Below are 230162 nucleotides of genomic sequence, written 5' to 3' on the forward strand. Positions count from 1 at the left end.
GCTCTGATCGGCGCGCCGTCCGGAACAGGTAGGACGGCGGCCTGATGAATCTCCACCCCTGGGAGGCTTCCCATGACCACCGTGACGTCCCCGCTCGCAGGACGCGCCATCGGACTCGCGGCAGTGCCCGACCCGGTGTTCTCCGGCGCGATGGTGGGTCCCGGTACCGCCATCGACCCGGTTCGTGAGCCCTCCGAGGCCGTTTCGCCCGTCGACGGTGTCGTCGTCTCGCTGCACCCGCACGCGTTCGTCGTCGTCGACGGCGAGGGCCATGGCGTACTGACGCACCTGGGAATCGACACCGTTCAGCTCAACGGCGAGGGCTTCGAGCTGCTCGTCAACAAGGGCGACACCGTCAGCCGCGGCCAGGCCGTCGTGCGCTGGAACCCCGCCGCCGTCGAGGAGGCCGGGAAATCGCCGGTCTGCCCGATCGTCGCGCTCGAAGCCACCGCCGACTCGCTCGCCGAGGTCCGTGAGGACGGCGACGTGAAGTCCGGCGACGCGCTCTTTACCTGGCAGTGAGCCGGCGCCGTCCTTGAGCGACGGTATGCAGACAACCACCGCGGCGGCAGTGTCCGCCGCATCTACCGGAGACGGGTGAAATGGAGACAACGCTGCGAGGCGTCGGCGTGAGCCACGGTGTGGCGATCGGCGAGGTGCGGCACATGGGTACGGCGGTTCTGGAGCCGCCGGCCAAGCAGATTCCCGCGGAGGAGGCGGAGCGCGAACAGGGGCGTGCCCGCCAGGCCGTGGAAGCTGTGGCCGCCGACCTGATCGCGCGGGGCAACCTGGCGGGCGGCGAGGCCCAGGCGGTGCTTGAGGCGCAGGCCATGATGGCCCAGGACCCGGAGCTGATGGCGGACGTCGAGCGGCGGATCGCCGTGGGCAGCACCGCCGAGCGCGGTGTCTACGACGCGTTCGCCGCGTACCGGGCGCTGCTGGCGGGTGCCGGTGAGTACCTGGCCGGCCGGGTCGCCGACCTGGACGACGTGCGGAATCGTATCGTCGCCCGTCTGCTGGGCGTGCCGATGCCGGGCGTGCCGGACAGTGACGAGCCGTACGTACTGATCGCGCGGGACCTGGCGCCGGCCGACACGGCACTGCTGGACCCGGCGCTGGTGCTGGGCTTCGTCACCGAGGAGGGCGGGCCGACCAGCCACAGCGCGATCCTCGCGCGGGCGCTGGGGGTCCCGGCCGTGGTGGCGCTGCCGGGCGCCGGCGAGCTGGTCGAGGGCACTGTGATCGCCGTCGACGGCAGCACGGGTGAGATCTTCGTCGACCCGAGCGAGGAGAAGCGTGCGGAGCTGACGCAGGCCGCCCATGCGCGCAAGGCCGCGCTGGCCGCCTCCTCGGGTCCGGGCGCCACGTCGGACGGACACAAGATCCCGCTGCTGGCGAATGTCGGCGGTCCGGCGGATGTGCCGGCCGCGGTCGAGGCCGGTGCGGAGGGTGTGGGTCTGTTCCGTACCGAGTTCCTCTTCCTCGACGACAGCCAGCGGGCTCCCTCCAAGGAGAAGCAGGTCGAGGCGTACCGCAAGGTGCTGGAGGCCTTCCCCGAGGGCCGGGTCGTCGTACGGGTGCTGGACGCGGGCGCGGACAAGCCACTGGACTTCCTGACGCCGGCCGACGAGCCCAACCCGGCGCTGGGCGTCCGGGGCCTGCGGACGCTGCTGGACCACCCCGAGGTGCTCCGGACGCAGCTCACCGCGCTGGCCGAGGCCGCCCAGGGGCTGCCGGTCTACCTTGAGGTCATGGCCCCGATGGTGGCGGACCGGATCGACGCCAAGGCGTTCGCCGACGCGTGCCGCGAGGCCGGGCTCCAGGCGAAGTTCGGTGCCATGGTGGAGATCCCGTCCGCCGCGCTGCGGGCGCGGGCGATCCTCCAGGAAGTCGAGTTCCTCTCGCTGGGGACCAACGACCTGGCGCAGTACACCTTCGCGGCGGACCGCCAGGTGGGCGCGGTCTCCCGGCTCCAGGACCCGTGGCAGCCCGCGCTGCTGGACCTGGTGGCGCTGTCGGCCGAGGCCGCGAAGGCCGAGGGCAAGAGCTGTGGTGTCTGTGGCGAGGCGGCCTCCGATCCGCTGCTGGCGTGTGTACTGACCGGTCTGGGTGTTACCAGTCTGTCGATGGGTGCCGCGTCCATTCCGTACGTGCGGGCCACGCTGGCCAAGCACACGCTGGCGCAGTGCGAGCGGGCCGCCGCGGCGGCGCGGGCCGCGGACACCGCCGAGGAGGCGCGGCTGGCCGCCCAGGCGGTGCTGTCCGGGGAGTGATCTCCTGGTGACCGGCCCGCCGCGCGGGCCGGTCACCTCGTCGTGACATGGATGGCCGTCCCGCTCCGTGCGGGGCGGCCATCTGCCGTGTCGGCGGATGCTTGCCGTACGGTCCATGCGGTCCATGCGGTCCGGGCTGTACGGACGGGGGGCGCTCAGCGGTGCTGGTGTTCGTCCGGCGGGGGCGGCAGCGGGAGGCCGGGGAGGTGTTCGACTCCCGGCTCCGGAGGGACGGGTTCACCGGTCTCGACGTCGGTGCAGTAGGCCGTGAAGACCTCCCCCGCGGTGAGCGGCCGTAGCCAGCCGTCGTGCAGGGACCAGCCGCGGACCGTGTCGTGGGTGGCGTCGTCCGCCGTACGGGACACGATGCCGCCGGGGCTGTGCAGGGCGATGCCGGTGGCCAGGACCGTACAGAAGATCAGGGCCTGGGCTTCGGAGAGGTCGAGCCGGCCGTCCTCGCGGCCCGTGGCGTGCAGCACGGCGAGCAGGGGTGTGCCGTCCGCCGGGACGCTGCAGACCAGGTGGTGGGTGCCGCGTCCGAGCGCCTCCATCAGACGGGTCACCGCCCGGGTGGCCCGGGCGAAGGCGGCCCGGGCGATGTCCGCGCCGCACTGCGCGCACTCCCCCGCGCGGGAGAGCAGCGAAGAGGCGTGGTCCCAGGTGGCCTGGCGTTCCGTCTCCTCGACGAGGGCGGGCAGGAGCCGGCTCAGGGGCCGGTCGTCGTACGGGAGCGTGGGGCCGGTGCAGGCCAGTTCGGCGGTGTAGCGCGTCCGGCTGGCGGGGTGGTCGGGTTCCAGGGCGTGGTCCGCGCAGAAGGACTCGTACGCGACGGGGTCGAAGAGGCTGATCGTCGTATGGATGCCTTGAGCGCTGAGGGTGTGCAGCAGGTGCTCCATCTGCTGGAGGTAGGTGGCGTGGTCCTCGAAGGTGAAGGTGCGGTAGCGGCGCATGGCCGCGAAGTCCCGTGGGGTGGCCAGTACGGCGGCGGTGCTGGGGATTTCGCGGCGCAGGGCGCGGTGGGCGCGGGGGGCGGCCGTCTGCCGCGCCTGCTTCGAGCGCTTCGTCTGCTTCACACGGTCCGTGTGGTCCGTGTGGTTGGCGTTGTCAGCGTGGTTCGTGCGTCGGGACGCTGATTCCGATGTCATGACTCCCCCTCGGTCGGTTCCGGAGGCGCTGCGGCAAGCGCAACGCTTGTGACGGACAGTAACCGAGGGGTCTGACAATGGCGGCTGACCTGGGCTTTCCCGGGTAGTCCGGCGCCCGGTGAGGCGGGCGCCGGCGTTACGGCGTCCGGCTCACGGCATCCGGCTCACGGCATCCGGCTCACGGCGTTCAGCTCGCCGCCCGGCTTCGCGCGCTCCGCCGCGACCCGCTCGTAGAAGCGCAGCAGTTCCAGGTTGTCGACCGACCCGGGGTTGACGGCCTTTTCAAGGGGCGTTCCCTGGAGGAGCCGTTTGACGGGGACCTCGATGCGCTTGCCGGTGAGGGTGTGCGGCACTCCGGGGGCTTCGATGATGTCGTCGGGCACATGCCGCGGGGAGAGCTGTTCGCGGATGGTCTGCTTGATACGGGTGCGCAGCGCGTCGTCCAGTGTGGCGCCCGGGACGAGGTGGACGAACAGCGGCATCCAGTAGCCGCCGTCGGGCAGTTCCAGGCCGATGACCAGGGATTCGCGGATCTCGGGAAGGCGCTCGACGGCTTCGTAGATGTCGGCCGACCCCATACGGACACCCTGCCGGTTGAGCGTGGAGTCGGAGCGGCCGTGGATGACGACGGTGCCGCGCGAGGTGAGGGTGATCCAGTCCCCGTGCCGCCAGGCGCCCGGGAACATCTCGAAGTAGCTCTCGCGGTAGCGGCTCCCCTCGGGGTCGTTCCAGAAGTGGAGGGGCATGGAGGGCATGGGCTTGGTGACGACGAGTTCGCCGACCTCGTCGGTGACGGGCCTGCCCTGCGCGTCCCACGCCTGGAGGTCTGTGCCCAGGCAGGCGGCCTGGAGCTCACCGACGTGTACGGGAAGGGTGGGCGAGGCGCCGGCGAAGCAACTGCACACGTCCGTGCCGCCGCTGACGGAGGCGATCCACAGGTCCTCGGCGACCTCGTCGTGGAGCCAGCGGAAGCCGTCGGGCGGGAGTGGGGAGCCGGTCGTGGCCACGCATTTGACGGTGGAGAGGTCCAGGTCGCGTCCGGGGTGGACGCCGGCCTTGCGGCAGGCCATGACGTACGCGGCGGAAGTGCCGAAGAGGGTGGCGCCGGTGCGTTCGGCCACCCGCCACTGGGCGGCGGTGTCCGGATGGCCGGGGCTGCCGTCGTACAGGATGACGGTGGAGCCGACCAGGAGGCCGGAGACGAGGAAGTTCCACATCATCCAGCCGGTGGAGGTGTACCAGAAGAACCGGTCGTCGGGGCCGAGGTCGCAGTGCAGGCCGGTCTGCTTGAGGTGTTCCAGGAGGATGCCGCCCTGGGACTGGACGATGGCCTTGGGCAGGCCGGTGGTGCCGGAGGAGTACAGGACCCACAGGGGGTGGTCGAAGGGGACCTGCTCGAAGACCGGTTCGGTGCCGGCGGAAATCAGGGAGGACCAGGTCAGGGCGCCTTCGGGGGCGGGGGTGCCCAGGATCGGGATGTGGACGACGGCGCGCAGGGTGGGCAGTTCGCGGCGCAGTTCGGCCACCGTCTCGCGCCGGTCGTGCTCCTTGCCTCCGTAGCGGTAGCCGTCGACGGTGAACAGGACGACGGGTTCGACCTGCTGGAAGCGGTCCAGGACGCTGCGGGCGCCGAAATCGGGGGCGCAGGAGGTCCATACGGCGCCGACGGCGGCGGTGGCGAGGAGGGCGACGACGGCTTGCGGGATGTTGGGCACGTATCCGCTGACGCGGTCGCCGGGCCTGACGCCGATCCGGCGCAGTTCGGCGGCCAGGGAGCCGACCTGGGCGCGGAGCGCGGACCAGGTCAGGGGCGTCGGCTCGTGGGTCTCGTCGACGTGGAGGAGGGCCGGGGCATCGGCGCGGGCGGGGTCCAGCGCGGCGCGCAGGGCGTGCTCGGCGTAGTTGAGGGTGGCGCCGGGGAACCAGCGGGCGCCGGGCATGGCGGCGTCGGCGAGCACGGTCTCGTACGGGGTGGTGAAGCGTACGTCGAACCATTCGGCGACGGCCTGCCAGAAGCGCGGGAGTTCGTCCACGGACCAGCGGTGCAGGGCGGCGTAGCTCGCGGCCGGGTCGTCCGCGACGGGCGCGGGGGCGCCGTGGCGGGTGGCCGCCCACTGGTGGAAGCGGGTGACCTGTGCTGCGGCGATACGGTCCGGGCCGGGCTGCCACAGGGGCTCCGGCTGCGGGACGGGGTGCTGCGGTGCGGTGGTCATGGTCGGCTCCCGGCTGCTGTACGCGTCGTGTGCGTGGCTCCGCGCACGGCTGGGGTGTGCGCGTGACACGGCTTGCCAGGACGATGCCATGTGATCGACTTGTGCACCAGGGTCGGCTGCCACATTCGGGGGCGGGTAGGGGGCGCCCCTACGGAATGGGGTGGTGCCCCCACGGAACGGGGTGGCACCCCACGGGATGGGGGTGGCGCCCCTATGGGGTGGTGGGGTGACCGGTGCGGGCGGGAGCCGTGGGGTGCCGGGGAAGGTTGCAGGTGGCCGGGTCGCGGCGGCCCGGGCAGGTGAACGGGAGCTGAACGGTGCCCGCACCGCGCGGCGCCGGTGGCAGGGTGAGCGGCATGGACGGGCATGATCTGGTGCGGTCGGTACGGATGCTCACGGCGGACCGGGTGATCGGGGCCGCCAGGATGTTCGGTACGGCGCAGGGGCTGCGCTCCGTACGGTCGGCGTGGCGCCGGCACCGGGCGGACGCGGTGGGGCTGCCGCACGGCGGGGCGGAGATGGCGCGGGTGCCGGGGCCGGCGTACGGCGCGGATCCGCAGCCGGGCGGCGGGGTGGTGCACTTCGCCCGCTCCTCGCTGCGGGTGCGGGTGGCGGCGGGCGGCGCGGTGTTCTGCGGCTGGGACGGGGCCGGGCCGGAACCGTCGTACGCGCTGGCCGGCCCGTGTCCGGAGGCGGACCGGCGGGCGGTGCTGGAGCCGGACACCGGTGGCGGCTGGCGGGTGGTCTCCGAGCGGGTGATGGTGGCGGTGTCGCGGCACGGTGCCGTGGAGGTACGGACCCCGGGCGGGGTGGTCCTGCGGCGCGAGCTGCCGCCGCGCTGGTGGGACCGGGTGGCGCAGGAGCCGGCCGTGAGACGCCCTCTCGCCTCCCGTTGGGTGCAGCGCTCCGAGGTGCCCGCCGACGCCCGCTTCTTCGGTCTGGGCGGCCGGGCGGACGGCCCCCGGCTGCGCGCCGGTTCCTACCGTCTGTGGAACACCGACCCCGGCGGCGCGTTCGTCCCGGGTGACGACCCGCTGTCGATCACCATGCCCGTCCAGTTGGTGGTGGCCGACGCCGGCACGCATCTGGTCTTCCACGACAACTCCTGGGACGGCCGGGTCAGGCTGCGCGAGGGCGCGGAGGGCGCGGGCTCCGGTCACGACCGGCCGGGCCGCTGCGAGCTGCGGATGGACGGCGGGCCGTTGCGCTACTGGATCCTGGTCGGCGCCCCGGCCCGGGTCCTCCAGGGCTGGACGGCGCTGACCGGCGCGCCCGCGCTGCCGCCGCGCTGGGCGCTGGGCCATCAGCACGCCCGCTGGGGGTTCGGCAGCGAGGCCGAGGTGCGGCGGGTCGTGGCGGGCTACCGGGAACGGGGGCTGCCGCTGTCCGCCGTACATCTCGACATCGATCACTACGACGGTCACCGGGTGTTCACCGTGGACCGGGCGGCCTTTCCCGCCCTGCCCGCCCTCGCCCGGGAGTTGCGGGCGCAAGGGGTCCGGCTGGTGTCCATCGTCGATCCGGGGGTGAAGGCGGAGCCGGGCTCCGCGGTGTACGACAGCGGTGCGGCGGCGGGGGCGTTCGTACGGGACGCGCGGGGGCGGGAGGTGCGCGGCCTGGTGTGGCCGGGCGAGGCGGTCTTTCCGGATTTCACGGATGCGCGGGTGCGCAAGTGGTGGGGCGGTCTGTACGCGGAGCGGCTGGCGCAGGGCTTCTCGGGGGTGTGGCACGACATGAACGAGCCGGTGTCCTTCGCCGCGTTCGGCGAGGCGACGCTGCCCAGATCGGCCCGGCACGCGCTGGAGGGCCGCGGCGGTGACCACCGGGAGGCGCACAACATCTACGGTCTGGCGATGGCGCGGGCCGGCTACGAGGGGCTGTGTCAACTGCGCCCGCAGGAGCGCCCGTTCCTCTTCTCGCGCTCGGGGTGGGCGGGGCTCCAGCGGTACGGCGGGACCTGGTCGGGGGACGTGGCGACCGGCTGGCCGGGGCTGCGGGCATCGCTGTCGCTGGTGCTGGGACTGGGGCTGTGCGGGGTGCCGTACAGCGGCCCGGACGTGGGCGGCTTCTCGGGCGTGCCGTCCGCGGAGCTGTATCTGCGGTGGTTCCAACTGGCCGCCTACCTCCCGCTGTTCCGTACGCACTCGGCGCTGTACGCGGGCCGCCGGGAGCCGTGGGAGTACGGGCCCGAGGTGCTGGAGCACGCGCGGGCCGCGCTCTTGGAACGGGAGCGGCTGCTGCCGTACTTCGTCACGCTGGCACATCTCGCGCGGCTGACGGGAGCTCCGTACGTACGGCCCGTGTGGTGGGAGGAGCCGCGTGACCGCGCGCTGCGCGACTGCGGGGACGCGTTCCTCCTGGGGGACGCGCTGCTGGTCGCTCCGGTGCTGGAAGAAGGCGTGCGGCAGCGGACGGTGCGGCTGCCGCGCGGCCGGTGGTACGACACGGCCACCGGACACGCGTACGACGGCCCGGGGCAGGTACGGTTGGCCACTCCCCTGTCCCGGATCGCGGTCCTGGCACGGGCCGGCGCCGTACTCCCGGTGACGGGCGCGCAGGGCCGGATGGAACTGGAGACCTGGGCACCGGCCGCGGGCCGTACGGGCAGCGCGGTGGTGGTACCGGACGCCGGGGACGGGTGGCAGCGCCCCGTCGTCGAGCGCTTCGTGTCGCGGTGGGCGCAGGGCCGGGTGGTGGTGGAGCGGACGGAGGAAGGGCAGGCCGCACGCGAGGCCGGATACCCGGTCCGGGTACGCGGGACGGGGAGGGAATCCCGGCCGGATTGACGGGGCCGCCGGGGGATTTCGTGGTGGCCGTGCGGCTGCTGGACGAAAAGCCGTGCCGGCTGGTAGAGGGAACCCATGCCGAGAATCGCTGCCGCGCTGCGCGGCCTCACCGCGGCCGGCGCCGCACTGCTGGCTTTCACCGCGCTGCCGTCGCCGGATGCGCGGGCGGCCCACCGCGACCCGACCGCCCCCAAGGAATTCGTCGCACTGCGGGACGTGGATCCGACGATTCGCCAGGAGATGCGCTACTACTCGGAACACAATTTCGTGGGTGAGCCGGTGGACGGCTATCGCCGCCCGCTGTGCATCCTGACGCGCGAGACCGCGCGGGCCCTGCACCGGGCGCAACTGTCGTTCCTGCGGCGCGGCTACACCCTGAAGGTGTACGACTGCTACCGGCCGCAACGCGCCGTGAACCATTTCGTGGCATGGGCCAAGGACCTGGACGACGAGCGCATGAAGGCGGAGTTCTATCCGCGGGTGGAGAAGTCGGCGCTTTTCCGGGACGGTTACATCGCCGAGAAATCGGGCCACAGCCGGGGCAGCACGCTCGACCTCACGCTCGTACGGCTCCCCGGCCTGCCGACACGCCCTTACGAACCCGGCGAACGGCTGGTCCCGTGCTATGCGCCGCGCGCGGAGCGTTTCCCCGACAACTCCCTCGACATGGGTACGGGTTATGACTGTTTCGACACCTTGGCGCATACCCTCGATCCCCGCGTCAAAGGCGAACAGTTGAAGAACCGGCTGTTGTTGAAGGACGGTATGGAACGGGCCGGCTTCACGAATTATCCCAACGAGTGGTGGCACTACACCTTGACACCGGAGACCTTTCCCGACACGTATTTCGACTTTCCGGTGTCGCGGCGGTCGCTCACCGGGCGATGAGCCGGTGTCCGTGTACGGGTCGGTCTTGTCGGCCTACGGTCGGTCTTGTCGGCTGCGGTGGGGCCGTAGGACTCCAGGATGACGGGGGCGGCCAGGGCCGCGCCGATGGCTTGGGTCCAGGCGTGGGGATCGGGGCCGGGGGTCTGCCAGTGGGTGGGGCGGGCGGTGAGCAAGGTGGCGGTGAGCTGCTGCTGGCGGGTCAGGTCACCCGGGGGTGAGGCCGGTATGCGCCGTATGAGGCCGTCGTCCGTACGGTAGGCGTGGGCGATGCGCAGGCCGCGGTGGTGGGCCGGGGCGTCGAGGTGGGTGAGCGCGAGGGCGTCCACTCCCCCGCAGACCTCGGCGGCGTAGGCGTGGGCCGGCGCGTCGAAGTGGCCGGCGCGGAAGGGGCCCTGCCAGCGGCCGTGGCCGTTGTGCCGTTCGGGGACGGCCGTCAGGATGCCGGGGTCCTCGGTGACGAGCGGGCCGGGGCCGTGCCGGGTGGTGTACGTACGGACGACTCCCAGGCGCAGCGCCGCGCGCGGCTGTCCGGCGTCGGCCAGGAGGGACTCGGCGTTGGCGAAGGTGGTGGTGGACCAGGTGGTGTAGGGGTGGAAACCGTGCCATTCGTCCAGGAGGACGCCCTGCGCGCCTTCGAAGACGACCGGTCCGCGGCGCAGCAGCCGGGGCAGGTGGGTGTCGTCGACGAGGGTGACATGGGCGGCGAAGGCGGCGAAGGCGTCCAGGCAAGGGTCGAGCGGCGGGACGTCCGGTGGCAGGGCGCCCGGTGGGCTGCCGAGTTGTTCGGACAGCCGGTCGCGGAGCAGGGCGAGTTTGCGGCGCAGCACCGTACGGGAGAGGCAGTCGCCGGCGGTGGGTGCGTCGGAGGGGTGGGCCAGGGCGTACGCGGCGGTCTCGCCGATGCCCATGCCGCACGAGCCGTGCCGGGCCGGGCCACGGGCCTGCTCGCGGGCCCGGTTGGCCGCGGCGTGGTACGGGGCGGTCAGCAGGGCGCGGCGGTCGACGGTGAGCAGGGACAGCGGGTCGGGGACGCCGAGGGAGGCGAGGTGCCGGGCCTCGGTGGCCAGCGCCAACGGGTCCACCAGCATGTGCCGGGAGAGGTGGGTGGGCACGCCGTGGAAGGTGCCGGATCCGAACTGGGCGAAGGTGTGGTGACGGCCGTCGCCGGTCAGGACGTTGTGCGCGGCCTGGGCTCCGCCGTTGAAGCGGACGACGGCGGCGACCGGCGGGGCGCCTGGACCAGGGGCGCAGAGCCGGTCGACGACGGTGCCCTTGCCCGCGTCGCCGTAACCGAGGTCGACGACGATGGTGTGCATGGGGGGTGCGGTCCTTCGGGGTCAGGGCCGGGTCGCGCCGCGGCGGGGGTGGGTACGGGCAGCGCGGGCCCGGGCCAGGGGGGACAGGGCCCTGCTGACGGTCTCCCCGGCGTCCGAGCCGATGTCGGCGAGGTCGTCGAGTCCCGCGGCGAGGTCGACGGCCTCTTCACCGAGGCCGATGGTCAGCGCGATCGTCTCGCACACCGCGTCGAGGTCGTCCAGTTCGATGACGTTCTGGCCGAGCAGCTTGCGCCAGGTGCCCAGGACGGCCGTGTCTCCGACGTGGGCGGCGCCGGCCGGGAGGATGAAGAACACCTCGAAGCTGCGCCGCAGCTCGGCAAGGATCGCCGGGAGGGGGATGTCCTCCTGGACCGGGTCGCCGAAGACCGCGCGTATCTCGCGCGCCTTGACCTTGCCGTACGGCATCTCGTCACCGATCAGGAAGAGGTAGCCGCGGCGCCCGCGCTTGTCGTGGCAGTCGATGGAGGTGTGCCGGGCCATGGCGTACAGGGCGAGTTCGTAGGACTCGGTCATCTGTCCGCCGCCCCCGCCCTCCAGGAGGATGTTGCCCAGGTCCTCGTCCATCCGGTTGTCGGACTCGAACTGGCCGAGCTGGAGCGGCACCCGGTCACAGGTGGCGTCGCCCACCGCGCCGAAGAGGATCTGCGGGTGTGCGACGTACCCCTTGCTGAGCAGCAGGCCGAACAGTTCGGGCAGCTTGGTCTGCAGGACGCGCGGCACCGATCCCATGGAGCCGGTGACGTCGAAGATGACGGAGATGGCCAGTGAGGTGGGGTGTTCGTCGGAGTCCCGGCTCTCGCGGCGGGTCAGACCCTTGGGGTCCAGGCTGGGGTGTGCCTTCCAGGACTGCCGCGGGGCCGATGCGGTGAGGCGGTCGCTGTAGTCGAAGGCTCCGGTGCCGGTGGCGGCGCGGTAACTCGCCGCCGCGCCGTAGACGTTGGTGGACCAGGTGCCGCTGCCCATGGTGATTCCCCCTTGATGAGTGTGTGGCGGTGCGGTGCGCTGTGACGCACGCGGTATGTGCTGTGTGGTGCGCGGTGTGGTGCTCGCATCGGCGCGCGTCGGCGGGCGGCGCGTGCCGGGACCGGGCCCGCTCAGCGGACGCCGTCCTCCCGTTCCGGACGCAGCAGGGCCGGGTGCAGGAGGCGTGCGTCACCGGCGCGGTAGAGGCGGGCCCGGGGCCGCCGCGCGTTCCGCCCCGGGCCGCGGTCGTCCCGGTGGATTCGACGAAGCCCGGGACGGAGAGGACCTTGCGGTGGAAGTTGCCCGCGTGCAGCGGGCTGCCCCAGATGGACTCGTAGACGCCGCGCAGGTCGGCGATGGTGAACTCCTCGGCGAGGAAGGCCGTCGCCAGCGGGGTGTACTCGATCTTCGAGCGGGCGCGGTCCAGTCCGTCGGCCAGGATCTGCGCGTGATCGAAGGCCAGCGGGAGAGGCGGTCGCGCGGGCGCGGTGCGGGCGTCGGGCCGGGGCACGGAACCACCCCCGTCGATCCCGTGCCCACGGCCCTGTTCATGGGGACGCGGCCGGGCCGTGTCCGGTTCAGTGGAATGACGACCGGCGTCCTGATCGGCCGGACCGGCACCACTGCCGGCATCGGCGCCACTGCCGGCATCCGTACCGCTGCCGGTGCGGGAGGTGCCCGTACCGAGGTCCAGGCCGGCGACCGGGACCCAGGCCGCCGCCGACGCGTCGCCGCCGACGCGCGCCTCGGGGAGGTCGGGGGCGAAGGCGAGGTAGGCGACGGTGACGACGGGCATCCGCGGGTCGCGGCCCGGGTCACCGTACGAACCGAGCTGTTCGAGGTGGACGCGGCCGAGGCCGGTCGCGGCGTCCAGGCCGGTCTCCTCGGCCAGTTCGCGGGCCGCGGCGGCGTCCAGGGACTCCTGTCCGGCACGTACGAATCCGCCCGGCAGCGCCCAGGCCCCTTCGAAGGGCTGCCCGCCGCGCTGGACGAGCAGCACGTGCAGGGTGCCTTGGCGCAGCGTCAGGACGACGACGTCGACCGTGACCGCGATGGCGGGGAACGCTCGCGGGTCGTAGGCCGCGAGGAAGGCGCCCTCGTCCTCGTCGCGGTGTCGCTCCGCGTGCGCGTCCACGTCCACGTTCGCCTCCACTCTTCCCGTCACCCCTGCGGCGTGAGTTGTTCTCATTATGAGTTCTTCTCGGAACGAGAACAACTTAGCACGCGCACCGGGAAAGGGGCGACGGGAGGAGGCGACGGACGGCAGGACCGTCTCCCTGGCAGGGCCTGCCGAGCGCCGGGTAGCGTGCGCGTATGGCTGGTCACGAGTTCGGGTCGTACGAGGAGTTCTGGCCGTACTACGTCGCGATGCACGCGAAGACCGCGACCCGGTGGGTGCACCTGACCGGCACCCTGACGGGTTTGGCGGTGTCCGCGTACGGACTGGCGCGGCGGCGCCCCCGGCTGCTGCTCGGACTGCCGGTCATCGGCTACGGGACGGCCTGGCCCGCGCACTTCCTGATCGAGCGGAACAATCCCGCCACCTTCGGGCACCCGGCGTGGTCACTGCGCGGAGACATGCAGATGATCCGGATGATGCTCTCCGGGCGGGACGCCGAACTGGCGGCGACCGCGGGCAAGTGGCTCGCGGAACACGGACACCAGGACCGCTCGGTGTGACCTTCCGCGTGCGGGTGACGTCCGGCCGTACCGGGGTTCCGCGCCGGGCGGGAGCGTGGCAGACTTTCTGACGCCCCGTCAGCTTTGCGCAGCACACGTGCCGTGCCGTTCGGCGACATCTGTGCGGCGAGTCCTGGGAGGTCTGGGTGGTGGCACGTGCCCGCAAGCCCGTGGTTCCGGGCTGGTTCGGTCAGGACGGCGCGGACTTCCGGCTGCTGGGGACCAGGTGCCGGGCCTGCTGCTCGGTCTTCTTCCCCCGCGAGGACCGCTTCTGCCGCAATCCGGCCTGCGGCGGAAGCGAGCTGGAGGAGATCCCGCTGTCCCGCCGCGGCACCGTCTGGTCCTACACCGACAGCCGCTACCGTCCGCCACCGCCCTATGTGAGCGACCCGGACGTGCCCTGGGAGCCGTACACACTGGTCGCCGTGGAGCTGGCGGCCGAGCGGATGGTGGTGCTGGGGCAGGCCGCGCCGGGCGTCACTCCGGCGGACCTGACGGTGGGTACGGAGGTCGAACTGGTGCCGGGGGTGCTGAACGAGGACGCGGACGCGGACGTCACGTGGACCACGTGGCACTGGCGGCCCGTGGCGGAACGGCCATGACGCGGGGCGCCTCCGCCGGCGGGGACAGGGACATCGCGGTGCTCGGCGCCGGGATGCACCCCTGGGGCAAGTGGGGCCGTGACTTCGTGGAGTACGGGACGAAGGCGGCGCGCGCGGCACTGGCGGACGCCGGCCTGGAGTGGGCGGCGATCGGTTCCGTCGTCGGCGCGGGGACGGTACGCGGCGGCTACCCCGGCCATGTGGCGGGCGCGGCCTTCGCACGCGCCCTGGGCTGGCAGGGCGCGCGGGTGAGCAGCGTGTACGCGGCCTGCGCGTCCGGATCGCAGGCGATCGGCACGGCGCGGGCGCAGATCCTGTCCGGGATGGCCGACACCGTACTGGTGGTGGGGGCCGAAGCGGCACCCAAGGGGTTCTTCGCCCCGGCGGACGGCGAACGGCCCGATGACCCGGACTGGCTGCGCTTCCGGGTGCTCGGTGCCACCAATCCGGCCTATTTCGGGCTGTACGCGCGGCGGCGGATGGCCCTGTACGGGGACACTGCGGCGGACTTCGCGCGGGTGAAGGTGAAGAACGCGGCGGCGGGCGCGGCCAACCCGTACGCGCGCTACCGCGAGCCGGTGACGGCCGATCAGGTCGCCGCCTCGCCGGTGGTCGCCGACCCGCTGCGGCTGCTGGACATCTGCGCCACCTCCGACGGTGCCGCCGCTCTCGTCCTGTCCGGCGTGGACTTCGCGCGGCGGCACGGCGTACGGGACCCGGTCCGTATACGGGCCGTCTCCACGGCCACGCCCCGCTACCCGCGTACGGATCTGGACCTGCCCGACATCGCCACCGATTCCGCCGCCCTGCCGGGGCCGGAGGCCGGGGCGGGGTTCCGGGCCTCGATCGCCCTCGCCGCCTATGAGGAAGCCGGTGCCGGCCCCGGTGATCTGTCCCTGGCGGAGGTCTACGACCTGTCCACCGCGCTGGAGCTCCAGTGGTACGAGGACCTGGGGCTGTGCGGGCCGGGCGAGGGCGCCGGCCTGCTGCGGGACGGGGTCACGGCGCTCGGCGGGCGGCTGCCGGTGAACGCCAGCGGCGGGCTGGCCTCCTTCGGCGAGGCGGTACCGGCCCAGGCCATCGCGCAGGTCTGTGAGCTGACCCGGCAGCTCCGGGGGCGGGCGGGGGCGCGCCAGGTCCCCGGCGCGCGGGTGGGCATCGCGGTCAACCAGGGGCTGTTCGGGCACGGTTCCGCGGTCGTCGCGGTCCGCTGACGGCGCCGTTGCCACGCGCTCCGTACGCATGCGCCCGGTGGGGCCGGGGCGCACCCGGGGGGCTCGCGTCACCGGCGCGCAGGAATGCCGTACAGCACTCAACAAGCCTCCCGACGGCCGACCTTGACGGCCCATCAGCACCGGTGAACACTGCCGGGTGTCAGTCGGCATCGCCGCACACCGGCACCCCGGCCGCAGGGCAGCCGCTCCACGCTGCCCGGCTCCCCATGGCGGTCTCGACGCGCCGGCGCGCCCGGCGGGGAAGACACCGGCCGCCGGGCGGGACGCGGACAACGGGAAGCGGGTAGGCGGTGGACGGGGAGCCCGCACCCGGCACGGAGGACCGGGGGTCCGCCCCCGGGTGAGGGCCAAGGAGCCGCCATGTATGCCAACGGGGACATCTTCATCGGCGAGGTCATCGGTACCGCGCTGCTGATTCTCTTCGGTGCCGGTGTGTGCGCCGCCGTCACCCTGCACCATTCCAAGGCGAGGGCCGCGGGCTGGGTCGTGGTCGCCTTCGGCTGGGGCCTGGGCGTGCTCGCCGGGGCGTACACCGCCGCTCCCCTGTCCGGCGGGCACCTCAACCCCGCCGTGACGCTGGGCTCGGCGGTCGCGCACGGCACCCCCTGGTCCAAGGTCCCGCTCTACATCGGGGCGCAGATGGTCGGGGCGCTGCTGGGTGCCGTACTGGCCTGGGCGCTGTACTACGCGCAGTTCGCCGCCAACGCCGAGCGGGACAAGGCCCAGCCGACGCTGGGCATCTTCTCGACCATCCCGGAGGTCCGCAACGCGCCGGCCAACCTCCTCACCGAGATCATCGCCACCATGGGACTGGTCCTGCCCCTGCTGTTCTTCGGGCACAACACGGGCATCGGCATCGGACAGGTGCCCGGGGAACGGGCCGGGGTGTACGGGTCGGGCATCAATGTGCTGCTCGTCGCCCTGCTGGTCGTCGGCATCGGTCTCTCGCTCGGCGGGCCGACCGGCTATGCCATCAACCCGGCCCGTGACCTGGGACCGCGTATCACCCATGCCCTGCTGCCCATCCCCAACAAGGGCTCCTCGGACTGGGCGTACTCCTGGATCCCGGTGGCCGGCCCGCTGATCGGGGCGGCGCTGGCCGGCCTGGTGCACAACGCGGTCTTCTAGCGCGGCACGGTCCTCCAGCGCACGGTTGTCCGGCGCGCCCCGCCCGCCCGCGGTCCTGCAAGGAAACTCCGGTCCTCCCAGGAAACGCCGAGCCAGGAAACGCCGAGCCAGGAAGTCAGGAGAGGCACGTCATGACGGACAGCACCGAGAAGTACGTCGCCGCCATCGACCAGGGGACGACCTCCAGCCGCTGCATCATCTTCAACCACGACGGCGCCGTGGTCGCCGTCGACCAGCGCGAACACCGGCAGATCTTCCCCAAGCCGGGCTGGGTGGAGCACGACGCCACCGAGATCTGGTCCAAGGTCCAGGCCGTGGTGGCGGGCGCGCTCGCCAAGGCGGGGCTGCGCGCCGACCAGCTCGGCGCGGTGGGCATCACCAACCAGCGCGAGACGACGGTCCTGTGGGACCGGGCCACCGGCAAGCCGGTGCACAACGCGATCGTCTGGCAGGACACCCGTACGTCCCAGTTGTGCGGCGAACTGGGCGGCGAGGACGGTCAGGACCGCTTCCGGGACGCCACCGGGCTGCCGCTGGCCAGCTACTTCTCCGGGCCCAAGGTGGCCTGGCTGCTGGACAACGTGCCCGGGCTGCGGGCCCGCGCGGAGCACGGCGAGATCGCCTTCGGCACCATCGACTCGTGGCTGATCTGGAACCTGACGGGCGGGACGGACGGCGGGGCGCACGTCACCGATGTGACCAACGCCGGACGCACGATGCTGATGAATCTGACGACCCTCCAGTGGGACGCCTCGATCCTGTCGGCGATGAACGTGCCCGAGTCCGTGCTGCCCGAGATCAGGTCATCGGCCGAGGTGTACGGGACGGCGGTGGGGCAGTTACGCGGCGTTCCGGTGGCCTCCGCGCTGGGCGACCAGCAGGCGGCCGTGTTCGGGCAGACCTGCTACGGCGTGGGCGAGGCCAAGAACACCTACGGCACCGGCTCGTTCCTGCTGCTCAACACCGGGAACCGGCCGGTTCCCTCCAAGAGCGGGCTGCTGACGACGATGGGCTACCAGCTCGCCGGCGAGGCGCCGGTCTACTGTCTGGAGGGCTCCATCGCGATCACGGGGGCGCTGGTCCAGTGGTTCCGCGACCAGCTCGGCATCATCGGCTCCGCGGACGAGATCGAGACGCTGGCGGCGAGCGTCCAGGACAACGGCGGGGCGTACATCGTTCCCGCGTTCTCCGGCCTGTTCGCCCCGTACTGGCGCTCGGATGCGCGCGGGGTGATCGCCGGCCTGACGGGCTACGTCACCAAGGCGCACCTGGCGCGTGCCGTGCTGGAGGCGACGAGCTGGCAGACCCGCGAGGTCGTGGACGCCATGTACCAGGACTCGGGCGTGCGGATCACCTCGCTGAAGGTCGACGGCGGCATGACCGTCAACAACCTGCTGATGCAGCACCAGGCGGACGTCCTGGGGGTGCCGGTGATCCGCCCGGTGGTCTCGGAGACGACCTGCCTGGGAGCGGCGTACGCGGCGGGGCTGGCCACCGGCGTGTGGGAGAACCTGGACGAGCTGCGCGCCCACTGGAAGCGCGACACGGAGTGGACGCCGCACATGGACGGGCCGACGCGCGAACGCGAGTACGCGAACTGGCGCAAGGCGGTGGAGCGGAGCTTCGGGTGGCACGAGGAGGCGGCGCGGGGCGGCGCGGGCGAGCGGGCTGAGGGAGCCGAGGGGAGCGGGAGCGGCGGCGGGGCGTAGGCGCACAGGCGCGTAGACGCGTACGGCCGGTTCCTGACGGTGTCCCAGGCGTGCGGCCCGTACCTCGGACGGTGAGGTACGGGCCGTACTCTCGTGTATCCGCACTTCCGTGCTTCCGTAGTTCCGTACTTCTGTGTCTGCGCGCGCCGTCAGGAGATCGCGGGCTCGCGCCGCCGGGCACCGATGCGCATCGCGTGTTCCACGACGGCGATCAGGACGTCCCGGACGGAGTCCTTCTTCCGTGCGTCGCAGAGCATCACCGGTACGTCGGGGTCGAGGTCCAGGGCCTCCTGAATCGTTTCCGCGGGGTAGCGGTCCGCGCCGTCGAAACAGTTGACGGCGACCATGAAGGGGATGCCGCGCCGTTCGAAGTAGTCGACGGCGGCGAAGCAGTCCTCCAGGCGCCGGGTGTCGGCGAGGACGACGGCGCCCAGCGCGCCGAGCGCCAGCTCGTCCCACAGGAACCAGAAGCGCTCCTGGCCCGGTGTGCCGAAGAGGTAGAGCACCAGGTCCTCGCGAATGGTGATGCGGCCGAAGTCCATGGCGACGGTGGTGGTCCGCTTGCCCTCGACACCGTCGAGGTGGTCCACCGGCCGGCCCGCCTCGGTCAGGTACTCCTCGGTGCGCAGCGGCTTGATCTCGCTGACCGCGCCCACCAGGGTCGTCTTGCCGACGCCGAAACCGCCCGCCACCAGGATCTTGAGCGAGAGGGGATCGACGGCTCGCGCCCGGCGGCGTTCAGAGCGCCCGAAGGCCATGGGGCTCCTCTCCTGTTCCGCCGCTCGTACGGATCACACGCATCCTTGGTCCCTGGTGTTCAGCATGGTTCAGCAAACGGTCGGCTTCAAGCAAAGGAACGGTACAACGTGAGCGGCGCCGGCCTCACCACGGGTGACATTCCTGGCCATGGCCAAGGCCGGTGCCTGGTCGGGCCGGAGCCGGGGAAGGGGGCCGGGGCCACGGGCCGGCCGCCGGCGCTACCGCCACAGGGGTACCCGCGTCCCCAGTCCCCGGGCGACGGCGAGCCGGGCGAAGCGCAGCCCCAGCGGGATGTCCGCGACCACCAGGCTGCTGTTGTAGGCGAAGACGCGTTCCTCGGGCGAGTGGCGGCCCACGGTGATGCCCGCCAGGACCGGCGGGAACTCCGTGTCGACGGCGGGCAGACGGCCCTCGGCGTCGGCCAGGTCGGTGGCGGTGGCCCTCATCTGTGTCTCGCTGGTGGCCACCACACGGTCGGCGCGGTGCAGCGCGGAGGGCGCCAGCCCGTGACCGACCAGGACGGACAGGGTGCCGGGCCGCAGCCACTCGCCCTCGACCGCGGCGCGGCTACGGGCACCCGCGGCGGCCACGACGACATCGGCCTGTCCGGCGGCGGCCCGCAGATCGCCGACGACCTCCAGGTCGCGGTCGGGCGCACGGGCGCGCAGCGCCTCCCGTACGGCCGCGATGCCCGCGGGATGGGTCCCGTACAGCATCAGCCGGTCCAGGTCCGGCAGGGTCGTCAGCAGGAACGGCAGGGTGCCGCGGCCCTGGGTGCCGGTGCCGATCAGCAGCGCGCTGCGGGCGCCGGGCCGGGCGCACTCACGGGCCAGCAGGGCGGTGACGGCCGGGGTGCGCAGCGCGCCGATGCGTGCGCAGTCCATCATCACCATGGGCCGGCCGGTGGCGTCGTCGTAGAGGGTGAGGGCCGTGTAGGCCCGCTGCTGGGCGCGGGGGCCGTCCAGGCCGTGCTTGTAGGTCGTCCTGACGGCCACGACCTGGTGGAAACCGTCGCGCCCGAGCATGGCGGAGGAGACGGAGTGCCCGTCCCGGGGCCTGACGGTCAGTCTGCGCGGGTTGTCCGAGCGGCCCGCGGCCAGGGTGCGGTACGCGCACTCGATCGCGCTGAGCACGTCGGCGGGGGTGATGTCGATGTCCGCCAGGTCACCGGCGGACAGGACGTGCAGCGTCCCGTCGGCGGCGGACAACTCCTGGACGGCGCCTCGTGGTGTCCCTCGTGTCCTCTTGGGCAGGTTGGGCATGGCGGTTCCCGGGTGCTGGTCGGCGGTCATGCGGCATGGCGCCACCATGGCGGTCCGACCGTAGCCCCCGGGGGGCCGCCGGGGGCAGGGGGCGGGCGCGGCGCGCGGGAACACGGGCCGGGCCGTGGCCGGGTCCCGAGGCCGGGAGGGGCGCACACGGCGGTGGTGTGCGGCGGTCGTGCGGCGGTGTGCTGCCGGGCCGGGGGCACGGCTCACGGCCGCGGCCCCGGCCCCGCCTCACAGCGCGCGCAGACCGTCGATCACCTCACGCAGGACCTGCTCGTCGGGCAGTTCCGCCGGCGGTACGGGCCTGCTGACGTGGACCAGTTCCGCGTCCAGCAGGTCCCCTATGAGGACCCGTACCACTCCGACCGGCAGGTCGAGCCCGGCCGCCAGCTCCGCCACCGAAAGCGGTTCGTCGCGGCACATCCGGATGATGTCCAGATGTTCCGGTGACAGCGTCGGGTCGTGGACGGGATCGTCCCGGCGGGTCTCGGAGACCACCAGCGCGATCAGGTCCAGCGGTGTTTCGGCCGCGCTGCGGGTGCGGCCACGCGTCATCGCGTACGGACGGACGACCGGGCCCGCCTCGTCGTCGTACCAACTGGCCGTCCGGTGCCCGGAGACGGCCGGACCGTCCTGGCTCATGGCGTCACCGTCGTCATCCCCCGGTGGGCAGCCCGGTCCGGGGCGTGGTGCCCAGGTGCACACCCACGCGCTTGACGAGAAGCGTCATCTCATAGGCGATGAGCCCGACGTCCGACTCGGCGTCGGCCAGGACGGCCAGGCAGCTCCCGTCGCCCGCCGCGCTGACGAACAAGAAGGCGTCCTCCAGCTCGACCATGGTCTGCCGGACCCGGCCCGCGTCGAAGTGCCGGCCCACGCCCTTGGCCAGGCTGTGGAAGCCGGAGGCGACGGCCGCGAGGTGCTCCCCGTCCTCGCGCGTGAGGTCCTTGGACGTGCCTCTGGGCAGGCCGTCGCTGGAGAGGACGAGCGCCTTGCGGATGCTGCCCACCCTGTCGACCAGCTCGTCCAGGAGCCAGTCGAGCTCTCCCGATCCCTTCGACTCGGCACTGGCCGCTGCTGCCTTCGGTGCGGTCATCGACCGTCCCCTCCCGATGTGGTTCCTGGTGCTGTGCTGCCCCCGCCGTCCGGCCCGGCGGTCCGGTCGTGCGCCGGGCCGTACGGGTCGCCGTACGTGTCGGCGCGCTCGCCGTCATACGTGCCGGCGCGCTCGCCGTCATACGTATCGGCGCGCTCGTCGTTCTCCTGGCGTCCGCGCTGCCAGCCGCGCTGGAGCGCGGCCATGCGGTCACGTACGGCCTCGGCGTCACGGTCGGCCGCGGGGCCGCTGTGCTGCGCCTGCGCGGCGGCTGCCCGCTCGGCGGGCGTGGCCTTGAGCTGGGGGGCGAGGCTGGCCTGCCGTACGCGGCGGGGCAGCCCTCCTGCCGTTGTGGCGGGTCTGTCGCGCGGCGCGGTGTCCGGCCGCGGGCCGTGCGGGCCCTGGGGGTTGTTCCGGCTGTTCTGGTTCTGGTTGCTCTGGTTCCGGCTGTTCTGGTTCTGGTTGCTCTGGTCGTTCTGGGTCTTCTCGTCGTTCCGGCTGGTCGCGTCGGCCCGGTCGGTCCGCGTGCTCCGGAGGGCCCGGGCCTGCGGAACGTTCTGGTCCTCGGCGGCATCGGCAGCGGACGCGATACCGGCGTCGTCCGTACGGCGGGACGCTTCCGGTGCGCCGGACGGTTCCCCGGTCCCCCGCGTTCCCGGTGCACCCTGCCCCTCGGGGGCGTTCACCGGGCGGCCGTGGTCGGAGACCAGGACCGCGGGGCGCCGGCGGCGCGGCAGCGGCCGGGGCGTGCCGCCCGGCGCCTGGTCGCGCGTCTGCTGATGCTGTTCGCGGGCCGGTGCGTGGGAAGTGTCCGGCCTGTTCGGTGCGTCCGGCACGTCCGGTACATCCGGTACGTCCGGCAGGGGCGTCAGGGGCGACACGGAGGCCGAACCACTCCGGCGTCCCTTGCTCCGGTCCCGCTCCCGCTCCCGGTCCAGTTCCCGTACCCGGTCCGTCCGGTCGCCGCCGCGCTCGCGCGCCCGCCGGCCGCGGAAGAAGGTGTCCTCCTCCCGGCCGCCCGCGCCGTACCGTACGTCGCGTCCGGACCGCTCCTGCGGCCCGAGCGGCGCTTCGAGTTCGACGGGCCCGTCGATGACGGCCGGCGGCAGCGTCTCGCGCTCCGGCAGCGGCACGGGAACCTGGGCCAGCGCGGCCATCCTGCCGCCCGCCGGCGCCGCGTCCGACGCGCCCTGGCGCTTGTCGAGGCCCACCGCCGCGTGCTCACGGTCCGTGTGTCCGCCGCCGTCGGCGGGCTCGGTGAGGATCGCGCCGGGGATGAAGACGACGGCGGTGGTGCCGCCGTACGGGGAGGGCTGGAGGGAGACCCGTACGCCCTGGCGCCGGGCGAGCCGGCTGACCACGAACAGTCCGAGCCGGTCGGTGTCGGACAGTTCGAACTCGGGTGTCTCGGCGAGCCGGAGGTTGGCGTCCAGGAGGGCGTCGGCCGCCATGCCCAGTCCGCGGTCGTGGATCTCCAGGGAGAAGCCGTTGGCGACCCGTTCGCCGTGCACCTGCACGGCGGTGTGCGGCGGGGAGAAGACGGTGGCGTTCTCCAGGAGCTCGGCGATCAGGTGGGTGAGGTCGGAGACGGCGGGCCCCTCGACAGCCAGCCGGGGCAGCCGTCGCACCTCGATGCGCTCGTAGTCCTCCACCTCCGCGACCGCGGCCCGTACGACGTCCATGAGCTGGATGGGCTTGCGCCACTGCCGGGAGGGGGCGGCGCCGGAGAGGATGACCAGGCCCTCGGCGTGCCGGCGCATACGGGTGGTGAGGTGGTCCAGGCGGAAGAGGTCGGCGAGTTCGTCGGTGTCCTCGGTCCGCCGCTCCATGGCGTCCAGCAGCGTGAGCTGACGGTGCAGCAGGACCTGGCTGCGGCGGGCGAGGTTGACGAAGACCTCGGAGATCCCGCGGCGCATGTCGGCCTGCTTGACGGCGGCCTCGACGGCGGCTCGCTGGAGGGTGTTCAGTGCCTGTCCGACCTGCCCCATCTCGTCCGGGCCGAACTCCAGGCGCGGCGCCTCGGTCTCCACGTCGACCTGCTCACCGGCGGCCAGCCGGCGCATGACGCTGGGCAGGCGGACGCCGGAGACCTCGTGGGCGTCCTTGCGCAGCCGCGTCAGGTCCCGTACGTGCCGGCGGCCGATCCGCAGGGAGACGACGACCGAGATCAGCAGGGCCAGGAAGCCCAGGACACCCGCGATGCCCGCCTTGACCAGGACGGACAGCGCGACCGGCTCGACCCGCTCCTGGTAGCGGTCGGCGGCTTCGGTGCCCATGCGCATCAGGTCGTCCAGGACCGCGCCGGAGGCGGCGTGCCAGCGCTCGGCGTTGACCGCGTGGGGCGCCCCGGCGGCGCCCGTGGCGATCACCTGGTCCTCGTAGGAGATCAGTTCGCGTGCCTTGGCTGAGCCCCAGAAATTGTCGTAGATCGCCCGTTCCTGGTCGGGCAGCACCGACAGGCCGGTGTCGTAGAGGACCTTGCGCTCGGCGACACGGTCGGAGAAGGCCCGCAGGTCGCTCCGGCTCATGCTGCCGGAGGCGAGCACCGCGGAGAACAGCGCCTCCTCGCGGGAGAGTGCCTCGCGGGCGCGGGTCACCTGGACCAGGCCGCGCGCCTGCTTGTCCATCTCGACGTTCTCCAGCGCGTGCAGCGCCGCGAGGAAGTCGTAGTTCGGGTCGACCAGGGCGTCGTACGCCTCGAAGGCCGCCTCACGGGTGATGGTGTTGTGCTCGACCTGGGAGCGCAGCGAGGCCAACTGGGCGAAGCCGTTCAGTACGGCGTCCATCTTCTCGGCGGTCTGGCCGTCCAGGTCCTCGCGTACGTCCGGGTCGGTGGCGTTGGCGCGCAGCCTGGTGACGGCCGCGTCGGTCTCCCGGGTCCGCTGCCGCAGGACGGTCAGCGCGTCGGCGCCGCGGCGGTCCGCGAGGTACAGCAGGCTCTGCCGGCGCTCTCCCTGGAGGGCCTGCACCGCGCCCTCGGTCGGGTAGGCGAGGTTGCGTACGACGTTGCCGACGTCCAGCAACTGGTCGGCCTCACGCCCGGTGAGATAGGTGGCGAAGGCCCACATGCCGGTGAGGGACACCAGCGGCACCAGCAACAGCGCCACGATCTTCCGACGGATGGACTTCCCTCGAAAGCGCATGGCCTCCCCTACGTCGACCCCGGCGCACGGGGGTGGTGTTCCGTCAACAAACGGCGCGAGCCTACTACTGTCGAGTGATTATCCCGAAGACCCGCTCGAACCTCGCAACTGCTGGTCAGGGGAGTTTCGGGGGCGTATCGTCACCAGTTGTCCGCTGATTCCCGGACAACCCGCCCGCACGTGTGGCCTCTCACATTCCCCGGCCGCGCGACGGTGCACCGGAGCACATGGCCAAAAAGAACGCGCTTGCGGGAACCCTGTGGCGGTCCCGTTCGTGACCATGGATGAGTGGCGGACACGACCACGGGACGGCGGACGGGCGGTGCGCGGGCGGCGTACGGCCGACGCGGGCACGGTGACGTTCGGACCACGTACGGGCACGGTGACGTACGGGCACGACGGCGCACGAACCGCGTACGACCGGTGCACGGGAACGACAGAACGCCGACGCGTGTATGCGGGTATGCACCCGGTGAAATCCGGGCAGCCACCGAGCAGTGGGACAGGGCGGCGGAGTGCGGGGGGAGTGACGCTTTCATGGACACCACCAGGCGTCCTTTGTGGCAGGAGGAACCGGCGGCCCGGCGCCGGATGCCCGACCCGGTGCGCACCGCCGCGGTCCGGGCCGTCATCATCGTGGCCCTGACACTGACTCAGGCCATGGTGGCTTTCCTGTGCACGATGGCGGGGGCGTGGTTCGCCTTCCCGGCGGTCCTCAGCACGGTCGCGAGCACGGTGGTGGCGACCTGGGCCGTACTGGACGTCTGGGTGACCCGTCAGGTGTGGGTGCAGCGCAACGGCGTCCACTCACAGCCGAGCAGCACGGCCAGGGCCCGGCGGCGCGAGCGGCGGCGCGCCCGGCGGGAGTCGCGGAGCCTGCGGGAGGGCGCCACACGGATCGACCACGCCGCCGCGTAGGGACCGGGGCCTGGAAGGGGCTGTCGCGCACCTGGTCCGCGCCATGAGGTTTTGGGTTGCGCATCATGGAGCACGATGCGCAACAGGCTCCGGCTGTCGGACGTGCCGCGGCGGGGCCACGGGGTGGTGACGCGCACAGCCATGACGAACCTGACGAAGGTGACGAAGACATCCGGTACGGCCGGGGAGCGGCGGGGGGCCGGGGGCACCGTCCAGTCCGTGGACCGGGCGGTGAGCGTACTGGAGATGCTGGCCCGGCTGCGCGAGGCCGGGGTGACCGAGATCGCCGGGGAACTGGGGGTCCACAAGTCGACGGCCTTTCGCATCCTGGGCGTGCTGGAGAGCCGCGGCCTGGTGGACCAGGAGCGTGAACGCGGCAAGTACCGCCTGGGCACAGGGGTCCTGCGGCTGGCGGGCGCCGCCGCGAACCGGCTGGACATCTCGCAGGAGGGGCAGCCGGTGTGCCGCGCGCTCGCCGAGGAGACCGGCGAGACCGCCAACATCGCGGTCCTGGACGGGGACGCGGCGGTCAACATCATGCAGGCGCGGGGCGCGGCGGCGGTCACCGCGTACAACTGGCTGGGCCGGCGCACACCCCTGCACGCGACGGCCAGCGGCAAGGTGCTGCTCGCCCATCTGCCGCACGAGCACCGGGAGCGGCTGCTCTCGGGCCGGCTCACCCGCTACACGGAGCACACCCTGACCTCGGCCACGGCGCTGCGCAGGCAGCTCAGGGTTGCCGCACGGGAGGGAACGGCCTGCGCGGTGGCGGAGCTGGAGGTGGGGCTGAACGCGGTGGCGGCAGCGGTACGGGCCCACGACGGGGCCGTCGTCGGGGCGATCGGCGTCTCCGGGCCCGCTTACCGTGTGGAGCGTTCGTTGCTGCCCGGCCTCCTTGAGCGCTCGGCGCGGGCCGCCGCCGAGCTGTCCCGCCGTATGGGGTACGCCGCCTGATCCACCGTCACCGTCGGCCGCGTGCTCTCCCCTTTGCGTTCCGCGCCCGTTCCGCGTCCGCTCCTCTTGTCCTCTTGACGGATGCCTGACGGGCTTTCAGCATGTCCCCCATGACGCAACGCGACGCGTCATGGGCAACACCTGGGGCCCGGGCGCAGGGAACGCCTTTCGAGCCGCCACCGGCCCGCGCTCCCGCTCCGCCCCCGATCACCACCGCACCGGCATCCGTACGTCCGTAGCAGCTCCCCGCGTCCGCTCCTGCCCGCGCAGGCGCTGTAAAGGAGTGAGTCATGCCGTACGACGCCCGAATCGTCATCATCGGTGCCGGGATCGTCGGCTGCTCACTGGCCGATGAACTGACCGAACGGGGCCGGCGCCAGGTCACCGTCCTGGAGCAGGGCCCGCTGCACGCTCCCGGGGGTTCCACCTCGCACGCCCCCGGCCTGGTCTTCCGGACGAACCCCTCCAAGGCGATGACCGACTTCGCCGCGTACACCGTCCGCAAGTTCTCCCGGCTGACCGAGGACGGGCGGCCCTGCTTCGATGCGGTCGGCGGCCTGGAGGTGGCCACCACCGAGGAGCGCTGGGCCGACCTGCACCGCAAGGCAGGGCTCGCCGCCTCATGGGGCGTCGAGGGGAACTGGTCGGCCCCCGGCGGTGCGCCGAGCTGTGGCCGCTGCTGGACGCCTCGAAGGTGCTGGGCGGCTTCCACACGCCGGGGGACGGGCTGGCCCACGCGCTGCCGGCCTCGCGTGCCCAGGCGGCCCGCGCCAGGGCCCGCGGTGCGCGCTTCCTGGACCGGCACACCGTCACCGGGATCGAGCGCACCGGCGGCCGGGTCACCGGCGTGGTCACCGACCGGGGGCGTTTCGCCGCCGACGTGGTGGTGTGTGCGGCGGGCTTCTGGGGGCCGGTGATCGGGGCGCTCGCCGGGGTCTGCGTACCGCTGCTGCCGCTGGCGCACCAGTACGTGAAGACCTCGCCGGTGCGGCTGCCCGTACCGGAGCCGCAGGACAGTCCGCGCGAGGACAGTCCGCGCGAGGACGGGCCGCTCAGGAAAAGGCCGCTCAGGGAGAGGCCGGCAGACGCCCGGTGGCCCATCCTGCGCTTCCAGGACCGGGACCTGTACTTCCGTGAGCACCGGGACGACGCGTATGACGGAGGCGGAACGGACGAGGCGGCCCGCCCCCGTACCACCCGCATCGGCATCGGCTCATATGCCCACCGCCCGCTGCCCGTTGACCCCTTCGCGCTCCCCGCGGCCCCGCCCCGCACGACGGCACTCCCCCTATGCCCTCCGCGCTGCCCTTCACCCCACAGGACTTCGCGCCGAGCCGCCGGGACAGCGTCTGGCTGCTGCCCGCGCTGGCCGATGTCCGTCTCGAAGAGGGCTTCAACGGCGTCTTCTCCTTCACCCCGGACGGCCTGCCGCTCCTGGGCGAGTGCCCCGGGCTGCGCGGCCTGTGGCTGGCCGAGGCCGTATGGGTGACCCACTCCGCCGGTGTGGCCCGTGCCCTGGCCGAGTGGCTGACGGCCGGTCACCCCACCACCGCCGTACACGAATGCGCCCCCTCCCGCTTCGAGGGCGGCCGGTGCTCGCCCGCGTACATCCAGGAGCGCGGCAAGCAGCAGTTCGAAGAGGTGTACGACATCGTCCACCCCCTCCAGCCGGTACGGCGGCCCCGTCCGCTGCGGGTGAGCCCCTGGTACGCGCGGCAGCGGGAGCTGGGCGCCCACTTCCTCGAAGGCGGCGGCTGGGAACGGCCGCACTGGTACGAGGCCAACGCGCCCCTCGCGCACGGGCTCGCGCTCCCGGCGCGCGACGCCTGGTCCGCGCGGCACTGGTCACCGATCGCCGTGGCCGAGGCGCGCGCCACGCGGGAGCGGGTGGCGCTGTACGACATGACGCCGCTGCGGCGCCTGGAGGTCAGCGGCCCGGGCGCGCTGGACCACCTCCAGTACATGACGACCAATCAGCTCGCCAAGCCGCCCGGCTCGGTGACGTACACGCTGCTCCTGGACCCGGCGGGCGGCATCCTCAGCGATCTGACCGTGGCCCGGCTCCCCGCGGACCCCTGCCTCGGCGGCGAGCGCTTCCAGGTCGGCGCCAACAGCGCCGCGGACCTCGACCGGCTCGCCCGCCATGCCCCCGCGGGCGTACGGGTAGCGGACATCACGCCCGGCACCTGCTGTATCGGCGTATGGGGGCCGCTGGCCCGCGACCTGGTCCAGCCGCTGACCCCGGCCGACTTCTCCCATCAGGGCTTCGGCTACTTCACGGCCCGCGAGACCTTCGTCGGCGAGGTGCCGGTGACGGCGCTGCGGGTGTCCTACGTCGGTGAGCTGGGCTGGGAGCTGTACACCGGTGCCGACATGGGGCTGCGGCTGTGGGACCTCCTGTGGGAGGCCGGGCAGCCGCTCGGCGTGCTCGCGGCCGGCCGCGCCGCCTTCGACAGCCTCCGCCTGGAGAAGGGCTACCGCGCCTGGGGCCAGGACATGACCACCGAGCACCACCCGTACGAGGCGGGGCTCGGGCGGGCCGTCCGGCGGGACAAGGGCGACTTCGTGGGGCGGGCCGCGCTGGAGGGCGTGACGCCGGAATCCGTACGGCGCGCACTGGCCTGTCTGACACTGAACGACCCGGCGGCGGTGGTGCTGGGCAAGGAACCGGTGTACGTGGACGGCGCGCCCGCGGGGTATGTGACCAGCGCGGCGTACGGCTGTGCCGCCGGGCGGACCGTCGCCTACGCGTGGCTGCCGGCCGCGGCGGCCGTGCCCGGCACCGGGGTGCACATCGAGTACTTCGGCGAGAAGGTCGCGGCGACGGTCGTCCCCGAACCGCTCTTCGACCCGGGGAGGGAACGGATCCGGCGTTGACGGCCCGCGCCGTGACCGGCGCACGCTCGGGAGGTCTCCTTGTCCCCCAACCATGACGTCTCCACCCATGACGTCTCCGCTCATGACGTCTCCACCCATGACGTCTTCTCTTGTGGCGGCTCCGCTCATGGCGTGTACGACGTGATCGTGCTCGGCCTCGGCGGCATGGGCAGTGCCGCCGCCCAGCACCTCGCCGAACGCGGGGCCCGCGTACTGGGCCTGGAGAAGTTCGGGCCCGCGCACGGCCACGGCTCCAGCCACGGCGGGTCGCGCATCATCCGCCAGTCCTACTTCGAGGGCCCGGCCTACGTCCCGCTGCTGCTGCGCGCCTACGAGCTGTTCGAGCGGCTGGAGCGGGATTCCGGCCGTACGGTGATGACCCTGTGCGGCGGGCTCATGCTCGGTCCGCCCGGCAGCCGTACCGTCGCCGGGTCGCTGCGCTCCGCCCGTACGTGGGACCTGCCGCACGAGACCCTGGACGCGCGCGAGATCCGCCGCCGGTTTCCCACACTCACCCCGGCCGCCGGGGACATCGGTCTGTACGAGGCCCGTGCCGGGCTGGTGCGGCCCGAGGAGACCGTCACCGCGCAGCTCCGGCTCGCCGCCCGGGCCGGCGCCGACCTCCGCTTCCGGGAACCGGCCGTGCGGTGGGAGGCGCTTTCCGGCGGGCGGGGCGTACGCGTCCACACCGCGCAGGGCTCCTACACCGCGGGCCGGCTGGTGATCTGTCCGGGTGCCTGGGCGCCGCGGCTGCTGGCCGGTCTGGGCGTGCCGTTCACCGTTGAGCGGCAGGTCACCTACTGGTTCGAGCCCGTCGGCGGCACCGGGCCGTACACCCCGGACCGGCACCCCGTCTATATCTGGGAGGATGCGGCGGGCGTCCAGATGTACGGCTTCCCCGCCATCGACGGCCCGGGTCGCGGCGTGAAGGTGGCGTTCTTCCGCGGGGGCGCGGTCTGTACGCCGGAGACCATCGACCGGACGGTCCACGAGGACGAGGTGCGGGCGATGGCCGCCCGGACGGCCCGGCTGTCGCCCACCGCGCCCGGAACGTTCCTGCGGGCCGTCACCTGTATGTACACCAACACCCCGGACCAGCACTTCGTCATCGCCCGGCACCCCGGGCACGCCGGCGCGGTCACCGTCGCCTGCGGATTCTCCGGCCACGGCTTCAAGTTCGCACCGGTGGTCGGCGAGATTCTGGCCGACCTGGCGCTGACCGGCACCACCGGGCACCCGATCGCGCCGTTCGCCCCGGAACGGCTCACCGTCCCGTCCGCCTCTGCCGCATCATCCGCCTCGTCCGGCCCGTCCGACCCCTCCGACCCGTCTGCCGTGTCCGTCCCACCCAGCCCAGGAGGCGCCTGATGAACCGCGCCACCGCACCGTCAGACCCGTCGAGTCCGTCAAACCCGTCGGGCCCAACAAGCCCGTCGAGTCCGTCCGGCCCATCGAGCCTGAAGTCCACCCTCCCCGGTTTCCGCTACACCGATCCCGCCGTCTTCCTCCAGGAGCAGCAGCACATCTTCGAGTCGCTGTGGCTGTGCGTGGTGCGTTCGGCCGATCTGGAGCGGCCCGGCGCGTTCCGTACGGCGTGGGCCGGCCGGGAGAGCGTCCTGGTCGTACGGAACCGGGAGGGCGGCCTGGGCGCCTTCTTGAACGTGTGCCGGCACCGGGGCGCCCGGCTGTGCATCGAGCCGTCCGGGCAGGTGCGCGGCACGCTGCGGTGCCCGTACCACGCCTGGACCTACGGCCTGGACGGGCGGCTGGTCGCCGCGCCCAACCTGCGGCGGATGCCGGACGTGGACCGTACCGAGCGCGGGCTGGTCCCGGTGCGGCTGCGGGAGTGGCTGGGGTACGCGTGGGTGTGTCTGGCGCAGGAGCCGCCGTCCTTCGAGGAGACGGTGACGGCGGCGGTCGCCGGGCGGCTGGGCGGGGCGGACGCGGTGGAACGTTACGGCATCCACGATCTGGCGCTCGGCCGGCGCATCACCTATGACGTACGCGCCAACTGGAAACTGATCGTCGAGAACTTCATGGAGTGCTACCACTGCGCGACGATCCACCCGGAACTGACGGATGTCTTACCGGAGTTCGCCCAGGGCCTCGCCGCGCAGTACTACGTCGGGCACGGGGCCGCCTTCGCCGACCGGGCCCAGGGGTTCACCGTGGACGGCGGCGCCGGCTTCCCGCCGCTGGCGGGCCTCGCCAAGGAGCAGCACCGCCGCTACTACGCCGTCACCGTACGCCCCCAGGTCTTCCTCAACCTCGTGCCGGACCATGTCATCGTGCACCGGATGTTCCCGGTGGACGTGGACCGTACGGTGATCGAGTGCGACTGGCTGTTCGCGCCCGAGGCCGTCGCCTCGGGAGCCGACCTGTCGCCGTCCGTGGAGCTGTTCCACCGCGTCAACACCCAGGACTTCAGGGCCTGCGAGCGCACCCAGCCCGCGATGGGCTCGCGGGCCTACCGCGCCGGCGGGGTGCTCGTCCCCAGCGAGCACCACATCGGCGACTTCCACCGGTGGGTCACTCGGCTGGTGCCGATGCCGCCTGAAGCGTCTCCTCCTGGCGGCCCGGCGCCCCCGTACGACCCGGCCCCTCCCTACGGCCCCCCGGCTCCTCCGGCCGGCGGTACATCCGCGTCGCCGTGATCTCGCCGTGCACCGGCTCGGACTCCGGGTCCCGCTGGGGCAGTCCGGGCCGCAGGTGCTCCTCGACGCTGATGTACTTCAGGCCCGCCCGCAGGTCGGCGTCGTTGCGCAGCCGGATGACCAGCGGGAACTCGGCGAGCGCGGTGGTGTCGAACAGACCGGTGGTGTACAGGAGCTGGACGCCCAGCGCGTCGGCGACGGCGCGCTGGAGTTCCAGCAGGTACGTGGCGTTGGCGCGGCCGATGGGGTTGTCCAGGAACAGCGTGCCGGCGTGCCGCTGCTTGTCGCGGCCCCGGTCGTTGCTGCGCAGCGCCGCCATGGTGCAGTACAGGGCGATGGCGGCGGTCAGCAACTGCCCGCCGGAGAACACGTCGCCCATCTGCCCGACCGGCACCCGCTCGGCGCGCAGCACCGCGTCCGGCTTGAGGATCTCCACGGCCACCCCGCGCGGCTGGAGGGCCGCGGCGACCCCGCGCAACAGCAGGGACATGCCGTCCCGGCGCAGGTCGCTGTTCTTCTTCACCGCCGAGCGGGTCGCCTCGTCGATGACGTCACCGAGCCGCTCGGTGAGCGTGGCCTGGTCGGGGTCCTCGAAGCGGATGCGCAGGAACTCCTGGCCCGACCACTCCCCCAGCCCTTCGGGGAGGCGGGAGAGCCGCTGGGCGGAGCGCAGCGTGGTCAGTGAGGACTCCACCAGGCCGCGCAGCCGGTCCACGATGCTGTCCCGGTTGCGTTCGAGCTGCTCCAGTTCGTCGGTCAGCACCCGCAGCCGGGGCGCGAACGCCTCGGCCCACTTGGCGGCGTGGTCGGGCAGGGCGGCGGCCGGCAGCTCGCGGATCTGCTGCCGGGCGGGGGTGCGCACCTGCTCGTAGCGGGTGGCGTTGGCGTGCCGTACCAGTACGTCACTGGCCTCGCGCACGGCCGACTCGGCCGCCGAGAGGTCGCTCGCGCAGCCGCGCAGCGAGCGCCGGGACTCGGCGGCGGCCTGCCGGGCCTCCTCCAGGCGCCCCGTGTACGGCTCGGGCCGTTCCCCGTCCGCGCCCTTGGCCCCCTTCTCGTCGGGCTGGTCGCGCAGCAGGTCACGGAGCATGGCGGCGATCTCGTCGAAGCCGCCGGCCGCGTCCTCGGCGGCGCGGTGGGCGCGCAGCAGCTCACCGTGGGTGGCGCGGGCCGCCTCCAGGGCGTCGGTGGCGGTGGCCAGTTCGCCGGTCGCGGTGCGCAGCAGTTCCTTGGCGCGGTCCGCGTCGGCGGGGATCATCTCCTCGGGCAGTTCGGTGTGTGCCTCGCCGTCGGCCGGCGCCAGCCGCTCGGCCTCGCCACGCAGCCGGCCGAGCTGCTCGCTGGCGGCCGAGGCGCGGGTCTCCAGTGTCTGTACGAGCGACTCGGCGCGGGCGGCGGCGGCCTGCCGGGACGGGCCGTCGGCGGCGTCGGGGCTCTCCAGGAGCGCTTCGGCACGGGTGCGGACCTTGTTGGTCAGCCGGTTCAGCTCGGCCAGCGCGGCGCTCTCGTCGCCCTCGGCGCGGGCCTGTTCGGCGCGCAGGTCGGCGCCGACGCCCACCTTCTCGTACACCTGGGAGGCGGCGCGGTATGCCTCGCGCAGCGCGGGCAGCGAGGCCGTGGGAGCCTGGGACCCGTCCTCGCCGGCGTCGTCGGGCACGCCGGCGATCTCGGCGCGTTCGGCGCGCAGCGCATGGGCGGTGCGGCGGGCGTCGTCGGCGGCCCTCTGGGCGGCCCGGCGCTCCTCGTCGGCGGCCCGCGCGCGGTCCACGCACTCTTCGGCGCGCGCCTCGAACTCCGCTGCCTCGTCGGCCAGTTCGCGCAGCCTGAGCTGCCAGGCGGCGCGCTCGCGCAGCCGGTGGGCCAGGCCGGCCAGGGCGTCGGCGACCCGGCGGGCGCGCTGCGCCGCCTCCTGCCGCTCATCGCGTACCCGGGCGGCCTCGGCCGCGTGCTCCTCGGTCTCGGCGCGGACCGTACGGGCCTCGGCGAGTTCTTCGGCGGCGGCGTCCGCGGCCGTACGGGACTCCTGGGCGGCGACGGCCAGTTCGGCGAGCCGGCCGGGCGGGCAGCCGGTGCGCCAGGAGGAGAGCCGGGCGGCCAGCGCACGGTCCCCGGCGAGCCGGGCGGCCAGGGCCCGGATCTCCTCGTCGCGCTCCGTCGCGCGGGCCCGCAGCGCCCGGCGCTCCTCGTCAGCCGCCGACTCGTCGTGCATGGCCGGGTTCGGCGGCACGAGGAAGACGCCGCTGTCCTGGGCGTCGGGGGCGGGGGTGGGGGCGAGCAGGGCCGCGGCGGTGCCGACGGCGACCGCCGAGCGGGGCAGCAGCGCGGCCTGGCCGAGCACCTCGCGGGCCCGGGCGTGGGTGTCGGGATCGGTGATGATCACGCCGTCGACCAGTTCGGGGCGGGCAGCGAGCACCCGGGCGTGGTCGGCGGGGTCGACGGACTGGGCCAGGTAGCGCCAGCCGGGCAGCGCGGGGACGCCGTGCTCGCCCAGGTACTCCACGGCGGCCAGCACGTCGGGGCCGGGCGGCAGCAGTCCGCCGTCGCCCAGCGCGCCCAGGATGCGGGCGTCGTCCGCGGCGGCCGTCCGCAGGTCGAAGAGCTGCCGTTCGGCGGTGGCCACGCTCTGGTCCAGCAGCTCGCGCAGCGCGTCGGCGTTGCGGTCCAGTTCCTCGGCGGTGAGCGGGCCCTGGGCCGGGGAACGGCCGGTGCGGGACGCACTGCCGTCGGGCCGGGAGCCACGGGCCGGCCCGTCAGCCGTACGGGGGGCGGGGAGCGCGCCGGTGCCCTGCTGGGGCAGGCCCAGCAGCTCGACCAGGCGCTGCTCGGCGCCGATGGACTCCGCGGCCCGCCGCTCGGCGTCGTGTGCGCGCTCGGCGGCCTGCGCGGCGTCCTCGGCGCGGGCCGCGGCCAGTTCGGCGGCGGAGTGGCGGGCGGCGGCCTCCCGGGCCCGGTCGGCCGCTTCCCGGGCCGTCTCGCGGGCCGCGTCCCAGTCCTGGACGGCCGTCTTCTCCGCGTCCACGGCGGCGAGCGCGGCGCGCGCCGGGTCGGCGTCGGGGGCGGAGTCGTCCAGCCAGCCGGCCCGTACGGCGTCCGCGGTCTCCTGCTCGACCTCCGCCAGCCGCTGCTTGAGGTGGTCGGCCTCGCTACGGGCGCGCTGGGCCGCGGTGGCGGCGGCGGTGGCGTCCCGGTGGGCGGATTCGCCCGTCTCCTGGAGGGCCGCGGAGCGCTCCTCCTGCTCGTTGGCGATCCGCTCGCCGGTCTCCGCGGCCGTGTGCAGCGCGCGGACCAGTTCGGTGGCGGCCTTGGCGCGGGCGGCCAGGGCGGGGGCCGCGTCCCGTTCGGCCTCGCGGATGGCGGCGGCGACCCGGGTGGCGCGGTCGGCGGCGGCGCGGTGCCGCAGCGCGATCTCGGCGGCCTGCCAGGCGGCGTGCAGCGTACGGGCGTCGTTGAGTTCGCGGCGCTGGGCGGCGGCGCCCTTCTCGGCGGCGGCCAGCGCCAGGGAGGCGTGCCGGTAGGCGATCTCGGCCGCGACGAGCGAGCGGCGCTCGCGCTCGCGCTCGGCGTCGGTGACGGCGTGGGCGGCACCGGCGACCTGTTCGGCCAGCTCGGCGGCGCGGCCCCGCTCTTCGGTGCCGCGGGCGTGCAGCCGCTGGGCGAGCGTACGGGTGCGCCGCTCGGCTCCGGCGTGCACCTCACGGGCGCGTTCGCGCTGCTGCGCGGAGTCGGCGATCTTGGAGAGGAGGTCGAGGGAGCCGGCGGTGAAGTCGCGCTCGGCGGTCAGTTCGGCGCGCCGGCCCAGCTTGTGGGCGAAGCCGTGGACGAGGTCGGCCAGGCCGTCGGTGTCCCGGGTGTCGGTGACGGCGCGCAGCAGCAGGTCGGTGAAGTCGGAGTCGTTCTTGACCGCGAAAAGGCCGGCCGCCTCGCCCTCGTCGGCGTTCATCTCCCGCTGGTAGCGGAAGAGTTCGGGATCCAGGCCCAGGTCGCCGAGGTGCTCGTTCCACCGCTCGTGGATCTCTTCCCAGACGACGTCCAGGTTGGGGTAGTTCTTGCCGGCCTCGGTCAGGGCGTCGCGGAAGCCCTTCATCGTACGGCGCCGGCCCCGGGCTCCCGAGGAGCCCTCGGACTGGTCGCCCCGGGGGCGCACGACGGTGGCCTCGGCGACCGGGAGGGAGTCCAGGTTCATGCCGGGGCCGGGCCGGAAGCTGTACCACGCCTCGGCGAACTTCCGCGGGTCGTTGGAGACCTGCCGGCCGCGCCACTCGCTGACCTTGCCGACCACGACGGTCTCGCCGGTGAGGGTGTGCTGCCACTCCAGGGCGACGTGTCCGCAGTCCTCGGCGAGCAGGAACTTGCGCAGCACGCCGGAGCTGGCACCGCCCAGGGTGTTGCGGTGGCCGGGCAGCATGACGGAGAAGATCAGCTTGAGCAGTACGGACTTGCCGCCGCCGTTCTCCAGGAACAGCACGCCCGCCGGGGCGGGTCGGCGCGGCGGGCCGACCGGTTCCTCCTCGAAGAAGTCCGCCTGGGCCGGGGCCGGATCGGGCACGGGCGCGCCGACTCCGCGCAGGTCCAGCACGGTGTCGGCGTAGCGCGCACCGGCCGGCCCGATGGAGTAGAGGCGGACCCGGGACAGCTCGTACATGGCGGCGGACTCTCGTTGTCGTGAGGGTTGGTCGGATGGGTGGAGGAGCGGACGGTTTCCCGGGCGGCGCCGGGACCGGGGACGGGCCCGGAAAGCTCAGGGACTCAGGAGCCTTGGGGCTCAGGAGCCTTGGGGCTCAGGAGCCTTGGGGCTCAGGGCGAGTGGAAGGGCAGTCCCGCGTCGGACACCAGGTCCAGGTCGTCGCTGTCCTCGGCGGGCAGCAGCGTCGCGCTGCCGTCGCTGACGGGAACGACGCCCAGCTCCAGCAGCTCGGCCATGGCGGCGCTGCCCGCCATGTCCCGCACCTGGAGCTGGTAGCGGGCGGTGGTGCGGTACGCGCCGCCGGCGTCGTCGCCGGTGCGCTGGAGGAAGCCGGAGTCGACGAGGAAGGCGACGGCCTTGGCGATGATGCCTGTGGTCGAACCGGCCAGCCGCCGGGCGTCCTTGGTGGCGCCGGTCGCGCTGCGCCGCGCGTAGATGCGCCAGGCGGCTTCCAGTCCGGGCGCGTCCGTGGCGGGGTCGGTGTTCTCGCCCTGCTCCGCGGCCCGCTCCTCCAGCCGCCGGCACGCCTGCCGTACGAACGCGTCGACCCCGTTGACGGTGATCCGGCCGATGTAGCCGTCGTCGGCGAGGTCCTCGGGGCGCGGGAAGGCCAGCGCGGCCACGGCCAGGTGCGCCAGGCCGTGCAGGAAGCGGTCGGCGGAGTCGCTGGAGGCACGGCGGGCGTAGTCGCCCATACGCACCGCGAAGACGGAGTCCTCGGAGGCGGTGACCGCCATCCCGGCGCGGGTGGAGACCTCCAGGACGACCAGCCCGAGGCCGGTGGCCACCGCGTCGGCGAGCCGTGCGAAGGCCGGTTCGTCCCGGTAGCGGCGCAGCAGCTCGCCGTACTCCACGTCCCGGGCGGGCAGCAGCTTGGGCTGGAGTCCGAAGGACACCAGGCGCGCGGCGTCCGCCGCGTCGGCCGGGGTCAGGGGCGCGGGGCCGGCCGCGGGGGCCGGGTCCTGCTCTGCGGCGAACGCGGGCCGACCCGTGTCGGCCGCGCCGGAGGTGAGGTCCGGCTGCGCCGCGTCATCGACGTCGTACTCGGTCACGGCTGGTACTCCTCGCGGCGCTCGCGGTCCTTGGGGCAGGTGTGGTCATCGGGGCGGGTGTGGTCATCGGGACGATGGTGGTGTGCGCGGTACTCGTGGCGGTCGCTGTTCCTCATGCCGCCTCCGACCGGTCGGCGGCCATGCCGGCCGCGTCCAGCAGGGCCGTGCCGACGATGAGGTCGGCGCCGCCGAACTCCGGGTCGGCCAGTTCCGTACCGTCGTCGACCGCGAAGAGGAGCTGCTGCTCGCCCTGGCGGTAGGCGGTGCCGACCGCGGGGCTGGCGGCGTGCACCGCCAACAGGGCCACCAGGTACGGCAGTTCGGGGTCCTGGCGGCGGGCGTCGGCCAGCAGCCCGGAGAGCCGGCGGGGCGCGTCGGCGGGCAGGTCCAGCAGCTCCATCGCCGCCGCGAGCTGCTCCTCGCTGAACCGGCTGTCGTCCGGGGTGGCGATCAGGTCCGGCTCGGGCATCTCGGCGCCGAGGTGCTCGCGCTCCATGGGCGGCGTGAGCAGGACGTCGACGAGGTCCCCCATACGTACGGACGCGGGGGTGCGCAGGCCCGTACCGCGGGCGAAGAAGGCGTCGGTGACGCGGATCGCCTCCTCGACGGGGAGCGGCAGCAGGGGGGCGACGAGCTGGCCGTACAGGTCCAGGCCCGCCTGTCCGGCCGGGGGCGCGAACGCCTGGCGGTCCTGTTCGGCGCGGAAGAGCGGGCCCGCCTCCAGCAGCCGGGACTGGAGCTGGGTGTGCCGGCGGATGCAGTCCTTGACTATGTCCACCAGCTCGGCGGCGCGCCTCTTGTGCTCACCGGTGCGGTGGTCGACGGCCTCCGCCTCGTCGCGTGCCTTGCGGATGTTGGTGAGGATCGCGTTCTCGTGGCGGTACCGGTCGGCGACGTGGTCCAGGGCCTCGGCGATCATGTCGGGGACGGCGTGCAGCCAGTCCACGGCGCGGACGTTGCGCCGGGTGGCCTCCAGGGTCCGGCGCAGCGTCTCCGCGTACTGGACCGTACGGTAGCGGGCCTGCTCGGCGGCGAGCTGGGCGTCCGCCAGCCGGCCGCGGCTGATGAGGACCTCCAGTTTGACCTCGGCCGCGATCTGGGCACTGGTGACGTCCGTGTCCAGCGCGCCGACCAGGACGTTGACCGCCTCGTCGGTGGTGCGCAGGTAGACGCTGCCGCCGGGCCCGGGGACCTCTTCGATGAGCTTGAAGTCGTAGTCGCGGCGGACGTACGCGCCGTCGGGGCCGAAGGTGCCGTACACGGCGCGGAAGCCCCGGTCCACGCTGCCGACGTTGATCAGGTTCTCCAGGACCCAGCGGGCGACCCGCTCGTGTTCCGCGGCGGGCCGCTGCGGGGCCTGGGCGGCGACGCGCGGGATCAGCCGGGCCACTATCTGTTCGTGGTCGGCGCCGGTGTCGAAGTCCATGTTGAGCGTGACGAGGTCGATGGCGGCCAGCGCCACCTCCGCCATCGCGTAGACCCCGTACTCGCCCGCGAGGTTGGCCTTGCGCACATCGAGGTCGTGCAGCGGCGCGGTGCATGCCAGGGCACGCAGCCGACGGGCCAGGCCCTCGTCGGCGGCCGGACCCGGCGCGGGCCGGTTCGGCCCGTTGAGCTGGGGCGCAGCGGCCCCCGGGGCAGGAGAAGTCACGTCGCACAGAGTAGGCGCTCGCACTGACATCGCACGAAGCGGCACGGGCCGTCAGGTCAGTGTGTGGCGCCGCCCACAGCTTTCACGTCGGCTTTCGTGATCGCGGCGGTGGCGGCGATCACCCGCAGCCCCTCGGCGACCGCGCTCACCGGGAGTGAGGGCGCGGACCGGTCGGTGACCTGTTCGGGAGCGTACGGCACGTGGACGAAGCCGCCGCGCAGGGCCGGCCGCTCGGTGGCGATCAGGTGCATCAGCCCGTAGAAGACGTGGTTGCACACGAAGGTCCCGGCGGTGTTGGAGACGGAGGCGGGCAGGCCGGCCGCACGGACGGCCATCACGCACGCCTTGACGGGCAGGGCCGCGAAGTAGGCGGCGGGCCCGTGCGGCACGATCGGCTCGTCGATGGGCTGGGCGCCTCGGGCGTCGGGGATGCGGGCGTCGTCGATGTTGACGGCGACGCGCTCGACGGTCAGGTCGGGCCGGCCGCCCGCCTGGCCGACGCACAGCACGAGGTCCGGGTCGCTGTCCCGGACCGCCTGGAACAGGGCCGCCGAGGCGTCGCCGTACACACAGGGCAGTTCGGCGGTGGTGAACTCCAGACCGGCCGGCGGCCGGGTGGCGGCCTCGCGCACCGCCGCCCAGGAGGGGTTGACGCGCTCGCCGTCGAAGGGCTCGAATCCGGTCAGCAGCACCCGGGTCATGGCTGGTCATCCCACAGGTCGGAGGAACAGGGTGGTCAGTAAGGGGGACGGGGGTGGCCGGGAGGGTCAGAAGGCGAAGAGGGCCATGATGAGGATGTTGCAGCCGAGCAGCACGCCGGCGGTGGGTATCTGGGTCTTGATGGGTCCGTACTGGTCCTTCAGTTCCAGCAGTGCCGCCGGGACGATGTTGTAGTTGGCCGCCATCGGGGTCACCAGGGTGCCGCAGAACCCGGCGAGCATGCCGACCGCCAGGACGGCGGCGGGATTGCCGTCGAAGTGCTGGACCAGGACCGGCCAGCCGACCGCCGCGGTCATCACCGGGAACGCGGCGAAGGCGTTGCCCATGACGATGGTGAACAGGAACATGCCGACGCAGTAGACGGCGACCGCGACGTAGAGGGAGTCCTCGGGCAGGATCCTGGAGGCCAGCTTGCCCACCTGGTCGCCGACCCCGGCCACCTGGAAGATGTTGCCGAGGGTGGAGAGCATCTGGGGCAGCAGCATGGCCCAGCCCATCGCCTCCAGCATCGAGCGTCCGGCCTGGACGGGCACCGAGACCCGCTTCTCGCGCAGCATGACCATGCCGACGGTCAGTGCGACGACGGCCGCGATGCCCAGGCCCAGGATGGTCTCGCTGCCTTTCTGGAGGACCCGCTCACCCCCGATGGTCAGCCTCTTGACGCCGACGGCGCAGATCATGGCGACGGCGGGGATCGTCAGGGCGGGTACGAACAGCTTGTTGCCCAGCTTGGCGGCGTGGGCGGCGCGCTGTTCGGGGTGGTGGTGCGTGGTGTGCCGCGCCCGGTGAAGCCGAAGCCGGCCAGGACGGCCATGGCCAGGACGGCGGCGCCCAGCGGCTCGGCCGGTGCCTTCTTCTCCACCACCAGGCTGCTGTAGAGGAAGCCCGCGCCGACCAGGCCCCACAGGGCGCCGGTGCCCAGGCGCTTGGGGTTGCTGCGATCGGTCACCATCTGGGCGGCCATCGCCAGGAAGCTGAGGCCGACGAGCCAGTAGAACCACTCTGCCTTGATCATTTGGCGGCCTCCTCGACGACGGGCTGAACGTTGGCGGTGAGCAGCTCGCGTTCCAACTGGCGGTCCAGGCGCAGCAGTCGCCAGCCGTGGACGGCGAAGGCGCACAGTGCGGTCGGGACGGCCCACAGCGCGAGGTGGAGCGGTTCCAGGTGGGTGCCGTACGTGGTGTTGACGAAGCCGGTGATCAGCAGGATCGATCCGACGGCCAGGAAGACGTCCTCGCCGAAGAAGAGTCCGACGTTGTCGGCGCTGGCGGAGAAGGACCGGATCTTCTCACGGGTCCTGTCGGGCAGCGCGCCGTACTTGCGCTCGGCGGCGCCCTCGGCCATCGGGACGGCGAGCGGCCGTACGGTCTGCGCGGGCCCGAAGACGTTCATCAGGCCGAGGGCGGCGCCGATCTGCCGCAGGCCCAGGTACAGGGTCAGGAAGCGGCCGGTGGTGAGTCTGCCGAAGCGGGCGATCAGGTGGCGGGCCTGTTCCTGGAGTCCGTACCTCTCCAGCAGGCCGATGACGGGGAGGGTGATGGCGAAGATCGTCACCGCCCGGCTGGAGGCGAATCCGTTGCCGAAGGCCGCCAGGATCTCGGTCGGCGACAGCCCGCCGAGGAGTCCGGTGGCGATTCCCGCCACGCCCACGACCAGCAGGGGATTGCGTTTGGTGGCAAAGCCGACCACGACCACGAGCACGCCGAGAAGCACGATCATAGGTCCGCCTTCCGCATACGGGACCCCACGCGGACCGTGAGGAGGATGCCGAGGAGGCTAGGGGATTGTTGAACGATCCGACAAGAGGTGGCGGGAGCGTAATTCACCCGGCCGCGATGCGCTGGGCGTACGCCCCGGACAACTGGGCGCGCGAGTCCTCCAGGTAACACTTCAGCAGCCGTTCCGCCTCGGCCGTGTCCCCGGCCTGCAGCGTTTCGACGATCTGCCGGTTGCGGGTCAGATAGGGCGCGTGGAAGCGCCGCGGATCGTCCATCACGTGGAAGACCAGCCGGAGTTCGGCGAGCACCCCCCGCATGAGCTCGTCCGTGCGCGGACTGCCGGCCAGGGCCACCAGCGCCTGGTGGAAACGGAGGTTGGCGGTGCCCACCTCCCGCCAGGCACGCTCCTTGAAGGCGTGCTCACCGGCGGCGACGGCGGCGTCCAAGGCTGCCACGTCATAGGGCGGCTCGCCCAGATCACGCACGGCCGCGCACTCCACGAGCATCCGTACCCGGTAGATGTCGTCCAGGTCCTCGACCGTCACCAGCCGTACGAACACCCCGCGGTTGAGCTCGTGCACCAGCAGCCGTTCGTGGGTCAGCAGCCGGAACGCCTCGCGCAGGGTGTTGCGCGAGACGCCGAGCGCGCCGCCGATGCTCTCCTCCGACAGCCGCACGCCGGGTGGGAAATAGCCCTCGGTGATGCGGTCCCGCAGGATGTCCGCGACCCGCTCGGCGGTGCTCGACCGTCCCAGCAGCGCCCGGTCCCCCGCCAGTTCCGAGATCTCGGCGAGCCGCCGCTGATCGTTCCTGGCCGCTCCGCCCGCCATACCGCTCCCCATTCCCGCCCCGTGCCGCGCCGGCCCCGTGCCGTGCTGTGCCGGACCGCGGCGTGCCTCTTCGTCCACGGCGGGTACGGCAGCCGTACGCGCCGCGGCCCCGCCGACCGTCCCGTCGGTCGTTCCGTCAGCGGAAGTCAATCCCAGATGGGAGAATGAGACAACACACCTCTTGTCGGATCGTTCAACGATCGCTTACGTTGGACGCATCACCGGTCGGCTCGAGTGCCCTCGGGGGAGAGTCACTACGGATACGGGCCGGCCGGTCCTCTCCCCTGCACAAGAGGGCGCTGTACGGGTACGCGGGCCATACTCCGCGCGGGAGACCGTCCGCGCACCGCGCACAGCACCCGCACCAGTTACCTGTGGCCCCCTCCGGAACGGACCCGCATGAACGACCCGGCGCCCGCCGCCCTCATCGATCTCAACGCCGACCTGGGGGAAGGGTTCGGCCGCTGGCAGCTCACCGACGACGAGGCGCTGCTGTCCGTCGTCACCAGCGCCAACGTCGCCTGCGGTTTCCACGCCGGCGACCCCACCACCATGCGCCGGGTCTGCGAACAGGCCGCCGCGCGCGGCGTGGTCATCGGCGCCCAGATCTCCTACCGGGACCTGGCGGGCTTCGGGCGGCGCGCCATGGACGTACCGCCACGCGAGCTGGCCGACGAGATCGCGTACCAGATCGGCGCGCTGGAGATCTTCGCCCGCGCCGCCGGGGCCCGGGTCGCCTACGTCAAGCCGCACGGCGCGCTCTACAACCGCTGTGTCCACGACGAGGAACAGGCCGCCGCGGTCATCGACGGCGTACGGACGGCCGGGCGCCCGCTGCCGGTCCTGGGCCTGCCCGGCTCCCGCCTCCACGAGGCCGCCCGCCGCGCGGGGCTGCCCACCGTCGGCGAGGCGTTCGCCGACCGCGCGTACACCCCGGCCGGCACGCTCGTGCCGCGCCGTGAGCCCGGCGCGGTCGTCCACGACCCCGACGCGGTCCTCGCGCGCGCCCTGGGCATGGCCCGGGACGGCACCGTCACCGCCATCGACGGAACCCGTGTGGCCACCGCCGCCCGCTCCCTGTGCCTGCACGGCGACACCCCGGGCGCGGCGGCCCTGGCCCGGCGCGTACGGGACGGGCTGGAAGCGGCCGGGGTCCGCATACGGAGCTTCGCGTGAACCGGCCCGGCGTACGGCCCGTGCCGACCGGCGGCCTGCGGCCGCTGCCGGTCGGCGAGCACGGGCTGCTCGTCGAAGTGGAGGACGCCGCCACCGTCGACGCGCTCCACGCCGAACTGCTGCGCAGGATCACCGAGGGCACCCTCGCGCCCGTACGCGAGATCGTGCCCGCCGCACGCACCGTCCTGCTTGAGGGGCTCACCGACCCCCGGCGGCTGGCCGCCGAACTGCCCACCTGGGACCTGACGCCGCCGGCCCCGGGCGGCCGGCCGGCCGTGGAGATCCCGGTGCGCTACGACGGGCCGGACCTCGCGGACGTCGCCGCCCTGTGGAACGTCACACCCCAGGAGGTGGCGCGGATCCATGCCGCGACGGAGTTCCGCGTCGCCTTCTGCGGCTTCGCCCCGGGCTTCGGCTATCTGACCGGTCTGCCCGAGCGCTACCACGTGCCGCGCCGGGCCACCCCGCGCACCAAGGTCCCGGTCGGCTCCGTCGCGCTGGCGGGCCCGTACACCGGTGTCTATCCACGCTCCTCCCCGGGCGGCTGGCAGTTGATCGGCACCAGCGACGCCGTGCTGTGGGACCCGGACCGCGACCCGGCGGCGCTGTTCACCCCCGGCACCCGCGTCCGTTTCGTCCCCTCCTCCCCCGACAGGGACGCTCCTGAGCCACAGCCGCGCACCGCGGACCCCGCCGACGCCGCGAACACCGCCGACGACAGCGGCACCGCCGACGACACGATCAGGACGAACCAGACGGATGCAACGAGCGAAACGGATATGACGGACAGCGAGGACGACGCCCGATGACCGACCGCGCCCTGTCCGTCGTCCGGGCCGGTGCCCTGACCACCGTCCAGGACCTGGGCCGCCCCGGCCACGCCCACCTGGGAGTCCCGCGCGCGGCGCCCTGGACGAGCCCGCACACCGCCTCGCCAACCGCCTCGTCGGCAACCCCGACGCCGCCGCCACGCTGGAGACCACCCTCAACGGCTGTGCCGTACGGGTCCGTACGTCCACCGTCGTCGCCGTCACCGGCGCCCCCTGCCCGGTACGGGTCGACGGCCGGCCCGCGCCCTGGGGCGCGCCCGTGCACGTCCCCGCCGGCGCGGTCGTGGAAGCCGGCGCCGCCACCTACGGCCTCCGCTCCCACCTGGCCTTCTCCGGCGGCGTGGACGCCGAGCCGGTGCTCGGCAGCAGGGCCGCCGACCTGCTGTCCGGACTGGGCCCGCCACCGCTGACCGAGGGCTGCGTGCTGCCCCTCGGCCACCCGTACGGCCCCCCGGCGACCGTGGACGCCGTGCCGCACCCGGGCCCGGTGACGGAGCTGGTCCTCCCCGTCTTTCTCGGCCCGCGCGACGACTGGTTCACCGGCCAGGGCCTCCGCACCTTGACCACCGGCCGCTTCCGTGTGTCCTCGGCGAGCAACCGCATCGGTCTGCGCACCGAAGGCCCCCCGCTGGAGCGCGCCAAGGACGGCGAACTCCCCAGCGAAGGCATGCCGCTGGGCGCCCTCCAGGTCCCGCCGAACGGACTGCCCGTGCTCTTCCTCAACGATCACCCCACGACGGGCGGTTACCCGGTCATCGGCGTCGTCCCCCGCCATGCCCTGCCCGCCGCCGCCCAGGCCGTACCCGGCACGCCCGTCCGCTTCCTGCCACGGCGGCTGGACACCTGACAGGCCGGCCTCCGCCCCGCCCGCCCCATCGGCCTCACTCGCCGCTCCGGCCCCCACTTCTTCGCCGACATCTCGCTGCACCCCCGCCACTCCCCCGGCCACGCCCCGCACGCGACTCACAGACCAAAGCATTCCCCGCCGCTGCCGCGGCCAACGCGATCGGCCGAACGTGCACTCGAACGAGTGAACGAACGCGAGCCGCGGTGACGCCACGACCGCCCTAATTACCTTCTCGACAGCTAAGCGGCTTTCCAGAAGTCCTGTCGGTAACGGGTTGGGAACCAGGGGCTTGTTCAGGGGCGGCGGTGGCCAGGTTTTGTTCGGGTGAGCGGCGCCGGAAGAACGCGTGGAACTGCCGCTTGCGGCCGGGGGCTGATCTCCCGGGCCACCTGGAAGCGGTCGAGTTCGGTCGCCACAACCTGATGCCGGGCACCCTCCCTATGTCCGTGAACCCCTCAATCGGAACCACTCGCCTGGGCATCACCGGCTCCCGAGGCGACAACAGGCCGCCGACCAGGGGCATGGCCACCGGCTTCGCCGCGGGCCGGGAGACCCTTCACCCTGCGAATGCGGCGACCGGTGCCACGGGCAACCCGCAGCACGGACTGAGACGTCGTCCTGCCGCCGAGCCGACCGGCCACGCGGCGGAACGCCGGCCTCCGTCACGGCGAGGCCAAGGTCTCGGCCACGGCCGACGCCCGCGACACGCTCGTCATCGCCGTTGCCGCCCGAGCGATACCTCACTCTCTGCGGGCGATGCTCCCGATTAGCCGAAGCCAGACAGAACGGGGGCGCGCAGCCGCCATAGCAGGAGCGTGCGGGTAGCACGCGCCCCGTGTGTGCCGCCCGCGCGCCGGCGTGTCGGATAGGGCCATGCAACTGTTCGGTGCCGTGGGAGCGATCACCGTACGGCCGGCAGTACGGACCGTTTTATCCCGTACTGTCCCGGTCGTGGGCCGCCCCGCTGTCCCGGCCGGGCGAGCCGTACGGCAGTCCCCCGGTCAGACGGCCGAGGCGTCGTTGTCCGGGCCGAACCGGCTGCGTACGGCGGTCTGCACCTCGGCCTCCTCGGCCGGGTCGGCGGCCAGCCGGCGGAGCTGTTCGACGACCCGGTCGTCGCCGGTTGCGGCGTGCCGGGCGGCCAGCTCTCTGGTGGTCTCCTCGCAGTCCCACAGGCACTCGACGGCGAAACCGGCGGCAAAACCGGGATCCGTGCAGGCCAGGGCCCCGGCGGCGCGGCCTCTGAGGTGGGAGGAGGCGGTTTCGCGGTAGATGTGGCGCAGGACGGGGGCCGCGCAGGCGACGCCGAGCCGTCCGGCCCCGTCGACCAGTTCCCACAGGCCCTCCGCGTCCGGGCCTTCGGTTCGTACGATCCGGCGCAGCGCGGCCAGCACCGGCCCGGCGTCGCCCTTGTCGCCACGGCGGGCGAGCATCGCGGCGGCGGCCGAGCCCAGCCGGTCCGTACGCCGCGCCCACAGCCTGGCCCGTTCGACGGCCACCGCCTCACGCATCCGGGCGAAGGAGGCGAGCGCCGCGTCGGTCAACGCCTCGGAGGAGAAGGGGTCGGCGACAGCGGTCTCGATGAGGTCCAGGGCGTCGGGATCGCCGCGTTCGGCGAGGTGCCGCAGGGCGGCGGCGCGGGCGGCGTCCGGGCCCCCGGCGGCGGCCCGCAGCAGCTCGGGGCGGTCCTCGGGCCCGGCCACGGCGGCCAGGCAGCGGGCGGCGGGCACCTGCCGCCACTCCTCGGGGTGCAGCTCCAGGCCCTTCTGGGCCCAGTCCAGGATTTCGGTGACGCTCCAGCCGGGGCGTGGCCCGCTCGGTCGCAACTGCCGCTGCCAGCGGTCGAAGGACCCCTGTTCCTGAGCGGCGCGGACCCGCTCGCCGTAGCGGGGGTCCTCGGCCCACAGCCGCCACGGCCGGGGCTCGAAGGCGTCGCGTACGGCGGTGGCCAGCTCCGCGTCGCCCTGTGGGGTCTGCGGGAAGCGTGCCAGGACGGCGGGCGCCAGGGAGGCCAGCCCGGCGTCGTCGTCCCGCAGTGCGAGCTCGTCCAGGGCCCAGCGCCAGTTGCTGCCGACGGCGGCGTAGCTGCGCAGCAGGAGCAGGGCCGCGTCACGGCCGTACGAGGCGAGGTGCCCCAGTACGGCCAGGGCGAGGCCGGTGCGCTCCTCGCTGTGGTCGGTGAGGTCCTCGGCGTGGAAGAGATGCCGCTCGATCTCCTCCAGCCCACCGTCGAGCTGCATGTACAGGCGTGCGTAGTACAGCGACCGGTTCTCCACCTGCCAGTCGCGTCGCGGGTCGCGCAGCACACTGGCGTTCAGTGCCGCGAGCGCCTCGGCCCGCGGCGCCGCGAGGGCGTGCAGCGTCCCGTCGCCGCGGCCTCGCTGGAGGAGGCCGAGCAGGGTGCCACTGGGCGCTATGTCTGGATCGAACATGAGGTCAGCATCCGGTGCGGGGGTCAGGCTGGCAACGGGATTTCCGCCGACCGGCATTCTTGCCGGTGACCGCGGGCCGTATGCATCGTTCCCACCATGGATCGGCGGGACGGACTGCTACCCGGCCGCCGCAGCCTAGCTTGGAACGGGCCGTTCCGCCGATTCGCGGGCAGGATCCCCCCGGGCTGCCAGGGGCATATGCCAAATGCACCACCGTATCGGGTAATGCCAAATCCCTTACAGGGAGTCGCAGCCTGTGCAACAGTCGTAACCGGACCTTCCATCAGACCTGGCCGCCGCGCCGCCTGATCACGGAGAACGTCATGCCGTCCCACCTCTTCGCGGACCGCCCAGCCGCCCAGCCGCCCGAGCGCGAAACCGTCGACGCGCTGATCACGCAGGCCCGCCGTCTGCGCGGCGGCCTGGACGCCGTACGCCGCGAGACCTCGGCGGACAGCGAGGCCACCGCCGATCCCAGGCTGCGCTGGCAGCGGGCGCTGTGCGACCTCGCCGTCCACCACCTCGACGACCTCGGCGGCCACCTCGACCAGCTCAGAGAGGGCCTGCCCAAGGACGCCGGGGCAGGCGAGGGCGGGGAGCACGGAGAGCACGGAGAGCACGGGGATGCGGCGACCGCGGAGGCGGCGGACGGGCTCGCGGCCTGTGAGGCTCCGGCCGGGTACGCGGCGGAGGCGGCGGCCCGCGGCTCGCTGCTGAGCCGGGTGGGCAGCGCCGAGTGGAACCTCCTCACCGATGAGGTGACCTGGTCGGACGAGCTGTTCGGGATCTTCGGCAAGGACCCGGCCGACGGGCCGCTGACCCTGGACGAACTGCCGTCGTTGATCTTCGCCGAAGACCAGGAGCAGCTCACCAGGATGGTCACGGACTGCCTGGTGGACGGCAGTCCGATCGACGGCGAGTTCCGCATCGTGCGCCCCGACGCGACCGTCCGTACGGTGCACATGGTCGGTGAGCCGGTGCTCGACGCCGACGGGAGCACCGCCTGCATGTGGGCCGTGCTGCGTGACGTGAGCGAGCTGCGCCGCAGCCAGCGGGCGGTGCGCGAGTCCCAGGACTCCTTCCGGCGCGAGCAGCACATCGCCCGGGCCGAGCACCGGCTCGCGGTCGAACTGCAGGAGGCGGTGCTGCCGCCGTGGCGCGGCTCCCTGCGCTTCCCGCACGGCGGACCGGTCGCCCTCGATCTCGCCGCCCGCTACCTCCCCTCCGCCACCAGCGCCCTGATCGGCGGTGACTGGTACGACGCCCTGCAACTCCCGGACGGCCGCACCTTGTTGAGCGTGGGCGACCTCACCGGCCACGGCGCCACGGCGACGTCCGGCATGGCGATGGTCCTCGGCGCACTGCGCGGAATGGCCGTCTCCGGACAGGAGCCTGCCCCGCTGATGGGGTTCCTCAACCAACTCCTCGACGCCTCGGCACAGCCCGCTCTGGGCAGCGCGGTGTGCTGCCGCTTCGATCCGGCCACCCGCCGGCTGCTGTGGGCCCAGGCCGGACACCCCGCCCCGCTGCTCTTCCGCGGCGGGACGGGGCGCGCGCTACAGCCCCCCGAGGGTGTGCTGCTCGGTGCGACCACGGGCGCCCACTACACCCAGCGCACGGAGCAGTTGGAGCCCGGCGACCTTCTGGTGCTGCACACCGACGGGCTGGCGCCCCGTCGACGGCCCGACGCCCACACCACTCATGAGGGCACCGAGCAGCTCCTGTCGCTGGCGCCGCGGTTCGCCGCGGCCCGGGACGCGCAGAGCTGCGTCCGTATCGTCGCCGAGGAGTTCGGCAGCACCGAGCGCGAGGACGACGCGTGTGTCCTGATCGCCAGGGTGGGCGCTTGATGAGGCGGTCAGGGTAGGAGAGACGGTAGGAGAGACAGAGAGAACAGGCTGCCGTCACTGCTTCCGGGCTTCCCGGTTCCCGGCAACCTTCAGCTTCCGTACGTATCACTTCACTCGATACGTACGGTTATGTACTTGTCGTCCGGTCCGGCCTGCGGTACATCCCGCGGGAGCCGGCCGGAACCACGCTGGCCGGAACCACGCCGCTCGGAGTCACAGGGTGAAGGTCTTGCCCAGCCGTGGGCTCTTGGCCCGCGGTCGGGGAAGGGCCTGCTGAATCTCCTCGCGCAGGTCCTGGATCTTGGCGTAGTTCGCGTACTGGCCGGTGAGCCGGTACATCTCCCGCAGCCGGTCCCAGGTGCGGTGCGAGGAGTTCTCCCCGATGGACACCAGCGCCAGCCGGGCGTAGCGGTCGGCCTGTTCCGGGTCGTCGGCGATGAAGCACGCCGAGGCGAGCGAGATGTAGTCGAAGATCTGCGAGCGCTGGTAGCCCTCCCTGCGCAGCCGCAGCGCCTGTTTGGCGTGGCTCTGCGCGACCCGGGCCGCTTTCGGGTCGTGCTCGGCGAGCGTACGGAAGGCCAGCGCCTGCATGCCGTGCATGTCCGCCTCGTCGAACATCTGCATCCAGCTCGGCGGCGGCACATCGCCCCGGTCCGAGGCGAACAGCTCCTCGGCCTCGCCGAGCGTACGGCGCATCGCCTGGCCCTGCCCCTTGGTCGCCTGCGCCCACGCCTCGATGGTGTGGAGCATGGCGCGGGTACGGGGCAGGGCCTCGTCCCCGGAGCCGGACCGGGCGAGCTTCATCAGGTCCAGCGCGTCGTCCGGCCGTCCCAGGTGCACCATCTGGCGGGCGGCCCGGGAGAGCGCCTCGCCCGCCCGCGGCCGGTCGCCGCCCTCGCGCGCCGCGTGGGCGGCGATGACGAAGTACTTCTGGGCCGTGGGCTCCAGGCCCACGTCGTGCGACATCCAGCCCGCCAGGACGGCGAGGTTGGCGGCCACACCCCACAGCCTGCGCTGGAGGTGGTCGGGGTGCCGGTAGGCGAGCATCCCCCCGACCTCGTTGAGCTGTCCCACCACGGCCTTGCGCTGCAGCCCGCCACCACGGGCCGCGTCCCAGGCGCGGAAGACTTCGACCGAGCGCTCCAGGGCGTCGATCTCCTGTGACCCCACGGGGGCCGCTTCGTAACGGTCGAATCCGACCTGGTCGATGGGATGGGCGGCGAAAGGGTCGCCGAAGCGCGGTGCGTCGGCGGCCAGGGCCGGATCGGTGTGCAGCCAGTCGTGCATGGCGCTGCTGAGCGCGGAACCCGCGGCGAGCGCCGCGCCCGCGCCCACCAAGCCGCGTCGGTTGAGCATGAGGTCCATTCCCGTGAATTCCGTGAGGACCGCCGCCGTCCGCTCGGGCGGCCACGGCAGGCCGTCCGCGCCCTGCCGTCTACCCGCGCGCCCGGAACGGCCGAACCCGAGGTCCTCGATGGTTACGACACGGCCGAGTCGCTCGGTGAACAGTGAGGCCAGCACTTTGGGCACCGGATCGCGGGGGGTCTCCCCCGTGTCGATCCAGCGCCGTACCCGCGAGGTGTCGGTCGCGAGCTGTGGGTGCCCCATGGCCGCCGCCTGCCGGTTGACCAGTCTCGCCAGCTCTCCCTTGGACCAGCCGGCAAGACCGAATAGATCCGCGAGACGGGTGTTCGGCTCCCTGTTCACGTCAAGCCCCCAGGTTCCTCGACTGAGTTGACAGTAACGGCCCGTCTCAGGCGCTGCGAGCATTCGCCAGGGTTCGCCAGGGTCCGCCAGATGGTCTGCCACCCGCGCCCGCGTGTTCTGTAAGGAATGCAGCCCCCGGCCCGGTGCCGGGATCGCATTCCCCAGGGTGCGAACCCTCTGACCGGGCCCGTTTCCCAAGCATGTCCGGGCCCCGTTCCACCGGGCCGGGAGCGCACGCACCACCGTCGGCGCACGAAGGGATCTGTCTCACCCATGTACGCAGCATCGTCCGCCGTGACAGCCCCGCCCCGGCCGTACCGCCCGCAGCCGTCCGGCGGCGGGCCGTACCTCGACCCCTCCCAGTCGGCGGGGGCGGTCGCCGGCCTCCCCGGTGGCCGTCCCCGGCGGGCGCACGGGGCAGGCCCCCAACCGCTCAGCGGGAGACTCGACTTGTCCGGCCCCCAAGGCGCCCAGTTGCGCGCCGCGGTCGCCTCGGTGCACCGCATCTGCCCGGAGTTCAACCCGGTCCAGGTGCTGCGTCGGAGCGGCAGGTCCGTGCTCTTGGTGGGGACGACGGGACGCACGTCCGCGGTCGCCAAGTGTTTACTGGACCACTCCCCGGCCTGGGCCGAGCGGTTCCGGCACGAAATAGCTTCTTACCGGGCGTTCGTACGCCACCGCCCGCCGGTGCGTGTGCCCCGGCTGGTGGCGGCGGACCCCGACAACTGCGTCCTGGTCGTGGAGCGGATGCCGGGCCGGGTCGCCGCGATGCAGAGGCATCCGACCGAGGCTCCGCCGCGCGCGGACGTACGGGCCGCCATCGGCGCGATCTGCCGGATCAACCTCTGGCAGCCGCCCCTGACGATGTTCGGCAAGCCGCTGGACTACGCGGGCCGGATCCGCCGTTTCCACGACCTCGGCCTGCTGACCGACCGGGACCTGGGCGATCTGCAGAAGCTCATGCACGGCCTGGCTCACAAGCAGGGCCAGTTCTGTCACGGTGACGCGCTGCTGAACAACGTCCTGCTCTCCCCGGCCGGGCCGGTGCTGCTCGACTGGGACAGCGCGGGGTGGTACCTGCCGGGGTACGACCTGGCGACGCTGTGGTCGGTGCTCGGTGACGCTCCCGTGGCGCGCCGGCACATCAGCCAGCTCGCGCAGGCGGCGGGTCCGGCCGCGCGGGACGCCTTCCTGGTGAATCTGATGCTGGTGCTGACCCAGGAGATCCGGCGGTACGAGACCCAGGTCCAGCGGACCATGCGGGATCCGGCGCCGGCGGGCACCTCCGGTCCGGGACAGCCCGGGGCGCCCACGGCGGGCGAGGAGCAGCGGCTGCTGCTGCGCCGGCTGCACGACGACTGCCATATGGCGCGCCGTGCGGTACGGGCGGCGGTCGGCACCCGCTGATCCACGCCGGGGGCAGGTGAGCGGCGCGTCCGTACGGGCGCGCCGCTCATGTGTGCCGTCTTTGGGAACACACGCTCGTGTGGGCCGTCCTCCGTGGCGCGCCGCGCCTCCCTACGCCACCCCCACCCCTTTGGCCCATCTCTTCCTCCCGCGCCCCAGGACACGCGCTGACATGCGGAATCCTCTCTGTGCGTGGTGATTGACGGATAGTCGGCGAACCGATAGCTCTGTTCATGCGGGTCCGCCCCGGACGCCCGTATGCGCACCATCCGTCACACCGCCCCGGTTCCCTCCGGCCGGCACGAGGAGGCTGCATTGCGAGGATCCGCCCCGGAAGACGAAGCACAACCCGCTCGTACGGGTGCGCGAAGGGACGCGGCCGTACGGGGAAGAGCGACCGCGCGCCGGACGGCCACCGCTGTCGCCACGGCCGCGCTGATAGTGCCCCTGGTCACGGCCACCCCGTCCGCCACCGCGGGCCAGCCCCGTACCGGCTCCCTCCAGCAGGCGTTCGCGGACGCCGCCGCCCGCTACCACGTCCCGCAGAGCGTGCTCCTGGGCGTGGCCTACCTGGAATCCCGCTGGGACGGGCACCACGGCGCGCCCAGTGTGACCGGCGGCTACGGTCCGATGCACCTGACGGACGCCCGTACGGCGCTGGCCGGCAGCCGCACCCACCACAGCGACCCCACGGAGGACCCCCGCGGTGACGACTCCCGGCCCCGCAAGACGGTCCGGCCGCCGGCGTCCGGCGGGCTGCCGGACGAGGCCCGGCTGCCCGCCAGGCTGAAGACCCTGCGCCGGGCCGCCGAGCTGACCGGCCTTCCGGCGGCACGGCTGCGCACCGATCCGGCCGCGAACATCCGCGGGGGCGCGGCCCTGCTCGCCGCCGAACAGCGCCGGCTGGGCCTGCGGGCCGGCGGCGATCCGGCCGACTGGTACGGGGCCGTGGCCCGCTATTCGGGGGCCCAGGACGTACGGACCGCCTCCGGCTTCGCCGACGACGTGTACGACGTCATGCGCCGCGGCGAGACCCGTACGACCGACGAGGGCCAGCGGGTCACCCTGCCCGGGGCCCCGCGGCTGTCCCCCGACACCTCACAGGCCCGGCGCCTGGGGCTGCGGGCGGCACCGGCCGCGGGCCAGACCGAGTGCCCGCAGACGGTGACCTGCCAGTGGATTCCCGCGCCGTACCAGCAGTTCGGTGACAACGACTACGGCAACCACGACATCGCCGACCGCCCCGAGGACCAGGACATCAACGCGATCGTCATCCACGACGTGGAGGGCTATTACGACTCGGCGGTCAAGCTCGTCCAGGACCCCACGTATGTGTCCTGGCACTACACCATCCGCTCCTCCGACGGGCTGATCGCCCAGCACGTCAGGAACAAGGACGTCGCCTGGCACGCCGGCAACTGGTACGTCAATTCCCACTCCATCGGCATCGAGCACGAGGGCTTCCTCACCGCGCCCGACACCTGGTACACCGAGGCGATGTACCGCGCCTCGGCCCGCCTGGTGAAGTACCTGGCCGACGAGTACGAGCTGCCGCTGGACCGGCAGCACATCATCGGGCACGACAACGTCCCCGGTACGACGCCGGCCACGATCCCGGGCATGCACACCGACCCCGGCCCGTACTGGGACTGGGCGCACTACTTCGAGCTGCTCGGCGCTCCCTTCGCCGGTACCGCCGGCGCGGACAGCGACATGGTCACCATCAAACCGGACTACGCCAAGAACAAGCCGGTCTACACCGGCTGCACGAAGGCCGGGACGTGTGCGGCGCACGGCTCCTCGGCGGTGCGCCTGTACACCTCGCCCAGCCTGACCGCGCCGCTGGTCAAGGACATCGGCCTGCGTCCGGACGGCGGGGCCTCGACGACCGACGTCAACGACACGGGCGCCCGGGCCACGACCGGGCAGCGGTACGCGGTCGCCGAGCGCCGCGGCGACTGGACCGCCATCTGGTATCTGGGTCAGAAGGCGTGGTTCCACAACCCCAAGGACCAGCCGACGGCGGTGCCGACCAAGGGCCTGCTCGCCACGCCGAAAGCCGGTGTGGCCTCGATCCCGGTGTACGGCAGGGCCTACCCGGAGGCTGCGGCCTACCCGGCGAACGTGCCGGTCCAGCCGATCACTCCGCTGCCGTACAAGCTGCTCGCCGGACAGAAGTACGCCATCGGCGAGCGGCTGACCGGCGAGTACTTCTACGCCAAGACCTTCGAACTGGCCCCGCACCGGGTCGTGCGCGGCAAGGACGTGTACTACGAGATCCAGGTCGGGCACCGGGTGGGTTACGTACGGGCCGCCGACGTGGTCGTCAACGCACCGCCGGACGCTTAGTGGCCCCTAGGGAACGCAGGGCGGCCTGAAGACCGCTGAAGACCGCAGGGCGAGTCTCAAGGAGGAGAGGCGGTTCTCCAGAGGGCAGGGTGGCCTTCCGGATGCGGTGTCCGTGTCCGGAAGGGCCGCCCTCAGCCCTGCTGGAACATCTCCGCGGGAAGCGGCTTGAGGAGCGCGTACAGGTCGTCGGTGATCGGCCGGTCCCAACTGGCGATGGTCACCAGGACGCCGTCGCTGCGGTCGAACTGGGCGCAGGCGATCCGGCCCTCCGAGCACTTGATGCGCTTGACGATCAGCAGGTTGTCGTCGTGCATCACGGGGGTGTCCTCACTGGAGACGACCGTGACCGGCTCGTCGTTACCGAGCGCAGCGAGGAGCTGGGCCACCTCGAAGGGCACCTGCCCGTCCTCCAGCTCGCGGGCCGGTGAGCCCTCGGGAAGATTCCCGATGATCATCGCCGGGCCGCGTCCGCCGAACAGGTCGTAGCGCAGGAAGACGCCCTGGCAGCTTCCGTCGGGAGCGGGGAGCAGCCCCGCGCCGAGATTGCCCGGCCAGTCGCCGGGATCCATGGCGAGGACGTCGAAGTCAGGCCCGGCGGGCGTGGCTGCGCTGCGGCGGCGGAGAAAGGACATACCGCCATCGTACGTGGCCCGCCCGGCCGCCCGCGCCGTGCGTCCCCCTTCTTCGGGGCGGCGGACCGGTTCCGCTCCGCGGTCTGCCGACGCCTTTCTTCTTCGCTGTTTCTCCTCTCCTTATCCGGTGTCCGCGTACCCTGACGGCGTGATCCGGAACGGTGATCCGGAACGGGGTTTCCGGTGCCATGAATCCGACGTCCCGCAACGGGAAGCAGCATCAACAGGACGTTCGGTCCGGACGTGGAAAGCAGATGGAAGCGGTTGAGCTGAACGGGGGGCTCCCATGGCCATGGTTGTCGCGGATATGTCAATGTCGTTGGACGGCTTCATCGCCCATCCCACCGACGGGGTGGAGCACCTCGTCGGCTGGTACTCCAACGGCGAGGTGAAGGTGACGGGCGCCGACCCGCGGTGGACGTTCCACATGTCGCAGGCCAGCGCCGGCCATGTGCGCCACGGCCTGGCCACCGTCGGGGCGCTGCTGTGCGGGCGGCGCCTTTACGACGACGCCCGCGGCTGGGGCGGCAACCACCCCGCCGGGGTACCGGTGTTCGTGGTCACGCACACGGTGCCGGCCGGACGGGCGCGCGAGGAGGGGCCCTTCACGTTCGTCACCGACGGCCTCGAAAGCGCCGTGCTGCGGGCGAAGGCCAGCGCGGGGACCAAGACGGTGACCGTCGTCGGCGCCGACATCGCCCAGCAGTGCCTGAACGCCGGGCTGCTGGACGAAATCCGCCTCTCCTTGGTCCCCGTACTGCTCGGCGAGGGGACACGGTTCTTCGACAACCTGACGTCGACGCCGGTCCTGCTGGACGGGCCGAAGGTCATCGAGGGAACGGGCGTGACGCACCTGTACTACCGCGTGGCATCACGCTGAAGAGTGACACCGGCGCCACGCCACCCCGTCATCCCCACCTGACCGCTGACCGCCGACCGCCGACCGCCGACCGCCGACCGCCGACCGCCGACCGCCGACCGGAAAGTGTTCATCCGCCGTGCCGCACACACTCAATCTCTGGAAGGCGGGCCTCGGCCAGGTCCCCGCCACCGTCTGGGAGCAGACGGAGCTGCGCGTCCTGATCCTGGCGGACAACGATCTGACCCGCGTCCCCTCCGCGCTGGGCCGGCTCCGCGCCCTGCACACCCTCGACCTCGGCCACAACGCCCTGACCGGACTGCCGGAGGAGATCGGTGACCTGGCCGGTCTGGCGCACTGCCTCTACCTCCACGACAACCGGCTCACCGCGCTGCCCGCCGCCCTCGGCAGGCTGGACCGGCTCGGCTATCTCAACGCCGGCGACAACCCGCTCGGCCGGCTGCCCGACGAGATCGGCGGCATGTCCGCCCTGCGGGAACTACGCGTCCAGCGCGCCCGGTTGACCCGGCTTCCGGATGCGCTCGGACGTCTGGCGCGGTTGCGGGAACTGTGGCTGCGCGGCAACTCACTCGGCGATCTGCCCGCGACGTTCGGCGCGCTGCGCGAACTGCGCGTACTGGAGCTGCGGGAGAACGCGCTGCCGCGCGTACCGGAGGCGCTGCGCGGGCTGCCGCTGCTGCGCCAGGTGGATCTGCGGGCCAACCGGCTGCGCCGGCTCCCGCACTGGGTGACGGAGTTGCCGTCGCTGGAGAAGCTGGACCTGCGCTGGAACGCCGTGGACGACGAGGCGGTGGAGGTACGGGGACTTCGTGAGCGGGGGTGCGTCGTCCTGGTCTGAGAGGCCCGGGAACTCCACTGCGGGGCCCGGACGGTGGTACGCTCAGCGGTTGACCGTCACTTGAAAGGTCATCGCACGACACCCAGTTGAAGGGTATCACCAACTATGGCTCGCAGTCAAGAAGCGCCCGCCGAAGCCACACCCGCCGAGACCGCTCCGCCCGCAGCCGCCGCAGCCGCCGAACCCGCCCGGCCCACCGAACCCGCCGACGACCCCCTGGCCCTGGCCCTCAAAGCCGAGCAGTCCTGTCTGACCACGCTGTACGAGCACCTCGACACCGCCCGCGAGCAGGCCGAAGCCGCCCTCCGTACCGCCCAGTCCGGTGCGGACCGGGGCGGCACCCACCAGTCCCGGGTCGAACGCGAGGTGTTCACCGAGGAGTCCGCGCGTACCGTGGCCCGGCTCAACTCCGTCGAGGACGGCCTATGTTTCGGCCGCATCGACGCGGCCGACGGAGTCCGCCACCACATCGGCCGCATCGGGCTGCGCGACGCCGACCTCGAACCGCTGCTGATCGACTGGCGGGCGCCGGCCGCCCGCCCTTTCTACGCCGCCACCCCCGGCGCCCCCGGCGGCCTGGTCCGCCGCCGCCATCTGCACACCCGGGCCCGTACCGTCATCGGCATCGACGACGAGGTCTTCGACCTGGAGCGGATGAGCGCCGGTGACCGCCGCGAACTGGTCGGCGAGGCGGCCCTGCTGGCGACGCTGCGGCGCGGCAGGACCGGCCGGATGACGGACGTGGTCGCCACCATCCAGACCGAGCAGGACCGGGTGATCCGGGCCGGCCTCCAGGGCGTGCTCGTCGTCCAGGGCGGGCCCGGCACCGGCAAGACCGTCGCCGCGCTGCACCGCGCCGCCTATCTTCTCTACACCCACCGCACCACTCTCGCCCGGCGCGGCGTCCTGGTCATCGGCCCCAACGCCACGTTCCTGCGCTACATCGGCCAGGTACTGCCCTCGCTCGGCGAGAGCGATGTCGTCCTGACGGCGCTGGGCGGTCTCTTCCCCGGCGTACGGGCCACCGCCTCCGACGCGCCCGACACTGCGGTGGTCAAGGGAGATCCGCGGATGGCGGCGGTGATCGCAGCCGCGGTGCGCGACCGGCAGCGGCTGCCCGACGGCGACACGGAGATCACGGTGGAGGGCTTCCGGGCCGGCGACACCGACACCGTACGGCTGCGCGCCGAGGACTGTGCGCGGGCCCGGCGGCGGGCCCGCGCCCTGAACGCGCCGCACAACACCGCCCGCAAGCGCTTCGTGCGGGACATGTTGAACGCGCTGGTACGGGAGCGGGCCCGCGCCCTGGGCCTGCCGCCGGACGAGGAGGAGGTGCGCCACGCGCCCGCGGAGCTGTGGCAGCAGGCGTCCGTACGCGCGGCGCTCGACGCCCTGTGGCCGCCGCTGACCCCGCAGCGCCTGGTCGGCGAGCTGCTGTCCGACCCCGCGCGACTGGCCCGGGCCGCGCCGCACCTGACGGAGGCGGAGCGCGGGGCGCTGTACCGCCCGGCGGGCCGGGTCGGCACGGCGGCGCGCTGGACGGTGGAGGACGTACCGCTGCTGGACGAGGCGGCGGAGCTGCTGGGGAGCGACGACGCGGCCGAGCGGGCCCGCTCGCGTGCGGCCGAGGCCGAGTGGCGCGAAGAGGTCCACTACGCCCGTGGGGTGCTTGAGATGACCGGGGCGCGGCCGGGGAGCTGGTGGACGCCGAGACGCTCGCCGCGCGTCATCATGACGAGGGCCCGGCGCGTACCACCGCCGACCGCGCCGCCGCCGACCGCTCCTGGACGTACGGACATGTGATCGTGGACGAGGCGCAGGAACTGTCGCCGATGGCCTGGCGGATGGTGATGCGCAGGGCGCCCACGCGCTCGATGACGGTGGTGGGTGACGTGGCGCAGACCGGCAGCCCGGCCGGGGCGCGGTCCTGGGGCCAGGTGCTCGATCCGTACACCGGGGCCGGTGGCGCCAGGAGCGGCTGACCGTCAACTACCGCACGCCCGCGGAGGTGATGGAGCTGGCCTGCGGCGTGCTGGCGGCGGTGGCACCGGATCAGGAGCCGCCGGAGTCGGTCCGCAGGGAGGGGGTGCGGCCCGGGCCGTACGGGCGCCGGAAGGGGAGCTGGCGCGGGCGACCGCGCGGGTGGTGGCGCGGGAGCTGGCCGCGCTGGGCGGGGACGGCCGCGACGGGCGGCTGGCCGTGATCGCCGCCGAGCGGGCCGTCCCGGCGCTGGCCGAGGCGCTGCCGGACGTGGCGCGCGGCGCATCGCCCGGCGCGCTGGACGCCCCGGTCGTGCTGCTGACCGCGACGCAGGCCAAGGGGCTGGAGTTCGACCGCGCCGTCCTGGCCGACCCGCAGGGCATCGTGGCACGGTCCCCCAGGGGCGGGCAGGACCTCTATGTGGCGATCACCCGCGTCACCCGGCGGCTGACGGTGGTGTACGAGGGCGAGTTGCCGGCGCTCCTGGGGCCACTGGCCGCCTCCGTCCCGTGATGGGTCAGACCGGTTCGGACCGGAAGAGATCAGAACAGGCTGGAAGGGACCTGAACGGACCTGAATGGACTGGAACGGACCGGAACAGGCCGGGCCTGGTCAGGTCAGGTCGAACTCGCCGTCCCGCGCGCCGATGACGAACGCGCGCCACTCGGCGGGCGTGAAGATCAGCGCCGGGACCTGCGGACTGCGCCGGTTGCGCATCGCTATGTAGCCCTCGACGAAAGCGACCTGGACGTCGCCGGCCCCCTGGCTGCTCGACTGCCAGTGGGCGCCGGAGAGATCGAGGTCGGGAACGGCCCCGGCCGCCTGTCGTTCATCGATGATGCCCTCGGCCACGTCGCTGCTCCTCCCGGTTCGTCTCCGCCGTCAGACTAGTCACTGCGCCCGGTGCCGGACAGGCTCCGGACCGCAGTCCGGCACCGCGCGTCCGATAGGTGGTGTTACGGTCACGCGGCGGGCGGCTCGGCGCCGACCAGCCACATGGAGAAGAACTGGGAACCGCCTCCGTACGCGTGCCCCAAGGCCCGGCGGGCGCCGTCGACCTGGTGCGCGCCGGCCCCTCCGCGCACCTGGAGCGCGGCCTCGGCGAACCGGATCATGCCGGAGGCGCCGATGGGGTTGGCCGAGAGGACGCCGCCGGAGGGGTTGACGGGCAGGTCACCGTCCAGGGCGGTGACGCCGGCCCCGGTGAGCTTCCACCCCTCCCCCTCGGCGGCGAACCCCAGGTTCTCCAGCCACATCGGCTCGTACCAACTGAAGGGGACGTACATCTCCACCACGTCGATCTCCCGGCGCGGGTCGGTGATCCCCGCCTGCCGGTACACCTCGGCGGCGCAGTCCCGGCCGGCCCGCGGCGAGACGCAGTCCTTGCCCGCGAAGAGCGTGGGCTCGCTGCGCATCGCCCCTCCGTGCACCCACGCGGGCGGACGCGGCGCGCGGGCCGCCCCGTCCCGGCCGGTCAGGACCATCGCGCAGGCGCCGTCGGAGGACGGGCAGGTCTCCGAATAGCGGACCGGGTCCCACAGCATCGGTGACGCCTGCACCTTCTCCAGGGTGATGTCGTGCTCGTGGAGATGGGCGTACGGATTCTTCAGGGCGTTGCGGCGGTCCTTGTACGCGACCAGCGAGCCGATCGTCTCGGGGGCGCCGCTGCGCCGGATGTAGGCCCGTATGTGCGGGGCGAAGAACCCGCCGGCGCCCGCCAGCAGCGGCTGCTGGAAGGGGACGGGGAGCGAGAGGCCCCACATGGCGTTGGACTCGGACTGCTTCTCGAAGGCGAGGGTCAGTACGGTGCGGTGCACGCGGGCGGCGACGAGGTTCGCGGCGACCAGGGCCGTCGAGCCGCCGACCGACCCGGCGGTGTGCACCCGCAGCACCGGCTTGCCGACCGCGCCGAGCGCGTCGGCGAGATACAGCTCCGGCATCATCACGCCCTCGAAGAAGTCGGGGGCCTTGCCGATGACGACGGCGTCGACGTCCGGCCACGACAGTCCGGCGTCCTCAAGGGCGCGTACGGCGGCCTCCCGTACGAGACCGGCGATGGAGACGTCGCGGCGGGCGGCGACGTGCTTGGTCTGGCCGATGCCGACGACGGCGACGGGTTCCTTGTTCACGGCCCGCCGGCCCATGACCGCCCTTCCGGCCTGCCGGTTCGCGCTCATCACTCCCCCTCCTCCCCTTCCAGTACGGCGACCAGGTTCTGTTGCAGGCACGGCCCGGAGGTGGCGTGCGCCAGGGCCCGGTCGGAGGCGCCGCGCTGGACGCGGGCGGCGGCCTCCCCCAGCCGGATCAGCCCGGCGGCCATGACGGGGTTGGCGGCGAGCGCGCCCCCCGACGGGTTGACGGTCACGTCCTCCTCCAGTTCCAGGGCGCGGCGCAGCAGGACCTGCTGGGAGGTGAACGGCGCGTGCAACTCGGCCGTGTCCACCGGCCGTTGGAAGGCTCCGGCGTTGCGGGCGGCGAGCCGGGTGGACGGCGAGTCGGTGAGGTCCCGTACGCCCAGGCTGTGCGCCTCGATGCGGTGGTCCATGCCGCGGATCCAGGCGGGTCGGCGGGAGTGCCGCCGGGCCAGCCGCCGGGCGGTGTCACCGGCGGCCAGGACCACCGCCGCCGCGCCGTCATCGACCGGTGGGCAGTCCCCGGTACGCAGCGGGTGGACGACGTACTCCCCCATCGGTACCTCGCCCCGCAGGTGGGCGTGCGGATTGCCGTCCGCCGCCGCGCGGGCGCCGGCCGCCACCGCCGCCATCGCCCGCTCGTCCGTCACGCCCGCGTCGATCAGCGCCCGGGCCTGGAGCGCGGCCAGCGCCACGGAGTCCGGCCACAGCGGTGCCAGGTAGTACGGGTCGAGCTGGCGGGTCAGCACCTCGCGCAGCGCGCCCGGCGAGGACTTCCCGTAGGCGTAGACCAGGGCGGTGTCGGCGTCGCCGGTCAGCAGGTGCACCCATGCCTCGTACAGGGCCCAGGCGCCGTCCGTCTCGACGTGCGACTCCGCCACCGGCGGCCAGGCCCCCACCCCGTCCAGGGCCATGGTGAAGGAGAACGCACGGCCGGCGAGGTAGTCGCTGGAGCCCGAGCAGATGAAGCCGATGTCCCGGGCCTTCAGTCCGGTCTGCTCCAGTACGTCGTGCAGGACCGGCATCAGCATCTCGGCCTCGGAGACCTCCGAACTGTCCCGGACGTGGTCGCTCTGGGCGAAGGCGACGACGGCGACCTCACGCATCAGATCAGCTCCTTGTAGCTGTCGTAGTCGGCGTCGGGTTCACCGGTGGGGCGGAAGTGGTCGGGGTGCCGCTCGCCCTCGGCCCATACGGGCGTCACGCGCAGGCCCATCCGTACCTGGTCGTACGGGATGCCGCCGATGCGCGCGTGGAGGGGCAGGTCCGCGCCGTCCAGCGCGATGTGGGCGTAGACGTACGGGACCTCGATGTCCAGGTTGCGGGCCTTGATGTTGACGACGCAGAAGGTGGTGACGGTACCGGCCGGGCCGACCCCGACCTCCTCCGCGGTGGCGATGCCGCAGGTGGGGCAGGCGCCGCGGGGTGGCACGTACACCTTGCGGCAGGACGGGCAGCGCTCGCCGACGATCCGCCGCCCGGCGAGGGCGGTGAGGTAGCGGGACTGGGCGCGGCCGGGGGTGTAGGTGTAGTCCAGGCGGGCGGGGGTGGTGATCGTGGTGACGGCGTCGGCGAACTCTCCGGTGTGCGCCGCTGCTGCCTCTCGCGCCGCTTGCCCCTCGTACGGCTCTTGCGTCTCGCCCGTACCGCCGGCCCCGTCGACCCCGCCGCCCCTGCTGGTCCTGCCTGTCTCGCTTGTCCCGCCTGTCCCGCTTGTCTCACCGCTTGTCTCACCGCTGGTCTCATACGTCTCGAAGCAGGCGATGTCGGTGATCGATCCGGTGCGTTGCGCCGCCCAGCGGACGCGGATCCGCATCCCGGTCCGTACGGCCTGCGGTCCCGGTGCGTCCAGGGCGTGCAGCAGTGCGGTGTCGGCGCCGTCCAGCCGTACCAGCACCCAGGCGAAGGGGGTGGCCAGGGGCTGGCCGCGGCGCGGGGAGGGGTTCCACGCCCAGGTGGTGACGGTGCCGGTGGGGGCGACCTCGACCAGTTCGCGGATCTCCTCGGCGGTGACGGGGTCGTACTCGACGGGCGGTACGACCACCCTGCCGTCACTGCCCCGGACGCCCAGGACGGTGCGCTCGCGCAGCCCGGTCAAAAAGGCGCTCTGTACGGGGCCGAGGGAACGGGTGAACGGGAACTCCACCACGAGCGGCGCCGAGAGCACTTCGGACGGGCGGGTCCGAGGTGTGCGGGCCTCGGACGTACGGGCCTCAGGCGGGCCGGTCCGGGACGTGTGCGTTTCGGACGTGCGCGTCTCGGGTGTGTGCGTCTCGGGCGTACGGGCCTGCGGCATGCGGACCTCCGTAAGGTGTCAGGCGCGCCGGTAGACGGGCGGTCGTTTCTCCGCGAAGGCCCGGGAGCCTTCCTTGGCGTCCTCGGTGCCGAAGACGGGCAGGCCGCGTTCGAGTTCGGCCTTCAGGCCCTCGGCCTCGGTCATCCCCGCGCTCTCATAGACGGACGCCTTGACCGCCTCGACGGCGAGCGGGCCGCAGGCGTTGATCCGCCCGGCGATCTCCAGCGCCTTGGCCAGCGCGCCGCCGTCGGGCACCACATGGCCGATCAGCCCGATCCGCTCGGCCTCACGGGCCGGGTAGGGCCGTCCGGTGAGCAGCATCTCCAGGGCGTGGGTGTGCGGGATCTGGCGGGCCAGGCGGACCGTGGAGCCGCCGATGGGGAAGAGGCCGCGGGCGACTTCGAAGAGCCCGAAGACGGCGCTCTCGCCGGCCACCCTGATGTCCGTGCCCTGGAGGATCTCCGTACCGCCGGCGACACAGTGTCCCTCGACCGCCGCGATCACCGGTTTGCGCGGCCGGTGGTGGCGCAGCATGGCCTTCCAGTGCAGGTCGGGGTCGGCCTTGAGGCGGTCGCGGTACGGATCGCCCATCGGCCCTCCGGTCCCCGCCCCGCCTTCAGGGCCCGCCTCGCCTCCGGCTTCCGCCCTGCCCCCGAACCCCGACGCTCCCCCGTTCCCCGCCAGTGCCTTGAGGTCCATTCCGGCGCAGAAGCAGCCGCCCGCGCCGGTGAGCACGACCGAGCGGACGGTGTCGTCCTCGTCGGCCGCGAGCCAGCCGTCGTACAGGCCCACCAGCATCGGCAGCGAGAGGGCGTTCTTCGCCTCCGGCCGGTTGAGCGTAAGCACCAGTGTCGCGCCCACGCGCTCCACGGTGAGGTGTTCGGTGCCCTCCATTACATCCTCCCGCCCCGTGCCGCCTTGCGCCCACGACGGAGAACAGGTTGCAGGAGGCGCACACCGACTTCAAGAGTTTCCTGACTACCAGTCAGATTCGTTGCTCGGGCCCTCTTCCAAGGGCCGCCGCGCGGCGCTCTAATGACGGCCGAGCGCCCGACGTCCGCGCCCGGTCTGGAGGAGACATGGAGTACAACCTCGCCGACCTCTTCGAATCGGTCGTCGACACGGTTCCCGGCCGCGAGGCGCTGGTCTTCCTCGACCATCCCGGTACGGGCGCCGAGCGGCGCCTGACGTACGCGGAACTGGACCGCGCCGCCAACCGGCTCGCCCACCACCTCCGTGACCACGGCATCACCCCGGGGGCCCACGTCGGCCTGTACCTCTACAACGGCGTCGAGTACCTCCAGACCGTCTACGCCTGCCTGAAGATCCGCGCCGTCCCCGTCAACGTCAACTACCGCTACGTGGAGGAGGAACTGGCCTACCTCTACCGGGACGCGGACCTCGCCGCGCTCGTCTTCGACGCGGAGTTCACCGGACGGGTGGCCGCCGCACTGCCCCGGTCCGGGGCGGGAGCCGGGAAGCTGCGTCACCTCCTGCGGGTGGGCACACCTCCCCCGGACACCCAGGAACCCGCGCTCGCCCCCGTCCCGTTCGCCGAGGCCGAGGCATCCGGCTCCCCCGAGCGCGGCTTCGCCCCCCGTTCCCCCGACGACCGGCTCATCATCTACACCGGCGGCACCACCGGGATGCCCAAGGGCGTCATCTGGCGGCACGAGGACATCTTCTTCTCCGGCATGGGCGGCGGCGCCCCGACCGGCGAGCCCGTACGGCACCCGCGGGAGCTGGCGGAACGGGTCGCGGCCGGCGGCGAGGGGCTGGTCTTCTTCCCCACGCCCCCGCTGATGCACGGCACCTCCACCCTCACCGTCTTCATCGCCTTCCACTACGGCCAGAAGGTCGTCCTCCACCGCAAGTACGTGCCCGAAGAGGTGCTGCGCACCATCGAGCGGGAGCGGGTCACCAGTGTCTCGCTGGTGGGGGACGCGATGCTGCGCCCGCTGGCCGACGCGCTCGCCGGGCCCCTGAAGGGGGCCGACTGCTCCTCGCTCCTGAGCGTCAGCAGCTCCGGCGCGATCCTCTCGGAGACCGTACGGAACCGGTTCGCCGCCCTGGCCCCGCACGTGCTGCTGCTGAACAACTTCGGCTCGACCGAGTCCGGCTTCACCGGCACGGCGACCGAGGACTCCGGCCCCGACCGCGGTTTCCGGCTGCGCGTCAACGCCCGTACGGCAGTGGTCGACCCGGTGACGCACGCACCGGTCGCCCCCGGCGAGGAGGGCCGGATCGCGCTGCACGGCCACGTACCGCTGGGCTACTACAACGACCCCCGGAAAACCGCCGAGACCTTCTTCGAGGCGGACGGCGAGCGGTGGGTGCTGCTCGGTGACATGGCGACCGTCGGCGCGGACGGTGTCGTCACCGTCCTGGGCCGTGGCTCGCAGTGCATCAACTCCGGTGGGGAGAAGGTCTATCCGGAGGAGGTCGAGCAGGCGCTCAAGGCACATCCGGACGTGTACGACGCGCTGGTCGCGGGAATTCCCGACGACCGGTGGGGCCAGCGCGTGGCGGCGGTGGTCCAACTGCGGGAGGGCTGCGCCGAAATGAGCGTGGCGAACGTACAGGCCCACTGCCGTTCCCGGCTGGCGGGCTACAAGATCCCCCGTACCGTCGTCTTCACCGACCGCATCGCACGCTCCCCCAGCGGCAAGGCCGACTACCGGTGGGCGAAGGCGGTGGCGGGGGCCGGGGCGTCAGCGGCACCGGCGGGCCGGGACGGTACGGGAGCGCCGGGAGGGACGAACGGGGACCTGACGTCCTGAGTTCCGGCGCGGTCCGCCTACGACCGCGACGCCCGCGATGCGCTGGACGGGTCCTGCGCGGTCGCCATGTTCCGGCGCCGGATGATCTCGCCCTTGACCGCCTCCAGAGCGGAATCGAACTCGGCGTGTGCGGGCGCGGGCAGGCACAAGCTCCTGCCGTTCGCCAGGTCGAGCCGGATGCGGTATGCGGGGGTGCCCCGGCGGCCCGCGTAGGACTCCCTGCCCTTGTCGACGGAGATGCCCTCGATCTCCTGCCAGGGGACGAACCGCCGACGCAGCAACGTCCGGGTCCGGATGCCTTCGGCGTCGACGCAGGTACGCCCGGAGGTGTAGTGGTACCCGACGAGCGAGAGGGACACGCACACCAGAAGGCCGATGGCCGCTTCCCTCAGATCGCTGCCCCGCGGTTCCGCGAAGACCCGCCGGCCGAATTCCTCCCAGCCGATGCCGAACGTGATGACGCACGCCGGGATGACTCCTCCCACGAGGAAGACGGCGGCGGCACACCACTGCCACACACGGGACGCAGCACGGAATTCGATCGTTTGCACGGTTTCACCCTACGCTCCGGGTGCTGTCCGTTCCCAAGCCCGCGGCAGCCGCCTCCCGTTCTAGACTGGAACATGGACCTGGATGCGGACCTGAACCCGGACCCTGATGCGGACCTGAACCCGGACCTGGACGCGGCCCCGGACGCCAAGGCTCGATTCCTGCTGACCCCATGCGGGCAGGACCCGCATGCAGAGGCACGGGCGCTCCGTGCGCAGGGTCCCGTCGTCCCCGTGGAACTGCCCGGTGGCGTACGGGCCTGGCTGGTGACCCATCAGGAGGCCGGCCGCGCGGTACTGGCCGACGACCGCTTCGTGAAGGACATCAGGGCGTGGCACGCCTGGCAGCGCGGCGACATCCCGGCCGACTGGCCGATGGCGCCGCTGGTCACCGTCGCCAACATGACCACCGCCACCGGCACCGATCACCGACGGCTGCGCGCGCCGCTGGCCAAGGCGTTCACCGTACGCCGCGTGGAGCGACTGCGTCCCCGTATCGAGCACTTCACCCGCGACCTCCTGGACGACCTGGAAGCCACCGTCGCCGCACAGCCGGACGGCGGCCCGGTGGACCTGCGGGCGCGCTTCGCCCATCCGCTCCCCATAAGGGTGATCTGCGAGCTGTTCGGCGTTCCGGAGAGCGGGCGGCCCCGGCTGCGGGACCTGTGCGGCGCCCTGTTCGGCGGCGCGCCCGCCGGCCCGGCCGAGGTACTCGCCGGCCACCGGGAACTGCGTTCCGTACTCGCCGCCCTGCTCGCCGACAAGAGCGCGCATCCGGGCGACGACCTGACCAGCGCGTTGCTGGCCGCGGCGGGGAACGGAACCGAACCCTACGCAGATCCTCACGAAAACCCCCGCGAAGGCCCCCCGGACACCCGTGCGCTCAGCGGGCCGGAGCTCGTGGACACCCTGCTGCTGATGATCTTCGCCGGTCATGAGACCACCGTGAACTTGCTGGTGAGCGCCGTTCACGCGCTGCTCACCCACCCCGGCCAGCTCGCCCTGGCCCGTACCGGGAAGGTGCCGTGGCCCGCGGTGGTCGAGGAGGCGCTGCGCTGGGATCCTCCGGTGGGCAGCCTGCCGTTCCGCTATGCCCGGTGCGACGCGGAGGTGGCCGGCCGCACCATCCGTGCGGGCGAGCCCGTCATACTCTCCTATACGGCCTTCGGCCGTGACCCGCGACAGCACGGCCCCGGCGCCGACCGCTTCGACATCACCCGTACACCCGTCCCGCATCTGTCGTTCGGCCACGGCATCCACCACTGCCTCGGCGCGCCACTGGCCCGCCTGGAAGCCGGAATCGCCCTCCCCGCCCTCTTCGCCCGCTTTCCCCACCTCGCCCTCTACGAACCCGGGATCCCGCCGAAGCGCCGCCCCACCATCGTCTTCCCCGGCTATCGCGACCTGCCGGTCCTCCTGGAGCCGGCTCCCTGACCCCACCACCGCCCGCCCTGGGTGCCGGAACTGGTCGTGGTCCACGCGTCCGGGACCGGTCGTCGAGAGTGGCCGCACGACGTCAGCGCCCGGAAGCTCCCAGGATCTGATCGGCCGTCGCGAAACGGTGCTCCGTCGCCTTCAGCACGTCGTAGAGGTAGCCGAAGTACTCCGTTTCCGCCGTTCCTGTGAGCACCGCCAACAGGAAGGCGAGGCACCCCATGTCGTGGTGCTCCCACAGCGGGCCGCGCCCCTCGTTGTAGAGCACGGTCCACCGGTCGGGGTGCTGACCGGGCCGCACCAGCCAGTACATGAACGCCCCCGTGCCCTCCTCGAAAGCCCACGGCAGGATGCGCGCCCCCGCCTCCAGCAGGCCGGCGGGCTTGTCCTCGAACTCCCACAGGTCGGCCAGGATCTCGTCCCGCTCCGCGGCCTGGGTGTGCAGGTCACAGTCGCTGTAGGCGGAGTCGGGAACGAGCAGCCAGATCGTCTCGTCGAAGAGGCCGTCGCCGTATGTACCGACGAGTTGCTTGTAGTCGGCGGGCAGAGCCACACCCAAGGCACGCTCTGCCTGCGCCCAGTCCACCGCGGGCGGCGGTTCGGCGGGCGGCGGGCAGAGGCGGACGAGGGCATCGAGGGCATCGGGGGCGATCATGAAACGGACGCTACTGGTGCCCCGGCCGGTGACCGTGGGCGGGGGACAGGCAGGCGAAGAGCCGCCCGGGAACCCGGCAGCCCCACTCCCGCACTTGCCGGGTGCCTACGGCCGGGGGCCGAGGAAGGCGCGTACGGCGTCGAGGTATTCCAGGGGGCGTTCCTCGTGGACGAGATGGCCGGCGCCTTCGATGGTCACGAGCCGGCAGTCGGGGATCAGGGCGGCCATCTCGGCGAGGTGCTGCTGCGGGATGTGGCTCTCCGGTCCGCCGGCGATGACCAGAGTCGGTGCGGTGATCTCCGGCAGGCCGTCCCACCAGCGCGGGTCGGGGGCGTTGCGCTGGGCCACCACCGCGGCCTTCGCCTCCCAGTCGAAGCCCAGCGGCTCCCCGGGCCGTTCGGGGACCTGCTGCGGGGGTTCGGCCGGGCGGGGCGGTGGCGACTCCTCCAGGATCAGCCGGTCCACCAGGTCCGGCCGGTCGAGGGCGACCAGCAGGGCGGTCATGCCGCCCAGCGAGTGGCCGATCAGCGTGACCCGGTCCAGCTCCAGCGCCCGGAGGAAGCCGATCACGTCGTCCCGCCAGCGCTCGAAGCCGTACTCCCCGGGCCAGTCGCTCCTGCCGTGCCCCCGGAGGTCCGGCGCGTACACGTGATGGGTGGTGGCGAGCTGGCCGACCACGCCCCGCCAGTCCTCGCCGTCCTCGCCGAGGCAGTGCAGCAGCACCGCCGGCGGCGCGTCCGGCTCCCCCCATTGCCGGTATGCCAGTTGAACGTCTGCTACCTGCACCTTCTTCACCTCGTCCATGGACCCACGGTACTCAGCGCATCATCGGACACACCCCTTGACGCCGTTCGCCGGGCGCTGATTATTTGGACCGGCACTCGGCGACCGAATGATCGGTCGGCCCGATGGGCGGGCACGTACGCATACAGGACGCACGTACGGATACAGGACGGTGGACTTCCATGACGGCGACGAGCGGGGACGGGGACCAGCGCGGGGACAGCGGTGGGGGCAGCAGCGGTACGGGCGTGGCCGCGTTCGACGACGGGGAGCGGCTGACCGGGGACGAGCTGCGGGCGCTCCAACTGGAGCGGCTGCGCTCCTCGTTGCGGCACGCGTACGAGAACGTCGCCTTCTACCGGGAGTCCTTCGACCGGGCGGGCGTCCACCCCGAGGACTGCCGCTCCCTCGCCGATCTGACGCGCTTCCCCTTCACCGTCAAGGACGACCTGCGTGCCCAGTACCCCTTCGGGATGTTCGCCGTCCCCGAGTCCGAGGTGCGGCGCGTCCACGCCTCCAGCGGGACGACCGGCCGCCCCACGGTCGTCGGCTACACCGGACGCGACCTGGACACCTGGGCCGGTCTCGTCGCCCGCTCGATCCGGGCAGCCGGCGGCCGGCCCGGCCACAAGGTGCACATCGCGTACGGGTACGGGCTGTTCACCGGCGGCCTGGGAGCGCATTACGGGGCCGAACGGCTCGGCTGTACCGTGATCCCGGCTTCCGGGGGCATGACGAGCCGCCAGGTCCAGATCATCCGGGACTTCCGCCCGGAGGTCATCATGGTGACGCCTTCCTACATGCTCACCCTGCTGGACGAGTTCGAGCGGCAGGGCGTCGATCCCCGTACGACCGCTCTGAAGGTCGGCATATTCGGTGCCGAGCCGTGGACGCAGGAGATGCGCCGCGAGATCGAGGAGCGGTTCGCGATCGACGCGGTGGACATCTACGGCCTCTCGGAGGTGATGGGGCCGGGTGTGGCGCAGGAGTGCGTGGAGACCAAGGACGGCCTGCATCTGTGGGAGGACCACTTCTTCCCCGAGGTCGTCGATCCGCTCACCGGTGAGCCGCTGCCCGACGGCGAGCACGGCGAGCTGGTCCTCACCTCGCTGACGAAGGAGGCGATGCCGGTCGTGCGCTACCGCACGCGCGATCTGACCCGGCTGCTGCCCGGTACCGCGCGCGCCGCCTTCCGCCGTATGGAGAGGGTCACCGGGCGCAGCGACGACATGATCATCTTGCGTGGGGTCAATCTCTTCCCGGCCCAGATCGAGGAGATCGTCCTGCGTACGCCGGGGGTGGCGCCGCACTTCCAGCTCCGGCTGACCCGCGAGGGACGGATGGACCACCTGACCGTACGGGCCGAGGCCCGCCCGGAGGCGACCCCGGAAGCCCGTACGGCCGCCGTCGGGCAGATCGCCCGCGAGGTGAAGAACCACATCGGCGTCTCGGTGGCCGTCGAGATCCTCGATCCGGAGACCCTGGAACGCTCCGTCGGCAAGATCAAGCGGATTCACGACACCCGCCCCCGGGACTGACCGCCCTGCCGCGTGACAGGTGTGGCACGCATGCCACGTACAGCACGCATAACACACATAACACGTATGGCGCGTATGGCAGGTATGGGCTGTTTTGTGGCGACTGTGCCTGGGAATGGTGTGTCCGCGGCGCCCCGGTTCCGGCGGTCTCCCGCCGTCGGCGGCGTCCGGATGTCCGACCACCAGTGACGTCCAGCAGCGACGTCCACCAGTGATGCGCAGGGGTGCCATGACGACCACGGCCGACGGTACGTCCCGGGAGCCCAGGGAATCCAGGGAACCCGAGGGGCCCAAGGGACCGCAGGAGCCCAAGGGACCGCAGGGCCCCAAGGAGCCCCAGGATTCCCGCGAACCCCGGGACGGTGTCCCCAAGGCCCCGGCCGCCGCGGGGAACACCGCGGTGAGCTTCGCCTTCCCCCCGTCCGACGGGACGGAGGAAGCGGCCCGGCGCGCGGTGCTGCGGGCCACCGGCCACCTGCTGTCGCGGCAGCACACCGAGGGCTATTGGCTGGGCGTCACCTCGACCGACGTCTCCTACGACGCCCAGGACCTGTTCCTGCGCCTGATCCTGGGGACCACGGACGAGCGCGTCACCGCGGCGACCGGCCGGTGGATCCGTTCGCGGCAGCGCGCGGACGGCACCTGGCCGCTCGCCCACGACGCTCCCGGTCACCTGGGGACCACCATCCAGGCGTACGTGGCCCTCCGCCTCGCCGGAGACCGCCCGGAGGAGGCCCATATGCTCCGGGCCGCGGCGTGGGTCCGCGAGCAGGGCGGCGTCGCAGCCGCCGAACTGATCCCCCGTGTCTGGCTCGCCGTGTTCGGCTGGTGGAGCTGGGACGACCTGCCCGAGATCCCGCCGGAGATCATCGCGCTGCCGGCCCGGGCGCCGCTGGGCATCTACGGCTTCGCCTCCTTCGCCCGTATGGTGCTGGTGCCGCTGGCGGTCATCAGCGCCTACCGGCCCGTGCGGCCGGCGCCCTTCGGCATCGGGGAACTGTTCGCCGTCGGCGACCCGCCGGCCCGCAGGGCGCCGGCCGCCCCGCTCGGCAGTTGGGACGGCGTCTTCGAGCGGCTGAACCGTGTGCTGCGCGTCTACCGCAAGGCCGGCCCCCGCTTGCCGCGGCGGGCGGCGGTGAACGCCTGTGTCCGCTGGCTCCTCGAACGCCAGGAGGCGGGCGGTGACTGGGCCGGTTTCAGTCCGACGACCGTGTACCCGGTCCTCGCCCTGTACCTGCACGGCCTCCCCCTGGACCACCCCGTACTCAAGGCCGCCCTGACCTACTTGGAGGAGAGCACGGTCTGGCACGAGGACGGCGTGCGGATGGTGGAGACGGTCCAGTCCCCGGTCTGGGACACCGCCCTGTCCGTCACCGCGCTCACCGACGCGGGCCTGCCGGCCGGTCACCCGGCGCTGGTGGGGGCCGCGGACTGGCTGCTCACCCGGCAGACCACCCGGCCCGGTGACTGGGCCGTACGGCGGCCCCGGCTCGCCCCGGGCGGCTGGGCCTTCGAGTTCGACAACCAGAACTACCCCGACAACGACGACACCTCCGAGGTGATCCTCGCGCTGCGCCGGGTCGCCCACCCCGACCAGGCGCGGGTCGACGACGCGGTACGCAGAGGGGCGCGGTGGACCTGCGGCATGCAGTGCCGGGACGGCGGGTGGGCCGCCTTCGACGCCGACAGCGACAGCACCCTCTCCAGCAAGCTGCCCTACATGGAGATCGGTGACTACTGTGCGGACGCGCCCAGCGCCGACGTCACCGCGCACGTGGTGGAGATGCTGTCCGCCCTCGGGCGGCAGGAGGACCCCGGCACCCGGCGCGGTGTCCGCTGGCTGCTGGACCACCAGGAGGACCACGGCGCGTGGTTCGGACGCTGGGGGTGAACCACGTGTACGGCACCGGCTGCGCCGTCCCGGCCCTCACCGCCGCCGGTGTACCGGCCGGCCACCCGGCCGTCCGGCGCGCCGTCGGATGGCTGGAATCCGTACAGAACACCGACGGCGGCTGGGGGAGGACCTGCGCTCGTACGAGGATCCGGCGTACCTCGGCAAGGGCCCGTCCACGCCGTCGCAGACGGCCTGGGCGCTGCTGGCGCTGCTGGCCGCGGGAGAGCGGGAGGGGGCCGCGGTCCGCGCGGGGTGACCTGGCTGACCGAGCGGCAGACGGAGGCCGGCACCTGGGAGGAGTCGCTGGTCACCGGCATGGGAGTCCCCGGGTCAGCATCATGAAGTACGGCCTTTACCCCCATGTCTTCCCGCTTACGGCCCTGGGCCGCTACGCCCGGCGGCAGCGCACCGGAGCCCTGACGGACGTGCCCGCGCCGGACTGACACCGTCGGCTCCACCGCCTTGGCCCGTACGACGCCAGGACCGTACGACGTCAGGACCCGTACGACGTCAGGACCCGTAAGCCGGCAGGACCGTACGACCGCGCACGGGGCGAGGCCACGAAAGGCCGCTACCCCGGCACCGGCGGGAAGGACCGGGTGGCCGTCTCCGGCGCCGCGGCCAGCGACCTCCTGGCGGGTCTGCCGTAGGAGCGGGTACGGAGGTGGAAGACGAGCAGGGCCAGGGCGCTGGTCGCCGCCCACCAGGCGAGCGGCAGCGGCGCGTGCTCCCAGGGACCGTGGAGGGTGAAGGCCGCGGTCAGCGCCGACTGGTTCGCGCCGTACAGGGGAAGGGCGTCGCGGCCGGCCATGTCGACCACTTCGAGGGTCGGGTTCTGCAGGCCGGTGTCGAGCAGGCTGAGCATGATGACGAGGAAGAAGCCCTCCAGTTCCCCGCGCACCAGTGAGCCCAGCAGCAGGCCGATGCCTCCGTAGGCGAGTCCGGCGCCGAGGACCGCGAGAGCCAGGGGGCCAACTGCCGTACGGGCAGCGTCAGGTACAGCAGGGTGGTGGTGTAGAGGGACAGGAGGGCGGCGACCAGGGTGAGGGCGACGACCTTGGCCAGCAGCATGTGGAGCCGGGGGTAGCCGGCCAGCACCAGCCGGCGGTCCAGTTCCCCGGCTTTGAACGTCTCCATGAACATCATGAAGCCGCTGACCATCGTCACGGCGCCGAGCGCGTTGGTCACCTGCCCGATGTGGTTCGCCTGGGCGACGATCCGGGTGTCCGCGGCGTCCAGGGAGAAACGTACCGTCCGGCTGGAGGCGCACACGTGGGTCACGGCGATCCATACGGGGATGAACGCTCCTGCCAGGAGCATGGCAAGGCGGTTGCGCAGATGACCCAGCAGGGAGCAGCGCAGCATCACGGCGAAGGCCGCCCAGTGACGGTTCATCGGGTGAGCTCCTCGGTGACGAGGCGGCCCTCGCGCAACTGGCGGACCGCGTCGAAGTGGTGGAGGTCGTGCAGCAGGTGCGAGACCACGACGATCGACCGGCCCTGGTCGCGCAGGTGGGCGGCCAGGGCCCAGAAGCGCTGGTGGGTGTCCCAGTCGAAGCCCTGGTAGGGCTCGTCCAGCACCAGGAGCAGCGGGTCGTGCATGAGGGCGAGCAGCAGGTTGAGCTTCTGCCGTGTCCCTCCGCTGAGTTCTCCGGCGCGCCGGCGCCCGCAGTCGGCGAACGCCAGCAGCTCCATCAGCTCGTGGGCCCGGGTCAGGGACGGCAGCCGGTAGGCGACCTGGAACAGCCGCAGGTGCTGCATGACGGTGAACGTGTCGTTCAGTACAGCGCTCTGCGGACAGTAGCCCATCGATCCGCTCCGCAGGACCGTTCCCTTCTCGGGTGTCATCCGCCCCACGGCGATCTGGAGCAGCGTGCTCTTGCCCGCGCCGTTCTCCCCGACGACGCCGACCAGCGCCCCGGCGGGCACGTCGAGGTCGGCGCCGCGCAGCACCTGTCTGCTGCCGTACGCCTTCCACACCCCGCTGATCCGCAGCCGTGACTGCCGTTGTCTGCCCTCTGCCCCCACTCGGGCCCCCTTGGTCAGCGAAGTGTGTAGATGGAAGCGGCAAGCGCGAGGGTGTACCACTGTTCCACCAGGCGGTAGCTGCGCTGGTCGTGTCCGGGGCCGCGCAGCAGCACCACCCGGGCGGCCAGCAGCAGGCTCAGGCCGCCCAGGACCACGTCCGTGGCGATGACCCACCAGTGCGGGCCGGTGGGCGCCATGAGGAAGTGGTGGATGGCCCAGGGGCCGACGGCGAAACCGGCGCACAGGAAGACGCGGGTGCGGGTCTCTCCGAAGACCAGGGGCATGGTGGAGCGGCGGACCGCTCGGTCACCGTTGATGTCGCGGAGATCCTGGACGGACATGAGGAAGGTCACGGTGATCGTCAGCGTCACGATCCAGCGCCAGGCGTCCGGCGTGAGTACGGTGACGATCTCCCACGCGGCTGCCAACTGGGCGACGACGCCGATCCCGGCGTAGAGATTCCTGCCCAGCCAGTGGCGGCCCCAACCGTACTCGTGCTGGAGCAGGGAGAGGATCTGCCACATCAGGGCCCACTTCAGGACGCCCAGGCAGTAGCCGTACGCGGGGAAGGCGATCCGCACGACGGCCAGCCGCATGCGGGCGCCGCGGATGGTGCTGCGGCCGGTGACCAGGGGCCGGTGGGGCTTGTTGATGCGGTCCTCTTCGACGCCGACGAGCTGGTTGGCCAGGGTGTGCTCGTAGACGAACAGCCAGAAGTACAGCGCTCCCGCGGCGACGGTGACCACGGTTTCCCCTGCGGACAGGCGGGCGTGGACGGTGGCCGCCATGACGAAGCAGGTGGCGGGGAAGACGGTGGTCCAGCGGTCGACGCGGATGAACAGCCAGCTCAGGCGGATCTCCCGCCAGAGTGTCTGCAGCAACGCCGCGGGAGCGCTCGTCGTCATGGTCGTCATTGCTTGGCTCCGTACTCGGGCAGGCGGATCACGGCCCGCTTCCTCCCCTCATGCCGTGCGGTGGACGGCCGCCTCCGCGACGGTCTCCAGCGTGCGGGCCGCGCTCTGCGGGAAGGGGGCGGCCAGGGCGCCGAGCGCCTGCCGGTACCGTTCCTCGATCATCTGCTCGACCGCGGCCCGGGCTCCAGTGTTCGTGAGGAGGGTGCGGACCTCCGCGGCCTCGGGCTCCCCCAGTCGGGGGTCGCCGATCAGCGCGCGCAGCCGGCCGGCCTGGTGGGGGGCGGCGGAGCGCAAGGCGTGGACGATGAGGCTGGTGCACTTGCCCTCGCGCAGGTCGTCCAGGCGGGACTTGCCCGTCACGGCCGGGTCGCCGAAGACGCCCAGGACGTCGTCGCGGAGCTGGAAGGCTTCCCCGAGCGGTACGCCGTAGGCGGTGCAGGCGTCCAGGACCTGCTGTCCGGCACCGGCGAGGGCGGCGCCCACCTGCAGGGGGCGTTCGATGGTGTACTTCGCCGTCTTGTAGCGCACGACGGTCAGCGTCGTCTCGATGCTGACGTCGAGATCGCTGGTGGTGAGCAGGTCCAGATGCTGGCCGGCGATGAGTTCGGCGCGCGCCATGTCCACGCAGCGCAGTACGGCCGTCCGGTTGGCGTCGGGCATCGGCGTGGTGTGCAGCAGTTCGTCGGACCAGACGAGGGCGAGGTCGCCCACGAGGATGGCACCGCTGATGCCGAAACGTTCCGCCATCGAGGGCGTGGGGTGGTGGTCGGCCAGCATGCGGTGCACGGTCGGGCGTCCGCGCCGGCTGTCGGCGGCGTCCATGATGTCGTCGTGGATGAGCGCGCAGGCGTGCGCCAGTTCGATGGAAGCGGCCAGCCTGATGATCCGCGCAGGGTCGCCCTCCCCTCTTGCCGCGTGCCATCCGGCCACGCACAGCAGGGGGCGGACCCGTTTCCCGCCGGTGATGAAGTCCCGCAGCAGCAGGGCGAGCGCCGACTGACGGGGCACCGTCGCGGTCTGCGCCTTCTCCGTCAGGAATTCGTACAGAAGCTCGTCGATCGCCGCACGCGGAGCGAAGAAGTCGGACTCGGCTGTCAGCGTTTCAGCACTCATGAGAAGAGGCGCATCCCGGGTCCGAGGGTCATCCACCGGTTTCTGGTTCTGCGGCGAAAGGCGCCCGGCGGGGCCGGAGTTCGCCGGACGGACTCACTGTCCATTCATCGCATCCCTGGGTCGACGCCCGCGCTGAGCCATACGGAAGCACGGGCAAAACAGTTTCGACCGAAGCTACGCCTCATCAAGGGATATGTCCATTTATTACCACTTTCTCAGCATTTCGCCTTTCGTGGCGAGGGCGCCGACTCCGGCCGAATGTCCGGCGCCACCAGGGACGCCGCAGTCCATAGGATCCGGTCCGGCGCCGCCGCCCCTCCTCGACCGACCGGAGCAGCCGGTTCGAAGGAGGAACGGCGGGATGACGGAACCCCGCATTCCACACGGGGCGCGCGAGCCGCACCCGCACTCGCCCCGTACACACGCTCCCGTGGTCGCCCGTTCGACGATGTAGTACGAGGTGGCGGCGCCGAGCGGGACGGGGGGCCTGGCGCGGGGCAGGGGCGGGCATTTGGGCGCGGGGGACCGCTGGACGCGGGGGGCCGTGCATCAGGCAGTGGCGCCCGTGATGACGGCGAAGGTGGCACCGAAGGGGTCCAGGAGCATGGCCATACGGCCGCTGTCCTGCACGTCCATGGCGGGCACGAGCACCGACGCACCGTGCTCGGTGGCCGTGGCGACCGTGACATCACAGTCGGCGGCGCCGAAGTACGGGAACCACTGCGACGTCGATCCCGCGGTGATGTTCTGCTCGGGCAACTGCATCACGCCGGCGCATTCGGCCGCCGGCCCTTCTCCCCCTCCCGCTCCCGCTCCTTGCGTGCCGCCGGACGGCCTGGCTATGGAATAGACCATGCCCCCGCCGCCCTCGCCGTCCTGGCTGCCCTCGCCCAGATGCCGGTCGCGGAACTCCCAGGAAAAGACCGTGCGGTAGAACGCCTTGGCCGTGGCCACGTCGGTCGTGCACAGCTCGGCCCAGCTCATCGCGTTCGCCTCACCGACCTTGTCCAGCCCCGGGACGCCGATGGGCTGCCAGACGGCGAAATCGGCCCCGGTCGGGTCGGTGAAACCCGCGGTACGGGCGACGGTGAGGACGTCCCGCGGCCGGTGGCGGACGCTGCCCCCGGCCTGCTCCACCGTCTTGGCCAGGGCGTCCGCGTCCGGGGTCTGGAAGTACACGTTCCACCTGGCGCGCCCGCCCTCCTCCCCCTGCGGAAAGACCCCGGCGACGATCTCGCCGTCCGACTGGAAGAGGCCGTAGCCGTGCGCCTCCGGGCCGGGCGACCGGAACCGCCACCCGAACACCGCGCCGTAGAAGGCGGTGGCGGCCTCGACGTCGGGGACCGTCAGGTCCAGCCAGTTCGGCGTACCCGGGGCGTAATCGGTTGTGGTCATGATGGGTGCTCCTCCGACTCGTAGCCGTGACACGGCGCGCCCCCCGGGCGAGCACGGACACACCGCGTCCTTCAGGTGTTCCTCAACGGTGGCGGACACGGCCCGGCGAGCCGCGCACCGGCGGCCCCGTCCCGTTCCCGCCGGCGTCTCTCAGCATGGCAGGGGGGTCCGACAATCGTCCCCGCGCGCCCTCCTCAGCCGCCGAACCGGTCCCGCAGCTCCCGTTTGAGGACCTTTCCGGCGGCGTTGCGCGGCAGTTCGTCCACGAAGAGCACCCGCTTGGGGACCTTGAAGTGCGCGAGCCGTTCCCGTACGAAGGCGATCAGCTCCCGCGCGAGAGGGGCCGTCCGCCGCTCGTCTTCTCCGTTCCCCTCCTCTCCTTCGCTCCTCCCGGCCCGGCCGTCCTCCTCGTCCCCTCACCCCGTCCGTCCCGCTCCTCCCCCGGCCCGAAGCCCGGGCCCGAGGCGACGACGACCGCGGTCACCGCCTCGATCCAGCGGTCGTCCGGCAGTCCGATCACCGCGGCCTCCACGACCCGCGGGTGCGCGTACAGCACCTCCTCCACCTCCCGCGGGGCGACCTGCACACCACCGGACTTGATCACATCCTTGACCCGGTCGACGACCGTGAAATAGCCCTGTGCGTCCCGCACCCCCAGATCCCCGAGCGGAACCAGCCGTCCCGGAAGGCCGCGCAGGTCTCCCCCGGGTCCTTCCAGTACCCCTCGCACAACTGCGGGGACCGGTAGACGATCTCACCGGGAGTGCCGTCGGGGACATCCGCGCCGGTCACGGTGTGGGCGACCCGGGCCTCCACGAAGAGGACCGGCCGTCCGCACGACTCCATCCGCCCTCGTGCTCCTGCGGCCCCAGAACGGTCGCCAGCGGCCCGATCTCGCTCTGCCCGAAGCAGTTGTACAGGGCGAGGCCGGGCAGCCGTGCGCGCAGCCGCTCCAGTACGGGCACCGGCATGGCCGACGCCCCGTAGTACGCCTTGCGCAGCCCGCTCAGGTCACGCCCGGCGAATCCGGGGTGCCGGCAGAGACCGGCCCATACGGTCGGCGGGGCGAAGAGGCTGTCGCACCGGCCCGCCTCCACCAGTTCGAAGATCCGGTACGGGCCGGGCGCGTCCAGGATCGTGTTCCGCGCGCCGACCGCCAGGTAGGGCATCAGGAAGACGTGCAACTGCGCGGAGTGGTACAGCGGCAGGGCGTGGACCGGCCGGTCGCTCTCCTTCAGGTCCAGGGCGGGCACGGCACTGGCGTACTCGTGGACCAGCGCGCGGTGCGTCATCATCGCGCCCTTGGGCCGCGCGGTCGTGCCGGAGGTGTACAGGAGCTGGGCGAGTTCCCGTTCGTCCACCTCCCCGGCACTCAGCATCGTCCTGCCCTCCCTGGGCCAGGCTTCCACCTGGTCCAGCAGCGAACCGGTGGCATCACGCAGCGGCATGGACCGTACGGACCGCGGCAGGTGGTGGGCGAGTGCCGGATCGGTCAGCACCAGCGCGCTGCCGGAATGCTCCAGGATGTAGCGCAGTTCCCCGCCGCGCAGTTGGTGGTTGACGGGTACGTGCACCAGACCGGCCCGGGCGCACGCCAGGAAGCCGATCAGATACGCGTCGGAGTTGTGCCCATAGGCGGCGACCCGGTCACCGTCGGCCAGTCCGCCTTCCCTCAGGATCACCGACGCGGCCGTCACCGCCTCGTCCAGTTCCCGGTAGGTCCAGGCCCGGTCGCCGTAGCGCACGGCCGTACGTCCGGGGACCCGCCGGGCGCTGCGCCGCAGGACCGCGTCGACCGTGCCGCTCCGCACTCCCGTCATGCGGTGATCCTCGGCCCGTCCCGCACGCGGGTCAAGACCACCGGCCCATTGGTAGGCTCAACGCCCCCGTGCGGCACGCCAGTTGGCCTTCACCGGCCCGGTCGCCGCCGGTATACGACAGGAACGCTGAACGCTCGCCAGACACCAGGGGAGGATTCATGCGCAACCGTCTGAGAAAGCTCGCACTCGCCGGGGTGGTGCTGCTGACCGCCGCGGCCCCGCTGCCGTCGGGCGCGGCGGCGGCCGAGGCCCGTACCCGTACGCACCCGTCCGCCGACGGCCTGTCCGCCGAGATCCGCTACACCGAGTACGGGATCCCGCACATCGTCGCCGAGGACTACCCGGACCTCGGCTTCGGCGAGGGCTGGGCCCAGGCCGCCGACCAGGTCTGCACCCTGGCCGAGGGCTTCGTGACGCTGCGCGGCGAGCGCTCCCGGTACTTCGGCGCGACCGGTGCCGCCGACCCCGCCCTGTCCTCCGCGACCACCAATCTCGCCGGCGACCTGTACTTCAAGGGCGTACGCGAGTCCGGCACCGTAGAGAAACTGCTGCGGCAGCCCGCGCCCGCCGGGCCGGGACACGAGGTCCAGGAGCTGATGCGCGGCTGGGTGGCCGGGTACAACGCCTGGCTGCGGCACAACCGCGTCACCGATCCCGCCTGTGCGGGCAAGGACTGGGTACGGCCGGTGACCCGGCTCGACGTGGCGATGCGCGGGTATGCGCTCGCGGTTCTCGGCGGCCAGGGCCGTGCGGTCGACGGCATCACCGCGGCCCAGCCGCCCGCCGGTTCCGCCACTTCCGGGCCCGCCACTTCCGGGCCCACCACCTCCGGGCCTGCCGCCCCGGGCCGTACGACCGGAAGCCGCGCCGCCGTCGCCGCCGCCCGCGCGCTCTTCCCTCAGGACGGCGCGGACATGGGCTCCAACGCGGTGGCGTTCCAGGGCTCCACGACGGCCGACGGCCGCGGTCTGCTCCTGGGCAATCCCCACTACCCCTGGTCCGGTGGCCGGCGCTTCTGGCAGTCGCAGGTCACCATCCCCGGCGAGCTGAACGCGGCGGGCGCCTCCCTCCTGGGTTCCTCCACCATTTCCATCGGCCACAACGCCCGTGTCGCATGGAGCCACACCGTGGCCACCGGCGTGCCGTTCAGCCTCCACCGGCTCACCCCGGACCCCGCCGACCCGACCGCCTACCTCGTGGACGGCAGGTCCGAGCCCATGAAGAAGCGGACCGTCACCGTCCCGGTGCAGGACGGCACCACGGTCACCCGTACGCAGTGGTGGACGCGTTACGGGCCCGTGCTGACCTCTCTGGGGCAGCTCAAGCTGCCCTGGAGCCGGTCCGAGGTGTACGCCGTCAACGACCCCAACGCGGTCAACATGCGCTCCGGTGACACCTCCCTGGCCTTCAGCAAGGCCGACGGCGTGGCCGGCATCGAGCGCGCGCTGCGCCGTACGCAGGGGCTGCCGTGGACGAACACCGTGGCCGCCGACGCCGCCGGGCACACCCTCTACACCCAGGCGCAGGTGCTGCCCCGGGGCACCGACGACCTCGCGCGGCGCTGCTCCACGCCGCTGGGCGCCGCCACCTACCCGGCCACGGGTCTGGCGGTCCTGGACGGCTCACGGTCCGACTGCGCCTTCGGCAGCGACCCGGACGCCGTTCAGCCGGGCATCTTCGGCCCGTCCGCGGTGCCCACGCTCAAGGACGCCCCGTATGCCGAGAACTCCAACGACAGTGCCTGGCTGTCCAACGCCGACCGGCCGCTCACCGGATACCCGCGCATCTTCGGGGACATCGGTACGCCGCGCTCGCTGCGTACCCGCGGCGCCTTGGAAGACGTCTCGGCGATGGCCGCCCGGGGCCGGCTCACCGTGGCGGACCTGCAACGACAGCAGTTCGCCAACCGGGCGCCGGCCGGTGGTCTGGCCGCCGCGGACACCGCCGCCGCCTGCTCCGCACTGCCCGGCGGCACCGCGCCGGACAGCGGCGGCAGGCCGGTCGACGTCCGGGAAGCGTGTGAGGTCATCGGCCACTGGGACCGGACCGTACGCACCGACAGCGAAGGCGCCCTGCTGTTCGACCGGTTCTGGCGGAAACTGACCGCCAAGGTGCCGCCGGCCGAGCGGTGGAAGACCCCGTTCGACCCGGCCGATCCCGTACACACCCCACGCACCCTGAACACCGCGGCCCCCGGCTTCACCACCGCCCTCGCCGACGCCGTGGCCGAACTGTGCGCCGCGGGCATCCCGCTCGACGCTCCCCTGGGAGAGCACCAGTTCGTCGTACGGAACGGCAAGCGGATCCCCGTCCCCGGCGGCACCGAGGCGCTCGGGATCTGGAACAAGACCGAGGGCCTGTGGGATCCGGCGGGCGGTGGATACCGCGAGGTGGTCCACGGCTCCAGCTACATCCAGGCGGTCGGGTTCGACGGCAGCCGCTGCCCGGTGGCCCGTACGCTGCTGACCTACTCGCAGTCCTCCAACCCGCTCTCCCCGCACTACAGCGACCAGACCGAGCTGTACTCGGCCGGCCGTATGATCCGCGAGCGGTTCTGCGAGAAGGACATCCTGGCCTCACCGGAGCTGAGGGTGGTACGCGTCCACGACGGCCGCTGAGACCGGCCCGTACGTCACCATGCCGGCCGGTCGATCAGGCGGTCAGCCGGCCGGCCGGTCGGTCAGTCGGTCAACTCCACGTCCGCACGTCTACACGGCGCGCTCCCGGCCCTCCCAGTACGGGTCGCGGAGCCGCCGCTTGTAGAGCTTGCCGTTCGGGTCGCGCGGCATGGCGGCGGTGAACTCCAGCGTCCTGGGCCGTTTGTACGCCGCGAGCCGCTCGGCGCAGTGCGCGAGGATCTCCTCGGCCAGCGCGGGGCCCGGCCGGTGCCCGTCGGCCGGCTCGACCACGGCCTTGACCTCCTCACCCCAGTCCTCGTGCGGGACACCGAAGGCCGCGGCGTCCGCGACCGCGGGATGGGCGAGGAGGGCGGACTCGATCTCGGCGGGGTAGATGTTGACCCCGCCCGAGATGATCAGGTCGATCTTGCGGTCGTGGAGGAAGAGATAGCCGTCCTCGTCGAGGTGGCCGAGGTCGCCGACGGTGAAGAAGTCACCGATCCGGTTCCGGCGCGTCTTGTCCTCGTCCTTGTGGTAGCTGAATCCGCCGGTGGTCATCTTCATGTAGACCGTGCCCGTCTCGCCGGGCGGCAGCCGGTTGCCGTCGTCGTCGAAGACGGCGAGTTCGCTGATGGGCCACGCCTTTCCGACGGTGCCCGGCTTCTTGAGCCAGTCCTGCGCGGTGGCGAACGCCCCGCCGCCCTCACTGGCCGCGTAGTACTCCTCGACGCAGTTCCCCCACCAGTCGATCATCGCCCGCTTGACGTGGTCGGGGCAGGGCGCGGCGCCGTGGATGGCGTGCCGCATGGAGGAGACGTCGTACGCCGTCCGGATCTCCTGCGGAAGGGCGAGCAGGCGGTGGAACTGGGTCGGCACCATGTGCGTATGGGTGCAGCGGTAGGTCTCGATGAGGCGCAGCATCTCTTGGGGCGTCCACTTGTCCATCAGGACCAGCCGGTGCCCCATGTGCAGGGAGGCCGCCGCGAATTGCAGCACGGCGGTGTGGTAGAGCGGCGAGCAGACCAGGTGCACGTTGCCGTCGAACGGCTTGATGCCGAAGATGCCCAGGAAGCCGCCGAGCGCGGTCTCCTCGGGCGGCTTGCCGGGCAGCGGGCGGCGGATGCCGCGCGGGCGGCCGGTGGTGCCGGAGGTGTAGTTCATGACCCAGCCCAGGGTGCGGCCCTCGGGTACGGAACCCGGACGGCCCGCCAGGAGATCCGCGTACGGACGGAATCCGTCGACCGTGCCGACCGCGTAACGCTGTCCGGCGGGCAGCCGCGCCTGGTCCGCGGCGGCGCGCACGGCGCCGGCGAACCGCTCGTGGGCGATGAGCGCCTTGGCCCCGAGTCGCGGAGGATCCAGGCGATCTCCGGGCCTACCGAGTGGTGGTTGACGGGGACGAGGTACCAGCCGGCCTGCGAGGCGGCGAGGTAGGCGGTGAGCATCTCGACGCCGTTGGGCAGGACGACGGCGAAGGCGTCGCCGCGCTCCAGGCCGGCCGCGCGCAGTCCGTGCACCAGGCGGTTGCAGGCGGCGTGCAGCCGGTCCGCGGTCCAGCGCTCGCCGTCGGGCGCGAAAAGGACCGTACGGTCGGGGTCGGCGGCGGCCTGGGCCCAGAAGCCGTTGGGGGGCCGGGACTCGTCGGTCATGGCACTGTCCTCCTCGGGAGCGGGGCGGTGGTCGGTGGGGTCGTGACGGTGGCGGGGCCGGACGGGCGCGCGGTGAGCGGCGTACGGGGCGCGGCGTACGGCACCGCGCCGGGCATGTCAGCCGCGGGCACCGCGCCGGGCATGTCAGCCGCGCCCGGCGATGCGGTTGACGCGGTCGACGGCGGCCTCGAAGCCGCGGGTCAGGTCGTCGAAGACCTCCCGTACACCGCGCTCGGAGTTCATCCGGCCGACGATCTGGCCGACCGGCGTACCCAGCAGCGGCTCGACCTCGTACTTCTGGATGCGGGAGAGGGCGTCGGCGACCAGCAGCCCCTGGAGCGGCATGGGCAGCGGGCCGGGGCCGGCCGGGTCGTCCCAGGCGTCGGTCCACGCGGTGCGCAACTGGCGGGCGGGCTTGCCGCTCAGCGCGCGCGAGCGGACGGTGTCGCCCGGCCCCGCCGCCAGGAGTTTGCGGGTCAGGGCACGGGAGTGCAGCGAGGCTTCGGTGGTGGTCAGCCAGATGGAGCCGAGCCAGACACCCTGCGCGCCCAGGGCCAGCCCGGCGGCGATCTGTTCCCCGGTGCCGATGCCGCCGGCGGCCAGGACGGGCAGCGGGTGCACGGCCCGTACGACTTCCGGGGTCAGCACCATCGTGGCGATCTCGCCGGTGTGGCCGCCGGCCTCGTAGCCCTGGGCGACGACGATGTCGATCCCGGCGTCCTTGTGGCGCCGGGCGTGGTGCGGGCTGCCGGCCAGCGCGGCGAGGAGGACGCCACGGTCGTGGGCCCGTCGTACGACATCGGCGGGCGGCGGGCCGAGCGCGCTGGCCAGCAGCCTGACCGGGTGGTCGAAGGCCACGTCCAGTTGGCCGCGCGCGACCTGCTCCATCCAGCCGGTGATACGCCAGCCGGACGCCTCGCCCTCGCGCAGCGGGGGAACGCCGTACCGGGCCAGGACGTCCTGGACGAAACGGCGGTGCTCCGGCGGGATCATCGCCTCGACGTCGGCTTCCGTGACGCCCTCCACCTTCTTGGCGGGCATGACGACGTCGAGTCCGTACGGCAGTCCGTCGGTGTGCCGGGTCATCCACTCCAGGTCCCGGGCGAGATCGTCCGGGGCGGTGTAGCGGACGGCGCCCAGGACGCCCAGGCCGCCGGCCCGGGTGATCGCGGCGGCCACGGCGGGGAACGGCGTGAACCCGAAGACGGCGTGCTCGATGCCCAGCGCGTTGCTCAGCTCCGTCTGCATGGGCGCAGGATGCCGCAGCGGGCCGTACGAGGGAAGACTTCTCTGACGTACCGTCAGTTGTGCGGTGTGCGTCCGCACGTCTCCCGCACACCCGCCATGTCACTTCTTCACCGGTCCCGTCCGTCCACCAGGAAAACGGCCGGAACCTCCAACGGAAGGCATGAGATGCGAGACGAGATCACGGTGATCGGCGGCGGAACGGCCGGGCTGGTGGCCGCCATCGCCTGCGCGGAGGCAGGGGCGCGGGTGACGCTCCACGAGGCGCACGCGACCCTGGGCGGACGGGCCCGGGCCACGGCCGCACCCCACGTCGCCCACGAAGGCCCCCATGTCTTCTACGCCGACGGGCCGCACTGGTCCTGGCTGGCCGACCGCGGCCTGACCGGGCGCCTGTGCCGGCCGCCGGTCCGGGACGCGCTGCGGTTCTCCTTCGTACGCGGCGGGCGCCTCACCCCGCGCCCGCCGGCCGGGCTCGTGCGGATGATGGCCGCCGGCCTCTTCCGCGAAGCCCCGGTCGAGGAGGACTTCCACACGTGGGCGACGCGGCACTTCGGGGAGCCGGCGGCGCGGGCCGCCGCCAACGCCATCGCCGTGGTGACGTACGACGCGGACACCGGGCGGCTGTCGGCGGCCTTCGTATGGAGGCTGTTCCGCCGGGTCTTCGCGCCCAGGCCGCCGGCGGTGCGGTGGGTGGCGGGCGGCTGGCAGGCGGTCATCGGCCGACTGGAGATCCGCGCCCGGCAGCTCGGCGTACGTGTCGAACCGAGCTCCCGGATCACCGAGTTGCCCGGCCATCCGACGATCGTGGCCACCGAACTCTCCGCCGCCCGGGCTCTGTTGGGCGATGAGTCGCTGCGCTGGGAGAGCGGCCACTGCGTCCTGCTGGACCTGGCGGTGACCACGGACCCGGCAGCCAGGGGCGCAGCAGTCAAGGGCTCGGCGGCCAAGAGCTTGGGGATCAAGGGTCTGGGGACCAAGGGCTTGCGGCTCAAGAACCCGGCACCCAGGAGTCCGCGTGACCGCTTCATCGCCTTCGACCTGGACACGGGCGGCTTCCATGAGAGCTACTCGATGCAGGACCCGAGCACCGCGCCGCCCGGGGAGTCGCTGTTCCAGCTCGACATGCCGGTACGGGCCGGGGAGTCCACGGCACAGGCCCGGCGGCGGCTGGAGGCGCTGGCCGATCTCACCGTCCCCGGCTGGCGGGAGCGGGTGACCTGGCAGCGCGGCGGCACGGCCCGCGGCCGGACCGGTGCGCTCGACCTGCCCGGCACCACCTGGCGTGACCGGCCCGCCGTCGAGCGGGGGGACGGCGTCTTCCTGGCCGGTGACATGGTGGCGGCACCCGGGATGCGGGGCGAGATTTCCATCAACAGCGCCTTGCGGGCCGCGGCGGGTGCCGTACGGGCGGCAAAGGGGCGCGGCCGGGCCGTATCAGCCTGATGCCGCGGCGTTCCGGCGCGGGCTCAGTGATCCGGTGCGGGGCTCAGTGATCCGGTGCGGGGCTCAGTGATCCGGTGCGGCGCCCGGGCGGCCCGGAGGCGGGACGTCGACGACCGGTGCGGGGCTCACCGTTCCGGGGTGCGGGCCTTAGCGTTCCGGTGTTCCGCGGCGCTGCCGCAGGGCGGCGACCCGGCGGTAGAGCGCCACCGCCTCGGCCGGGCGCCCGAGCTGGTCCAGGCACTGGGCCTCGTCGTTGCGGCTGGCGAGGGCGTCGAGGTGGTCGGCGCCCAGGACGCGTTCGCGGGCGTCGGCGACCTGGCGGTAGACGGTCAGGGCGTCGGCCCAGCGGCCCAGCCAGCCCAGCGCGACGGCGATCTCCCGGCGGCTGACCAGGGTGTCGGGGTGATCGGCACCGAGCACCTGCTCGCGTACGGCGGCGACCGACCGGGCCTCGGCCAGCGCCTCCTCCCACCGCCCCAGGCGGCCGAGGTTGACGCCGAGGCCGTGCCGGGCCCGCAGCGTCTCCGGGTCCCGTGCCCCCTGGGCGCTGGTGCGGGCGTCCACGAGATCCCGGTAGAGGGCCAGCGCCTCGGCGCTGCGGCCCAGCCTGCCCAGGCTGATGCCGACCTCGTACCGCGCGGCGAGGGTGTCCGGGTGCTCGGCCCCCAGCGCCTGCGCACGGGCCGCGGCGACCTCGCGGTAGGTCTGCAGCGCCTCCGTCCAGCGCCCTAACTGGCCGAGCACGTACGCCACTTCGTACCGTGTGACCAGCGTGTCGGGGTGCTGGGAGCCGAGCACCCGGGCGCGTGCTCCCGCCACGTCGCACGCCATCCGGTAGGAGTCCTCCAGCCGCCCCAGACGGCTGAGGTTGAAGGCGAGGTTGTGACGGCAGCGCAGGGTGTCCGGGTGGTCGGGGCCCATGGTGCGCTCGCGGGCGGCGAGTACGGACACGTACACCTGGTGGGCCTCGAAGTGGCGGCCGAGCCGGCCGAGGGCGTACGCCGTCTCCTGGCGGGCGGCGAGCGTGTCGCCGTGGTCGGCGCCCAGGACGCGTTCCCGGCCGGCGGCGACCCTCTCGTACAGGCGCAGCGCGTCCGCCGCGCGGCCCGACCGGCTGAGGGTGAAGGCCACTTCGAAGTGGCTGGCGAGGGTGTCGGGGTGGTCCGGGCCGAGCGCGTACTCGCGTTCCGCGGCGACCGCGCGGTGTACCGCCCCCGCCTCCTCCCAGCGGCCGAGCCGGCCCAGACTCAGACCCGCGTTGTGGCGGCCCGCCAGGACGGCGAGGTGTTCGGGCGAGGGGGCCGGCCGCCGGGAGTCCTCGGCCGGGGAGGCGTCGGTTCCGGCGGGCGGCGGGGGGCCGCCGGTCCAGAAGTCGGTGAGCTCGGCGGCGCGGCCGGGCGGGGAGGCGCCCGGCGGACGAGGGCCGCCCGCCGCGGACCCGGTGGTCATTCCGCGCGTCCAGGTGGGCAGGCGGCGGCGTACGGCGCCGGGCGGTGAGGGGGCGGCGCCGTCGAAGTCCCGTGGGGCGGCGGACGCGGCGGGGTCCAGGACGGTGGCCGCGGGCGGCCCCGGGCGGCGCCCCGACGGACGGGAGACGGCGACGTCCGCCTTCTCCTCCTCGTCCGCCCTCTGCTCCTCGTCCGCCCTGCCCGCGCCGTACGTTCCGCCCGCGCCGTACGTTCCGCCCGCTCCGTCTGTTGCGACCGTTCCATCCGCCCTGTCCGCCGACGAGTTGGCTCTCCGGCCCGCACCGCCCGTCTCACCCGAAAGTGACAACGGGCCCGACGGGGATGTCCACCGTGAGGGTGACCGGACGCCCGGCGGCGGCCCCTTCCCGTCTTCCCGCGCCCTTCCCTGCGCACCGCGCGCGAAGGCCAGCCGCTTGGCCAGTTCGGCGGCGTCCCGCGGCCGGTCCTCCGGGTCCTTGGCGAGCAGGTCCAGCACGATCCGCTCGTACGCCTCGGACAGCTCCGGCCGGTGGGTGCGCAACGGCTCAGGGGCGGTGTCGCGGTGCTCGACGAGTACCGCCCAGGCGTCGTCGAGGTCGAACGGCGGGACGCCGGTGGACAGTTCGTACAGTACGCAGCCCAGGGAATACAGGTCGCTGCGGTGGTCGACGGTGCCGCCGCCGATCTGCTCGGGCGACATGTAGTGCGGGGTGCCCATCGCGATGCCGGTGCCGGTGAGCCGGGCGGTGAAGCCGATGTCGTGGCCCAGCCGCGCGATGCCGAAGTCACAGATCTTCACCGTGCCGTCGGCGATCCGCACGATGTTGGCGGGCTTCAAGTCCCGGTGGACGATGCCCTGTTCATGGGTGTAGGCGAGGGCCGCGGCGACCTGCTCGGCGATGTCGGCGAAGTCGGGCAGGGGCAGCGGGTGGTGCCGGTTGTCCTCCAGCAACTGGCTCAGGTTGCGCCCGTTCAGCAGCTCCATGACGAGGTAGAGGATGCCGTCGTCCTCGCCGAAGTCGTGGACGACCGTGATGCCGCGGTGCTGGAGGGCGGCGGCCACCCGCGCCTCGCGCCGGAAGCGCTCGCGCAGCACCCTCATGAAGGACGGGTCGTGCTGCGGCCCCATGGGCTTGAGGCACTTGACGGCCACCTGCCGCCCCAGGGACTCGTCGCGCGCCCGCCACACCTCGCCCATGCCGCCGCGCCCGATCAGGTCGAGCAGCCGGTAACGGCCCTGGATCAGCCTGCTTTCCGCCATCGCGTGCAGCCGCCCCCGTCCACCACGTTCGGTCGCGCAGCTCCCCCTGCTTGCCCTGCCCGCCCAGTATGGCGGCGGACCGGCACAGCTTGTAGAGCGCTGAGCGGCTGCCGGTGCCACGGCGTACGCGAGGTCCGTCACCCGCCGCGCCGGCACCTCCCGCACCGGTACGAGCGGCGGATGCGCCGGCGGGTCCGTACGGGAAGCGGCCCGCCGCACGCTTGGCAGCGTACGGGGCGTGTGCCACGCTCACTGCTGCGCGCCGGTCCGCCGAGGAGTCCCACGATGACAGCGACGGAACAGACCCACGAGCCCGGACCCGACGACGTGTACGGGGCCGAGGACGAGTACGTGGTGGAACACGGAGCCGAGCACGGCCACGGTCACGAGGGCGACCCCACCCTCTACCGCACCCCGGCCGACGCCGTCGCCGCCCCTCCCGAAAAGCTCGCCTACGTCGTGGGCTTCGACCGCTCCGCACAGCTCCCGGACACGCTCTTCACCCTCGACACCGACCCCGGGTCCCCCTCCTACGGCCGCGTGCTGAGCGCCACCGACGTCCCGGGAACCGGCGACGAACTGCACCACTTCGGATGGAACGCCTGCTCCAGCGCGCTCGCCCACGCCGGTCACCACCACCCCCGGCGGCGCTACCTGATCGCGCCCGGACTGCGCTCCTCCCGCCTGCACGTCTTCGACACCCACCCCGATCCGGCCCGCCCACGCCTCCTGAAGGTCATCACACCCGAGGAGCTGGCCGCCGGGTCCGGCTACTCGCGCCCGCACACCCTCCACTGCGGCCCGGACGGCGTCTTCCTCTCCTGCCTGGGCGGCGCCGACGGGGCCGACGGGCCCGGCGGCGTCGCCCTGCTGGACCACGAGAGCTTCGAGGTGCTACGCCCCTGGGAGACCGAGCGCGGGCCGCAGCACCTGGCGTACGACATCTGGTGGCACCTGCGCCACGGCATCGCCGTCACCAGCGAGTGGGGCACGCCGTCGATGATCGAGGACGGGCTCGACGCCGAACTGCTGCTGGCCCACAAGTACGGGCATGCGCTGCACTTCTGGGAGCTGGAGACGGGCCGGCATCTCCAGCGCGTCGACCTGGGGGCCGAGCACCAGATGGTGCTGGAACTACGCCCCGCCCACGACCCGGAGGCCGCCTGGGGATTCGCCGGTGTCGTCCTCAGTACGCAGGACCTGTCGGCATCGGTGTGGCTGTGGCACAAGAGCGCGGACGGCGACGGGCGCGGCGGCACGTTCTCCGTACGGAAAGTGATCACGATACCCGCCGAGCCCGCCGAGGAGTCGCATCTCCCCCCGCTCCTGCGCCCGTTCGGTGCCGTGCCCCCGCTGATCACCGACATCAATCTGTCCGTGGACGACCGTTGGCTGTACGTGTCGGCATGGGGCACCGGCGAACTGCTCCAGTACGACGTCGGCGACCCCTTCCGCCCCCGCCGCACCGCCTCGGTCCGCCTGGGCGGCATCACCGGCCGCGTACCGCACCCCTCGGCGCCGGAGGTACCGCTGACCGGCGGCCCGCAGATGGTGGAACTCAGCCGCGACGGGCGGCGGGTGTATCTGACCAACTCCCTGTACGGGGCGTGGGACGACCAGTTCTACCCGCAGGGCATCCAGCCGTGGCTGGTCAAGCTCGACGCGGACACCGTCCACGGCGGCCTGGCGGTCGACGGGCGCTTCTTCCCGCACGGCGAGGAATTCCGCGGCCGTCGCGTCCACCAGACCCGCCTCCACGGCGGCGACGCCTCCTCCGACTCCTACTGCTACCGCTGACCGGCGCCCTTGGCACTTTGTGCGCTGCCGGCGCTTTGTACGCTCTCGGCGCTTTCAGTGCTTTCGGTGCTCAGCGGCGTACCCGCGGCATTCCGAGGCCGATCCAGGAGATGATCTCGCGCTGGATCTCGTTGTTGCCGCCGCCGAAGGTGAAGATGACGGCCGCGCGGTAGGCGCGTTCCAGTTCGCCGTGGAGTATCGCGCCGGCCGATCCCTCCTTCAGCGGGCCGGCCGCGCCCGCCACCTCCATCAGCCAGGCGTACGCGTCACGCCGGGCCTCCGACCCGTACACCTTCACCGCGGAGGCGTCGTGCGGGGTGAGCGTGCCGTGCTGGAGGGCGTCCACCATCTGCCAGTTGAGGAGCTTCATGGCCTCCAGGCGGGTGTGGGTACGGGCCAGCCGGCCGCGTACCCAGCCCAGGTCGATGACGCGGCGGCCGTCGGCGAGCTTGGCCCCGGCCGCCCAGCGCCGGACGTCGTGCAGGGCCCGGACGGCGGTGGTGCCGTGGGCGGCGAGGGTGACGCGTTCGTGGTTGAGCTGGTTGGTGATGATCCGCCAGCCCTGGTTCTCCTCCCCGACGCGGTGGGACGCGGGGACGCGGATGTTCTCGTAGTAGCTGGCGGTGGTGTCGTGGGAGGCGAGGGTGTTGATGAGGGTGCAGGAGTAGCCGGGGTCGGTGGTCGGGACGAGGAGCAGGGTGATGCCCTTGTGGGGCGGCGCCTGAGGGTCGGTGCGGACGGCGAGCCAGACCCAGTCGGCGGTGTCGCCGTTGGTCGTCCAGATCTTCTGGCCGTTGACCGTGTAATGGCCGGTGGTCTCGTCGCCCTCGCGCACGGCGCGGGTCTTGAGGGCCGCCAGGTCCGTACCGGCGTCCGGTTCGCTGTATCCGATCGCGAAGTCGATCTCGCCGGAGAGGATTCCGGGCAGGAAGTGGTTCTTCTGCTCGTCCGTGCCGAACCGCATGATCGTGGGACCGACCGTGTTCAGCGCCATCAGCGGCAGCGGTATGCCCGCCTGTGCCGCCTCGTCGAAGAAGATGAACTGCTCCATGGGGGACAGCCCCCGGCCCCCGTACTCCTTGGGCCAGCCGACTCCCAGCCAGCCGTCGGCGCCCAGGCGGCGGATGATCCGGCGGTAGGAACGTTTGCGCGCGGCGGGGTCGTCGGGTTCGTCGGTATCTGTGGGGCCGGTGGGATCGGCGGGATCGGTGTGGGGGTCGTCCGGCGACAGGCCGGCGAAGTAGGCGCGCAGTTCGGCGCGCAGCCGCTGCTGCTCGGGCGTGTATGCGAGGTGCACGGCCCCTCCAGGTCTACCGGTCCGGCAGTCGGATCGAGGGGCACAGTAGAACGCGTTCCAGTAATACGGAAGGGCTGGACCGCGCCCGTACGCGCTGTACGGCTCCCTGTTCCGCTAGGCGGCTCCGGATTCCGCGCCGGATGCGCCGGACGCGCCGGCGTGGCCATCGGTCGGCACGGTGCGGTAGTGGGTGGTCAACCGCCCGTCGTCGCCGAGGACATGGAAGGCGAGGGCGGGCGGCAGCCGGTGGTCGACGAACTCCTCCTCCGCCGCGCCGTATTCCCAGGGCAGCCGGACGGTGGAGACCACGCCCGGCGCCACCAGCAGGGGCCGGCCGGCGAAGGTGGTGGCCGCGGCCGTGTGCGCATGGCCGCACAGGAACGCCACGACGTGGGGTGCGTCGGCGACCAGTCCGGCGAGGCGGTGCTCGCCGGACTGCCGGATGGCGTCGATCGGCGGCGTGTGCAGGTCCACCGGCGGGTGGTGGAACGCCACGAAGACCGGCAGTCCCTCGTCCCGGGTCTCCCGGAGGGCGGACGCCAGCCAGCCGAGCGTGCCGTCGTCCAGCCGGCCGTCGTCCTGCCCGGGGATCGTGGAGTCACAGAGCAGGAAGACGGCTTTGCGTGTGCGATGAATCCGATTGACGGGTTCCCCTTCCCTCCCCTCCGCTTCCGTACTGCCGCCGTCCAACAGCACCTTCCGGAAGGCCGTACGGACGTCGTGATTGCCGGGACAGAGGAACACCGGGTGCCGCGAGGCGAGCACCCGGCGGGAGAGCTCGTACTCGGCCGGCCGGCCGTGATCGGCGATGTCCCCGGTGACCAGCACCGCGTCCAGGTCGTACGGCAGTGCCTCCAGGTACGCCATGACGGCCCGGGCCCGCTCGGTGCTGCGCGGGGTGTTGTCGAGGTGGGTGTCGCTGAGGTGAGCGATGACGATCATTGGGGCCGTCCCTGCTTCCGTCTTCCGTCTTTGGTCTTCCGTATGTGGTTTCGGGGTTTTCGTCGCGAGTGCAACGGACCCGTGGACTCGCTGTTCGTTCTCCCTGGTCCTCGACCGTAGGGGCCCGGTGGAGCACACTTAAGATCCAGTGACGTGGGAAAAGACTGGTCCAGTCGGGGTGTGGATCTGCACCTGGAGATCGACCCCGGCAGCGGACGCCGCCGTGACAGCCTGGAGCGCGCGCTGCGCACCGCCATCCGGGAGCGGCGCCTGGCGCCCGGCTCGCCGCTGCCGTCCACCCGCGCGCTGGCCCAGCAGTTGCGGTTCTCACGGGGCACGGTGAGCGCCGCCTACGACCAGCTCGCCGCCGAGGGCTATCTGACCGCGCGCCAGGGTTCGGTGACCACCGTCGCCCGAACACCGCCGCCGGGCCCCGGGGAACCGGCCCCGGACCGAGGTACGGCGGCGATGCGTACGGGCGCGGGCACGCAGTCGTACGGGCTCGGCCCCGGCACGCCCGATGTCACGGCCTTCCCCACCCGCGCCTGGCTCCAGGCGACCCGCAAGGTACTGACCACGTCGCCCGCGGCCGTCCATCACCCCTGCGAGCCGCAGGGCCGCGTCGAGCTGCGTACGGCGCTCGCGGAGTACCTCGGCCGGACCCGTGGCGTGCTCACCGACCCCGGCCACATCGTGATCACCTCCGGCTTCTACCAGTCCGTCGGGCTGCTGGCGCGCGTCCTGAAGGAGGCGGGCGCCGGCGCGGTCGCCATGGAGGACCCCGGCCACCCGCTCCACCGGGAGGCGGTCCGCCGCTGCGGACTGGACGTGCTGCCGGTCCCGGTGGACGAACACGGCGCCGTCGTCGCGTCGCTGCCGGCGCACGCCGCGGCGGCCGTCGTCACCCCGGCCCACCAGTACCCCACCGGCGTACCGCTGCACCCGCGCCGCCGGCACGCGCTGCGCGACTGGGCCGTACGCAACGACGCGCTGATCGTGGAGGACGACTACGACGGGGAATTCCGCTTCGACCGCCGGCCCGTCGGTGCCTTCCAGGGCTTGGCACCCGCGCAGACCGTCTACTGCGGCTCGGTCTCCAAGACGCTGGGGCCCGGCCTGCGGCTGGGCTGGATGGCCGTCCCGCCCGCACTCCTGGAGCCGGTCGTACGCGCCAAGCTGCACGCCGACATCCACACCGAGACCCTCAATCAGCTCGTCCTGGCCGAACTGATCACCCACCACCACTACGACCGGCACGTACGCCTGAGCCGGCTGCGCTACCGCCGGCGCCGCGAGCTGCTGCTGAGCCGTCTGGGCGGCGGGCCGGACGGCCCGCTGCCCGGTCTGGCCTTCCACGGTGTTCCCGCCGGCCTGCACGTCCTGGCGACCCTCCCGCCCGACGGGCCCACGGAGGAGGACCTGCTCGCCGAGCACGACGGAGACGGGCACCCCGGCCCGGCGCGGCACCCCCGGCACGGATTCGCCCTGGGCGCCCTTTCCGGCCTGCGGCACGCGCCACGGCCGGGCCAGGAGCAAGGCGTCCTCATCGGCTACGCCGCGCCGCCCGAGCACGCCTTCTCCACGGCTCTGGCGGAGTTCGCCGCGTTCCTGGAGGGCTGCCACGCGCGGTCCACGGCGACCGGGCGCCGGCCGGTGGGCCGGTGGGTCCGTCCGGCTCCCCTCGGCACGGTTCGGGACAGTTCGGCCGGATAGTGCGCCCCGGGACAGGCTCGTACGGCCGTGCCGGGGTACGCGTACGGGCGCGAAGCCACCCCACAGGAAGCAGGAAGGCGGACGCCCCATGAGCGATCGATCCCTCCACCACTCCACCGGCCGCTCCGGCCGCTCCGTCCACGAACATCCCCCGCGCCCACACGGCGCCGTGGCCGGAGCCAGAACCGGCCCCGGTGCCGGGGCAGGGGCTGCCGTAAGGCCGGAGGCCGGGGCCACGGCCATGGCAGCGGAGCAACCGCGAACCCGCCGTTCGCTGGCGGTCTGCGCCCTGATCGGCGTCGGGCTCATGGCGGCGTTCGACGAGATCGTCTTCCACCAGATCCTGGCCTGGCACCACTTCTTCGACCGCTCCACCCTCCCCGTCGGCCTGCTCTCCGACGGCCTGCTGCACACCGCCGAGCTGCTGTCCCTGGTCGCCGGGTTCGTCCTGTACGCCGATCTGCGCCGCCGCCACGCCCTGTCCGCGCCGTACGCCCGGGCCGGACTGTTCCTGGGCCTGGGCGCCTTCCAGCTCTTCGACGGCACCGTCGACCACAAGCTGCTGCGGCTGCACCAGGTCCGCTACGGCGTCGACGTCACCCCGTACGACTGGGCCTGGAACGGTGCCGGGCTGATCCTCCTGGCCATCGGCGCGATCCTGGCGGTGCGGGCCGCACGCGCCGTTCGGCCCGCACCGGGCACCGGGCACACCCCGGCCGGGGACGCGTCCTCGTGACGCCCCCGCACCTTCATCCCGCCCCGGCCTCGCCGGTCCCCGGGCTGTTCGAGGTGGTGCTCGCGTCGGCCGCGCTGACCGCCGTGGCCGGGTACCTGCTGGCCGCCGCGCGCCTGCGCCGTCGCGGCGACGCCTGGCCCCGGGCGCGGGACGCCGCCTTCACCACGGGCGGTACGGCCCTGGCGGCGGCCGTCACCCTCACTCTCCCCGGCGGGCCGTTCACCGCCCATATGGCCCAGCATCTGGTCGTCGGCATGGCCGCCCCACTGCTTCTGGTCCTGGCCCGGCCGCTGACCCTGCTGCTGCGCACGGTGGGTCCCGGCCCCGCCCGGCGCGGCCTGCTCGCCGTTGCCCGCTCCCGGTCCGCCGCCTGGCTGGTCTTCCCGCCGCTCGCCGCGCTGCTGGACGTCGGCGGCCTGTGGGTGCTGTACCGCACCCCGCTGCTGGCCGCCACCCACCACCGGCCGGTGCTCCACGCCCTGGTTCACACCCACGTACTGGCCGCCGGCCTGCTGTTCAGCTTCGCCGTCTGCCGGCTCGACCCGCTGCGCCACCGCTGGAGCACGGCCTGGCGCGGCACCACCCTGCTGGCCGCCGGAGCCGCGCACGCCGTCCTGGCCAAGACGCTGTATCTCACGCCCCCGCCAGGCACCGCGTTCGGCCTCACCGACCTGCACACCGGCGCCAAGCTGATGTACTACGGCGGCGATCTGGTCGAGCTGGCGCTCGCCGCCGCCCTGGCCGTCCAGTGGTACACCTCCACCGGCAGGGCCTGGGCCCGCGACCGTGCACGTACGGGCGCCGGTGCGGGCACCGGTACCCCCGCGCGGACCCGCCGTCCCGCATCCCCGCCACGACCGCCGCTGCGCGAACCCCTCACCCACGCCGACCGGTTCACCCCCGCCGACGGCCGGGCGCGTGCGCAGCAGGGCCTCTCGGCGGACGGATGAGGCCGCGATGGCATGCTGTCGGTATGGCACAACCCATCATCCAACTGAGTCTCGCCCCCGAACTGCGGCTCTTCGCCCCCGCCGAGCGGCGCACGGAGCAGACCCCGGTCGCGATCGACGGCACCTCCACCCTCGGGCATGTCGTGGAGTCCTTCGGCGTCCCGCTCACCGAGGTCGGCCAACTGCTCGTCGACGGCCGCCCGGTGCCGGTGTCCCATGTGCCCGGCGAGGGCGAGGCCGTGGAGGTACGGGCCGTCGAGCGACCGCAGCGGGTGCCCGGGGCACCGCTGCGGTTCCTGCTCGACGTACACCTGGGCACGCTCGCCCGGCGGTTGCGCCTGCTGGGGATCGACGCGGCGTACGAGGCGGAGGACTGCGGCGACCCGGCGCTGGCCGCCCTCTCGGCGGCCGAACGCCGGGTGCTGCTCTCCCGGGACCGGGGACTGCTGCGCCGTCGCCAGATCTGGGCAGGCGCGTACGTCTACAGCGACCGGCCCGACGAACAGCTCAAGGACGTACTGGAACGTTTCACCCCGGACCTGGCGCCGTGGACCCGGTGCACCGCCTGCAACGGCCCGCTGCGCGACGCCGAGAAGGGCGCCGTCCAGGAGCGGCTGGAACACGGCACCCGGCGCACGTACGACGTGTTCGCCCAGTGCACGGTCTGCGACCGCGTCTACTGGCGCGGCGCCCACCACACCCGCCTGGAAAAGATCGTCACCGACGCCATACGAACCTACGGCCCGCACGGCACCCCCACCGCCTGACCCGCACGACAGCCTGACCCGCACGGCACCCGCCTTCGCGGCGCGGGCTCACCGTCCGCGTCCCTGACTCCGTGTGTCTTCTTTCGTCAGCCCTGCGGTCCTCGGTCCTCTTCCGTACGTCCTATGGCGTCAGGTACCGCCGGGACCGCTGGGATCACCTGGGATCACCGGCGCCGTGTCCGGGGCGGGTACCGGGCCTGGGCGGGTGGGAGCCGGGGAGTCTCATGTGGATGCGTACGGTGCTGCCGTGCTCGCTCGTCCGTGTGTCCGTCAGGTCGCTGAGCTGCCGGATGATCCACAGGCCGCGGCCGTCCGGGTGCTCGGTGCCGGGCGGCAGATACCCGGCCAGCGCGGTGTCCAGGGCACCTTTGGGGTCGTTGACCTCGCACAGCAGCTCGGTGTCCGTGGTCCAGACCCGGCAGCTTCCGTGTCCGCCGCCGTGCCGCACCGCGTTGACGGCCGCCTCGTCCACGCACAGCAGCAGGCTGTCGGTACGGGCGTCGGGCAGCCCGGCGGCGCCGGCCGCGGCGGCGATGAATCCGCGCAGCTCGGCGATCCGGCGGCCGGAGCCGTCGAAGAAGAACTCCGCGCACTCCTCGGGCGGCTCGTCCAGCGGCACGGTGTCACAGGACGCGCTGAACTCCCGGGGACTCATGTGCGCAGGATTGGCCCATGGCGCGGCACCGCCGGTCTGCGACGGGTGGGTGAGCCGGGCGGTACGCAGGACGGCCTCGGGCAGCGCCCGCGTGTCGTACGGACACAGGTGCCGGGCGCCGGTCGCGGTCAGCGCGAGGGTGAGCAGCGACTCGTAGCGGGCCCACTCCCTGGTCTGCTCGTCGGTCAGACCGCCCCAAGGCATCTCGCCGACGACCCACGAACCGCCGGACGCGGCGCGCGCCTTGTCGTGGTAGTCGCGCAGCGCCTGCGCCGGACTGGCATACCAGCCGTCGGGGGCGAAGACCGGCCCGCCGGCCCGTGCGCCCAGACACCGCCGCAGCAGCGCCGCGTTGCGCCGCCCGGTGGCGACGAACACCGGCTCCCGCGGGACCAGACCGGCGCGGACGAAGGGCTCGACGGCGGCCACGAACTCGCTCTGCGCGCCGTACAGCAGCAGTTGGTGTGCGTACCGGTCGGCACCCGGCCCGGCCGGCCCCCGCGGATCGGTCATCGTCGCCCCCCTTCGCAGGCGTGAGGGCTCGGAAGCACGGAGGCGCGGCGGCGTGACGCACCGCCCCGCGCGGACACCCTGCGGATGCCGCTGCCGGGCACGGGCTCACATCGGTGGCGCGTCCGCCCGTCTCTTGGACGGTACCCGCTCTACGAGCAGTCCGAACGGTGCGCGAAGGGAAGTCCGGGACAGCTCCGGCAGACGAAGAGGTACACCCCTCCCATGTCACCGAGCATGAGCCCGTGCGCCCCTTGTATCCTGCGGCGCTCGTCGTAGTCCAGGCCGAGGACGGCGCCGGTGCCGGTGCCGGGCCGGTCCTCCAGCGGCAGCCAGGTGCGCCAGGACTCCCCGTCGAACTCGCGGCTCGACACGGTGAGCAGGTGGTCCATGCGCGCGCCGCACCGCGTGCAGTCGGGCCAGGACGGCTCCTGCGTCCAGCTCGGGTACCCGCCGGCCTTGATGCCGTCGGCGACCGAGAGATGGGACCAGTACGACCATCCGGTCTCCTCCTCGACCTGGTCGCACCGCTCCTCCAGTTCCTCCCAGAGGTCATCCGGCAGGTCCCAGTTCGGATACTCCACGATCCGCTCCGGATGCAGTACGCAAGGGGCCGGAAGGTACTCCTCGCGCACCCCTTCCGGCCGCGGCGGCGTGGCGTACTCCGTGGCGGTGGCGCGCCGGTTGCGCCAGTGGATCTGCGGACGTGGCATGTAGTCCTTCTGATGGTCGAAGGGGCACCACAGGACTTGCAGGACGTCCTTCCCTTCCGGGAAGGGCAGTTCGGGAACGTCGTCGGCATAGAGCTGGAGCACCGGCACCATGGGCTGGGCACCGGGCCGCGCGGGCGCGAACGCCGTACGGGGGTGAACGTCGTCGCAGTACGGCCACGGCTCGTCCCGTGGCCACAGCAGCGGGCCGCCGACCGAGCTGTCCCCCACTCCCGGGTCACCGGCCCGGGGATGCAGCCGGACCGCTTCCCGGCGGAAAGGCACGACCTCCGGAAAGACCGCCTCCACGTCGACGGGGCGGGGCGGCGTGGTGCGGGTCGCGCCCCTCGGCGGCTTCGGCGGCACAGGTGGGGTCGGTGACATCGGCGACTCCTCGTCAGGCAGGTGCAACAGCGCGGCAGTACGGCGGTCGACGCGAAGCGATCGGCACCGCAGCCACTGCCGAGAACACTAGCCGCGGGGTACGACAACGCCCTCCGAGGCGAGTAGACAGTGTCTACGCCGTCCTGGTAGACACTGTCCATGAAATCTGTGGACTCCGCGGAATCCGCCCGCTCCCTCCGGGAGCGGCTGATCGACGTCGGTGTGGAACTGGTGACGGCCGAGGGCACCGCCTCCTTGGGGCTGCGTGAGATCGCCCGCCGGGCGGGGGTGTCGCACGGAGCGCCGCGCCGCTACTTCCCCACCCACCACTCCCTGCTGTCCGCGATCGCCCGCCGGGGATTCGCCGACCTCCACAGCCGGTTCGAGGCCGCGGTGGCCGGTACGGCCCCGCCGCGCGAGCAGTTGGAGGCACTGGGCCGGGAGTACCTCACGTACGCGTTCGAACGCCGTGGGATGTACGAGCTGATGTTCCGGCACGACCTGCTCGACAGCGAGAGCGGTGGGATCAGTGGGGGTGGGGCCGGCAGTGGGGGTGGTGGCGGCAGCGAGGACAGTGGGGAGAGCGACCGGTGCGCACCCGGTCAGCCGCGTCTGCGGGAGTCGACCCTTCCCCTGTTCGAGCACTTCACCGGTCTCGTCGCACGTTGCCGCAAAGAGCGGGAACCGGCGCCCGGAAGGGGAGCAGCGGATACCGCCACCGCCGGGCCGACGCCGGCTGCCGTCACGGCCGCCGCCCTGTGGTCGAATCTGCACGGTCTGGCCCAGTTGTGGGCCTGGGGCAGCCTGCCACTCGCCCTCGGCGTGCCGCCGCAACCGGCCGGCGAAGGACGGGAGACCGGCCGTCCCGACAGAACCTCCCCCTCTCCTTCCCCCTCCCTCGACAGCGTGGTCAGGGCCGTTCTGGACGCGCACCTCGGCCCGGTCCGCCCATGACCGCGACCCTGCGACAACGCCTCGCGCTCCTGGTCAGCGTGGCCGGCGCCATGATCGTCGCGTTGGACGGCACCGTACTGTCCGTGGCACAGCCCAGTCTGCGCCGGGAGTTCTCCGCCGCCCTGCCACAGATCCAGTGGACCAGCACCGGATATCTGCTCGCGGTGGCCGCGCTGCTGATCGTCGCCGGGCGCCTGGGCGACCGCTACGGACACGCGAGGCTGCTGCTCGTCGGCGTACTCGGCTTCGCCGCCGCCTCGGCCGGTATCGCGCTCGCGCCCGGCATCGGATGGGTCATCGCACTGCGCGTCCTGCAAGGGGTGTTCGGCGCGCTGCTCCAGCCGGCCACGCTCGCGCTGCTGCGGCTGGCGTACCCGGCGGACCGGCTCGGTACGCCGGTCGCCATCCGTACCAGTGCGATCGGGGTGGCCGCGGCGGCCGGCCCGGTGCTCGGGGGTGTGCTCGTCGCGCACCTGGGCTGGCGCGCCGTGTTCGTCATCAACGTCCCGGTCGCGCTCGTGATCGCCGCCCTCACCCTCGCCGTACGCATACCGGTCCCCTCCCCCGCCGGATCCCCCCATACCGAACCCCCGCACACGCAATCCGCACCCACGGCACCCGCCGCACCCGCCGCACCCGAGCGGCTCGACCTCATCGGCGCGACGCTGCTCGCGATCGCCCTCGCGGCCCTCGTCCACACCCTGTCCGGCGTGCCGGAGCACGGCTGGACGGCCGTGCCGACGCTTGCCGGGCTGCTCGCCACCGGGGCCGCCGCCGCGGCGTTCGCCGTACAGGAACGCCGTACCGCCTGCCCGCTCGTGCCGCCCGCCGTGGCGCGCTCGGTACCGGTGACGGCCTCGATGGTGCTGCTGCTCGTCATCGGCGGCGGCATGTTCGGCGCGCTGTTCGTGATGACGTTCTTCTTCCAGGAGGTGCTCGCCCTGGACCCGACCGCCTGCGGTCTGCGGGTCCTTCCGCTGACCGTGCTCATGGTCCTGGGAGCGCCGCTCGCCGGTGCGGCACTGCGCCGGTACGGGGCGCGCCGCACCGCGACCGCCGGTACGGCCCTGGTCGTCCTCGGCGTCGCCGGGCTCTCCCGGCTCGGTCCGGCCAGTACGTGGCCGGCCACCGGCGCGGCCCTGGCCGCGCTCGGCGCGGGGTTCGCCACCGTCATGGTCACCGCCACCGGGACCGTCGTCGGTGACGCGCCCCCCGGATACGCCGGGGTCGTCGGCGGCCTCAAGCAGACCGCCATGAACGTCGGCCCCACCCTGGGCATCGCCGTCGCCGCCGGCACCTTGCCACTGGAAACGACCGCCGCACAAGCCGCCTCCTCCGTCTCCTCCGCGTCCTCCCTGACTCCCTCCTCCGCCTTCGTCCCGGCCATGGGCCCCGCCCTGCTCGTACTGGCCGCACTGGCCGCCCTCGGCCTGCTGCCGGCCCGGCTGCTGCCCCCGCATCCGGCCCGCCGCACGGATCGCGGCGTACGGCCTTCCCCGAGCTGCGGCCGGGAAGAAGGACCGGCGCAACCAGTACGCCCGTCCCCTACCGTCCCACCTGGACCTGCACCGAACGGCCCTGTTTCCGTCAGCGCCGACGCCCCACCCTGATGCCGACGGGGACAGCGGGCCGACGAAAGGCGGACTCATGAGGACGAAGGCAGGACTGCGGCCCATGACCGGACGGCTGGGCGCACTGCCGGAGGAGCAGCGGGGGCGGCTGATGGAGCTCGCGCGTGCGGTGTCCTTCCCGGCCGGACACCGGATCCTGCGGGAGCGCCGGACGGTGGACCGGTTCTGGATCATCCGGACCGGCACCGTGTCCCTGGACCTCCATGTACCCGGCCGCCGGGCCGCGGTGATCGAGACGCTCGGCGCCGGGGACCTGGTGGGCTGGTCCTGGCTGTTCCCGCCGCGCGACTGTCATATGGGTGCGCTGGCGGACAGCCCCGTACGGGCCTGGCAGTTCGACGCCGAGGACGTACGGCAGCTCTGCCGGCACGACCCGCGGTTCGGCTATGTGTTCATGACGGCGATGGCCGAGGTCATAGGACACCGGCTGGAGTGCGCCCGCACCCGGCTGCTGGAGCTGTACGGCCCGTACGGGAGCGGGCTGCCCCGCTGGTGAAGCCCTGCGCCGTGATAGGCGTTGCCCAAGGCCGTCACAGCAACCTCCGGTCTTCCGCTCCGCCCGGGCCGGGGCGCGCCGTCGCACGCACGACCAGGGAGAACGAACCGTGCCGGAACAGCCGGAACAGCCGGAACAAGAGGCGACCGACCTCGTCCGTCTCTGCGACGACGAGGGGAACAGCGTGGTCGTACGCGTGACCGGGCGGGACACGCCGGGCGTTCTGACGGGCCATGACACCTTGGTGGCACGCATCGTTCTCACCACGGGATTCGTCGGCGGACACCTGGACGTCCGGCTCTCCCCGCGGGTTCTGACCGCATGGGACACGGCTCTGGATGCCTTGGCCGCCGGGCGGGACATCCGCTGGCTGATGGGCCACGGACCCGAGGTGAGAATCCGGGTGGAGGGAGAGCGAGGCTGCCCCGAGGTCGTCGTCGAGGATGTCTCCATGTCCATGGTGACGGTCGTGGTACCCGTGGCAGTCGAGGAGAACTGGGTCGAGGACCACCGGCGCCGCCTGGAGGACGTCCGCCGACGCTGGCCGGAAGAGGTGACGGAATCCTCCTCCGGGGTGTACGAATGGCGCGCGTCCCGCCCTGCGCCCGGGGCACCACCGACCGGCTGAGGCGGAGGCGGTACGAGGCAGTACGGTACGAGGCGGTACGAGGCGGTGGAAGTCGGTAGGAGACGTCCGGACGCTCCGCAGCTCGCATGGTGCGCTGCGGAGCGTCTTCAGCGGATGGAGCGCCTCAGCGGTCTTGGATTTTTGCGGTCACACCGCGTCTCAGGCGTTCTTGGGACGTACGAAGGTGTACACCTTCCAGTGGTCGTTGCCGCTTTTGACTCCCGCGGTCCAGTCGTAAGGCTTGTCGCGGTCGTGGCCGGTGCCGCCACCGTGCCGTACCACCGGGCCGCTGCCCACGGTCATGATGGAATTGCTGTTGTGGGGATCGACCCAGGTGACGATCTCGGCATGGGGCCGCTCGAATTCGTGCTTGTTGTACTTGGTTTCGTTCAGCCACACCAGTGCGTCACCTACGTGTGGCTGGCTCGCTCTGGTGTTCCAGATCAGTCCGTAGCCTTTCCCGTTGGGATTGGGTGGCCATTTGCTGCCCTCCGGCGCGTTGTCGCCGTCGGCGAACGAGGGAGCCAGGTCGTTGAGGATACCCTTGGTCCCCTGGACGTGGGCGATGCCCCAGATGCCGCGGCTCAGCGCGGAACACCAGTCGCTGAAGCAAGTGAAGAGCCCGTGACTGGCCGCGGAGTCCCAGCAGCTCAGACCGAGCTGGCTCTCCGCGATCCAGGCGATCTTTTCGCCCAGGCCGTTGGAATTCTGTCCGTCCGTACTCCTGACGGACCATTGCTGGTCGATGCTCCCCTTGCAGCGCGACAACTGCACGACATTGCCCTGGTTGTAGTTTCCGTTGGCCAGGCAGAGATCCGGCGCCCCTCTGATCTCCAGCCACCAGGCGACGGCTCTACTCCCTTCCGCCGGATAGGCGCGATGGAACAACTGACCGCGCGAGGCGTCTTTGCCGCACTTGTCGACTTTTAGCTGACTTCCTTCGCGCGGCTGGTCCGGCGCGGTCAGACACAGGGACATGTCGTAGCCGGGGTGCAGGTAGGAAACGTCACCCCGGTATCCGCCGAAGTGCTCCTCGCACCACATTTGCTCAATGCCCCCGGTCGCCTGCCACAAAAGGACGCGGGTGCCGGCGCCACCTCCCTCGGCGACGGCCATGAATTTGCTCGGGTCGCCGGTCGCCGGGAACCAGGCCCGGAAGTCGCAGTGCAGTCCGGAGGCCTGCCGCTGCTGCGCGGGGTGCGTCTGCTCGGCTCCGGCCCGAGGGCTGTACGGTGCGTGAGCCGCCGACGGGGCGGGCTGCCCGAGGAAGACGGTCGCGAGCGTCAGGCCCGCGACCGCCAGCCAGCGCATCACGTCACCACCACCTCGCGCCGGACTGACCGTTGCAGTCCCACTGCTGGGCCCGGGCGCCGTTGCTCATCGAGGAGTTCTCGATTTCCAGGCACTTGTCCGACGATCCGGTGGTCGGCCGGATCCACCAGTAGCTGCCCCGGTCGTCGAGCCAGAATTTCGCGCCCTTCTGCCCCTTGCAGTCCCACTGCTGGGCCCGCGCGCCATTGCTCGCGGAGGAGTTCTCGATCTCCAGACACTTACCGCTGTGGGCGTTGATGATGTACCAGGCGCCGCCCCCCAGGTCCTGGAGCCGCCACCCGGAGCCGGCCTGGCCGTTGCAGTCCCACTGCTGGGCGCGTGCACCGTTCTGCTTCGAGGAGTTCTCGATCTCCAGGCACTTACCGCTGTGGGAGTTGACGATGGTTCCGGGCTGGAATGATCCGCCGCCCTTTTGAGTCGGCAGCAACCGTAATCCCGTCGGGGACGAGGAGGCGGATGCTGTCGGGGGTGCGGATTTCTGCGCGCTCGCGGCACCGGCCGGAACGGCGAATCCGGCGATCGACAGCAGTCCCGCGGCGCCGAACACGGTGGTCCGCATGATGATCTTTTCGGCACTGATCGGAGGTCTCACAGTTTTCTCCGCTTCTCTTCCCATGGGTTCCCGTAGGTTCCCGTACGTGACGTGACGTTCCTGTCCGTTCCCGTACGGGAAGAAGAGTGTCCGTACGCCGCACTGCCCGGCCATCGTTTGCCACAGGGCGCAAACGATGGACAGCGGACCTTTGTCGTTCATAGCTTTCTCGGCGGCACTATGAGGGAAGCCGTCCTTCAGTGAGAGCGCGGCCGAGGGGGGTGAGGCGGTGGACGACCCATTTGCCGTCGCGTCGGCTGCTCACCAGCCCGGCGTTCTGCAGGACGACGGTGTGCCGGCTCGCCCCGGATATGTCGATCCCGGACCGGCGGGCCAGATCGCCGGTGGAGCAGGCTCCCGCCGTCAGGCTGTGCAGGATCCGGGCTCGCGCCGCCCCCATGAGGGGGATCAGCGGGTCACTGCCGCCGTTCGGGCCCTGCTCGGCGTACGGTGCCGCATCCGTCCATCCGAGGGCGTGCTCGATCGGATAGCAGAGCACCGGAGGCAGGTCCGGGTCGACCAGCGCGGTCGGCGTGCCGGCACCGAAGAACGTCGGCACCAGCAGCAGGCCGCGGCCGGCCAGGTCGATGGCGTGGTCGAAGGGGTAGTCGATCTCCAGTACCGGCGGCTTCCAGCAGGCGCCGGGGAGCCCGGTCAGCAGCGCCTCGGGCCCGGAGACCCGCAGTACGCGGGCGCGCTCGTCGCGGTCACGCGCGACGTCGGAGCAGATGTGGCGCCAGTACGGGGCAAGGCAGGTGTCGTGGTAGCTGCGCAGTGCCCCGGACAGAGCGCGCAGCGCGTGGACCCGCCCCTCGGCCAGATCGCGGGTCCAGGTGGGCAGTCGCCGCTCCCGGGCGATGAACTCCAGGTCCTGGCGCAGCCGGGCGCGCGGGGTGTAGTGCAGGGCCTCGATGCCGGCGTCCAGGGTGCGGCTCGCCGCGGGGGTGAGGAAGTCGGGGCTGGAGCCATGGCTGGGGATCAGGTGCAGCAGCGGGCGCATCTCAGGAGTGACCTGGAGACGGCTGCGCCGTCTCCAGCGGCCGAAGGCCAGCCCGCCTCCCGGCCAGTGCAGTTGGTAGGCGCTGTGCAGCACCTCCCACATCGGATCCGGGGACGGCGCCAGCCGGATGTTGGACAGGTCCTCGCCGGTGAAGTACAGCCGCAGCATGTCTCTCCCCACCTCGGCCCGTGCGCCTAGCGACCGTTCCCGGACATCGTCCCTGATCGCGGAGGCCACGCACCACCACATCACCACATCACCGCACCACCGCCCCGCCCGTTCGGGAGCAGCCCGTCTCCCCCGGCCTCGCCGACGCCGGCGGATCCTCACATTTGATCGTCGCGTCGCTTCCCGATCGCAGGTGCCGCTTCGATACTGGACACCGCTGTCACAGCAGCGAGGACAAGACGGAGCAGCGCTGACGGGCCGGCCGCGGTGCCGGCGGTGCAGCCGCCCTGTCGGACACCGCCGAAGACCGGCGCCAACCGTGCCGGACCACGACCCGTGTACGCCTGCCGACCAGGCGAGTCCCTGCTCAGGACCCTGGTTGATACGCCTCCAGGAGGAACCGTTGAGGATGCTCATCAATGTGGCCGAGACCGTCGTGGCCGACGCGTTGCGGGGGATGGCGCTGGCTCATCCGGAGTTGGTGGTCGATGTCGAGCGGCGGGTGATCGTACGGCGGGACGCGCCGGTCGACGGGAAGGTGGCGTTGCTGTCCGGCGGGGGCAGTGGGCACGAGCCGCTGCACGGCGGGTTCGTGGGGCCCGGGATGCTGGACGCTGCTGTGCCGGGGGAGGTGTTCACCTCGCCGGTGCCCGATCAGATGGTGCGGGCCGCGGCGGCCGTGGACAGCGGGCGGGGGGTGTTGTTCGTCGTCAAGAACTACACCGGTGACGTGCTGAACTTCCAGATGGCGGCCGAACTGGCGGAGGATGAGGGGGTACAGGTCGCCACGGTGGTGGTGAACGACGACGTGGCGGTCGCCGACTCCCCGGACACGGCGGGGCGGCGCGGTACGGGAGCCACGCTCTTCGTGGAGAAGATCGCCGGGGCGGCGGCCGAGGAGGGGCAGCCGCTGGAGCGGGTCGAGTCGCTGGCCCGGCAGGTGGTCGCCTCTTCGCGCAGCTTCGGGGTGGCGCTGAGCGCGTGCGCCACTCCCGCCAAGGGCGGGCCGACCTTCGATCTGCCGCCCGGTGAGCTGGAGCTGGGCGTCGGTATCCACGGTGAGCCGGGCCGCGAGCGGCGGCCGATGATGACCTCCCGTGAGATCGCCGACTACGCCGTGGACGCGGTGCTGGCCGACCTCCAGCCGCGCGAGCCGGTGCTGGCACTGGTCAACGGCATGGGCGCGACGCCGCTGCTGGAGCTGTACGGGTTCACCGCGGAGGTGCACCGGGTGCTCACCGAGCGGGGTGTGCCGGTGGCCCGTACGCTCGTCGGCAACTACGTCACCTCCCTGGACATGGCGGGGTGTTCGGTGACGCTGTGCCGGATCGACGAGGAGCTGCTGCGGCTGTGGGACGCGCCCGTACAGACTCCCGGCCTGCGGTGGGGGCGGTGAGGAGGATGGTGTCGCAAGCGGAGCCGGAGCCGGCGTCCGGTGCGGTGTGGGATGCGGCGCTGTTCGTACGCTGGATGATGGTGACGGCCGCCACCGTGGACCGGGCGGCGGACCGGCTGACCGAGCTGGACTCCGCCATCGGCGACGCCGATCACGGGAGCAACCTGCGGCGTGGTTTCGCCGCCGTCGTCAAGGCGCTGGAGGAAGCGCCGCCCGCCACGCCCGGCGGTGTACTGACGCTGGCGGGGCGGCAGTTGGTCTCGTCGGTGGGCGGCGCTTCGGGACCGCTGTACGGGACGCTGCTGCGGCGCACCGGCAAGGCGCTCGGCGACGCGCGGACGGTGACGGCCGGGGAGCTGCGCGCCGGGCTGCGGGACGGGGTGGAGGCGGTGGGCCGGCTCGGCGGCTCGGCGCCCGGTGACAAGACCATGCTCGACGCGCTGGATCCGGCGGTCGAGGCGCTGGCCGAGTCCGTCGGCGCCGCCGCCCGGGCGGCCGAGCGGGGCGCGCTGGCGACCGTACCCCTGCGGGCCCGCAAGGGGCGGGCGAGTTATCTGGGCGAGCGCAGTATCGGGCACCAGGACCCGGGGGCCGCCTCTGCCGCGCTGCTCTTCGCCGCCCTCGCGGAGGCCGTGGGATGAGGGGCGGGACGGGGGACGGCGGAAGGGAGCCGGTGGGGATCGTGCTGGTGTCGCACAGCGGGGCGGTGGCGACCGCCGTCGCCGAGCTGGCCCGGGGGCTGGCCGGCGGGGGCGCACGGGTGCCCGTCGCGGCGGCCGGCGGTACCCCGGACGGCGGACTGGGCACCAGCGCGGACCTGATCACCGAGGCGGCCCGGGCGGTGGACCGGGGCGCGGGGGTGGCGCTCCTGGCCGACCTGGGCAGCGCCGTACTGACCGTCAAGGCCCTGCTCGCCGAGGACGAGGAATTGCCGCGGGGCTCGCGGCTGGTGGACGCGCCGTTCGTCGAGGGGGCGGTGGCCGCCGTGGTCACCGCCTCGGCCGGTGCGGACCTGGACGCGGTGGCTGCCGCCGCCTCGGAGGCGTACGGCTATCGGAAGGAGTGAGCGAGAAGGGGACGGAGGGGTCGGCCGGCACCCGCCCGGCCGGTCGCCCCTCCCCTCCGCTTCTCTCCCCTCCGCCTCCCTCGCTCCGCGTCCCTCGCTCCGCGTCCCCGATTGCCGGATTTTCTCCCCGTACGGACGAGTATCCAGCCGGCCGGCGGGCACCTGCGAACCTGCCGGGACAGCCTGGAGGGGGCCCGGCGCGGGACCCGGGTGCACAAAGCCCGGCACGGGCCGGCGAACGGGCCGGAGGCTGGAGGAAAGCGATGGGCGTACCTCGGCTGCTGCGTCGATGGCCCGTGTACCGGCAGCTCACCGGTACCGACCCGCTGGGCCGGGGCCGGGCCGCGGTGTCCGCGCGTACCGAGGCGCTGCGGCCCCGTACGGCCGGTGCCGACCGTGTCGTGCAGTCCGTCTGCCCGTACTGCGCGGTCGGCTGCGGCCAGCAGGTGTACGTCAAGGGCGAGCGGGTGGTGCAGATCGAGGGCGATCCGGACTCCCCGGTCAGCCGTGGCCGGCTGTGCCCCAAGGGGTCGGCGACGCTTCAGCTCACCACCGGGTCCGCCCGCCGCCACCAGGTCCTCCACCGGCGTCCGTACGCGTCCGACTGGGAGCCGCTCGACCTGGAAACCGCCATGGACATGGTCGCCGACCGGGTCATCGCCACCCGGCGCGAGACCTGGCAGTGGGAGCACGAGGGGCTGCGGGTGGCCCGTACGCTCGGCATCGCGAGCCTGGGCGGGGCGACCCTCGACAACGAGGAGAACTACCTGATCAAGAAGCTGCTGACCGGGCTCGGCGTGGTGCAGGTGGAGAACCAGGCCCGGGTCTGTCACAGCTCGACCGTCGCGGGGCTGGGCACCTCGTTCGGGCGGGGTGGCGCGACGACGTTCATGCAGGATCTCCAGCACGCGGACTGCATCGTCATCCAGGGCTCCAACTACGCCGAGGCGCACCCGGTCGGCTTCCAGTGGGTCATGGAGGCCAAGGCGCGCGGCGCCCGCGTCATCCACGTCGATCCGCGCTTCACGCGTACCAGTGCGCTCGCCGACCTGCACGTGCCGATCCGGGCCGGCAGCGACATCGCCTTCCTCGGCGGGATCATCAACCATGTGCTCACCGAGGAGAAGGACTTCCGGGAGTACGTGCTGGCGTACACCAACGCCGCCACGCTGATCGGCGAGGACTTCCGGGACACCGAGGACCTCGCCGGGGTCTTCTCGGGGCTTGACCAGGAGCGCCGCCACTACGACCCGGCGAGCTGGCAGTACCAGGGCGCGCAGGTGCAGGCGCCGGCCGGGGACGTGGACCAGCAGTACGAGCGCCGGGCGGGCGAGGACGGCGAGGACGGTCCGCGAGGCGGGCGGGGCGAGGAGCACGAGGTGGGGCGGCGGGTGCACGCCGCCGGGGGCTCCGAGACCCACGGCTCCGGCGGCCCCCAGGCCGCGTCCGAGGCGGCGTACGACGACACCCTCCAGCACCCGCGCTGTGTGTACCAGATCCTCAAGCGGCACTACGCGCGCTACACCCCCGAGCTGGTCGAGGAGGTCTGCGGCATCCCCCGCGAAACGTTCCTGCGGGTGTGCGAGGACCTGACCGCCAACTCCGGCCGGGAACGCACCAGCGCCTTCGTCTACGCGGTGGGCTGGACCCAGCACTCCGTCGGCTCCCAGTACATCCGCGCCGCCAGTGTGCTCCAGTTGCTGCTGGGCAACATCGGCCGGCCGGGCGGCGGCATCCAGGCGCTGCGCGGCCATGCCTCCATCCAGGGCTCCAGCGACATCCCCACCCTGTTCAACCTGCTGCCCGGCTACCTCCCCATGCCGCACGCCCACGCCCACCAGGACCTGGACACCTTCATCGCGGCCAGCCGCACCGAGAAGGGATTCTGGGGCGAGATGCGGGCCTACTTCGTGAGTCTGCTCAAGGCGTACTACGGTGACGCGGCGACCGCGGAGAACGACTGGTGCTTCGACCACCTGCCGCGGCTGACGGGCTCGCACAGCACGTACGACACGGTGCTCGCCCAGCTCGACGGGGTGTGCAAGGGCTACTTCCTGATGGGTGAGAACCCGGCCGTCGGCTCCGCCAACACCCGGCTGCAGCGCCTGGGCATGGCGAACCTGGACTGGCTGGTGGTGCGGGACTTCTCCCTGATCGAGTCCGCGACCTGGTGGCGGGACGGGCCCGAGACCGAGACCGGAGAGCTGCGCACCGAGGACATCGGTACGGAGGTGTTCTTCTTCCCCGCCGCCTCGCACACCGAGAAGTCCGGGTCGTTCACCAACACCAACCGCTGGGTCCAGTGGCACCACGCCGCCGTCGAGCCCGAGGGCGACGCCCGCAGCGACCTGTGGTTCATGTACCACCTGGGCCGCCGCATCAAGGAGAAGCTGGCCGCTTCCACCGATCCGATGGACCGCGCCGTACTGGATCTGACCTGGGACTATCCCGTCCAGGGACCGCTGGAGGAGCCGGTGGCCGCCGCCGTGCTCGCGGAGATCAACGGGCAGGGTCCGGACGGGTCGCCGCTGTCCGCGTACACGGAACTGAGGGACGACGGGTCCACGCGCTGCGGCTGCTGGATCTACTGCGGGGTCTACGCGGACGGCGTCAACCGGGCCGCGTGCCGCACCCCGCACACCGAGCAGGACTGGGTGGCGGCCGGGTGGGCCTGGGCCTGGCCGGCGAACCGCCGCATCCTGTACAACCGGGCCTCCGCCGCGCCGGACGGCACACCGTGGAGCGAGCGCAAGGCGTACGTGTGGTGGGACGGCGCACAGGGGAAGTGGACCGGGTACGACGTACCCGACTTCATCCCCGACCGGGCGCCCGACCACGTACCGCCACCGGGGGCGAGCGGACCGGACGCGCTGCGCGGGGACGATCCCTTCATCATGCAGGCGGACGGCAAGGGCTGGCTCTACGCGCCCGCAGGGCTCGTGGACGGCCCGCTGCCCACGCACTACGAGCCGCAGGACTCCCCCTTCACCAACGCCCTCTACCCCGCCCACCGGCGTTCGCCCGTACGCAAGGTCTACTCCCGCGAGGGCAACCGCTACCACCCCAGCGGGCACGAGCCGGGGGCGGAGGTCTTTCCGTACGTGGTCACCACCCACCGGCTGACCGAGCACTTCACCGCCGGCGGGATGAGCCGCTGGTCACCGTATCTAGCCGAGCTGCAGCCGGAGTTCTTCTGCGAGGTCTCCCCGCACCTCGCGGCCGAACGCGGGCTGGAGCACGGGGGCTGGGCGACCATCGTCACCGCGCGCAACGCGGTCGAGGCACGGGTGATGGTGACGGCGCGGATCAAGCCGCTGACCGTGCACGGCCGTACGGTCCATCAGATCGGTCTGCCCTTCCACTGGGGGCCCAACGGCGTGGTGACCGGGGACGCGGCCAACGAGCTGGTCGCCATCGCCCTGGACCCCAACGCGCTGATCCAGGAGGACAAGGCGCTGACCGCCGACATCCGGCCGGGGCGCCGTCCCCGGGGGCCGGACCTGCCACGGCTGGTCGCCGCGTACCGCGAACGCGCGGGGATCACCGGGTCGACCGGGACGGAGGACTGACATGGCGGATCCCGCCCGCGATGCCGGGCATGTGGACGCGCCGCCACGCGTGGGGTTCTTCACCGACACCTCCGTGTGCATCGGCTGCAAGGCGTGCGAGGTGGCGTGCAAGGAGTGGAACGCCCTGCCGGAGGACGGACTGTCGCTCACCGGGATGTCGTACGACAACACCGCGGGGCTGGGCGCCTCCACCTGGCGGCATGTGGCCTTCATCGAGCAGACGGCTCCGGAGCCGGCCGGGGTACCGAAGGCGGACGGCCGCACCGAGCTGCCGCTCGCGGACGGCGGGAGCGGCGGCGGTGACCTGCGCTGGCTGATGTCCTCCGACGTCTGCAAGCACTGCACCCACGCCGCCTGCCTGGACGTCTGCCCGACCGGTTCCCTCTTCCGCACCGAGTTCGGCACGGTCGTGGTCCAGGAGGACATCTGCAACGGCTGCGGCTACTGCGTACCCGCCTGCCCGTACGGCGTCATCGAACAGCGCCCCTCCGACGGCCGCGCCTTCAAGTGCACCCTGTGTTACGACCGGCTCGGCGCCGGCCAGGAACCCGCCTGCGCCAAGGCGTGTCCCACCGAGTCGATCCGGTTCGGGCCGCTGGAGGAACTGCGCGAGCGGGCCGCGCTGCGGGTGGACCAGTTGCAGGCGGCCGGAGTGTCCGGGGCCCGGCTGTACGGCGCGGACCCCGCGAACGGCGTCGGCGGGGACGGTGCCTTCTTCCTGCTGCTCGACGAGCCGGAGGTCTACGGGCTGCCGCCGGATCCCGTGGTCACCACCCGCGACCTGCCCACCATGTGGAAGCACGCGGGTGGCGCCGCGCTGTCCCTGGTGGGCGGCTTCCTGCTGTCCTTCGTGCTGTCCGGACGCCCGCAGGGAACGGCCCGGCGGAAGGGGCGACGATGAACGGTCCGGCGCGGGCGCGGCACGGGGACGGATCACACGGGGACGGATCACACGGGGACAAGCGGCACGGGGACGGGCGGCACGGAGACGGGCGGCGCGACGAAAGGCGGCGGCGCGGCGGGGAGGAGCCCATGGTGCCGCGGGCCCAGTTCGCCCCGTCCTCCTCGTACTACGGCAGGCCCGTCATCAAGGCCCCGTCGTGGGCCGCCCGGGACATCGCCGGGTACTTCTTCCTCGGCGGACTGGCCGGCGCCGGGTCGGTGCTCGCCGCGGGCGCGCAGCTCACCGGCCGCGGGAGAACCGCGAAGGGCATGAAGGTCTCCTCCCTCACCGCGATCGCGCTCTCCACCGCGGCGCTCGTCCACGACCTCGGCCGGCCGAGCCGGTTCCCGCACATGCTGCGGGTCCTGAAGCCGACCTCGCCGATGAGCGTCGGCTCCTGGCTGCTGGCCGCGTACGGGCCGGCGGCCGGAGCCGCGGCCGGGTGCGCGGTGACCGGGCTGCTGCCCGTGGCGGGCGCCGCCGCGACCGCGGGCGCCGCGCTGCTGGGGCCGGCCGTGGCCTCGTACACGGCGGTACTGGCGGCGGACACGGCCGTGCCGGCCTGGCACGGCGCCCACCGTGAACTGCCCTACCTCTTCACCGCCTCCGCCACCGCGGCGGCCTGCGGTATGGCACTGGTCCTCGGCCCCGTCCGGGAGAACGCTCCCGCACGGCACGCGGCCGTACTGGCGGCGGGGGCGGAGGCCGCCGCGCACCGGGCGGTGGAGCGACGGCTCGGTATGGTCGCCGAGACCTGCCGGGAGGGGCGGGCGGGCACGCTGCTGCGCGCGGCCCGGCTGCTCACCGCGGCCGGTGCGGCCACCGCGGCGCTCATGGGGCGCCGCAGCCGTACGGCGGCCGTGGCGGGAGGTCTGGCGCTGCTGGCGGGCTCCGCCTGCACCCGGTTCGGGGTGTTCGCGGCCGGCATCGCCTCGGCCGAGGACCCCAAGTACACGGTGGTGCCACAGCGGGCGGGCCGGACATCGGACGGGGGCCGGGCACCGGACGCGGACCCGGGCCGAGGCCGGCCGTAGAGGGCACCGACCCGGCCGGGAGTCCTCAGGCGACCGGGAGTCCTCAAGCGGCCGGGAGTCCTCAGCCGGCCGGGTCGCCGCTCCCGCCGAAGACGTCGCCGTCCCCGGAGCGCACGATGCGCGCCCCCATGTTCCGCTTCATCATCCGCAGCGCGGCGTCCGCGAGGTCCTGGTGGATGTGGGCGACGGCGTCCTGGACCACGGTGACGTCCAGGTGCCGGATGTGGGCGTCCAGGGCCGAATAGAGAATGCACTGTTCGGTCACCTGGCCGCACAGCACGATCCGGCCGATCCCGTTCTGGCTCAGCAGATATTCCAGCGGAGTCTGGTAGAAAATGGAGTGCCGGGCCTTGACGACGAACATCGCGTCGGCGTCCGGGCGGATCGGCTCGACCAGATCGGCGTGCGGGCCGTTCAGCGCCATTTCCAGGATTTCGTCGTGGTGCGACCGCCAGCGGCCGAAATTGTCGTTGACGTAGATGACGTCGACGTTGTCGGCCCGCGCCCTTTCGAGCAGTCCGCGCATCCCGGGGAGTGCGTCGCGGACGGACGGCAGCAACTGCTGGGCGTCCGCGTGCCGATACGTGTTGATCATGTCGACCACTATCAGGGCGGTCTTCCGTACGGCGCTTTCTCGCCCGGTACTCTCTCGCCCGGCACTCTCTCCCACGGCGCTCCTTCGCACGGCGCTCCTCGTCCTTTCCGCTTGCCGAGGCGTGAGGTGTCACACCACCCGTTCCCGCCTCTCCTCCCTTTCCACGGCCCGGCGTATGCGCGAGCAGGTTCCGCTGAGAATGCGGGAGACGTGCATCTGCGAGAGGTGGCATTCCCGCGCGATACGGCTCTGGGTCATGTCGCAGAAATACCGCAGGTAGAGGATGCGGCGTTCCCGCTCCGGGAGGCTGCGCAGCTTGTGCCGGACCGTCTCGCGCAGGACCACCCGGTCATACCCTGGCTCGGACGCTCCCAGCGTGTCCGCGAGGGAGTAACCGTCCTCGGCGCCGGCGGACACCTCGGCGTCCAGGGACAGCGGTTTGTAGCTCTCCATCGCCGTCCTTCCCACGCGTACCTCATCCTCGCTCAGTCCGGTGTGCTCGGCGACCTGGGCGACCGACGGGGTGCGGTGGTCCACGGCGGCGCTCAGTTCGCGCGTACCGCTGCGGACCTGATTGCGCAGTTCCTGGACGCGGCGGGGCACATGAACGCCCCATGTGTGGTCGCGGAAATGCCGTTTGATCTCCCCGACGATGGTCGGCACGGCAAAGCTCTCGAAGGCGTGCCCACGCCCGGGATCGAAGCGGTCCACCGCTTTCACCAGGCCCAGCGAGGCGATCTGCCGGAGGTCCTCCGCGGATTCGCCACGGTTGTGAAAGCGGGTGGACAGCCGTTCCGCCATGGGCAGCCATTCCCGGATCACCTGCTGCCGCAGTTCGCGCTTCTCCGGGCCTTCGGGAAGGGAGACCAGCTTTTCGATGGAGGGAACAGGGGTGGAAGCGGGGGTGGCGACAGTGGGGGCGGGGGCGGCAACTGCGGGGGGCATGGCGGCTTCACTCTCCCTCGTACGCGTCGGTCCCGGGCGGCGATTCCGACCCGGGCTCACCCTGCGCCTCCCCAGTGACGCGGACGTCACACCGGTTGGCGCGCCTCATCGCAGCGCGGGCAGCAGCACCAGCGCCGTCACCGTGATGCCGGCCAGCGCGCAGGCGACGTAGTCGCCGATGTGCCCGGAGTGCAGCCGGCGCAGCGGCGCGGTCCACCGTGCGGGGTCGGTGCGGGCGCCGGGACGCAGGGACCACCGCGCCAGGGCCGTGGCGAGCGCCGCGGAGAGCAGCCCGAGCGCGATACCGGAGACCGTCCAGTGCGGCGCGGGAGTGGGAGCGGGGATGACAGGGGTGGTACGGGTGCCCAGTACGGCGGCGGCGTAGCCCGCGTGGTCGGTGAAGGCGTCGGCGGCCCGGCCGATCGCCGCGTGCAGTTCCGGGACCAGGCCCACCACCGGTACGGCCGCCAGCAGGGCGATCGGCACCGCGAGCATGGTGTCCGGGATCCGGTTGAGCGGGCCGCGCGTCTCGGGCTCCTCGTGCGCGCCGCTCGTCCCGTCCGGAAAGTCCGCGGCCCGGCGGTTGCCGTCCGGGGAGTTCCGGCCCGGCCGGTTGCCGGCCGAGGGGTGGCCGGCCGGCGGATTCCCCTGTGGCGAGGCGTCGTACGGCGGGGTGCTCCCGGAGCGTTCGCCGAGCCCCAGGAAGACACGGGCGGCGGCCCGCAGCACCGCTCCCCCGGTGACCGCCGACACCGCCACGAACAGTACGGTCGGCCCGACGCCCGCCGCCTCCTCGGTGAGCGCCTTGCCCAGCCCCGTGGCGAAGAGCGGCAGTCCGGCCAGGGCCAGGCCGCCGAGCCCGTACAGCACGCCGATCAGGGGGAGTTCGCGGCCCCGGCCGTGCAGGGCGTGTTCGTCCACGCTGCTGAAGCGGTCCAGGAGGATGCCCGTACAGGCGAACAGGGCGGCTTTCACACCCGCGTGGCCGAGAACGTAGACGGCGGTGCCCGCGACGCCCTGCGGGGTGAGGACCGCGATGCCGACGAGGAACAGTCCGGTGTGGGCGACGGTGGAGAAGGCGAGCAGTCGCTTGAGGTGACGCTGCTGCCAGCACATGACGGCGCCGGTGACCGCGGTGAGTGCGCCGAGGGCGAGCAGCGCACGGTGGGCGTCCTCGGCGGGAATGCCACCGGGGCCGGCGAAGACGGTCCAGTACACCCGGGCCGTGCCGTACACCCCCAGTTCGACCATGACGCCGGAGAGCAGCATGCACACCGGCGTGGGCGCGACCGCGTGGGCGTCGGGCAGCCAGAAGTGGAAGGGGACGGCCGCCGCCTTGATGAGCAGGCCGGTCAGGACGAGGACGAAGGCGGTCAGAACGAGCAGGCCGGGCCGCTGCGCCGCCTCGTCGGCCAGTGCGCTCCCCGTACGGGTGAGGGCGTCGCCACTTCCCGGACCGGCGCCGGCCCGGGCGTCCAGCCGCGCGCCGATCTGGGCCAGGCCGAGTTCGCCGGTGCGCCCGTACAGCAGGGCGATGCCCAGCAGCGTCGCGTAACCGCCGAGGGAGTTGACGATGCCGAAGGTCAGCGCGCCCTGGACGGCGCGGGCCTCCTCGACGCGGTAGCCGGTCAGGGCGTACGCGACGACGCCCATCAGCTCGAAGAAGACGAAGGCGTTGAAGAGGTCGCCGGTGAGCACGAAGCCGCACATGCCCGCCTGGAAGATCAGGACCAGCGCGGGGAAGGTGCCCGCCGGGCGGTGCGGCCGTTCGTCGAAGTACCGCCAGGAATAGGCGAGTACGGCCACGACGAGCAGGGAGGCGAGGACCGCCAGGCCCACCCCGACGCGGTCCCCGACCAGGACGATGCCCACGCCCGCGCCGCCGTGCGGGTGCCAGCCGCCGAGCCACTCGACGGCGGGCGGCCCCGGGGCGCCGCCGGTCCCGCCCGTGCCGTGCCCGGTGGCGGGGGGCGTACGCAGGAGTACGGACAGCGCCAGGGCGGCGGTGCCGGCCGCGAAGGCGCAGCCCAGCGCCTCGGCGGCGACCCGGGGCAGCCGCCGGCCGACCGCGACCAGCAGGGCCGCGCCGAGCAGCGGCGTGGCCACGATCAGGGGCAGTGTCCCGGCGGCGGTCACCCGCGCAGCTCCGAGAGTTCGTCCGGGTCGACGGTGCCGTGCCGCTTGGCGACCTGGACGACGAGGGCGAGCAGCAGCGCGGTGACGGTGGCGCCCACGACGACGTCCGTGAGCGCCAGGGCCTGTACGACGGGGTCGACGACCGGGCGGGAGCCGGGGCGCAGATCGGAGAAGACGGGTGCGGTGCCGCCGTCGCGGTAGCCGATGGCCAGCAGCAGGACGTAGGTGGCGGACTGGCAGACGGCCAGGCAGCCGACGGCGTGGATGAGGTTGCGGCTGGTGGCCAGCCCGTAGCAGCCGATCAGGAAGATCCAGCCGGCCACGAGATACGGCAGCACGCTCATGTCCCGCCCGTCTCCTTCCCCGTGCCCCTGTCCGGGCTCGGATCGGTGTCGATGCCGGTGTTGGTGCCGGCGTCAGTGTTGGTGTTGGTACCTGCGTCGGAGTCCGCGTCCTGGTCGGGGCCGCCGGGCCCGTCCTCGATCTCGACCGCCTGGTCGAGGAAGGAGGCGAGGAGGACCACGACCCCGCTGGCGACCTCCACCCCGATCGCGGCGTTCAGCAGCGGTACGGTGCCGCCGGAGGCGAGGGTGTTAAAGGTCCCGTACGGGAGGACGTTGGCGAGGTAGGCGGTGCCGGCGAGGGTGCCGGCCACGCCCAGCAGCAGGTAGGCAGCCTCCCCGGCGCCGTCCGCCACCGCGTACAGGCCGACCGGCCGGATCCGTTCCAGGGCCCGGTAGTCCACAGCGACGTACAGCAGGTGCAGCGAGGTCGCCACGACCACGCCGCCCTGGAAGCCGCCGCCCGGGCTGAGCTGGCCGTGTGCGACGACGTACAGCCCGATGAGCAGGGTGACCGGCAGGGCGATCAGCGCGTACCGGCGTACGGGCGGGGAGACCCGCGCGGGCCGCGGCGGGACCCGGTGCTCGTCGCGGGTCTGGCGCAGCAGGACGACGGTGCCCAGCGCGGCGCAGAAGAGGATGGACTCCTCGCCCAGGGTGTCGAAGGCCCGCTGGTCGAAGTTGACGGACGCGATGACGTTGGCGGTGTGCCGGGCGAGCGAGGCGTGGACGGAGCGGTCGCCGTACGGGTGCGCGGCACCGCCGAAGCCCGGCAGTTCCAGTGCCGCGCCGACCAGCAGGACGGCCACGCCCAGGCCGCCCAGCGCCAGTACCCACAAGCGCGCCCGTCTGCTCAATCCCGCCCCTCCCCTCGTTCCCGCCGCTGTTCCGGCCCGGAATCCGGCTCCGGCTCCGGCTCCGGATTCGGATTCGGATTCGGTTCCGGATTCCGATCCGGCGCGGGATCCCGCTCCGGCCCGGAAAGTCCTCGGTCCCGCTCTCCTCCCCGCCCCTGCGGCGTACCTTCCGTACGGACAGCAACACCATCAGCGGGGTGAGCGCGGAGCCCACCGCGAGCTGGGACAGTGCCACGTCCGGCGCCTGGAGGGCGGTGAACAGCAGGGCCAGGCTCAGGCCGAGCACGGCCAGTACGGTCGCCTGCCGTACGGGGTCGCGGACCAGTACGGCGACGGTCGCGGCGGCCGTGACCAGCGCCAGGGTGAGCACGATCACCGGGTCATCCACCGGACCCCCGGCGCTCTCCCGACGGCCGGCCCTCCGCGTTCGGCCCGCTCGCTTCGGACGGGCGGCCCTCCCCCGTCAGGGCGCGGGTGGACAGAACGTTGCCGGCCACCAGCAGGGCACCGATGACGAGCGTCTTGACCGTGGCCCGGCCCGGGTCCGTGGCCAGGCACAGCGGCAGCACCACGAGGGCCGCCGCCGTCGCCACGAGCGGTGTCAGGGCGCGGGCGACCCGTCCGCGCGGCGGATCCGCGGCCAGTTCGTCCTCCAGCAGCCGGGCGAAGACCAAGGTGCCCGCCGGGCCCAGCACGGCCAGGACGAGAGCCAGATCGGCGTACGCGGGACGCTCGTACCCCTGCGCGAGCAGCAGCAGGACCAGACAGCCGGCCGGTGTGGCGACGTTCTGGGCCAGCACCCGCCGCCGTACGGGACCGCCGGCCGCGCCCCATACGGCGGGCGCGACACCGACGAGCAGCAGCGCCACGGCGGCGGCCGACCAGCCGTTCACCAGAACCGGCCGTCCGGCACGGGGGCGTCGGGCCGGGCGGCTCTGCGGGCCGCACGGGCGGCGAAGGCCGCGAGCAGCGCGGCGGCGGCTCCCACGCCCCACTCCAGGGCGTCGACCGCACTGATCAGCACCACCCACAGTCCGGTCAGCGCGGCCCAGCACCCGGCCAGTTCGGCGACCGCCGCGCCCCGCACCGCCACACCGCGCGCCCGCGTACCACCGGCCCCACGGTCACCGTTACCGGCCCCGCCGTCACCGCCACCGGACCCACCACCGTTCATGGGCTCACCTCCGGCCTCGCGTACCCGGGCGTCAGGCTCTCATGCGCCCCTCCCGCGCCCGGGGAAACGCGCCGGTGACACCGCGTCCGCCGGGTCACGGCACGGGGGCAGCACGGCAGGCGCGGCGGTAGACGGCGAGAGGAAGCGAGAGGAAGCGAGGGACAGCCGGCGGCAAGCACAGAGCCGGGCCGGCCGTCAGGCCCCGACGGTGCCGTCGATGCCTTCGCGCAGGAAGTCGGCGTGGCCGTTGTGCCGGGCGTACTCAAGGGTCACATGAAGCATCACCAGCCGCAGGGACACGTCCTCGCCCCACCGGGGCTGATGGCCGGTCACCTCCAGCGACTCCGCCGCCGCCTCGATCCGGCGGGCGTGATCGACCTCCGTGCGCCATGCCTCGAACGCCTCCGTCCGGGAGGCCGTGCTCACGTCGTACGCCACCTGGTAGTCGCCCTCGGCGGACCACACCAGCGGTATGTCCTCCTTGTTGATCACTCGGCGGAACCAGGTGCGTTCCACCTCGGCCAGGTGCCGGACCAGACCGAGCAGCGAGAGCGTCGAGGGCGGCATGGAACGCCGGCGCAGTTCCTCGTCCGAAAGTCCTCGCACTTCATGGCGAGCGTCGCCCGATGGAAGTCGAGGCAGCCGCGCAGCGTTTCGCGTTCCCCCGCCGTCAGAGGCGGTCCGATGCGTTCGACGGTCACTGGCGAAGTCCTTCCCACGGATGACAAAGGGGCGCTGTGGCGGTTCTGGTGGTTCTGGCGGTTCTGTTGGTTCTGGTGGGTGACCTTAACCGGCTCGTTCCACGGCCTGCCTGTTGAACAACTGGCTTGTTCCGTACGGCCTCGGTGGAATTCCGGGCGTACGCCCCCTCGTAGGCCGGACGGCGGGCGCCGATGGGGAAGAAGAAGGGAGGGGGACCGTCGACGGGAGGCTGACTCCATGGCCCAGGCACACCGTGACGAGAAGGCGCACGCCGCGCCCGTGGCAGGCGCGGCGGAGGTCACATCCGAAAAGCACGAGGAGTCCGCGACCTGTGAGCAGGACAGGCATCACAGGCATCACGGGCACCACGAGCGGTACGCGCTGTTCGGGACGGCCGAAACGTATCCGCGGTACGGCGGGCGGGCGGCACCCGGGACGGACGCGGACGGTCCCGTGTCCGGTCTCGCCGGTGATCTCGCGTTGCCCATCGGGTGCGCGGCGTCCGCGCTGCTGATCGTCGCTCTGATGCTCACCGACGGCCGGGCGCACCTGTGGTGGTGTCTCGGGGCCTTCGCCCTGCTGTCCGCGCTGGTGGCCGCGCTGGGCCGGATGCGCTGGGCGCCCGCCGTCGCCGCGGTCTGCTGGCTCTTCTTCGACGGTTTCATCGTCAACCGGGACGCCGAACTCACCTGGAACCCCACCGGCCTGGAGAGCCTGGCCGTATTGCTGTTCACCGGCCTGACGGGGGCCGCCGCCACCGCCTTGGCGCACGCCGTCCGGCACGGCGCCCCGGCCCGTCACCGGTGGTCGCTGCGCGTGCGGCTCTCCCGCGCCGCACCGCCGGCGTCCGCCGAGCAGCCCGTGCCGCGCCTGCCCTGACCAGCCCGACGGGTCCGAGGGGTCCGACGGGTCCGACGAGCCCGACGGGTCCGATGAGCCTGACGGGACCGACGGGGCGACAGGTGACGTAGATACACGGGTAACTCCCGGGAAAACAAGAATGCGGGTGCCGGACCGTGCCCGTTATCGTCGCCGGGACGCCGGTTCCGCACGTCACGTCCTGACCGTGAACAGCAACGAAAGGTGCGCGCAGCCATGCCCACGCCCGGCCCCGCCTCTGTGCCCGCTCCCGGACCCGCCGCGTCCGGCACGCCGCATCCGGCGTGGGACCGGCCCGGCGTCGTGGTGATCACCGGCATCCAGGCGGCCGGGAAGTCGACCGTGGCCCAGGCCCTCGCCGAGCGGCTGAGCCGTTCTGTGCATCTGCGGGGCGACACGTTCCGCCGTATGGTCGTCAACGGCGCGGTGCCCATGACACCCGACGCCGACGAGCGGGCGCTGGCCCAGCTCCGGCTGCGCCACCGGCTCACGGCGGTGAGTGCCGATCAGTACGCCTCCGAGGGCTTCACGGTCATCGCCCAGGACATCCTCCTCGGTGAGCATCTGCGCGAACTCACCGGGCAGATCAGGACCCGGCCGCTCGCGGTGGTGGTGCTGGCCCCCCGGCCGCCGGTCGTCGCGGCACGTGAGGCGGCCCGGCCCAAGACCGCCTACGGCGCCGACTGGAGCGTGGCGGACCTGGACCGGGGGCTGCGCGAGAGCACCCCGCGCATCGGCCTATGGCTGGACACCTCGGAGCAGACCGTCGCACAGACCGTGGAGGAGATCCTCGCCCGGGCCTGGACCGAGGGCGCCGTCGGCTGAGCCCGGCCGCGCCCGGGATTCAGTACCCCTTGGGCGGCCGGGTGGGATCCGCCTGTTGTACGCGGGCCGCGAAGTTGGAGCCGGACCGGTTGACCCCGTACCGGTCGCGTACGTAATGGACCGTCGCGGCCATGCACGCCTGGACGTCGTACGGGGTGCGGGCGGTCCCCTCGTGGTGGTACCTGGCGAAGGTCGGCGGTATGCACTGGGTGGCGCCGCGCGAGCAGTTCCGGGGGTGGCCGTCGGAGACGATGGGCCCCCGCGCGTTGGAGTCCGTGGTGTTCACCCGCCAGCGCGGGTCGTTGTAGGCCGATTCGCGCAGGGCGATGGTGAGCAGCGCCGGGATGCCGTACCGCGGGTCCATGCCCGTGAGTTCGCAGACCCGCCAGGCGTGCTCGCCCATGGCACGTTTCCCGGAACCGCCGTCGGGGTCGTCGTACTCGACCTCGGACAGGTCGAGCGGGTCCACCCCTTGGTCGGTCCTCTCGTCGCCGGGCCGGTCGTCCGTCGTGTCACCGATCACGTTCTTGTCCCCCGCTGCCCCCGATGCTGTCCCCAGTCTGCCCGACGAGCGGCACCCCGAACCGCACGGGCGTACGGGATGTACGGGCCCATGGCGCACTCGGCACCGGGAGGGCGCGTATGTGATCGCGGGGCGCGTACGCGACCGGGAGGGCGTACGGCCCCGTAGGAAGCCGGTCCCGGCTCAGCCGCGCCGGCCCGGGGAGTTCAGGCCAGCGGGCTCCGGTCGAGGTTGGCCAGCAGATCCGCCGGGTCCTGGTAGACCGCGGCGGCGCCGGCCTCCTCCAGGTCGGCGCGGGGGATGCCGCCGGACAGGAGGGCAACGCGCTGGACCCCGGCCCGCGCGGCGGCTTTCATGTCCCACACCGTGTCACCGACGAAGACGGCGCAGGAGGCGGGCACCTGGGCCAGTTCGAGCGCCCGCTCCACCGGGTCGGGTGCCGGCTTGCCCTGGGCGACGTCATCGGAGCTGGCGGTCCCCGCGATGACGTCGTCGGCGTCGATGGCCCGCCGCAGCGCGGCGAGTTCGGACCCGTCGGCGGAGGTGGCCAGGACGATGCGCAGGCCGCGGTCGGCCAGTGCGCGCAGCAGGTCACCGGCGGCTTCCAGGGCGGGCAGCCGGTCGAAACAGGTGGCGTACAGGGCCTTGTGCGCGGAACTGATCGACCCGTCCTGGCCGGGGTCGCGGTCCGCGCCGAGTACGTGCTCGATGAGGTCCTCGGAGCCCAGGCCGATCGCCCGATGGACGGCGCGCATCGGCACGTGGTGGCCCGCCTGGCGGAACGCCTCCCACCACGCCACGGTGTGCAGGTAGTTGGTGTCGACCAGGGTCCCGTCCACGTCGAACAGGGCCGCCCGGTGCGCGGCGCCCGAAGTGTCCGCCATGTCTGTCACCACTCTCTCTTCTTCCGTGCGCCGCTCGTCCCTCGTTCCGCGCGGGCCCCTGGTCCGCGCGCCCCTCGGCCGTCAGGAGGACGACGGCGGATAGGGTCCGCTCTTCAACAGGCGTGCCAGGTGCGCCGTGTTGACGGCGAGGGTGCGGGTGGTCTTGGCGACCGCGCTCGGGGTCGCGTCCAGGTCCTGGTAGTCCGTGCCCTGCTGGGCCTCCCCGACCCAGTACGTGACGGCGCCGGGGGCGAGCGAGAAGCCGACATCGTTGAGCCCCTGGAAGAGGTCGGCGGAGACCTTGTGGGCGCCGTCCTCGTTGCCCACCACCGCCACGGCGGCGGCCTTCCCGTACGTCAGCAGCCGCCCCTCGTCGTCCGTCTCGGACAGTTCCGCGTCCAGGCGCTCAAGGACGCGCTGGGCGACGCTGGAGGGATGGCCCAGCCAGATGGGGGTCGCCAGGAGGAGGATGTCGGCGGCCTGGATCTTCTCCCGCAGGGCCGGCCAGGCGTCCCCCTCACCCATGTCGATCTGGACGCCGGGCCGGACGTCGTGGTCGGCGACGCGGACGGTCTCGCCGTGGATGTCGAGGTCGGCGAAGGCCGCCATGACCTGTCTGGCCAGAAGGGCGCTGCTGGACGGGGACGGCGAAGGCCGGAGCGTACATACAAGGGCGATTGCGGACAAATTAGTGGCACTCATACGGGCACGGATACCCCGGCGGCCGTCGCCCATGCCGTACGCCCCTGCGGCACCACCCGAGCGGCGGCCCGCCGTCACACACCGGCGCCCCGTCGGCACACCGCCGGCGCCCCGGCCTCGCACCAGCCTCGCACCGGCAGGGCCTACGGCTTCAGCAACGTCTTGATCATGCCGTCCTCCTTGGCCTGGAACGTCTTGTACGCCTGCGGCCCGTCCTCCAGCGGCAGGGTGTGGGTCGCGAAGCCCTCCACCCCGAGCGGGTCCGCGTCGTCGAGCAGCGGCAGGATGTCCTCGACCCAGCGCCACACGTTGGCCTGGCCCATCCGCAACTGGATCTGTTTGTCGAACATCGTCAGCAGCGGCATCGGGTCCACCGCGCCGCCGTAGACCCCCACCACGGAGACCGTGCCGCCGCGCCGTACGGCGTCGATCGCGGTGTGCAGGGCCGCCATGCGGTCCAGGCCCGACCGCTCCATCAGCTTCTCCGCCAGCGCGTCCGGCAGCAGCCCGACGAACTGCTGGGCGGCCTTGGCGACGGGCGCGCCGTGCGCCTCCATGCCGACCGCGTCGATGACGGCGTCCGTGCCCCGGCCCTCGGTCAGCTCGCGGACCGCCTCGCCCACGTCCTTGCCGTGTTCGCGCAGGTCCAGGACGTGTACGCCACGCCGTCGGGCCCTGGCCAGCCGTTCGGGCACCAGGTCCACGCCGATGACCCGGCTCGCGCCCTGGTGCAGGGCGACGCGGGCGGCCATGTCACCGATGGGGCCCAGGCCCAGTACGGTGACGCTGCCGCCGGGCGGGATCTGTGCGTAGGCGACGGCCTGCCAGGCGGTGGGCAGAACGTCGGAGAGGTAGATGAACCGCTCGTCGGGCGGGCCGTGCGGCACCTTGACCGGCAGCGTGTTGCCGAACGGCACACGCAGGAACTCGGCCTGGCCGCCGGGCACCTGCCCGTACAGCTTGGTGTAGCCGAAGAGCGAGGCGCCGGTGCCGCGCTCGCGTACCTGGGTGGTCTCGCACTGCGAGTGCAGCCCCTGCCCGCACATCCAGCACGTGCCGCACGAGACGTTGAACGGGATCACGACCCGGTCACCGGGGGCCACGGCGGTGACCTCGCTGCCGGCCTCCTCGACGATGCCCATCGGCTCGTGGCCGAGGATGTCGCCTGGATCGAGGTAGGGCCCCAGCACTTCGTAGAGGTGCAGGTCGGAGCCGCAGATTCCGGTGGAGGTGATGCGTACGATGACGTCCGTCGGCTCCGTGATCCTGGGGTCGGGCACCGTCTCGACGCGTACATCCCGCTTGCCGTGCCAGGTCAGGGCCCTCATACCGCTCTCCTTCGCGATGTGCTGCCGACGTGCTGTGGTGCCGGCGTACTGCCGTGCTGCCGTGCTGTGGGTGCCTCCGGGTGCCCGGCGCCGCGGCCGGTCAAACGGACGCCGCCGCGCCTGGGGCCGACGGGGACGGCTCCGGCAGGCGCGGCGCGTATTCGGGGGCGCAGGCTCAAGGTCTACGAGCTGCTCCGAGGGCAGGTCCCCGGCTCAGTCCGAGGAGAGGGCTTCGAGGAGCTGACCGACCTTGGGGTCCGGCAGCGCCCTGGCGACATCGGCCTGGGCGACCATGCCGACCAGGTCGTGGCCGTCGATGACCGGCAGCCGCCGGACCTTGTGGTGGATCATGGTGGAGAGGATCTCTTCCGCGCCGTCGTCGGCCCCGATGGTCACGGCCTCGCCCTGGGCCAGCTCACCGGCCTTGACCTGCGAGGGGTCCTTGCCCTTGCCCAGCACCTTGACCACGATGTCACGGTCGGTGAGAACGCCCTTGAGCCGGTTGTCGGTGCCGCAGATCGGCAGCGCCCCGACCCCGAGTTCGGTCATCCTGCGGGCCGCTTCCTGCACGGTGTCCTCCGCGCCGATACACTCGGCGGACGGAGTCATGATCTCGCGCGCGGTCGTCATGATTCGGCCTTTCCTGTAGTGGGTGTTGTGCGTGCTGTGTGGCTCAGATGCGGAGCACCGGCCGGTCCCAGTGGCGGTGCGCCGCGACGGCGTCCGCGAAGGCCCGTGAGAAGTCCTCGCCGACCGCCCCGGCCCCGCCCGCCCGGTCGGTGACCACACCCGCGTGCGCGAACGCGCCACCGCCTTCACCGGCCACCGGTACATCGGCCGGCAGCAGCGCGGAGAGCAGCTCCACGCTCGTGCCCAGCGCGCCGATCGCCTTGCCGTGCCGGTAGGCGTCCCGTACGAACCGCCGGGCGGTGTCGTCGGCGAGCGGATCGCCGGAGTCCAGCCCCCCGGCCGGCAGCAGGACCGCGTCGTAGAGCACGGAGGCGACCGTGGGCAGCGCCCGGTCCACGGCGAAGTCCCGGCCGTCCGCGCCGGTGACCGTGCCGTCCTTGGGGGCGATCATCTCCACGACGGCGCCCTGGCCGGCGAGCGCGTCACGTACGGCCGCGGCCTGGCCCGAGTCCACGCCGTCGGAGACGAGCACCGCGATCTGACGGGTGGCGATCGACCCGTCGCCCTTGTTGTTCTCCAGGCTGAGCGCGGGCGAGGGGGTGGGGCGCGGTGTCTCCCGGCGCGGCGGCTCGGGGACGCCGACGCCCTGGGCCACCGCCACGGCCAGGTCGTGATCCACCAGCGCGAGCTGCTGGACCGTACGGGCCCGGACCTCCTTGACGCCGACCTTGCCCAGCTCGAAGCGGAAGGCGTCGACGATGTGCTGCTGCTCCCAGGCGGACATGCTGTGCCAGAACATGGCGGTCTGGTTGTAGTGGTCGTCGAAGCTCGGGCTGCGGCGGCGGATCTTGTGTCCGTCCACGCGCTCGGTCAGGTGCCGGAAGGCCGGGTCGTCGGGGTCGGCGAGCGCCGGGCAGCCACCGCCGAGCGAGTTGGGGGTGTAGTTGGTGCCGCGGTGGATCTGGTTCTGGTGGTAGCCGTCGCGCTGGTTGTTGCGTACGGGGACCACCGGCCGGTTCACCGGGATCTGGGCGAAGTTGGGGCCGCCCAGGCGGATGAGCTGGGTGTCGAGGTAGGAGAAGTTACGGGCCTGGAGCAGCGGGTCGTTGGTGAAGTCGATGCCCGGGACGACGTTGGCCGTGTGGAAGGCGACCTGCTCGGTCTCCGCGAAGAAGTTGTCGGGGTTGCGGTTGAGCACCATGCGGCCGATGGGCCGTACCGGTACCTGCTCCTCGGGGATGATCTTCGTGGGGTCCAGCAGGTCGAAGTCGAAGGAGTGCTCGTCCTCCTCCGCGACCAGTTGGACGCCCAGCTCCCACTCGGGGTAGGCGCCGGCTTCGATGGTGTCCCACAGGTCCCGGCGGTTGAAGTCGGGGTCGCGGCCCTGGGTCTCCTGCGCCTCGTCCCACACCAGCGAGTGGACGCCGAGCTTGGGCTTCCAGTGGAACTTCACGAACGTCCCCGGCCCTGCGCGTTGACGAACCGGAAGGTGTGCACGCCGAAGCCCTGCATCATCCGGTAGCTGCGCGGGATGGCCCGGTCGGACATCAGCCACATGATCGTGTGGAGGGTCTCGGGCTGGAGGGAGACGAAGTCCCACAGGGTGTCGTGGGCGGAGGCGCCGGTGGGGATGTCGTTGTGCGGTTCGGGCTTGACCGCGTGCACGAAGTCGGGGAACTTGATGCCGTCCTGGATGAAGAAGACGGGGAAGTTGTTGCCGACCAGGTCGTAGTTGCCTTCGGTCGTGTAGAACTTCGTCGCGAAGCCGCGTACGTCACGCACCGTGTCGGCGGAGCCGCGCGGCCCCTGGACGGTGGAGAACCGCACGAAGACCGGCGTCCTGACGGAAGGGTCCTGGAGGAAGGCCGCGCGGGTGAACTCCGCGCACGACTCGTACGGCTGGAAGTACCCGTACGCGCCCGCGCCGCGGGCGTGCACCACCCGCTCGGGAATCCGCTCGTGGTCGAAACGGGTGACCTTCTCCCGGAAGTGGAAGTCCTCCATCAGCGTGGGGCCGCGTTCACCGGCCTGGAGGGAGTCGTCGGTGTGGTCGACGGTGACACCCTGATCGGTGGTGAGCGGTCCCTGGGACGGGTCCGCGGCACGGAAAAGGTCGCGCTGTTCCTGTTTCGGGTCAGCCATCAGTTCCTCGTTTCCTTCGCGCAATCACAGTAGGTCGTCCAGGTCACTGATGATCGGAATGCGCGGCCATTAGGGGATACGGTCCGGGGCCGGCGGCCGACGCCGAGTGACTGATACCGGACGACCGATGGCGAATGACGGCCGATGGCGAATGACCGTCCCGGCGGTCCGAACGGCCTCCGTCCGGCCGGTGACAACGCCAACCGATCCGCTGAATTCAGCCATCATTCAACCAACGCCATTCCTCGCCCGGCGTCTTTGCCCGGCGCTTTGCCCGGGGGCCGCGCCCGGCTTCCTCGCCTTCCTTGCCGACAGCCCGTACCGCAGGGCCGGGTAACCGTCCCGCCCGGAAAGGAAACGCCGCTTTCACGCCGATCCCCGCGGACGGCGTGCCGGGCCGGGCGGACGGTGACCGGGCGAGGATCAGTTCCGGGCCGCGGAGGCGGAACCGTCGCTGCTCCGGAGGGCGGTGGCCTCCTTGTCCTGGAGCAGGGAGTCATCGGTGACCCGTGCGCCGGGAAGCCGGTAACGGGCCGCTATCAGGGCCGCGTCCACGTCACGGGTACCGGTGGAGACGCACAAGGTGTACGCGATGTCGTCCAGGCGCTGCCGCAATGCGGGGCTGCCGTCGGACGCCTGCAGGATTTGCAGGGTCTCGTACTGTTCCACGAGGTTCCGCAGCACAACGGGGTGAGCCATCAGCACGGCCAGCTCCTTTTGTTCGTACGAGATGGGGTGCGGACCGGAAGGTGGGTGTCCGGATCGACGCAGTGGGGCGCCTACCCGGCCGTAGCACGACCATGCTCACGGGATGCGGCGGGCACGTCGGCCTGCGGTTTTCCCTCGGGCCCCCACAGCCCCGGCGCTCCCGGGATGCCAAGTCGGGCGAAGATCCTTACGCTGGTCGGGGGAGTTCCGACCGGCGCTCCTCAGTGCCCGGGCAGCCGACGGCCGTACGTATGAGGCCGCGTGCCCCATGACGCGCCTGATGCGCCCCGGAAGGCCGCGCACAGTCGCAGACAACGGCTCTGCCGTACCGCAATGGCTCTCGCGTTGACGCAACCGCAATCTGCGCCCGTTGGGAGAGTGAGAACCTCATGAGCAGTACCGATGCTCCGGCCCGCACCCGCCGTGGCGACTTCTTCGACACCCCGGACACCGCCGCCGCATTCGCGCGGCTGGCGGCACTGCCCGAAGGCGAGGAGAAGCGGCGGCTGTGCGAGGAACTCGTCCGGGCCTGGCTGCCGATGGCGAAACGGCTGGCTCTGCGATTCCGTGACCGCGGCGAGAACGTGGAAGACCTCAAACAGGTGGCGGCCCTCGGTCTGGTCAAGGCCGTCAACGGGTACGACCCGAAGCGGGGCGGCGCCTTCGAGAGTTATGCGGTGCCCACGATAATCGGCGAGATAAAGCGCCACTTCCGTGACTGCACCTGGGGGGTGCACGTGCCCCGCCGCGTCCAGGAACTGCGGAACAAGGTCCGTACGGCCGTGCGGGAACTGTCCGTCACCGCGGATGACCGCTCCCCTTCCGTGGCGATGATCGCCGCCCGGGCCCGCCTTTCCGAGGACGATGTCCTCCTGGGCCTGGAGGCCCTGGAAAGTTACCGTTCGCTGTCCCTGGACGCCGAACGGCCGGGCGCGGACGACGGATTCACCCTCCAGGACACACTGGGTTACACCGAGGCCGAATACGAGCTGGTCACCGACCGTGAAGCGGTGAAATCCCATGTGCGGCGGCTGCCCGACCGGGAGCGCCGCATCCTGTACCTGCGGTATTTCTGTGATATGACGCAGAGCCGCATAGGCGCGGAACTCGGCCTCTCCCAGATGCATGTGTGCCGCCTCATCCGGCGCACCTGCGAGCACGTCCGTGAGCAGGTCGACGCGCCGGGCACCGCGCCCGAATCGCCGGCCGCGGCCTGAGGGCGACAAGCGCGAAGAAGCGGGGAAAAGGAAGCGAGCCCGCCCGTCGCCCCCTTGCCTGACGGCTGTGTCCGTACGGCCGGGTCCGTACGGCCCGACTGGCAGCCACGCACCCGATGCCGTAGAAGGGTCTTCCATGGTCGACAAGCAGATGGCATGCATTCCCGGCGCACCGTCGTGGGTCTCCCTCATGACGGGCGACCTGGACACGGCGATGGAATTCTACGGATCGCTCCTCGGGTGGGAATTCCGGAGCGGGCCGGAGCGGTGGGGGCCGTACGTACGCGCCACCGCCTCGGGCACCCCCGTCGCGGGGCTGAGCGCCTCCGCCCACCACACCGAACTGCCCGTCTCCTGGACGATGTACTTCGGGACCGAGGACGCGGACGCCACCGCCGCCGGGCTGCGCGAGCGCGGCGGTACGGTCGCCGTCGGCCCGCTGAACTTCGACGCCGGGCGCCTGGCGCTGGCCGCCGACCCGGCCGGGGCGCGGTTCGGGCTGTGGGAGTGCCGCAACCCCGGCGCGCACGGGTATGCGCGGCCCCAGGTGGACGGCGCGCCGACCTGGGTGGAGCTGCGGACCCGTGACGCGTTCGAGGCCGCGCGCTTCTACGGCGGGATGTTCTGCTGGGACGAGCAGCCCGAGGAGCGCTACGCGGTGCGCTGGGAGGACGACCGGGTGGTGCTGCGGGTCGCCGGGCGGGACGCGGTGGGCCTGTACGGCGGCGCGGTGGAGGCGGCGGCCGACCCGCAGATCCGCCCGCGCTGGAACGTTCACTTCCAGGTGCCGGACGCGCAGGCGGCGGTGGAGACCACCCGGAAGCTGGGCGGGACGGTCGTCTCCGGTCCGGCCGGCACCGCCCACGGCCAGGTCGCCGAGCTGCGCGACCCGCAGGGCGCCCTCTTCCACGTGATCGCCCCCGGCGGCTGACGCCGGCCGGATCGCTTCACGGGGTGCGCAGGCCGCCGTCGGCGGTCGTCTCCCGCGCCTTCCGCACCTGTACAGCGGCCGAGTCTTCCGAGGCGGCCGGGGCGTCGGATGCGGGCGATGCCATCGGGACGTCCGAGGCGTCCGAGGCGGCTGACCGCTGCTCCGGGGACGGGAAGCCAAGGCGTCCGGTCAGGGCGAGGAAGGCCACGAACGCGCCCGTGACCACCCAGCCCGGCCAGCCGGTCAGCCCCATCACCAGCGGATCCAGCGGCGCCCGCGGATCGGCGAAGACCCGGACCAGGCCCACGGCGGCGGTGCTCACGAAGGCATGGCCGATCACCGCGGGCACCACGGAACCGGAGCGCGTCCGCAGCCAGGTGAACACCGGCAGGATGAGCGTGCAGCTCACCAGCATGGCCGGGACCGCCAGGTACCACGGGCGGTCCAGGTACTGCCCGCCCATCAGCAGCGTCGGCAGGTGCCACAGCGCGAAGGCCGCGCCGGTCGCCAGGTACGCCGGGATCAGCCGCGCTCCCGTACGGCCGCGCGCCAGGCGTGGGAAGAGGTATCCCTGCCAGCCGAGCTCCTCGCCGAAGAACAGCGGCAGCGACAGCGCCATCTGCACCGCCGTGCCCGCCGCCCATCCGCCCAGTGCGCCCAGGTCCGCGCCACCGTACGGGTAGGTGCCGGTGGCGGTGCCCAGGGCCAGGGCGGCGGCGGTCAGCGCACCCGGCACCAGCAGGGCCGTCAGACAGGACCGTGCGGTCCGCCCCCAGGGCCGCGGGAACCGCAGGGCGAGGGCGTCCCGTACCCGGCCGGCGGGCTCCACGCAGCGGATGACCAGGAGCGCGGCCAGCGCCGGGGCGAACATCGCGGCGCCGACGCAGATCTCCGTGAGAGCACTCATCCGCGCGCGGCCGTCGCTGCGGTGGAATCCGGTGAGCAGGAGCGGCGCCATCGCCAGCCACATGCCCAGATAGGCCACGGCCAGGAACACCAGCGGGCCGCGGCGACGGGCGGCCGACGGGTGGGAAGGGGAGTGAGAGGAGTGAGGGGGATGAGGAAGACGGGAGGTCCGAGAGGTCATGGCGGTGACGCTATGTGCGCCCGTCCGGGGCCCGGAACACCGCTGACTGCCGTCTCCCAGGGGTTGCCGACTGCCCCCTCGGGGTGGGGAAAACCCTACCTCCGGGCCCGTCGGCCGCCCTACCTCCGGGCCCGTCGGCCGGCCACCACGTCGGCGTGCAGCGGTGCGCCGATGCGGTAGACGTCGCCCACGGACAGGTCGTCGGGGGTGAGGAATTCACTGTGCTCGGCGATCACCGAGATCTCGACGCAGGACTGCGGCTGCCAGAAGGAGCGGTAGTACGGCGCGTTCGCGGTGTCCGGGATCTCCTCCAGCGGCACCCCGCGTTCGCGCAGTACGGCCGCCAGGGCGTCGAAGGCGAGGGTCGGGCCGAACTCCTGCCCGTACACGGAGCGGATCGCGGGGGCGACCACGTCCGGTCCCTGCGTCAGGCGGTGCACCTGCAAGGAGAAATGGTGTCCCTCCCACGGGGCGTCCGCACTGCCGCGAAACCAGAAGAACTCCGCCAGTCCGTAGTCGCGCCACATGCTGTCCGAGTAGCCGCTGTTCTCCGCGTAGTCGGTGCCCAGGACCTCGCTCACCTGGTCCGGTCCACACGTGGGCGAGGCTCCGAGCACCGTGCCGGAGGCGACGACATCGGCGAAGAAATTGAGCGAGTTCATATCGGGGTAGGACGTCCTTCACAACAGTGGCCGGGGCCGTCAGGTTACCGGTGCGTCAAGGGAACCGGCGGGGTGCCATCGGCGGGCACGACACCTACCATGGGCGGCGGTCGGCGCTGCTGTGGGGGCCTCAGCCGGGCTGTGATGAACAGGGCCCGTCCCGGGTGCGGAGGAGGCTGGTGGATGGACAAGGTGCAGGCGGCTCTGGAACAGGCCATGCTGGTCCGGGGCACCGTCGGGGTGGCCGTCGTGGACATCCGTTCGCGGTCGGTGCTGGGCTTCGTCGGCACCGGCGGGGGCCCGGACATGGACAAGGTGGCCTACGGCGACAGCGATGTCGTCCGCGCCAAGCTCTACACCCTGGAGCTCCTGGGCTATCCCCCCGAGAGCGTCGAGGACATCCTGATCACGCTCCCCGACGAGTACCACCTCATCCGTCCGCTGCCCAAGCGCCGGGAGCAGGGCATCTTCATCTATCTGGTGCTGGACCGCCACAGCGTGTCCCTCGCCGCCGCGCGCGAGGAACTGACCGATCTCGAAAGCCGGCTGGAGATGTAGCAGCGGCTTCTCAGGTGTGCCGGGGAGCGGCCCGGGCCCCCTCGATCACCTGCCGGGCGGCGTCCACCATCCGCAGCTCCCGGTCGCGCGCCCACCGCCGCAGCAGGTCCGCGGCGGCGGCCACGGAGATCCGCCGGCGCTCGGCGAGCATCCCCTTGGCCTGCTCGATCATGATCCGGTCCGTCGTCAGCGGCGCGTCCGGCGCCTCCTCGCCGTCCAGGCGCCGGTGGTGGGCCAGGCCGATCGCGGCGGCGTCGGCCAGCGCCTGGGCCGCCTGGAAGGGGCGCAGGCCCAGCCGCCCGGGGCCGTCCGCCAGCAGGCTGACCGCGCCCAGCACCCGGTCCCCGTGACGCAGCGGGCGGGCGGAGACCGAAGTGAAGCCGCGGGCGAGGGCGGCCGGAGCATAGCGCGGCCAGCGGCCCCGGGCGTAGGGGTGGGCCAGCGGTATCTCCGGGAGCGGCTTGCCGGCCTGCCAGCAGTCCCGCAGCGGGCAGCCGGTCTCCCAGTGCCCGGCGGACGCCTCGACCGCCAGTGTCTCCTCGTCGCTGGCCGCGGCGCACACCTGTCGCCCCCGGCCGTCCACCAGCACCGCGCCGGACGCCTGTGCCTCCGCCAGGCTGCGGCTGCGGACGGCAAGGACCCGTAACTGCGTGGCCGCGTCGAAGCCGCTGGCCGGCATGTCCGTCAGCTCCAGCAGTGCCTGGGCCAGAGGTGTCAGGGTCGGCTGGTCCTGCATGATCATGCCCCTTAAACACGTCTCGGCCGGACTCTCCTGGGCCGGTCCTCCACTCCCTCCCCATACCCGCATTCACGTCGGGCAACAGTCCGTCGCCGGGACCGACCGGCCCGCCGGGGCGGCGCGCCGGCGGCGTCCACAGGGTCTCGACGGCGGCGTGTCCGGTGTGGTGGGCGTGCGGCACGGGCCGGTCCTCCCTTCGTCCCCGGGGGCCTGGTCGTGGTGCCGGGCGGGCGGCCCGCCGGCGCCGGACGCGGCGGCGGGCCGGCGTACCACCGGGTGCGGCACCCGGCGGTCCGTGCCTACCGTAGGGGTGTTGGCCGGGCGCGTGCGCCGTGCCCGGTGACGCTCCAAGGGACGCGGAGGCGGGAGTACGCGCAGGGGCGGTGGCCGGTCCGGCGTGCCCCATGCCGTTGCCGGTCCGCCGTGCCCCATGCGGCTGCCGGTCCGGCGGGTCGCCCACGGTGCCCGTCCCCGTAACAGAAGCGGTTGCCCGTCCCCGCGTCAAAAGCGGTTGCCCGTCGCCGTGTCGCGAGCGGCTGCCGGTCTCCCTATCGCAAAAGAGTGCGCACCGGGCGTTTTCTCCACGCGCCGCCGGTTACCCAGACCGTCGAGCACGAGAGGAAGGTGTCCATGGCCACGACGCATCAAGCGACGCGAGCGGCGCCCGGCGGTGACCGGCGGGCCCCGGATCTCTCCGCGGACGGGGTGAAGGCCCTGGAAGAGGCCCTGCGGGAGTCGGTGGACGCCGAGGTGAGGTTCGACGCGGGCAGCAGGGGCGCCTACGCCACGGACGGGTCGAACTACCGTCAGGTGCCCATCGGTGTGGTGGTGCCCCGGAACATCGAGGCGGGCGCGGACGCGGTGGCGGTGTGCGCCCGGTTCGGCGCGCCGGTGCTCTCCCGTGGCGGCGGGACGAGTCTGGGCGGTCAGTGCACCAACACGGCGGTGGTCATCGACTGGACCAAGTACTGCGACCGTTTGGTGTCCGTGGACCCCGAGCGGCGCACCTGTGTGGTCGAGCCGGGCATCGTGCTGGACGAGCTGAACCGGAAGCTGTCCGGCCACCGGCTGAAGTTCGGCCCCAAGCCGTCCACCCACACCCACTGCTCGCTCGGCGGCATGATCGGCAACAACTCCTGCGGTGCCTCGGCCCAGGCGTACGGCAAGACGGTGGACAACGTACGGCGGCTGGAGATCCTGACGTACGACGGCCTGCGGTGCTGGGTCGGCCCGACATCGCAGCAGGAGTACGAGGGGATCGTCGCGCAGGGCGGCCGGCGCGCCGAACTGTACGCGGGGCTGCGGGAGATCACGGATCGCCACATGGGTGAGATCCGGCGTGGCTTCCCCAAGCTCCCCCGCCGGGTCTCCGGCTACAACCTGGACTCGCTGCTGCCGGAGAACGGCTTCGACCTGGCCCGTGCGCTCGTGGGCAGCGAGGGCACGCTGGTGACGGTGCTGCGCGCGGAACTGGACCTGGTGCCGGTGGACCCGTACGAGGCGATCCTCGTCCTGGGCTATCCCGACATCTGCGCCGCCGCCGATGACGTACCGCATCTGCTGGAGCGCAGCGAACCGACGCAGCTCGAAGCGATCGACGGCCGGATGGCCCAGCTCATGCGCGAGGAGCACGCCTACCTCGACTCGCTGGACACCTTCCCCGAAGGGGAGAGCTGGCTGCTGTTGCAGTTCACCGGTGAGACCAGGGAGGAGGTCGACGCGCAGGGGTACGGCCTGCTCAAGGCTCTGGGGCGCAGCCAGGACGAGGACACGGTGTCCTTCTCCGACGACCCGGTGCGCGAGCAGAAGATGCTCAAGGCCCGGGAGGCGGGCCTGGGTGTGACGGCCCGGCCCCCGGACGGCCGGGAGACCTGGGAGGGCTGGGAGGACTCCGCGGTGCCCCCGGAGCGGCTCGGTGACTACCTGCGGGACCTCAAGCGCCTGTTCACCGAGTACGGCTACGACCACGCGTCCCTGTACGGGCACTTCGGCCAGGGTTGTGTGCACACCCGTATCCCCTTCGGCCTGAAGGACGCGCAAGGGGTGGCGGACTTCCGGTCGTTCCTGCTGCGCGCCGCCGACCTGGTGTGTTCCTACGGCGGGTCGCTCTCCGGCGAACACGGTGACGGGCAGGCCCGCGGCGAGCTGCTGCCGCGGATGTTCGGCGAGCGGCTGGTGGGCGCGTTCGGCGAGGTCAAGGCGCTGTTCGACCCGGATGACCGGATGAATCCGGGCAAGGTCGTGGCGCCGTACCGGGTGGATGAGAACCTGCGGCTGGGCCCCCGGTGGCATCCGCGGGGCCATGACACGCACTTCGGGTTCCCGGAGGACGACCACAGCTTCACGCAGGCGGTGATGCGCTGCGTCGGCGTGGGCAACTGCCGTACCCATACGGGCGGGGTGATGTGCCCCTCCTACCGGGCGACCGGCGAGGAGGAGCACTCCACGCGCGGGCGGGCCCGGCTGCTGTTCGAGATGCTGGGCGGGCACGCCGATACGCCCGTCACCGACGGCTGGCGCTCCACCGAGGTCCGCGACGCCCTGGACCTGTGTCTGGCCTGCAAGGGATGCAAGTCGGACTGTCCGGTGGGCGTGGACATGGCCACGTACAAGGCGGAGTTCCTGGCGCACCACTACGCGGGACGGCCACGGCCGATGGCGCACTACTCCATGGGCGATCTGCCGCTGTGGGCGCGGCTGGCGCGGGCGGCGCCGCGCCTGGTGAACGCCGCGCTGCGGGCCCCGGGGGTGAGCCGGCTCGGCAAGAGCCTGGCGGGGGTGGCCGTGCGGCGCGAGGCGCCCGCCTTCGCGGACCGGTCCTTCGTGCAGTGGTGGCGCTCGCGCGGGACACCGGAGCCCGAGCCGGGCGACCCGCGGGCCGTGGTGCTGTGGCCCGACACCTTCAGCACCCACTTCCACCCCGGTGTGGCACGCGCGGCGGTACGGGTCCTGGAGGACGCCGGGTTCCGGGTGGCGGTGCCGCGCCGGGCGGTGTGCTGCGGGCTCACCCGGATCTCCACCGGCCGGCTGACGGCGGCCAAGCGGACCCTGCGGCATACGGTGGAGGTGCTGCGGCCGTGGATCGAGGCGGGGACGCCGGTCGTCGGGCTGGAGCCGTCGTGCACCGCGGTCTTCCGCTCCGACGCGCCCGAGCTGCTGCCCGAGGACGAGGACGTAAAGCGGCTGTCCGGGCAGTTCCGGACCTTCGCCGAACTGCTGCTCAACGACGCTCCGGAGCAGTGGCGTCCGCCGGCGCTGTCCCGGACCGCGACCGTACAGACCCACTGCCACCAGCACGCGGTGACCAAGTACGACGCGGACCGCGAGCTGATGCGCCGGGCCGGCATCGACGCCGACGTCCTGGACGAGGGCTGCTGCGGGCTGGCCGGCAACTTCGGCTTCGAGAAGGGGCACTACGACCTGTCGATGGCGATCGGGGAGCAGGGGGTGCTGCCGGCCGTACGCGCGGCGGCGCCGAGTTCGCTGGTCATCGCCGACGGGTTCAGTTGCCGTACGCAGATCGAGCAGGGCGGCACCGGCCGGCGGGCGGTGCACCTGGCGGAGGCGCTGGCGATGGGGCTGGACGGGCCGCCGCCCGCCGACCACCCGGAAAAGCTCACCGACCGGCCGGCCGTCCCACGCCGGGACGTCCGTCTGGTCACCCTGGGCGTGGTGGCCGCCGTGGGTGCCGCGGCGGCAGCGGGCGTACGGGCCGTGATCCGGCCGCGCGGATGAGCGCCCGGACCGCGGTCCCGCACGCGCCATCGGACCGTCCCGTCCGCGTCCGCGTCCGTCGGCCGCCCCTTGTGGATCGCCGGCCGGCCCTCCTGCACCACCGGTCGGCGCCCTTGCACCACCGGCTGAACCACCGGCTCAACAACCGGCGAAAGGAAAGAACGTCGTGTCCACCAAAGTGTCCGACTACGTCCTGCAGCGACTGCGCGAGTGGGACGTCGACCATGTCTTCGCCTATGCGGGGGACGGGATCAACGGTCTGCTCGCCGCGTGGGGGCGGGCCGACAACAAGCCGGTGTTCGTCCAGGCGCGGCACGAGGAGATGGCGGCGTTCGAGGCGGTCGGCTACGCCAAGTTCTCCGGCAAGGTGGGCGTGTGCGCGGCCACCTCGGGGCCGGGCGCCATCCACCTGCTCAACGGGCTGTACGACGCCAAGCTCGACCACGTCCCGGTGGTGGCGATCGTGGGCCAGACCAACCGCAGCGCCATGGGCGGCTCCTACCAGCAGGAGGTCGACCTGCTGAGTCTCTACAAGGACGTCGCTTCCGAGTTCTGCGAGATGGTGACCGTTCCTGAGCAGTTGCCCAACGTCCTGGACCGGGCGATGCGCACCGCGTACAGCAGGCGCACCGTCACCGCGGTGATCATTCCGGCGGACGTGCAGGAGCTGGACTACAGCCCGCCGACCCACGCCTTCAAGATGGTGCCCTCCAGCCTGGGGGTGGGCGGGTACGCCCCGCTGCCCGACCCGGCGGACGTGGAGCGCGCCGCCGAGGTCCTCAACGCGGGCGAGAAGGTGGCGATCCTGGTGGGGCAGGGCGCCCGCGGGGCGCGCGAGCAGGTGATGGAGACGGCCGAGATGCTCGGGGCGGGCGTGGCCAAGGCGCTGCTCGGCAAGGACGTGCTCCCCGACGAACTGCCGTACGTCACCGGGGCCATCGGCCTGCTGGGTACCCGGCCGAGTTACGAGCTGATGCAGGGCTGCGACACCCTGTTGGTGATCGGTTCCAGCTTCCCGTACAGCCAGTTCCTGCCGGAGTTCGATCAGGCGCGTGCCGTACAGATCGACATCGATCCGTTCATGGTCGGGCTGCGCTACCCGTTCGAGGTCAACCTCGTCGGTGACGCACGGGCGACGCTGGAGCGGCTGCTGCCGCTGCTCAAGCACAAGAAGTCCCGCAAGTGGCGCGGAGAGGTGGAGTCCCACGTCAAGCGGTGGTGGGAGGTGATGGAGCGGCGGGCCGCCGTGGACGCCGATCCCATCAACCCCGAGTACGTCGTGCACGCGCTGGACGCCCTCCTGCCGGACGATGTGATCCTGGCCGCCGATTCCGGCTCCGCGGCCAACTGGTACGCGCGTCACCTGCGGATGCGCGGCTCCATGCGCGGCTCACTGTCCGGCACGCTGGCCACCATGGGGCCGGGCGTCCCGTACGTCATCGGCGCCAAGTTCGCCCACCCCGAGCGGCCCGCGCTGGCGGTGGTGGGCGACGGCGCGATGCAGATGAACGGGATGGCCGAACTGATCACCGCGGCCAAGTACTGGCGGGAGTGGAGCGACCCGCGGCTGATCATCGGCGTACTCAACAACCAGGACCTCAACCAGGTCACCTGGGAGATGCGGGCGATGTCCGGGGCCCCGCAGTTCGAGCCCTCGCAGCACATCCCGGACGTGCCCTACGCCGACTTCGCCCGCTCGATCGGGCTGGGCGGCGCACGGATCGACAAGCCGCAGGACGTGGAGTCCGCGTGGCGTCAGGCGCTGGCCGCGGACCGGCCGTTCGTCCTGGACTTCCGTACGGACCCGGACGTGCCGCCGATCCCGCCGCACGCCACGCTGGACCAGATCGAGGCGGCGGCATCCGCGATCGTGCACGGCGACTCCGCGAGCGCCGGGGTGCTCAAGCAGGGCGTCAAGGCGAAGATCCAGGAGTTCCTGCCCGGCACCAAGCGGCGTGCGGACCGGCCGGGCGCGGGCGAGGGATGACCGGACCCGGCGGCACCGGGCCGGCGGTGGAGTCGCTGTCCGTGTGCGTGTGCACGGTCCCGACCGACGCGCCAGGAGGCGACGCCACCTTGACCTGGGACAGCACCACGATGGTGCTGGTCCAGGCCCGCTCCGCCGGGGTGTGCGGCCTGGGCTGGACGTACGGCGCCGCGGCCGGCGCGGGTGTCGTCAGCGACCTGCTGGCCCCCGTGGTCACCGGGCGCGACGCCTGGGACGTACCGGGCGCGAACGAGGCGATGAGCCGCGCCGTACGCAACGCCGGCCGCCCCGGGCTGGTGGCCGGGGCGATCTCCGCCGTGGACATCGCCCTGTGGGACCTCAAGGCACGGCTGCTGGACCTGCCGCTGGTACGGCTGCTGGGCGCGGCCCGCGCCGAGGTCCCGGTGTACGGCAGCGGCGGCCTGACGACCTACGGCGCCCGGCACACCGAACGCCAGTTGCGCGGCTGGACGGAGGACCAGGGCTTCGGCCGCGTCAAGATCAAGATCGGTGAGTCCTGGGGCCGCTGCCCCGACCACGACCTGGAGCGCGTGCGGCGGGCCCGCCGGGTCATCGGCGACGGCTGCGAGCTGTACGTGGACGCCAACGGCGGCTACGGCGCCAAGCAGGCGATCCGGATGGCGGACCGCTTCGCCGACCAGGGAGTGCTCTGGTTCGAGGAGCCGGTCTCCTCCGACGACCTGGCCGGGCTGCGCCGGGTACGGGACGCGGTCGCGCCGGACGTGGCCGCCGGAGAATACGGGTACGACCTGAGGTATCTGGCGCGGATGGCCGCCTCGGGCGGTGTGGACTGCCTCCAGGCCGACGTCACCCGCTGCGGCGGCATCACGGTGTGGCTCAAGGCGGCGGCCGTGGCCGAGTCCCTGGGCCTGGAGATCTCCGGGCACTGCGCCCCGCACGCCCATGCGCACGTGTGCGCCGCCGTGCCCAACCTGCGGCATCTGGAGTGGTTCCACGACCACGTACGCATCGAGGAGCGGTTCTTCGAGGGGGCCCTCGATCCGTCCGGCGGGGCGGTCACCCCGGGCGCGTCAGGCGCTCCCGGCCTCGGTCTGACACTGCGGACGGAGCACATCGGCGACGGCTGGAGCGGGTGACGGCCGGGGCACATGTCGCGCACGTGCCTCGTCATGCGTACATCAGCGCGAGATCGGTGAGTTTTCCCGGATGCCCGCCGGGTACCCGCCGCCGCAGTACGGGTGCGTCCTCAAGGAGTGCATGTGAAACTGCCGTCCGCACGTGGAGAGATATCGGCAGCGGTCGTCTCCGTCCTCGGCCGCTCCCCCGGTGAAGGCCGGCCGGCCCTTCCGGACGAGTCCGCCGTGGCCGCCTGCGACCCCTACGGCGACGACCTCCAGCTCGCCCTGTACGTCTGCTACGAGCTGCACTACCGCGGCTTCCACGGGGTGGACGACGCCTGGGAGTGGGACCCGGACCTGCTGCGGCTGCGGGCCGCGCTGGAGCGGCGGTTCCTGGAGGCGTTGCGCGCCGACGTCCCGGCGCCGGCCGGGGCGGACGAGGCGCTGAGCGGCCTGCTGACGGAACCTGTGGACGGGGCGGGCGTCTCCCACCACCTGCGGGACCAGGGGCAGTTGTGGCAGGCCCGCGAGTACGCCGCACAGCGGTCCCTGTACCACCTCAAGGAGGCCGACCCGCAACTGTGGGTGATCCCCCGCCTGACCGGCCGGGCCAAGGCCGGGATGGCGGCGGTGGAGTACGACGAGTTCGGTGCGGGGCGCGCGGAGCGGGTGCACTCCAAGCTCTTCGCCGACCTGATGGAGGACCTGGGCCTGGACAGCACGTACGGGCGCTACCTCGACGCCGGCTCCCGGCAGATGCTCGCCGTCGTCAACCTCATGTCGCTGTTCGGTCTGCACCGTGCGCGGCGCGGGGCGCTCGTCGGGCACTTCGCCTGGGTGGAGATCACCTCCTCCCCCGGCTCCCGCCGGCTGGCGCAGGCGCTGGAACGGCTCGGCGCCGGCCCGGCCGCCGTGCACTTCTACGCCGAGCACGTGGAGGCGGACGCCGTCCACGAGCAGCTCGTACGGCACGAGGTGGTGGAGGGGCTGCTGCGCGAGGAGCCGGAACTCGACGCGGACGTCGCCTTCGGCGTCGCGGCGACGGACTGGCTGGAGGACCGGCTCGCGGACCACCTGCTCGACGCGTGGAAGGCGGACAGGCCGTCGGTGCGCGTGGCGTTGTGAGGGCGTTGGTGGCGTGGTGAGGGGCTCGTTGCGGTGGTGAGGCGCTCGTTGCGTCGGTGAAGGCTCCGGGGCCGTGACGTCAGGGCTCCGGAGCCTTGACGTGAGGCCGCGGGCGGCCCCGGCGGACTCCGCCGAAGCCGCCGGGCCGGGACCGCCGTCCCGGCCGCCGTCAGTGCGCGTCGTCGTGCTCCGGCGGCCGGGCCGGGGCCGCGGCCCCGGTATCGCGGCGCGGGCGTCTGCGGCCCCGGTGACTGGTGTCGCACCACGGGTAGATCCGGCTGCGGCGGCACATGCACACCGCGACCACCGGCCGGTCCGACCGGGCCGTGCCGCCGTCCTCCAGGGCGACCTCCACCGGCCCCTCGATCAGCACCGGCCCGCCCGGCTCCTGCCGTACGCGACGGGCCGTTCCCTCGGGTTCACTGCGGGCGCCGGGCACGGATCACCACCAGTTCCTCCTTGTCCTGTCCGGGGGCGAGCAGCCCCCGCTCCCTCAGCCAGTCCTCCCGGCCCCGTACGACCGGCCCGAACGGCACCAGACGCCGGTCGGTGACGGCTGCCTCCAGTCCCCCTTCGCGCAACAGCTCCAGGGTCGGCGAGGTCCCGCACAGCGTCGAGTGCACGAGCAGCAGGACTCCGCCGGGGCGCAGCAGCGACGGCACCCGGGCGCACAGCGGGTCCAGTACGGCCCGCCCGTCCCGGCCCGCGTCCCAGGCCCGGGCACGTCCCCGGCGCGGCGGGGCGGGCTCCGGGGACGGCACATAAGGGGGGTTGGCCAGGACCAGGTCGAAGTGGTGCCGGGGGGCGGTGCGCAGCGGGTCCCCGCGCCGCACGCGGACGGTACGCCCCTGGCCTGCGAGCCAGGCGTTCAGGCGGGCGGTCAGGACGGCCGCGGGCGAGGTGTCCACCGCGGTCACCCGGGCCGCGCCGCGCCGGGCAGCGGCGACGGCCAGCGCGCCGCTGCCGGTGCCCACGTCCAGTACTTCGGCGTGCGGCGGCAGCGGCTCGCGTTCCAGTGCGGCGGCCAGCGCGGCCGTGTCGTCCTGCGGCGCGTACACCCCTGGGGGTCTCAGGAAAAGCACGCATCCCAGGTACCCCCGAACGGCCGATTGAGTCCTTCAGGATCATGGCCCGGCGCGGCACGGCCGTGGCCCTGGGCCGGTGGGCGGCCGGAGCGCGGCCCCGGGGCCCGGCGTACGCCCTTCGCGGGAGCCCCCGGCGCTTCCCCGGCGGCTCCTTCACACCCCTCCACGCCCCTCCACGCCCCTCCACGCCCCTCGGCGGTCCGAGTGATTCCGGCAACACTTGGGCATTTCACGGCACCGGGCAGGCAACCGATGCGGTATGACCACTGACCCGTTTGCATATGGAGAGCCCGGTGCCCGGCGCCCGGACCCCCACGTCGGCGCGCACTTCTCCCCCGTACGGCCTCCAAGGCGTTCCCGGCGCGGCGGCCGGGTCCTCGGGGTGCTGTGCGCGGCCACGGTCTCGGCCGTGCTGCTGGCCGGCTGCGGGGACGACGACAAGGGGTCCGGTGGGCCCAGCGCCTCGGCGAGCACCCCGGGCGGCGCCGCCCCCGGCCCCACCTCCGCCGCCCCGTCCGGCTCCGCGGGCCCCTCCCACGACCGGAACCTGACCGAGGACCAGGCCGAGCGCAAGGCCCTGGTCCCGACCGCCAAGGTCGGATACGAGCAGGCCGCCGACGCGGCGCTCAAAGGTGTCTCCGGTGGCAGGCTGACCGCGATCGAGCTGAAGGGCGGCGCGAACGGCGGCGGTCCGCAGTGGCACACCGAGGTCGCCACGCAGGACGGCACCGTGCACGAGGGCAGGGTCGACGCCGTGTCGGGGAAGGTGACCGAGTCCCGGGTCGCACCGGACCAGGACGGTGACGACAAGCGGAAACTGGCCGACCGGCTGGCCAAGGCCAAGATCACGCCCCAGCAGGCCGCCGGCACCGCCACCGGCAAGAAGAAGGGCACGGTCACCTCGGTCAAGCTGGACGACAACGACCGGGGCGCCATCGTCTGGTCCGTGGACGTCGTCACCACGAACGACTGGAACAAGACCACCTTCGACGTGGACGCGGCCGACAAGGACAAGGTGCTGCGCGAGCACACCGACCGGGACTGAACGCGCGGCCGGACGCACGGGCAGCGAAACGTTTCTCGGGGCGAGGGCCGCCGGCCCACCGCACGGCCGCCGCCCCGAGAACGCACCGGCCCCCGTGCCCCCTGCCGCCCGTACACCCCTCGCCTGTTCCGAATACGACCTCCAGCCCGGCGCCCTCCCTGCTAGGCCCTGCCGTCAATGCCGTCGGCATTGCGGTTAGGACGTCGGGCGGGAGCGCTTCGGCCTGGGTGGTCGAGCGGCCCGGGAACGAACGGCGGTCGGTGGCTTTCGGTGGTGCGGTCGGCAGGTGGTCGTCGGCGATCTGCTGCTCGGTGACCGCCCGGCGCCGGCGCTCGAAGACGACGTCGGCGCCCGGGGCGTCCACAGCGGCGAAAGCGGCGACGTCCTCGGCCAGTGCGGAGAACGGGTGGACGCCGCTTTGGTCCCAGTCAGAGATCACGAAGATGTGCACGGCCGGTGCTGCTCCGCCCGGCCGTGCATGCTGACGGCGGCCCGTACCGCGCCGGGTTTCGGGTACGGTACGGGCCACCGAGCGGCTCAGTCGATGTGGAACGACTGGCCGTAGACCTTCCAGTCCAGCGGCGGGTCCAGGTTCAGGTTGCCCTGTTCAAGGAAGACACGCTGCGCGGTGTCAACCCGGCTGGTGTCGCTGTGCGCCGGTTCCTGCTTCATCGCCCACACCCGCGCGTCCAGGAAGGCGTTCAGGTACGTCTTCTCGTCGCCGCCCTGGGCGGGCGTCTTGGCCTCGGCCATCGCCCGCTCGCGGATGCTGGCGAAGCTGGTCGCGTCGCTGCTGTTGCCGTGCATCACGAGCGCGTCGTAGTACGCGAACTGGCCCAGCACCCCGATCCCGTCGGCCTTGCCCTGCTCGACCGCCGGGTTGAAGTACACCCGGTCCCGCTCGTCGTCCTGCGCCTGCTGGAACTCCGGGTCCTGGGCGGCCTCCTTCCAGTCCGCCGTGAAGTCCGGGTCCAGGCCCTCGTGCGAGTCGCTGCCGTTGACCTGGCGCAGCGCGGGCAGGTATTTGGCCAGGACGTTGTCGGGCTTGCGCTGGGTGTACCGCTCGACCAGGTCAAGCATGTCGCCGGTGCCGGAAGTGAAGCCGATGATGCCGGCGGTGTAGCCGCGGCCGTCGTTGATGTCCTCGATGTAGGCGTACTGCTGCTTCCAGTCCAGCGAGGAGTTCTCGGCGCTGGAGACCAACTGCATGGCGATCTCCTTCTTCGCCGGGTCGTCCAGGCCGGACGCGGCCTTGGCCACGCGGTGGGGGGCGGCGGACGACTGGCCGGTGCCGTCGGATGCCGGGCTGGCGACGGCGGTGGCCGGCACGGCGAGCAGGGCCAGGCCGAGGACCAGGCCGGTGGCGGGTTTGCGGATCACCTTGCCTATCGATCGGGCACGCATGGATGACCTCCAGTGGGGGCGTGTCGGATGAGAGTAGTGCGGCGATTGCAATCGTTAGGAAACTTTCCTACCAGTCCCTGTGGGCGACCACAACCCGTCGACTCCCACCAACCTCAGGAATTTCAGCGGGACTTGTGCCAGCGCATGGCAGGCGACCGCCATACGTACGGGCACTCATGGCGGCACTGACGCCGAGCAGCGGCGCATCGCGGGCGTCCGCTGTAACCCGCAAGCCGACTGGAGGCAGGAATCCGCGGATGATGGCGACCTTTGAATTTCCCTGCCCTGATCTGAGGTTCGGCCACGTTTGCTCGTTCTTGGGGGCCAAACCTGCTCAGTGGATCTCCCCACCCTTCGTGTGATCAGTTCTGGGCTCTCTGCGGGATCTTGTCCGGTGTGCCGGGATGCGGGGTCGTGTCCTGGGAGAGCCTGCGCGGGCAATGACTCGGCCTGGTCGGGGGCCTGGATGCTCACGCGGGAGGAAGATGTGGATGCCCACGCACTGCGTCGTCAGGGCTGGACGATCTCGGCGATCGCCCGGCATCTGGGCCGTGGCCGCGAGACGATCCGCGCGTACTTGAACGGCGAGCGGGTGGCGGGCGAGCGCCGGCAAGCGCCGGACGCGTTTGCGCAACGGCTCCGCCCAGCAGATGAGTATGTTCCCCCACCCCTCACGACGCCGGCGGATCCGGAAGCTCCAGCCAATCGAGGCCCGCTTCGGGAAGGAAACCACCCTGCGCACCGACCCGTTGATCCCGCCGTTCCGTACCTACACCCGCGACCACCTCGATTACTACCTGCTTCTGCTGCGCAATCCGGAGAACTGAGAACGGGCCGGGCCGGGCAGTTGGCAGGCCGGGACGTGGCGGGCCGGGCCGCCGGGTACCACCAGCGAACGATCGCCCGGCGCGGCGGCTACCTCCCCGGAGGGAGGGCGGATACCCCTCGGGCACGACGAACGCGGGGCGGCTCCTTGCGTAACGTCGGCACGTAAGCCGTACCGATTTCCCCTCGGCGCGCACGCCCGTACCGACTCACCGGACAGGACCCCGCCATGACCTCCGCCCTGCCCGGCCGCCGCACCGTCGTCGTCGGTGCCGCGGCCCTGTCCGCCGCCCTGGCCGCCGGACGTCCCGCCACCGCCGCGGCCGGTACGGAGGCCGCGACCGTACTCAAGAAGCCGTCGGTGCCTCCGCGGCCCGGCCGCCTCGCCCAGCGCGGCGTCAACTACGACACCGACCACGAGGTCTGGCGCCCGGAGTACGTACGGCGCGAGATGAAGGCGATCAAGGAACGGCTGCACTGCAACGCCGTCATCCTCCTCGGGCACGACCTCGGACGGCTGACCGGAACGGCACGCATCGCGGCGGAGCACGGGCTGTACGTCTGGCTCGAACCCCGCCATTTCGACGCGAACGCCGAGGACACCCTCACCTTTGTGCTGTCGGTGGCCCGCGCCGCGGAGGAACTGCGGGCCCATCACCCCGGGGTGGGCCTGTCCGTGGGCTGCGAACTGACCATTTTCATGGAGGGTCTGCTGCCCGGAAAGGATTACCAGGAGCGGGCACAGGCCCTGGGCCGTATTCCGCCGGAGGTCTACAACAAACGGCTCAACGCGTTCCTGACCCGCGCCGTGGCGGCGGTGCGCAAGGAATTCACCGGGTGCCTCACCTATTCGTCCGGGGTGTGGGAAGGCGTGGGCTGGCGTCCCTTCGACGTCGTCGGCGTGGACCTGTACCGGGACGCCGGGAACAAGAAGACCTACGCCGAACAGGTCAGGGCACTGCACCGGTACGGAAAACCCGTGGTGATCACCGAATTCGGCTGCTGCGCCTTCACCGGCGCGGAGGACATGGGCGGTGACGGATTCTCCGTCGTCGACTACTCCAAGACGCCGCCGGAGGTCACCGGCGGGCGCCGCCGGAACGAGAAGGAACAGGCGGACAGCATCGGGAGGTGCCTCGACGCGTTCGAGGCGGAAGGGGTGTACGGAGCGTTCTGCTACCAGTTCATCTATGCCGACAATCCGTACGCCCCCGACGCCAGGTACGACCTCGACATGGCGAACTTCGCGGTCGTCAAAACCTATCCGGAAGGGAACCGGCGCGCTTACGGCACCACGGGGTACTGGGAGCCCAAGCGCGCCTTCCACGTCCTGGCCGAGAGATTCCGGTAAGGGCGGCCGGGGCGGCCCGGTGCACCGGGCCGCCCCGAAATCCTCCCTGCTCCCTTCTTTACTCCCCCTGCTTGCCTCCCTTCTCCTCGCCGGGCTCCTCCTGCCCGGCGAGGATGGCGGCCAGGGCCTCGCCGACGTAGGTTTCCGTGGCCGCCTTGTCGACACCGAGACCGGTGAGCGCGCCCGCGCCGTCCTCCTGCTCCAGCAGCGCGAGCAGGATGTGCTCGGTGCCGACGTAGTTGTGGCCCAGCCGCAGGGCCTCCCGGAAGGTGAGCTCCAGCACCTTGCGCGTCGACGCGTCGAACGGGATGAGCGCCGGCACCTCGCCCGCGGCCGGCGGCAGCGCGGCCGTCACGGTCCGCCGCACGGTCTCCAGCGACACTCCCTGCGCGACGATCGCCTTCGGCGCCAGCGCCTCGGGCTCGGCCAGCAGCCCCAGCACGAGGTGCTCGGTGCGGATCTCGGCATGGCCCGCCGCCCGCGCCTCCTCCTGCGAGACCACCACGGCCTTCCGTGCCCGCGGGGTGAACCGGCCGAAGCCCTGGCTGGGATCGAGGTCCGACGGCTCGCCCGGGGCCTTGGGCACGAAGCGCTTCTGGGCCGCCTGCTTGGTGACGCCCATGCTCCTGCCGATGTCGGTCCAGGACGCGCCCGACCGCCTGGCCTGGTCCACGAAGTGACCGATGAGGTGGTCGGCCAGCTCACCGAGGTGATCGGCGGCGATGACCGCGTCGGAGAGCTGCTCCAGGGCGTCCGTGTGGGTCTTCTTGATGGCTTCGATCAGGTCGTCGAGCCGGATGGGATGAGTGGAACGAGCGGGTTTCGTCATGCGTCAACCATAAGTTGACGATCGATAGATCGTCAACCGGTAGTTGACGTTGATTTTTGTCCGGCCCATACGGGTCACCCTGCGCCCCGTACGGGTAATGGGTCAGTCACCCTTGAGCACGCCGATGGGCCGCCACCCGCTCACGGGTCGCACAGCGCCGCGAGCAATACCGGCGCGCGGGCCCGCTGCCCTGCGCCAGGAAGACGTTCCGGCAGCGGGCCGAGGCGCACAGACCTCCGGGCGGGCGCCCGCGGTCCCACACCAGGACGGTCAGCGCCAGACAGGAAGAGGCCAGGAACCACTCGCCCCACGGCGCTTCGTCGTCGCTGTCGAGGTGGGGATGCCACAGCGTGCTGCCGCCGTGCGAGGTGAGGCGGAGGGTCCCCGAAGTGCGCCGCAGCAGGCCGTTGACAGTGGCCGCGGCCTGATCCACGTCAGCGGCGGCGAAGACCCCGCGCAGCGCCAGGGCCGCGGTCCGCATCTCGGCGACGTCCTCCGGGCAGAGGCCGAGGGGTTCGGGTTCCCCATACGTACGCAGCACTTCGGCGACCGCCGCCACGGTCGGGGCCTGATCGCTCAGCACGTTGACGAGGGCGACGGTGCGCCGGGCGGTGGTCTGCACCGTGTGCCGGACGGCTCCCGCGCCGGCGGGGTCAGGGGCGTCGGGCCGCGGAACGGCGGTCCTGGGCCCGGGAACGGTGGAACGCGAGGCAGCCGGGGGCAGGGCGCCTGAGGGTCGGGCGTCTGAGGGTCGGGCGTCTGAGGGTCGGGCGTCTGAGGGCTGCATGCGGCGAATGTAACGCACCTGGCCATGTTTTGAGTTACCTGCGTAACGTGCTGCGAATGAACAAGCGTTACGCAATGGGGACTTACACCGCCGGGGCGGTGGCGGCCCGCACCGGGGACGAGATGTCGGGGCCCGCCTTGCTGCTGGCCGGGCTCACGGCCACCGGATCCGCCGCCTCGGCCTCGGCGCTCCTGGCGGGCATCACCATCTCGGCGGCGGTCGGCGGCCCCCTCCTCGGGGCGCTGCTCGACAGGTCACCCGCACCGGGCCGTCTGCTGGCCTGGGCACTCCTGGGTTACGCGGCGGCGCTGGTCCTGGTCCTCCTGAGCCTGGGCCGCCTCCCGGTCGCGTACGCGGTCGCGGTGGCGGTGTGCGCGGGACTGCTGGGGCCGGCCCTGTCCGGCGGCTGGACGGCTCAACTGCCGCGCGTGGTCACCGAGGCGGCGCTCCCCCGGGCGAACGCGGCCGACGCAATGACCTTCAACCTCGCAAGCCTGGCGGGACCGGCACTGGCCGGTGCCGTCGCGGGCCTGTGGGGCGCGCCGGCCGGCGTGGCGGTCTCCGCCCTGATGATCTGTCTCGCACTGCCCTGTGCGTGGACGCTGCCCAAGAACCCCGACCGGCCCGGCCCCAGGGCCCACCACACCGCCGACCGCACCTCCGGCCTCACCGCCCACCGCACCTCCGGCCTCACCACCGGTCTCGCCGCCGACCTCGCCGCCGGTTTCCGTGCCATCGTCCGTACGCGGCGCCTGGCGCGGGCCACCGCGGCCTCGGTGCTCTCCCACGCCGGCGTCGGCGCCCTGATCGCCTGCGTCCCGCTGCTCGCCGAACGGGCCCTCGGCGCGGCCGGCCATGGAGCACTGCTCCTCACGCTCGTCGCCGCCGCCGGACTCACGGCCAACGCCGTCTTCTCCCGCCGCCCCCACGGCTTAGGGCCGGACGGCGTCATCCGCTGGAGCAGCGTGGTACTGGCCCTGGCCTTCCTTCTCGCGGCGACCGCCCACCCGGTGCTCCTGGTCCTCGCCGTGGTCCTGGCCGGCGCGGCGGACGGCCCTGCGCTCACCGCCCTCTTCGCGATCCGCCACCAGGAGGCGCCCGGCCGTCTGCGCGGTCAGATCTTCACCACCGGCGCCAGCCTGAAGATCACCGGGTTCGCCGTCGGCGCGGGTCTCGCCGGGCCCCTCGCCGCCCGGTCACTGCCCGCGGCGCTGTCGGCCGCCGCCGTACTGGAACTGCTGGCCGCGCTGGTGTGCACCGGAGCGGCTCCGGCCGGGCCGCGTTCCGGCAGACCTCTGCGCCCGGCCCGCTCGTTTTGGTTCGGGAAGCATTGATCAATACGATCCGGCGATGATCACAAGAAAACGGCTGGCGTCCGGGGTCTGTGCCCTGCTCGCCGCCCTGACCGTCGGGCTGCTGCCCACCGCCGCCGGTGCGGCCGACGAACCCGATACGAAGCCCTCCCCCAAGGTCGACCTGGTCCTCGACGTCAGCGGCTCGATGCGGGCCCGCGACATCGACGGGCAGAGCCGGATGTCCGCGGCGAAGCAGGCGTTCAACGAGGTGCTGGACGCCGCCCCCGGCGAGGTGCAGCTCGGCATCCGTACGCTCGGCGCGACCTACCCCGGCGAGGACAGAAAGCTCGGCTGCAAGGACACCAAGCAGCTCTACCCGGTCGGCCCGCTGGACCGGACCGAGGCCAAGACGGCGGTGGCGACGCTCGCCCCCACCGGCTGGACGCCGATCGGCCCGGCCCTGCTGGGCGCGGCCGAGGACCTCAAGGGCGGCGACGGGTCCCGCCGGATCGTACTGATCACGGACGGCGAGGACACCTGTGCCCCGCTGGACCCGTGCGAGGTGGCGCGGGACATCGCCGCCAAGGGCATCCACCTGGTCATCGACACGCTCGGGCTGCGCCCGGACGACAAGACCCGCCGTCAGCTCACCTGCATCGCGGAGGCCACCGGCGGCACGTACACCACCGTGGAGCACACCAAGCAGCTCCGGGACCGGGTGCACCAGTCGGTGGACCGCGCGGCCGATCCGGTCGCCACTCCGGTGGCGACCCGGGGCTCTTCGGATTGCGCCGACGCGCCCCAGCTCAAGCCCGGTCTGTACACCGACCGCGAGAAGTTCGCCGAGCACCGCTGGTACCGGGTGGACGTACGGCCCGGCCAGGAGCTGCGGGCCTCGGTGAGCGTGGCCGCCGACCGCGCGGTCAACCCCGACTACGGCGTACTGCTGCGGGCGCTGACCGTACACGGCAGGGAGATCGTCCGCGGCTCCGAGGCGGGGAACGGCCGCACCGATGTGATTTCCTCCGGTCTGCGGTACCCCAAGGCCGCGTCCGACGGCAAGGACGAGAAGTCCGGTGGTGGGGAGAAGTCCGGCGGTGACGCGAAGTCCGGTGATGCGGACAAGGGTGCCGCGGAGACCGTGTGTCTCCAGGTCAGCAACTCCTTCTCGGCGCCCGCGTCGGTCAGGACCGCCCCGGGTCTGCCCGTCGAGCTGGCCATCGACCTGGTGGACGGGCCCGACGACGGCTCCGACGCCGCCTCCTTCGGCCTGGGCCACGGCTGGTGGCTGCTGATCCTGCTGACCCTCACGGGCCTGGTCGTCGGCCTCGTCTGGGGCTGGCTCTCCCGCTGGCGCGTCACCGTCTGGAGGACCAACTGATGCGTACGGTACGTGAATCGGACGCGGTGCGTACGACCGGCGAGCCGGACGGTACGGGCACGCCGGGCAGGCCCGGCAGGCTGTCCGCGGCGCTGCGGGCCGGCGCCTGCGGTCTGGCGGGTCCGGGCCTGGCGGGTCTGGGCCTGGTGGCCCTCGGCCTGATCGCCGCGCCGGGAACGGCGGTGGCCGACAGCCCCTCGGCGAGCGCGAGCAGCAGCGGTACGGCGGATCCGGACGGCGGCGGGGCGGGCCCCACCGAGGCGGGCACCAACTTCCGTACCGCCATGGCCTTCAAGCCCGGTCAGCGGGCCACGGCCAGTGCCTCCACGGGTGACTACCTCTACTGGGTGATGCCCCTGGACAAGGGACAGCGGGCGACGGTGAAGGCCACGGTCACGCTGCCCAAGACCGCCCGGCACGCCGACGCCACCTGGCAGCTCGACGTCTACGACGGACTGCGCCGCCGCCAGGCGTGCGCCTACGGGGCGCAGACCAGGACGGCGGCCAAGGACGCCGGCTCCGTCGAACTCTCCTGCACCCTGCGCACGGTGCGCGGCTGGGCCGAGCCCTGGGCGAACGACCCGCTGCCGGGCAGTTACTACGTACGCCTGACCACCACCGAGCTGCCGCAGGAGGACCTCGGCCTGCCCGTCCAGGCCCAGGTCGAGGCCACGGTGGCCGAGGCGGGCGGCGCGCGGGCGGTGGACGGCGCGCTCGGCGCCCCCTGGTGCCGGGCGCCGGCGCCACACCGCAGGCCGGGAAGAGCGCCGGCAGCAGCCCGGGCACCGACGGCGACGGGGCGAGCGCCCCGCCGAAGAGGTCGGCGGCGGCGAGCGAGCCGGACGGCGGCTGGTCCTCCGGCTGGTGGTCCGACCGCTGGATCTGGACCGCGGCCGGAGGGCTGCTGGCGGCCCTCGCGGGCATCGCCGGATACTCCCTCACCCGGGGTTCCGGCCGTCCGTCCCGGATCCCGCCGGGCGCCTGAACCAACGGGCACCGCGCGGCCCGGCGCGGGTGAGGCCACCGCTCATGAGCGATTCGCCGGCGTTTCACCGGCGCTCCCACCAGTTCATCGGCGGCCTCACCAGCCTGCACCGGCGGCCACGGACACGACCCGGCGTCGTGTCCGTGGCCGCCTTCCTTTCGCGTACCGCGTACGGATGCGACCGTGCCGCGTACCCGTACGTATCCGTACCACCCTCTCCGTCGCAATCAGCGCACGCCGCGGTCAGCGCACGTCGCGGAAGAACTCCCGGATGTCGGTGACGAGGACGTCCGGCGCCTGGAGGGCGGCGAAATGTCCGCCGGTGGAGTACTCCGTCCACCGGGTGATGTGGTTCGACAGCGACGCCAGCCCGCGCAGGGCGTGGTCGCCGAGGAAGTTGGCGACCGCGGTGGGCACACCGGACGGCGCTGGACGTACGCCCCACCCGTCGGCGCCCGCTTCCAGGTAGAGCCGGGCGGCGGAACCGGCGGTGGCGGTGAGCCAGAAAATGGTCACATTGGTCAGGACGGCGTCCCGGGCGACCGGTTGCTGCCGGGTCCGGGTCGGGTCGTGGTCGACGAACCACTCCAGGTTCCAGGCCAGTTGGCCGGCCGGCGAGTCGTTGAGCGCGTAGGCCACGGTCTGCGGGCGGGTCGCCATCTGGGTGGCATAGCCGCAGTGGCCCTGCCACCACATTTCGTTCTTCCCCGCCTGCTCGCGCTCGGCCTCGGTGAGCCGGTCCAGCTCCTCGGGGCCGGTGGGCGTCGCGGCGTCGGCCAACGCGTTGAGGTGTACGCCGATGACGTGACCGGGGGCGACCCGGCCGATCTCCGGGGAGACGATGGCGCCGAAGTCACCGCCCTGGGCGCCGTAACGCTCGTAACCCAGGCGCCGCATCAGCTCGGCCCAGGCGAGGGCGATGCGGTGGGTGCCCCATCCCTTCTCGCGGGTGGGGCCGGAGAAGGCGAACCCGGGGACGGACGGCGCGACGACGTGGAACGCGTTGGCCGGGTCACCACCGTGGGACCGGGGGTCGGTGAGCGGGCCGATGATGTCCAGGAAGTCGTTGACGGTGCTGGGCCAACCGTGGGTGAGCAGGAGTGGCGTGGCGTCCGGCTCCGGGGAACGGACATGCAGGAAGTGCACGTTCTGCCCGTCGATGACCGTGGTGAACTGCGGGAAGGTGTTGAGCCGTGCTTCGTGCGCCCGCCACTGGTAGCCGTCGGCCCAGTACGCGACGAGGTCCTTGAGGTACGGCAGGGCGACGCCGTACTCCCAGCCGGCTCCGGGCAGTTCGTCGGGCCAGCGGGTCCTGGTGAGCCGGTTCCTCAGCTCGTCGAGGCCGGCCTGGGGGATGTCGATGCGGAACGGCGTGATCGCCGCGGTCGTCGTCATGACGCTCACGCTAGGAAGGGTCGCGGACCACCGGTGTCCGCGATGCGGGGGCACCCGGCACCGGCGCGGCGTGACGTCCGTCACCGTACCGCCGCGTCGGCTTCCGGTCCCGCTGCCGGTTCTCCGCAAGGTTTCGCGCCGCGCCGCCCTTCGTCAGCCGGCCGCCGTCAGGAGGGACTCGGCGACCGCCGTACGGGCGTAGAGGACCGAGCGGCCCGCGCGGTGGGCGCTGACCATGCCGGCGCCGCGCAGCGCGGTCAGGTGCTGGGAGACCCCGCCCGGGGAGATGCCGGTACGGCCGGCCAGTTCGGTCGTGGACGCGGGGGCCGCCAGTTCGGTCAGCAGCCGGGTCCGGGAGCGGCCGAGGACGGCGGCGATCGCGTCGGCGTGGCGTACGGGGCGGGGCTCCCACAGGGCGCCGACACCCCGGGCCGGGTAGGCCAGTTGCGGAGGCTCCGGCGGGCGCGCCCACATCATGATCCGGGTGGCGAATGCGGAGGGGACCAGCAGCAGTCCGGCCCCGCTCTTCTCCCGGGAGATGCCGCAGCTCCGGCGGACCATCCGCAGCGTGTTGTCGTCCCAGCTCACGGTGGAGTCCAGGTCGTTGAAGAGGTGACCCGCGCCGTGTTCGGCGACCTGCCGGGCGCGGTGGAAGACCTCGGCGTCCAGCACGGCGCGGACGCGTCCCCAGTACGGGCCCAGGGCCAGTTCCCAGTACGTCCGGATCTCCTCCACGATCCGGGCCAACTGGCACGGGGGGTCGGCGCGCAGGGCCCGGCGGCGGGTCGCGGGCCGGGCCGTGGGGGCGAGACGGTCCAGGGTGTCCAGGTCGGCCCGGACCTGTTCGGCGGGAGTGGCGCGGATGGCGGCCAGTTCGGCTTCGAGCGTCGGCGCCGGTTCGGCGGGGCGGGGGTGAGGAAGTCGCAGAGGTAGCCGGCGGCGGGGACCAGTGCGGCGAGCCACCCGGAGTCCAGACCGGCCGCGGCCACCCTCGGCCTTACCTGCTCGATCCACCTGCGGCGCACCGGGTCCGGCGAGCCGGACGCCAGCAGCCGGAAGCTGGTGACCACTTCCCACATCGGTGAGACCGCGAAGCGGGTCAGAGCCAGGTCATCAGCCGAAAAGGCCAGCTCGGAGCGCATGACCACCCCCATTTTTCGGTCGTGTTCACGTCGAATCCCTCGTTGGATTCCGACTGAACTAAATCAATAGGTGAGATCTTACGGCCGGACGCAGGATCTCGCTCATGTTCTCCACCTTCAGCGGGCTGCCCCGTACGGCCTGGGTCCTCTTCGCCGGAACCGTGATCAACCGACTCGGGTATCTGGTCACCCCCTTCCTCGTCTACTACCTCGCCTCGCGCGGTGTCACCACCGAGCAAGCCCCCTTCGTCCTGGGTGCGTTGGGCGCCGGCAACCTCATCGGGCCCATGGCCGGCGGACTGCTCGCCGACCGGGTGGGGCGGCGGCCCACCATCCTGGCCGGACTGGTCGGTACCGCCGCCGGGCAGGGCCTGCTCTTCGCCGCGCCCGGTCTCCTCACCCTGGCGCTGGCGGCCGTGCTGCTGAGCGCGGCGGGCAGCATGGTCGGCCCGGCGGCCGGCGCGCTGCTGGCCGACAGCGTCGAAAGCGCACAGCGCCGGGCGGCGTTCTCGCTGTTCCACTGGGCCGTCAACATCGGTACGGCGGTGGCCGGGGTACTCGGCGGCTTCCTGGCGCTGCACGGCTACTGGCTGCTGTTCGCGGTGGACGTGGTGTCCTCGCTGACGTACGCCGCGGTCGCCGCCGTACTGCTGCCGGGCGGGCACGGCGCGGCGGCGGGCACGGCCGGACGCGAGGCCGGTCACCGGCGCGGCCGGAGCGGGGGCCGGGGCAGCGGCGGCAAGGGCGGCGGGGCCGGTTACGGCGTGGTCTTCCGCGACCCGCTGATGCGGGCGCTGCTGCCGCTCTTCTACGTCGCGCTGGTCATCTACTCGCTCACCGAGGTCGCGCTGCCGCTGGCCGTCCGCGACGACGGTCTGCCCACCACCACACTGGGCCTGATGGCGACGCTCAACGCGGCCCTGGTCGTGGTGGCGCAGCCGGTCGCGATGACCGTACTGGCCCGTTTCCGGCAGATCCCGGTCTACGTGGCCGGCAGCGTCCTCATAGCGGTCGGTGTGGCACTGACCGGGGTGGCCGCCGACACCTGGTCCTATGCCGGGACCGTGATCCTGTGGTCGGTCGGCGAGGCGATGATCGGCGGCATCGCCGGGTCGATCGTGGCGGGTCTGGCCCCGGAGGACGCCCGTGGCCGCTACCAGGGCAGTTACCAGTGGACCTGGGGCATCGCCCGCTTCACCGCACTGGCGGTGGGCACCGGCGTGTACGCGTCGGCGGGGCCGGCCGTGGTGTGGTGGTTCAGCGGGATCGCCGGGGTGGCCGCCGCGCTCGCTCTCGGTGCCCTCGCCCCCGCCATCGCCCGCCGTACCGCGACCGCCGAAGCTGCCGCGACCGCCGAAACCGTCGAAACCGCCTCGGCTGCCGACGCCTTGGCCCCGGCCGACGCCTCCACCGGGCGGCCCGGCACGGAATCAGGGCGCGAGGGTGTCCTCGAAGTCACCCCCGAGGCAGTCTCCGCGGCCCGGTCGGACACCGGGTCCCCGGTCTGAACCGTGCGGGCGGCGGGTCCCGCTTCACGGGCGGTTCTTGCGGCCCTTCCGGTCCGTCCGGTCCTTCCGGTCAGTCCGGCTCTTGTAGTCCTTCGTGGCCGGGAACGGCCATTCCCACCAGTAGGAGCCGGCGATGCTCAGCACCCTGCGCGGCTGCCCCTGCCAGTTGACGGCCTGGGTCGGGACCTCGTGCCGACGCCCGTAACAGGTGAGGCGGTCCAGGAAGTGCAGGCCGGCGGAGTCCATGAAGGACACCCCCGCCATGTCCAGCACGATGTCGTCGAGACCGGCGGGGGCCCGCCGCAGCGCGTCGTCCAGGGCCACCACGGACCCGTGGTCGATTTCTCCCCGTGGCATCAGGGCGGCGCTCTCCTCGTACAACCGGACGCTGACCTCCAGGCCGTACCGGGAGGTCGAGTAGGACGGTTCCGTCGTAGCACGCATCTCTCGAAGCATGGCGGGGACAGACAGGTCTGTCCACCCTAGAATTGGTCCCCATGGCCAGAAAAGTAGCTCTCGCCGGGCCGGGTGCCGGGGCTCGTGAACGGATCATGAGCACCGCGTACGAGCTGTTCTCCCGGCGGGGGGTGCGCGACGTCGGGGTGGACGAGGTGATCCGGCGCTCCGGTGTGGCCAAGGCGACGCTCTACCGTCACTTCCCGTCCAAGGACGACCTGGTGCTGGCGTTCCTCAAGCAGCGCGAGCAGCAGTGGACGCTGGGCTTCGTGGAGGCGGGGGCGAAGGCGCGGGGAGCCACCGCGGAGGAACGGCTGCTGGCCATCTTCGACGTGTTCGACGGCTGGTTCCGCAGCGAGGAGTTCGACGCCTGCACCTTCATCAACGTCCTTCTGGAGATGCGCTGGGAACACCCGTTGGGCCGCGCCAGCATCACCCACCTGGAGAACATCCGGGCCATCGTGCGGCGCATGGCGGAGGACGCCGGGCTGCGGGACGCCGACTCCTTCGCCCGCTCCTGGCACATCCTGATGAAGGGTTCGATCGTCTCCGCCGCCGAGGGTGACCGGGACGCCGCCCGCCGGGCCAAGGCGATGGCCCGGTGCCTGATAGCCCAGCACCGGTAGAAACGCAGCCGGACCGGCAGCGGTGACCGGCAGGAGCGGCCGGCGGGTGTGACCCGGCCGGTGGGAGTGTCCGGTTCGCCTTGCCTTGAAGCGCGCTCCAGCTCCTAACGTCTGCCGTGGACGTACGTCCGCGGGACCGCGGAGCCGTACGTCCGATCTGGCCGGAAACGAGCCACCGACGACGGACGGACACGAGGGACCTCATGCGGTACACACTGTTCGGCAGAACCGGCTTGCGGGTGAGCGAGCTGAGCCTGGGCGCCATGACCATCGGCGACGACTGGGGCTGGGGCGCGGCCAAGGACACCAGCGCGCGCATCCTCGACGCCTACGCGGACGCGGGCGGCAACTTCATCGACACGGCGAACAACTACACCGACGGCAGCTCCGAGACCATCCTCGGCGAACTGCTGGAAGGCCGCCGGGAGAGCTTCGTCCTGGCGACGAAGTACACCTGCGCGACCCGCAAGGGCGATCCGAACGCGGCGGGCAACCACCGCAAGAACCTCGTGCAGTCGGTGGAGGCGAGCCTGCGGCGGCTGCGCACCGACCACGTCGACGTGCTGTGGGTGCACGCCCGGGACAACTTCACCCCGGTCGAGGAGGTCATGCGGGCGCTGGATGACCTGCTGCGGACCGGAAAGGTGCTCTACATCGGAGTCTCCGACTGGCCCGCCTGGGAGATCGCACAGGCCAACACGCTCGCCGAACTGCGGGGCTGGACCTCCTTCGCGGGCTCGCAGTTCCGCTACAGCCTCCTGGAGCGGACGCCGGAGCGCGAACTGCTGCCGCAGGCGCGCGCCTTCGACCTGGCGGTGCTGGCCTGGGCCCCGCTCGCGGCGGGCAGGCTGACCGGCAAGTACCGTCGCGGCGAGGCGGGCAGGCTGACGGTCGTGGACGAGGACGGCACAGCGCAGCACCACGAGGAGGCGGTGGTCACGGCCGTACTGGAGGTCGCCGAACAGGGCGGCTGGAGCCCGGCGCAGGTGGCGCTGGCCTGGCTGCGCGGCCGGCCCGGGAACATCGTGCCGATCATCGCCGCCACGAAGGAGAGCCAGCTCGCCGACAATCTCGCCGCCGTGGAGGTGGAGCTGGACGCCGACGCGCGGCGGCGCCTGGACGAGGTGAGCGCGGTACCGCTCGGCTTTCCGCACGACTTCCTGCGGGAGCCGGCGATCACCGAGAACGTCTACGGCGACCGCTGGCCCGACATCGACGACCGCCGCTCGACCTACCGCCGTACGGCGACCGAGGTCCGTTAGCGACAGGGCGGGCGGCCGGTCCCGGGGCGGCGCGGAACAGCGACGCGGGACGGCGCCCGGTGCCGGGCCCTGAGAGGCCCGGCACCGGGCGCGTCCGTGCGTGCGGGTATCCGTCCGTGCGCGTATCCGTACATGCGGGTATCCGTGCATGCGCAGGAGCGTGCGCAGGAGCGTCAGGGACGGCTCACAGGCGGTCGAGGATCTTCTTGAACTTCTCGACCTCGGCGGACTGCCCCTTGATGATGTCCCCGGCGAGCTTCTTGGCCGCGGCGTCGCGGCCGTTCTTCCGCTCGTCCTCGGCCATGGCGATCGCACCGTTGTGGTGCTCGGTCATCATCTCGGCGAACTTCTTGTCGTACGCGGTCCCCTTGGCAGCCTTCAGGTCGGCCATGTCCTTCTCCGACATGATGCCGGGCATACCGGAGCCCGAGCCCTCGTCCTCGCCGTCCCCGCCCTTCCCGGTTCCGTGCGAGCCGTGGTGCATGCCCGGCATGCCGCTGTGGTCCATGGGCGCCGACTCCGGCTTGCCCCAGGACTTCAGCCAGCCGCGCATCGTGGCGATCTCCGGCCCCTGGGCCTTCTCGATGGACTGGGAGAGCTGCTTGATCTCCTTGTCCGAGGCCCGGCCGCCGGACAGCCGGGCCATCTCCACGGCCTGCTGGTGGTGCGGGATCATCATCTGCGCGAACCGTACGTCCGCGTCGTTGAAGGAGCCGCTCGCCGACGGCCGCGCGGACGACTGCGACGGCGATGCCTTGGGGGAGCCGGACTTCGCCCCGTCGTCACCGCAGGCGGTGAGGGCGAGCGTGAGCGCGAGGGTGCCGGCGGCGACGGCCCCGGTCATCGCCGTACGGGAACGGAACGGGCGGGCCGGGCGGGTCGCGGGGACCGGACGGTCCTGGGGAGCCGAGCGGTGGGTGGAGCGCTGGACAGTGCGCATGGTTCGTACACCTCTGTGGTCAGTTCTGAGGATTGGGTGGGCAGGCCGGGTCGCGGGAGCGCGCCGATCGCGCGCGCCCGTGCGCAGGGCCGGCCTACGTCCGCAGGACCGACAGTTGTATGAGGTCAGGAGGAGGGAGCGGGGGCGGCGGGTTCGGCCGCAGGGCGGCGGCGAACCAGGCGGGAGGGGCGAGGGGACGGGTACGGAAGCGGGCCGGCGCCGCCCAGGCCAGTACGCCCAGCATCCAGGCGCCGAGTACGGCCACGCACAGGGAGGTCATGTCCATCGTGTGAACAGGCTTTCCGCCCGCTCCCGCCCCCTGGGACGGAGCGAGGAGGAGGGCGGGCTCCCCGACCGCGGCGACGGCGCCGTGACTTGGGGCCGTGGCGCCGTGGTGCGCGGGCATCGCCGTGTGATCGGCGGCCATCGCACCGTGCGAGGAACCAGGCATCACGCCGTGCGAGGAGCCGGCCGTCGCGGAATCGTTCCCGCCCTCGGGATGGCCCAGCGTGTGCATGATGAAGACGCCGAGTGCGAGCACGACGACCAGCAGGAGGTGCGCCACCGCACCACCCGTTCGCGTCCGCTCACCTACCCGCACTTCGTTCCTCCCCGGCCGACCTTACCGAAACTGTGAACCGAAGCCGTGAACCGAAGCCGTGAACCGAAGCTGTAGACCGAAGCCATGACCGGAGCGGCCCCGGGGTATGTCCCACGGCCGCGTCGATGCCCCATAGTGGTGGCCGGCCGGCGTCACCTGGCGCGGCGCGGCGCGCGGCGAGGGGACGGAGCGGCGGATGGGCCACCACGAACCCGGGCACGAACCCGGACAGCGACCCGGGCCGCTTTTCACGGCGCTGACCACCGCTCATCTGGCGGACGCGTGTCTGCGCGCCCGGATCCCGGTCCGTTGCGCCCCCGCGTCCGTGCAGGCCGTCGTGCCCGGCAGCCGGCTCGCCGGGCGGGTGGCTCCCGCACGGCACGCCGGCAGCGTCGATGTCTTCCTGGAGGCGTTCGAAGGGGCGGCGCCGGGAGACGTACTGGTGGTCGACAACGGCGGCCGGCTCGACGAGAGCTGTGTCGGCGATCTGGTGGCCCTGGAGGCACGGGCCGCCGGGCTGGCGGGCATCGTGATCTGGGGCCTGCACCGGGACACGGCCGACATAAGGGAGATCGGACTGCCGGTCTTCAGCCTCGGAGCGCTCCCCACCGGCCCGCTGCGCCTGGACGACCGCCGCCCCGACGCACTGACGTCCGCCGTCGTCGGGGACTGGACGGTGGACCGTACGGATCTGGTCGTGGGGGACGACGACGGCGTGCTCTTCCTGCCGGCCGGCCGCGCCAAGGAGATCCGCGCGCTCGCCGGCTCCATCCGCGACACCGAGCGGCGGCAGGCCGAGCGGATCCGTACGGGCGTCCCGCTGCGCAGCCAGGTGCGGTTCGACGCCTACTTGGCGGCGCGTCGGGAGACACCCTCGCTGACCTTCCGCGAGCACCTGCGGGCGGTGGGCGGGGCCATCGAGGAATGAGGCCCCGGAGAGTCCCGAAAGCCCATCCACGCGATACGAGACGGTTCGTCTTGCCAAAGAGTGCGGGACCCTCTACGGTGTTCCGCATGGGATCCCTGTGATGTTCCAAGGCGCGACCGCGTAGAGCAGTGCTCCGCCGTCGCCATGCCCGTGCGCGCCGCCCGGTGCCGCGCCGCCGCCTTCCGTGCTTCCACACGGCGGCCACCTGTGCGGGCACATCTGCCGGGTACGCCTGCCGCGTACGCGTACGGGCCCGGGAAGTACCCCCGATCCGACCCGACCGGCCCCGCCGAGAAATGGGGAACCCCTTGCCCACCTCACCCTCACCCTCACCCCGACCCGCCACGCACCGCTCACAGCTCAGCCTCCACGACGTACTCAAGCGCTACGACGACCGCGTCGTGCTCGACCGGGTCTCCTTCACCGTCAAGCCGGGCGAGAAGATCGGCGTCATCGGCGAGAACGGCTCGGGCAAATCCACCCTCCTGAAGCTGCTGGCAGGCCATGAGCGCGCCGACAACGGCGAGTTGACCGTGCACGCGCCCGGCGGCGTCGGGTATCTGGCGCAGACGCTGGAGCTGCCGCCGGACGCCTCCGTACAGGACGCCGTGGATCTGGCCCTGGCCGACCTGCGGGACCTCCGAGCCCGGATGCGCCGGGCCGAAGCCGCCCTCGCCGAGGGGGCGTCCCCGGCCGGTGCGTCCCCAGCCGGCGCGTCACCGGCCGGTACGGCGGAAGCGGATCTCGACGCCGCCCTCAGAACCTATACCGACTTGCTCGCGCAGTACGAGGCCCGGGACGGCTACCGCGCCGACGCCCGGGTGGAGACCGCCCTGCACGGGCTGGGCCTGCCGGGCCTGGAGCGCGGCAGAAAGCTCGGCACGCTGTCCGGGGGCGAGCGGTCGCGTCTGGCCCTGGCCGCCACCCTGGCCTCGGAACCGGAACTTCTGCTCCTGGACGAACCGACCAACGACCTGGACGACCGGGCCGTGGCCTGGCTGGAGTCGCGTCTGCGCGGGCACCGCGGCACCGTCGTCGCGGTCACCCACGACCGGGTGTTCCTGGAGCGGCTGACCACCACGGTCCTGGAGGTCGAGGCGGGCCGGGTCACCCGGTACGGGGACGGCTACGGCGGCTGTCTCGCCGCCAAGGCCGCGGAACGCCGGCGGCGGCTGCGGGAGTACGCGGACTGGTGCGCCGAACTGGAGCGCAACCGGCGGCTGGCCGCCACCAACGTGGCACGGCTGGACGGCATTCCGCGCAAGCTGCCGTTCGCCGTGTTCGGCCACGGCGCGTTCCGTTCGCGCGGGCGGGGGCACGGCGCGATGGTCCGTGTCCGTAACGCCAAGGAGCGTGTCGAGCGGCTGACCGGCAACCCCGTCGCGCCGCCCCGCGACCCGCTCGTCCTCACCGCCCGCATCACCACCACCGCCCGCGACGGCGACGACGCGGCCGGGCGCCCGGCCACGGGAGCACCGGAGGCGACACCGGAGGTGACAGCGGCGGCCGACCTCACCGGCGTACGCGTCGAGGGCCGGCTCCACATACCGTCCCTGCGGCTGCGGCCGGCCGAACGGCTGCTGGTGACCGGCCCCAACGGGGCGGGCAAGAGCACGCTTCTGCGGGTGCTGGCCGGTGAACTGCGCCCGGCGGCCGGCGTGGTGCGCGTACCCGGCCGGGTGGGGCACCTGCGGCAGGAGGAGAGGCCGTGGCCGCCCCACCTGACCGTGCCCCAGGCTTTCGCGTACGGGCGCGAAGGCCACCCGGACGAACACATCGACGCGCTGCTCTCCCTCGGCCTGTTCGACCCGGCCGACCTCCGTCTGCGAGTGGGGCAGCTCTCCTACGGGCAGCGCCGCCGGATCGAACTGGCGCGTCTGGTGAGCGAACCGGTGGACCTCCTGCTGCTGGACGAGCCCACCAACCACCTCTCCCCCGTGCTCGTGGAGGAACTGGAGGAGGCACTGTCGGGCTATCAGGGCGCCCTGGTGGTCGTCACCCACGACCGTCGCATGCGCTCCCGCTTCTCCGGCTCCCGTCTGACCCTCCACGAGGGCCGCGTCACCGGATTGCGGACGCCATCGGTCGGATAGCCGGAGCCCGTTCTCGCCAAGGGCGTCGAAGGCCGTCGCCCGGCTCCGGAACCGGGAAGACCGCCCAGTACGGACAGCGGCTCGGAACGCCACCGCAGGTCGAAACCGCCACCGGCGCACCGGGCGGCCCGGGTGGCCTACGACGTGGCCGTGCGCGCCCGGGCGAAACGGTACGGCTTCACGGGCCCGTACGGGCCACGGCCTCCTGGGGTGCCGTGGCGGCCAGGACCATGGCTGCCTTTCTCGCCTGTTCCTGGGCGAACAGGTGCAGCAGCACATGGAAGCGGTAGTGGCCGGGGGCCGGGGACTGGAGGAGCTGGGTGTCCACCAGGCGCTCCAGGACCGGTTCCGCCGCCGTCTCGGGGCGGCCCAGGGCCCGGGCCGCCTCGCCGAGGCTCAGGTCCGCGCCGTCGTGCCGGGTGAGCAGCGGGAGCGCCGCCGCCGCGGCGCGGTCCCCGGCGTTGGTGCTGTGCACCAGCACCTCGTACCCCTTCTGGAACGTGCCGCGCACCCGCAGGTCGTCGTATTCGAGTTCGTCGAGCCGGTGGCGGGTGTCGGCCAGCCGGTCGGCGAGGGCGCGTACCGGCCAGCGGGGGCGGGCGGCCAGGCGGGCGCCGGCGATCCGTAAGGCCAGGGGTAGACAGCCGCAGTCGCGGACGATGGACTCGGCGGCGGGCCGGTCCGCCAGCAGACGGCCCCGTCCGGCGAAGGTGCCCAGGAGGGTGAGCGCCTCGTCCTCCGGGAGCACTCCCACGTGCAGGTGGACGACGCCGTTGACGGTGGCGAGGATGCGCTGACTGGTGACCAGCACGGCGCTGCTCGGCGTCGCCGGAAGCAACGGGCGCACCTGGGCGGCGTCATGGGCGTTGTCCAGGACGACCAGCAGACGGCGGCGGGCGGCCAGGGCGCGGTACAGGGCGCCGGCTTCCACCACGTTGTCGGGCGGGGTGGCGGGTCCGCCCAGTGCCCGCAGGAAGCGGGCCAGGACCACCGAGGGCGGCAGCGGGCGCAGGCCGCAGGAGGCGCCCTGGAGGTCCGCGTAGAGCTGCCCGTCGGGGAAGCGGTCGGCGAGCAGGTGCGCGGCGTGTACGGCCAGGGCCGACTTGCCGACGCCGGGTGGTCCGTCCAGGGCCACGATCGTGGCGGGGCTCGGGGGCGACTGCGGGCGGGCGGCGTCCAGGACCGCCAGTTCCCGCGCGCGTCCGGTCAGTTGCGGGACGTCGGGCGGCAGTTCGCGTGGTACGGGGTACCGTGCGGGCCGGGCGGCGGACGGCGGGACGGTGGCACCCCGGCCGCGCCGCCGTTCCTCCACCCGGTCGCGGGCCGTGGCCAGCGCCCCCTGTTCGGCGCCGGACGCGCCGAGCAGCCGTACGAGGACGTCGAAACGGTCGGTCGGCGGCAGCGTCTTGCCGGCGAAATAGTCCCCGATCACGCCGTGCGCCCATCCCGTACGGGCCGCCAGCTCCCGGTACGTCAGCAGTGAATCGCCCTTCCGGCGGGCTTCCCGGCGCCGGAGGTGGCGCAATACCGCGGCCAGACCCTCCACTCCGTCGATTTCGCCGATGAAATTGCGGGCCCCACCGGCAACGCCTTTTTCATGACCCCGGTCCATTCCCCCGTGTCCCCCGTGTACCCCGTCCGGGCCGATCCGGAGGCGTCCGGCTGCGGCCGTCTTGGCAGGTCGACCGTCAGAATGCCTGCGAGTATCGGCTCACGTCAACAACCTCAGCCATCAGACGATTTCCCGCCGCCGACCGGTCCGGCTATCCGCACAGAATCGAGCATTCGGCGCCGGAAACCGTCGAAGGAGGTATTCCACGATGAGTCTCATCTGCAACAAGCAGCCGCAGCAGCCGGCCCCGACCGACAGCACGGCGCACGACATCTACGTCCGCGTGGACGCGCCGATCGCCACCGGGTCCGCGCACCTCATGCGGGCGGGCGCCGAGCTCCACCTGCTCCTGTCCGACCTGGAACTGAACGATCCGCGCCAGGCCGCGGTGCGGGTCTCCTGCGCCGCCGCGGCGGTCAAGGCGGCCCTGGCCGAGTACGACACCTCGCACCGCGCCGCCGTGGAGCTGGGTTTCTACGCCCTGCACGACGAGCTGCTGCGGACCGCGGGCAACGGGTCCTTCCGCATAGGTGAAGTCCTCGGCGAGGCGGGCGGTACGGGGCTGATCGACCTCGACGAGAAGTCCGTGGACGCCATCGCCCGGCGGTACTCCGCGGGCGGCGACGAGGCGGCTTTCACGCACTTCATTGCGGAACTGCGCGAATTCTCCGCAGAACTCGACACTTTCGACCGTGCCACCGCGACCGCGGACGCGTCCGTCTGGCGGGAATTCCCGTGGAAGGCGATCACGCAATTCGACCGCGTCCGCGTATACGGACAGGCACTCGCCATCATCAACGTACTCGGCACGGCGGCCGTCACCGCCACCGCCGACGCATAGAGGGGGAGGAAGAATGAGCGTCAACTGCAACAAGGCATTCAAGCTGAGCCTTGAGTCGCTCCGCGACAAGAAGCGTCTCGCACGGAACGCCGGGATCGCGCTGCTCGGCGCGACCGGCGATGTCTACAAGGCCACGGAACTGGCCGAGCACGGCGACGGCGCGGCCTCCGTGGGCGTGTACGTCGCCTCGGCCCGCGCCAAGCTGCTCAACGCGAGCGCCCTGCTCGGCGAGGTCGTCGCGATCCTGGAATCGGGCAGCCTCAGCGCCGAAACGACCGCCTGGCACCAGGGCCTGGACTACGACCGGCTGTACCGCACCGGCACCGAGGACGGCACGCTGCCGCACGGCCGGGAGACCTGGAGCGAGTTCGCCGGCACGATGGTCAAGGAGGGACCGCTGACCGCGACGGTGGCCCTGCGCGCCCGGATCGAGCGGTCCGCCGGCCTCCTGGCCGAGTGGCTGGACCAGGCGCGGGACGCCGGCTCCGCCGCCGGACTCACCCGGCTGACGGCGGCCGTCACCGACCTGGCCACCCACGCGCGGTTCGTCAGCTACGTCAACGACGTCGAGCCGCTCGACGCCCGGTGGCTGCGGCAGCCGGTCTGAAGGTGAGCCCCGCCCGGGGCAGGTGACGAGAGCGCCGGCGCAGGCCGGCGCTCTTGCCGTGGGCGCGGGCGTGGCCGTCGCCGTGGCCGTACCCGTGGCCGTGCAGACTGGGTGGATGACGACGGCGGACGCGAACATCGAACGGCGCGAGGAAACCTTCCGCAGGTGGCAGCCGTACGGGCTGCTCGGCATCGGCACGCTCCTGGCGGCAGCGTCGGCCCGGCTGCTGACCCCGACCGCCGCCGGACGGACCGCGGTCGCCGTACTGGTCCTGGCGGCACTCGTGCTCCAGTTGTGGTGGGGGCGGGCCGTTCGCAGCCGCCCTGGCCCGGGCCCCGCCTCGGCGGCGTACTACGCCGTGCGCTGGGCGATCGGCTCCGCGCTCACCTGCCTGAACCCCTTCCTCGCGTTCTACGCCGCCGCGGGCTGCTTCGACGCCAACGAGCTGATCCCCGGGCGGCGCCTGCGGTGGCTCGGCCCGTTCGCCTGCTCCTTCCCCATCGCGACCGCCCAGGCCGGCGGGCTGCCGTTCCACAACTCCATGCAGTGGGTCGCGTTCGGCGGGCTCCTGGTGGCCGACAACGCGCTGTTCGCGATCGTCGGCCACCTCTCCGAGCAGTCGGCGCAGCGGTCCCGCGCGCGGGCGGCCACCATCACCGAACTGGAACGCGCCAACGCCGCCCTCCAGCAGGCCCTGGAGGAGAACGCCTCCCTGCACGCCCAGCTCCTGGTCCAGGCACGGGAAGCGGGCATCGCCGACGAACGCGGCCGGCTGGCCGCGGAGATCCACGACACCCTCGCCCAGGGCCTGGCCGGCATCATCACCCAGCTCCAGGCCGTCGCGAACACACCCGACCCGGCCGACGCCCGGGCGCACCTCGCCCGCGCCACCGATCTGGCCCGCCACAGCCTGGGCGAGGCCCGCCGCTCGGTGCACGACCTCGCGCCCGTGGGCCTGACGTACGACGGGCTCCCCCAGGCACTGCGCAAGACGGTCGACCAGTGGGCCGAGCGCAGCGGCGTACGCGGCGAGTTCACGCTCACGGGAACGGCGCAGCACCTGCACGGGGAGGTCTCCTCGGCGCTCCTGCGGATCACCCAGGAGGCCCTGGCGAACGCGTCCAAGCACGCCCTGGCCTCCCGCGTCGGTGTCACGCTCAGCTTCATGGACGACGAGGTCGTCCTGGACGTCCGCGACGACGGGCGGGGCTTTGACCCGTTGAAGCCACCCGTACGCACCACGACCGGCGGCTTCGGCCTGGAAGGCATGCGCGCCCGCGCCGCGCGCATCGCGGGCTCGCTCACCGTCGAGTCCGAGCCGGGAGGCGGCACGGCGGTGTCGGCCCGCCTCCCGCTGGCACGAACGGCAGGGACGTCAGCGGCGGTGAGCGGTGGTGAACAGCGACGAGCGGGACGGGCTACGGGCGATGACGGGCTACGGGCATGACGTGCCCGGTGCCGTCCGCCCCGGGACCGGAATGCCTCGGCGGTGCTGCGCCACCGTCACCGGTACGCCCGCGCCTGGAGCCCGTACATCTTCGCGTACAGGCCGCCGCGCGCCATCAGTTGCCGGTGGCTGCCCGTCTCCGCGACCCTGCCGCCGTCCAGGACGACGATGAGGTCGGCCGCCCGTACGGTGGAGAACCGGTGGGAGACCAGGAGGGTGACGGCGCCGCCGGACGCGCCGTTGGCCGCACGGGCCGCCGCGCCCAGCCGCTCGAAGAGCGCGTGCTCGGTCTCCGCGTCCAGGGACGCCGTCGGCTCGTCCAGCACCAGCAGCAGCGGCCGGGCGCGCATCAGCGCCCGCCCCACGGCCAGTTTCTGCCACTGCCCGCCCGACAGGTCGACCCCGGACGGCCACTGCCGGCCCAACTGGGTGTCCAGTCCGTGCGGCAGGCGCGCGGTCAGTCCGGCCGCCCCGGCCCGGTCCAGCGCGTCCAGGACGGCCCCGCGGTCCTCCAGCCGGGTCACGTCCCCCACCCCGACCGTCTCGCGCGTCAGCAGCTCGAACCGTACGAAGTCCTGGAAACCGGCGCTGAGACGGGCCCGCCACCGCACCGGATCGAACGCCGCGAGCGTGGCGTCCTCGGCCCGGATGCGGCCGTGCGTCGGCTCGTACATCCGGCACAGCAGCTTGATCAGGGTCGTCTTGCCGGAGCCGTTCTCACCGACCAGCGCCACCACGCCGCCGGCGGGCAGGTGGAGGCTGACGTCCCGCAGGACGGTGCGGGAGGTGCCGGGGTAGCGGAAGGTGAGCCGTTCGACGCTGATGCCCCGGCGCAGCGCCGCCGGGACGTCCGCCGTGGGGGCCGCGGGCCGTACCCGGCGCGCGTAGGAGCGCAGCCAGCGGAACCGCTCGGCGCTCTGCAGCAGGTCCACGATCATGCCGGTACCGCCCACCAGCCCGGCGACATGCCCCACGAACCGGCCCGTCAGCAGGACCGCGAGGAGTACGGCGCCCAGGCTCGCCCGGCCCTCGGCGGCGAGTACGGACACCGCGCCGACCGCGGCGAGCAGGCTCAGGGTGTTCAGCAGCCCGGCGGCGCCGCCGATGGCCGCCACCTTCCACTGTGCGGGGCCCATGACCGCGTCGGCCCGGTCGCGGGCCGCCGCACGGCGCCGGGACAGGGCGGGGCCGGCGCCGAGGAGGCGCACCTCCATGCCCGCTGCGGGCCCGGCGGCCAGCCGGGCGAGCCGGCCCGCCAGCCGCTGGTCGGCCGCCGACTTCTCCTGTGCTCGCGCGAGGACCCCGCGGGAGGCCACCTGGAGCCGCAGCGCCACCAGCCCGGCCAGGGGCAGGGCCAGGAGCGCGGGGTGGACCAGTGCCAGCAGGACCGCGGTCACCAGGAAGCCGCCGAGGTCTTCGAGCAGGTTGAGCAGCCAGTTCAGCAGCCCGCCCATGGCCAGGAGCTGGGAGCGCAGCAGGTGCAGCCGGTCCTGGAAGGCGGCGGACTCGTGGTGCCGCAGGCCGGGTATCCGGGCCGTCAGCCGGGCGACCCGCCGGTCGAAGGCGAAACCGACCCGTTCGCTGAGCCCGATCCGGGTGGTGGTTCCGGCGAGTTGGAGCGCCTGCGCCAGGGCGAGGGTCGCCACCAGCAGCAGCGCTCCGGCCAGTGCCGGGCCGAGCGCGTGCCGCTCCGCGCCGTCGGTCATCGACCGCAGCCACAGCGCCTGGAGGGCGCCGAGCCCGGCGGCGGCCGGGACCAGGAACAGTCCCAGGAGCGCCAGTTTCCTGGACTCCCGGAAGGAGCCGGCCACCACGGTGCCGAGGGCGGCGAGCGCGCCACCGGGCGAGCGGCGGGCGGGGCGGGACAGCCGTTCTTCCTCGTCGTGGTCTTCTCCGCCGTCCTGGGTCTCTTGGGCCGGTGCGGACTCCGCGGGTGCGGGCTCCGCGGTGCGGGCTCCGCGGGTGCGGGCTCCGCGGGCAGGCGTACGGGTACGGGTTCCGCTGCGGCGCACCGCTCTCCTTCCGCCTCCGCGTCCTGGAGGAAGCGCGCGGCCTGGAGCCGGTACATCCGCGCGTACCGTCCGTCGGCGGCCATCAGCCGGTCGTGCGGGCCCGCCTCCACGACGCGCCCGTGGTCCAGGACGTAGATGAGGTCGGCCTTGCGTACGCCGGAGAACCGGTGGGATATGAGCAGGGTGGTCCGGCCGCGCGTCACGCCCAGGAACCGTTCGAAGAACTCGGCTTCCGCGCGCGCGTCCAGGTGGGCGGTGGGTTCGTCCAGGATGAGCAGCGCGCCGTTCCGGGCGGCGTACAGGGCCCGGGCCACCGCGACCTTCTGCCACTGCCCGCCCGAGAGTTCGCCGCCGTCCTCGTACTCCCGGGACAGCACCGTCTCCCAGCCGCCGCCGAGGTGCCGCGGCAGCGAAGCGCCGCCCGCCAGCGTCAGGGCCTGCCGCACCGCGTTGTGGCCGTCGGGCGTGCGGGGGGCGTCGAGGCCGATGTTGTCCCGCAGGGACAGCGGGTACTTCACGAAGTCCTGAAGCTGGGGCGCCAGTTGGCGGCGCCAGCCGGCCGGGTCGTAGGAGCGGATGTCGGTCCCGTCGGCGGTGATCCGCCCGCTGTCCGGCTCGTAGAGGCGGCCGAGCAGCTTGATGAGGGTGGTCTTGCCCGCGCCGTTGGCTCCCACCACGGCGACCGATGCCCCGGCCGGGATGCGCAGGTCCAGGCCGTCCAGGACGGGGCGACCGCCGCTACCCGGATAGGTGAACCTCAGCGACTCGACGACGATCTCCCGGCGGAGTGGTACGTCGGGTACGCGGACCGGTCCGGGGCAGCCGTCGACGCTCCCGCCTTTGCCCCCGCTCCCCGGCCCGTCCCTGGCCTGCCCGCCGGCCCATCCCCTGACCCGCCGGTGGCCGTACTGCTACGGCGCTCCAGGGCGATGAGCGACCGCAGCCCCAACAGCGCGCTGCGCAGCAGGTAGTCGGGGTCCCCCGCCCAGGCCAGTGCGGGCAGCCCGATCGCCGCCTGCACCACGATCACCAGGTGCGCCAGCCCCAGTTCGCCGCGCGCGGCGGCCACCGCGGCCCAGCCGAGCACCACCGCCTCGGCCGGTACGAGCACCAGCACCGCGCCGTACGCCCGTCCCGTCGCCCGCCGCCGGGCGGCCCACACCTTCGCCATGCCCGTACGCCAGGTGCCGGTCATCCGGTCCGCCGCCCAGTCGCCGAGGCCGAAGATCCGTACCTCTTTGGCGGGCTCGGGATCGACCGCCAGGCTCCTGTAGTAGCCCGCGCGCCTGATGACCGCGCTCGCCTCGGCCATGCTGCCGTGCACGCTGTGCGCCATCGCCAGGTACGCGCGGTAGGTCAAGGCGGCGGCCAGGCACAGCAGTACGGGCGCCCACCACCGGAACGACGCCAGCAGACAGATCAGACCGACGGCCTGGAGCCGGGGCCGCAGCACGTCCGGCAGCAGCTCCGCCAGCGCGTCGGGCCGGGTCTGCGGGTCGGTGGCCAGCCGGAGCGTGTCCGCGTACCCGGGGTCCTCCAGATGAGCGATTCCGTACGGGGCCAGTCCGGCGGCGGTGACCCGTTCCTCGACCGACCGCGCGACCCGCATCCGCAGCGCGGCGCCCGCACCGGACTCCAGCGCGCCCAGCACCGTCTGGCAGAGCGCCGCCGCCCCGAACGCGCCGAGCATCAGCAGCATGTGCCGCCCGGCCGGGGAGTCCACTCCCGCGTCCACCGCCGCCGGCAGCGAGCCCACCAGCAGGCCCGTGGTCACCACGAGCAGCGCGGCGCTCGCCGCTCCCCCGGCGACGGCCGCGGCGAGTGCCGGTGTGAGACGGTGCGAGGCCGCCCACAGCAGGCGTGCCGCGGACGGGATGCCGGCCCGCTCCGGCGGCCGGTCCTGCGGCCGTCGCCTCCTCATTGCGCTGTCCTCCAGAGCCCGGGTGCCGGTTCCACAACGGCGTCGATGCTCACAGAGGCGGCGGGCCGCCGGTCCCGATCCCGGTCACCGGCGGGCAGCGCCGGACAGCGGTGGGGGCGGCCCGCCCCGTGTACGAGGCGGGCCGCCCCCGGTCACCAGGCCGTAACGGCGTTACAGCCTCACGGCGCCATCTCGTACGCCCCGGACAGCGCCTCGACGCGCTCCCAGACCCGCGCCGAGCGGGCCTCGTCGACGACCGGCCGCCGGACCGCGCCCAGCGCCCAGTCCTGCTGCGCGGCGGTGGCGGAGTCCTTGCCGTACAGCTCGACGGCGTACGCGGAGAAGTCCCGTACCAGGACGGCGAACAGCTCGTCGAGGACGTCCTGCGCCAGGCCGGTCAGCCGCGCCTGCTCCAGGATGAGCTGGCCGTGGACGACCAGCGCGAAGAGCTGTCCGACGGCGAGCAGCAGGTCCAGGTCACGGCTCTGCTCCTCGTCGGGGGCGGCGGTGGTGACGAACTCGCACAGGGCGTCGGCCTGCTCCCGGAAGCGGGCGACGTTGGGCACCTCGGCGTACGCGTCGAAGGCGGGGCGCCAGTCGTGGAAGCGTACGGAACCCAGGCCGCGGGCGGGGCCCTGCCGGAAGAGGAAGTCGTCGTCGGCCGCGTCCAGGCGGGTCGGCACGGGCTCGTACCCGGCCGGGTCCAGCAGGTGGCTGCGCAGGAACTTCAGGATCAGCGCGAGGTTGACGTGGACGGTGCCCTCCAGCTTGGGCAGCCCCCGGATCTCGGAGGCCGCCTGGGCGAAGTAGGTGTCCTTCTCGAAGCCCTTGGCCGCGATGACGTCCCACATCAGGTCGATGACCTTCTCGCCCTCGGTGGTCACCTTCATCTTCGTCATCGGGTTGAAGAGCAGGTAGCGGCGGTCGTCGGGGCCGGCGGAGCGGAAGTAGTCCACGGCGCGGTCGCTGAAGAGCTTCATGCCGACCAGGCGGACGTAGGCGTCGGTCAGTTCACGGCGTACGTGCGGGAAGGCGGTGACGGGGCGGCCGTAGAGGATGCGGTTGTGGGCGTGGGTGACGGCCTCGTACATCGCGTGCTCGCAGATGCCGATCGAGGCGGTGCACAGGTTGAACTTGCCGACGTTGACGGTGTTCAGGGCGGCGTCGAAGGCGGCACGGCCGGTGTGCAGGATGTCCTCGGGGGCGACCGGGTAGTCCTCCAGGCGGAACTCGCTGACGTACTTCGAGGAGTCCACGACGTTCTTCACCAGGTGGTACGCCGGGTGGCGGCTGTCGGCGGCGAAGAAGACATAGCCGTCCGGGCCCTCGACGTCGCTGCGGCGGCCGAAGACCGAGACGAGTCCGGCGGCGTTGCCGTTGCCGATGTAGTACTTGGAGCCGCTGGCCCGGAAGCCGCCGGTGCCGTCCGGCTCCAGCAGCATGTCGGTGTGGTAGATGTCCGCGCCGTGGGTCTTCTCGGACAGGCCGAAGGCGAACACCTCGCCCTGCTCCAGGAGTCGCGCGGCACGCTCGTGGGCGGCGGCGTTCCGGCTCTGCCAGACCGGGCCGAGGCCGAGGATGGTCACCTGCCAGGCGTACCAGTAGTCGAGCCCGTAGAAGCCGAAGATCTCGTTGAGTGCGGCGATCCGGGCGGTGTCCCACCGCTTGTCCTGATGGCCGTCCGCGGCGGCGGCCGGGGTGAGGAAGGTGGCGAACAGCCCTTCCTTGGCGGAGAAGGCGAGGAAGTCCGCCAGCCAGGCGCGGGAGCGGTAGTCCTCGATCAGCCTGCGCTTCCCGCGCTCCTCGAACCAGTCGACGGTGGCGCGCAGCAGCCGGCGGGTCTCGGGGTCGAAGTGCGCGGGGTCGTAGGTGCGCGGGTTGAACAGCAGCGGGTCGGCCATGGGGGTCGCCTTTCGGCTCGGGGTCGGGACCGGGGTCAGGACCGGGGTCGAGGTCGTGGACCAGGGCCGGGGTCGTGGACCGGCAGTCAAGGATCGGGAATCACCGGCTCAGGGGCCGGGGCTCAGGGAGCGGGGCTCGGGGCTCGGGGCTCGCAGACGGGCGTTCCGTCGGCTGCCCGACGTCTCAGCGCCTCGCGTCGAGCCGGCGGAGGGTGGCGAGGACGTCCTCCAGCCAGGCGAGCGTCATCCGCTCGTACGCGATGCCGCCGCGCAGCACGGCATGCTGCAGCTCCTGCCCGGCATCGGGTACGGCGGGTGCCGTGGGCCCGGTGAAGTCCCGCAGCTCACCCGCGAGGTAGTGCGCGAGCCGGTCGGCGTGCGCCTGGTGGTGCCGCTCGATCTCCTGGATCAGCGCCGCCGGATCGCCGAAGGCCGCGCCGCGGATCTTCACGGCGAGTTCGTGCCGGACGCTCTCCTGCTCGATCGGCTCGTGCAGCCACTCGGCGAGGGCGGCACGTCCCGGCTCGGCGACGGAATACTCCTTTTTGTCCGGCCGGGCCTGCTGCGACACCTGACGTACGTCGATCCAGCCGTCACCCTCCATACGCTTGAGCACGCGATAGATCTGCTGGTGGGTGGCGGTCCAGAAGTAGCCGATGGACCGGTCGAACCGCCGGGCCAGCTCGTAGCCGGAGCCCGGCTTCTCCAGCAGCGAGACGAGAATCGCGTGTTCGAGCGCCATGCCCCGATCCTGGTATGCAACTCGTTGCATGGACAAGAGCTGCCGCCCGGGTGAGACACGGCTCACCCGGGCGTACCTCACGCCCCTTCGGTCGCGCCTGCCGTGGCGGGCCTGGCGGTGATCCGCTTCCGGAAGCAGACCCGGTCCTGGCCCGGCCCGTCGTAATCCGTGTGTACGGGCAGACCGTCCACCTCGCGGTCCCCCTCTTCCAGTACGAAGCCCATGGCCTGGTGGAAGGCGATGGACCCCGTGTTCGCCGGAGAGGTGATCGCCCGGACCTCGCGGCGCCCTGCCGCCGCGGCCCGGTCGATGAACTCCGTGTACAGGCCGCGGGCCACGCCTCGTCCCCGCAGCTCCGGGTCGACGCCCACGAAATGGATGTACGCCCCTCCTCGTCGTCGGCGGAGTGGAAGCCGACGAGGAAGGCCCTGATCCCGGTGCCGTCCTCCACCACCAGGCTGGTCGAGGCGAAGAACTGCAGGAAGAGCCTCGGGAGCAGCAGGGACAGCTCACGGGCCTGGGCCGGCGTGCGCGAGTCGCCCCACCACTGCTGTACGCGGGTGACGAGCGCGCCGTGGTCGGTCAGGCGTGCCCGGCGTGTGCGGGTGGTCCTCATGTCGCTCCTCCTGGTGATCCGGCCGCGGTCGTGCCCGCGGATCACCGGCCACGCTACTTTCCGAGGGCGAGTGCGTGCGCCTCGTCGATCAGGTCGCGCAGCGCGGAGGAGGCCGGGGCCACGGCCGTGGCGAGCAGGGCCGGCCCGCCCGCCAGTGGCGCGAGGACGGCGCACCCGCCCTTGGAACCCTCCCGGAGCAGGACGGGCGGGCGCCGGGTGTCCGTCCCCGGGCCCACGAGCAGGAGTTGCCCGACGGCGCGGTGCCCGTTCACCACGGCCGGGCCGTCCCAGCCGGGCTCCGGGTCCCCGTACGCCGAGCACTGGTCGAGCAGCGTACGTCCGGCCCGGCGGACCAGAAGGCGGCTGACGAGGTGGCCCGGCTCCTCGCCGGCCCGGCCCAGAAGCTGCTCCTCGCGCAGCACCAGCCGTGCAGTGGCGGCGAGTTCGACGGTGCACGTCTGATGCAGATTGCTGCCGGCGGCGCTGATCAGCGGCCGTGGCAGCCAGCGCAGGGTCGCGTGGTCCCCGACCGTCAGCCGTACGTCGTAGGTGGCCGCCGCGGTGGTGGGACCGCGCAGGGCGAGCGTGGCGGCGGCCGTGGTGACCTCCAGTTCCGCCCGGTCCCCGACGGTGATGTCCAGGGCGAGCCGGTCGCCGCCCAGCGGGGCGCTCATCGCGCCGATGATCCCCACCTTGGCGGCACTCCCGTCGGTGCGCATGCGCCGCAGATGGAACGGTCCCTCGCTGTGCAGTTGCGGAAGTGCGGTCAGGCGTCCGTTGTGCGCGGCCCGGATGCGGGCGGTGGCCCACACCCCGGCCGGCTCCTCGGGCCCGGGAGTGCACACGCCCGGGTCGCCGGGGGGCCGGTGTCCGGCGACCCGGGTACGGGACGACGTCAGGTCACATCACCTCAAGACAGGCGGACGGGAGAACGGGCCGAGCAGGCCGGCCCAGGTCAGAACAGGAAGTACCGCTGCGCCATCGGCAGTTCGCTGACGTAGGCGCGCGGTACGGTCGCGCCGTTGAGCACGGTACGGGCGTCCCCGGTGGTCGCGCCGCCGATGGTGACCTCGAAGCTGTTGTGGTCGACCTCCAGGCTCTGGGGAACCGTGTCGTTCAGCTTCATGTGCTGCTTCTTGACCCCCCGGGTGCTCCCGATCCCCACGAACTTCTTGCCGAGGCCGAGACCGTCGTACGTGTGGTCCGCGTCGGCGCCGCCGTTCAGCCGGAGTGCCACCTGATCGTCGGCCACGAAGTTGTAGGAGTTGCTTGCCGGGGAGTGGCCGGTGGCGCCCCAGACCTCCCGCGGCAGGTAGGGCTGCGGCGTCGTGATCGAGGCATTGGCGTCGCCGACCTGCGCGTAGGCGAGCTGCCCGCCCTTGATCACCATATGGATCTTGACCCCGAAGAACTTCGGCTCCCACAGCACCAGATCGGCGAGCTTGCCGGTTTCCACGGAACCGACGTACTGGTCGATGCCGTGTGTGATCGCCGGATTGACGGTGTACTTGGCGATGTAGCGACGTGCCCGGTAGTTGTCGTTCGGCGTCAGCGCCTTGCCGTTGTACGAGTGGTCCGGGTCCTCCTCGGGCGGGCGGATCCTGGCGTTGTCGAGGTCCTCCTTCAGGGGTCCGTAGCGGCATTTCATGACATGCGCCGTCTGCCAGGTCCGCAGGATCATCTCGCCGATGCGGCCCATGGCCTGGGCATCGGAGGACATCATCGAGATGGCGCCCATGTCGTGGAGGAGATCCTCCGCGGCCATGGTGGAGGGCCGGATGCGGGAGTCGGCGAACGCCATGTCCGCGGGGATGTCCGGGTTGAGATGGTGGCAGACCACCATCATGTCGATGTGTTCCTTGACGGTGTTCACCGTCAGCGGGCGGGTCGGATTGGTCGAGGCGGGAAGGACGTTCTCCTCCTTGACCAGCTCGATCATGTCCGGCGCGTGGCCGCCGCCGGCTCCCTCGACGTGGAAGATGTGCAGGGAGCGGCCCTTGAACGCCTCGCGGGTGCTGTCGAGGAAACCCGACTCGTTCAGCGAGTCGGCGTGCAGGGCGAGTTGGATGTGCCGCTGCTCGCAGACCTCCAGCGCGTTGTCGATCACCGCGGGGGTCGCACCCCAGTCCTCGTGGATCTTCAGGCCGCAGACCCCGGCGTCCACCTGCTCGTGAAGGGCCTCCTTGCTCATCGTGCTGCCCTTGCCCAGCAGACCGATGTTGACCGGGTACGCGTCCAGCCCCTCGAACGTCCGGGTGATGTGCCACGTCCCCGGCGTCACCGTGGTGGCCGTGCTTCCTTCAGCCGGTCCGGTACCGCCGCCGATGAGGGTGGTCACGCCCGAGGCAAGGGCCTCCTGGATCTCTCCCGGGCAGATGAAATGGACGTGGGTGTCCACGCCGCCGGCCGTGAGGATCCGCCCGTTGCCGGAGATCACCTCGGTGCTCGGGCCGACCACGAAGTTCGTCGGTTCCGCCGTCGGCGGAAGCGTGTCGGCCGGGTCGGCACGATGGCGGGCCGGCTCCTCGAAGTCCTCGATCCCGTTCATCGTCTCGGGGTTGTACGCCTTGCCGATGGCCGCGATCCTGCCGTCGCGGATGCCGACGTCGGCCTTGACCACACCCCACCAGTCGAGGATCAGCGCACCGGTGATCACCGTGTCGACGGGCTCACGGGACGCGTCGCCGCCCCGCCCCTGGGGATGTGCGACATCCCCATCGACTCGCGGATCACCTTTCCCCCGCCGAAGATCATCTCGTTGCCGCTGTGTCGCGGTCCGCCGCTCCAGTCGGCCTCGATCTCCACCGTGAGCTCGGTGTCGGCGAGGCGGACGCGGTCCTTGGTGGTCGGTCCGTACAGGGCGGTGTAATCCGCCCGCTTCAGTACGTTGCTCTGCCTGCGGTCCGGTCGGCCGGCCATCACAGGGTCCCCTCGCGCAGTCCCTGGATCCTCGTCAGGTCGTCCTTGGCGTCGCCCTCGATCTCCACCAGCTCCACACAGCACTCGTCGCCCGGTTCGAAGCGTACGGACGTGCCCGCGGCGATGTTGAGCCGCCGGCCCCGGGCCTCGGCGCAGTACCTGAGCTGCCCGTTGGTGACGGGCGTGCCGACCGGGTTCTCCACGACCTCCAGGCCCGGGTTGACCTCGGCGAAGTGGTAGTGGGAGCCGACCTGGACGGGGCGGTCCGCCGTGTTCCGTACCTTGATCGTCTTCTTGCCGCCGCTGAGCAGGGTGGCCTTGTTGAACTCGATCGCCTCATACCAGGCGGCCTCGTCCGCGCACTCCTCGCAGCAGGCGCACGGGTCCCCGCTCTCGGCCTCGCCCTCGTCGCAGCCGACCGGGCAGCGCGGCGAGCGCGGTGGCCGGGGGTGCTCGACCTTGCCCGGACAGACCTCGGGCTCCTCTGCGGCCTCCGGAATGGGATCATGGAGAGTGACCAGCTTGGTGCCGTCCGGGAAGGTGGCCTCCACCTGGACACTTTTGATCATCTCGGGGACGCCGGCCATCACGTCCTGGCGACCGAGCACCTGACGGCCCGAATCCATGATGTCGCTGACCGTCCGGCCGTCGCGCGCCGACTCCAGGACATGAGCGGTCAGCACGGCCATCACCTCGGGATAATTCAGGAGCAGCCCCCGGTCGCGGCGCTTGTGTGCCACCTCGGCCGCGACATGGACCAGCAAGCGCTCCTGCTCATGCGGAGTCAGATGCATAAGACCCGCTTTCTCTTGTGGGGACGGTACGTGCGGCCGGGCGCGCCGGAGATCACGGGCGGCTTCCCCGGCACGGCGCAGGCCGCCCTCGCATACTCGGTGCAGGAAGCCGACGGGACGGCCCGATCCCGGGACCGTCCACACCATGGGGTGAAACCGAGGCATGAGGGGCGCACGGGCGCAACGTCAACGCTCGGCAGAGGCCCACCGACTCACCGGGCCCGCGCGGCGGTCCGCGCCCCGGCGGGCGAGCCGGTCAGCCGATCGCGAGCGGGAGCCTGGCGGCCAGTTCCCCCAGTTCGGCCTTCTCCGCCTCGGCCGGGGCCCGCCGACCGGTGCCGATCAGCAGCGCGTCCTTGTCGGAGAAGGACGCGGGGAACGCCGCACCGGCGATCTTCTCCAGCAGCTCACGTGACCGGGCGAGCCCTTCGGCGGGCGGCTGCGCGGCGTCCGGGAGGTGCGCGATCAGGTCGAGGTGGTGCAGGGTCCACTCCAGGACGTACGCGTGGAGGTAGTCGCCCGCGGTGAGCACCATGTCCTGGGTGGCGACCCGGAGGGCGGGATCGGCGAGTCCGGCGGCGCGGCCGGCGGCGGAACCGACGTCGTCCAGGTGGAACTTGAGCAGCCACGGCTCTTCGTACGCGGCGGCCAGCCGGACGATCAGCGCGTCGAGCGGGTCGTCACCGGTCGGGGGCTCGACGAGGTTCCAGTAGGTCGCCGCGTCCCGGGTCGGTTCCGTACCGGCAGGCGTGACCAGGGTGATCAGGACGTCCTGGGCGTCGATGACCAGGTGGCACACCAGGTCCCGCACGAGCCAGCCGGTGCAGCCGGACGGCCGCGCGAAGTCCTCGTCCGCCAGCTCGGCGACGGCTGTGCGCAGCGCTGCCCACGAGCGCGAGAAGAGATCCACGGCGGCAAGCTAGCAGCGCACCGGCCGCGGCGGCGACCGGTTTCACCGGCCATCCGAGGAGCGACCGCGCGGCCCGGGGTCGTCGTGAAGGGTCAGGGCTCCGGCGAGGTCGAGGTCGGCGACCGTGCCGTGTGCCCCGGCGCGGACCAGCAGCACGGCGCCGAGCGCGGTGCTCCAGAACGTCCTGGCCTCCACGTCGAGCGGTCGACGGGCCCGCCAGCCGCGACCGTCGACGAGCCGGCTCACGAAGCGCTCGGACTGCCGGAACAGCAACTGGAGGTGCCGGTCGACCACGGGGGCGAGTTCGGGCCGGGAGATACCGGCGGCGAGTGCTCGTGCGACCGACGGGAGCGAGGGCATGGCCAGTACGGCGCGGGCGATGTTGCGCCGGAACGCCGCCGCGTCGGGGGCCTGGCGGCCGATGCGCTCGATCCGTCGGGCGTCGTGCAGCAGGCCGAGGAAGGCGGCGTGCACGAGCAGTGAGTCCTTGGAGCCGAAGTAGTAGGTGACCTGATTGGGGAAGACGCCTGCCGCGTCCGCGATCTCCGCGACGCTCACCTCGGCGCCGGGCCGCTCCTTGCAGAGCCGTGCGGTGGCCTCGATCAGCCGGCGCCTGGTCGCACGACCGCGGTCACGCGGCCGGGCCGACGTTTCCCGGGCTTCGGTTCGCTTCTTGTCCACACCGGAATTGTATGTGATACAACAATGCCTCGTTGGCTTGTATGGCATACAAGAAAGGTTGAGTAGCATGCACCGGACCGAAGTCGTCGTCACCGGACTCGGCGCGATCACACCCCTCGGGGCAGATGTGGCGTCCACCTGGGACGCCCTGCTGGCCGGCGAGTCCGGCATCCGCGGCGGCGTCCTGCCCGGCCACGACGACGCCGGCCTTCCCGACACCGTCGCAGGCACCATGGCGATCGACCCCGCCGAGCTGCTGCCGCCGGTACAGGCCAGGCGGCTGGACCGCACGCAGCAGGCGGCCTTCGTCGCGGCGGCCGAAGCCTGGGCCGATGCCGGTACCCCGCAGGTGGACCCGGACCGGCTCGCATCGGCGATCGGCACGGGCATCGGTGGCGTACGGACACTGCTGAAGGAAGACGACGTACTGGAAGCGGCCGGGACCCGGCGCGTCTCGCCGCGTACGGTCCCCATGCTCATGCCCAATGCGGCGGCAGCGCTGATCAGCATCGAATACGGCGCCCGGGCCGGGGTCTACACGCCCGTCTCGGCGTGCTCCTCCGGTGCCGAGGCGATCGCCCTGGGGGCCAGGCTCATCCGGGCCGGCGAGGCGGACGTGGTCATCGCGGGCGGGACCGAGGCCGCCATCACCCCGATCACCGTTGCCGGCTTCGCCCAGGCACAGGCACTGTCGCGGCACACCGCCGAACCCGCGTCGGCGTCCCGGCCGTTCGCCGCGGACCGCAGTGGATTCGTCCTCAGCGAAGGCGCCGCCGTCATGGTCCTCGAAAGCGCCGGGCATGCCGGCGCCCGGGGCGCGCGCGTCCACGCGGTGCTCGCAGGCGCGGGCATCGCCGCCGACGCCCACCACATCACGGCGCCCGCCCCCGACGGCTCCGGTCAGATCTCGGCCATGCACAAGGCCCTCGCGCAAGCCGGTCTGGCTCCCGGGCAGATCAGCCACATCAACGCCCACGCCACCGGAACCCCGGTCGGCGACATCGCCGAGGCCCACGCGATCGGGAAGGTCTTCGGCCACGCCACCGTGACAGCCCCCAAGGCGGCGCTCGGCCATCTCTTCGGCGCCGCCGGCGCGATCGAGGCGCTCATCGCCGTCCTCGGCGTGGAGCACGGCGTCATCCCGCCGACCCGCAACCTCACCGCGGCCGGCATCGGTCCCGACATCGATCTCGATGTCGTCACGGAGCGACGGGACGTCCCCCAGCAGGCCGTACTCAGCAACTCCTTCGGGTTCGGCGGGCAGAACGTCTCACTCGTCTTCGCCGGCGCACGGCACCACGCGTCCCGTACAGCCCCGGCCACGCCCTGACTCACACCAACGCACCGTTGCCCGTGGAGGAGCGCTGCCGATCGGCCCGCCGGCGATCACGCGTCCCAGGTGACCGGGAGGCTCTTCACCCCGTAGATGTCCGCCGTCTCCGGGCGCAGGCCGACCTCTTCGGCCGGTACGGCCAGGCGCAGCGTGGGGAAGCGGTCGACCAGGGCGGTGAACGCGACCTGCATCTCGACGCGGGCCAGTTGCTGGCCCAGGCACTGGTGGATGCCGTGACCGAAGGCCAGGTGCCCGCCGTCCTGCCTGCGGAGGTCGAGGACGTCGGGGTCGGTGAAGCGCTCGGGGTCGCGGTTGGCGGTGTGGTACGACAGGATGACGCGCGTACCGGCCTCGATGGTCACGCCGTCCAGCTCCACGTCCTCCAGCGCCGTCCTCATGAACGTCTTGGCGACGCTCAGATAGCGCAGCAGTTCCTCCACGGCCCGGCCGGCGAGCGCGGGATCGGCGCGCAGCGCGGCCAGTTGCCCCGGATTCCGCAGCAGCGCGAAGGTGCCCAGCGCGAGCATGTTGGCGGTGGTGTCGAGCCCCGCCGCCAGCAGGATCAAGCTGATCCCGCGCAGTTCCTCATCGGTCAGATCGCTGTCGGTGAGGTCGCTGAGTACGTCGTCGGTGGGGTTCGCGCGCTTGGCGGCCACCAGTTCCGCGAGGTAGTCCTGGGTCGCGGTGTAGGCCGCGATCAGCTCCTCGTCGCCGGTCTCCCCGTTCATGAACGACTCGACCTGCTCCTGGAAGGAGTCCCGGTCCTGGTACGGCACCCCCAGCAGCTCGCAGATGACGATGGCGGGGATGGGCTTGGCGAACGCGGTCACCAGGTCGGCCGGCGGCCCGGTCTTCTCCATCGCGTCCAGGCAGTCGGCGGTGATCTGCTCGATGCGCTCGGTGAGCTGCCGCATCCGCCGCACGGTGAACTTGCCCGCCAGCGGCTTGCGATAGCGCCGGTGCTCCGGGTCGTCCATGAGGAGGAACTCGCCGGGCGGCGCCGGAGGGACCTCGATGTCCCCGTAGTCGATGGTCGGGTGGAGCATGAGGTCCTTGCGCGAGCTGAACCGCGGGTCGGCCAGAACCGACCTGACCAGGTCGTATCCGGTGATCAGCAGGCCCGGTCGACCGCCGGGGAAGGTGTAGCGGCTGATGGGGCCGTGCCGGCGGGCGTCGGTCAGCTCCGTCGGCGGGTCGAAGGGGCAGCCGGGCCGGCGCGCCGACGGCATCGTCGTGACGGTATGGAGGGACTCGTTCGTGGCTCCATGCGTCGTCTCATTCATGACCGCTCCTCAGCTCGCGTCGGCATGTGTTTTGCGATGCTCGAAAGCTACGTTGCGTTCAGTAAATCGTCAATCAAGTGACGGCGTTATTGCAGGCTAGGAGCGGTAAATTGGTGCAATGATGTTGAGCTTGAATGCAACGACTTGTTGCAATGGATGACGGCGGAGGCAATGCTGACGGCCTGCCGGGACGATTCCTCACCCAGCCTGTGCGCCGGCGTGCCGCAGCCGGGCTCAAGGTGGGGCATTCCTGGAGCGGGCCGTCCAGGACATGATGGAGCCGGCCGACCGCCGGCGCGCTCCTGGCGCGCGAGGCCCGGGCGGGTCACGGCGGAACCGGGCGATGAGCGAGGAGGCGTGGCCATGCGTATCCCTGGTCCCGAGCCCCGGGCGGACGGTGGGGTGGGCGCCGTCGCGGCGGCGGGCGGGCTGCACAACTACCAGTTGCGGCTGCACGCCGAGTGCGGGCCCGTCGTACGGTTCCAGCTTCCGGGCGCGGAGACGGCCGTATCGGTGGCCGACCCCGTACTGCTGGAGGCCACGGCCGGCATCGACAAACGGCCGGAGCGGCTGTTCGCGTTCCTGGCCCCGCTGTGCGAGGCCGGCAATCTGCAGGTGATGGCGGCTCTAGGTTCCGCGATTTCGTGAGCACCGGCGCGTGATCATGAGCATCGTTCGAGCATTTCCGCGCGATCGTGGGCAGCGGTACCGGCTCGGCGACGCTGCGCCGGCACTGGGCGCGGAGCTGTGTGAGGACTTCGCGCCGGGCGGGCCGGTCGTTTGGAGGTCTTGCTGTACGTCGGCTCCCGACGGCTGTTCAGGTGGCGATGTCGGCGAGCCTCGTGACCTCGTCGAGGTCGTCCGTTGCGGGCACGAAGATGATCTCGTCCACACCGAGGTCGGTGTACTCCTTGATGGACCGCTCGATCGTCTCCCGGGTGGTGCGGAGCACCGCGTTGGCGGCGATGTCCTTGGGGGCCAGCCGATAGAAGTCCTCGATGTTCGCCCGTCCGGCCTCGGGGTCGCCCAGTGCGAAACAGGTGAGGACGACGAGTTTCGGGGCGCCCTGGCGGCCTGCCTGTCGCCAGGCCCGTTTCGCCGCCTCGAAACTGGGCGCCGTCATGGCCGGAGGCAGCGAACCGCCGATGTAGCCCTCTCCCCAGCGCACCATGCGGTCCAGCGCACGAGCGGAGTACCCGCCGAACAGCATGGGGACGTGCCGGGTGCCCGACGGCACGGCCGGGTTCGGTCCGTTGCCGGCCGGCGCCCCGCTCCAGATCTCGCGGTACGTCGCCAGGTCGGATTCCAGCCGCGCGCCACGACCGTGCATGCCGTGACCGGGCACGGTGAACTCGTCCTCGCGCGACCCGACGCCGACACCGAGCGTGAGCCGGGCGCCGGAGACGCCGTCGATGCCCGCGATCTCCTTGGCCAGCAGAGCGCCGGGCCACGTCGGGGCCAGCAGGACCGCGCTGAGCAGTCCGATCGTGGTAGTCGCCCCGGCCGCGGCCGCGAGCGCGACGGTGTCGCTCACGCCCGGGTATGCGTAGCGCCCGGTCGTGGCAAGGGTGGAGAATCCCGCTTCCTCGGCCCGGGCCGCCCAGGGTGGAAGGGCCGACGCCCTGACGTCGCGGACCTGATTCGGAAGTCCGATGCCGATCTGCACAGTGGTTCCTCTCTGGGGTGGGGTCAGCCCTGCGTCAGGGTGTGCCGGGCAGGCTTCGGAAGAATTCCCGGATGTCGGCCACGAGTAGCTCGGGTGCTTGGAGGGCTGGGAAGTGCCCGCCTCGCTCGTACTCCCGCCAGCGGGTGATCAGGTGGGACCTTTTCGCCAGGTCCCGGATCGTGTGGTCCCCGGGGAAGTTCGCCACCGCTGTCGGGACCATCGACGGCGACGGTCTTCCCGTTGGCAGTTCGGCCCCGGCCTCGAAGTAGAGGCGTGCGGCAGAGCCCGCTGTCCTCGTCAGCCAGTAGATGGTGACGTTGGTCAGGATCGCGTCCCGGTCGACGGCGGTGTGCTTGGTCGCGGCGGGGTCGTAGTCGACGAACCATTCGGAATTCCAGGCCAGTTGACCGGCGGGCGAGTCGTTCAGCGCGTAGGCGATCGTCTGTGGGCGGGTGCTCATCTCGTGCATGTAGCCGGAACGCCCGTACCACCACCGCTCGTGTGCGAGCGCCCGTTCGCGATCGGCTTCGCCGAGCATGTCGAGCTCGTCGGGGGACATGGGCCACGCGGCGAAGGCCAATGCGTTGACGTGCACTCCGATCAGCCGTTCCGCGGCAACCCGGCCGAGCTCGGGCGCGATGAGACTGCCGAAATCCCCTCCCTGGGCCGCGTAGCGCTCGTACCCAGGCCGCTCATGAGCTGAGCCCAGGCGCGGGCGGTGCGGTTGACGCCCCAGCCGCGATCGCGGGTCGGACCGGAGAAGGCGTACCCGGGCAGGGAGGGCGCGACGACATGGAAGGCGTCGACCGGGTCGCCTCCGTGCGCGCGGGGATCGGTGAGCGGTTTGAGGATCGCCTGGAAGTCGGCGATCGTGCTGGGCCAGCCGTGCGTGATGATCAGGGGCGTCGCGTCAGGCTCGGGGGAACGGACGTGCAGGAAGTGGATGTTCTGCCCGTCGATCTCGGTGGTGAACTGCGGGTGCGCGTTGAGCGCCGCCTCGTGCGCTCGCCAGTCGTAGCCCTCGCGCCAGTAGCCGACCAGGTCCCGCAGCCATGCCCTGTTGACGCCGTGGGACCAGTCGGCCCCAGGCAGTTCATCGGGCCAGCGGGTGCGCTCCAGGCGCTCCGCGAGGTCCATGAGGTCTTCTTCGGGTGTGTCGATCCGGAAGGGGCGGGGTTCAAACGCCATGTGACTCTCCTGGGTTGTGCAATACACACTGCGGCGGCACGCCGCGCTGAAGGTGGTGTTGGGCCCGAGGCAGCGATCGCCCCTGCGCGCCGCGATCGGCGGCATGCGAACGTTCCGCGGAAGCATGTCCAAGTGGTGCGACGGTCCCGGCCATACGGGGTGCATGGCCGGCTGCGGCCGGCGTGCCGGGCCGCCCCGCCCGTCGCTTCAGGCGCCGTTTTCGACCAGGGCCTTGAGCCGCGGCAGGGTCTTCTCGATGCCCTCGGCGTTCCAGCGGGGCCACGGTGTGCGCAGGAGCAGTCCGCGCACGGGCGAGGTGGAGAAGTCGCAGGTCTCGACGACCCGTGTGGCGCCGTCGACGGCTTCGAGTTCGTAGCGCCAGCGGTGCTTGCCGGGGTGGCACCACGCGATGCGCCGGTCCGCCTCGAACTCGACCACAGTGTTCACGATTTGGTAGCGCACGCCGAACAGTTTCATGGCTGTCTTGAACGTGTCGCCCAGGCCCAGGCGGGCGGGTCCCGATACCGCGTTTTTCACGGTGCCCGAGCCGTCGAAGTCGGCGTGACGGCGCGGATCGGCGAGCACCGAGAAAACCGTCGAGGGCAGTGCGGCGATGATGATGCTGCGTGAGATCAAGAGGGGGCGGGATACGGAGGACATGCGGCACTCCTCATTCGCTCATTGCGGCCCGAAGCGCAACATGACAACATGTTGCCATGTCCGAGAAGGTAGCTAGACGACAACATGTTGTCAACGATGGCGACCGGGCCTGTGATGCCTACAGCGCGCTGATCGACCAGGTCGTCAGACTCGCCGACGTCGTCGAAGCGATCGGCAACGGCATCGCCCGGCCGACCGGCCAGAGCCTGGCGCGCTGGCAGGTCCTCGCCGAGGTCGAACACGAAGCCGCCCCGATCGGAGCCATCGCCTGCCGGCTCGGCCACACCCGCCAGGCAGTCCAGCGCGTCGCGGACCTGCTCGTCGAGGACGAACTCGCCTGCTACCGGCCCAATCCCGCACACCAGCGGGCCAAGCTGCTCGAGGTCACCCCGCCCGGCCGCGCCGCACTGCACAGGATGCAGGCGGCCTACACCCAGCTGGCCCTGCGCACCACCGAAGGTCTCGACCCGGAAAGGCTCAACCTCGCCCACGAGACCCTCGGCGAGCTGCAGCGCCGCCTCGAATCCGAACTGACCTGACGACCCATCGAATGACGCGCCGGCACTCAGGGGATCTCGATACACAGATCCCCGGCTGGACCGCCACCAGGGCCCACCGCTGCGACAAAATAAGCGTAGCGAAACCGGAGACCCTCCGGATCATTGTCCTTCCATCGCCCCTCGTTCAGTCCGCGGAAGGACGCCCTCATACCCAAGCCGCCCGCCATACGCTCCTGTCAGCACCCTCACGCCGACGGCGGAATACCCGGAACCGACGTTACGCAGAGCGACTAGATGGCATCCCAATCAACCGTTCTGCTCATGACCCCCACCCTGTGGCGGTGGGTACTGCTGTCGGTACTGGCCAAACGCCCTTCTCACGAGCGGCACTTCGCGCGGTTCACCGCGCTGGCGACGGACCTGGCGGACCGTTGGGCCGGGCAGGCCGGCCGCGAGCCGGTCGCACTCCAGAAGGATCTGACCGCGCTGTCGCTGCGGATGATCTGTGTGTACGCGCTGGGGAGCGAGGCCGCGGACCCCGACCGTGTCATCGCGGCCTTCGAGGAGGTGCTCACCACATACCTGGGACAGCTCTACGAGGTGCCGGCCCCGGGCCCGCAGGAGGAACGCACCGAGCGGGCCGCGCGGGCCCTGGCCTATCTGCGCACGACGGTCGACCGGGTCGTCGCGGCGCACCGCTCCGGCGGCCGTACGGACCCCAGCGATCTGATCGGGGCGCTCGTCGAGGCCGGTGAGCGCCCCGCACGCATCCGCGACACCGTGATGATGACGCTGCTGGCCGCCCACCACACCACCGGGGTGGCCGTCTCGTGGACCTTGCATCTGCTGGGGCGCCATCCCGAGGCGGCCGAACGCGTCGCCAGCGAGCTGGACCGCGTACTCGGTGACCGTACGGTGCCCGAGTACGCCGACCTGCGGCGGCTCACGTACCTGGACATGGTGCTGAAGGAGTCGATGCGGCTCTACCCGCCCGGCCCGTACGGCGCGCGCGAGACCACCGAGGCGCTTGCCCTGGGCGACTACGAGATCCCGGCCGGGACCACGGTCTTCTACCCGTTCTGGGCCGTCCATATGAACCCCGACCACTGGCCCGAGCCCGAGAGGTTCCTGCCCGAGCGCTTCACCCCGCAAGAGGTCGCCAAGCGGCCGAGGCTGGCCTACATCCCGTTCGGGATCGGGCCGCGCAGTTGCGAGGGCGCCTCTCTCGCCATGGTCGAGGCCGAGCTGGTCATGGCCGTACTGCTCAAACGCTTCCGGTTCCGGCCCGCGCCGGGACACGAAGTGACGCCGATCGAACGGTTCGTGCTGTGGGCGGCCGACGACATCCGCATGACCGTGAGCCCGCGGACACCGAGGTAGTTCCACCCGGTGACCGCCCGGCAGTTGCTCCGGCATCCCGGACACCTGCGTTTCATCGGGGACACACGGAAAGTCACGGAACGGAGGGGCCGGTCCGCAGAGAAGGCCGGGCAGACGTCACTCGGGGCCGGCGGTCGGCGGCGGTCCCCCGGAGCGCGCGCTCAGCGTCCGGCCGAGCAGTCTGCGCAGTCGGGCGGAGGCTCCTTTCAGTTCCCCGAGGCGTCCTACCTCTTCGGCCTCCAGCTCCTCGCGTCGCGCCAGTGCGGCGACCGCCGCGTAGGGCCGTTCGCCCGCTGCGAGCTTCGCGGCCACGGCCTGGAGGACCGCTCGCAGCACGGCACCGTCGGCATGGGGGTGCTCTGCCAGCAGACGGAGCAGCTTGTTGTCGTTCCACGGGCTGTCGCGTGCCGAGGACAACTCGCGGAGGACCACGGGAGGCGTGTGGGGGTTGACGGCCAACGCGTGCCAGACGAAGGGATAGGGGCGACGCGCGAGGCGATGCAGTACGGCGGCGTCCGTCTCGGCACGCGCCGATTCAAGGTAGTCGGCCGGTGTAGGCACGCGAACAGGCCCCCTCGGGTTGTTTGACCGCCAATCCTCCCATCACGCGGTCAAGGGCGGCGCAGGCGTTCGAGTTCGTCGGCGCGGCGGTGGTCCTTCGGCCGCCCGATGGCCCGTCGCATGCGGATGAGGTCGTCGAGGGCCACGTAGCGGATCGTGAAGCCGGACGGGTCGTGCGCGTGCTCGGCACGGGACAGGCAGGGGGCGACGTCGAGGCCGCCCCAGTCCAGGGCGGGCGTGCACAGGTCTCCGGCCGCGCCGTCCACGCGGTAGGCGACCTGCGCCTGGTCCAGGGCGGGCGGCTCGGGGCAGCCGACGATGACCAGGGCGTCGCGCAGGGCCCGGGCCTGCGCGGGGGTGCCGTCCCACAGGAGGTCGAGGTCGCCGGTCAATTCGGCCGAGCCGTGCATGATGCCGGCGACCTGGCCGACGACCACGGCATGGGAGCCGGCCCTGTCCAGGGCGCGGAGAAAGGGGAACGGGTCGAAGCCGAGCGCCCCGTCCGTGGCGAAGGTGCCCGTGAGGCCGTCGGCGTCCTCCGGCCGTCTTCCCGTGGCCGTACGGTCGCGAGTGGCGTCCCGGATACGGGAGATGGCCTGATGAAGTCGTGTGACAGCGGTACGGGTCATGCGCCCATCCAACACTGCGCTGAACGCGTCTTCGACAGGCCGCCCTTGTTGCCGTCACCTGGGGACGTCTGAGTTCTACGGTCGGCGTGAAGGTGCGAGTGCAAACGTGGGCGTGGGCACGGGTGGGCGTGGGCACGGGGGCCGTACGGGGCGGGGGCCGGGGGCCGGCCGGGCCCGTCCCGTTACGGCCGGGGAGACCCCAGGAACGGGACGGGCGGGGCGGGGTCAGGAGTTCTTGCGGCCCTTCATGGAGTCCTTCATCCCTTGGGCCTTGCCCTTCATCTCGTCCATCGCGCCTTGGCCTTGCCCTTGGCCTGGTCGGTACGGCCCTCGCCGCGCATCCGGTCGTTGTCGCCGGCCTTGCCGGCCATCTCCTTGGCCTTGCCCTTGATCTTGTCCTTGGCACTGTTGCCGCCCATGACACACTCCTTCGTGTTGTTGCAGGGGCGAACACCAAGCTGCCGCAGGCCGACGGGGAGCGCATCCGGAGGCGGCTACCGGTACGTGCTGCCCGCCCGCACGGCGCGGGCGCAGACCCGCCCGATGCCATGTCCGGCGGGTGCATTGACCTGACACGTGGGCGGGGCCAGGGTGTTGCGCACGCTGTTACACCGTTACACCGCAAGGCAGCGCATTGCACCGCAAGGCAACGCACTGCATCGCAAGGCAGCGCATTGCAAAGGCACCGTCCATCACCTTCTCCTCCTCACATCCACACACCGGAGGAAGGACTGTCGCATGCGAAGACGAGACTTCGTCGGCGGACTGGCGGGCACCGCGGCCGGGTTGGGGCTGACCGCCACGGCCGTAGGACCGGCCACCGCCGCCTCCATGACCACCCCCGGCCACCGCACCGCGGGCACCGGGACCGCCGCCCACCGCACCGCCACCCGCCGGGCCGCAGCCTGGCAGACCGTTCCGGCGCCGGCCGCGCGCCCGGGAGCGCGGCTGTACGGGGTCGCGGCCCCCCGGCCGGAAGTGGCCTGGGCCGTCGGCGTGGAGGGCCTGGGCGACACCACCCAGCCGCAGCGCCCGGTCGCCCTGCACTGGGACGGCACCGCCTGGAGCCGTACGGATCTGGCGCATCTGACCTACTCCGGCCCCTTGTACGCCGTGGCCGCGGCCGGTCCCCGTACGGCCTGGGCGGTCGGCACCGGCGACTCCGACCAGAGTCATCTGCTGACGTGGGACGGCACCACCTGGCAGGAGACACGCTTCCCCGGAAGCGGCACCGCGGGCACCGTACTGAACGACGTGACCGCCACCCGCGACGGCTGCGCCTGGGCCGCCGGCCGCCACGGCGACCGGGCCGGGCTGCTGCACTGGAACGGCCGCGCCTGGCGCTGGTGTCCGCCGCTGCCGCAGGGGACGCCCACGCCCGCGCGCGTCCACGTCACGCCGAGCGGCGAGGTCTGGGTGTGCGGTGACGTCATCGCACGGTGGGACGGCGCCTGGACCGTGATCGCGCGCGGGACCGGTCTGCGCAGCACGCTCACCGGCATACTCCCCGTCACCCACGACGACATCTGGCTGACCGGATACAGCTACGGGGTCGGCGGCCCGCCCGGGAAGCCGCCGAGCATCATCCTCCAGCACTGGGACGGCACCGCGTGGTCCACCGTCAAGGCACCGTTCTCGATCGGACTGCTCAGCTCCATCGTCGGTGACGAGCGGGGCCGGCCCGACCGCATCACCGGGTGGGATTTCTGGGACCAGTCGCGCGCCCACTATCTGCGCTGGGACGGTACGGCGTGGGTCAGCGAGCGGGGCCCGGAACTCCCGCCGGCCGTACTGATGACGGAGCTGACGCCGATCCCCGGCACGTCCGGCTACTGGTCCGTGGGCACCACGTCCTTCTACCCGAACCCGCCGGCCCAACTGCACATCGAGCGCTTCGGGTAGGCCGCGCGGGGCCGGAACGGACGTCGCCCGGCGTCCACCGCGCGGCGCGTCCGCCGCCTACCACCCGGCGCGTGCGCGGGAGCGTCCGCACCGCACGCGCCCGGCGTGCGGCGCGGGCGCCCCCGGGTGAGCGCGCCGGGCCGCCGCCAGGCGGGGATAGGGTCGGGCGCATGCCGACACCCGACTTCATCCGTACGATCCGGGCCTCCGCGGGCCACCAGCTCCTCCTGCTGCCCGGGGTGAGCGCCGTGGTCTTCGACGACGAGCGGCGGGTGCTGCTGGTGCGGCGCGCCGACACCGGCGCCTGGTCGCTGGTCGGCGGGATCCCGGAGCCGGGCGAGCAGCCCGCGGTGGCCGCCGTACGGGAGGTGCAGGAGGAGACCGCCGTACGCTGCGTGGCGGAGCGGGTGCTGCTCGTCCAGGCACTGGAGCCGGTGCAGTACCCCAACGGTGACCGCTGCCAGTTCATGGACACCACCTTCCTGTGCCGGGCACAGGGCGGTGAGGCGCGGGTCAACGACGACGAGTCCCTGGACGTGGCGTGGTTCGCGCTGGACGCGCTGCCGGAACTGGGCGAGTTCTGTCTGCTGCGGATCAAGCAGGCGCTCAGCGACGAGCCGACCTGGTTCGATGCGGGAGACCTCGGGACGGGAGATCTCGGGGCGGGAGGCTTCGAGGCGGGAGACGGGGCCGGCCACAACCGGCGCCCGGTGCGTTCCTGACCGCCGACCGACGCTCCTCCAGGCACCGCTCAGGTGCTGCTCAGGTGCCGGCCGCGCGTCCCTGGCGCAGTCCCAGCCGACCGCGGATGCAGCGTACGGCGGCCTCGGCGTCGTCGACCGTGACGGTGAAACTGCGGCCGTCACCGAGGGTGAGCACCACGCCCTCGCCGCGCCGGACGACCACGGCCGTGCCCTGCTCAGGGCGCCAGCGGTAGCCCCAGCCGCCCCAGTGCCGGGGAGTGACGCGCGGCGCGAAGTCCGCCCCGACGACGTGGTCCAGGGGGATCCGGCGGCGCGGCAGCCCGATGTGCCCGCAGCGCACCTCCAGGCAGTCCTTGTCGACCCGTACGGCCACATGGACGAAGGCGAGGGTGCCGAAGAGGACCAGCAGGCCGGCCCCCACACAGCCGACGACGGACATCACCAGCGGGGCGAGGCCCGAGGTCCAGGCGTTGTCGACGGCGAGTTCGATGCCCAGGGCCATGCAGGCCGCGCCGATGGCCGCCAGCAGCCACTGGACGCGGTTGGTGGCCCGCCCGTGCCACACCTCGGGAACGTCCGGGCAGGGGCCACAGCCGGCGGGTGCGCCGCCATCCGGGCTCGCGCCGTTGCGGATGGGCGTGGTGTGGTCACCGTGGCTGTCGGGGGCTGCTGCCCCCTCTTGGGGGTGGTCCCTCATGGCACGCAGCGTACGCGCCTTCGCCCGCTCCGGCAGCCGTGCCCCGCAAGTTCCGGGACGCCCGTGAGCGGTGGGGTGCGCGGGCGGTACGACGGCCCGGCCCGCCGGGCACGCCTACTAGGGCGCTTCTGATGGCTCTTGGACGGTGTCGCGGAGCCAGATGACGAGCGTGGTGACGGTGAGGGTGCCGTTGAAAATGTAGTCGCGCTTGTCGTAGCGGCTGGCCACCGCCCGGAACTGTTTCCACTTGCTGACGCAGCGCTCGACCGCGTTGCGCCGCCGGTACTGGGCCTTGTCGAAGGCAGGCGGCCGGCCGCCTGCCCGGCCACGGCTGCGGCGGTGGGCCCGCTGGTCGTCCGGCTCGGCGATCGTCGCCTTGATACCCCGGCGGCGCAGGTAGGCGCGGTTGTCGCGGCTGGAGTACGCCTTGTCGCCGCGCACCCGGTCCGGGCGGCGGCGTGGCCGGCCGGGCCCGCGGCGAGCGATACGCAGCGACTCCAGCACCGGCAGGAGCATGGGGCTGTCGCCCCGCTGGCCCGGCGAGGTGAGCCAGGTCAGCGGGCGGGCCCGGTCATCGGCCAGCAGGTGGACCTTGGTGGTCAGTCCGCCCCGTGAGCGTCCCAGGGCCTCCCGTCCATCGGCCTCCACACGCGTCCCGCCCCTTTTCGGGCCAGTCGCGCGGCGGTCGTTGCCGGGCCCCGGCCGCATGCTGGTGGGCCCGGCAGGAAGTGGAGTCGATGTTCACCGCCCACTCTTGCTCCAGCTCGCGGGCCAAGGCGCCGTCGGGGTCGCCGGCGTCGGCCTCGATCTGCAGCTCGGCCAGGATGCGCTGCCAGGTGCCGTCCGCCGACCAGCGGCGATGCCGTTCGTAGACGGTCTGCCAGGGCCCGTACCGCTCCGGCAGGTCCGGCCAGGGCACCCCCGTACGGGCCCGGAACAGCACCCCGTTCACCACCCTCCGGTGATCGGACCACTGCCCACCAGGCCGGCCGTTGGCCGGCAGTAACGGCTCGATCTTCCGCCACTGCGCATCGGTCAGTTCATGTCGCCGCACCATGCCCTACGCGTGCCCAGCTCAGAGCTTGGCCCACCCCGACCGACAAGAGCCATCAGAAGCGCCCTAGCCGATCGGCTCGGCGGCCGACTCGGCGGCCGGGTGCAGCTCCGCGAGCAGACGCCCCTCCGCGTAGGCCAGGGCCTGCTCGGGGAGCCCGGAGACACGGCCGCTGAGCAGCACGGTGAGACGGCCGGTGGGCTCGGCCGCGGGGGCGGGCTCGGCCCCGACGCGGCGCAGCGCCTGGGCGGCGACGGCCTCGGCGGACTCGTACAGGACCAGCGCCGGCGCATCGGGCCGCTGGAGCGCGGCGCGGATCCGCTCGCCGACGAGTTCGTAGTGCGTACAGCCCAGGACCACCGACCGTACGTCTGAGGGGGTGAGCGCGGCGGCGGCGGCGATGGCGGCGTCGATGGCGGCGTCGTCGGCGGTCTCCACCGCGTCCGCGAGGCCGGGGCACGGGACACCGGTGACGTCGATGTCCGCGGCGAAGGTCTCGATCAGGTCGCGCTGGTAGGGGCTGCCGGTGGTGGCGGGGGTGGCCCAGATGGCGACGGGGCCGCCGCCGGCCGCGGCGGGCTTGACGGCCGGTACGGTGCCGATGACCGGGATGTCCGGCTCCAGCTCGGCGCGGAGCGCGGGCAGGGCGTGCACGGAGGCGGTGTTGCAGGCGACGATCAGGGCGTCCGGGCGGTGCGCCGCGGCGGCGCGGGCCACGGCGAGCGCGTGCGCGGTGACGTCGTGCGGCGTACGGGGGCCCCAGGGCATCCCGTCGGGGTCGCAGGAGAGCACCAGGTCGGCGTCCGGCCGCAGTCGACGTACGGCTGCCGCCGCCGCGAGCAGGCCCTTACCGGAGTCCATCAGTGCGATCTTCACCCGGACACTTTACTCGGGTCCGCGCGGGGACGGTCGTACCGGGCCCGTGAAGGCGCGGGGGCGGGGCCCGTGAAGGCGCGAGGGCCGGCCGGGAACCGGACGGGATACGGGCGGCGGGAGCCGGAGACGATCGCGCGCCGGGCGGGAGGGCAGGAGCCGGGGCGGGGCGGCCCCGGCCGGTCTTCGCAACGGTCGGCGCTTCGCAACGGTCGGCGAACGGCGGGCGGTGGACAGCGGGCGCCCAAGAGCGGACAGCGGGTCGGGGCGGTCCGGCGGGGCCGGGGTGGGGCAGACTGCGGGCCGTGACAGCGATGGAGTGGATCGGTGCCGGGTCGCTGCTGGCCTGGGTGTGGCTGCTGCTGGGGCAGGGTTTCTTCTGGCGCACGGACGTACGGCTGCCGCCGCGTACCGGGCCGGAGCGCTGGCCGACGGTGGCCGTCGTCGTACCGGCGCGGGACGAGGCCGCGGTGCTGCCGGTCAGCCTGCCGTCCCTGCTCGCCCAGAAGTACCCGGGGCGGGCGGAGGTGTTCCTCGTCGACGACGGGAGCACGGACGGTACGGGCGAACTGGCCCGGGCACTGGCCGGGGAGCGCGGCGGGCTGCCGCTGACCGTGACCTCGCCGGGCGAGCCCGAGCCGGGGTGGACGGGGAAGCTGTGGGCCGTACGGCACGGTATGGCACTGGCCCGGGAGCGCGGCGAGGCGGAGTACCTGCTGCTGACCGATGCGGACATCGCTCACGAACCGGACAGCCTGCGGGAGTTGGTGGCCGCGGCCCGCTCGGCGGATCTGGACCTGGTCTCACAGATGGCCCGGCTGCGGGTGGCCGCCTTCTGGGAGCGGCTGATCGTCCCGGCGTTCGTGTACTTCTTCGCGCAGCTCTACCCCTTCCGCCGGGTCAACCGGCCGACGGCGCGGACCGCGGCGGCGGCCGGCGGCTGTGTGCTGCTGCGGTGCGAGGCCGCCGAGCGGGCCGGCGTCCCGGAGAGCATCCGGCACGCGGTGATCGACGACGTGACGCTCGCCCGCGCCGTGAAGCGCGCGGGCGGCCGGATCTGGCTGGGGCTGGCCGACCGGGTGGACAGCGTGCGGCCGTACCCGCGGCTGGGGTCGCTGTGGCGGATGGTCTCGCGCAGCGCGTACACCCAATTGCGGCACAGTCCGCTGCTGTTGGCGGGGACCGTGCTCGGGCTCGCGCTGGTCTACCTGGCGCCGCCCGCCGCGCTGGTCACCGGGCTGGCCGGCGTCCTCACGGGCGGGGCGGACGCCGGTGGCGGGACGGCCGCCGGGACGGCCGCCGTGCTGGGCGGTGCGGCATGGGCCGTGATGGCCGCCACGTACGTGCCGATGCTGCGGTATTACCGGCAGCCGGTGTGGACGGCGCCGCTGCTGCCGTTCACCGCGCTGCTCTACCTCCTGATGACCGTCGACTCGGCCGTACGGCACTACCGGGGGCGCGGCGCCGCGTGGAAGGGCCGTACGTACGGGGCGCCGTGAGAGCCGGGTGCGAGCCGGGTGCCGTGGGCGGCGGCCCGGGAGGCCGCGGGCGGACGGCCCCGGGTGCCGCGGGGCGAAGTCACTTGCTGGCCGGTGACCAGTTCAGGCCCCATCCGTACGCGTAGTCGACGGTGCGCTGCGGGCTGACGCCGGGCTCGGGCACGAGGTAGCGGGCTTCGCGCTGCACGACGAGTTCGCTCCCGGTGTTGGTGATCAGGGCGAGCGCGCACACATTGGACGGCACGGTGCACTCGTCGAGCACGAAGTCGACGGGGGCACCGTGCTGCGGCTGGAGCGTGACGGTGGCGTTGAGCCCCTCGAAGCTGCGTGCGCCCGCGTAGATGGTGACGAAGATCAGGATGCGCCGGATCCGGTCCTGGTGGTCGAGGTTGATCGTCAGGTTCTCGCCGGTCGCCACCGCGCCGGTGCGGTCGTCACCGTCGAGCTGGATGAAGGGCGGGGTGTGCAGCGAGCCGAAGCTGTTGCCGATGGGGTGGACGACTCCCCCGCTGCCGTCGCTGAGTTCGTACAGGGCGCACAGGTCCAGGTCCAGGTCCAGGTCACCGGAGCGGGGCAGCAGCGCTCCCCGCGCGCCGAGCGCCTCCATGGCTTTGCGGCCCAGCTTCTTCCCCAGCCGCTGGGCCGGCTTGCCCGAATTGCCCGTGTGCCAGTTGAGGTTCACCCTCATGGCGCCGGAGGTGCCGCCCTGCTTGGTCAACGAGACGGCCGGGGCGTCCTTCGTGAGGGTGACTTTGGTGAGTCGTACGGGAGGGGCGGCGGGCACCGCGGCGTGTTCGACGGACGGCGGCGGGGCCGCCCAGGCGGTCGCGGGCGGCGCGGGAGGCACGGCGGCAGGCGGCGCCGGGGGCATGGCGGCGGGTGGCGCGGCGGGCGCCGGAGGCATGGGCGGCGCCGGAGGCACGGCAGGCCCAGGGGGCGCGGGCGGCGCGGCGGGGGCGGCAGGCGCGGACGGCGCGGGAGGTGCGGGGGCCGCAGGAGGCCCGGCGGACACGGGAGGCGTGGCAGCCACGGCCGGCTGCGGCTCCTCGACGCTGATCCCGAAGTCCGTGGCCAGGCCCGCGAGCCCGCTGTCGTACCCCTGCCCCACCGCGCGGAACTTCCACGCGCCCTGCCTGCGGTAGAGCTCGCCCAGGACGAAGGCCGTCTCGGTGGTCGCGTCCTGGCTGTCGAAGCGGGCCAGCTCCGCGCCGCCCGCCGCGTCCAGGACCCGCACACTCAGGCCGGGGACCCGGCCGAAGGAGCCCCCGTCGGCGGAGGCCGCCAGCACCACCTTGTCGACGTCCGCCGCGGCCCGCGCCAGGCCGGCCAGGTCGACGGTCAGGGTGTCGGTCACGCTCTCGCCGGCGGGCCGCTTGCCGTCGTGGCGTACGGCGCCGGAGGCGTGCGCGGGCTGGTTGTAGAAGACGAAGTCCGCGTCGTCACGCACCCGGCCGGACACCAGCAGCAGGGCGGAGGCGTCGACGTCGGGGACGCCCGGACCGGTGCGCCAGCTCAGCTCGACACGTACCGCCGGCGCGGGGACCGGCACATTGCTGCCTTTGAGCATCGACATCGCGGCGCCTTCCTCTCCCGGCCTTCGGGGCTCGATCTGCGGGTCTCATCCTGCGGTTGCCGGCCCACGGCGCCCGGTCCGCAGGTCCCGGCCCGCGGGGTCCGTCCGCGCGCCCGCCCGGGACGGCACCCGGACCGGATGTGGCACCCAACTTACTGGTCTTCTGCCCCGTCGCCGCCCTCACCCTCCTTCGTGCGCCGTGACCGCCCCTCAGCTTCGCGTGGGATTTGGTGTCTTTACATGATTCGAACGGGCGATCGCGACCGATTTTGCCAAGTTCGCTCACATTAGTGATCCGGGACCACACGCAACACGCGAAACAACCTTCTGGCCAGGCTCCCCAACCAGCACATCGTGGGCTTAACTTAAGAGGCATGACCTCCCCCCGCTCTACCTACGGCGGCGGCTACTACGCTTCGCCGTCCTTCCCGGACACCCCGATCTACGACAGCCTCGTCGCGGAACGGGGTACCCCCAGATCGCACCGATCCGGGTCCCCTCCCCTTACGACACCGGCTCGTCGTCGTACATGCCGGCGCTCCCCTCGGCGTTGCCCGCGCTGCCCGCCGCCCCCTCCCAGCCCTCCGCGGGCCAGGGGTACCCGGGGGCCGCCGCGCAGCCCGTCGCGCCCCTCCAGCACACGCCCGCGCCGTACATCCCGCAGCAGGCATCCGGGACGCGCGGCGGCTACCAGGCGCAGCAGCCGCAGCAGTACCAGCAGCAGCGGCCCGCGCCGGGGACCAGCACGGGCTACGAGGCGATGCGGCCGGCCGCGCCGGTCGCCCCGCGCCCCGCCGCGCCGTACGACGATCCGTACGGCCGCCAGCACCCCGGCCGGGGGTACTGACCGGCGGCGGGGGCCGGCGCCCGGCCGGTCAACTGTCGGACGCGCCTGGCAGGATGGGGTCATGTCGAAGCCACTTCTCAGTGCGGTCCACGTGTACCCGGTCAAGTCCCTCGCGGGCTCCGGCCCCGGTGAGGCCGTGGTGGAGCCGTGGGGGCTCGCCGGGGACCGCCGCTGGATGCTGGTCGACGCCGGGCGCCAGCACGTCACGCAACGCCCGCATCCGAAGCTGGCGTTGGTGGCGGCCGAGGAACTGCCGTCCGGCGCGGTCAGGCTGACCGCGCCGGGCATGGAGCCGCTGACGGTCGAGGTGCCCGAGCCCGGCCGGACGGTCCCGGTCGTGGTGTGGCGGGACAAGGTGGAGGCCGTCCCCGCCGGCCGCGCGGCGGCCGAGTGGTTCAGTACGTATCTGGGCACCGCGCTCGAATTGGTGCATCTCGACGATCCGGCGCGCCGCCGTCCCATCGATCCCCGGTACGCGCGGCCGGGCGAGACCGTGAGCTTCGCCGACGGCTACCCCCTGCTGCTCACGGCCACCTCGTCGCTGGACGCCCTGAACCTGCTGATAGCGCAGGGTGACCACGCCGACGAGGGCCCCCTGCCGATGGACCGTTTCCGGCCCAGTGTGGTCGTGGACGGCACCGCGCCCTGGGCGGAGGACGACTGGCGCAGGGTCCGTATCGGCGAGGTCTCCTTCCGCGTAGCCAAGCCGTGCGGTCGCTGCGTGGTGACGACGACCGACCAGCGGACCGCCGAGCGCGGCAAGGAGCCGCTGCGTACGCTGGCCCGTCACCGACGCCGCGGTGACCAGCTTGTTTTCGGCCAGAACCTGATTCCGGAGGGCACCGGGACGATCCGGGTGGGGGACGACTTCGAAGTCCTGGACTGACGGCCGTGGCCGGGCCCGGCCGGGGCGTCGGCACCGGCCCGGTCCGGAGCGCGGCGGTGGTCCATACCACCGTTTCCGGCACGCTTTCCGCCACGCCCGCCGGACTCGTTGCGGCAGCGTGTCCGACTGCTTACAGTGAGCGCACGGCTGAGCGGTCGGGGAGAGCGACGGGGAGAGCCACGTGCCGATGCCTTCCTGGGACGCGAAGAACGATCACCTCATCCCTGTCCAGATGCTGCGGCCCGGGGACCACGCCTTCGTGAGTTACGACAACGACGAGGTGCGCTGGGACGTGGTCACGGCCTTCGTACGGCTCGGGCTGGCGCGGGGCGAGAAGGTCGTGGTCTTCCCCAGTCCGGCGCTGCGTGAGGAAGAGGTGCTCGCCCGCCTGGACTTCCCCAGCAGCAGCACCGTGGCGGCGCGCGCCCGCGGCCAGTTGGCGCTGAGCAGCATGCGGGCGCTGATCCGGCCCTGGACGCAGTTCACGCCCGAGCGGCAGATCGGCCGGCTGCGCGAGGAGACGGACCGGGCGCGGGACGAAGGGTTCACGGGTCTGCGGACGTTCATCGACATGCACTGGGTTCCCGACCTGGACGCGGACGTAGGCGTGATGATGCATCGTGAGACGCACGCCCAGGAGCTGTTCGAGGGCCGCCCTTACAGCGAGATCTGCGCGTACGACCGCAGATGGTTCGGGCGCGAGGTGCTCACGGCCATGGACGAGGCGCACCCCCGCGGCCTCCTGGAACGTCTGGGGTCGCTGCGGTCGGTGCGCGGCGGGGACGGCGCGCTGCATTTCATCGGTGAGGCGGACGCCGCGGCCCGGGGCAGCTTCGCCACCGCCCTGGAGATCGCGCTGGCGGTCACCGCCGGTGACCGCCGGCTGACCGTGGACCTGACACGGCTGCACTTCCTGTCGGTGGGCTGCGCCACCGCCCTGCTCACCCTCACCGGCGCCGCCACCCGGCACGACCTGGTGGAGGTGCGCTGCGACCGCCTCCAGGCCCGTACACTCCGGCGATTGGGGGCCGCGGCGGTGCCACGGCTGGCGACGCTGGAGGTGGCGCGGCCGTGCTGATCCCCGAACACGCCCGCCGGCCGGGCCCCGGACCGGACGGCCGCGCGGTGCCCGTACAGGCTCGGTACAAGGAGGCGACGGACATGCAGGGCGTGCCGGACGTACCGGATGCGCCGGATGTACCGGCCGTGGGCCCGGCGGACGGGGCGGGCCCGGCGGACGCGGACGCGGCGGGTGTGCCGGGTGCGCCGGAAAGCCCGGTCCCCGCGCCGGTGGTGGCCGGTGTGGCGTCGCCGGACGGGCCGGTCGCCCGGCATCTGTTGCAGCGCCGTTTCACCGCCCGGCTGCTGCCCCAGGTCCGGCTGCTGGTCGAGGAGTGCGCGCTGCGCGAGGGCCTGGCGGAGCCGCGGCGCGGGGAGTTCGTGCTCGCGGTGGACGAGATCGCCGGCAACGCCGTGGAACACGCGGGCGGCTCGGGGCTGCTGACACTGTGCCGCATCGGTGACGAACTGGAGTGCCGGATCAGCGACTCCGGGCCGGGGTTCAGCGAGGCGGTGATCCCCGACCTGCTGCCAGGGCTCGACGGCGCACCCAAGGGGCGCGGGCTGTGGCTGGCACGCCTGGTGGTGGACCGCTTCTCGGTCGGCGCGGGAGCGGTGGGGGCCGTGGTGACCTTGGCCGTACGGGTACGCCGGGACGCCGGATTCCCGGCACCGGGTTGTGACAGCCAGAGGTGACAGCCGAGTCCGTCGCCCCGTCCCCGCCTCGGGCGGCGGCGCGATCATCGCCCACGGTGTCGACCGCGACACGATCGAGCAGATCACGCCGAGGACCCGTTCGTCACGAGCGGCGTGGCGAAGTACGCCATCACCACCCTCACCCCGGGCCGGATCCACCCCGCCCTTGCCGACGTCCGCGCACAGGGCCCCTGATCGCCCGCGCGGGCAGCGCGGGTTCCATCAGGGAACCGCTCACCCTTCGCCGGAAATCGCTCAGGCTTCGCCGGGAACCGCTCAGCCTTCATCGCGACAGGTCAGCCTGCGCAGCCACTCCTGGGCGCGTTCGCGCACCAGTTGTTCGCTGACCTGGTCGGCGGTGTCGTCCTCGGCGTACTCCAGTTCGTCCACCACCGCGACCACCCCGTCGATACGGCCTGCCAGCCGTACCGCCGTACGGACCTCGCCGCTGCGCGGCAGCCGGCCGCGGAGGGTGACCACCCCCGCGTTGACGGTCACACCGATGGCGGCGGGCTTCAGGCCCAGGGTCCGTACGAGGACCTCGGTGATCAGTTCCTCGCGGATCTCCTCGTCCGGCCGCAGGTAGACCTTCAGCAGGTCGCTGCGGGTCACCAGCCCGCACAGCCGTCCCTCGGCGTCCACCACGGGCAGCCGGTCGATCCTCCCGGCCACCATCAGGCGCGCCGCCTCCGCCACGGACTGGTGCGGCCCGACCGTGACGGGCGGCGAGGTCATGAGCTGGCCCGCGCGCAGGGAGCGCGCCCTGGCGCGGGCGGCCCGGGCGCTGCCGGTCAGGCGGCGCCGGTTGTACCAGCGGTTCTGCAGGATGTCCTGCGCGGCCTGGCGGAACATCAGGTCGGTCTCGGAGATGACCCCGAGCACCTTGCCGTCGCCGTCCACGACGGGCAGTCCCGTCTTGCGGTGCTTGGCCAGGATGCTGACGACCTCCTTGAACGACGTTCCGTAGCGGGCCTTGACGACGTCGGTGTTCATCAGACGGCCGATCAGCCGGTGATCCATGCCGGGCCTCCCTGAAGGCAGGGGAACAGTCTCGGGCGTGGCCGGGACGTACTCCAGGCGTGGCGCCTTGCGATACGGTCCGCCTCCGCCCGGTGACGTAAGGGCCGCCCGTCCCGTGCCGTACGCCCACCGGCTCCTGCGCCACCGTCTCCTGGACGCCTCTCCCTCCCGCGCACACCGGTTCCCGGGTCCGGTTGTCCGCGTGCCGCCCCGCGTCGTGCCCTGGGCCCGCTTGGCGCCCGGCGACTTCTCTCCCCTGTCCCGTCCGTTCCGCTTTCCGTTCGCGGGGCCCATGCATGGCCGGTGCCGGATGCGGTAATCCCAGAGAGGGAAAGGGGGTACGAAGTGGTACGAACCATGGCGGGCGTCTGGCGCTGGCGGCACAATCCGCTGCGGCGCGTATCCGACCTGCTGGAAGCGTGGACGGCACTGGCCGCCGCCCTTCTGATCACGCTGGGGGCGGCGGGTGTGGGCTGGGCCGTCGGCCGGGCGGCGCACGGCGCGCTGCTGCGGGCGGTGCACGCCCAGCACCAGCAGCGGCACCTGGCGTGGGCGACGGCCGGCCGGCCCGTCTTCCCTGCGCCCGCGGACCCCGGCTCCGGGCACCCGGCCTCGCGCGACTCCTACCGTCAGGTGGAAGCCGAGTGGGAGGCGTGGGACGGCGGCCGGCGCGGCGGCCAGGTCACCGCGCCGCGCCCCGTACGGCCCGGTGAGCGCTTCCGCGTGTGGACCGACGACCGTGGCCGGATCACCGCGCGGCCCATGAGCCGGACCACCGCCGGGGCGCACGCGGTGGTCGCCGGTCTGGGTGCGGCGGGCGCCGCGGCGGGACTCGTCGAGGGCGGACGGCGGCTGGTCCTGTGGCGGCTGAACCGCCGCCGGCACCGGCGCTGGGACCAGGAGTGGGAGCGCGCGGGGCAGGACTGGGGGCGCACCGGCGCGGGGAGCTGACCGCGCGCCTCCGTATGTGCGCCGACCCGTACCTCCGTGCCTGGGTCAGCCCATGTCTGCGCACCTGGGCTGACCCCGTGCCTCCGTGTCCGGGTCGGCTCCGGGCCCCGCGCAGGAGTTGGCCCCGGCCCCGCCCGGTCCCGTCCCCGTACCGGAGTTGGGCCCGTCCCCGTACCGGAGTTGCCCCCGGACACCAGGCGGGCGAGGGGGCGGGTCCGGGGCGCGAGGTGACCCTGTGTACCCCTTGTACCGACGGTGCGTGCCGAGCCGCGCGCACCGGCGGCCGTTGGCCTTGCCCGGCCCGGTCCACCGCCCCGTCCCGGGCGCGCTACGGTGGACCATCCAGCCTGCCGGCTGGGTCCCGGACCCCCGCACGCGGACCTCCGCCGAGGAACAACTGCCGGGCCGGCAGCAGTTCGTACGAGGTGGGGACACGACAGCGCCATGGCACAGGGCTCGGTCCAGGTGACGCACTCGGGCACGTCGCGGTGGCGGCGCCGTACAGGTGAGTACAGCTCCCTGGCCGCGGCTCTGGAGGCCGCGGGGGACGGCGATGTGCTGACCGTGGCCGCCGGTACGTACCGGGAGAATCTGGTCCTGTTGCGCGCCGTGACGCTGCGCGGTCCGGAAGGCAGCCGCGGTTCGGTGCGGATCGCGCCCGCCGACGGTGTCGCGCTGACCGTACGGGCCTCCGCGATCGTGCAGGACCTGCGGGTGGAGGCGCAGGACTCGGCCTCGCCCGCGCTGCTGGTGGAGGACGGTGCGCCGGAGCTGACCGGGCTGCGGGTGGTGACGCGCTCGGCGTCGGGCATCGAGGTGCGCGGGGGCGCGCGGCCGACCGTGCGCCACTGCACCGTGGACAATCCGGGCGGGGTGGGCATCAGTGTGCTGGACGGCGCGGGCGGGCTGTTCGAGGAATGCGAGGTGGTGGCCGCCGGGCAGGCCGGGATCGCGGTACGCGGCGGTGCCCGCCCGCGGCTGGAGCGCTGCCGGGTCCACCACGCCTCCGGGGCGGGCCTGTCGGTGAACGGCGAGGGCAGCGGCGTGGAGGCGAGCGGCTGCGAGCTGTACGAGATCAAGGGCGCCGGGGTGCAGGTGGCCGCCCGCGCGGCCGGACACCTGACCGACTGCACGGTCCACCGCACCTCCGCCGACGGCATCACCCTGGACACCGACGCGGTCCTCACGCTCGCCGACTGCGAGCTGCACGACATTCCCGAGAACGCCGTCGACCTGCGCTCCCGTTCGGTGCTGACGCTGACCCGCAGCACGGTGCGGCGCTTCGGCCGCAACGGACTGTCGGTGTGGGACCCGGGGACCCGGGTCGACGCCAACCAGTGCGAGATCCACGACAGTACGGGCGACTACCCGGCGGTGTGGGTGAGCGACGGCGCCACCGCCGTCCTGGACTCGACGCGGGTGCACGACGTCCCGGACGCGCTGTTCGTGCTGGACCGGGGCTCGCGCGCCGACGTGGTGGACTGCGACCTCTCCCAGGTCCGCAACACCGCGGTCTCGGTCAGCGACGGCGCCACCGTACAGCTCGACGACTGCCGTATCCGGGATGCCGCGACCGGCGCGTGGTTCCGCGACCACGGCAGCGGCGGCACCCTGGCCAACTGCTCGATCGACAGCGCGCAGACCGGGGTCATCGTCACCAAGGGCGCCGACCCCACCGTCGAGCGCTGTACGGTCACCTCCCCCGCCGAGGCGGGCTTCTACGTCTCCGCCGAGGGGCGCGGCGCCTTCCACGGCTGCCGGGTCACGGGCAGCGCGGGCTACGGCTTCCATGTGATCGACGGCTGCCGTACGACGCTGACGCGGTGCCGCACCGAGCGCTGTGCGCGCGGCGGGTACGAGTTCGCCGAGGACGGGCCGAGCGTCCAGGACTGTACGAGCGACGAGAGCCGGGCACCGGGGGCCCCGCTGGCACCGGCGGCGCCGCGGCCGGTGGCGCAGGGCGCGACACAGACCGCCGGGCTGCTCGGCGGGCTGCCCGCGCAGTCCGCCGCGCCGGCGGCGCCCGCCCCCGGGCCCGCGCCGGCACCGCGCGCCGCGAGCCGCGACTCCGAGGTGGTCCTGGGCGAACTGGACACGCTGGTCGGCCTGGACAGCGTCAAGCGCGAGGTGCGCAGCCTGATCAACATGATCGAGGTGGGGCGCCGGCGGCAGGAGGCCGGCCTGAAGGCCGCCTCGGTCCGCCGTCACCTGGTCTTCACGGGCTCCCCGGGCACCGGCAAGACCACCGTCGCGCGTCTCTACGGCGAGATCCTGGCGTCCCTGGGCGTACTGGAGCGCGGTCATCTGGTGGAGGTCTCCCGGGTGGACCTGGTCGGCGAGCACATCGGGTCGACGGCGATCCGTACGCAGGAGGCGTTCGACCGGGCGCGCGGCGGAGTGCTGTTCATCGACGAGGCGTACGCGCTCTCCCCGGAGGACTCCGGGCGGGACTTCGGCCGCGAGGCGATCGACACGCTGGTGAAGCTGATGGAGGACCACCGGGAGGCGGTCGTGGTGATCGTCGCCGGCTACACCTCCGAGATGGAACGCTTCCTGGCCACCAACCCCGGTGTCGCCTCCCGCTTCTCGCGTACCATCAGGTTCGGCGACTACGCGCCGCAGGAGCTGCTGCGGATCGTGGAGCAGCAGGGCGACGAGCACGAGTACCGCCTCGCCGAGGGGCCGGTGAGGCGCTGCTGGAGTACTTCACGGCGCTGCCCAAGGGACCGTCGTTCGGCAACGGGCGCACCGCGCGGCAGACGTTCGAGGCCATGGTCGAGCGGCACGCGGGCCGGGTGGCCCGGCTCACCGACCCGAGCACCGACGACCTGACGCTGCTGTACGCCGAGGACCTGCCCGAACTGCCGTGAGCGCACCGGCTCACCGTTCCGGTCGCGCACATCCGGTCGTCGCCGAGGGATGGCCCGGTCGCTGGGGTGGGAGGCCGGGACCGAGGCGGGCGATCAGTTCGGCCCGTGCGGCGTCGAAGGCGGGGTCGGCCTGGTAGTCGCTGTGGCCCAGGATCGGGCAGGGAAGCGGGGCGTGCAGCGTACGGCCGAAGGAGAGCGGGTCGCGCAGCGGGCCGTGATCGACCTCGGGGCCGTCCTCGCACGTCAGCCGGATCGGGCCGCCGATCGGGTCGGTGAAGCGCCACAGGTTGCGCCAGGCGTCCGTTTCGCGGTGCAGTCCGGTCAGCGCGGCCGGGCCGAAGAAGGCGGGGAACCACCGGCCGTACAACCGCTCCAAAGGGCAGCCGTAGGTGAGCAGCGCGACCCGGCTGCGGGTGACCGGGTCGAGCTGCCATACGGCCGCCGCCGCCAGCACACTGCCTTGGGAGTGGCCCGAGATGACCAGGCGTCCGTTGTTGCGCTCGGTCCAGGTCGCCATCCGCCAGGTCAGGTCGGGGACGGCGCGCTCGGCGTAGCAAGGGGGCGCGAAGGGATGGGCGGCGCGCGGCCAGAAGGTGCCCACGTCCCACAGGATGCCGATGGTGCGGCGGGCCGAGAGGTCCTGGTAGGCGCGGCGTCCCATGACCACGAGCAGTATCACCCCGGCGCCCATCAGCCAGGAGCCGAGCGCCTCGACGGTCTCGGCCGCGGCGTGTACGGGGGCCGGCGCGCCCAGCGTGGCACGGCCGGGCGCGCGGTCGGTGAGCCAGGCGCCGGCCACCGCGCCGGCGCCCAGCACGAGTGTGACGACAGCGACCGCGGCGAGGACGGTCGGCGCGGTGTCGGTCAGCCCGGCGCGCGCGATGGTGCCGGCGATACGGTCGGCGCGGTGCCGGTCGGGCCGCTCGCCCTTGCCGTAGAGGCCGGGGATGTCCTTGGCGACCGCGCGGCGTACGGAGATCACACGCAGGCCGGCGAGGACGGCGAGCGCCGCGAGGACCAGCAGGAGCACCGGGATCACCGAGGCGTTCCACGACAGGACGACCGGCGGACCGGCCATCGAGGCGTGGGCCTGCCCGGGGGTCGCGCCGCGGTCCAGCCAGTCCGCGACCCGCTGCGCCGTTCCCCCGGTCAGTACGCCCGCCAGCGCGCAGGCCAGCAGGGCCACCCCCGCGCCGCCCATGCCGCGCAGCGCCGCCCGCCCGTCGCCGCTGCCCCCGCGCCGCGCGGCGCGCTGGAGGAACCCGGCGGTCACCAGCAGCGCCAGGGCCAGGACGCCCTGAAAGACGGCGATGCCACCGAAGAAGCTCGTGCCGGGCAGCCGGCCGGCGCTGGTCCAGCCGGGCCGTTCCCAGGCGGTGTGCACGGCGGTGAGCAGCAGCGCCCCCAAGGAGGCGAAGGGCAGCGCCTTGACGGGGAAACGGTTGGACGCCTCGTCCGGTTCCGCTTCGCTGCGGGCGGCGCGCCACACGACCAGGACGGTGAGCGCGCCGAGGCCGCCGACCACGGCGGCGAGCACCCACCCGACGACGGCCAGGGTGGTGCTGCCGCCGGGCCGCAGGTCGGCGTCCGTGGCGGCCGTGAGCAGCGCGGCGGCGATGGTCAGGATGCCGGCGGCGGTGTGCGCGGCGCGCAGCCGGGCCACGAGCCGGCGGCCGTACCAGAAGCCGTTCATGGCCAGGGCGGAGCGCTGCTCGGGCGAGGTGCCGCGGGAGGCGCCCGGCCGGCGCGGCGGCGGGGAGGCGGATTCGTACGCGCTCCACGTACGGCGCGAGAGCCACCACAGGAAGCCCACGAGCAGCAGCGGGACGACGCCGGCCAGGACCAGGCGGCGGCCGGGCGCGCTCCATGCCGTGCCCTGCGCGGGACTCAAGAAACCCAGCCAGGACTTCCCGGCGGCACAGGCGGCGCTGCCGGCGCACTGCCAGGCCGTCAGGTCCAGCGCCACCTCGCAGGCCGCGGCGGCCAGCAGGACGGTGAGGCTGAGGGCCAGGATGCGGACCAGGACGTCGTAGACGCGCTGGCCCTTGTGGGAGGGCGGGGCGGCGGGGCGCATCCAGTGGGCGAGGTTGGCGACCATGAAGGGCAGCAGGATCAGCCACAGGGCGCGGGCGCCGTTGCCGGAGGTGAGGTTGCACCAGCAGTACGCCTCGCGGATCGGCTCCTTGCCGTACTTCTCGGGATGGCTTTCGGCGTGCTCGTCGGCCGTGCGGCGGTAGCAGGCCGCGGTGTCGTCACCGGTGATGCGTACGGTGTGCGGATTTCCGAGCATCTTCTCGGGTGTGGTGCCGCCCACGCCGTGGACCTGGAGTTCCAGGGCGAGCCGGGGTCCGTCCGGCGGCGGGGCCTGGTCCGCGTCGCCGCGGCCGGTTGATGCTGCGCGTGGTGTTCTGCCGTCGGCGGCGATGTCCTTTTCCATCGGATCTCCCCCGTTTTCCCCGATGTCTGTGGGGCACGACGTGCCCGGGGTTGTTCCTTCCCACTTGCGGGCATCGATCCACCTCGTACCGGCCGGGCGGTCGTTGTCGTTCCCTCGTGCGAGGATGAGTGCGAACGCCAGTGCATCGACGACTGCGCGTCAAGGGCTGTGCACCGACGCCTGTGCACGGTCGTCGGTGCACCGACAACGACGGACCTGTGACGGCAGCGGGCGGAAGGGACGGGCCGAGGTGAGCGACAGCCAGAACCTCCTCGCGGAGCAGCGGCGCGCCCTGATCCTGGACGAGGTCAGACGCCGCGGCGGGGTGCGGGTCAACGAGCTGACCCGCAGGCTCAACGTCTCGGACATGACGGTCCGTCGGGACCTGGACGCGCTCGCCCGGCAGGGCATGGTGGAGAAGGTGCACGGCGGCGCGGTGCCGGTCAGCGAACCGCTCGCGCACGAGCCCGGCTTCGAGGCCAAGGCGGGGCTGGAGCTGAGCGCCAAGGAGGACATAGCCAAGGCGGCGGCGCAGATGGCGGCGCCGGGCAGCGCGATCGCGCTGGCGGGCGGCACGACGGCGTTCGCGCTGGCCCAGCAGTTGCTGGAGGTGCCGGACCTGACGGTGGTGACGAACTCCGTACGGGTGGCCGATGTGTTCTACACCGCGCAGCGGGCGGTGGCCGGCGGCGGGGCGGCGACCCGGCCGGGCGCGGCCACGGTGGTGCTGACGGGCGGGGTGCGTACGCCCTCGGACACGCTCGTGGGCCCGGTGGCGGACGCGGCGATCCGCTCGCTCCACTTCGACGTGCTCTTCCTGGGGGTGCACGGCATATCCGAGGTGGCCGGGCTGTCCACGCCCAACCTCGCGGAGGCGGAGACCAACCGGCATTTCGTACGGTCCGCGCGGCGGGTCGTGGTGGTGGCCGACCACACCAAGTGGGGGACAGTGGGCCTGAGTTCCTTCGCCTCGCTGGAGGACGTGGACGTGCTGGTGACGGACGACGGGCTGGCGCCCGAGGCGCGCGAGCGGATATCCGAGCTGCCGCCGGAGCTGGTGGTCGCGGGCGAGCCGGTGGACGGCGCGGACCTCTGACGGCGGAGGCACCCGACCGCGGAGGCATTTGACGACGGGGGCACCTGACGGCGGGGCGTCCGACCGTGGCGCGTCCGGTGTCGGGGACGTCCGATGGCGGGACGTCCGGGTCCCCGTACGGGCCGGGCGGCGCAGACACCCGGCGGGCGGGCCAGCTATGGTGTCGCCCGCCGGGCATCCGTGCTCCGGACCGTTCGCCGTTCCCGCAGGGGTGCCCGTCCCATGATGCGCCAACTCCGTCCGGTCGACCTGGACTTCCTCGACAGCGCGCCGCTGCGGCTGGTGTTCGCCGCCGAAGTGGCCGCCTCCCCCGAGGAGATGTACGTCGCGCTGGCAAAGGACGTGGCGGGCTGGAGCCATTGGTTCACGGGCGTCTCCCGTGCGGTGGCGACCGACGGGGGCGCGGCGCGTGACGTACGGCTCAAGGGCGGCACCCGCCTGCGGGAGACCGTGATGGTGGCCGAGCGCGACCGGCGCTACACCTACCGGGTCGACGCGGTCGGCGTCCCCGGGCCGCACGCCCTGATGGAGGACTGGCGGCTCATCCCGGCCGGCGGCGGTACGCGCGTACGGTGGATGTTCGCGACGGACGGGCCGGGGGCGTACCGCTTCGCGGTGACGCTGGCCCGGCCCGCGCTGGGGCGGACGTTCCGGGCCTCGATGCGCGCCCTGGACCGCCGCCTGGCGCCGGTGTGAACGCCTGAACCGCCTGACGGCCTTCCTGCGGCCGGCTCCCGCCCGGGGGCGGGCCCTAGCTGTCCGCAACCGGCGTCGGCCGGCTCCCGTACGGCGCGGGGCGGATGCGCGTGGTGTCAGCCGAGCATTTCAGCCGGGCCAGACGCCGGTCGCCAGGAACCCGTCGATGGCCGCCGCGTACGGCCGTATGTCCAGGCCCTGTTCGGCCAGCCAGGCGTCCGAGTAGTACTTGTCCAGGTAGCGGTCGCCGGGGTCGCACAGCAGCGTGACGACCGAGCCCGTACGGCCGGCCTCGACCATCTCGGCGACGATCTTCAGCGCGCTCCACAGGCCGGTGCCCGTCGAACCGCCCGCCTTGCGGCCGATGGCCGCCTCCAGGGCGCGCACGGCCGCGACACTGGCGGCGTCCGGCACCTTCATCATCCGGTCGATGGCCCCGGGGACGAAGCTCGGCTCCATACGCGGCCGGCCGATGCCCTCGATGCGTGAGGCGGTCTCGCAGTCCGTCCCGGCGTCACCGGTGCGCCAGCCGTCGAAGAAGCAGGAGTTCTCCGGGTCGGGGACGCAGATCCGGGTGTCGTACTGCATGTAGTGCACGTACCGGGCGATGGTGGCGGAGGTGCCGCCGGTGCCCGCGGTGGCCACGATCCAGGCGGGCTCCGGATAGCGCTCCATCCGCAACTGCTCGTAGATCGACTCGGCGATGTTGTTGTTACCGCGCCAGTCCGTGGCCCGTTCGGCGTAGGTGAACTGGTCCATGTAGTGGCCACCGGACTCGGCGGCGAGACGGGCGGAGACCTCGTACACGGTCCTCGGATCGTCCACGAGGTGACAGGTACCGCCGTGGAACTCGATGAGCCGGGTCTTCTCCGGGCTGGTGGTGGCCGGCATGACCGCGATGAACGGCACGCCGATCAGCTTGGCGAAGTACGCCTCGGAGACGGCGGTGGAGCCGCTGGAGGACTCGATGACGGGCTTGTGGGGCCGGATCCAGCCGTTGCACAGCCCGTACAGGAACAAGGAACGCGCCAGGCGGTGCTTGAGGCTGCCCGTGGGGTGGGTCGACTCGTCCTTCAGGTACAGGTCGATGCCCCACTCCTCCGGAAGGGGGAAGCGCAGCAGATGGGTGTCGGCCGTGCGGTTGGCGTCGGCCTGCACCTTGCGGACGGCTTCTTTGAGCCACCGGCGGTAATCCGGGTCACTGCGGTCCACGTCCACGGTCGGCATGGCGGCTCCGGCCGCGCCCACCGGCCCTGACCGGGTCTCTCGTTGCTCCACGGGAATCACGGCGCGCTCCTGCAAGTCGTACGGAACCCGCGCGGACCGCCGGGCCGATTCCGACTATAACCACCCACCGCACGCTTCTCACCTGCATAAACAACCCTTTGGGGAACCCCAAGCGCTCCCTGGACGGCGGTCCTTCGGCCAGGCTTTGGCCAATGGGTACTGGTGCACGAGCCCACACCCGGGCAGACTGCCCACCAGGGGGCGGTGGCGGCAACTCGCCCGCTGCGTCGAGGAGGCGGTGCACCATGGCGGAGCCCGAATTCAATGCGACAGGCGTGCGCATAGAGAGATGGCCGCGGTCACTGACCCGGGCGGGTCAAGTGGTGATCCGCGACGGCAGGGTGGAGTTGCTGACGAGTTACGGCAAGGAGATCGACAGCGCTCCGGTGCAGTCGGTCCAGGCCCACAAACCGCTCTTCGCGGGGCACGAACGGGCTCTGGCGACCATGAACGGCCGTCGATACTCGCTGACGCTGGGGGCGCCGGACCGTTTCCTGAACGCCGTGGAAGCAGCCCGCTCCGCACGGGCCTGAGAAGCTCCCGCGGGTGGCGGTGCGGTTGCGGGAGCGCGCTCGTGGGATGACCCTGGACTCGTATCACTGAGGGTTCACCAGCGGTGACACGGTGGAGCAAGGCGGCATCGCTGGATCCGATCTTCGCCCCCGACACGGACGAGGGCGCCCGACCTCATCAGGGAGTCGCGGTCGTGATCAGGCAGCCCAGCAGACACTGCACGGTCGAGCTCCAGGCCCTGCCGGCCCGGATCGGCCAGGTGCGCAGAATCGTATCGGCGCAGTTGCGTTACTGGCGTCTCGACGCCTTGATCGACTCGGCGGCGCTCGGCGTCACCGAACTGCTCGCCAACGTTCACCAGCACGCCGGGCCGAGCAAGCAGTGCACGGTCGAACTGCGCGTCCTCCTGGACCAGTTGACGGTGTCGGTGCGCGACCTGGACCCACGGCTGCCCCGGGTGAACGGGGCCGAGGCCCTGGACACCAGCGGTCGCGGGCTGTCCTTGATCGCCGCGCTCAGCGAGAGCTGGGGCGTACGGCCGGACGGCACCGGCAAGGTCGTGTGGTTCACCCTTCCGGCGCTCTCCCTCGCCCCCGAAGAACCCTCGGGGGCGGCCGGCGGCCGGAGCGGTGCCGAATGGGACACCGCGGCGCTGGAGCCGGCCCGTGCGGCGGCCGACGCCGGCGGCCGGCCGGCCGGACCGGTCCGCGCGGTGTCCGACCCCTTCCGTACGTTAGGCGACTCCGCCCGTACGTTAGGCGGCCCCGCCCGTACGCCGGACGATCCCGTGCCCTCCTCGGGGGGCTCCGTCCGCGCGACGGCCAAGGCCCTGCGTACCTCCGCGGCTTCCGATCCCGTCCGCACCTCCGTGGTTTCCGAGCCGGTCCGTCCCTCCGTGGCTTCCGGGTCCGCCCGCACCCCCGTGGCTTCCGGGCGGCCCGTCCGCACCCCCGTGCTCGCCGAAGCGGTACGTACATCCGCCGAGGCTGCCCGTACGTCCACCGAAGCTCCCCGTACCTCTGCCGAAGCCCCACGCACGTCCGCCGAGGCCGCGTGCGCACCCGCCGGGGCCGGGCGCCCGCCGGCCGACCCGTACCGCCATGTGCCGGCCGAACCGCATCTCCACGCGCCGACCGACTCCCGGCCCCGGGTACCCACCGACCCCCGGCCCCGAAAGCGGGGCGCGGGGGTCGGCTGAGTTCGCGGCCCGGCGCAGGACCGTACATGGCGCGCGGTGCCCGGCTCCTGGGGCACGACTACTCGGCGGCGGCAATCGCCGCCAGGTACCGGGGTCGCGCCTGGTATCGGGGAGCGTGGACTCCGAGCCGAGGGGCGCTGGAGCGGAGTGCGCGCCGGTGCCCTTCATCGCACGCTGCCTTTCGCGCCGGCGCCGAACTGTTCCTCCAGTACGGACAGCCGCCGCCAGTATTCGTCCTCGTCCAGCTCACCCGCGGCGAAGCGGCGGCCGAGTACGGCGATGGGCGACCGGTCCCCGTACCCGGCGTCCTTGGGACCGTCGATTCGCTGCCAGGGGGCGCGGCGGCGCCACACGGTGCGGCGCAGGACCGTGCCGGCGGCGATGGCGACAGCGGCCCAGAACAGCGGGAAGAGCAGGACCCACGGTCCGGGACCGGCGTCGTACCAGGGAAGTGCCAGGGCGTTCATGTGTCTTCAGCTCCTCTGTGGGACACGGTTCCGCGATCGGACCGGCGTCGGTCAGGCACCGGGCAGGCATGGGCCTGGCATCGGACCGGTGCGGCGATGCCCTCGCCCGGTGCCTTCCGAGCCTGGTCCCCCGGTGGCCGTCGGTCGTCGTACGGCCGGCTGCTCCGCCCCTACCGCGGCAGGAGCAGACGCTGCGCGGACGGCTGCTCCGCCCGGCTCTTGATCTTTGTAACTACTGGTATGTACGATCCCGGCATGACCACTGCGGAACGGCTCATCGAGAGCACCCGGGAACTCCTGTGGGAACGCGGATACGTGGGCACCAGCCCCAAGGCGATCCTCCAGCGGGCCAACGCCGGCCAGGGCAGCATGTACCACCACTTCACGGGCAAGTCCGACCTCGCGCTGGCCGCCATCAAGCGCACCGCCCTGAGCATGCGGGCCACGGCCGAGGCGTCGCTGTCCGGTGACGGGGGCGCGTACGAGCGGGTGCGCGCCTACCTGTTGCGCGAACGCGACGTCCTGCGCGGCTGCCCTGTCGGACGGCTCACGATGGATCCCGACGTCATCGCGGACCCGGCGCTGCGGCAGCCGGTGTTCGAGACCCTCGACTGGCTGCGCGGCCGGATCGGCGACATCCTCGCCGAAGGCCGGGAGCGCGGCGAGTTCGACGCCGGCCTGGACCCCGAGGCGACCGCCGCGGCCGTGGTCGCCACCGTGCAGGGCGGTTACGTCCTGGCCCGCGCGGCGGAAACGCCCGCCCCCTTCGACACCGCCGTACGCGGTGTCCTGTCCCTGCTCGCCGCGCGCCGCACGGACTGACGCCCGCCCGCACGCCGCTCGCGCCTCGTACGCGCCCCCTCCAGGCGCCGTTCGCGCCCCGCCCGCGCCCCGCCCGCAAACCACCCTCGTACGGAAGGAATTCGAGAACTCCGTGGACATCACCCGAAACCGCCCAGCCACCCAAGCCGGCCCCGCCGAGCACTTCACCGGCACGGTCTGGCTCGACGAGGTGGCCGCCCCGCCCGCGCCGTCCCGACTGCGGATGTTCAGCGTCCACTTCGCGCCCGGCGCGCGCACCGCCTGGCACCGCCATCCGCACGGGCAGGTGCTGCACGTCACCGAGGGCAGCGGCCTGGTGCAGCGCAGGGGCGGGCCGGTCGAGGAGATCCGGGCCGGGGACACGGTCTGGATTGCCCCCGGCGAATGGCACTGGCACGGCGCCGCGCCCCGTACGTTCATGACCCACCTGGCGGTGGTCGAGGCCGCGGACGACGGCACCACAACCGACTGGGACGCCCTGGTCGGCGGCGACGAGTACCCCGGCTGACCGGCCCGTTCGCCTTATCTCACACCGCCCTCACACCGCCCGCCCCAGTTCCTCTCCGCACGTGGTTCTTCCCGCTTTCCCGTTGTGTCTCATACCGCCCTTCCGGGAGTCACTTCCATGCATGCCTTGCAGTACGCGATCACCCTCCCCGCCGACTACGACATGGGGATCATCCGGCACCGGGTGAAGTCCAAGGGTCATCTCCTGGACAGCTTCGAGGGGCTGGGGCTCAAGGCGTACGGCATCCGCGAACGCGGCACCGACGGCTCGCCCGTCAACCAGTACGCCCCCTTCTACCTCTGGGCCGACCCGCAGGCCATGAACCGTTTCCTGATGGGCGAGGGATTCCGCGGCGTCATCCGCGATTTCGGCCGCCCTGTGGTGCAGCACTGGCAGGGGCTCTTCTACGAGCAGGGCCCGTCCGCCGGCGCGCCACCCGGCGCGTTCTCCCGCCGCGCGCTGTCCCTCCCCGAGGGCACCGATCCGGCCACCGCCGTCGAGGCCGCACTGGCCGAGCAGCGGGAGTTGTCCCGTACGGACGGCGTGCACTCCACGGCCCTGGCCGTCGACGCCCGTCACTGGGAACTGCTGCACTTCACCCTCTGGGAGGACGCGGCACCCGAGACCGCCGGGGAGCGCTACCAGGTCCTCCACCTGTCCGCTCCGGGTGCCGGCCGGCTTCCCACCGGGAGGCAGTGGTGAGCCGGGCCGCCACCGTCCGTACGGTTCTGGGCGACCTCGCCCCCGAAGCGCTCGGTGTGACCGACGCGCACGACCACCTCTTCCTGCGCAGCCCGGTGCTGGCCGGCCAGGAACTCGACGACGCCGGTGCGGCGGAGGCCGAACTGCGTGCCTTCCGGGCAGCGGGCGGCGGCACGGTCGTCCAGTGGACGCCGTACGGAATGGGGCGCCGCGCCGCCGAACTGCCCCGGCTTTCCCGGGCGACGGGCGTCCACGTCGTCGCCGCGACCGGGCTGCACCAAGCGGTCCACTACCCCGCCGCGCTGCTGAAGGACATAGGGGAGGACCTGGCGTCGCTGTTCGTCGCCGAGTTGACGCAGGGCATCGGGAGCACCGGGAACAACGAAGGTTCCGCAGCCCCCGGCAACGTCGGAGTCACCGCGGACTCGGCAGCCACCGGGGATGTTGCAGTCACCGGGGAGTTTGCAGTCACCGGGCCGCGCGCCGGAATGATCAAGGTCGCCGGGGGCTTCCACGGCCTGGACGCACACGCCCGGTACACCATGACGGCAGCCGCCGAGGCGCACCACGTGACCGGTGCCGCCATCGGCGTCCACCTGGAACTGGGAACGGGCGCGGCGGACGTACTGGAGCTGCTCTGCGACAAGCTGGGGGTCCGTCCGGACCGGGTGATCCTGGGGCATCTCAACCGCTCACCCGATCTGACCGCTCACCAAGAGGTGGCCAGGACTGGCGCGTACCTGGCCTTCGACGGGCCTTCGCGGTCCCACCACGCCACGGACTGGCGGCTGCCCGACGCCCTGGCCGCGCTCGCCGACGCGGGATACGCGGACCGGCTGCTGCTGGGTGGTGACACCACGACGGCCGGTGCCCGCTCGGTGAACGGCGGGCCCGGTATGCCCTATCTGCTCCGGCGGCTGCGCCGGCGGCTCTCCCTCACTCTGGATCCCGCGCTGGTGGAACGGGTGCTGACCGTCAATCCGGGGCGCGCGTTCGCGGCGGAGTGGCCGCCGGGGGCGGGCGGGGAGGAGTGACCTCCGGCCGGGCCGGCAGCCCCTGCGGGCCCCTGGTCCGGCCGATGGCCGCACGTCTCCTCGGCCGCGTCCCCGGGCCGGTCGGAGGTCAGCTTCCGAGGATCACCAGCGGGTCGTCCAGCACCGGCTGCCAGGCCAGCTCCGCCGCCCCCACCAGGGAGTTGTGGTCCAGGCCGCACGGCAGGACCGGCACCCCTCCGCTGCGCCCCCACAGGCTGCGCTCGGCGACCACCGCGCGCAGCCGTTCCGGGTCGGCCTCCACCAGTGCGCGGTGCAGCCCCCCGAGGATGACGCGGTCGGGGTTGAGGATGTTGACGAGACCGGCGATGCCCAGGCCGAGCCGGTCGATGAGCAGGTCGGCCGCGGCCCGTACGGAAGGATCGGTGTACTCCTCGCGGAGCAGGTCGGCGGCCTGCTGGAGCAGCGACCCCTCGGGGCCCGGCGCGCGGCCCGCGGCGCCGAGGAAGGCCAGCGGGTCGGCCTCGACGTCCAGGCAGCCGCGGCTGCCGCAGTGGCAGGGCGCGCCCTCGGGGTTGACGGTGAGGTGGCCGACCTCCATGGCCAGGCCGGAACTGCCGCTGTGCAGACGGCCGTCCAGGACCAGCGCGCCGCCCACCCCCGGTGGCCGGAGGCGATGCACAGCAGGTGGCGGGCGCCCCGGCCGGCGCCGTGGCGATGCTCGGCAAGCGCCGCGAGGTTGACATCGTTGCCGGAGAAGCCGATCGCGGGGGTCACTCCTGGAATGCCGGCCGCGGCCAGCTCCCGCAGGAAGAGCCGCCGTACGGGCGCGCCGGCCGGCCAGGCGAGGTGCAGCGGGTTGAGTGCCTCGCCGTCCGGTTCGGCGACGGCGGAGGGTACGGCCAGACCGGCGCCCAGGCAGCGCCGGCCGGTCTCGCGCAGCAGCCCGGCCCCTGCCGCGACCGCCTCGGCCAGGACGTCGGCCGGGTCGGCGGGGATGGTGTCGCAGCCGCTGACGGTCGCCACGATGCGACCGCCGAGGCCGGCCAGCGCCACGCGGTAGCCGTCGGCGTGGATCTGGACGGCCAGGACGACCGGGCCCTCCTCGTTGAGGGACAGGCGGTGCGAGGGGCGTCCTTGGGAGCCCGCGGAGGCGGTCGGCCGGGAATCGACGGTGATCAGGCCGAGTGCCTCCAGTTCGGCGGCCACCGCGCCGGCGGTCGCGCGGGTCACGCCGAGTTCGGCGGTGAGCACGGCACGGGTGGGCGCGCGGCCGGTGTGTACGAGCTCCAGTGCGGGTCCGAGGGCACTGCGGCCCCGCTCCAACCTGGTTGTCCGAGTCTGGGTCACGCCCCTATTCTTGCTTTGTATCGGCGCTGAACAAAATAGGTACGGCTATTTCGGGGGCGGCGGGCCCGTGGTGGCCGTGCGGAAGGCCGCTGCGCGGGAGCCGTGGCGCGGAAACCGGCATACGGAAACCGGCGTTCAGGCGGAAGCCGGCGTTCGGGCGGAAGCCGGCGCGCACCGACCGGGCTGCGGGTACCGCTACCGGCGTACGGACGGCCGGGGCCCCATGAGTTCGTACGGTCCGTACATGCCGTACGTACGGTAAGGCTCCTACGCGCCACACAGTCCGTACGGACCGAGGTCGGGCCCGCCCCTCCCGCCGGACGAACGCCGTACGGCCGGGAGTTGCCGCGCGATCGCCGGGTAGGCGTCCTGATGAACGCGGCCGGTGGCGGATCATATCGGGCCGGACCCCGGCCGCGTGCGCCGTCCCCTGCGGAGTGCGGCCCCGCTCGGGCGGACGTCCGACCACCGGCGGGAATCGAGGACCGGATGCACACCACCCATCGCCTGCACGCCCTCATGCGCCTGACGTTCGGCAACCCGGTCTCCTTGGCCTACCTCGGTCTCGTCGCCGCGGCGCTGGCCTTCGCCGCGGTGGACACACTGTTCGTCTCACACCAGGACGCGTCGTTCTCCGGTATCTGGGCGGCCCTGCTGACCGCGCCCACGGTCTTCCCCCTGTGGCTCGCGGGCGGCGCGCTCTGGGGCGGTTCCGGCGCTCCCGGCTGGTACCTGACAGTGACTCTGATCCTTGCCGCCCTGGTCAACGCGCTGCTGCTGGGCCTGGCCCGCCGCGCCGTGCGGAGCCGGACGAGCGCGCGTTCGGCCGCCGCGGGCGGCGATGTCAGTGGGGGCTGGCACACTCGGCGGCATGGAGACCTCTGATTACGTCCAGACGCTTGAGCGGGACGGCCTGCTCCTCGCCGACGCCGCCGAGAAGGCCGGGCCGGATGCCCCGGTGCCGAGCTGTCCCGAGTGGCGGGTGCGGGATCTGGTGCTGCACATGGGACAGGTGCATCGCTGGGCCGCCGACCTGGTGGCCCGGGCACGGACGGAGCCCGTACGGTTCTCGGCAGCCGCGCCGGAGCTGGCGGACGAGGACCTGGTGCCGTGGCTGCAGGACGGGCACCGTGCCCTCGTCGAGACGCTGCGCTCGGCCGCCCCGGACATGACGTGCTGGACGTTCATGCCCGCCACCTCACCGCTGGCCTTCTGGGCGCGGCGGCAGGCACACGAGACGGCGGTGCACCGGGTGGACGCCGAAGGGGCGCTGGGCGTGCCCGCCACTCCCCCGCGGCCCGGCTTCGCCGTCGACGGCATCGAGGAGATCCTGCTGGGCTTCCACTCCCAGGAGAGGAGCCGGGTGCGTACGGAGAGGCCGACGACCGTGCAGATACGGGCCACGGACGTGCCCGGTGCGGCCTGGTCCGTACATCTGTCGTCGGCCCCGCCGCGTACGGAGCGGATATCGGGTGCGGCCGTGGAGGCGGCGTTCAAGAAGGGTACGGACGAGCCGAACGGCGCCAACAGCCGTGCGAGCGGCAGGAGCGGGGGCAGTGGCGCAGAGGATGAGAAGGGCGGGAACGGCGCGAACGACGTGAGCTGTGTGATCCAGGGGACGGCGGCCGAGCTGTACCTGTTCCTGTGGAACCGTCTGCCCCTGGACGCGGTGCGGGTGATCGGTGACATGGAACCGGCCCGGCTGTGGCAGGACCACTCCGCCATCTGATTCCGGACCACTGGCCACCATCACCCTTCCCTCCCGCAGAAGGACGGTGTCCTGTTGCGCCCTGGTGGCGGGGAGCACGTTCCTGGCGTTCCTGGTCTTCCTGTGGCGCGTGGTGACCGTACCGCGCCGCTGGGCGAAGGGCCGCCAGGTCCTGTCTCACCCGAGCCAGCCCGGCCGCACCAGCCCCGACTCGTAAGCCAGCACGACGAGTTGGGCGCGGTCCCGGGCGCCGAGCTTGACCATGGCCCGGCTCACATGAGTCTTGGCGGTCAGCGGGCTGACCACCAGCCGGCGGGCGATCTCCTCGTTGGACAGCCCGATGCCGACGAGCGTGAGCACCTCCCGCTCGCGGTCGGTCAGCACGTCCGGTGACGTCAGCGCGCCGGACGCCGCCGGCTCCTTGGACCGGGCGGCGAACTCGGCGATCAGACGGCGGGTGACGCCGGGCGAGAGCAGGGCGTCACCGTCGACCACGACCCGCACCGCGCGCAGGAGTTCGGCGGGCTCGGTGTGCTTGACGAGGAAGCCGGACGCGCCCGCGCGCAGCGCCTCGAAGACGTACTCGTCCAGTTCGAAGGTCGTCAGCATCACGACCTTGACCTGCGACAGGGCGGGGTCCTCGGTGATCCGGCGGGTGGCGGTCAGGCCGTCCAGGACCGGCATCCGGATATCCATCAGGACGACGTCCGGACGTGTGGCACGTACGGCGGCCAGCGCCTGTTCGCCGTCGGCGGCCTCACCGGTCACCTCGATGTCGGGCTGGGCGTCCAGCAGCGCCCGGAAGCCCGCGCGGACCAGCAGTTGGTCGTCGGCGAGCAGTACGCGGATCACATCTTCTCCTCGGTGGCCGTCCGGTCCACCGTATCCGCCGCCCTGTCCGTCACCGCTTTCGCTGCCCTGTCCGCCACTGGGTCCGCCGCCCTGCCCGGGCCGTCCGGGGGGCCGCTCGCGGCCTGCGGTGCCGCCTGAAGCGGGGTGGATTCCACGGGGGTGCCGCAGTTCATGGGGCCGGTGGAGGGCATGGGGACAGCGGTGGTCTCGGGGACAGCGGTGGTCTCGGGGACAGCGGAGTTCACCGGGATGCGCGCCCGTACGGTGAAGCCGCCGTCCGGCCGCGGGCCCGCGGTCACGGTGCCGCCGAGGGCCGCGGCGCGCTCCCGCATGCCGATCAGGCCGTTGCCGCCACCGGCTCGCTCGCCACCCGCCCCGCCGTCCGTCCTGCCGGCCGCCCCGCCGTCCGCCGCGGTGGCCGGTCCGTCGTCGTCCACCTGGATCTCCAGGCTCCGCGGGCCGTACGAAAGCCGTACGCGCGCGGTACGGGAACCGGAGTGCCGGACGATGTTCGTCAGTGCCTCCTGCACGATGCGGAAGGCTGCGAGATCGGCGCCGGGCGGCAGACCGGCCCGTCTGCCGCGCGTCGTGACCGCCACGGTCAGCCCGGCACCGCCGGCCTGTTCGATGAGTTCCGGCAGCCGGTCCAGGCCCGGTTCCGGGGAACGGGGCGCACGGCCACCAGGCGCGCGCAGCGTGTCCAGGACCTGTCGGACCTCGCCGAGCGCCTCCTTGCTGGCGGCCTTGATCGTGGTCAGCGCCTTCCGCGCCTGTTCGGGGTCGGCGTCCAGCAGGGCGAGACCGACCCCGGCCTGCACGTTGATGACGGAGATGCTGTGCGCGAGCACATCGTGCAACTCCCGGGCGATGCGCAGCCGTTCCTCGTCCGCGCGGCGCCGCGCGGCGGCCGTACGCTCGGCGCGCGCCCTGGCGAACTGCTCACGCCGGTTCCGCGCCAGCTCCGATACGGCCACGATCGCCACCGTCCATGCGATGGTGAGCAGTTCCTCCCGCCAAGGGGCTGGCCCGTCCGACGACGGCGGCAGCCATGCGTAGAGCCAGTGGCCGATCAGGACGTGGCCGAGCCAGACCGCGCCCATCGAGGCCCAGGCGACCCCGCGGTGACCGGCGATGACGGCGGCGAAGCAGCCCATCGGCAGCAGCACGAGAACGGGCCCGTACGGGAATCCGGCACCGAGGTGGAGCAGAATGATCAGCGCGGCACCCACGACGGCCGTGCGCGGGAGGCGGTGACGTACCAGCAGCAGGACGGCGCCGGCGAACAGCAGCAGATAACCGAAGTGGTCCAGTGGCACCCGGTCCGGCTGGTTCCTGGCGGCGAACCGCGAGCCGATCACCATGAAAGCGGTCAGCGCCACCGTCGAACGCCACGGCAGCCCGCCACCCCACCAGCCCGCCGACCGCCCGCCACCGGGCCACGACCACGCCGCCGTACCCCCGGCCTTGGCCCCGGTCTCGGCCCCGGCCGCCGTCAGCCCCTGGTCGCCTTCGGCCGCCACACACCACCACGGGCGGCGGCCGATACGGCGCCGGGCCGTCGCCGGCCCTCCATCGCCATCGTCCATGCCGTCACGCTAAACCGGCCCCCGGCCGAACGGCATCGCCCGCGCACAGCGGTCAGCCGTACTCCCCGAGGAGTACGGGGAGTAGGGGCACCACGGGGAGTACGGGCAGCGGGGGAAGCCGCGGCGCACGGGGAGTACAGGGAGTACGGGCTGCGGGGCGCAGGGCGAAAGCCCGCGGATCAGCGGGGAGTCGGCAGGCCCACGCTCCGGCCCAGTTCCTCGGCGGCCTGCTCGAAGAACTCCGCACGCGCGCCGACGACTCCGTGGAACTGCCCGAAAAGTTCGAAGCTCACCAGCCCGAAGAGCTGGGCCCAGGCCCCGATGAGCCGCGCCACGACGGCGCCGGGCAGCTCGACCCCGAGTTCGGCCGCCAGCGCCAGCGCCTCACCGATGACCACATCGGGCAGCGGATCGGCGGGCTCTTTCAGCCGGCCGGCGGCGTATGTCTCATGTACCACCGCGATGAGCGCCAGGCCGACGCGGGCGGCCGGCTGCGTGGTGGACCGGGGCGCGCTGTAGCCGGGCACGGGTGAGCCGTAGATCAGGGCGTACTCATGGGGATGGGCCAGCGCCCAACTCCGTACGCCTTGGCAGATGGCGGTCCACCGGGCCATGGGCCGGGCACGCACCACCGTGGGAAGCACGACGGTCGCTCCGGCCCGCTCCGCCGCCTCCCCGACCGCGTTGTACGCATCGATGATCAAGGCCGTGAGCAGTTCGTCACGGCTGGGGAAGTAGCGGTAGAGCGCGGAAGAGACCATGCCCAGCTCTCGGGCGACGGCGCGCAGCGACAGCTTCGCCGCCCCCTCGGAGGCGAGCTGCCGACGGGCCTCGTCCTTGATGGCGATGGCGACTTCGCCACGAGCCCGCGCCCTGGCTCCTGGGATCGCAGTCATGGAGAGCAGTGTGCCAGTCCCTGAGCACTGCCCAAAAACGAGAGCACCGATCAGGAACGAGAGCACTGCTCTCGAAAGAGAGCAGTGCTCTTGCGCGGTGCACCGCTCTCGTGCACACTGCTCACCAGCAAGCGAGAGCGGTGCTCTCTAAACAGATCAGTGATCTCAAAAAAGAGCAGTGCTCCTGCTCTCGGACTCGCTCACCGCTACGACCGCAGAACTCGTTTCATCCCTACGGAGGACCTCATATGCCGCACTACATCAAGCCCGGCCGCCTGGCGGCCCGTCTCAACGGCGTCATCGGCTGGCTGGCCCGGCGCGGCATCAGCCTGGCCGGTGCGGCGGATCTGGCGGTGCGCGGGCGCAAGAGCGGTGAGTGGCGCCGCGTCCCGGTCAACCCCATGACCTTCGAAGGGGGGCGCTATCTGGTTTCCGCGCGCGGCGACTCCGAATGGGTACGCAACATGCGCGCGGCGGGCGGCGGCGAGCTGCGTGTCGGGCGCCGTAGCCAGCCGTTCACCGCCGTCGAACTGCCCCCGGCCGACACGGCGCCGATCCTGCGTTCGTACCTGGAGCGCTGGGGCTGGGAGGTGAAGTCCTTCTTCGGTGAGGTCGATGCCAGGTCCAGTGACGAGGAACTCCTCGCGGCGGCGCCCCAGCACCCCGTTTTCCGCATCACCGCGACGACCACGGCCTGAGTTCGCCGATCACCCGTGCTGTCCGGACCACGGCCCGCCCCACCCACCGATGACGGGCCGACCTGTCCGCCGCCGGCCCGTCATCCCGACGCGTACGTGCTGCTGGGCGCGCGGCCCACCGGCACATACGCGTACAACGTATATACGCACACACGTATGTACGTTCGTATACCCGCACGTACCGCGTATATACGTACGGGGATCGCTCAGGGGCGGTCCAGAGCGCTCAGTGCGCGGCGCGCCGCCGGGTGGGTACGGACGATCTCCGCCAGCGTGGTGGTGCCCCGGGTGATGCGCGCGAAGGCGTGCCAGGCGGGGCGGAAGCCGGTGATCGCGGTGTGCAGCAGGCCGGGGCGGCGGGAGAAGACCGCGAGCATACGGCGGCCCACGCCCATCTCCACACCCAGTCCGGCCTTGATGGCGAAGGCGTAGTTCAGGGCCTGGCGCCGGGCGTCCACCGCGTCGTGGGCCTCGGCGACCCGTACCGCCCACTCCCCCGCGAGCCGCCCGGAGCGCAGCGCGAAGGAGATGCCCTCGCGGGTCCACGGCTCCAGCAGCCCCGCCGCGTCCCCGCACACCAGCACCCGGCCGCGGGAGAGCGGCGAGTTGTCGGCGCGGCAGCGCGTCAGGTGTCCGGAGGAGACGCTGGGCTCGAAGCCGGCGAGTCCGAGTCGTCCGATGAAGTCGTCCAGGTAGCGCTTGGTGGCCCCGCCGTCGCCACGGGCGGAGATCACTCCGACGGTGAGCGTGTCGCCCTTGGGGAAGACCCATCCGTAGCTGCCGGGCAGCGGGCCCCAGTCGATGAGTACCCGGCCCTTCCAGTCCTCGGCGACGGTGGCGGGCACCGGGATCTCCGCCTCCAGGCCCAGGTCGACCTGTTCGAGCTGCACACCGACGTGCGCGCCTATGCGGCTGGCGCTGCCGTCCGCGCCGACCACCGCGCGCGCCAGCACGGTCTCTCCGTCGTTCAGCACCACGGCGACGGTCCGCCGGTCGGGGACCTCGGGTCCGTGCTGCTCGACGCGTGAGACCGTGACGCCCGTGCGGATCTCGGCGCCCGCCTCGCGTGCCACCTCCACCAGCCCGGCGTCGAACTCGGGGCGGTTGATGAGGCCGAAGAGCATGTTCTTGGAGCGGCGGGTACGGGTGAGCCGGCCGTTCAACGAGAAGGTGACCGCGTGCACCCGGTCGCGCAGCGGCAGTTCGAAGCCGGGCGGCAGCGAGTCGCGCGAGGGGCCGATGATGCCGCCGCCGCAGGTCTTGTAGCGGGGCAGTTCGGCTTTCTCCAGCAGCAGCACCCGGCGGCCCGTGCAGGCAGCGGCGTACGCGGCCGACGCTCCCGCGGGCCCCGCGCCCACGACCACGACGTCCCACACCGGCCGTCTGTCCCCGTCCCCGCCGTCGCCGCCCTCCTCCGCCGCGCCGGCAGCGGCCGCGCGGTCATCAGCCGCGCGGCCATCGGCCGGGCTCCCGTCGGTCGCGCGCTCCCCCGCCGCGTTCGCGCCGCCGTCCTGCGCGGCGCGCTCGCTGTTGTCCCCGGCTGCGTTGTCCCCGGCTGCGCTCTCGCTGCTCACCTGTGCTGCTGCTCCCGTTCGATGCCGTGCTGCGCGTACCGCCCGCATCCTACGGCGCCCCGTCCGGCGCGCCTTTGTGTGGGAAGATCGGGGGCACATTCGCCCGTACGTACGGATCGTCCGCCGGTCCCGCGCCGGACTTTCCGGGAGTACAACGCCGCGCCCACAAGGAGCGTTCCATGCCTGACAGCCCGCTCGCGCAATCCGTAGCCTCGCTTCAGTCCCGGGCCAAGGCCGAACTGGCCGAGCTGGTGGCCTTCAAGTCCGTCGCCGACCCCGCGCAGTACCCCAAGAGCGAGTGCGAGGGGGCCGCCCGGTGGGTCGCCGACGTGCTGCGGGCCGAGGGCTTCCAGGACGTGGCACTGCTGGACACCCCGGACGGCACCCAGTCCGTCTATGGCTATCTTCCCGGCCCGGAAGGCGCTCCGACGGTCCTGTTGTACGCGCACTACGACGTGCAGCCGCCGCTGGACGAGGACGCCTGGATCTCGCCGCCCTTCGAGCTGACCGAGCGCGACGGACGCTGGTACGGCCGTGGCGCCGCGGACTGCAAGGGCGGTCTGATCATGCACCTGACGGCGCTGCGCGCGCTGAAGGAGAACGGCGGCGTCCCGGTCGGCGTCAAGGTGATCGTGGAGGGCTCGGAGGAGCAGGGCACCGGCGGCCTGGAGCGGTACGCCGAGGAACACCCCGGTCTGCTGGCCGCCGACGCGATCGTCATCGGTGACACCGGCAACTTCCGGCTGGGCGTGCCGACGGTGACGGCGACGCTGCGCGGCATGACGCTGGTCAAGGTCCGGGTGGACACCCTGGAGGGCAATCTGCACTCCGGGCAGTTCGGCGGCGCGGCCCCCGACGCGCTCGCGGCGCTGATCCGCATGCTGAACTCGCTGCGCGCCGAGGACGGCTCCACGACCGTGGCGGGCCTGCCGGCGGACGCGGAGTGGGAGGGTCTGCAGTACCCGGAGGAGGACTTCCGCAAGGACGCCAAGGTGCTCGACGGCGTCGGTCTGGTGGGCACCGGTACGATCGCCGACCGCCTCTGGGCCCGGCCCGCCGTCACGGTCCTGGGCATCGACTGCCCGCCGGTGGTCGGCGCCACCCCGTCGGTGCAGGCGGGTGCCGGGGCGCTGGTGAGCCTGCGGGTGCCGCCGGGCACGGACGCCACCGAGGCGACCAAGCTGCTCACCGCGCATCTGGAGAACGCCGCTCCGTGGGGCGCGCGGGTGCAGGTGGAGCAGATCGGGGAGGGCCAGCCGTTCCGGGCGGACACCGGCAGTCCGGCGTACGCGTCGATGGCGTCGGCCATGCGTGAGGCGTACGACGGCGCGGAGATGCAGACGTCCGGGGAGGGCGGCTCGATCCCGCTGTGCAACACGCTGGCGGCGCTCTACCCGCAGGCAGAGATACTGCTCATCGGGCTGAGCGAGCCGCTGGCGCAGATCCACGCGGTCAACGAGAGCGTCTCGCCGGAGGAACTGCGGCGGCTCTCGCTGGCCGAGGCGCTCTTCCTCCAGCGGTACGCGGCCACCAGGAGCTGACCGGACGCCCGGGATCCGGGCGCCGAGCGCCCAAAGGCCGGGCCGGCTCCGGGGCCGGAGCCGGCCCGGCGACCGGGCCCGCGCGGTCCCCGCCGCCGGCCGCCGGCGCCCGCCCGGCGTTCACTGCGCCGTCTCACCCCACAGGGACGCCCGCCTCCAGGTTGACCGGGCATCCCTGCCGGCGTGCGCGCAGGGCCCAGCGCAGCCGGTTCCAGCGCACCGGCGGCAGCATCGTGCGTGCCTCGCTCTCGGTGACGAAGCGCCAGCCGCGCAGTTCGGAGCAGGGCAACAGCAGGTCCCGTATCTGCTCGCCGGGCAGCCGTCCGCCGTCGAAGAGCAGCCGCAGCCCGCCGAAGGCGGGGGGCTTGGGCGGTTCCCAGTCCAGTACCAGCAGTTTGGGCGCGCTCTGGAGGCGTATGCCCAGTTCCTCGGCCACCTCGCGCAGGCCGGCGCGGGCGGGCGGCTCGCCCGGCTCCAC

Annotated in this window: 184 protein-coding genes and 23 pseudogenes (1 of these 207 only partly in view); 95 read left to right on the plus strand and 112 right to left on the minus strand. The window is 72.6% G+C overall.

What is annotated here, in order from left to right; translation table 11 throughout:
- Window positions 1-72 precede the first annotated feature (72 nt).
- Window positions 73-522, plus strand: a complete 450-nt coding sequence (locus KGS77_RS02780; protein ID WP_242578517.1) for a PTS glucose transporter subunit IIA — start codon at window positions 73-75, stop codon at window positions 520-522.
- 80 nt (window positions 523-602) lie between these two features.
- Complete coding sequence (gene ptsP / locus KGS77_RS02785) at window positions 603-2273, plus strand: phosphoenolpyruvate--protein phosphotransferase (RefSeq protein ID WP_242578518.1); 1671 nt, start codon at window positions 603-605, stop codon at window positions 2271-2273.
- Window positions 2274-2428: 155 nt separating this feature from the next.
- On the opposite strand, the gene KGS77_RS02790 is transcribed toward ptsP, so the two are convergent.
- The gene (locus KGS77_RS02790) at window positions 2429-3346 is read right to left on the minus strand and encodes a hypothetical protein (RefSeq protein WP_242578519.1); all 918 of its coding nucleotides are present in this window, start codon (window positions 3344-3346) and stop codon (window positions 2429-2431) included.
- 236 nt (window positions 3347-3582) lie between these two features.
- Window positions 3583-5631: an acetoacetate--CoA ligase gene (locus KGS77_RS02795; protein WP_242578520.1), complete on the minus strand. Its 2049-nt coding sequence runs from the start codon at window positions 5629-5631 to the stop codon at window positions 3583-3585.
- 356 nt (window positions 5632-5987) lie between these two features.
- On the opposite strand from KGS77_RS02795, the gene KGS77_RS02800 reads away from it, so the two are divergent.
- Both KGS77_RS02800 and KGS77_RS02805 read left to right on the plus strand, forming a co-directional pair.
- Complete coding sequence (locus KGS77_RS02800; RefSeq protein WP_242578521.1) at window positions 5988-8417, plus strand: TIM-barrel domain-containing protein; 2430 nt, start codon at window positions 5988-5990, stop codon at window positions 8415-8417.
- 75 nt (window positions 8418-8492) lie between these two features.
- The gene (locus tag KGS77_RS02805) at window positions 8493-9305 is read left to right on the plus strand and encodes a M15 family metallopeptidase (protein ID WP_242578522.1); all 813 of its coding nucleotides are present in this window, start codon (window positions 8493-8495) and stop codon (window positions 9303-9305) included.
- Here KGS77_RS02805 and KGS77_RS02810 read toward each other — a convergent pair.
- The 4 genes and pseudogenes from KGS77_RS02810 to KGS77_RS02825 all read right to left on the minus strand — a co-directional run.
- Window positions 9227-10621 (minus strand): adenylosuccinate synthetase, encoded by a 1395-nt coding sequence (locus tag KGS77_RS02810; protein WP_277994179.1) that lies wholly within the window; start codon window positions 10619-10621, stop codon window positions 9227-9229. The two genes, KGS77_RS02805 and KGS77_RS02810, sit on opposite strands and share 79 nt — an antisense overlap.
- A gap of 21 nt (window positions 10622-10642) precedes the next feature.
- Window positions 10643-11605, minus strand: coding sequence for a hypothetical protein (locus tag KGS77_RS02815; RefSeq protein ID WP_242578523.1), 963 nt, complete (start codon window positions 11603-11605; stop codon window positions 10643-10645).
- A gap of 131 nt (window positions 11606-11736) precedes the next feature.
- Window positions 11737-12071, minus strand: a pseudogene (locus tag KGS77_RS02820) (DNA hydrolase); the annotation flags it as partial.
- A gap of 234 nt (window positions 12072-12305) precedes the next feature.
- Window positions 12306-12740: pseudogene (locus KGS77_RS02825) on the minus strand (NUDIX domain-containing protein); the annotation flags it as partial.
- A gap of 179 nt (window positions 12741-12919) precedes the next feature.
- Here KGS77_RS02825 and KGS77_RS02830 point away from each other — a divergent pair.
- From KGS77_RS02830 to glpK, 5 genes are all read left to right on the plus strand, one after another.
- Entirely contained in the window at window positions 12920-13285 is a 366-nt protein-coding gene (locus tag KGS77_RS02830) for a DUF962 domain-containing protein (RefSeq protein WP_242578524.1), read from the plus strand.
- Between the two features lie 149 nt (window positions 13286-13434).
- A complete protein-coding gene (locus tag KGS77_RS02835; protein ID WP_242587260.1) occupies window positions 13435-13887 on the plus strand; it encodes a zinc ribbon domain-containing protein in 453 nt (150 codons plus the stop codon).
- Window positions 13884-15101 carry a lipid-transfer protein gene (locus KGS77_RS02840; protein ID WP_242578525.1) on the plus strand — a complete coding sequence of 406 codons (1218 nt, stop codon included), beginning with the start codon at window positions 13884-13886 and terminating at the stop codon, window positions 15099-15101. The genes KGS77_RS02835 and KGS77_RS02840 overlap by 4 nt, the downstream gene beginning before the upstream one ends.
- A gap of 381 nt (window positions 15102-15482) precedes the next feature.
- The gene (locus tag KGS77_RS02845; RefSeq protein ID WP_242578526.1) at window positions 15483-16250 is read left to right on the plus strand and encodes an MIP/aquaporin family protein; all 768 of its coding nucleotides are present in this window, start codon (window positions 15483-15485) and stop codon (window positions 16248-16250) included.
- A 131-nt stretch (window positions 16251-16381) separates the two neighbouring features.
- Window positions 16382-17959: a glycerol kinase GlpK gene (gene glpK, locus KGS77_RS02850; RefSeq protein WP_242578527.1), complete on the plus strand. Its 1578-nt coding sequence runs from the start codon at window positions 16382-16384 to the stop codon at window positions 17957-17959.
- A 149-nt stretch (window positions 17960-18108) separates the two neighbouring features.
- On the opposite strand, the gene KGS77_RS02855 is transcribed toward glpK, so the two are convergent.
- The 5 genes from KGS77_RS02855 to KGS77_RS02875 form a co-directional block, all read right to left on the minus strand.
- Window positions 18109-18717: an ATP/GTP-binding protein gene (locus KGS77_RS02855; protein ID WP_242578528.1), complete on the minus strand. Its 609-nt coding sequence runs from the start codon at window positions 18715-18717 to the stop codon at window positions 18109-18111.
- A gap of 219 nt (window positions 18718-18936) precedes the next feature.
- Window positions 18937-20010, minus strand: a complete 1074-nt coding sequence (locus tag KGS77_RS02860) for an ornithine cyclodeaminase family protein (RefSeq protein WP_242578529.1) — start codon at window positions 20008-20010, stop codon at window positions 18937-18939.
- Window positions 20011-20217: 207 nt separating this feature from the next.
- Complete coding sequence (locus KGS77_RS02865; RefSeq protein WP_242578530.1) at window positions 20218-20628, minus strand: DUF742 domain-containing protein; 411 nt, start codon at window positions 20626-20628, stop codon at window positions 20218-20220.
- Window positions 20629-20641: 13 nt separating this feature from the next.
- On the minus strand, window positions 20642-21082 hold the full coding sequence (locus tag KGS77_RS02870; protein ID WP_242578531.1) for a roadblock/LC7 domain-containing protein: 441 nt from the start codon (window positions 21080-21082) through the stop codon (window positions 20642-20644).
- On the minus strand, window positions 21079-24225 hold the full coding sequence (locus KGS77_RS02875) for a nitrate- and nitrite sensing domain-containing protein (protein ID WP_242578532.1): 3147 nt from the start codon (window positions 24223-24225) through the stop codon (window positions 21079-21081). The genes KGS77_RS02870 and KGS77_RS02875 overlap by 4 nt, the downstream gene beginning before the upstream one ends.
- A gap of 423 nt (window positions 24226-24648) precedes the next feature.
- Between KGS77_RS02875 and KGS77_RS02880 the strand changes: the two genes are divergently transcribed.
- The 5 genes and pseudogenes from KGS77_RS02880 to KGS77_RS02900 form a co-directional block, all read left to right on the plus strand.
- Window positions 24649-25143, plus strand: a complete 495-nt coding sequence (locus tag KGS77_RS02880) for a hypothetical protein (protein ID WP_242587261.1) — start codon at window positions 24649-24651, stop codon at window positions 25141-25143.
- A 141-nt stretch (window positions 25144-25284) separates the two neighbouring features.
- Entirely contained in the window at window positions 25285-26097 is an 813-nt protein-coding gene (locus KGS77_RS02885; RefSeq protein WP_242578533.1) for an IclR family transcriptional regulator, read from the plus strand.
- A 290-nt stretch (window positions 26098-26387) separates the two neighbouring features.
- A pseudogene (locus KGS77_RS02890) lies at window positions 26388-28974 on the plus strand (FAD-dependent oxidoreductase).
- Between the two features lie 132 nt (window positions 28975-29106).
- Window positions 29107-30342, plus strand: coding sequence for an N-methyl-L-tryptophan oxidase (solA, locus tag KGS77_RS02895; protein WP_277994310.1), 1236 nt, complete (start codon window positions 29107-29109; stop codon window positions 30340-30342).
- Window positions 30342-31511 (plus strand): annotated as a pseudogene (locus tag KGS77_RS02900) (aromatic ring-hydroxylating dioxygenase subunit alpha); the annotation flags it as partial. The gene solA and the pseudogene KGS77_RS02900, both read left to right, overlap by 1 nt.
- On the opposite strand, the gene KGS77_RS02905 reads toward KGS77_RS02900, so the two are convergent.
- The 7 genes and pseudogenes from KGS77_RS02905 to KGS77_RS02935 form a co-directional block, all read right to left on the minus strand.
- Window positions 31504-36270, minus strand: a complete 4767-nt coding sequence (locus KGS77_RS02905; RefSeq protein ID WP_242578534.1) for a hypothetical protein — start codon at window positions 36268-36270, stop codon at window positions 31504-31506. The pseudogene KGS77_RS02900 and the gene KGS77_RS02905 sit on opposite strands and share 8 nt — an antisense overlap.
- A 152-nt stretch (window positions 36271-36422) precedes the next feature.
- Window positions 36423-37364, minus strand: coding sequence for a hypothetical protein (locus tag KGS77_RS02910; RefSeq protein ID WP_242578535.1), 942 nt, complete (start codon window positions 37362-37364; stop codon window positions 36423-36425).
- A gap of 112 nt (window positions 37365-37476) precedes the next feature.
- Window positions 37477-39015, minus strand: a complete 1539-nt coding sequence (locus KGS77_RS02915) for a hypothetical protein (RefSeq protein ID WP_242578536.1) — start codon at window positions 39013-39015, stop codon at window positions 37477-37479.
- 56 nt (window positions 39016-39071) lie between these two features.
- On the minus strand, window positions 39072-39716 hold the full coding sequence (gene pcp, locus KGS77_RS02920; RefSeq protein WP_242578537.1) for a pyroglutamyl-peptidase I: 645 nt from the start codon (window positions 39714-39716) through the stop codon (window positions 39072-39074).
- Window positions 39717-39782: 66 nt separating this feature from the next.
- Window positions 39783-40750: pseudogene (locus KGS77_RS02925) on the minus strand (DUF979 domain-containing protein).
- Complete coding sequence (locus tag KGS77_RS02930; protein WP_242578538.1) at window positions 40747-41454, minus strand: DUF969 domain-containing protein; 708 nt, start codon at window positions 41452-41454, stop codon at window positions 40747-40749. Before KGS77_RS02930 ends, KGS77_RS02925 begins: the two are co-directional and overlap by 4 nt.
- 103 nt (window positions 41455-41557) lie before the next feature.
- Entirely contained in the window at window positions 41558-42283 is a 726-nt protein-coding gene (locus tag KGS77_RS02935) for a GntR family transcriptional regulator (RefSeq protein WP_242587263.1), read from the minus strand.
- 399 nt (window positions 42284-42682) lie between these two features.
- On the opposite strand from KGS77_RS02935, the gene KGS77_RS02940 reads away from it, so the two are divergent.
- The 3 genes and pseudogenes from KGS77_RS02940 (at window position 42683) to KGS77_RS02950 (ending at window position 45136) form a co-directional block, all read left to right on the plus strand.
- Window positions 42683-43459 (plus strand): 5-oxoprolinase subunit PxpA, encoded by a 777-nt coding sequence (locus tag KGS77_RS02940; protein ID WP_242578539.1) that lies wholly within the window; start codon window positions 42683-42685, stop codon window positions 43457-43459.
- Window positions 43460-43494: 35 nt separating this feature from the next.
- On the plus strand, window positions 43495-44268 hold the full coding sequence (pxpB, locus tag KGS77_RS02945; protein WP_242587264.1) for a 5-oxoprolinase subunit PxpB: 774 nt from the start codon (window positions 43495-43497) through the stop codon (window positions 44266-44268).
- Window positions 44265-45136 (plus strand): annotated as a pseudogene (locus tag KGS77_RS02950) (biotin-dependent carboxyltransferase family protein). Before pxpB ends, KGS77_RS02950 begins: the two are co-directional and overlap by 4 nt.
- A gap of 239 nt (window positions 45137-45375) precedes the next feature.
- Here KGS77_RS02950 and KGS77_RS34850 read toward each other — a convergent pair.
- Together KGS77_RS34850 and KGS77_RS02955 are read right to left on the minus strand one after the other, a co-directional pair.
- Window positions 45376-45506, minus strand: a pseudogene (locus KGS77_RS34850) (IS630 family transposase); the annotation flags it as partial.
- Window positions 45507-46137: 631 nt separating this feature from the next.
- Window positions 46138-47568: a HEAT repeat domain-containing protein gene (locus KGS77_RS02955; RefSeq protein ID WP_242578540.1), complete on the minus strand. Its 1431-nt coding sequence runs from the start codon at window positions 47566-47568 to the stop codon at window positions 46138-46140.
- 323 nt (window positions 47569-47891) lie between these two features.
- Here KGS77_RS02955 and KGS77_RS02960 point away from each other — a divergent pair, with 323 nt between their 5' ends.
- Complete coding sequence (locus KGS77_RS02960; RefSeq protein WP_242578541.1) at window positions 47892-49418, plus strand: SpoIIE family protein phosphatase; 1527 nt, start codon at window positions 47892-47894, stop codon at window positions 49416-49418.
- Between the two features lie 213 nt (window positions 49419-49631).
- On the opposite strand, the gene KGS77_RS02965 is transcribed toward KGS77_RS02960, so the two are convergent.
- Window positions 49632-51125 carry a hypothetical protein gene (locus tag KGS77_RS02965; RefSeq protein ID WP_242578542.1) on the minus strand — a complete coding sequence of 498 codons (1494 nt, stop codon included), beginning with the start codon at window positions 51123-51125 and terminating at the stop codon, window positions 49632-49634.
- A 273-nt stretch (window positions 51126-51398) separates the two neighbouring features.
- Between KGS77_RS02965 and KGS77_RS02970 the strand changes: the two genes are divergently transcribed.
- Both KGS77_RS02970 and KGS77_RS02975 read left to right on the plus strand, forming a co-directional pair.
- Complete coding sequence (locus KGS77_RS02970) at window positions 51399-52532, plus strand: aminoglycoside phosphotransferase family protein (protein WP_242578543.1); 1134 nt, start codon at window positions 51399-51401, stop codon at window positions 52530-52532.
- Window positions 52533-52973: 441 nt separating this feature from the next.
- Complete coding sequence (locus KGS77_RS02975; protein ID WP_242587265.1) at window positions 52974-54881, plus strand: peptidoglycan recognition family protein; 1908 nt, start codon at window positions 52974-52976, stop codon at window positions 54879-54881.
- A gap of 131 nt (window positions 54882-55012) precedes the next feature.
- Here KGS77_RS02975 and KGS77_RS02980 read toward each other — a convergent pair whose 3' ends face one another.
- On the minus strand, window positions 55013-55513 hold the full coding sequence (locus tag KGS77_RS02980; protein WP_242578544.1) for a hypothetical protein: 501 nt from the start codon (window positions 55511-55513) through the stop codon (window positions 55013-55015).
- 292 nt (window positions 55514-55805) lie between these two features.
- Between KGS77_RS02980 and KGS77_RS02985 the strand changes: the two genes are divergently transcribed.
- The 5 genes from KGS77_RS02985 to KGS77_RS34860 all read left to right on the plus strand — a co-directional run bounded on the left by KGS77_RS02985 (window position 55806) and on the right by KGS77_RS34860 (window position 59724).
- A complete protein-coding gene (locus KGS77_RS02985; protein WP_277994311.1) occupies window positions 55806-56393 on the plus strand; it encodes a dihydrofolate reductase family protein in 588 nt (195 codons plus the stop codon).
- A gap of 118 nt (window positions 56394-56511) precedes the next feature.
- Complete coding sequence (locus KGS77_RS02990; RefSeq protein ID WP_242578546.1) at window positions 56512-57231, plus strand: leucine-rich repeat domain-containing protein; 720 nt, start codon at window positions 56512-56514, stop codon at window positions 57229-57231.
- Between the two features lie 105 nt (window positions 57232-57336).
- A complete protein-coding gene (locus KGS77_RS02995; protein WP_347404426.1) occupies window positions 57337-59034 on the plus strand; it encodes a hypothetical protein in 1698 nt (565 codons plus the stop codon).
- 2 nt (window positions 59035-59036) lie between these two features.
- Window positions 59037-59213, plus strand: a complete 177-nt coding sequence (locus tag KGS77_RS34855; protein ID WP_347404427.1) for a hypothetical protein — start codon at window positions 59037-59039, stop codon at window positions 59211-59213.
- Window positions 59214-59376: 163 nt separating this feature from the next.
- Window positions 59377-59724, plus strand: coding sequence for a hypothetical protein (locus tag KGS77_RS34860; RefSeq protein WP_347404428.1), 348 nt, complete (start codon window positions 59377-59379; stop codon window positions 59722-59724).
- Between the two features lie 99 nt (window positions 59725-59823).
- Here the strand turns inward: KGS77_RS34860 and KGS77_RS03000 are convergent, their stop codons facing one another.
- The 5 genes from KGS77_RS03000 to KGS77_RS03020 form a co-directional block, all read right to left on the minus strand.
- Complete coding sequence (locus KGS77_RS03000) at window positions 59824-60063, minus strand: DUF397 domain-containing protein (protein ID WP_242578547.1); 240 nt, start codon at window positions 60061-60063, stop codon at window positions 59824-59826.
- 110 nt (window positions 60064-60173) lie between these two features.
- Entirely contained in the window at window positions 60174-61340 is a 1167-nt protein-coding gene (locus KGS77_RS03005; RefSeq protein ID WP_242587266.1) for a thiolase domain-containing protein, read from the minus strand.
- A 47-nt stretch (window positions 61341-61387) separates the two neighbouring features.
- Window positions 61388-62449 carry a lipid-transfer protein gene (locus KGS77_RS03010; protein WP_242578548.1) on the minus strand — a complete coding sequence of 354 codons (1062 nt, stop codon included), beginning with the start codon at window positions 62447-62449 and terminating at the stop codon, window positions 61388-61390.
- Window positions 62449-63510: an OB-fold nucleic acid binding domain-containing protein gene (locus KGS77_RS03015; RefSeq protein ID WP_242587267.1), complete on the minus strand. Its 1062-nt coding sequence runs from the start codon at window positions 63508-63510 to the stop codon at window positions 62449-62451. Before KGS77_RS03015 ends, KGS77_RS03010 begins: the two co-directional genes overlap by 1 nt.
- Before the next feature lie 147 nt (window positions 63511-63657).
- Entirely contained in the window at window positions 63658-64533 is an 876-nt protein-coding gene (locus KGS77_RS03020; RefSeq protein WP_242578549.1) for an enoyl-CoA hydratase-related protein, read from the minus strand.
- A 185-nt stretch (window positions 64534-64718) separates the two neighbouring features.
- Between KGS77_RS03020 and KGS77_RS03025 the strand changes: the two genes are divergently transcribed.
- Window positions 64719-66419 (plus strand): acyl-CoA synthetase, encoded by a 1701-nt coding sequence (locus tag KGS77_RS03025; protein ID WP_242578550.1) that lies wholly within the window; start codon window positions 64719-64721, stop codon window positions 66417-66419.
- 17 nt (window positions 66420-66436) lie between these two features.
- Here the strand turns inward: KGS77_RS03025 and KGS77_RS03030 are convergent, their stop codons facing one another.
- A complete protein-coding gene (locus KGS77_RS03030) occupies window positions 66437-66970 on the minus strand; it encodes a PH domain-containing protein (RefSeq protein WP_242578551.1) in 534 nt (177 codons plus the stop codon).
- Between the two features lie 72 nt (window positions 66971-67042).
- On the opposite strand from KGS77_RS03030, the gene KGS77_RS03035 reads away from it, so the two are divergent.
- Window positions 67043-68401 (plus strand): cytochrome P450, encoded by a 1359-nt coding sequence (locus tag KGS77_RS03035; RefSeq protein ID WP_242578552.1) that lies wholly within the window; start codon window positions 67043-67045, stop codon window positions 68399-68401.
- Between the two features lie 82 nt (window positions 68402-68483).
- Here KGS77_RS03035 and KGS77_RS03040 read toward each other — a convergent pair whose 3' ends face one another.
- Window positions 68484-69056, minus strand: coding sequence for an SMI1/KNR4 family protein (locus KGS77_RS03040; RefSeq protein WP_242578553.1), 573 nt, complete (start codon window positions 69054-69056; stop codon window positions 68484-68486).
- Window positions 69057-69161: 105 nt separating this feature from the next.
- Window positions 69162-69860: an alpha/beta fold hydrolase gene (locus KGS77_RS03045; RefSeq protein WP_242578554.1), complete on the minus strand. Its 699-nt coding sequence runs from the start codon at window positions 69858-69860 to the stop codon at window positions 69162-69164.
- A gap of 254 nt (window positions 69861-70114) precedes the next feature.
- On the opposite strand from KGS77_RS03045, the gene paaK reads away from it, so the two are divergent.
- Entirely contained in the window at window positions 70115-71377 is a 1263-nt protein-coding gene (gene paaK, locus KGS77_RS03050; protein WP_242587268.1) for a phenylacetate--CoA ligase PaaK, read from the plus strand.
- A 229-nt stretch (window positions 71378-71606) separates the two neighbouring features.
- Window positions 71607-73527 (plus strand): annotated as a pseudogene (gene shc, locus KGS77_RS03055) (squalene--hopene cyclase).
- A 315-nt stretch (window positions 73528-73842) separates the two neighbouring features.
- Here shc and KGS77_RS03060 read toward each other — a convergent pair.
- The 8 genes and pseudogenes from KGS77_RS03060 to KGS77_RS03095 form a co-directional block, all read right to left on the minus strand.
- Window positions 73843-74082 (minus strand): hypothetical protein, encoded by a 240-nt coding sequence (locus KGS77_RS03060; RefSeq protein ID WP_242578555.1) that lies wholly within the window; start codon window positions 74080-74082, stop codon window positions 73843-73845.
- A complete protein-coding gene (locus tag KGS77_RS03065) occupies window positions 74031-74666 on the minus strand; it encodes a hypothetical protein (protein WP_242578556.1) in 636 nt (211 codons plus the stop codon). Before KGS77_RS03065 ends, KGS77_RS03060 begins: the two co-directional genes overlap by 52 nt.
- Complete coding sequence (locus tag KGS77_RS03070) at window positions 74663-75298, minus strand: ABC transporter ATP-binding protein (protein ID WP_242578557.1); 636 nt, start codon at window positions 75296-75298, stop codon at window positions 74663-74665. Before KGS77_RS03070 ends, KGS77_RS03065 begins: the two co-directional genes overlap by 4 nt.
- Window positions 75299-75312: 14 nt before the next feature.
- Window positions 75313-76212 (minus strand): UbiA family prenyltransferase, encoded by a 900-nt coding sequence (locus KGS77_RS03075; RefSeq protein ID WP_242578558.1) that lies wholly within the window; start codon window positions 76210-76212, stop codon window positions 75313-75315.
- 48 nt (window positions 76213-76260) lie between these two features.
- Window positions 76261-77325: a polyprenyl synthetase family protein gene (locus tag KGS77_RS03080; RefSeq protein WP_242578559.1), complete on the minus strand. Its 1065-nt coding sequence runs from the start codon at window positions 77323-77325 to the stop codon at window positions 76261-76263.
- Window positions 77326-77874: 549 nt separating this feature from the next.
- Window positions 77875-78720 (minus strand): VOC family protein, encoded by an 846-nt coding sequence (locus KGS77_RS03085; protein WP_242578560.1) that lies wholly within the window; start codon window positions 78718-78720, stop codon window positions 77875-77877.
- Between the two features lie 194 nt (window positions 78721-78914).
- Complete coding sequence (locus KGS77_RS03090; RefSeq protein ID WP_347404574.1) at window positions 78915-79046, minus strand: hypothetical protein; 132 nt, start codon at window positions 79044-79046, stop codon at window positions 78915-78917.
- Between the two features lie 140 nt (window positions 79047-79186).
- Window positions 79187-80540: pseudogene (locus KGS77_RS03095) on the minus strand (AMP-binding protein); the annotation flags it as partial.
- 158 nt (window positions 80541-80698) lie between these two features.
- Here KGS77_RS03095 and KGS77_RS03100 point away from each other — a divergent pair.
- On the plus strand, window positions 80699-83158 hold the full coding sequence (locus KGS77_RS03100) for a penicillin acylase family protein (RefSeq protein ID WP_242578561.1): 2460 nt from the start codon (window positions 80699-80701) through the stop codon (window positions 83156-83158).
- Between the two features lie 90 nt (window positions 83159-83248).
- On the opposite strand, the pseudogene KGS77_RS03105 reads toward KGS77_RS03100, so the two are convergent.
- A pseudogene (locus KGS77_RS03105) lies at window positions 83249-84807 on the minus strand (acyl-CoA synthetase).
- Window positions 84808-84951: 144 nt separating this feature from the next.
- The gene (locus KGS77_RS03110) at window positions 84952-86055 is read right to left on the minus strand and encodes a nitronate monooxygenase (RefSeq protein WP_242578562.1); all 1104 of its coding nucleotides are present in this window, start codon (window positions 86053-86055) and stop codon (window positions 84952-84954) included.
- A 165-nt stretch (window positions 86056-86220) separates the two neighbouring features.
- Here KGS77_RS03110 and KGS77_RS03115 point away from each other — a divergent pair, with 165 nt between their 5' ends.
- Window positions 86221-87498 (plus strand): NAD(P)/FAD-dependent oxidoreductase, encoded by a 1278-nt coding sequence (locus KGS77_RS03115; RefSeq protein ID WP_242578563.1) that lies wholly within the window; start codon window positions 86221-86223, stop codon window positions 87496-87498.
- A gap of 147 nt (window positions 87499-87645) precedes the next feature.
- Here KGS77_RS03115 and KGS77_RS03120 read toward each other — a convergent pair whose 3' ends face one another.
- A complete protein-coding gene (locus KGS77_RS03120) occupies window positions 87646-90207 on the minus strand; it encodes a serine/threonine-protein kinase (protein WP_242578564.1) in 2562 nt (853 codons plus the stop codon).
- Between the two features lie 285 nt (window positions 90208-90492).
- Between KGS77_RS03120 and KGS77_RS03125 the strand changes: the two genes are divergently transcribed.
- Window positions 90493-92004 (plus strand): selenium-binding family protein, encoded by a 1512-nt coding sequence (locus tag KGS77_RS03125; RefSeq protein WP_242578565.1) that lies wholly within the window; start codon window positions 90493-90495, stop codon window positions 92002-92004.
- A 70-nt stretch (window positions 92005-92074) separates the two neighbouring features.
- Here the strand turns inward: KGS77_RS03125 and KGS77_RS03130 are convergent, their stop codons facing one another.
- Both KGS77_RS03130 and KGS77_RS03135 read right to left on the minus strand, forming a co-directional pair.
- The gene (locus KGS77_RS03130; RefSeq protein ID WP_242578566.1) at window positions 92075-93301 is read right to left on the minus strand and encodes an acyl-CoA dehydrogenase family protein; all 1227 of its coding nucleotides are present in this window, start codon (window positions 93299-93301) and stop codon (window positions 92075-92077) included.
- 114 nt (window positions 93302-93415) lie between these two features.
- Entirely contained in the window at window positions 93416-94243 is an 828-nt protein-coding gene (locus tag KGS77_RS03135; RefSeq protein ID WP_242578567.1) for a metallophosphoesterase, read from the minus strand.
- A gap of 180 nt (window positions 94244-94423) precedes the next feature.
- Here KGS77_RS03135 and KGS77_RS03140 point away from each other — a divergent pair, with 180 nt between their 5' ends.
- From KGS77_RS03140 to KGS77_RS03155, 4 genes are all read left to right on the plus strand, one after another.
- On the plus strand, window positions 94424-95956 hold the full coding sequence (locus tag KGS77_RS03140; protein WP_242578568.1) for a PLP-dependent aminotransferase family protein: 1533 nt from the start codon (window positions 94424-94426) through the stop codon (window positions 95954-95956).
- A 241-nt stretch (window positions 95957-96197) separates the two neighbouring features.
- Window positions 96198-96692 carry a DUF2243 domain-containing protein gene (locus KGS77_RS03145; RefSeq protein ID WP_242587270.1) on the plus strand — a complete coding sequence of 165 codons (495 nt, stop codon included), beginning with the start codon at window positions 96198-96200 and terminating at the stop codon, window positions 96690-96692.
- On the plus strand, window positions 96689-97642 hold the full coding sequence (locus tag KGS77_RS03150) for a cytochrome c oxidase assembly protein (protein WP_242578569.1): 954 nt from the start codon (window positions 96689-96691) through the stop codon (window positions 97640-97642). The genes KGS77_RS03145 and KGS77_RS03150 overlap by 4 nt, the downstream gene beginning before the upstream one ends.
- Window positions 97643-97665: 23 nt before the next feature.
- Window positions 97666-98409: a Mut7-C ubiquitin/RNAse domain-containing protein gene (locus KGS77_RS03155; protein WP_242578570.1), complete on the plus strand. Its 744-nt coding sequence runs from the start codon at window positions 97666-97668 to the stop codon at window positions 98407-98409.
- 154 nt (window positions 98410-98563) lie between these two features.
- On the opposite strand, the gene KGS77_RS03160 is transcribed toward KGS77_RS03155, so the two are convergent.
- The gene (locus tag KGS77_RS03160; RefSeq protein WP_242578571.1) at window positions 98564-99577 is read right to left on the minus strand and encodes a sensor histidine kinase; all 1014 of its coding nucleotides are present in this window, start codon (window positions 99575-99577) and stop codon (window positions 98564-98566) included.
- Window positions 99578-99726: 149 nt separating this feature from the next.
- Window positions 99727-100668, minus strand: coding sequence for a DUF1963 domain-containing protein (locus KGS77_RS03165; RefSeq protein WP_242578572.1), 942 nt, complete (start codon window positions 100666-100668; stop codon window positions 99727-99729).
- 159 nt (window positions 100669-100827) lie between these two features.
- Here KGS77_RS03165 and KGS77_RS03170 point away from each other — a divergent pair, with 159 nt between their 5' ends.
- From KGS77_RS03170 to KGS77_RS03185, 4 genes are all read left to right on the plus strand, one after another.
- Complete coding sequence (locus KGS77_RS03170; protein WP_242578573.1) at window positions 100828-101622, plus strand: TetR/AcrR family transcriptional regulator; 795 nt, start codon at window positions 100828-100830, stop codon at window positions 101620-101622.
- Window positions 101619-103232 (plus strand): MFS transporter, encoded by a 1614-nt coding sequence (locus KGS77_RS03175; RefSeq protein WP_242578574.1) that lies wholly within the window; start codon window positions 101619-101621, stop codon window positions 103230-103232. Before KGS77_RS03170 ends, KGS77_RS03175 begins: the two co-directional genes overlap by 4 nt.
- Window positions 103233-103269: 37 nt before the next feature.
- A complete protein-coding gene (locus KGS77_RS03180) occupies window positions 103270-103749 on the plus strand; it encodes a cyclic nucleotide-binding domain-containing protein (protein ID WP_242578575.1) in 480 nt (159 codons plus the stop codon).
- A gap of 109 nt (window positions 103750-103858) precedes the next feature.
- Window positions 103859-104377 carry a DUF5959 family protein gene (locus KGS77_RS03185; RefSeq protein ID WP_242578576.1) on the plus strand — a complete coding sequence of 173 codons (519 nt, stop codon included), beginning with the start codon at window positions 103859-103861 and terminating at the stop codon, window positions 104375-104377.
- A 159-nt stretch (window positions 104378-104536) separates the two neighbouring features.
- On the opposite strand, the gene KGS77_RS03190 is transcribed toward KGS77_RS03185, so the two are convergent.
- From KGS77_RS03190 to KGS77_RS03200, 3 genes are all read right to left on the minus strand, one after another.
- Entirely contained in the window at window positions 104537-105688 is a 1152-nt protein-coding gene (locus tag KGS77_RS03190; protein WP_242587271.1) for a ricin-type beta-trefoil lectin domain protein, read from the minus strand.
- Window positions 105689-105692: 4 nt separating this feature from the next.
- Window positions 105693-106268 carry an RICIN domain-containing protein gene (locus tag KGS77_RS03195; protein ID WP_242578577.1) on the minus strand — a complete coding sequence of 192 codons (576 nt, stop codon included), beginning with the start codon at window positions 106266-106268 and terminating at the stop codon, window positions 105693-105695.
- 211 nt (window positions 106269-106479) lie between these two features.
- Window positions 106480-107469: a metalloregulator ArsR/SmtB family transcription factor gene (locus KGS77_RS03200; protein ID WP_242578578.1), complete on the minus strand. Its 990-nt coding sequence runs from the start codon at window positions 107467-107469 to the stop codon at window positions 106480-106482.
- A 403-nt stretch (window positions 107470-107872) separates the two neighbouring features.
- Between KGS77_RS03200 and dhaK the strand changes: the two genes are divergently transcribed.
- The 6 genes from dhaK (at window position 107873) to nrfD (ending at window position 115477) form a co-directional block, all read left to right on the plus strand.
- Entirely contained in the window at window positions 107873-108865 is a 993-nt protein-coding gene (gene dhaK, locus KGS77_RS03205; RefSeq protein ID WP_242578579.1) for a dihydroxyacetone kinase subunit DhaK, read from the plus strand.
- A gap of 5 nt (window positions 108866-108870) precedes the next feature.
- Complete coding sequence (gene dhaL / locus KGS77_RS03210; RefSeq protein WP_242578580.1) at window positions 108871-109506, plus strand: dihydroxyacetone kinase subunit DhaL; 636 nt, start codon at window positions 108871-108873, stop codon at window positions 109504-109506.
- A complete protein-coding gene (gene dhaM, locus KGS77_RS03215) occupies window positions 109503-109931 on the plus strand; it encodes a dihydroxyacetone kinase phosphoryl donor subunit DhaM (RefSeq protein ID WP_242578581.1) in 429 nt (142 codons plus the stop codon). Before dhaL ends, dhaM begins: the two co-directional genes overlap by 4 nt.
- 263 nt (window positions 109932-110194) lie before the next feature.
- Window positions 110195-113500 (plus strand): formate dehydrogenase, encoded by a 3306-nt coding sequence (gene fdh, locus KGS77_RS03220; protein ID WP_242578582.1) that lies wholly within the window; start codon window positions 110195-110197, stop codon window positions 113498-113500.
- A 1-nt stretch (window position 113501) separates the two neighbouring features.
- Window positions 113502-114401 carry a 4Fe-4S dicluster domain-containing protein gene (locus tag KGS77_RS03225; protein WP_242578583.1) on the plus strand — a complete coding sequence of 300 codons (900 nt, stop codon included), beginning with the start codon at window positions 113502-113504 and terminating at the stop codon, window positions 114399-114401.
- A 131-nt stretch (window positions 114402-114532) separates the two neighbouring features.
- Window positions 114533-115477: an NrfD/PsrC family molybdoenzyme membrane anchor subunit gene (nrfD, locus tag KGS77_RS03230; protein ID WP_242578584.1), complete on the plus strand. Its 945-nt coding sequence runs from the start codon at window positions 114533-114535 to the stop codon at window positions 115475-115477.
- A gap of 61 nt (window positions 115478-115538) precedes the next feature.
- On the opposite strand, the gene KGS77_RS03235 is transcribed toward nrfD, so the two are convergent.
- The 9 genes and pseudogenes from KGS77_RS03235 to KGS77_RS03275 form a co-directional block, all read right to left on the minus strand.
- The gene (locus KGS77_RS03235; protein WP_277994180.1) at window positions 115539-116147 is read right to left on the minus strand and encodes an isochorismatase family cysteine hydrolase; all 609 of its coding nucleotides are present in this window, start codon (window positions 116145-116147) and stop codon (window positions 115539-115541) included.
- 54 nt (window positions 116148-116201) lie between these two features.
- Window positions 116202-117017, minus strand: coding sequence for a SigB/SigF/SigG family RNA polymerase sigma factor (locus tag KGS77_RS03240; protein ID WP_242578586.1), 816 nt, complete (start codon window positions 117015-117017; stop codon window positions 116202-116204).
- 105 nt (window positions 117018-117122) lie between these two features.
- Entirely contained in the window at window positions 117123-119153 is a 2031-nt protein-coding gene (locus KGS77_RS03245) for a complex I subunit 5 family protein (protein ID WP_242578587.1), read from the minus strand.
- The gene (locus KGS77_RS03250; protein WP_242578588.1) at window positions 119150-119497 is read right to left on the minus strand and encodes a sodium:proton antiporter; all 348 of its coding nucleotides are present in this window, start codon (window positions 119495-119497) and stop codon (window positions 119150-119152) included. The genes KGS77_RS03245 and KGS77_RS03250 overlap by 4 nt, the downstream gene beginning before the upstream one ends.
- The gene (locus KGS77_RS03255; protein WP_242578589.1) at window positions 119494-120351 is read right to left on the minus strand and encodes an MnhB domain-containing protein; all 858 of its coding nucleotides are present in this window, start codon (window positions 120349-120351) and stop codon (window positions 119494-119496) included. The genes KGS77_RS03250 and KGS77_RS03255 overlap by 4 nt, the downstream gene beginning before the upstream one ends.
- Before the next feature lie 154 nt (window positions 120352-120505).
- Window positions 120506-120739: pseudogene (locus KGS77_RS03260) on the minus strand (DUF4040 domain-containing protein); the annotation flags it as partial.
- A complete protein-coding gene (locus tag KGS77_RS03265; protein ID WP_242578590.1) occupies window positions 120732-121244 on the minus strand; it encodes an MrpF/PhaF family protein in 513 nt (170 codons plus the stop codon). The pseudogene KGS77_RS03260 and the gene KGS77_RS03265, both read right to left, overlap by 8 nt.
- Entirely contained in the window at window positions 121241-121444 is a 204-nt protein-coding gene (locus KGS77_RS03270; protein WP_242587272.1) for a hypothetical protein, read from the minus strand. The genes KGS77_RS03265 and KGS77_RS03270 overlap by 4 nt, the downstream gene beginning before the upstream one ends.
- A 276-nt stretch (window positions 121445-121720) precedes the next feature.
- Window positions 121721-122226 (minus strand): annotated as a pseudogene (locus KGS77_RS03275) (DinB family protein).
- 238 nt (window positions 122227-122464) lie between these two features.
- Here KGS77_RS03275 and KGS77_RS03280 point away from each other — a divergent pair.
- Together KGS77_RS03280 and KGS77_RS03285 are read left to right on the plus strand one after the other, a co-directional pair.
- On the plus strand, window positions 122465-123106 hold the full coding sequence (locus KGS77_RS03280) for a hypothetical protein (RefSeq protein ID WP_242578591.1): 642 nt from the start codon (window positions 122465-122467) through the stop codon (window positions 123104-123106).
- 216 nt (window positions 123107-123322) lie between these two features.
- On the plus strand, window positions 123323-123931 hold the full coding sequence (locus KGS77_RS03285) for an AAA family ATPase (protein ID WP_242578592.1): 609 nt from the start codon (window positions 123323-123325) through the stop codon (window positions 123929-123931).
- A 19-nt stretch (window positions 123932-123950) separates the two neighbouring features.
- Here KGS77_RS03285 and KGS77_RS03290 read toward each other — a convergent pair whose 3' ends face one another.
- The 7 genes and pseudogenes from KGS77_RS03290 to KGS77_RS03320 form a co-directional block, all read right to left on the minus strand.
- On the minus strand, window positions 123951-124454 hold the full coding sequence (locus KGS77_RS03290; protein ID WP_242578593.1) for a hypothetical protein: 504 nt from the start codon (window positions 124452-124454) through the stop codon (window positions 123951-123953).
- 206 nt (window positions 124455-124660) lie between these two features.
- Window positions 124661-125338 (minus strand): HAD family hydrolase, encoded by a 678-nt coding sequence (locus KGS77_RS03295; RefSeq protein ID WP_242578594.1) that lies wholly within the window; start codon window positions 125336-125338, stop codon window positions 124661-124663.
- A gap of 81 nt (window positions 125339-125419) precedes the next feature.
- Complete coding sequence (locus KGS77_RS03300; protein WP_242578595.1) at window positions 125420-126040, minus strand: NAD(P)H-dependent oxidoreductase; 621 nt, start codon at window positions 126038-126040, stop codon at window positions 125420-125422.
- Between the two features lie 143 nt (window positions 126041-126183).
- Window positions 126184-127368 (minus strand): zinc-dependent alcohol dehydrogenase, encoded by a 1185-nt coding sequence (locus tag KGS77_RS03305; RefSeq protein ID WP_242578596.1) that lies wholly within the window; start codon window positions 127366-127368, stop codon window positions 126184-126186.
- 213 nt (window positions 127369-127581) lie between these two features.
- On the minus strand, window positions 127582-127998 hold the full coding sequence (locus tag KGS77_RS03310; RefSeq protein ID WP_242578597.1) for a CBS domain-containing protein: 417 nt from the start codon (window positions 127996-127998) through the stop codon (window positions 127582-127584).
- Window positions 127999-128041: 43 nt separating this feature from the next.
- Window positions 128042-130140, minus strand: a pseudogene (locus tag KGS77_RS03315) (catalase).
- Window positions 130141-130563: 423 nt separating this feature from the next.
- Complete coding sequence (locus KGS77_RS03320; RefSeq protein WP_242578598.1) at window positions 130564-130845, minus strand: DUF5133 domain-containing protein; 282 nt, start codon at window positions 130843-130845, stop codon at window positions 130564-130566.
- A 392-nt stretch (window positions 130846-131237) separates the two neighbouring features.
- Between KGS77_RS03320 and KGS77_RS03325 the strand changes: the two genes are divergently transcribed.
- Both KGS77_RS03325 and KGS77_RS03330 read left to right on the plus strand, forming a co-directional pair.
- Complete coding sequence (locus KGS77_RS03325; RefSeq protein ID WP_242578599.1) at window positions 131238-132065, plus strand: SigB/SigF/SigG family RNA polymerase sigma factor; 828 nt, start codon at window positions 131238-131240, stop codon at window positions 132063-132065.
- Window positions 132066-132201: 136 nt separating this feature from the next.
- Entirely contained in the window at window positions 132202-132996 is a 795-nt protein-coding gene (locus tag KGS77_RS03330) for a VOC family protein (RefSeq protein WP_242578600.1), read from the plus strand.
- A gap of 16 nt (window positions 132997-133012) precedes the next feature.
- On the opposite strand, the gene KGS77_RS03335 is transcribed toward KGS77_RS03330, so the two are convergent.
- Both KGS77_RS03335 and KGS77_RS03340 read right to left on the minus strand, forming a co-directional pair.
- Window positions 133013-134083 (minus strand): CPBP family glutamic-type intramembrane protease, encoded by a 1071-nt coding sequence (locus tag KGS77_RS03335; protein WP_242578601.1) that lies wholly within the window; start codon window positions 134081-134083, stop codon window positions 133013-133015.
- A 119-nt stretch (window positions 134084-134202) separates the two neighbouring features.
- Window positions 134203-134745, minus strand: a complete 543-nt coding sequence (locus tag KGS77_RS03340; protein WP_242578602.1) for a hypothetical protein — start codon at window positions 134743-134745, stop codon at window positions 134203-134205.
- Between the two features lie 183 nt (window positions 134746-134928).
- Between KGS77_RS03340 and KGS77_RS03345 the strand changes: the two genes are divergently transcribed.
- Complete coding sequence (locus tag KGS77_RS03345; protein ID WP_242578603.1) at window positions 134929-135303, plus strand: hypothetical protein; 375 nt, start codon at window positions 134929-134931, stop codon at window positions 135301-135303.
- 10 nt (window positions 135304-135313) lie between these two features.
- Here the strand turns inward: KGS77_RS03345 and KGS77_RS03350 are convergent, their stop codons facing one another.
- A complete protein-coding gene (locus KGS77_RS03350) occupies window positions 135314-136039 on the minus strand; it encodes an ANTAR domain-containing protein (protein WP_242578604.1) in 726 nt (241 codons plus the stop codon).
- Window positions 136040-136672: 633 nt separating this feature from the next.
- Between KGS77_RS03350 and KGS77_RS03355 the strand changes: the two genes are divergently transcribed.
- From KGS77_RS03355 to KGS77_RS03370, 4 genes are all read left to right on the plus strand, one after another.
- A complete protein-coding gene (locus KGS77_RS03355) occupies window positions 136673-139777 on the plus strand; it encodes an FAD-binding and (Fe-S)-binding domain-containing protein (protein ID WP_242578605.1) in 3105 nt (1034 codons plus the stop codon).
- A gap of 166 nt (window positions 139778-139943) precedes the next feature.
- Window positions 139944-141764, plus strand: a complete 1821-nt coding sequence (locus KGS77_RS03360) for a thiamine pyrophosphate-requiring protein (RefSeq protein WP_242578606.1) — start codon at window positions 139944-139946, stop codon at window positions 141762-141764.
- The gene (locus KGS77_RS03365; RefSeq protein ID WP_242578607.1) at window positions 141761-142882 is read left to right on the plus strand and encodes an enolase C-terminal domain-like protein; all 1122 of its coding nucleotides are present in this window, start codon (window positions 141761-141763) and stop codon (window positions 142880-142882) included. Before KGS77_RS03360 ends, KGS77_RS03365 begins: the two co-directional genes overlap by 4 nt.
- Before the next feature lie 123 nt (window positions 142883-143005).
- Window positions 143006-143989: an iron-containing redox enzyme family protein gene (locus tag KGS77_RS03370; RefSeq protein ID WP_242578608.1), complete on the plus strand. Its 984-nt coding sequence runs from the start codon at window positions 143006-143008 to the stop codon at window positions 143987-143989.
- 169 nt (window positions 143990-144158) lie between these two features.
- On the opposite strand, the gene KGS77_RS03375 is transcribed toward KGS77_RS03370, so the two are convergent.
- The gene (locus KGS77_RS03375; RefSeq protein WP_242578609.1) at window positions 144159-144428 is read right to left on the minus strand and encodes a CDGSH iron-sulfur domain-containing protein; all 270 of its coding nucleotides are present in this window, start codon (window positions 144426-144428) and stop codon (window positions 144159-144161) included.
- Window positions 144409-145071 carry a HemK2/MTQ2 family protein methyltransferase gene (locus tag KGS77_RS03380; RefSeq protein ID WP_242578610.1) on the minus strand — a complete coding sequence of 221 codons (663 nt, stop codon included), beginning with the start codon at window positions 145069-145071 and terminating at the stop codon, window positions 144409-144411. Before KGS77_RS03380 ends, KGS77_RS03375 begins: the two co-directional genes overlap by 20 nt.
- A gap of 262 nt (window positions 145072-145333) precedes the next feature.
- Here KGS77_RS03380 and KGS77_RS03385 point away from each other — a divergent pair, with 262 nt between their 5' ends.
- On the plus strand, window positions 145334-146119 hold the full coding sequence (locus KGS77_RS03385; RefSeq protein ID WP_242578611.1) for a PepSY domain-containing protein: 786 nt from the start codon (window positions 145334-145336) through the stop codon (window positions 146117-146119).
- 537 nt (window positions 146120-146656) lie between these two features.
- On the opposite strand, the gene KGS77_RS03390 is transcribed toward KGS77_RS03385, so the two are convergent.
- Window positions 146657-147523 (minus strand): chitosanase, encoded by an 867-nt coding sequence (locus KGS77_RS03390; protein ID WP_242578612.1) that lies wholly within the window; start codon window positions 147521-147523, stop codon window positions 146657-146659.
- Between the two features lie 650 nt (window positions 147524-148173).
- On the opposite strand from KGS77_RS03390, the gene KGS77_RS03395 reads away from it, so the two are divergent.
- Window positions 148174-148350, plus strand: a complete 177-nt coding sequence (locus tag KGS77_RS03395) for a hypothetical protein (RefSeq protein ID WP_242578613.1) — start codon at window positions 148174-148176, stop codon at window positions 148348-148350.
- A 227-nt stretch (window positions 148351-148577) separates the two neighbouring features.
- The gene (locus tag KGS77_RS03400; RefSeq protein ID WP_242578614.1) at window positions 148578-149699 is read left to right on the plus strand and encodes an abortive infection protein; all 1122 of its coding nucleotides are present in this window, start codon (window positions 148578-148580) and stop codon (window positions 149697-149699) included.
- 58 nt (window positions 149700-149757) lie between these two features.
- Here the strand turns inward: KGS77_RS03400 and KGS77_RS03405 are convergent, their stop codons facing one another.
- Window positions 149758-150528, minus strand: a complete 771-nt coding sequence (locus KGS77_RS03405; protein WP_242578615.1) for a Clp protease N-terminal domain-containing protein — start codon at window positions 150526-150528, stop codon at window positions 149758-149760.
- 106 nt (window positions 150529-150634) lie between these two features.
- Window positions 150635-151150, minus strand: a complete 516-nt coding sequence (locus KGS77_RS03410; RefSeq protein WP_242578616.1) for a CGNR zinc finger domain-containing protein — start codon at window positions 151148-151150, stop codon at window positions 150635-150637.
- A gap of 221 nt (window positions 151151-151371) precedes the next feature.
- Between KGS77_RS03410 and KGS77_RS03415 the strand changes: the two genes are divergently transcribed.
- Window positions 151372-152649 (plus strand): MFS transporter, encoded by a 1278-nt coding sequence (locus tag KGS77_RS03415; RefSeq protein ID WP_242578617.1) that lies wholly within the window; start codon window positions 151372-151374, stop codon window positions 152647-152649.
- A 16-nt stretch (window positions 152650-152665) separates the two neighbouring features.
- Window positions 152666-153991 (plus strand): VWA domain-containing protein, encoded by a 1326-nt coding sequence (locus tag KGS77_RS03420; protein ID WP_242578618.1) that lies wholly within the window; start codon window positions 152666-152668, stop codon window positions 153989-153991.
- Here the strand turns inward: KGS77_RS03420 and KGS77_RS03425 are convergent.
- On the minus strand, window positions 153969-154277 hold the full coding sequence (locus KGS77_RS03425) for a hypothetical protein (RefSeq protein ID WP_242587840.1): 309 nt from the start codon (window positions 154275-154277) through the stop codon (window positions 153969-153971). The two genes, KGS77_RS03420 and KGS77_RS03425, sit on opposite strands and share 23 nt — an antisense overlap.
- Here KGS77_RS03425 and KGS77_RS03430 point away from each other — a divergent pair.
- Window positions 154174-154976: pseudogene (locus KGS77_RS03430) on the plus strand (hypothetical protein). The gene KGS77_RS03425 and the pseudogene KGS77_RS03430 sit on opposite strands and share 104 nt — an antisense overlap.
- A gap of 243 nt (window positions 154977-155219) precedes the next feature.
- Here KGS77_RS03430 and KGS77_RS03435 read toward each other — a convergent pair.
- Entirely contained in the window at window positions 155220-156371 is a 1152-nt protein-coding gene (locus KGS77_RS03435) for an epoxide hydrolase family protein (RefSeq protein WP_242578619.1), read from the minus strand.
- Between the two features lie 153 nt (window positions 156372-156524).
- Entirely contained in the window at window positions 156525-157334 is an 810-nt protein-coding gene (locus KGS77_RS03440; protein ID WP_347404429.1) for a winged helix-turn-helix domain-containing protein, read from the minus strand.
- Between the two features lie 283 nt (window positions 157335-157617).
- Here KGS77_RS03440 and KGS77_RS03445 point away from each other — a divergent pair, with 283 nt between their 5' ends.
- Window positions 157618-159021: an MFS transporter gene (locus tag KGS77_RS03445; RefSeq protein WP_242578620.1), complete on the plus strand. Its 1404-nt coding sequence runs from the start codon at window positions 157618-157620 to the stop codon at window positions 159019-159021.
- Between the two features lie 24 nt (window positions 159022-159045).
- Here the strand turns inward: KGS77_RS03445 and KGS77_RS03450 are convergent, their stop codons facing one another.
- A complete protein-coding gene (locus tag KGS77_RS03450) occupies window positions 159046-159465 on the minus strand; it encodes an STAS domain-containing protein (protein WP_242578621.1) in 420 nt (139 codons plus the stop codon).
- A 53-nt stretch (window positions 159466-159518) separates the two neighbouring features.
- On the opposite strand from KGS77_RS03450, the gene KGS77_RS03455 reads away from it, so the two are divergent.
- On the plus strand, window positions 159519-160103 hold the full coding sequence (locus KGS77_RS03455; RefSeq protein ID WP_242578622.1) for a TetR/AcrR family transcriptional regulator: 585 nt from the start codon (window positions 159519-159521) through the stop codon (window positions 160101-160103).
- Between the two features lie 203 nt (window positions 160104-160306).
- A complete protein-coding gene (locus KGS77_RS03460) occupies window positions 160307-161365 on the plus strand; it encodes an aldo/keto reductase (protein ID WP_242578623.1) in 1059 nt (352 codons plus the stop codon).
- Between the two features lie 184 nt (window positions 161366-161549).
- Here KGS77_RS03460 and KGS77_RS03465 read toward each other — a convergent pair whose 3' ends face one another.
- The gene (locus tag KGS77_RS03465) at window positions 161550-162305 is read right to left on the minus strand and encodes a DUF305 domain-containing protein (protein ID WP_242578624.1); all 756 of its coding nucleotides are present in this window, start codon (window positions 162303-162305) and stop codon (window positions 161550-161552) included.
- A gap of 94 nt (window positions 162306-162399) precedes the next feature.
- Window positions 162400-162870 (minus strand): hypothetical protein, encoded by a 471-nt coding sequence (locus tag KGS77_RS03470; protein WP_242578625.1) that lies wholly within the window; start codon window positions 162868-162870, stop codon window positions 162400-162402.
- Between the two features lie 232 nt (window positions 162871-163102).
- Between KGS77_RS03470 and KGS77_RS03475 the strand changes: the two genes are divergently transcribed.
- Both KGS77_RS03475 and KGS77_RS03480 read left to right on the plus strand, forming a co-directional pair.
- On the plus strand, window positions 163103-163834 hold the full coding sequence (locus tag KGS77_RS03475) for an RraA family protein (RefSeq protein WP_242578626.1): 732 nt from the start codon (window positions 163103-163105) through the stop codon (window positions 163832-163834).
- A gap of 308 nt (window positions 163835-164142) precedes the next feature.
- Complete coding sequence (locus tag KGS77_RS03480) at window positions 164143-165927, plus strand: TlrC/CarA/OleB/SrmB family ABC-F type ribosomal protection protein (protein WP_242578627.1); 1785 nt, start codon at window positions 164143-164145, stop codon at window positions 165925-165927.
- Window positions 165928-166105: 178 nt separating this feature from the next.
- Here the strand turns inward: KGS77_RS03480 and KGS77_RS03485 are convergent, their stop codons facing one another.
- Window positions 166106-167473, minus strand: coding sequence for a helix-turn-helix domain-containing protein (locus KGS77_RS03485; protein ID WP_242578628.1), 1368 nt, complete (start codon window positions 167471-167473; stop codon window positions 166106-166108).
- Window positions 167474-167747: 274 nt separating this feature from the next.
- Here KGS77_RS03485 and KGS77_RS03490 point away from each other — a divergent pair, with 274 nt between their 5' ends.
- The 3 genes from KGS77_RS03490 (at window position 167748) to KGS77_RS03500 (ending at window position 170434) form a co-directional block, all read left to right on the plus strand.
- Window positions 167748-168380, plus strand: a complete 633-nt coding sequence (locus KGS77_RS03490) for a hypothetical protein (protein WP_242578629.1) — start codon at window positions 167748-167750, stop codon at window positions 168378-168380.
- Between the two features lie 13 nt (window positions 168381-168393).
- The gene (locus tag KGS77_RS03495; RefSeq protein WP_242578630.1) at window positions 168394-168987 is read left to right on the plus strand and encodes a hypothetical protein; all 594 of its coding nucleotides are present in this window, start codon (window positions 168394-168396) and stop codon (window positions 168985-168987) included.
- A gap of 115 nt (window positions 168988-169102) precedes the next feature.
- Window positions 169103-170434 carry a sensor histidine kinase gene (locus KGS77_RS03500; protein WP_242578631.1) on the plus strand — a complete coding sequence of 444 codons (1332 nt, stop codon included), beginning with the start codon at window positions 169103-169105 and terminating at the stop codon, window positions 170432-170434.
- Between the two features lie 56 nt (window positions 170435-170490).
- On the opposite strand, the gene KGS77_RS03505 is transcribed toward KGS77_RS03500, so the two are convergent.
- From KGS77_RS03505 to KGS77_RS03560, 12 genes and pseudogenes are all read right to left on the minus strand, one after another.
- Complete coding sequence (locus tag KGS77_RS03505; protein WP_242578632.1) at window positions 170491-172248, minus strand: ABC transporter ATP-binding protein; 1758 nt, start codon at window positions 172246-172248, stop codon at window positions 170491-170493.
- Entirely contained in the window at window positions 172137-173222 is a 1086-nt protein-coding gene (locus KGS77_RS03510) for an ABC transporter ATP-binding protein (RefSeq protein WP_347404575.1), read from the minus strand. Before KGS77_RS03510 ends, KGS77_RS03505 begins: the two co-directional genes overlap by 112 nt.
- Window positions 173204-174367: a hypothetical protein gene (locus tag KGS77_RS03515; protein WP_242578634.1), complete on the minus strand. Its 1164-nt coding sequence runs from the start codon at window positions 174365-174367 to the stop codon at window positions 173204-173206. Before KGS77_RS03515 ends, KGS77_RS03510 begins: the two co-directional genes overlap by 19 nt.
- 179 nt (window positions 174368-174546) lie before the next feature.
- The gene (locus KGS77_RS03520; RefSeq protein ID WP_242578635.1) at window positions 174547-176268 is read right to left on the minus strand and encodes an acyl-CoA dehydrogenase family protein; all 1722 of its coding nucleotides are present in this window, start codon (window positions 176266-176268) and stop codon (window positions 174547-174549) included.
- Window positions 176269-176452: 184 nt separating this feature from the next.
- A complete protein-coding gene (locus KGS77_RS03525; RefSeq protein ID WP_242578636.1) occupies window positions 176453-177010 on the minus strand; it encodes a PadR family transcriptional regulator in 558 nt (185 codons plus the stop codon).
- Window positions 177011-177087: 77 nt separating this feature from the next.
- Entirely contained in the window at window positions 177088-177381 is a 294-nt protein-coding gene (locus KGS77_RS03530) for a GNAT family N-acetyltransferase (protein WP_242578637.1), read from the minus strand.
- 298 nt (window positions 177382-177679) lie between these two features.
- A complete protein-coding gene (locus KGS77_RS03535; protein ID WP_347404430.1) occupies window positions 177680-178438 on the minus strand; it encodes an urease accessory protein UreD in 759 nt (252 codons plus the stop codon).
- A gap of 143 nt (window positions 178439-178581) precedes the next feature.
- Window positions 178582-180545 (minus strand): annotated as a pseudogene (locus KGS77_RS03540) (urease subunit alpha).
- Complete coding sequence (locus tag KGS77_RS03545) at window positions 180545-181066, minus strand: urease subunit beta (RefSeq protein WP_242587273.1); 522 nt, start codon at window positions 181064-181066, stop codon at window positions 180545-180547. The pseudogene KGS77_RS03540 and the gene KGS77_RS03545 overlap by 1 nt, the downstream one beginning before the upstream one ends.
- Window positions 181043-181339: pseudogene (locus KGS77_RS03550) on the minus strand (urease subunit gamma); the annotation flags it as partial. The gene KGS77_RS03545 and the pseudogene KGS77_RS03550, both read right to left, overlap by 24 nt.
- A 256-nt stretch (window positions 181340-181595) precedes the next feature.
- A complete protein-coding gene (locus tag KGS77_RS03555) occupies window positions 181596-182249 on the minus strand; it encodes a maleylpyruvate isomerase N-terminal domain-containing protein (RefSeq protein WP_242578639.1) in 654 nt (217 codons plus the stop codon).
- A 42-nt stretch (window positions 182250-182291) separates the two neighbouring features.
- Window positions 182292-182930, minus strand: a complete 639-nt coding sequence (locus KGS77_RS03560) for a TetR/AcrR family transcriptional regulator C-terminal domain-containing protein (protein ID WP_242578640.1) — start codon at window positions 182928-182930, stop codon at window positions 182292-182294.
- Window positions 182931-182997: 67 nt separating this feature from the next.
- Here KGS77_RS03560 and KGS77_RS03565 point away from each other — a divergent pair, with 67 nt between their 5' ends.
- Window positions 182998-184260, plus strand: coding sequence for a beta-ketoacyl-[acyl-carrier-protein] synthase family protein (locus KGS77_RS03565; RefSeq protein ID WP_242578641.1), 1263 nt, complete (start codon window positions 182998-183000; stop codon window positions 184258-184260).
- Window positions 184261-184316: 56 nt separating this feature from the next.
- Here the strand turns inward: KGS77_RS03565 and KGS77_RS03570 are convergent, their stop codons facing one another.
- On the minus strand, window positions 184317-185546 hold the full coding sequence (locus KGS77_RS03570) for a cytochrome P450 (RefSeq protein ID WP_242578642.1): 1230 nt from the start codon (window positions 185544-185546) through the stop codon (window positions 184317-184319).
- A gap of 363 nt (window positions 185547-185909) precedes the next feature.
- Here KGS77_RS03570 and KGS77_RS03575 point away from each other — a divergent pair, with 363 nt between their 5' ends.
- Window positions 185910-186194, plus strand: coding sequence for a hypothetical protein (locus KGS77_RS03575; protein ID WP_242578643.1), 285 nt, complete (start codon window positions 185910-185912; stop codon window positions 186192-186194).
- A gap of 169 nt (window positions 186195-186363) precedes the next feature.
- On the opposite strand, the gene KGS77_RS03580 is transcribed toward KGS77_RS03575, so the two are convergent.
- The 3 genes and pseudogenes from KGS77_RS03580 to KGS77_RS03590 all read right to left on the minus strand — a co-directional run bounded on the left by KGS77_RS03580 (window position 186364) and on the right by KGS77_RS03590 (window position 189060).
- Window positions 186364-187212: an LLM class flavin-dependent oxidoreductase gene (locus tag KGS77_RS03580; protein WP_242578644.1), complete on the minus strand. Its 849-nt coding sequence runs from the start codon at window positions 187210-187212 to the stop codon at window positions 186364-186366.
- A 34-nt stretch (window positions 187213-187246) separates the two neighbouring features.
- Window positions 187247-188400: pseudogene (locus tag KGS77_RS03585) on the minus strand (epoxide hydrolase family protein).
- Window positions 188401-188607: 207 nt separating this feature from the next.
- Window positions 188608-189060 (minus strand): SRPBCC family protein, encoded by a 453-nt coding sequence (locus tag KGS77_RS03590; protein ID WP_242578645.1) that lies wholly within the window; start codon window positions 189058-189060, stop codon window positions 188608-188610.
- Window positions 189061-189116: 56 nt separating this feature from the next.
- Here KGS77_RS03590 and KGS77_RS03595 point away from each other — a divergent pair, with 56 nt between their 5' ends.
- Both KGS77_RS03595 and KGS77_RS03600 read left to right on the plus strand, forming a co-directional pair.
- Window positions 189117-189599 (plus strand): MarR family winged helix-turn-helix transcriptional regulator, encoded by a 483-nt coding sequence (locus KGS77_RS03595; RefSeq protein ID WP_242578646.1) that lies wholly within the window; start codon window positions 189117-189119, stop codon window positions 189597-189599.
- 282 nt (window positions 189600-189881) lie between these two features.
- Complete coding sequence (locus KGS77_RS03600) at window positions 189882-190940, plus strand: cytochrome P450 (protein WP_242578647.1); 1059 nt, start codon at window positions 189882-189884, stop codon at window positions 190938-190940.
- Window positions 190941-191057: 117 nt separating this feature from the next.
- On the opposite strand, the gene KGS77_RS03605 is transcribed toward KGS77_RS03600, so the two are convergent.
- From KGS77_RS03605 to KGS77_RS03615, 3 genes and pseudogenes are all read right to left on the minus strand, one after another.
- Complete coding sequence (locus KGS77_RS03605; RefSeq protein ID WP_242578648.1) at window positions 191058-191501, minus strand: hypothetical protein; 444 nt, start codon at window positions 191499-191501, stop codon at window positions 191058-191060.
- Between the two features lie 50 nt (window positions 191502-191551).
- Window positions 191552-192130: a hypothetical protein gene (locus KGS77_RS03610; RefSeq protein WP_242578649.1), complete on the minus strand. Its 579-nt coding sequence runs from the start codon at window positions 192128-192130 to the stop codon at window positions 191552-191554.
- A 225-nt stretch (window positions 192131-192355) separates the two neighbouring features.
- Window positions 192356-192549: pseudogene (locus KGS77_RS03615) on the minus strand (CsbD family protein).
- A gap of 319 nt (window positions 192550-192868) precedes the next feature.
- Here KGS77_RS03615 and KGS77_RS03620 point away from each other — a divergent pair.
- A complete protein-coding gene (locus KGS77_RS03620; RefSeq protein WP_242578650.1) occupies window positions 192869-194032 on the plus strand; it encodes a hypothetical protein in 1164 nt (387 codons plus the stop codon).
- A gap of 170 nt (window positions 194033-194202) precedes the next feature.
- Window positions 194203-194754 carry an NUDIX domain-containing protein gene (locus KGS77_RS03625; protein ID WP_242578651.1) on the plus strand — a complete coding sequence of 184 codons (552 nt, stop codon included), beginning with the start codon at window positions 194203-194205 and terminating at the stop codon, window positions 194752-194754.
- A gap of 40 nt (window positions 194755-194794) precedes the next feature.
- Here the strand turns inward: KGS77_RS03625 and KGS77_RS03630 are convergent, their stop codons facing one another.
- From KGS77_RS03630 to KGS77_RS03640, 3 genes and pseudogenes are all read right to left on the minus strand, one after another.
- Entirely contained in the window at window positions 194795-195433 is a 639-nt protein-coding gene (locus KGS77_RS03630; RefSeq protein WP_242578652.1) for a hypothetical protein, read from the minus strand.
- Between the two features lie 117 nt (window positions 195434-195550).
- Window positions 195551-196490: pseudogene (locus KGS77_RS03635) on the minus strand (IS5 family transposase).
- Window positions 196491-196553: 63 nt separating this feature from the next.
- On the minus strand, window positions 196554-197363 hold the full coding sequence (locus KGS77_RS03640) for an aspartate/glutamate racemase family protein (protein ID WP_242578653.1): 810 nt from the start codon (window positions 197361-197363) through the stop codon (window positions 196554-196556).
- Window positions 197364-197674: 311 nt separating this feature from the next.
- Here KGS77_RS03640 and KGS77_RS03645 point away from each other — a divergent pair, with 311 nt between their 5' ends.
- On the plus strand, window positions 197675-198859 hold the full coding sequence (locus KGS77_RS03645) for a glycosyltransferase (protein ID WP_242587274.1): 1185 nt from the start codon (window positions 197675-197677) through the stop codon (window positions 198857-198859).
- Window positions 198860-198938: 79 nt separating this feature from the next.
- Here the strand turns inward: KGS77_RS03645 and KGS77_RS03650 are convergent, their stop codons facing one another.
- Complete coding sequence (locus KGS77_RS03650) at window positions 198939-200432, minus strand: TerD family protein (RefSeq protein ID WP_242578654.1); 1494 nt, start codon at window positions 200430-200432, stop codon at window positions 198939-198941.
- A 374-nt stretch (window positions 200433-200806) separates the two neighbouring features.
- On the opposite strand from KGS77_RS03650, the pseudogene KGS77_RS03655 reads away from it, so the two are divergent.
- From KGS77_RS03655 to KGS77_RS03670, 4 genes and pseudogenes are all read left to right on the plus strand, one after another.
- Window positions 200807-201279, plus strand: a pseudogene (locus tag KGS77_RS03655) (DUF6643 family protein).
- A gap of 61 nt (window positions 201280-201340) precedes the next feature.
- Window positions 201341-202165, plus strand: a complete 825-nt coding sequence (locus KGS77_RS03660; protein WP_242578655.1) for an MOSC N-terminal beta barrel domain-containing protein — start codon at window positions 201341-201343, stop codon at window positions 202163-202165.
- 187 nt (window positions 202166-202352) lie between these two features.
- A complete protein-coding gene (locus KGS77_RS03665; protein ID WP_242587275.1) occupies window positions 202353-203243 on the plus strand; it encodes an MEDS domain-containing protein in 891 nt (296 codons plus the stop codon).
- 212 nt (window positions 203244-203455) lie between these two features.
- On the plus strand, window positions 203456-203920 hold the full coding sequence (locus tag KGS77_RS03670) for an ATP-binding protein (RefSeq protein ID WP_242587276.1): 465 nt from the start codon (window positions 203456-203458) through the stop codon (window positions 203918-203920).
- A 276-nt stretch (window positions 203921-204196) separates the two neighbouring features.
- Here KGS77_RS03670 and KGS77_RS03675 read toward each other — a convergent pair whose 3' ends face one another.
- The gene (locus KGS77_RS03675; RefSeq protein WP_242578656.1) at window positions 204197-204940 is read right to left on the minus strand and encodes a CBS domain-containing protein; all 744 of its coding nucleotides are present in this window, start codon (window positions 204938-204940) and stop codon (window positions 204197-204199) included.
- Between the two features lie 345 nt (window positions 204941-205285).
- Between KGS77_RS03675 and KGS77_RS03680 the strand changes: the two genes are divergently transcribed.
- A complete protein-coding gene (locus KGS77_RS03680) occupies window positions 205286-205891 on the plus strand; it encodes a hypothetical protein (RefSeq protein ID WP_347404431.1) in 606 nt (201 codons plus the stop codon).
- A 444-nt stretch (window positions 205892-206335) separates the two neighbouring features.
- Window positions 206336-208761 (plus strand): annotated as a pseudogene (locus KGS77_RS03685) (right-handed parallel beta-helix repeat-containing protein).
- Window positions 208762-208771: 10 nt separating this feature from the next.
- Here KGS77_RS03685 and KGS77_RS03690 read toward each other — a convergent pair.
- Complete coding sequence (locus KGS77_RS03690; protein ID WP_242578657.1) at window positions 208772-211198, minus strand: hypothetical protein; 2427 nt, start codon at window positions 211196-211198, stop codon at window positions 208772-208774.
- 250 nt (window positions 211199-211448) lie between these two features.
- Here KGS77_RS03690 and KGS77_RS03695 point away from each other — a divergent pair, with 250 nt between their 5' ends.
- Together KGS77_RS03695 and KGS77_RS03700 are read left to right on the plus strand one after the other, a co-directional pair.
- Window positions 211449-212294, plus strand: coding sequence for a DeoR/GlpR family DNA-binding transcription regulator (locus KGS77_RS03695; protein WP_242578658.1), 846 nt, complete (start codon window positions 211449-211451; stop codon window positions 212292-212294).
- A 222-nt stretch (window positions 212295-212516) separates the two neighbouring features.
- A complete protein-coding gene (locus tag KGS77_RS03700; protein ID WP_242578659.1) occupies window positions 212517-212990 on the plus strand; it encodes an SRPBCC family protein in 474 nt (157 codons plus the stop codon).
- A gap of 129 nt (window positions 212991-213119) precedes the next feature.
- Here KGS77_RS03700 and KGS77_RS03705 read toward each other — a convergent pair whose 3' ends face one another.
- Window positions 213120-214217, minus strand: coding sequence for a PLP-dependent cysteine synthase family protein (locus KGS77_RS03705; RefSeq protein ID WP_242578660.1), 1098 nt, complete (start codon window positions 214215-214217; stop codon window positions 213120-213122).
- 305 nt (window positions 214218-214522) lie between these two features.
- Here KGS77_RS03705 and KGS77_RS03710 point away from each other — a divergent pair, with 305 nt between their 5' ends.
- Both KGS77_RS03710 and KGS77_RS03715 read left to right on the plus strand, forming a co-directional pair.
- Complete coding sequence (locus KGS77_RS03710; RefSeq protein ID WP_242578661.1) at window positions 214523-214810, plus strand: hypothetical protein; 288 nt, start codon at window positions 214523-214525, stop codon at window positions 214808-214810.
- 173 nt (window positions 214811-214983) lie between these two features.
- Window positions 214984-215382: pseudogene (locus KGS77_RS03715) on the plus strand (ATP-binding protein); the annotation flags it as partial.
- Window positions 215383-216152: 770 nt separating this feature from the next.
- On the opposite strand, the gene KGS77_RS03720 reads toward KGS77_RS03715, so the two are convergent.
- A complete protein-coding gene (locus KGS77_RS03720) occupies window positions 216153-216455 on the minus strand; it encodes an SHOCT domain-containing protein (RefSeq protein ID WP_242578662.1) in 303 nt (100 codons plus the stop codon).
- 255 nt (window positions 216456-216710) lie between these two features.
- Here KGS77_RS03720 and KGS77_RS03725 point away from each other — a divergent pair, with 255 nt between their 5' ends.
- The 4 genes from KGS77_RS03725 to KGS77_RS03740 all read left to right on the plus strand — a co-directional run bounded on the left by KGS77_RS03725 (window position 216711) and on the right by KGS77_RS03740 (window position 219521).
- On the plus strand, window positions 216711-217277 hold the full coding sequence (locus KGS77_RS03725) for a TetR/AcrR family transcriptional regulator (RefSeq protein WP_242578663.1): 567 nt from the start codon (window positions 216711-216713) through the stop codon (window positions 217275-217277).
- 112 nt (window positions 217278-217389) lie between these two features.
- Entirely contained in the window at window positions 217390-217785 is a 396-nt protein-coding gene (locus KGS77_RS03730) for a cupin domain-containing protein (RefSeq protein ID WP_242578664.1), read from the plus strand.
- A 117-nt stretch (window positions 217786-217902) separates the two neighbouring features.
- Window positions 217903-218487 carry a DUF4865 family protein gene (locus tag KGS77_RS03735; protein ID WP_242578665.1) on the plus strand — a complete coding sequence of 195 codons (585 nt, stop codon included), beginning with the start codon at window positions 217903-217905 and terminating at the stop codon, window positions 218485-218487.
- Window positions 218484-219521, plus strand: a complete 1038-nt coding sequence (locus KGS77_RS03740; protein WP_242578666.1) for a phosphotriesterase — start codon at window positions 218484-218486, stop codon at window positions 219519-219521. Before KGS77_RS03735 ends, KGS77_RS03740 begins: the two co-directional genes overlap by 4 nt.
- A gap of 88 nt (window positions 219522-219609) precedes the next feature.
- On the opposite strand, the pseudogene KGS77_RS03745 reads toward KGS77_RS03740, so the two are convergent.
- A pseudogene (locus tag KGS77_RS03745) lies at window positions 219610-220829 on the minus strand (ROK family protein).
- A 489-nt stretch (window positions 220830-221318) separates the two neighbouring features.
- Between KGS77_RS03745 and KGS77_RS03750 the strand changes: the two are divergent.
- The 3 genes from KGS77_RS03750 to KGS77_RS34865 all read left to right on the plus strand — a co-directional run bounded on the left by KGS77_RS03750 (window position 221319) and on the right by KGS77_RS34865 (window position 222754).
- Window positions 221319-221714 carry a hypothetical protein gene (locus tag KGS77_RS03750; RefSeq protein ID WP_242578667.1) on the plus strand — a complete coding sequence of 132 codons (396 nt, stop codon included), beginning with the start codon at window positions 221319-221321 and terminating at the stop codon, window positions 221712-221714.
- Window positions 221701-222558 carry a maleylpyruvate isomerase family mycothiol-dependent enzyme gene (locus tag KGS77_RS03755; protein WP_242578668.1) on the plus strand — a complete coding sequence of 286 codons (858 nt, stop codon included), beginning with the start codon at window positions 221701-221703 and terminating at the stop codon, window positions 222556-222558. The genes KGS77_RS03750 and KGS77_RS03755 overlap by 14 nt, the downstream gene beginning before the upstream one ends.
- Before the next feature lie 109 nt (window positions 222559-222667).
- Window positions 222668-222754, plus strand: coding sequence for a hypothetical protein (locus KGS77_RS34865; RefSeq protein ID WP_347404576.1), 87 nt, complete (start codon window positions 222668-222670; stop codon window positions 222752-222754).
- Here KGS77_RS34865 and KGS77_RS03765 read toward each other — a convergent pair.
- The 3 genes from KGS77_RS03765 to KGS77_RS03775 all read right to left on the minus strand — a co-directional run bounded on the left by KGS77_RS03765 (window position 222715) and on the right by KGS77_RS03775 (window position 225871).
- Window positions 222715-223389, minus strand: coding sequence for a response regulator transcription factor (locus KGS77_RS03765; protein ID WP_242578669.1), 675 nt, complete (start codon window positions 223387-223389; stop codon window positions 222715-222717). The two genes, KGS77_RS34865 and KGS77_RS03765, sit on opposite strands and share 40 nt — an antisense overlap.
- Window positions 223386-224975: a sensor histidine kinase gene (locus KGS77_RS03770; protein WP_242578670.1), complete on the minus strand. Its 1590-nt coding sequence runs from the start codon at window positions 224973-224975 to the stop codon at window positions 223386-223388. Before KGS77_RS03770 ends, KGS77_RS03765 begins: the two co-directional genes overlap by 4 nt.
- Before the next feature lie 179 nt (window positions 224976-225154).
- The gene (locus tag KGS77_RS03775) at window positions 225155-225871 is read right to left on the minus strand and encodes a TetR/AcrR family transcriptional regulator (RefSeq protein WP_242578671.1); all 717 of its coding nucleotides are present in this window, start codon (window positions 225869-225871) and stop codon (window positions 225155-225157) included.
- Window positions 225872-226119: 248 nt separating this feature from the next.
- On the opposite strand from KGS77_RS03775, the gene KGS77_RS03780 reads away from it, so the two are divergent.
- Window positions 226120-226569 carry a nitroreductase family deazaflavin-dependent oxidoreductase gene (locus KGS77_RS03780; RefSeq protein WP_242578672.1) on the plus strand — a complete coding sequence of 150 codons (450 nt, stop codon included), beginning with the start codon at window positions 226120-226122 and terminating at the stop codon, window positions 226567-226569.
- A 206-nt stretch (window positions 226570-226775) separates the two neighbouring features.
- Here the strand turns inward: KGS77_RS03780 and KGS77_RS03785 are convergent, their stop codons facing one another.
- Window positions 226776-227945 carry a geranylgeranyl reductase family protein gene (locus KGS77_RS03785; protein ID WP_242587278.1) on the minus strand — a complete coding sequence of 390 codons (1170 nt, stop codon included), beginning with the start codon at window positions 227943-227945 and terminating at the stop codon, window positions 226776-226778.
- 377 nt (window positions 227946-228322) lie between these two features.
- Between KGS77_RS03785 and KGS77_RS03790 the strand changes: the two genes are divergently transcribed.
- Entirely contained in the window at window positions 228323-229684 is a 1362-nt protein-coding gene (locus KGS77_RS03790) for a dipeptidase (protein ID WP_242578673.1), read from the plus strand.
- A gap of 133 nt (window positions 229685-229817) precedes the next feature.
- On the opposite strand, the gene KGS77_RS03795 is transcribed toward KGS77_RS03790, so the two are convergent.
- Window positions 229818-230162: the 3' end of an NUDIX hydrolase gene (locus tag KGS77_RS03795; RefSeq protein WP_242578674.1), read on the minus strand. Its footprint extends 690 nt past the window's final position; the window shows 345 of its 1035 coding nt (coding positions 691-1035); the start codon falls outside the window, past its right edge; its stop codon occupies window positions 229818-229820.

This window comes from Streptomyces sp. MST-110588 (genome assembly GCF_022695595.1).
In the GTDB taxonomy this organism is placed as follows: Bacteria; Actinomycetota; Actinomycetes; order Streptomycetales; family Streptomycetaceae; genus Streptomyces.

Excerpts from the sequence above, each read along its gene's own strand:
- KGS77_RS02780 (WP_242578517.1), top strand. The coding sequence starts at position 73 with ATGACCACCGTGACGTCCCCGCTCGCAGGACGCGCCATCGGACTCGCG.
- ptsP (WP_242578518.1), top strand. The coding sequence starts at position 603 with ATGGAGACAACGCTGCGAGGCGTCGGCGTGAGCCACGGTGTGGCGATC.
- KGS77_RS02795 (WP_242578520.1), bottom strand. The coding sequence starts at position 5,631 with ATGACCACCGCACCGCAGCACCCCGTCCCGCAGCCGGAGCCCCTGTGG.
- KGS77_RS02800 (WP_242578521.1), top strand. The coding sequence starts at position 5,988 with ATGGACGGGCATGATCTGGTGCGGTCGGTACGGATGCTCACGGCGGAC.
- KGS77_RS02805 (WP_242578522.1), top strand. The coding sequence starts at position 8,493 with ATGCCGAGAATCGCTGCCGCGCTGCGCGGCCTCACCGCGGCCGGCGCC.
- KGS77_RS02810 (WP_277994179.1), bottom strand. The coding sequence starts at position 10,621 with ATGCACACCATCGTCGTCGACCTCGGTTACGGCGACGCGGGCAAGGGC.
- KGS77_RS02815 (WP_242578523.1), bottom strand. The coding sequence starts at position 11,605 with ATGGGCAGCGGCACCTGGTCCACCAACGTCTACGGCGCGGCGGCGAGT.
- KGS77_RS02830 (WP_242578524.1), top strand. The coding sequence starts at position 12,920 with ATGGCTGGTCACGAGTTCGGGTCGTACGAGGAGTTCTGGCCGTACTAC.
- KGS77_RS02840 (WP_242578525.1), top strand. The coding sequence starts at position 13,884 with ATGACGCGGGGCGCCTCCGCCGGCGGGGACAGGGACATCGCGGTGCTC.
- KGS77_RS02845 (WP_242578526.1), top strand. The coding sequence starts at position 15,483 with ATGTATGCCAACGGGGACATCTTCATCGGCGAGGTCATCGGTACCGCG.
- glpK (WP_242578527.1), top strand. The coding sequence starts at position 16,382 with ATGACGGACAGCACCGAGAAGTACGTCGCCGCCATCGACCAGGGGACG.
- KGS77_RS02855 (WP_242578528.1), bottom strand. The coding sequence starts at position 18,717 with ATGGCCTTCGGGCGCTCTGAACGCCGCCGGGCGCGAGCCGTCGATCCC.
- KGS77_RS02860 (WP_242578529.1), bottom strand. The coding sequence starts at position 20,010 with ATGACCGCCGACCAGCACCCGGGAACCGCCATGCCCAACCTGCCCAAG.
- KGS77_RS02865 (WP_242578530.1), bottom strand. The coding sequence starts at position 20,628 with ATGAGCCAGGACGGTCCGGCCGTCTCCGGGCACCGGACGGCCAGTTGG.
- KGS77_RS02870 (WP_242578531.1), bottom strand. The coding sequence starts at position 21,082 with ATGACCGCACCGAAGGCAGCAGCGGCCAGTGCCGAGTCGAAGGGATCG.
- KGS77_RS02875 (WP_242578532.1), bottom strand. The coding sequence starts at position 24,225 with ATGCGCTTTCGAGGGAAGTCCATCCGTCGGAAGATCGTGGCGCTGTTG.
- KGS77_RS02885 (WP_242578533.1), top strand. The coding sequence starts at position 25,285 with ATGACGAACCTGACGAAGGTGACGAAGACATCCGGTACGGCCGGGGAG.
- KGS77_RS02905 (WP_242578534.1), bottom strand. The coding sequence starts at position 36,270 with ATGTACGAGCTGTCCCGGGTCCGCCTCTACTCCATCGGGCCGGCCGGT.
- pcp (WP_242578537.1), bottom strand. The coding sequence starts at position 39,716 with ATGACCCGGGTGCTGCTGACCGGATTCGAGCCCTTCGACGGCGAGCGC.
- KGS77_RS02930 (WP_242578538.1), bottom strand. The coding sequence starts at position 41,454 with ATGATCGTGCTTCTCGGCGTGCTCGTGGTCGTGGTCGGCTTTGCCACC.
- KGS77_RS02935 (WP_242587263.1), bottom strand. The coding sequence starts at position 42,283 with ATGGCGGGCGGAGCGGCCAGGAACGATCAGCGGCGGCTCGCCGAGATC.
- KGS77_RS02940 (WP_242578539.1), top strand. The coding sequence starts at position 42,683 with ATGAACGACCCGGCGCCCGCCGCCCTCATCGATCTCAACGCCGACCTG.
- KGS77_RS02955 (WP_242578540.1), bottom strand. The coding sequence starts at position 47,568 with ATGTTCGATCCAGACATAGCGCCCAGTGGCACCCTGCTCGGCCTCCTC.
- KGS77_RS02960 (WP_242578541.1), top strand. The coding sequence starts at position 47,892 with ATGCCGTCCCACCTCTTCGCGGACCGCCCAGCCGCCCAGCCGCCCGAG.
- KGS77_RS02970 (WP_242578543.1), top strand. The coding sequence starts at position 51,399 with ATGTACGCAGCATCGTCCGCCGTGACAGCCCCGCCCCGGCCGTACCGC.
- KGS77_RS02980 (WP_242578544.1), bottom strand. The coding sequence starts at position 55,513 with ATGTCCTTTCTCCGCCGCCGCAGCGCAGCCACGCCCGCCGGGCCTGAC.
- KGS77_RS02985 (WP_277994311.1), top strand. The coding sequence starts at position 55,806 with ATGGTTGTCGCGGATATGTCAATGTCGTTGGACGGCTTCATCGCCCAT.
- KGS77_RS02995 (WP_347404426.1), top strand. The coding sequence starts at position 57,337 with ATGGCTCGCAGTCAAGAAGCGCCCGCCGAAGCCACACCCGCCGAGACC.
- KGS77_RS03010 (WP_242578548.1), bottom strand. The coding sequence starts at position 62,449 with ATGCGTGAGGTCGCCGTCGTCGCCTTCGCCCAGAGCGACCACGTCCGG.
- KGS77_RS03020 (WP_242578549.1), bottom strand. The coding sequence starts at position 64,533 with ATGGAGGGCACCGAACACCTCACCGTGGAGCGCGTGGGCGCGACACTG.
- KGS77_RS03025 (WP_242578550.1), top strand. The coding sequence starts at position 64,719 with ATGGAGTACAACCTCGCCGACCTCTTCGAATCGGTCGTCGACACGGTT.
- KGS77_RS03035 (WP_242578552.1), top strand. The coding sequence starts at position 67,043 with ATGGACCTGGATGCGGACCTGAACCCGGACCCTGATGCGGACCTGAAC.
- KGS77_RS03040 (WP_242578553.1), bottom strand. The coding sequence starts at position 69,056 with ATGATCGCCCCCGATGCCCTCGATGCCCTCGTCCGCCTCTGCCCGCCG.
- KGS77_RS03045 (WP_242578554.1), bottom strand. The coding sequence starts at position 69,860 with ATGGACGAGGTGAAGAAGGTGCAGGTAGCAGACGTTCAACTGGCATAC.
- KGS77_RS03060 (WP_242578555.1), bottom strand. The coding sequence starts at position 74,082 with ATGGCCGGCCGCGACGCCCTTCCCCTGTACGGCGCGAACCAGTCGGCG.
- KGS77_RS03065 (WP_242578556.1), bottom strand. The coding sequence starts at position 74,666 with ATGAACCGTCACTGGGCGGCCTTCGCCGTGATGCTGCGCTGCTCCCTG.
- KGS77_RS03075 (WP_242578558.1), bottom strand. The coding sequence starts at position 76,212 with ATGACGACCATGACGACGAGCGCTCCCGCGGCGTTGCTGCAGACACTC.
- KGS77_RS03080 (WP_242578559.1), bottom strand. The coding sequence starts at position 77,325 with ATGAGTGCTGAAACGCTGACAGCCGAGTCCGACTTCTTCGCTCCGCGT.
- KGS77_RS03085 (WP_242578560.1), bottom strand. The coding sequence starts at position 78,720 with ATGACCACAACCGATTACGCCCCGGGTACGCCGAACTGGCTGGACCTG.
- KGS77_RS03100 (WP_242578561.1), top strand. The coding sequence starts at position 80,699 with ATGCGCAACCGTCTGAGAAAGCTCGCACTCGCCGGGGTGGTGCTGCTG.
- KGS77_RS03110 (WP_242578562.1), bottom strand. The coding sequence starts at position 86,055 with ATGCAGACGGAGCTGAGCAACGCGCTGGGCATCGAGCACGCCGTCTTC.
- KGS77_RS03115 (WP_242578563.1), top strand. The coding sequence starts at position 86,221 with ATGCGAGACGAGATCACGGTGATCGGCGGCGGAACGGCCGGGCTGGTG.
- KGS77_RS03120 (WP_242578564.1), bottom strand. The coding sequence starts at position 90,207 with ATGGCGGAAAGCAGGCTGATCCAGGGCCGTTACCGGCTGCTCGACCTG.
- KGS77_RS03125 (WP_242578565.1), top strand. The coding sequence starts at position 90,493 with ATGACAGCGACGGAACAGACCCACGAGCCCGGACCCGACGACGTGTAC.
- KGS77_RS03135 (WP_242578567.1), bottom strand. The coding sequence starts at position 94,243 with ATGATCGTCATCGCTCACCTCAGCGACACCCACCTCGACAACACCCCG.
- KGS77_RS03145 (WP_242587270.1), top strand. The coding sequence starts at position 96,198 with ATGGCAGCGGAGCAACCGCGAACCCGCCGTTCGCTGGCGGTCTGCGCC.
- KGS77_RS03155 (WP_242578570.1), top strand. The coding sequence starts at position 97,666 with ATGGCACAACCCATCATCCAACTGAGTCTCGCCCCCGAACTGCGGCTC.
- KGS77_RS03160 (WP_242578571.1), bottom strand. The coding sequence starts at position 99,577 with ATGACCGATCCGCGGGGGCCGGCCGGGCCGGGTGCCGACCGGTACGCA.
- KGS77_RS03165 (WP_242578572.1), bottom strand. The coding sequence starts at position 100,668 with ATGTCACCGACCCCACCTGTGCCGCCGAAGCCGCCGAGGGGCGCGACC.
- KGS77_RS03170 (WP_242578573.1), top strand. The coding sequence starts at position 100,828 with ATGAAATCTGTGGACTCCGCGGAATCCGCCCGCTCCCTCCGGGAGCGG.
- KGS77_RS03175 (WP_242578574.1), top strand. The coding sequence starts at position 101,619 with ATGACCGCGACCCTGCGACAACGCCTCGCGCTCCTGGTCAGCGTGGCC.
- KGS77_RS03180 (WP_242578575.1), top strand. The coding sequence starts at position 103,270 with ATGAGGACGAAGGCAGGACTGCGGCCCATGACCGGACGGCTGGGCGCA.
- KGS77_RS03190 (WP_242587271.1), bottom strand. The coding sequence starts at position 105,688 with ATGCGCTGGCTGGCGGTCGCGGGCCTGACGCTCGCGACCGTCTTCCTC.
- KGS77_RS03195 (WP_242578577.1), bottom strand. The coding sequence starts at position 106,268 with ATGCGGACCACCGTGTTCGGCGCCGCGGGACTGCTGTCGATCGCCGGA.
- KGS77_RS03200 (WP_242578578.1), bottom strand. The coding sequence starts at position 107,469 with ATGCTGCGGCTGTACTTCACCGGCGAGGACCTGTCCAACATCCGGCTG.
- dhaL (WP_242578580.1), top strand. The coding sequence starts at position 108,871 with ATGGTGTCGCAAGCGGAGCCGGAGCCGGCGTCCGGTGCGGTGTGGGAT.
- dhaM (WP_242578581.1), top strand. The coding sequence starts at position 109,503 with ATGAGGGGCGGGACGGGGGACGGCGGAAGGGAGCCGGTGGGGATCGTG.
- fdh (WP_242578582.1), top strand. The coding sequence starts at position 110,195 with ATGGGCGTACCTCGGCTGCTGCGTCGATGGCCCGTGTACCGGCAGCTC.
- KGS77_RS03225 (WP_242578583.1), top strand. The coding sequence starts at position 113,502 with ATGGCGGATCCCGCCCGCGATGCCGGGCATGTGGACGCGCCGCCACGC.
- nrfD (WP_242578584.1), top strand. The coding sequence starts at position 114,533 with ATGGTGCCGCGGGCCCAGTTCGCCCCGTCCTCCTCGTACTACGGCAGG.
- KGS77_RS03240 (WP_242578586.1), bottom strand. The coding sequence starts at position 117,017 with ATGCCCCCCGCAGTTGCCGCCCCCGCCCCCACTGTCGCCACCCCCGCT.
- KGS77_RS03250 (WP_242578588.1), bottom strand. The coding sequence starts at position 119,497 with ATGAGCGTGCTGCCGTATCTCGTGGCCGGCTGGATCTTCCTGATCGGC.
- KGS77_RS03280 (WP_242578591.1), top strand. The coding sequence starts at position 122,465 with ATGGCCCAGGCACACCGTGACGAGAAGGCGCACGCCGCGCCCGTGGCA.
- KGS77_RS03285 (WP_242578592.1), top strand. The coding sequence starts at position 123,323 with ATGCCCACGCCCGGCCCCGCCTCTGTGCCCGCTCCCGGACCCGCCGCG.
- KGS77_RS03295 (WP_242578594.1), bottom strand. The coding sequence starts at position 125,338 with ATGGCGGACACTTCGGGCGCCGCGCACCGGGCGGCCCTGTTCGACGTG.
- KGS77_RS03300 (WP_242578595.1), bottom strand. The coding sequence starts at position 126,040 with ATGAGTGCCACTAATTTGTCCGCAATCGCCCTTGTATGTACGCTCCGG.
- KGS77_RS03305 (WP_242578596.1), bottom strand. The coding sequence starts at position 127,368 with ATGAGGGCCCTGACCTGGCACGGCAAGCGGGATGTACGCGTCGAGACG.
- KGS77_RS03310 (WP_242578597.1), bottom strand. The coding sequence starts at position 127,998 with ATGACGACCGCGCGCGAGATCATGACTCCGTCCGCCGAGTGTATCGGC.
- KGS77_RS03325 (WP_242578599.1), top strand. The coding sequence starts at position 131,238 with ATGAGCAGTACCGATGCTCCGGCCCGCACCCGCCGTGGCGACTTCTTC.
- KGS77_RS03330 (WP_242578600.1), top strand. The coding sequence starts at position 132,202 with ATGGTCGACAAGCAGATGGCATGCATTCCCGGCGCACCGTCGTGGGTC.
- KGS77_RS03335 (WP_242578601.1), bottom strand. The coding sequence starts at position 134,083 with ATGACCTCTCGGACCTCCCGTCTTCCTCATCCCCCTCACTCCTCTCAC.
- KGS77_RS03340 (WP_242578602.1), bottom strand. The coding sequence starts at position 134,745 with ATGAACTCGCTCAATTTCTTCGCCGATGTCGTCGCCTCCGGCACGGTG.
- KGS77_RS03345 (WP_242578603.1), top strand. The coding sequence starts at position 134,929 with ATGGACAAGGTGCAGGCGGCTCTGGAACAGGCCATGCTGGTCCGGGGC.
- KGS77_RS03350 (WP_242578604.1), bottom strand. The coding sequence starts at position 136,039 with ATGCAGGACCAGCCGACCCTGACACCTCTGGCCCAGGCACTGCTGGAG.
- KGS77_RS03355 (WP_242578605.1), top strand. The coding sequence starts at position 136,673 with ATGGCCACGACGCATCAAGCGACGCGAGCGGCGCCCGGCGGTGACCGG.
- KGS77_RS03365 (WP_242578607.1), top strand. The coding sequence starts at position 141,761 with ATGACCGGACCCGGCGGCACCGGGCCGGCGGTGGAGTCGCTGTCCGTG.
- KGS77_RS03385 (WP_242578611.1), top strand. The coding sequence starts at position 145,334 with ATGACCACTGACCCGTTTGCATATGGAGAGCCCGGTGCCCGGCGCCCG.
- KGS77_RS03390 (WP_242578612.1), bottom strand. The coding sequence starts at position 147,523 with ATGCGTGCCCGATCGATAGGCAAGGTGATCCGCAAACCCGCCACCGGC.
- KGS77_RS03395 (WP_242578613.1), top strand. The coding sequence starts at position 148,174 with ATGAGTATGTTCCCCCACCCCTCACGACGCCGGCGGATCCGGAAGCTC.
- KGS77_RS03400 (WP_242578614.1), top strand. The coding sequence starts at position 148,578 with ATGACCTCCGCCCTGCCCGGCCGCCGCACCGTCGTCGTCGGTGCCGCG.
- KGS77_RS03405 (WP_242578615.1), bottom strand. The coding sequence starts at position 150,528 with ATGACGAAACCCGCTCGTTCCACTCATCCCATCCGGCTCGACGACCTG.
- KGS77_RS03415 (WP_242578617.1), top strand. The coding sequence starts at position 151,372 with ATGAACAAGCGTTACGCAATGGGGACTTACACCGCCGGGGCGGTGGCG.
- KGS77_RS03420 (WP_242578618.1), top strand. The coding sequence starts at position 152,666 with ATGATCACAAGAAAACGGCTGGCGTCCGGGGTCTGTGCCCTGCTCGCC.
- KGS77_RS03425 (WP_242587840.1), bottom strand. The coding sequence starts at position 154,277 with ATGGCGGTACGGAAGTTGGTGCCCGCCTCGGTGGGGCCCGCCCCGCCG.
- KGS77_RS03435 (WP_242578619.1), bottom strand. The coding sequence starts at position 156,371 with ATGACGACGACCGCGGCGATCACGCCGTTCCGCATCGACATCCCCCAG.
- KGS77_RS03445 (WP_242578620.1), top strand. The coding sequence starts at position 157,618 with ATGTTCTCCACCTTCAGCGGGCTGCCCCGTACGGCCTGGGTCCTCTTC.
- KGS77_RS03450 (WP_242578621.1), bottom strand. The coding sequence starts at position 159,465 with ATGCGTGCTACGACGGAACCGTCCTACTCGACCTCCCGGTACGGCCTG.
- KGS77_RS03455 (WP_242578622.1), top strand. The coding sequence starts at position 159,519 with ATGGCCAGAAAAGTAGCTCTCGCCGGGCCGGGTGCCGGGGCTCGTGAA.
- KGS77_RS03460 (WP_242578623.1), top strand. The coding sequence starts at position 160,307 with ATGCGGTACACACTGTTCGGCAGAACCGGCTTGCGGGTGAGCGAGCTG.
- KGS77_RS03465 (WP_242578624.1), bottom strand. The coding sequence starts at position 162,305 with ATGCGCACTGTCCAGCGCTCCACCCACCGCTCGGCTCCCCAGGACCGT.
- KGS77_RS03475 (WP_242578626.1), top strand. The coding sequence starts at position 163,103 with ATGGGCCACCACGAACCCGGGCACGAACCCGGACAGCGACCCGGGCCG.
- KGS77_RS03490 (WP_242578629.1), top strand. The coding sequence starts at position 167,748 with ATGAGTCTCATCTGCAACAAGCAGCCGCAGCAGCCGGCCCCGACCGAC.
- KGS77_RS03495 (WP_242578630.1), top strand. The coding sequence starts at position 168,394 with ATGAGCGTCAACTGCAACAAGGCATTCAAGCTGAGCCTTGAGTCGCTC.
- KGS77_RS03500 (WP_242578631.1), top strand. The coding sequence starts at position 169,103 with ATGACGACGGCGGACGCGAACATCGAACGGCGCGAGGAAACCTTCCGC.
- KGS77_RS03515 (WP_242578634.1), bottom strand. The coding sequence starts at position 174,367 with ATGAGGAGGCGACGGCCGCAGGACCGGCCGCCGGAGCGGGCCGGCATC.
- KGS77_RS03520 (WP_242578635.1), bottom strand. The coding sequence starts at position 176,268 with ATGGCCGACCCGCTGCTGTTCAACCCGCGCACCTACGACCCCGCGCAC.
- KGS77_RS03525 (WP_242578636.1), bottom strand. The coding sequence starts at position 177,010 with ATGGCGCTCGAACACGCGATTCTCGTCTCGCTGCTGGAGAAGCCGGGC.
- KGS77_RS03565 (WP_242578641.1), top strand. The coding sequence starts at position 182,998 with ATGCACCGGACCGAAGTCGTCGTCACCGGACTCGGCGCGATCACACCC.
- KGS77_RS03570 (WP_242578642.1), bottom strand. The coding sequence starts at position 185,546 with ATGAATGAGACGACGCATGGAGCCACGAACGAGTCCCTCCATACCGTC.
- KGS77_RS03575 (WP_242578643.1), top strand. The coding sequence starts at position 185,910 with ATGCGTATCCCTGGTCCCGAGCCCCGGGCGGACGGTGGGGTGGGCGCC.
- KGS77_RS03590 (WP_242578645.1), bottom strand. The coding sequence starts at position 189,060 with ATGTCCTCCGTATCCCGCCCCCTCTTGATCTCACGCAGCATCATCATC.
- KGS77_RS03595 (WP_242578646.1), top strand. The coding sequence starts at position 189,117 with ATGTCCGAGAAGGTAGCTAGACGACAACATGTTGTCAACGATGGCGAC.
- KGS77_RS03600 (WP_242578647.1), top strand. The coding sequence starts at position 189,882 with ATGACCCCCACCCTGTGGCGGTGGGTACTGCTGTCGGTACTGGCCAAA.
- KGS77_RS03610 (WP_242578649.1), bottom strand. The coding sequence starts at position 192,130 with ATGACCCGTACCGCTGTCACACGACTTCATCAGGCCATCTCCCGTATC.
- KGS77_RS03620 (WP_242578650.1), top strand. The coding sequence starts at position 192,869 with ATGCGAAGACGAGACTTCGTCGGCGGACTGGCGGGCACCGCGGCCGGG.
- KGS77_RS03625 (WP_242578651.1), top strand. The coding sequence starts at position 194,203 with ATGCCGACACCCGACTTCATCCGTACGATCCGGGCCTCCGCGGGCCAC.
- KGS77_RS03630 (WP_242578652.1), bottom strand. The coding sequence starts at position 195,433 with ATGAGGGACCACCCCCAAGAGGGGGCAGCAGCCCCCGACAGCCACGGT.
- KGS77_RS03645 (WP_242587274.1), top strand. The coding sequence starts at position 197,675 with ATGGAGTGGATCGGTGCCGGGTCGCTGCTGGCCTGGGTGTGGCTGCTG.
- KGS77_RS03650 (WP_242578654.1), bottom strand. The coding sequence starts at position 200,432 with ATGTCGATGCTCAAAGGCAGCAATGTGCCGGTCCCCGCGCCGGCGGTA.
- KGS77_RS03660 (WP_242578655.1), top strand. The coding sequence starts at position 201,341 with ATGTCGAAGCCACTTCTCAGTGCGGTCCACGTGTACCCGGTCAAGTCC.
- KGS77_RS03665 (WP_242587275.1), top strand. The coding sequence starts at position 202,353 with ATGCCTTCCTGGGACGCGAAGAACGATCACCTCATCCCTGTCCAGATG.
- KGS77_RS03675 (WP_242578656.1), bottom strand. The coding sequence starts at position 204,940 with ATGGATCACCGGCTGATCGGCCGTCTGATGAACACCGACGTCGTCAAG.
- KGS77_RS03690 (WP_242578657.1), bottom strand. The coding sequence starts at position 211,198 with ATGGAAAAGGACATCGCCGCCGACGGCAGAACACCACGCGCAGCATCA.
- KGS77_RS03700 (WP_242578659.1), top strand. The coding sequence starts at position 212,517 with ATGATGCGCCAACTCCGTCCGGTCGACCTGGACTTCCTCGACAGCGCG.
- KGS77_RS03705 (WP_242578660.1), bottom strand. The coding sequence starts at position 214,217 with ATGCCGACCGTGGACGTGGACCGCAGTGACCCGGATTACCGCCGGTGG.
- KGS77_RS03710 (WP_242578661.1), top strand. The coding sequence starts at position 214,523 with ATGGCGGAGCCCGAATTCAATGCGACAGGCGTGCGCATAGAGAGATGG.
- KGS77_RS03720 (WP_242578662.1), bottom strand. The coding sequence starts at position 216,455 with ATGAACGCCCTGGCACTTCCCTGGTACGACGCCGGTCCCGGACCGTGG.
- KGS77_RS03725 (WP_242578663.1), top strand. The coding sequence starts at position 216,711 with ATGACCACTGCGGAACGGCTCATCGAGAGCACCCGGGAACTCCTGTGG.
- KGS77_RS03735 (WP_242578665.1), top strand. The coding sequence starts at position 217,903 with ATGCATGCCTTGCAGTACGCGATCACCCTCCCCGCCGACTACGACATG.
- KGS77_RS03750 (WP_242578667.1), top strand. The coding sequence starts at position 221,319 with ATGCACACCACCCATCGCCTGCACGCCCTCATGCGCCTGACGTTCGGC.
- KGS77_RS03755 (WP_242578668.1), top strand. The coding sequence starts at position 221,701 with ATGGAGACCTCTGATTACGTCCAGACGCTTGAGCGGGACGGCCTGCTC.
- KGS77_RS03770 (WP_242578670.1), bottom strand. The coding sequence starts at position 224,975 with ATGGACGATGGCGATGGAGGGCCGGCGACGGCCCGGCGCCGTATCGGC.
- KGS77_RS03775 (WP_242578671.1), bottom strand. The coding sequence starts at position 225,871 with ATGACTGCGATCCCAGGAGCCAGGGCGCGGGCTCGTGGCGAAGTCGCC.
- KGS77_RS03780 (WP_242578672.1), top strand. The coding sequence starts at position 226,120 with ATGCCGCACTACATCAAGCCCGGCCGCCTGGCGGCCCGTCTCAACGGC.
- KGS77_RS03790 (WP_242578673.1), top strand. The coding sequence starts at position 228,323 with ATGCCTGACAGCCCGCTCGCGCAATCCGTAGCCTCGCTTCAGTCCCGG.